The sequence below is a fragment of the Streptomyces sp. HUAS YS2 genome (genome assembly GCF_033343995.1).
In the GTDB taxonomy this organism is placed as follows: domain Bacteria; phylum Actinomycetota; class Actinomycetes; order Streptomycetales; family Streptomycetaceae; genus Streptomyces; species Streptomyces solicathayae.
This window is the reverse complement of the sequence record NZ_CP137573.1, coordinates 2,724,837-2,951,104: the sequence shown is the minus strand read 5'-3', so window position 1 is coordinate 2,951,104 and position 226,268 is coordinate 2,724,837. Positions and strand designations below refer to the sequence as shown.

Annotated in this window: 212 protein-coding genes, 2 tRNA genes, 3 pseudogenes and 1 riboswitch (2 of these 218 cut by a window edge); of the genes and pseudogenes, 125 read left to right on the top strand and 92 right to left on the bottom strand. The window is 71.8% G+C overall.

The window, feature by feature from the left end:
* The 4 genes from R2D22_RS13265 to R2D22_RS13250 form a co-directional block, all read right to left on the bottom strand.
* Positions 1-1,365, bottom strand: the 5' end (the start) of a protein-coding gene (locus R2D22_RS13265; protein WP_318103338.1) for an ATP-binding protein. 1,386 nt of this gene lie to the left of the window's left edge; only the first 1,365 of its 2,751 coding nucleotides appear in the window; its start codon is at positions 1,363-1,365; its stop codon lies beyond the left edge, outside the window.
* 125 nt (positions 1,366-1,490) lie between these two features.
* Positions 1,491-3,158 carry a fumarate hydratase gene (locus tag R2D22_RS13260; protein ID WP_318103337.1) on the bottom strand — a complete coding sequence of 556 codons (1,668 nt, stop codon included), beginning with the start codon at positions 3,156-3,158 and terminating at the stop codon, positions 1,491-1,493.
* 146 nt (positions 3,159-3,304) lie between these two features.
* A complete protein-coding gene (locus R2D22_RS13255; protein WP_318103336.1) occupies positions 3,305-5,899 on the bottom strand; it encodes a S8 family serine peptidase in 2,595 nt (864 codons plus the stop codon).
* 504 nt (positions 5,900-6,403) lie between these two features.
* Complete coding sequence (locus tag R2D22_RS13250) at positions 6,404-7,402, bottom strand: LuxR C-terminal-related transcriptional regulator (RefSeq protein WP_318103335.1); 999 nt, start codon at positions 7,400-7,402, stop codon at positions 6,404-6,406.
* Positions 7,403-7,591: 189 nt separating this feature from the next.
* On the opposite strand from R2D22_RS13250, the gene R2D22_RS13245 reads away from it, so the two are divergent.
* Both R2D22_RS13245 and R2D22_RS13240 read left to right on the top strand, forming a co-directional pair.
* Positions 7,592-8,323 (top strand): DUF1707 SHOCT-like domain-containing protein, encoded by a 732-nt coding sequence (locus R2D22_RS13245; protein WP_318103334.1) that lies wholly within the window; start codon positions 7,592-7,594, stop codon positions 8,321-8,323.
* Positions 8,324-8,459: 136 nt separating this feature from the next.
* Positions 8,460-8,831 carry a WhiB family transcriptional regulator gene (locus R2D22_RS13240; protein WP_318103333.1) on the top strand — a complete coding sequence of 124 codons (372 nt, stop codon included), beginning with the start codon at positions 8,460-8,462 and terminating at the stop codon, positions 8,829-8,831.
* A gap of 90 nt (positions 8,832-8,921) precedes the next feature.
* On the opposite strand, the gene glpX is transcribed toward R2D22_RS13240, so the two are convergent.
* A complete protein-coding gene (gene glpX / locus R2D22_RS13235) occupies positions 8,922-9,956 on the bottom strand; it encodes a class II fructose-bisphosphatase (RefSeq protein WP_318103332.1) in 1,035 nt (344 codons plus the stop codon).
* 117 nt (positions 9,957-10,073) lie between these two features.
* On the opposite strand from glpX, the gene R2D22_RS13230 reads away from it, so the two are divergent.
* Positions 10,074-10,607, top strand: a complete 534-nt coding sequence (locus tag R2D22_RS13230; protein WP_411977015.1) for a DUF4245 domain-containing protein — start codon at positions 10,074-10,076, stop codon at positions 10,605-10,607.
* Between the two features lie 171 nt (positions 10,608-10,778).
* On the opposite strand, the gene R2D22_RS13225 is transcribed toward R2D22_RS13230, so the two are convergent.
* The 4 genes from R2D22_RS13225 to R2D22_RS13210 form a co-directional block, all read right to left on the bottom strand.
* Positions 10,779-11,369 (bottom strand): malonic semialdehyde reductase, encoded by a 591-nt coding sequence (locus tag R2D22_RS13225; RefSeq protein WP_318103330.1) that lies wholly within the window; start codon positions 11,367-11,369, stop codon positions 10,779-10,781.
* Between the two features lie 121 nt (positions 11,370-11,490).
* Positions 11,491-11,739, bottom strand: coding sequence for an exodeoxyribonuclease VII small subunit (locus tag R2D22_RS13220; protein ID WP_318103329.1), 249 nt, complete (start codon positions 11,737-11,739; stop codon positions 11,491-11,493).
* A gap of 48 nt (positions 11,740-11,787) precedes the next feature.
* Positions 11,788-13,005, bottom strand: a complete 1,218-nt coding sequence (gene xseA, locus R2D22_RS13215) for an exodeoxyribonuclease VII large subunit (protein WP_318103328.1) — start codon at positions 13,003-13,005, stop codon at positions 11,788-11,790.
* Positions 13,006-13,056: 51 nt separating this feature from the next.
* A complete protein-coding gene (locus tag R2D22_RS13210) occupies positions 13,057-14,400 on the bottom strand; it encodes an APC family permease (RefSeq protein WP_318103327.1) in 1,344 nt (447 codons plus the stop codon).
* Positions 14,401-14,512: 112 nt separating this feature from the next.
* Here R2D22_RS13210 and R2D22_RS13205 point away from each other — a divergent pair, with 112 nt between their 5' ends.
* Positions 14,513-15,526 (top strand): 4-hydroxy-3-methylbut-2-enyl diphosphate reductase, encoded by a 1,014-nt coding sequence (locus R2D22_RS13205; protein WP_318103326.1) that lies wholly within the window; start codon positions 14,513-14,515, stop codon positions 15,524-15,526.
* 40 nt (positions 15,527-15,566) lie between these two features.
* A complete protein-coding gene (ppgK, locus tag R2D22_RS13200; protein ID WP_318103325.1) occupies positions 15,567-16,310 on the top strand; it encodes a polyphosphate--glucose phosphotransferase in 744 nt (247 codons plus the stop codon).
* Between the two features lie 70 nt (positions 16,311-16,380).
* Here ppgK and R2D22_RS13195 read toward each other — a convergent pair whose 3' ends face one another.
* Positions 16,381-16,995 carry a DUF6542 domain-containing protein gene (locus tag R2D22_RS13195; protein WP_411977014.1) on the bottom strand — a complete coding sequence of 205 codons (615 nt, stop codon included), beginning with the start codon at positions 16,993-16,995 and terminating at the stop codon, positions 16,381-16,383.
* A 218-nt stretch (positions 16,996-17,213) separates the two neighbouring features.
* Between R2D22_RS13195 and ychF the strand changes: the two genes are divergently transcribed.
* Positions 17,214-18,302, top strand: coding sequence for a redox-regulated ATPase YchF (ychF, locus tag R2D22_RS13190; protein WP_318103323.1), 1,089 nt, complete (start codon positions 17,214-17,216; stop codon positions 18,300-18,302).
* Between the two features lie 67 nt (positions 18,303-18,369).
* Here the strand turns inward: ychF and R2D22_RS13185 are convergent, their stop codons facing one another.
* Positions 18,370-18,951: a Uma2 family endonuclease gene (locus R2D22_RS13185; RefSeq protein ID WP_318103321.1), complete on the bottom strand. Its 582-nt coding sequence runs from the start codon at positions 18,949-18,951 to the stop codon at positions 18,370-18,372.
* 135 nt (positions 18,952-19,086) lie between these two features.
* On the opposite strand from R2D22_RS13185, the gene R2D22_RS13180 reads away from it, so the two are divergent.
* Complete coding sequence (locus tag R2D22_RS13180; protein WP_318109742.1) at positions 19,087-20,412, top strand: flavin-containing monooxygenase; 1,326 nt, start codon at positions 19,087-19,089, stop codon at positions 20,410-20,412.
* A gap of 49 nt (positions 20,413-20,461) precedes the next feature.
* On the opposite strand, the gene R2D22_RS13175 is transcribed toward R2D22_RS13180, so the two are convergent.
* The 6 genes from R2D22_RS13175 to R2D22_RS13150 form a co-directional block, all read right to left on the bottom strand.
* Complete coding sequence (locus tag R2D22_RS13175) at positions 20,462-21,697, bottom strand: tryptophan dimethylallyltransferase family protein (protein WP_318103320.1); 1,236 nt, start codon at positions 21,695-21,697, stop codon at positions 20,462-20,464.
* A gap of 240 nt (positions 21,698-21,937) precedes the next feature.
* Positions 21,938-23,293: a cytochrome P450 gene (locus R2D22_RS13170; protein WP_318103319.1), complete on the bottom strand. Its 1,356-nt coding sequence runs from the start codon at positions 23,291-23,293 to the stop codon at positions 21,938-21,940.
* A 6-nt stretch (positions 23,294-23,299) separates the two neighbouring features.
* Entirely contained in the window at positions 23,300-23,902 is a 603-nt protein-coding gene (locus tag R2D22_RS13165; RefSeq protein WP_318103318.1) for a GTP-binding protein, read from the bottom strand.
* Positions 23,877-24,254 carry a DUF742 domain-containing protein gene (locus R2D22_RS13160; protein WP_318103317.1) on the bottom strand — a complete coding sequence of 126 codons (378 nt, stop codon included), beginning with the start codon at positions 24,252-24,254 and terminating at the stop codon, positions 23,877-23,879. The genes R2D22_RS13165 and R2D22_RS13160 overlap by 26 nt, the downstream gene beginning before the upstream one ends.
* Positions 24,251-24,652, bottom strand: a complete 402-nt coding sequence (locus R2D22_RS13155) for a roadblock/LC7 domain-containing protein (RefSeq protein WP_318103316.1) — start codon at positions 24,650-24,652, stop codon at positions 24,251-24,253. Before R2D22_RS13155 ends, R2D22_RS13160 begins: the two co-directional genes overlap by 4 nt.
* Positions 24,649-25,836: an ATP-binding protein gene (locus R2D22_RS13150; RefSeq protein ID WP_318103314.1), complete on the bottom strand. Its 1,188-nt coding sequence runs from the start codon at positions 25,834-25,836 to the stop codon at positions 24,649-24,651. The genes R2D22_RS13155 and R2D22_RS13150 overlap by 4 nt, the downstream gene beginning before the upstream one ends.
* A gap of 288 nt (positions 25,837-26,124) precedes the next feature.
* Here R2D22_RS13150 and R2D22_RS13145 point away from each other — a divergent pair, with 288 nt between their 5' ends.
* The 4 genes from R2D22_RS13145 (at position 26,125) to R2D22_RS13130 (ending at position 32,409) form a co-directional block, all read left to right on the top strand.
* Positions 26,125-28,089 (top strand): DUF4132 domain-containing protein, encoded by a 1,965-nt coding sequence (locus tag R2D22_RS13145; RefSeq protein WP_318103313.1) that lies wholly within the window; start codon positions 26,125-26,127, stop codon positions 28,087-28,089.
* A gap of 56 nt (positions 28,090-28,145) precedes the next feature.
* Positions 28,146-30,884, top strand: a complete 2,739-nt coding sequence (locus R2D22_RS13140) for an AfsR/SARP family transcriptional regulator (RefSeq protein WP_318103312.1) — start codon at positions 28,146-28,148, stop codon at positions 30,882-30,884.
* 125 nt (positions 30,885-31,009) lie between these two features.
* Entirely contained in the window at positions 31,010-31,744 is a 735-nt protein-coding gene (locus R2D22_RS13135) for a DUF4232 domain-containing protein (RefSeq protein ID WP_318103311.1), read from the top strand.
* Positions 31,745-31,926: 182 nt separating this feature from the next.
* Entirely contained in the window at positions 31,927-32,409 is a 483-nt protein-coding gene (locus tag R2D22_RS13130) for a cupin domain-containing protein (RefSeq protein ID WP_318103310.1), read from the top strand.
* A gap of 12 nt (positions 32,410-32,421) precedes the next feature.
* Here the strand turns inward: R2D22_RS13130 and R2D22_RS13125 are convergent, their stop codons facing one another.
* Positions 32,422-33,540 (bottom strand): threonine synthase, encoded by a 1,119-nt coding sequence (locus tag R2D22_RS13125; RefSeq protein WP_318103309.1) that lies wholly within the window; start codon positions 33,538-33,540, stop codon positions 32,422-32,424.
* Between the two features lie 176 nt (positions 33,541-33,716).
* On the opposite strand from R2D22_RS13125, the gene R2D22_RS13120 reads away from it, so the two are divergent.
* From R2D22_RS13120 to R2D22_RS13085, 8 genes are all read left to right on the top strand, one after another.
* The gene (locus R2D22_RS13120) at positions 33,717-35,294 is read left to right on the top strand and encodes a S8 family peptidase (RefSeq protein WP_318103308.1); all 1,578 of its coding nucleotides are present in this window, start codon (positions 33,717-33,719) and stop codon (positions 35,292-35,294) included.
* Positions 35,295-35,472: 178 nt separating this feature from the next.
* Positions 35,473-36,567: a DUF4190 domain-containing protein gene (locus R2D22_RS13115; RefSeq protein ID WP_318103307.1), complete on the top strand. Its 1,095-nt coding sequence runs from the start codon at positions 35,473-35,475 to the stop codon at positions 36,565-36,567.
* A 158-nt stretch (positions 36,568-36,725) separates the two neighbouring features.
* Positions 36,726-37,478, top strand: coding sequence for a GntR family transcriptional regulator (locus R2D22_RS13110; protein ID WP_318103305.1), 753 nt, complete (start codon positions 36,726-36,728; stop codon positions 37,476-37,478).
* A 209-nt stretch (positions 37,479-37,687) separates the two neighbouring features.
* Positions 37,688-39,397: a purine-cytosine permease family protein gene (locus R2D22_RS13105; protein WP_318103304.1), complete on the top strand. Its 1,710-nt coding sequence runs from the start codon at positions 37,688-37,690 to the stop codon at positions 39,395-39,397.
* A 153-nt stretch (positions 39,398-39,550) separates the two neighbouring features.
* Positions 39,551-39,730 (top strand): SPOR domain-containing protein, encoded by a 180-nt coding sequence (locus R2D22_RS13100; protein ID WP_318103303.1) that lies wholly within the window; start codon positions 39,551-39,553, stop codon positions 39,728-39,730.
* Between the two features lie 97 nt (positions 39,731-39,827).
* Positions 39,828-40,271: a (deoxy)nucleoside triphosphate pyrophosphohydrolase gene (locus R2D22_RS13095; RefSeq protein WP_318103302.1), complete on the top strand. Its 444-nt coding sequence runs from the start codon at positions 39,828-39,830 to the stop codon at positions 40,269-40,271.
* Between the two features lie 127 nt (positions 40,272-40,398).
* Entirely contained in the window at positions 40,399-40,824 is a 426-nt protein-coding gene (locus R2D22_RS13090) for an ATP-binding protein (protein WP_318103300.1), read from the top strand.
* A 148-nt stretch (positions 40,825-40,972) separates the two neighbouring features.
* A complete protein-coding gene (locus R2D22_RS13085) occupies positions 40,973-43,531 on the top strand; it encodes a SpoIIE family protein phosphatase (protein ID WP_318103299.1) in 2,559 nt (852 codons plus the stop codon).
* 34 nt (positions 43,532-43,565) lie between these two features.
* On the opposite strand, the gene R2D22_RS13080 is transcribed toward R2D22_RS13085, so the two are convergent.
* Together R2D22_RS13080 and R2D22_RS13075 are read right to left on the bottom strand one after the other, a co-directional pair.
* Positions 43,566-44,276, bottom strand: a complete 711-nt coding sequence (locus R2D22_RS13080; RefSeq protein WP_318103297.1) for a PspA/IM30 family protein — start codon at positions 44,274-44,276, stop codon at positions 43,566-43,568.
* A 27-nt stretch (positions 44,277-44,303) separates the two neighbouring features.
* Complete coding sequence (locus R2D22_RS13075; RefSeq protein WP_318103296.1) at positions 44,304-46,415, bottom strand: TPM domain-containing protein; 2,112 nt, start codon at positions 46,413-46,415, stop codon at positions 44,304-44,306.
* A 136-nt stretch (positions 46,416-46,551) separates the two neighbouring features.
* Between R2D22_RS13075 and R2D22_RS13070 the strand changes: the two genes are divergently transcribed.
* Positions 46,552-47,571 carry a glycoside hydrolase family 18 protein gene (locus R2D22_RS13070; RefSeq protein ID WP_318103294.1) on the top strand — a complete coding sequence of 340 codons (1,020 nt, stop codon included), beginning with the start codon at positions 46,552-46,554 and terminating at the stop codon, positions 47,569-47,571.
* A gap of 4 nt (positions 47,572-47,575) precedes the next feature.
* Here the strand turns inward: R2D22_RS13070 and R2D22_RS13065 are convergent, their stop codons facing one another.
* The 5 genes from R2D22_RS13065 to R2D22_RS13045 form a co-directional block, all read right to left on the bottom strand.
* On the bottom strand, positions 47,576-48,133 hold the full coding sequence (locus tag R2D22_RS13065; protein WP_318103292.1) for a Uma2 family endonuclease: 558 nt from the start codon (positions 48,131-48,133) through the stop codon (positions 47,576-47,578).
* A gap of 151 nt (positions 48,134-48,284) precedes the next feature.
* On the bottom strand, positions 48,285-49,055 hold the full coding sequence (locus R2D22_RS13060) for a succinate dehydrogenase/fumarate reductase iron-sulfur subunit (RefSeq protein ID WP_318103291.1): 771 nt from the start codon (positions 49,053-49,055) through the stop codon (positions 48,285-48,287).
* On the bottom strand, positions 49,055-50,956 hold the full coding sequence (locus R2D22_RS13055; RefSeq protein ID WP_318103289.1) for a fumarate reductase/succinate dehydrogenase flavoprotein subunit: 1,902 nt from the start codon (positions 50,954-50,956) through the stop codon (positions 49,055-49,057). The genes R2D22_RS13060 and R2D22_RS13055 overlap by 1 nt, the downstream gene beginning before the upstream one ends.
* A 1-nt stretch (position 50,957) precedes the next feature.
* Positions 50,958-51,785 carry a hypothetical protein gene (locus R2D22_RS13050; RefSeq protein ID WP_318103288.1) on the bottom strand — a complete coding sequence of 276 codons (828 nt, stop codon included), beginning with the start codon at positions 51,783-51,785 and terminating at the stop codon, positions 50,958-50,960.
* A gap of 54 nt (positions 51,786-51,839) precedes the next feature.
* Positions 51,840-52,058, bottom strand: a complete 219-nt coding sequence (locus R2D22_RS13045) for a hypothetical protein (protein ID WP_318103287.1) — start codon at positions 52,056-52,058, stop codon at positions 51,840-51,842.
* 250 nt (positions 52,059-52,308) lie between these two features.
* Between R2D22_RS13045 and R2D22_RS13040 the strand changes: the two genes are divergently transcribed.
* The 12 genes from R2D22_RS13040 to R2D22_RS12985 all read left to right on the top strand — a co-directional run bounded on the left by R2D22_RS13040 (position 52,309) and on the right by R2D22_RS12985 (position 69,159).
* The gene (locus R2D22_RS13040; protein WP_318103286.1) at positions 52,309-54,720 is read left to right on the top strand and encodes an ABC transporter family substrate-binding protein; all 2,412 of its coding nucleotides are present in this window, start codon (positions 52,309-52,311) and stop codon (positions 54,718-54,720) included.
* A gap of 348 nt (positions 54,721-55,068) precedes the next feature.
* Entirely contained in the window at positions 55,069-56,970 is a 1,902-nt protein-coding gene (gene typA, locus R2D22_RS13035) for a translational GTPase TypA (protein WP_318103285.1), read from the top strand.
* Between the two features lie 444 nt (positions 56,971-57,414).
* Entirely contained in the window at positions 57,415-59,052 is a 1,638-nt protein-coding gene (locus R2D22_RS13030; RefSeq protein ID WP_318103284.1) for a peptide ABC transporter substrate-binding protein, read from the top strand.
* 173 nt (positions 59,053-59,225) lie between these two features.
* Positions 59,226-60,158, top strand: a complete 933-nt coding sequence (locus tag R2D22_RS13025) for an ABC transporter permease (RefSeq protein ID WP_318103282.1) — start codon at positions 59,226-59,228, stop codon at positions 60,156-60,158.
* Positions 60,151-61,104 carry an ABC transporter permease gene (locus R2D22_RS13020; RefSeq protein ID WP_318103281.1) on the top strand — a complete coding sequence of 318 codons (954 nt, stop codon included), beginning with the start codon at positions 60,151-60,153 and terminating at the stop codon, positions 61,102-61,104. The genes R2D22_RS13025 and R2D22_RS13020 overlap by 8 nt, the downstream gene beginning before the upstream one ends.
* Before the next feature lie 14 nt (positions 61,105-61,118).
* The gene (locus R2D22_RS13015; protein WP_318103280.1) at positions 61,119-62,177 is read left to right on the top strand and encodes an ABC transporter ATP-binding protein; all 1,059 of its coding nucleotides are present in this window, start codon (positions 61,119-61,121) and stop codon (positions 62,175-62,177) included.
* Positions 62,170-63,315 (top strand): ABC transporter ATP-binding protein, encoded by a 1,146-nt coding sequence (locus tag R2D22_RS13010; RefSeq protein ID WP_318103279.1) that lies wholly within the window; start codon positions 62,170-62,172, stop codon positions 63,313-63,315. The genes R2D22_RS13015 and R2D22_RS13010 overlap by 8 nt, the downstream gene beginning before the upstream one ends.
* Positions 63,316-63,452: 137 nt before the next feature.
* Positions 63,453-65,087, top strand: coding sequence for a peptide ABC transporter substrate-binding protein (locus tag R2D22_RS13005; protein ID WP_318103278.1), 1,635 nt, complete (start codon positions 63,453-63,455; stop codon positions 65,085-65,087).
* A 77-nt stretch (positions 65,088-65,164) separates the two neighbouring features.
* Positions 65,165-66,088, top strand: a complete 924-nt coding sequence (locus tag R2D22_RS13000; protein WP_318103277.1) for an ABC transporter permease — start codon at positions 65,165-65,167, stop codon at positions 66,086-66,088.
* Positions 66,081-67,091 (top strand): ABC transporter permease, encoded by a 1,011-nt coding sequence (locus R2D22_RS12995; RefSeq protein ID WP_318103276.1) that lies wholly within the window; start codon positions 66,081-66,083, stop codon positions 67,089-67,091. Before R2D22_RS13000 ends, R2D22_RS12995 begins: the two co-directional genes overlap by 8 nt.
* Positions 67,092-67,097: 6 nt before the next feature.
* Complete coding sequence (locus tag R2D22_RS12990) at positions 67,098-68,081, top strand: ABC transporter ATP-binding protein (RefSeq protein ID WP_318103275.1); 984 nt, start codon at positions 67,098-67,100, stop codon at positions 68,079-68,081.
* Complete coding sequence (locus R2D22_RS12985) at positions 68,074-69,159, top strand: ABC transporter ATP-binding protein (protein WP_318103274.1); 1,086 nt, start codon at positions 68,074-68,076, stop codon at positions 69,157-69,159. Before R2D22_RS12990 ends, R2D22_RS12985 begins: the two co-directional genes overlap by 8 nt.
* 140 nt (positions 69,160-69,299) lie before the next feature.
* On the opposite strand, the gene R2D22_RS12980 is transcribed toward R2D22_RS12985, so the two are convergent.
* On the bottom strand, positions 69,300-71,432 hold the full coding sequence (locus R2D22_RS12980) for a prolyl oligopeptidase family serine peptidase (protein WP_318103272.1): 2,133 nt from the start codon (positions 71,430-71,432) through the stop codon (positions 69,300-69,302).
* A 167-nt stretch (positions 71,433-71,599) separates the two neighbouring features.
* Between R2D22_RS12980 and R2D22_RS12975 the strand changes: the two genes are divergently transcribed.
* From R2D22_RS12975 to R2D22_RS12960, 4 genes are all read left to right on the top strand, one after another.
* On the top strand, positions 71,600-71,794 hold the full coding sequence (locus tag R2D22_RS12975) for a hypothetical protein (protein ID WP_318103271.1): 195 nt from the start codon (positions 71,600-71,602) through the stop codon (positions 71,792-71,794).
* Between the two features lie 32 nt (positions 71,795-71,826).
* The gene (gene mshB, locus R2D22_RS12970; RefSeq protein WP_318103270.1) at positions 71,827-72,714 is read left to right on the top strand and encodes an N-acetyl-1-D-myo-inositol-2-amino-2-deoxy-alpha-D-glucopyranoside deacetylase; all 888 of its coding nucleotides are present in this window, start codon (positions 71,827-71,829) and stop codon (positions 72,712-72,714) included.
* Complete coding sequence (locus R2D22_RS12965) at positions 72,711-73,100, top strand: DUF6113 family protein (protein ID WP_318103269.1); 390 nt, start codon at positions 72,711-72,713, stop codon at positions 73,098-73,100. Before mshB ends, R2D22_RS12965 begins: the two co-directional genes overlap by 4 nt.
* A 174-nt stretch (positions 73,101-73,274) precedes the next feature.
* Complete coding sequence (locus tag R2D22_RS12960; protein ID WP_318103268.1) at positions 73,275-75,401, top strand: hypothetical protein; 2,127 nt, start codon at positions 73,275-73,277, stop codon at positions 75,399-75,401.
* A 59-nt stretch (positions 75,402-75,460) separates the two neighbouring features.
* Here R2D22_RS12960 and R2D22_RS12955 read toward each other — a convergent pair whose 3' ends face one another.
* Positions 75,461-76,528 carry an alpha/beta hydrolase gene (locus R2D22_RS12955; protein ID WP_318103267.1) on the bottom strand — a complete coding sequence of 356 codons (1,068 nt, stop codon included), beginning with the start codon at positions 76,526-76,528 and terminating at the stop codon, positions 75,461-75,463.
* Positions 76,529-76,625: 97 nt separating this feature from the next.
* Between R2D22_RS12955 and R2D22_RS12950 the strand changes: the two genes are divergently transcribed.
* The gene (locus tag R2D22_RS12950; protein ID WP_318103266.1) at positions 76,626-77,375 is read left to right on the top strand and encodes a TetR/AcrR family transcriptional regulator; all 750 of its coding nucleotides are present in this window, start codon (positions 76,626-76,628) and stop codon (positions 77,373-77,375) included.
* 21 nt (positions 77,376-77,396) lie between these two features.
* Here R2D22_RS12950 and R2D22_RS12945 read toward each other — a convergent pair whose 3' ends face one another.
* The 3 genes from R2D22_RS12945 to R2D22_RS12935 all read right to left on the bottom strand — a co-directional run bounded on the left by R2D22_RS12945 (position 77,397) and on the right by R2D22_RS12935 (position 78,917).
* The gene (locus R2D22_RS12945; RefSeq protein ID WP_318103264.1) at positions 77,397-77,645 is read right to left on the bottom strand and encodes a hypothetical protein; all 249 of its coding nucleotides are present in this window, start codon (positions 77,643-77,645) and stop codon (positions 77,397-77,399) included.
* Between the two features lie 22 nt (positions 77,646-77,667).
* The gene (locus R2D22_RS12940) at positions 77,668-78,471 is read right to left on the bottom strand and encodes a hypothetical protein (protein ID WP_318103263.1); all 804 of its coding nucleotides are present in this window, start codon (positions 78,469-78,471) and stop codon (positions 77,668-77,670) included.
* A gap of 233 nt (positions 78,472-78,704) precedes the next feature.
* Complete coding sequence (locus R2D22_RS12935) at positions 78,705-78,917, bottom strand: hypothetical protein (RefSeq protein WP_318103262.1); 213 nt, start codon at positions 78,915-78,917, stop codon at positions 78,705-78,707.
* A gap of 115 nt (positions 78,918-79,032) precedes the next feature.
* Between R2D22_RS12935 and R2D22_RS12930 the strand changes: the two genes are divergently transcribed.
* The 3 genes and pseudogenes from R2D22_RS12930 (at position 79,033) to R2D22_RS12920 (ending at position 80,941) form a co-directional block, all read left to right on the top strand.
* Entirely contained in the window at positions 79,033-79,872 is an 840-nt protein-coding gene (locus R2D22_RS12930) for a helix-turn-helix domain-containing protein (protein WP_318103261.1), read from the top strand.
* Positions 79,856-80,071, top strand: coding sequence for a DUF397 domain-containing protein (locus R2D22_RS12925; protein WP_318103260.1), 216 nt, complete (start codon positions 79,856-79,858; stop codon positions 80,069-80,071). Before R2D22_RS12930 ends, R2D22_RS12925 begins: the two co-directional genes overlap by 17 nt.
* Positions 80,072-80,108: 37 nt before the next feature.
* Positions 80,109-80,941 (top strand): annotated as a pseudogene (locus R2D22_RS12920) (IS5 family transposase).
* A gap of 46 nt (positions 80,942-80,987) precedes the next feature.
* Here R2D22_RS12920 and R2D22_RS12915 read toward each other — a convergent pair.
* Positions 80,988-81,380 carry a peptidase inhibitor family I36 protein gene (locus R2D22_RS12915; RefSeq protein ID WP_318103259.1) on the bottom strand — a complete coding sequence of 131 codons (393 nt, stop codon included), beginning with the start codon at positions 81,378-81,380 and terminating at the stop codon, positions 80,988-80,990.
* A complete protein-coding gene (locus R2D22_RS12910; protein WP_318103258.1) occupies positions 81,380-81,760 on the bottom strand; it encodes a peptidase inhibitor family I36 protein in 381 nt (126 codons plus the stop codon). Before R2D22_RS12910 ends, R2D22_RS12915 begins: the two co-directional genes overlap by 1 nt.
* Positions 81,761-82,017: 257 nt before the next feature.
* Between R2D22_RS12910 and R2D22_RS12905 the strand changes: the two genes are divergently transcribed.
* The 4 genes from R2D22_RS12905 to R2D22_RS12890 all read left to right on the top strand — a co-directional run bounded on the left by R2D22_RS12905 (position 82,018) and on the right by R2D22_RS12890 (position 83,751).
* Positions 82,018-82,659 (top strand): hypothetical protein, encoded by a 642-nt coding sequence (locus R2D22_RS12905; RefSeq protein ID WP_318103257.1) that lies wholly within the window; start codon positions 82,018-82,020, stop codon positions 82,657-82,659.
* Between the two features lie 10 nt (positions 82,660-82,669).
* A complete protein-coding gene (locus R2D22_RS12900; protein ID WP_318103256.1) occupies positions 82,670-82,930 on the top strand; it encodes a type II toxin-antitoxin system Phd/YefM family antitoxin in 261 nt (86 codons plus the stop codon).
* Entirely contained in the window at positions 82,927-83,172 is a 246-nt protein-coding gene (locus R2D22_RS12895; RefSeq protein WP_318103255.1) for a type II toxin-antitoxin system RelE family toxin, read from the top strand. The genes R2D22_RS12900 and R2D22_RS12895 overlap by 4 nt, the downstream gene beginning before the upstream one ends.
* Positions 83,173-83,298: 126 nt before the next feature.
* Positions 83,299-83,751 carry an SRPBCC family protein gene (locus R2D22_RS12890; RefSeq protein ID WP_318103254.1) on the top strand — a complete coding sequence of 151 codons (453 nt, stop codon included), beginning with the start codon at positions 83,299-83,301 and terminating at the stop codon, positions 83,749-83,751.
* Between the two features lie 117 nt (positions 83,752-83,868).
* On the opposite strand, the gene R2D22_RS12885 is transcribed toward R2D22_RS12890, so the two are convergent.
* Positions 83,869-84,219 carry a winged helix-turn-helix transcriptional regulator gene (locus R2D22_RS12885; protein ID WP_318103253.1) on the bottom strand — a complete coding sequence of 117 codons (351 nt, stop codon included), beginning with the start codon at positions 84,217-84,219 and terminating at the stop codon, positions 83,869-83,871.
* A 71-nt stretch (positions 84,220-84,290) separates the two neighbouring features.
* Here R2D22_RS12885 and R2D22_RS12880 point away from each other — a divergent pair, with 71 nt between their 5' ends.
* Positions 84,291-85,190 carry an NAD(P)-dependent oxidoreductase gene (locus R2D22_RS12880; RefSeq protein WP_318103252.1) on the top strand — a complete coding sequence of 300 codons (900 nt, stop codon included), beginning with the start codon at positions 84,291-84,293 and terminating at the stop codon, positions 85,188-85,190.
* Positions 85,191-85,229: 39 nt separating this feature from the next.
* Here R2D22_RS12880 and R2D22_RS12875 read toward each other — a convergent pair whose 3' ends face one another.
* Positions 85,230-86,060, bottom strand: coding sequence for a transglutaminase-like domain-containing protein (locus R2D22_RS12875; protein WP_318103251.1), 831 nt, complete (start codon positions 86,058-86,060; stop codon positions 85,230-85,232).
* Positions 86,057-87,061 (bottom strand): GNAT family N-acetyltransferase, encoded by a 1,005-nt coding sequence (locus R2D22_RS12870; protein WP_318103250.1) that lies wholly within the window; start codon positions 87,059-87,061, stop codon positions 86,057-86,059. The genes R2D22_RS12875 and R2D22_RS12870 overlap by 4 nt, the downstream gene beginning before the upstream one ends.
* Before the next feature lie 114 nt (positions 87,062-87,175).
* On the opposite strand from R2D22_RS12870, the gene fdxA reads away from it, so the two are divergent.
* On the top strand, positions 87,176-87,496 hold the full coding sequence (gene fdxA, locus R2D22_RS12865; protein ID WP_031078476.1) for a ferredoxin: 321 nt from the start codon (positions 87,176-87,178) through the stop codon (positions 87,494-87,496).
* A 92-nt stretch (positions 87,497-87,588) separates the two neighbouring features.
* Positions 87,589-88,686 carry a bifunctional succinyldiaminopimelate transaminase/glutamate-prephenate aminotransferase gene (locus tag R2D22_RS12860; protein WP_318103248.1) on the top strand — a complete coding sequence of 366 codons (1,098 nt, stop codon included), beginning with the start codon at positions 87,589-87,591 and terminating at the stop codon, positions 88,684-88,686.
* 65 nt (positions 88,687-88,751) lie between these two features.
* Here R2D22_RS12860 and R2D22_RS12855 read toward each other — a convergent pair whose 3' ends face one another.
* Positions 88,752-89,087 (bottom strand): ATP-binding protein, encoded by a 336-nt coding sequence (locus R2D22_RS12855; protein WP_318103247.1) that lies wholly within the window; start codon positions 89,085-89,087, stop codon positions 88,752-88,754.
* Positions 89,088-89,432: 345 nt separating this feature from the next.
* Complete coding sequence (locus R2D22_RS12850; RefSeq protein WP_318103246.1) at positions 89,433-90,383, bottom strand: hypothetical protein; 951 nt, start codon at positions 90,381-90,383, stop codon at positions 89,433-89,435.
* Positions 90,384-90,477: 94 nt separating this feature from the next.
* Between R2D22_RS12850 and dapE the strand changes: the two genes are divergently transcribed.
* Positions 90,478-91,617 (top strand): succinyl-diaminopimelate desuccinylase, encoded by a 1,140-nt coding sequence (gene dapE, locus R2D22_RS12845; RefSeq protein ID WP_318103245.1) that lies wholly within the window; start codon positions 90,478-90,480, stop codon positions 91,615-91,617.
* A 73-nt stretch (positions 91,618-91,690) separates the two neighbouring features.
* A complete protein-coding gene (locus R2D22_RS12840) occupies positions 91,691-92,440 on the top strand; it encodes an LOG family protein (RefSeq protein ID WP_318103243.1) in 750 nt (249 codons plus the stop codon).
* A gap of 43 nt (positions 92,441-92,483) precedes the next feature.
* On the opposite strand, the gene folP is transcribed toward R2D22_RS12840, so the two are convergent.
* Positions 92,484-93,344 carry a dihydropteroate synthase gene (gene folP / locus R2D22_RS12835; RefSeq protein WP_318103241.1) on the bottom strand — a complete coding sequence of 287 codons (861 nt, stop codon included), beginning with the start codon at positions 93,342-93,344 and terminating at the stop codon, positions 92,484-92,486.
* A 109-nt stretch (positions 93,345-93,453) separates the two neighbouring features.
* Between folP and R2D22_RS12830 the strand changes: the two genes are divergently transcribed.
* Positions 93,454-93,819: a DivIVA domain-containing protein gene (locus R2D22_RS12830; protein WP_318103240.1), complete on the top strand. Its 366-nt coding sequence runs from the start codon at positions 93,454-93,456 to the stop codon at positions 93,817-93,819.
* Positions 93,816-94,394 carry a DNA-3-methyladenine glycosylase I gene (locus tag R2D22_RS12825; protein ID WP_318103239.1) on the top strand — a complete coding sequence of 193 codons (579 nt, stop codon included), beginning with the start codon at positions 93,816-93,818 and terminating at the stop codon, positions 94,392-94,394. Before R2D22_RS12830 ends, R2D22_RS12825 begins: the two co-directional genes overlap by 4 nt.
* 58 nt (positions 94,395-94,452) lie before the next feature.
* Here the strand turns inward: R2D22_RS12825 and chcB are convergent, their stop codons facing one another.
* On the bottom strand, positions 94,453-95,253 hold the full coding sequence (chcB, locus tag R2D22_RS12820; RefSeq protein ID WP_318103238.1) for a 2-cyclohexenylcarbonyl CoA isomerase: 801 nt from the start codon (positions 95,251-95,253) through the stop codon (positions 94,453-94,455).
* A 316-nt stretch (positions 95,254-95,569) separates the two neighbouring features.
* Between chcB and R2D22_RS12815 the strand changes: the two genes are divergently transcribed.
* Positions 95,570-95,737 (top strand): DUF3117 domain-containing protein, encoded by a 168-nt coding sequence (locus R2D22_RS12815; RefSeq protein WP_003966491.1) that lies wholly within the window; start codon positions 95,570-95,572, stop codon positions 95,735-95,737.
* A gap of 127 nt (positions 95,738-95,864) precedes the next feature.
* Here the strand turns inward: R2D22_RS12815 and R2D22_RS12810 are convergent, their stop codons facing one another.
* The gene (locus R2D22_RS12810; protein WP_318103237.1) at positions 95,865-96,530 is read right to left on the bottom strand and encodes an O-methyltransferase; all 666 of its coding nucleotides are present in this window, start codon (positions 96,528-96,530) and stop codon (positions 95,865-95,867) included.
* A 165-nt stretch (positions 96,531-96,695) separates the two neighbouring features.
* Here R2D22_RS12810 and sigE point away from each other — a divergent pair, with 165 nt between their 5' ends.
* The 5 genes from sigE (at position 96,696) to R2D22_RS12785 (ending at position 101,538) form a co-directional block, all read left to right on the top strand.
* Positions 96,696-97,454, top strand: coding sequence for an RNA polymerase sigma factor SigE (gene sigE / locus R2D22_RS12805; protein ID WP_318103236.1), 759 nt, complete (start codon positions 96,696-96,698; stop codon positions 97,452-97,454).
* On the top strand, positions 97,451-98,368 hold the full coding sequence (locus tag R2D22_RS12800) for an anti-sigma factor family protein (protein WP_318103235.1): 918 nt from the start codon (positions 97,451-97,453) through the stop codon (positions 98,366-98,368). The genes sigE and R2D22_RS12800 overlap by 4 nt, the downstream gene beginning before the upstream one ends.
* A gap of 75 nt (positions 98,369-98,443) precedes the next feature.
* A complete protein-coding gene (locus R2D22_RS12795; protein ID WP_318103234.1) occupies positions 98,444-100,279 on the top strand; it encodes a S1C family serine protease in 1,836 nt (611 codons plus the stop codon).
* Between the two features lie 89 nt (positions 100,280-100,368).
* Positions 100,369-100,809 (top strand): sec-independent translocase, encoded by a 441-nt coding sequence (locus tag R2D22_RS12790; protein WP_318103233.1) that lies wholly within the window; start codon positions 100,369-100,371, stop codon positions 100,807-100,809.
* Positions 100,810-100,908: 99 nt separating this feature from the next.
* On the top strand, positions 100,909-101,538 hold the full coding sequence (locus tag R2D22_RS12785) for a hypothetical protein (protein WP_318103232.1): 630 nt from the start codon (positions 100,909-100,911) through the stop codon (positions 101,536-101,538).
* 51 nt (positions 101,539-101,589) lie between these two features.
* On the opposite strand, the gene R2D22_RS12780 is transcribed toward R2D22_RS12785, so the two are convergent.
* From R2D22_RS12780 to R2D22_RS12770, 3 genes are read right to left on the bottom strand one after another with little or no spacing between them, the layout of a single operon-like run.
* The gene (locus R2D22_RS12780) at positions 101,590-102,723 is read right to left on the bottom strand and encodes an Mrp/NBP35 family ATP-binding protein (protein WP_318103231.1); all 1,134 of its coding nucleotides are present in this window, start codon (positions 102,721-102,723) and stop codon (positions 101,590-101,592) included.
* 44 nt (positions 102,724-102,767) lie between these two features.
* Complete coding sequence (locus R2D22_RS12775) at positions 102,768-103,322, bottom strand: DUF1003 domain-containing protein (RefSeq protein WP_318103230.1); 555 nt, start codon at positions 103,320-103,322, stop codon at positions 102,768-102,770.
* Entirely contained in the window at positions 103,315-104,583 is a 1,269-nt protein-coding gene (locus R2D22_RS12770) for a magnesium transporter MgtE N-terminal domain-containing protein (RefSeq protein WP_318103229.1), read from the bottom strand. Before R2D22_RS12770 ends, R2D22_RS12775 begins: the two co-directional genes overlap by 8 nt.
* 212 nt (positions 104,584-104,795) lie before the next feature.
* Between R2D22_RS12770 and R2D22_RS12765 the strand changes: the two genes are divergently transcribed.
* Positions 104,796-105,563 (top strand): hypothetical protein, encoded by a 768-nt coding sequence (locus R2D22_RS12765; protein ID WP_318103228.1) that lies wholly within the window; start codon positions 104,796-104,798, stop codon positions 105,561-105,563.
* Between the two features lie 36 nt (positions 105,564-105,599).
* Here R2D22_RS12765 and R2D22_RS12760 read toward each other — a convergent pair whose 3' ends face one another.
* Positions 105,600-106,106, bottom strand: coding sequence for a hypothetical protein (locus tag R2D22_RS12760; RefSeq protein ID WP_318103227.1), 507 nt, complete (start codon positions 106,104-106,106; stop codon positions 105,600-105,602).
* A 29-nt stretch (positions 106,107-106,135) separates the two neighbouring features.
* Positions 106,136-107,275: a magnesium and cobalt transport protein CorA gene (locus tag R2D22_RS12755; protein WP_318103226.1), complete on the bottom strand. Its 1,140-nt coding sequence runs from the start codon at positions 107,273-107,275 to the stop codon at positions 106,136-106,138.
* A gap of 444 nt (positions 107,276-107,719) precedes the next feature.
* On the opposite strand from R2D22_RS12755, the gene R2D22_RS12750 reads away from it, so the two are divergent.
* From R2D22_RS12750 to R2D22_RS12735, 4 genes are all read left to right on the top strand, one after another.
* On the top strand, positions 107,720-108,304 hold the full coding sequence (locus tag R2D22_RS12750; RefSeq protein WP_318103225.1) for a suppressor of fused domain protein: 585 nt from the start codon (positions 107,720-107,722) through the stop codon (positions 108,302-108,304).
* 127 nt (positions 108,305-108,431) lie between these two features.
* Entirely contained in the window at positions 108,432-109,067 is a 636-nt protein-coding gene (locus R2D22_RS12745) for a DUF6758 family protein (RefSeq protein ID WP_318103224.1), read from the top strand.
* Between the two features lie 167 nt (positions 109,068-109,234).
* Entirely contained in the window at positions 109,235-110,095 is an 861-nt protein-coding gene (locus R2D22_RS12740; RefSeq protein ID WP_318103223.1) for a PHP domain-containing protein, read from the top strand.
* A gap of 598 nt (positions 110,096-110,693) precedes the next feature.
* Complete coding sequence (locus R2D22_RS12735) at positions 110,694-111,299, top strand: MarC family protein (protein ID WP_318103222.1); 606 nt, start codon at positions 110,694-110,696, stop codon at positions 111,297-111,299.
* Positions 111,300-111,402: 103 nt separating this feature from the next.
* On the opposite strand, the gene R2D22_RS12730 is transcribed toward R2D22_RS12735, so the two are convergent.
* Entirely contained in the window at positions 111,403-111,555 is a 153-nt protein-coding gene (locus R2D22_RS12730; RefSeq protein WP_318103221.1) for a hypothetical protein, read from the bottom strand.
* A 175-nt stretch (positions 111,556-111,730) separates the two neighbouring features.
* On the opposite strand from R2D22_RS12730, the gene R2D22_RS12725 reads away from it, so the two are divergent.
* Complete coding sequence (locus R2D22_RS12725) at positions 111,731-112,660, top strand: NYN domain-containing protein (RefSeq protein ID WP_318103220.1); 930 nt, start codon at positions 111,731-111,733, stop codon at positions 112,658-112,660.
* Here the strand turns inward: R2D22_RS12725 and R2D22_RS12720 are convergent.
* The gene (locus R2D22_RS12720) at positions 112,578-113,540 is read right to left on the bottom strand and encodes an alpha/beta fold hydrolase (protein WP_318103219.1); all 963 of its coding nucleotides are present in this window, start codon (positions 113,538-113,540) and stop codon (positions 112,578-112,580) included. The genes R2D22_RS12725 and R2D22_RS12720 overlap by 83 nt on opposite strands.
* Before the next feature lie 106 nt (positions 113,541-113,646).
* Positions 113,647-115,923 carry a DEAD/DEAH box helicase gene (locus R2D22_RS12715; protein ID WP_318109741.1) on the bottom strand — a complete coding sequence of 759 codons (2,277 nt, stop codon included), beginning with the start codon at positions 115,921-115,923 and terminating at the stop codon, positions 113,647-113,649.
* Positions 115,924-116,416: 493 nt separating this feature from the next.
* Here R2D22_RS12715 and R2D22_RS12710 point away from each other — a divergent pair, with 493 nt between their 5' ends.
* A complete protein-coding gene (locus R2D22_RS12710; RefSeq protein ID WP_318103218.1) occupies positions 116,417-117,151 on the top strand; it encodes a ferritin-like fold-containing protein in 735 nt (244 codons plus the stop codon).
* Positions 117,152-117,181: 30 nt separating this feature from the next.
* Here R2D22_RS12710 and R2D22_RS12705 read toward each other — a convergent pair whose 3' ends face one another.
* The 4 genes from R2D22_RS12705 to R2D22_RS12690 form a co-directional block, all read right to left on the bottom strand.
* Positions 117,182-117,451 carry a hypothetical protein gene (locus R2D22_RS12705; protein ID WP_318103217.1) on the bottom strand — a complete coding sequence of 90 codons (270 nt, stop codon included), beginning with the start codon at positions 117,449-117,451 and terminating at the stop codon, positions 117,182-117,184.
* Between the two features lie 155 nt (positions 117,452-117,606).
* Complete coding sequence (locus tag R2D22_RS12700) at positions 117,607-117,834, bottom strand: DUF3107 domain-containing protein (protein WP_318103215.1); 228 nt, start codon at positions 117,832-117,834, stop codon at positions 117,607-117,609.
* A gap of 145 nt (positions 117,835-117,979) precedes the next feature.
* The gene (locus tag R2D22_RS12695; protein WP_318103214.1) at positions 117,980-118,639 is read right to left on the bottom strand and encodes a TetR/AcrR family transcriptional regulator; all 660 of its coding nucleotides are present in this window, start codon (positions 118,637-118,639) and stop codon (positions 117,980-117,982) included.
* Between the two features lie 146 nt (positions 118,640-118,785).
* Positions 118,786-119,004: a hypothetical protein gene (locus R2D22_RS12690; RefSeq protein ID WP_318103213.1), complete on the bottom strand. Its 219-nt coding sequence runs from the start codon at positions 119,002-119,004 to the stop codon at positions 118,786-118,788.
* A gap of 141 nt (positions 119,005-119,145) precedes the next feature.
* Between R2D22_RS12690 and R2D22_RS12685 the strand changes: the two genes are divergently transcribed.
* From R2D22_RS12685 to moeZ, 7 genes are all read left to right on the top strand, one after another.
* The gene (locus R2D22_RS12685) at positions 119,146-120,120 is read left to right on the top strand and encodes an alpha/beta fold hydrolase (RefSeq protein WP_318103212.1); all 975 of its coding nucleotides are present in this window, start codon (positions 119,146-119,148) and stop codon (positions 120,118-120,120) included.
* 6 nt (positions 120,121-120,126) lie between these two features.
* Positions 120,127-121,641, top strand: coding sequence for a DUF3152 domain-containing protein (locus R2D22_RS12680; RefSeq protein ID WP_318103211.1), 1,515 nt, complete (start codon positions 120,127-120,129; stop codon positions 121,639-121,641).
* A 229-nt stretch (positions 121,642-121,870) separates the two neighbouring features.
* Complete coding sequence (locus R2D22_RS12675; protein WP_318103210.1) at positions 121,871-123,865, top strand: DUF3492 domain-containing protein; 1,995 nt, start codon at positions 121,871-121,873, stop codon at positions 123,863-123,865.
* A 13-nt stretch (positions 123,866-123,878) separates the two neighbouring features.
* A complete protein-coding gene (locus R2D22_RS12670; RefSeq protein ID WP_318103209.1) occupies positions 123,879-124,964 on the top strand; it encodes a hypothetical protein in 1,086 nt (361 codons plus the stop codon).
* 128 nt (positions 124,965-125,092) lie between these two features.
* The gene (locus R2D22_RS12665) at positions 125,093-126,061 is read left to right on the top strand and encodes an NAD-dependent epimerase/dehydratase family protein (RefSeq protein ID WP_318103208.1); all 969 of its coding nucleotides are present in this window, start codon (positions 125,093-125,095) and stop codon (positions 126,059-126,061) included.
* Positions 126,049-126,810, top strand: coding sequence for a spherulation-specific family 4 protein (locus R2D22_RS12660; RefSeq protein ID WP_318103207.1), 762 nt, complete (start codon positions 126,049-126,051; stop codon positions 126,808-126,810). The genes R2D22_RS12665 and R2D22_RS12660 overlap by 13 nt, the downstream gene beginning before the upstream one ends.
* A 72-nt stretch (positions 126,811-126,882) precedes the next feature.
* Positions 126,883-128,061 (top strand): adenylyltransferase/sulfurtransferase MoeZ, encoded by a 1,179-nt coding sequence (gene moeZ / locus R2D22_RS12655; RefSeq protein ID WP_318103206.1) that lies wholly within the window; start codon positions 126,883-126,885, stop codon positions 128,059-128,061.
* 84 nt (positions 128,062-128,145) lie between these two features.
* On the opposite strand, the gene R2D22_RS12650 is transcribed toward moeZ, so the two are convergent.
* The 3 genes from R2D22_RS12650 to R2D22_RS12640 all read right to left on the bottom strand — a co-directional run bounded on the left by R2D22_RS12650 (position 128,146) and on the right by R2D22_RS12640 (position 134,178).
* Positions 128,146-129,687 carry an alpha/beta hydrolase gene (locus R2D22_RS12650; protein WP_318103205.1) on the bottom strand — a complete coding sequence of 514 codons (1,542 nt, stop codon included), beginning with the start codon at positions 129,685-129,687 and terminating at the stop codon, positions 128,146-128,148.
* A gap of 32 nt (positions 129,688-129,719) precedes the next feature.
* Positions 129,720-131,294, bottom strand: a complete 1,575-nt coding sequence (locus R2D22_RS12645) for an alpha/beta hydrolase (protein ID WP_318103204.1) — start codon at positions 131,292-131,294, stop codon at positions 129,720-129,722.
* Between the two features lie 103 nt (positions 131,295-131,397).
* Positions 131,398-134,178, bottom strand: coding sequence for a lysylphosphatidylglycerol synthase domain-containing protein (locus R2D22_RS12640; protein WP_318103202.1), 2,781 nt, complete (start codon positions 134,176-134,178; stop codon positions 131,398-131,400).
* A gap of 141 nt (positions 134,179-134,319) precedes the next feature.
* Between R2D22_RS12640 and R2D22_RS12635 the strand changes: the two genes are divergently transcribed.
* The 7 genes from R2D22_RS12635 to nudC all read left to right on the top strand — a co-directional run bounded on the left by R2D22_RS12635 (position 134,320) and on the right by nudC (position 146,301).
* Positions 134,320-134,682, top strand: a complete 363-nt coding sequence (locus tag R2D22_RS12635) for an MGMT family protein (protein ID WP_318103201.1) — start codon at positions 134,320-134,322, stop codon at positions 134,680-134,682.
* A gap of 149 nt (positions 134,683-134,831) precedes the next feature.
* Complete coding sequence (locus R2D22_RS12630) at positions 134,832-138,539, top strand: UvrD-helicase domain-containing protein (RefSeq protein WP_318103199.1); 3,708 nt, start codon at positions 134,832-134,834, stop codon at positions 138,537-138,539.
* Positions 138,540-138,625: 86 nt separating this feature from the next.
* Positions 138,626-139,435: a hypothetical protein gene (locus R2D22_RS12625; protein ID WP_318103197.1), complete on the top strand. Its 810-nt coding sequence runs from the start codon at positions 138,626-138,628 to the stop codon at positions 139,433-139,435.
* 123 nt (positions 139,436-139,558) lie between these two features.
* Positions 139,559-140,380, top strand: a complete 822-nt coding sequence (locus R2D22_RS12620; protein ID WP_318103195.1) for a hypothetical protein — start codon at positions 139,559-139,561, stop codon at positions 140,378-140,380.
* Between the two features lie 76 nt (positions 140,381-140,456).
* Positions 140,457-143,864, top strand: coding sequence for an ATP-dependent DNA helicase (locus R2D22_RS12615; RefSeq protein ID WP_318103193.1), 3,408 nt, complete (start codon positions 140,457-140,459; stop codon positions 143,862-143,864).
* A 10-nt stretch (positions 143,865-143,874) separates the two neighbouring features.
* On the top strand, positions 143,875-145,299 hold the full coding sequence (locus R2D22_RS12610; RefSeq protein WP_318103191.1) for a dipeptidase: 1,425 nt from the start codon (positions 143,875-143,877) through the stop codon (positions 145,297-145,299).
* Between the two features lie 54 nt (positions 145,300-145,353).
* Positions 145,354-146,301, top strand: a complete 948-nt coding sequence (nudC, locus tag R2D22_RS12605; protein WP_318103189.1) for an NAD(+) diphosphatase — start codon at positions 145,354-145,356, stop codon at positions 146,299-146,301.
* A gap of 78 nt (positions 146,302-146,379) precedes the next feature.
* Here the strand turns inward: nudC and R2D22_RS12600 are convergent, their stop codons facing one another.
* Positions 146,380-146,637 carry a mycoredoxin gene (locus R2D22_RS12600; protein ID WP_318103188.1) on the bottom strand — a complete coding sequence of 86 codons (258 nt, stop codon included), beginning with the start codon at positions 146,635-146,637 and terminating at the stop codon, positions 146,380-146,382.
* 177 nt (positions 146,638-146,814) lie between these two features.
* On the opposite strand from R2D22_RS12600, the gene R2D22_RS12595 reads away from it, so the two are divergent.
* The 5 genes from R2D22_RS12595 (at position 146,815) to R2D22_RS12575 (ending at position 150,718) form a co-directional block, all read left to right on the top strand.
* Positions 146,815-149,028 carry an ATP-dependent DNA helicase UvrD2 gene (locus R2D22_RS12595; protein WP_318103187.1) on the top strand — a complete coding sequence of 738 codons (2,214 nt, stop codon included), beginning with the start codon at positions 146,815-146,817 and terminating at the stop codon, positions 149,026-149,028.
* Between the two features lie 211 nt (positions 149,029-149,239).
* The gene (locus tag R2D22_RS12590) at positions 149,240-149,548 is read left to right on the top strand and encodes a hypothetical protein (protein ID WP_318109739.1); all 309 of its coding nucleotides are present in this window, start codon (positions 149,240-149,242) and stop codon (positions 149,546-149,548) included.
* Positions 149,549-149,721: 173 nt separating this feature from the next.
* Positions 149,722-150,090 carry a WhiB family transcriptional regulator gene (locus R2D22_RS12585; protein ID WP_318103186.1) on the top strand — a complete coding sequence of 123 codons (369 nt, stop codon included), beginning with the start codon at positions 149,722-149,724 and terminating at the stop codon, positions 150,088-150,090.
* Entirely contained in the window at positions 150,087-150,410 is a 324-nt protein-coding gene (locus R2D22_RS12580; RefSeq protein WP_318103185.1) for a hypothetical protein, read from the top strand. The genes R2D22_RS12585 and R2D22_RS12580 overlap by 4 nt, the downstream gene beginning before the upstream one ends.
* Before the next feature lie 107 nt (positions 150,411-150,517).
* On the top strand, positions 150,518-150,718 hold the full coding sequence (locus tag R2D22_RS12575; RefSeq protein WP_318103184.1) for a hypothetical protein: 201 nt from the start codon (positions 150,518-150,520) through the stop codon (positions 150,716-150,718).
* 24 nt (positions 150,719-150,742) lie between these two features.
* Here R2D22_RS12575 and R2D22_RS12570 read toward each other — a convergent pair whose 3' ends face one another.
* Together R2D22_RS12570 and R2D22_RS12565 are read right to left on the bottom strand one after the other, a co-directional pair.
* A complete protein-coding gene (locus R2D22_RS12570) occupies positions 150,743-152,086 on the bottom strand; it encodes an ABC1 kinase family protein (RefSeq protein ID WP_318103183.1) in 1,344 nt (447 codons plus the stop codon).
* A 41-nt stretch (positions 152,087-152,127) separates the two neighbouring features.
* Positions 152,128-153,279 (bottom strand): TOMM precursor leader peptide-binding protein, encoded by a 1,152-nt coding sequence (locus tag R2D22_RS12565; protein ID WP_318103182.1) that lies wholly within the window; start codon positions 153,277-153,279, stop codon positions 152,128-152,130.
* A gap of 203 nt (positions 153,280-153,482) precedes the next feature.
* Between R2D22_RS12565 and R2D22_RS12560 the strand changes: the two genes are divergently transcribed.
* From R2D22_RS12560 to R2D22_RS12545, 4 genes are all read left to right on the top strand, one after another.
* On the top strand, positions 153,483-154,058 hold the full coding sequence (locus R2D22_RS12560; protein WP_318103181.1) for a M48 metallopeptidase family protein: 576 nt from the start codon (positions 153,483-153,485) through the stop codon (positions 154,056-154,058).
* A 169-nt stretch (positions 154,059-154,227) separates the two neighbouring features.
* Positions 154,228-155,880 (top strand): TerD family protein, encoded by a 1,653-nt coding sequence (locus R2D22_RS12555; RefSeq protein ID WP_318103180.1) that lies wholly within the window; start codon positions 154,228-154,230, stop codon positions 155,878-155,880.
* 13 nt (positions 155,881-155,893) lie between these two features.
* The gene (locus R2D22_RS12550; protein ID WP_318103179.1) at positions 155,894-156,574 is read left to right on the top strand and encodes an AIM24 family protein; all 681 of its coding nucleotides are present in this window, start codon (positions 155,894-155,896) and stop codon (positions 156,572-156,574) included.
* A gap of 19 nt (positions 156,575-156,593) precedes the next feature.
* Complete coding sequence (locus tag R2D22_RS12545; protein WP_318103178.1) at positions 156,594-157,349, top strand: AIM24 family protein; 756 nt, start codon at positions 156,594-156,596, stop codon at positions 157,347-157,349.
* Positions 157,350-157,417: 68 nt separating this feature from the next.
* Here R2D22_RS12545 and R2D22_RS12540 read toward each other — a convergent pair whose 3' ends face one another.
* Positions 157,418-157,951, bottom strand: coding sequence for an NUDIX hydrolase (locus R2D22_RS12540; protein WP_318103177.1), 534 nt, complete (start codon positions 157,949-157,951; stop codon positions 157,418-157,420).
* Positions 157,948-159,354: a zinc-dependent metalloprotease gene (locus R2D22_RS12535; protein WP_318103176.1), complete on the bottom strand. Its 1,407-nt coding sequence runs from the start codon at positions 159,352-159,354 to the stop codon at positions 157,948-157,950. Before R2D22_RS12535 ends, R2D22_RS12540 begins: the two co-directional genes overlap by 4 nt.
* A gap of 191 nt (positions 159,355-159,545) precedes the next feature.
* Here R2D22_RS12535 and R2D22_RS12530 point away from each other — a divergent pair, with 191 nt between their 5' ends.
* From R2D22_RS12530 to R2D22_RS12515, 4 genes are all read left to right on the top strand, one after another.
* On the top strand, positions 159,546-160,655 hold the full coding sequence (locus R2D22_RS12530) for an SDR family oxidoreductase (RefSeq protein ID WP_318103175.1): 1,110 nt from the start codon (positions 159,546-159,548) through the stop codon (positions 160,653-160,655).
* Between the two features lie 78 nt (positions 160,656-160,733).
* Positions 160,734-161,198 carry a molybdenum cofactor biosynthesis protein MoaE gene (locus tag R2D22_RS12525; RefSeq protein ID WP_318103174.1) on the top strand — a complete coding sequence of 155 codons (465 nt, stop codon included), beginning with the start codon at positions 160,734-160,736 and terminating at the stop codon, positions 161,196-161,198.
* A 199-nt stretch (positions 161,199-161,397) separates the two neighbouring features.
* Positions 161,398-161,625, top strand: coding sequence for a hypothetical protein (locus tag R2D22_RS12520; protein WP_318103173.1), 228 nt, complete (start codon positions 161,398-161,400; stop codon positions 161,623-161,625).
* Positions 161,626-161,712: 87 nt separating this feature from the next.
* The gene (locus R2D22_RS12515; RefSeq protein WP_318103172.1) at positions 161,713-162,801 is read left to right on the top strand and encodes a YlbL family protein; all 1,089 of its coding nucleotides are present in this window, start codon (positions 161,713-161,715) and stop codon (positions 162,799-162,801) included.
* A gap of 48 nt (positions 162,802-162,849) precedes the next feature.
* Here the strand turns inward: R2D22_RS12515 and R2D22_RS12510 are convergent, their stop codons facing one another.
* The gene (locus R2D22_RS12510) at positions 162,850-163,407 is read right to left on the bottom strand and encodes a PPA1309 family protein (RefSeq protein ID WP_318103171.1); all 558 of its coding nucleotides are present in this window, start codon (positions 163,405-163,407) and stop codon (positions 162,850-162,852) included.
* A 168-nt stretch (positions 163,408-163,575) separates the two neighbouring features.
* Between R2D22_RS12510 and R2D22_RS12505 the strand changes: the two genes are divergently transcribed.
* The 4 genes from R2D22_RS12505 to R2D22_RS12490 all read left to right on the top strand — a co-directional run bounded on the left by R2D22_RS12505 (position 163,576) and on the right by R2D22_RS12490 (position 169,005).
* Positions 163,576-166,527 carry a UPF0182 family membrane protein gene (locus R2D22_RS12505; protein WP_318109738.1) on the top strand — a complete coding sequence of 984 codons (2,952 nt, stop codon included), beginning with the start codon at positions 163,576-163,578 and terminating at the stop codon, positions 166,525-166,527.
* A gap of 41 nt (positions 166,528-166,568) precedes the next feature.
* Positions 166,569-166,642: transfer RNA gene (locus R2D22_RS12500), tRNA-Met, on the top strand.
* Between the two features lie 215 nt (positions 166,643-166,857).
* Complete coding sequence (locus R2D22_RS12495; protein ID WP_318103170.1) at positions 166,858-168,885, top strand: tetratricopeptide repeat protein; 2,028 nt, start codon at positions 166,858-166,860, stop codon at positions 168,883-168,885.
* A 46-nt stretch (positions 168,886-168,931) separates the two neighbouring features.
* A tRNA-Met gene (locus tag R2D22_RS12490) sits at positions 168,932-169,005 on the top strand.
* A 115-nt stretch (positions 169,006-169,120) separates the two neighbouring features.
* On the opposite strand, the gene R2D22_RS12485 is transcribed toward R2D22_RS12490, so the two are convergent.
* From R2D22_RS12485 to hisN, 3 genes are all read right to left on the bottom strand, one after another.
* Positions 169,121-169,537, bottom strand: coding sequence for a Fur family transcriptional regulator (locus tag R2D22_RS12485; protein WP_318103169.1), 417 nt, complete (start codon positions 169,535-169,537; stop codon positions 169,121-169,123).
* Between the two features lie 15 nt (positions 169,538-169,552).
* Positions 169,553-169,957: a CBS domain-containing protein gene (locus R2D22_RS12480; RefSeq protein WP_318103168.1), complete on the bottom strand. Its 405-nt coding sequence runs from the start codon at positions 169,955-169,957 to the stop codon at positions 169,553-169,555.
* Between the two features lie 211 nt (positions 169,958-170,168).
* The gene (gene hisN / locus R2D22_RS12475; protein WP_318103167.1) at positions 170,169-170,966 is read right to left on the bottom strand and encodes a histidinol-phosphatase; all 798 of its coding nucleotides are present in this window, start codon (positions 170,964-170,966) and stop codon (positions 170,169-170,171) included.
* Positions 170,967-171,072: 106 nt separating this feature from the next.
* Between hisN and R2D22_RS12470 the strand changes: the two genes are divergently transcribed.
* Positions 171,073-171,699 carry a TetR/AcrR family transcriptional regulator gene (locus R2D22_RS12470; protein ID WP_318103166.1) on the top strand — a complete coding sequence of 209 codons (627 nt, stop codon included), beginning with the start codon at positions 171,073-171,075 and terminating at the stop codon, positions 171,697-171,699.
* On the opposite strand, the gene R2D22_RS12465 is transcribed toward R2D22_RS12470, so the two are convergent.
* From R2D22_RS12465 to R2D22_RS12450, 4 genes are all read right to left on the bottom strand, one after another.
* Complete coding sequence (locus tag R2D22_RS12465; protein WP_318103165.1) at positions 171,665-171,988, bottom strand: DMT family transporter; 324 nt, start codon at positions 171,986-171,988, stop codon at positions 171,665-171,667. The genes R2D22_RS12470 and R2D22_RS12465 overlap by 35 nt on opposite strands.
* A 93-nt stretch (positions 171,989-172,081) precedes the next feature.
* Positions 172,082-173,095 (bottom strand): ribosome small subunit-dependent GTPase A, encoded by a 1,014-nt coding sequence (gene rsgA, locus R2D22_RS12460; protein WP_318103164.1) that lies wholly within the window; start codon positions 173,093-173,095, stop codon positions 172,082-172,084.
* 4 nt (positions 173,096-173,099) lie between these two features.
* Positions 173,100-174,428, bottom strand: coding sequence for a 3-phosphoshikimate 1-carboxyvinyltransferase (gene aroA, locus R2D22_RS12455; RefSeq protein ID WP_318103163.1), 1,329 nt, complete (start codon positions 174,426-174,428; stop codon positions 173,100-173,102).
* A gap of 74 nt (positions 174,429-174,502) precedes the next feature.
* Positions 174,503-175,216 (bottom strand): M50 family metallopeptidase, encoded by a 714-nt coding sequence (locus R2D22_RS12450; protein ID WP_318103162.1) that lies wholly within the window; start codon positions 175,214-175,216, stop codon positions 174,503-174,505.
* 51 nt (positions 175,217-175,267) lie between these two features.
* Between R2D22_RS12450 and R2D22_RS12445 the strand changes: the two genes are divergently transcribed.
* From R2D22_RS12445 to def, 8 genes and pseudogenes are all read left to right on the top strand, one after another.
* Positions 175,268-176,083 carry an SOS response-associated peptidase gene (locus R2D22_RS12445; protein WP_318103161.1) on the top strand — a complete coding sequence of 272 codons (816 nt, stop codon included), beginning with the start codon at positions 175,268-175,270 and terminating at the stop codon, positions 176,081-176,083.
* Between the two features lie 48 nt (positions 176,084-176,131).
* Positions 176,132-176,800 carry an alpha/beta hydrolase family protein gene (locus tag R2D22_RS12440; RefSeq protein WP_318103160.1) on the top strand — a complete coding sequence of 223 codons (669 nt, stop codon included), beginning with the start codon at positions 176,132-176,134 and terminating at the stop codon, positions 176,798-176,800.
* Positions 176,801-177,006: 206 nt separating this feature from the next.
* The gene (locus R2D22_RS12435; RefSeq protein WP_318109737.1) at positions 177,007-177,663 is read left to right on the top strand and encodes a sigma-70 family RNA polymerase sigma factor; all 657 of its coding nucleotides are present in this window, start codon (positions 177,007-177,009) and stop codon (positions 177,661-177,663) included.
* Positions 177,660-177,962 carry a mycothiol system anti-sigma-R factor gene (gene rsrA, locus R2D22_RS12430; protein ID WP_318103159.1) on the top strand — a complete coding sequence of 101 codons (303 nt, stop codon included), beginning with the start codon at positions 177,660-177,662 and terminating at the stop codon, positions 177,960-177,962. The genes R2D22_RS12435 and rsrA overlap by 4 nt, the downstream gene beginning before the upstream one ends.
* Positions 177,963-178,124: 162 nt before the next feature.
* Positions 178,125-179,513: pseudogene (locus R2D22_RS12425) on the top strand (HD-GYP domain-containing protein); the annotation flags it as partial.
* A gap of 563 nt (positions 179,514-180,076) precedes the next feature.
* Positions 180,077-181,363 carry an HD-GYP domain-containing protein gene (locus R2D22_RS12420; protein ID WP_411977013.1) on the top strand — a complete coding sequence of 429 codons (1,287 nt, stop codon included), beginning with the start codon at positions 180,077-180,079 and terminating at the stop codon, positions 181,361-181,363.
* Between the two features lie 79 nt (positions 181,364-181,442).
* The gene (locus R2D22_RS12415; protein WP_318103157.1) at positions 181,443-182,423 is read left to right on the top strand and encodes a tetratricopeptide repeat protein; all 981 of its coding nucleotides are present in this window, start codon (positions 181,443-181,445) and stop codon (positions 182,421-182,423) included.
* A 61-nt stretch (positions 182,424-182,484) separates the two neighbouring features.
* Positions 182,485-183,114: a peptide deformylase gene (gene def / locus R2D22_RS12410; RefSeq protein WP_318103156.1), complete on the top strand. Its 630-nt coding sequence runs from the start codon at positions 182,485-182,487 to the stop codon at positions 183,112-183,114.
* A gap of 89 nt (positions 183,115-183,203) precedes the next feature.
* On the opposite strand, the gene R2D22_RS12405 is transcribed toward def, so the two are convergent.
* From R2D22_RS12405 to R2D22_RS12380, 6 genes are all read right to left on the bottom strand, one after another.
* Positions 183,204-184,217, bottom strand: a complete 1,014-nt coding sequence (locus R2D22_RS12405) for a ribonucleotide-diphosphate reductase subunit beta (RefSeq protein ID WP_318103155.1) — start codon at positions 184,215-184,217, stop codon at positions 183,204-183,206.
* The gene (locus R2D22_RS12400) at positions 184,217-186,589 is read right to left on the bottom strand and encodes a ribonucleoside-diphosphate reductase subunit alpha (RefSeq protein ID WP_318103154.1); all 2,373 of its coding nucleotides are present in this window, start codon (positions 186,587-186,589) and stop codon (positions 184,217-184,219) included. Before R2D22_RS12400 ends, R2D22_RS12405 begins: the two co-directional genes overlap by 1 nt.
* Positions 186,590-186,723: 134 nt before the next feature.
* Positions 186,724-186,848: riboswitch (cobalamin riboswitch) on the bottom strand.
* A gap of 53 nt (positions 186,849-186,901) precedes the next feature.
* Positions 186,902-187,405 carry a GNAT family N-acetyltransferase gene (locus tag R2D22_RS12395; protein WP_318103153.1) on the bottom strand — a complete coding sequence of 168 codons (504 nt, stop codon included), beginning with the start codon at positions 187,403-187,405 and terminating at the stop codon, positions 186,902-186,904.
* A 76-nt stretch (positions 187,406-187,481) separates the two neighbouring features.
* Positions 187,482-189,104: a monocarboxylate uptake permease MctP gene (gene mctP, locus R2D22_RS12390; protein WP_318103152.1), complete on the bottom strand. Its 1,623-nt coding sequence runs from the start codon at positions 189,102-189,104 to the stop codon at positions 187,482-187,484.
* On the bottom strand, positions 189,101-189,355 hold the full coding sequence (locus tag R2D22_RS12385; protein ID WP_318103151.1) for a DUF3311 domain-containing protein: 255 nt from the start codon (positions 189,353-189,355) through the stop codon (positions 189,101-189,103). The genes mctP and R2D22_RS12385 overlap by 4 nt, the downstream gene beginning before the upstream one ends.
* A gap of 205 nt (positions 189,356-189,560) precedes the next feature.
* Positions 189,561-190,325 carry a GntR family transcriptional regulator gene (locus tag R2D22_RS12380; protein ID WP_318109736.1) on the bottom strand — a complete coding sequence of 255 codons (765 nt, stop codon included), beginning with the start codon at positions 190,323-190,325 and terminating at the stop codon, positions 189,561-189,563.
* 285 nt (positions 190,326-190,610) lie between these two features.
* Between R2D22_RS12380 and R2D22_RS12375 the strand changes: the two genes are divergently transcribed.
* The 4 genes from R2D22_RS12375 to R2D22_RS12360 all read left to right on the top strand — a co-directional run bounded on the left by R2D22_RS12375 (position 190,611) and on the right by R2D22_RS12360 (position 195,442).
* A complete protein-coding gene (locus R2D22_RS12375) occupies positions 190,611-191,891 on the top strand; it encodes an extracellular solute-binding protein (RefSeq protein ID WP_318103150.1) in 1,281 nt (426 codons plus the stop codon).
* Between the two features lie 129 nt (positions 191,892-192,020).
* On the top strand, positions 192,021-193,052 hold the full coding sequence (locus R2D22_RS12370) for a carbohydrate ABC transporter permease (RefSeq protein WP_318103149.1): 1,032 nt from the start codon (positions 192,021-192,023) through the stop codon (positions 193,050-193,052).
* Positions 193,049-193,915: a carbohydrate ABC transporter permease gene (locus tag R2D22_RS12365; RefSeq protein WP_411977012.1), complete on the top strand. Its 867-nt coding sequence runs from the start codon at positions 193,049-193,051 to the stop codon at positions 193,913-193,915. Before R2D22_RS12370 ends, R2D22_RS12365 begins: the two co-directional genes overlap by 4 nt.
* 9 nt (positions 193,916-193,924) lie before the next feature.
* Positions 193,925-195,442, top strand: coding sequence for a glycoside hydrolase family 3 protein (locus tag R2D22_RS12360; RefSeq protein ID WP_318103148.1), 1,518 nt, complete (start codon positions 193,925-193,927; stop codon positions 195,440-195,442).
* Positions 195,443-195,506: 64 nt separating this feature from the next.
* Here R2D22_RS12360 and nagB read toward each other — a convergent pair whose 3' ends face one another.
* On the bottom strand, positions 195,507-196,292 hold the full coding sequence (nagB, locus tag R2D22_RS12355; protein WP_318103147.1) for a glucosamine-6-phosphate deaminase: 786 nt from the start codon (positions 196,290-196,292) through the stop codon (positions 195,507-195,509).
* 472 nt (positions 196,293-196,764) lie between these two features.
* Between nagB and R2D22_RS12350 the strand changes: the two genes are divergently transcribed.
* Positions 196,765-198,231, top strand: coding sequence for a sensor histidine kinase (locus R2D22_RS12350; protein ID WP_318109731.1), 1,467 nt, complete (start codon positions 196,765-196,767; stop codon positions 198,229-198,231).
* 149 nt (positions 198,232-198,380) lie between these two features.
* Here the strand turns inward: R2D22_RS12350 and R2D22_RS12345 are convergent, their stop codons facing one another.
* Together R2D22_RS12345 and R2D22_RS12340 are read right to left on the bottom strand one after the other, a co-directional pair.
* Positions 198,381-198,638, bottom strand: coding sequence for a WhiB family transcriptional regulator (locus R2D22_RS12345; RefSeq protein ID WP_003953983.1), 258 nt, complete (start codon positions 198,636-198,638; stop codon positions 198,381-198,383).
* Positions 198,639-198,953: 315 nt separating this feature from the next.
* On the bottom strand, positions 198,954-199,922 hold the full coding sequence (locus R2D22_RS12340; protein WP_318103146.1) for a diacylglycerol/lipid kinase family protein: 969 nt from the start codon (positions 199,920-199,922) through the stop codon (positions 198,954-198,956).
* Between the two features lie 91 nt (positions 199,923-200,013).
* On the opposite strand from R2D22_RS12340, the gene R2D22_RS12335 reads away from it, so the two are divergent.
* Positions 200,014-200,433, top strand: a complete 420-nt coding sequence (locus R2D22_RS12335) for a hypothetical protein (protein WP_318103145.1) — start codon at positions 200,014-200,016, stop codon at positions 200,431-200,433.
* A gap of 36 nt (positions 200,434-200,469) precedes the next feature.
* Here the strand turns inward: R2D22_RS12335 and R2D22_RS12330 are convergent, their stop codons facing one another.
* The 3 genes from R2D22_RS12330 to R2D22_RS12320 all read right to left on the bottom strand — a co-directional run bounded on the left by R2D22_RS12330 (position 200,470) and on the right by R2D22_RS12320 (position 202,381).
* Complete coding sequence (locus R2D22_RS12330) at positions 200,470-201,558, bottom strand: RNA polymerase sigma factor SigF (protein WP_411977133.1); 1,089 nt, start codon at positions 201,556-201,558, stop codon at positions 200,470-200,472.
* On the bottom strand, positions 201,447-201,860 hold the full coding sequence (locus R2D22_RS12325; RefSeq protein ID WP_019889334.1) for an ATP-binding protein: 414 nt from the start codon (positions 201,858-201,860) through the stop codon (positions 201,447-201,449). The genes R2D22_RS12330 and R2D22_RS12325 overlap by 112 nt, the downstream gene beginning before the upstream one ends.
* A gap of 260 nt (positions 201,861-202,120) precedes the next feature.
* The gene (locus tag R2D22_RS12320) at positions 202,121-202,381 is read right to left on the bottom strand and encodes a UBP-type zinc finger domain-containing protein (protein ID WP_318103144.1); all 261 of its coding nucleotides are present in this window, start codon (positions 202,379-202,381) and stop codon (positions 202,121-202,123) included.
* 43 nt (positions 202,382-202,424) lie between these two features.
* Between R2D22_RS12320 and R2D22_RS12315 the strand changes: the two genes are divergently transcribed.
* Positions 202,425-204,023 carry a Na+/H+ antiporter gene (locus R2D22_RS12315; protein ID WP_318103143.1) on the top strand — a complete coding sequence of 533 codons (1,599 nt, stop codon included), beginning with the start codon at positions 202,425-202,427 and terminating at the stop codon, positions 204,021-204,023.
* On the opposite strand, the gene R2D22_RS12310 is transcribed toward R2D22_RS12315, so the two are convergent.
* Together R2D22_RS12310 and R2D22_RS12305 are read right to left on the bottom strand one after the other, a co-directional pair.
* Positions 203,999-204,949, bottom strand: coding sequence for a 1-aminocyclopropane-1-carboxylate deaminase/D-cysteine desulfhydrase (locus R2D22_RS12310; RefSeq protein WP_318103142.1), 951 nt, complete (start codon positions 204,947-204,949; stop codon positions 203,999-204,001). The two genes, R2D22_RS12315 and R2D22_RS12310, sit on opposite strands and share 25 nt — an antisense overlap.
* Positions 204,950-205,012: 63 nt before the next feature.
* On the bottom strand, positions 205,013-205,603 hold the full coding sequence (locus R2D22_RS12305) for an N-acetylmuramoyl-L-alanine amidase (RefSeq protein WP_318103141.1): 591 nt from the start codon (positions 205,601-205,603) through the stop codon (positions 205,013-205,015).
* Positions 205,604-205,872: 269 nt separating this feature from the next.
* Between R2D22_RS12305 and R2D22_RS12300 the strand changes: the two genes are divergently transcribed.
* Together R2D22_RS12300 and R2D22_RS12295 are read left to right on the top strand one after the other, a co-directional pair.
* The gene (locus tag R2D22_RS12300; RefSeq protein ID WP_318103140.1) at positions 205,873-207,288 is read left to right on the top strand and encodes a family 2B encapsulin nanocompartment shell protein; all 1,416 of its coding nucleotides are present in this window, start codon (positions 205,873-205,875) and stop codon (positions 207,286-207,288) included.
* 110 nt (positions 207,289-207,398) lie between these two features.
* Positions 207,399-208,442 (top strand): family 2 encapsulin nanocompartment cargo protein polyprenyl transferase, encoded by a 1,044-nt coding sequence (locus R2D22_RS12295; protein ID WP_318103139.1) that lies wholly within the window; start codon positions 207,399-207,401, stop codon positions 208,440-208,442.
* A gap of 83 nt (positions 208,443-208,525) precedes the next feature.
* On the opposite strand, the gene R2D22_RS12290 is transcribed toward R2D22_RS12295, so the two are convergent.
* A complete protein-coding gene (locus R2D22_RS12290) occupies positions 208,526-209,101 on the bottom strand; it encodes a TetR/AcrR family transcriptional regulator (RefSeq protein WP_318103138.1) in 576 nt (191 codons plus the stop codon).
* A 120-nt stretch (positions 209,102-209,221) separates the two neighbouring features.
* Between R2D22_RS12290 and R2D22_RS12285 the strand changes: the two genes are divergently transcribed.
* The 3 genes from R2D22_RS12285 to R2D22_RS12275 are packed head-to-tail and all read left to right on the top strand — an operon-like array spanning position 209,222 to position 210,659.
* Complete coding sequence (locus tag R2D22_RS12285) at positions 209,222-209,806, top strand: dihydrofolate reductase family protein (protein WP_318103137.1); 585 nt, start codon at positions 209,222-209,224, stop codon at positions 209,804-209,806.
* Positions 209,807-209,864: 58 nt separating this feature from the next.
* Positions 209,865-210,194, top strand: coding sequence for a hypothetical protein (locus R2D22_RS12280; protein WP_318103136.1), 330 nt, complete (start codon positions 209,865-209,867; stop codon positions 210,192-210,194).
* Between the two features lie 42 nt (positions 210,195-210,236).
* Positions 210,237-210,659, top strand: coding sequence for a DUF6304 family protein (locus R2D22_RS12275; protein ID WP_318103135.1), 423 nt, complete (start codon positions 210,237-210,239; stop codon positions 210,657-210,659).
* A 56-nt stretch (positions 210,660-210,715) separates the two neighbouring features.
* Here R2D22_RS12275 and R2D22_RS12270 read toward each other — a convergent pair whose 3' ends face one another.
* Positions 210,716-211,183, bottom strand: coding sequence for a group II truncated hemoglobin (locus R2D22_RS12270; RefSeq protein ID WP_318103134.1), 468 nt, complete (start codon positions 211,181-211,183; stop codon positions 210,716-210,718).
* A gap of 296 nt (positions 211,184-211,479) precedes the next feature.
* On the opposite strand from R2D22_RS12270, the gene R2D22_RS12265 reads away from it, so the two are divergent.
* Both R2D22_RS12265 and R2D22_RS12260 read left to right on the top strand, forming a co-directional pair.
* Entirely contained in the window at positions 211,480-212,841 is a 1,362-nt protein-coding gene (locus R2D22_RS12265) for a sensor histidine kinase (protein ID WP_318109727.1), read from the top strand.
* A 7-nt stretch (positions 212,842-212,848) separates the two neighbouring features.
* A complete protein-coding gene (locus R2D22_RS12260) occupies positions 212,849-213,532 on the top strand; it encodes a response regulator (protein WP_318103133.1) in 684 nt (227 codons plus the stop codon).
* Here the strand turns inward: R2D22_RS12260 and R2D22_RS12255 are convergent.
* From R2D22_RS12255 to sodN, 3 genes and pseudogenes are all read right to left on the bottom strand, one after another.
* Positions 213,497-214,210: pseudogene (locus tag R2D22_RS12255) on the bottom strand (phosphatase PAP2 family protein); the annotation flags it as partial. The gene R2D22_RS12260 and the pseudogene R2D22_RS12255 sit on opposite strands and share 36 nt — an antisense overlap.
* Positions 214,211-214,525: 315 nt before the next feature.
* Positions 214,526-214,930: a hypothetical protein gene (locus R2D22_RS12250; protein ID WP_318103132.1), complete on the bottom strand. Its 405-nt coding sequence runs from the start codon at positions 214,928-214,930 to the stop codon at positions 214,526-214,528.
* A 613-nt stretch (positions 214,931-215,543) separates the two neighbouring features.
* Positions 215,544-215,939, bottom strand: coding sequence for a superoxide dismutase, Ni (sodN, locus tag R2D22_RS12245; protein WP_318103131.1), 396 nt, complete (start codon positions 215,937-215,939; stop codon positions 215,544-215,546).
* A gap of 142 nt (positions 215,940-216,081) precedes the next feature.
* Between sodN and sodX the strand changes: the two genes are divergently transcribed.
* On the top strand, positions 216,082-216,504 hold the full coding sequence (gene sodX, locus R2D22_RS12240) for a nickel-type superoxide dismutase maturation protease (RefSeq protein WP_318103130.1): 423 nt from the start codon (positions 216,082-216,084) through the stop codon (positions 216,502-216,504).
* Here sodX and R2D22_RS12235 read toward each other — a convergent pair.
* Entirely contained in the window at positions 216,408-217,055 is a 648-nt protein-coding gene (locus R2D22_RS12235) for a CGNR zinc finger domain-containing protein (protein WP_318103129.1), read from the bottom strand. The genes sodX and R2D22_RS12235 overlap by 97 nt on opposite strands.
* Positions 217,056-217,158: 103 nt before the next feature.
* Here R2D22_RS12235 and R2D22_RS12230 point away from each other — a divergent pair, with 103 nt between their 5' ends.
* On the top strand, positions 217,159-217,923 hold the full coding sequence (locus R2D22_RS12230; RefSeq protein WP_318103128.1) for a class I SAM-dependent methyltransferase: 765 nt from the start codon (positions 217,159-217,161) through the stop codon (positions 217,921-217,923).
* A 94-nt stretch (positions 217,924-218,017) separates the two neighbouring features.
* Here R2D22_RS12230 and R2D22_RS12225 read toward each other — a convergent pair whose 3' ends face one another.
* From R2D22_RS12225 to R2D22_RS12215, 3 genes are read right to left on the bottom strand one after another with little or no spacing between them, the layout of a single operon-like run.
* Entirely contained in the window at positions 218,018-218,779 is a 762-nt protein-coding gene (locus R2D22_RS12225; protein WP_318103127.1) for an amino acid ABC transporter ATP-binding protein, read from the bottom strand.
* Positions 218,776-219,732: an amino acid ABC transporter permease gene (locus R2D22_RS12220; protein WP_318103126.1), complete on the bottom strand. Its 957-nt coding sequence runs from the start codon at positions 219,730-219,732 to the stop codon at positions 218,776-218,778. The genes R2D22_RS12225 and R2D22_RS12220 overlap by 4 nt, the downstream gene beginning before the upstream one ends.
* Before the next feature lie 29 nt (positions 219,733-219,761).
* Positions 219,762-220,730 (bottom strand): ABC transporter substrate-binding protein, encoded by a 969-nt coding sequence (locus R2D22_RS12215; RefSeq protein ID WP_318103125.1) that lies wholly within the window; start codon positions 220,728-220,730, stop codon positions 219,762-219,764.
* Between the two features lie 535 nt (positions 220,731-221,265).
* Between R2D22_RS12215 and R2D22_RS12210 the strand changes: the two genes are divergently transcribed.
* The 5 genes from R2D22_RS12210 to R2D22_RS12190 all read left to right on the top strand — a co-directional run bounded on the left by R2D22_RS12210 (position 221,266) and on the right by R2D22_RS12190 (position 225,986).
* Complete coding sequence (locus tag R2D22_RS12210; protein ID WP_318103124.1) at positions 221,266-222,477, top strand: NAD(P)-dependent malic enzyme; 1,212 nt, start codon at positions 221,266-221,268, stop codon at positions 222,475-222,477.
* A gap of 273 nt (positions 222,478-222,750) precedes the next feature.
* Positions 222,751-223,716 (top strand): zinc-binding dehydrogenase, encoded by a 966-nt coding sequence (locus R2D22_RS12205; RefSeq protein WP_318103123.1) that lies wholly within the window; start codon positions 222,751-222,753, stop codon positions 223,714-223,716.
* A gap of 89 nt (positions 223,717-223,805) precedes the next feature.
* On the top strand, positions 223,806-225,191 hold the full coding sequence (locus R2D22_RS12200) for a cellulase family glycosylhydrolase (RefSeq protein ID WP_318103122.1): 1,386 nt from the start codon (positions 223,806-223,808) through the stop codon (positions 225,189-225,191).
* Between the two features lie 31 nt (positions 225,192-225,222).
* Entirely contained in the window at positions 225,223-225,432 is a 210-nt protein-coding gene (locus R2D22_RS12195; protein ID WP_026058749.1) for a helix-turn-helix domain-containing protein, read from the top strand.
* Positions 225,432-225,986, top strand: a complete 555-nt coding sequence (locus R2D22_RS12190) for a Clp protease N-terminal domain-containing protein (RefSeq protein ID WP_318103121.1) — start codon at positions 225,432-225,434, stop codon at positions 225,984-225,986. Before R2D22_RS12195 ends, R2D22_RS12190 begins: the two co-directional genes overlap by 1 nt.
* A gap of 37 nt (positions 225,987-226,023) precedes the next feature.
* On the opposite strand, the gene R2D22_RS12185 is transcribed toward R2D22_RS12190, so the two are convergent.
* A protein-coding gene (locus tag R2D22_RS12185; RefSeq protein WP_318103120.1) for a helix-turn-helix transcriptional regulator crosses the window boundary here: on the bottom strand, positions 226,024-226,268 show its final stretch. It continues 814 nt past the right edge of the window; the window shows 245 of its 1,059 coding nt (coding positions 815-1,059); its start codon lies beyond the right edge, outside the window — the gene reads right to left on this strand; the stop codon is at positions 226,024-226,026.

Genomic DNA, 226,268 nt, shown 5'->3' with positions numbered 1-226,268 from the left:
ACTGGCCGACCGGGCGACGGCGGCCGGAGCGCTCACCGGCCCCGCCTCGTCGGCGAGCGAGGCCGCCAGCTCCACCTGCCCGGCCTCCGCGGCCGCGGCCGCCGCCGCCACCAGCCGGCGGGACCGGGACTCCTGGTCCCCGGTGAGCTGCGCGGCCCGCCGATAGGCGGCGGCGACCGCCGCCCGACCGCCCCGCGCGCGGAACAGCTCCGCGCTGCGCTCCAGTTCGGCGGCGACCCGCTCGTCGTAGCCGATCGTGGCCGCGGCCAGATGCCAGGCCCGGCGGCCCACGTCCCCACCCGCCGGCGCCGCGTCCGCGAGGGCCCGGTGCGCGGCCGTCCGCTGGGCGAGCAGCGCGCCCTGGTAGGCGGCGGCCCGGATCAGCGGGTGACGGAAGACGAACCGGTGCCCGCTCACCCGCACCAGATCCACCGCCTCGGCCGGGCCGAGGTCCCCGGCGCCCGCTCCGAGCCGCCCGGCCGCCGCCATCACCAGGGCCAGGTCGCCGGTGTCGTCCGCCGCCGCGACCGTGAGCAGCGTGCGGGTCGGCGCGGGCAGCGCCCGGATCCGCTCGTCGAAGATCCGCCGCACCCGCCGCGACGCCGGGAGCACGGCGATCTCCCGCTCGTCCACCGGCTCGCTGCCGTCCCGCTGGGCCGGCGTGAGCGCCCCGGCGAGCTCGACCAGGGCCAGCGGATTGCCGCGCGCGAGCCCGAGGACCCGGCCGCGGACCGCCGCGTGCAGGTCCGGCGCGCGGCCGGCGAGCAGCGCCGCACCCTCCTCGTCGCTGAGCGGCCCCAACTGCAGCACCGGAAGCCCCGGGCCGCCGTCGAGGACGGCCGAGCCCTCCCGTACGCCCTCCCGCACTGCGAACACCAGCGCCACCCGCCCCATGCCGAGCCGGCGGGCCGCGAAGAGCAGCGCGTCCACGGTCTCCAGGTCCAGCCAGTGCGCGTCGTCGACGAGCACCACCACCGGGCGCTCCTCGGCCAGCTCCCCGAGCAGCCCGAGCATGGCCGCCCCGACCAGGAACCTGTCCCCGGGCGCCACCGCGCCCGCCGGCTCGACCGCCCCGCGCAGCGCCGCCTGCTGACGCCCCGACAGCCGTCGCGCCCGGTCGAGCGTCCCCCGCAGCAGCACCTGCAGCCCGGCGTACGGCAGCGCCGCCTCCGACTCCACCCCGGCGCACCGCAGCAGCGTGACCTCGCCCGCGCGTTCCCCGACCCGTTCGAGCAGCGCGGTCTTGCCCGCCCCCGCCTCGCCCCGGACCACGACGGCGCCGCCCCGGCCTTCCGCCGCGTCCGCGAGCAGCCGCTCCAGCACGGCGAGTTCCCGCCCCCGGCCGCTCAGGCCCTCCTCCGTCATCCGTGTCCCCCCGATCCCCCGAATGTTCCCCCGAACATCGTGTCGATCATCGTTTCATCCGGGGAAGCCGACAGGCCCCCGGCGGGTGCCGGGGGCCTGTCGGGGGGTGACTACGGGGCGGGGGATCAGAGACCGGGACCGCGCACCGGGATGTGCGTGAACGTCGGCTCGGGCGCCGGATTCTGGAAGAAGTCGTTGCCCTTGTCGTCCACCACGATGAACGCCGGGAAGTCCTCGACCTCGATCTTCCAGACCGCCTCCATGCCGAGCTCCTCGTACTCGACGACCTCGACCTTCTTGATGCAGTCCTGGGCCAGGCGGGCCGCCGGGCCGCCGATGGAGCCGAGGTAGAAGCCACCGTGCTCGCCGCACGCGTCCGTGACCTGCTTGCTGCGGTTGCCCTTGGCCAGCATGACCTTCGAGCCGCCCGCGGCCTGGAACTGCTCCACGTACGAGTCCATGCGGCCGGCCGTCGTCGGGCCGAAGGAGCCGGAGGCGTAGCCCTCGGGGGTCTTGGCCGGGCCGGCGTAGTAGACCGGGTGGTCCTTCAGGTACTGCGGCATCTCCTCGCCCGCGTCCAGCCGCTCCTTGATCTTGGCGTGCGCGATGTCGCGCGCCACGACCAGCGGGCCGGTCAGCGAGAGGCGGGTCTTGACCGGGTACTTGGTCAGCTCGGCGAGGATCTCGTCCATCGGCTGGTTGAGGTCGATCTTCACGACGTCGGAGGACTCGTCGAGATGCTCGTCCGTCGTCTCCGGCAGGAAGCGCGCCGGGTCGGTCTCCAGCTGCTCCAGGAACACGCCCTCGGCGGTGATCTTCGCGACGGCCTGGCGGTCGGCCGAGCAGGAGACGGCGATCGCGACCGGCAGCGAGGCGCCGTGGCGGGGGAGCCGGACCACGCGCACGTCGTGGCAGAAGTACTTGCCGCCGAACTGCGCGCCGATGCCGATCTTCTGCGTCAGCTCGAAGACCTTCTCCTCCAGCTCCTTGTCCCGGAAGCCGTGGCCGGTCTCGGCCGAGCCCTCGGTGGGCAGCTCGTCCAGGTAGTGCGCGGAGGCGTACTTCGCGGTCTTCAGCGCGAACTCGGCGGACGTGCCGCCGACCACGATCGCCAGGTGGTACGGCGGGCAGGCCGCCGTCCCGAGCGAGCGGATCTTCTCCTCCAGGAACTTCATCATGGAGGCCTCGTTCAGGACCGCCTTGGTCTCCTGGTAGAGGAAGGACTTGTTGGCCGAGCCGCCGCCCTTGGCCATGAAGAGGAACTTGTACGCGCCGCCGTCGGTCGCGTACAGCTCGATCTGCGCGGGCAGGTTCGAGCCGGTGTTCTTCTCCTCCCACATGGTGACCGGGGCCATCTGCGAGTACCGCAGGTTGAGCTTCGTGTACGCGTCGTAGATGCCCTTGGACAGGGCCTCCTCGTCGCGGCCCGAGGTCAGCACGTTCTGGCCGCGCTTGCCCATGACGATCGCGGTGCCGGTGTCCTGGCACATGGGCAGCACGCCCGCCGCGGCGATGTTCGCGTTCTTCAGGAGGTCGAGCGCGACGAACTTGTCGTTGCTCGACGCCTCCGGGTCGTCGATGATCTTCCGCAGCTGCGCGAGGTGCGCCGGGCGCAGGTAGTGCTGGATGTCGTGGATGGCCTCGGCGGCCAGCTTGCGCAGCGCCTCCGGGTCGACCTTGAGGAACGTACGGCCGTCGGCCTCGAAGGTCGAGACGCCTTCGGCGGTCACCAGGCGGTAGGGCGTGGTGTCCTCCCCCAGGGGGAGCAGATCGGAGTACGCGAACTCTGGCATGACGGGGCCATTCCTCACTCGGCAGACAGCAGCGCGCCGCCTCCGTTGGCGGCCGCGCCCTCCAGGGTAGGACGAGGGCGCGGCCCCGCTCCTGTGAGGTAAGGCTCACTAGGACGCGGGACCGCGCCGGAATGGCGTATTCGGTCCTACGACACCGACGCCGTCAGCCGGTACGGGTTGGCCCACAGCGGCGAGGTGCGCCGGGTCTCCACGACCAGCTCCCAGACACCGGCGCCCGGCTTGGCATACGTACGGCTCTTCGGGTCGCAGCCGTTGCCGTCGAGGTAGTCGTTGTAGCAGTAGATCGTGCCGGCGGCGGAGGTCTCACCGGAGACGCCGGTCGGCCGGAAGGCCCACCAGCGGGTCTGGCTGCCCGCTTCGAGGCCGTCCATCGAGACGGTCAGCGCCTCCGCCCCGGCGGGGACGGCCACGGTGTAGTGGATCGTGTTGTTCCGGTACGAGACGCCGGTCACGGTCACCGGGGTGCCCGCCGCGAGCGGGGTCGCCGCCTCGACGGCCAGCAGCGTGGCGTGGTCGGCGGCCCGGGTGGCCTCGTTGTCGAAGGTCAGCACGGCGGAGTGGATGCCCTGGGCACCGGGCTCGGCGGTCACCTTCACGACTGCCGGGACGCCCTTCTCCAGGACCACCGAGGACGGCACGGTGAAGGTCCCGTCGTTCCCCTTGAGCCCGACCGCGTACGCGACCGGCCCCTCGGCCCCGCTCGTCCGCGTCACGGTCAGTTCGTACGCCCGCTCCTCACCGACCGCCTGGCCGCCGGCGCCGGGGGCGCAGCTGTTGAAGAGGCCGCTGCCGCGGTGCGGGGTGACCAGCTTGTCCGAGAGCGCGGTGCAGACGGGGGCGGAGACGGTGATGGCGTCACCGTCGGCCTTGCCCTTGCCCAGGACCGACCAGGACTTCGGTACGTCGATCTGGCCGCGGCCCTGAGCGATCGCGTCGACCTTGCCGTTCCAGCGGGCGCCGGTGTGGATCGCGGAGCGCAGCTCGGCGGGCGACGCGGACACTCCGGCCTGGCGGGCGGCGGACAGGAGCAGCGCGCCCGCGCCGGTGGCCTGCGGGGACGACATGGAGGTGCCGTTCATCATCGAGTAACCGGGCGGCAGCCGGTAGCCGGTCTCGGGCACGAAGGCGGGTGCGATCCAGTCGGGCGTGGTGGAGACGGCCGCGCCGGGGGCGGTGATGTCGGGCTTGAAGCCGCCGTCCTCGCGGGGCCCGCGCGAGGAGAACGGGAAGATGCCCTGGTCGTCCTTGACCTCGGAGCCGTAGTTCGCCCACCAGGTGTCGGCGGACACGGCCGCGCCGACGCTGACGACCTTGTCGGCGGCGGTCGGGTCGCCGACGGTGTTGGTGCCGGCGCCGGAGTTGCCGGCCGAGATGAAGAGCTGGACGCCGGTGGAGTCGATCAGCCGGTTGTAGACGAGGGAACGGGCGCTCTGCCCGTCGTTGAACTCGGGACTCGAACCGATCGACATGTTGATCACGTCCACGCCGTACTTCGTGGCGAGGTCGATCATGCCGTCGGTCAGCGCGGCGGAGGAGCAGCCCAGGCTGTGGCAGGCCTTCATCGAGACCAGCTTGGCCCCGGGGGCCTGCCCGTCCATGGCCCCGCCGAACATGCCGTGCGCGGCGGTGATACCGGCGACGTGGGTGCCGTGCGCCTCGGTGATGACGTTGACGTTCACCCCGAGCGTGGTGGCCCCGATCTTCTTCCACTGCACGGTGAACGGAACCCGCTCGTTGACCGCGGTGCCCGGATCGTCGATGCCGAGGTACCCGACCTGACGCTCAGCCCCGAACCGCCGCATCAGCTGCTCGTCGGTGAAATCGAAGTCCCCGTCCGTATCGACCCAGATCGCCCCGTCGGAGTCGCGGAACAGCACGCCCAGCTTCTGCTGCTTGCCGCCGGGCATGGCGATCGCCTTGTACTGGACGCGCAGTCCGGGGCTGTCCGGAGCGGTCCAGGTCTCGCCGCCGGGGGAGACGACCGCCGGGCCGGCCTGCAGCTTGCCCATCAGGAACCAGCTGCTGTCGAAGAGCAGGTCGATGAAGTTGTTCGGGTCGGTGCCGGTGACGGTCTCGACGAGCTTGTCCTCGCCGGTCGTGGTCTTCGCCAGCGCGGGGTGCGTCGGGTCGATGCCGGTGTCCATCACGCCGATGGTGACGCCCCGGCCGTCGTACGTGGGGTGGTCGCGCTTGAAGTCGGTGGAGCCGGTCTCGCGGGTCGGCATGTACGGGTTGTCGTCGGCGGTCGCCGCGGACGGCGCGGCGGGAAGGGCCGCCGCCGTGGCGAGCGGTGCGGCTCCAGCCTGCTCACCGTCGACGCGGGTGTCCTCGACCTTCAGCAGCTCGTCGAGGTCCACGGCGACGACGTCGTCGATGGCCGCGACCCGCTCGACGAGGTCGAACGGCACGTTGGCCTTGACGTAGCCGACCGAGGCGTCGGTACGGAGCGCGTCGACACCGAGCCCGGCGAGCGCCCGCTCGACCTCGGCGGCCCGGCCGTCGCGGACGGCGATCAGCAGGGTGGCGTGGTCCACCGCCTTCGCACTGCGGGCGGCGCCGTACTGCCGCTCGTACTGAGCGAGCAGCGCCCGGTCGTGGGCGCCCAGCTTGTCGACCGGGGCGGGGTCGACGGCCTGCGCCGCAGGCGCGACGGACAACGCCAAGGAGGCGGCGGCCAGGGCAAGCGCGGTGGATATAGCGGTGGTTCTCGTGCGGGACATGGGTGTCCTTCCGGCGTCCGGGAGAGCGAACGGAACGAAACGGTGCCACGCGTTCCACCCCCCGATCCCCGCCCGGACCTGGCGGTTTGACGACGTGTCGTAAACCCGACAGGGGACTTCCACCCCGCACGAATGCGCGCGCGGCGTGCGCGGCGGACGCCCACGCACATGCGCCCACTTGGGCGCGGCGGACAGCCACGGACATGCGCCCACGGGGCGCGGCGGAAACCCACCCAAATGCCCGGGACACGCATGGACGGGAGTGGGGGACGTGGAGGGGGTCGCGTTCGGGACGTAGAGCGTGATTTGTGGCGCACGGGAAGCGCTTCGCGCTCAAGGCACCCGAACGCGCCGTAAATCATGCAGTCCCGAATGCGACCCCCGGAACGGCCCCCACGGCACCGACCACGACGGCACCGACCACGACGGCACCGACCCCCGAGGCACCGACCCCCGAGGCACCGACCACCAACACCACCGCACCGCGCCCAGGCGCGCCCCGCGTCAGACCCACCCGTGCCGCGCCGCGTGCCAGCCGAGTTGGAGGCGGCTACGGGCGCCGGCCAAGGCCAGGAGGCGGCGGACGCGACGCTGGACCGTGCGCATGCTGACGCCGAGTTGGGAGCCGATGGCCTGGTCCGTGTACCCGTTGAGCAGCAGCGTCAGCAGCTGCCGGTCGTCCGCGGTGAGCGGCCCGTCGACCACCGAGGCGAGCGCGGCCGGCACCGGCAGGGCCGACTCCCACACCTGGTGGAAGATCCACGCCAGCGCGTCGATCAGCGGCGAGGAGCGCAACACCGTCGCCACCGGCGGCGTCGGCGGGTCCAGCGGCACGACGAGCGCCGCGCGCCGGTCCGCGACGACCAGCTTCATCGGCACCCCGAACGCGACTCGCATCTCCTCGCCCAGCGACGCCCAGTGCTCCAACAGTGGTGGTGTCTCGGCGTCCTCCAGGTCCAGCACGTCCCGGTCGTACACGACGCGGTACCGCACCCCGGCCCGCATCGCCTCCCGCTGGCCGGTGTTGGCCCCGGCGGGCACCGCGATCACCGGGTGGGAGACCAGCGTGAGGATCTCCTCCCGGGCCGAGCGCTGGATCAGCCGGTACCGCTCCGCGATTGCCTCCCCGCCCGTCACGACCTCCAGAGCCCCGGCCCCGTATCCGTACCCGGCCCCATACCCGGCCCCCGCCCCGTACCCGGCCCCCGCCGCCCCGCCGTCACCCGGCCCCCGGGCCGAGTGCGCGAACGCGAGCTGCGCCTCGCGGAGTTCGTCGAGCCGGCGCAGTACGAGCGTGTTGAGCGCGACCTCGGGCGGCACGGGCCGCGCGTCGGCCGGACCGACGAGCCCACGATCGGCCAACCCCTGCAACGCGGAGGAGACTTCGGCCTCCGTCAGCCCGGTGCGCCCGGCGATGCCGGCCTCGTCCGCACCCGCCAGAAGCGCGGTGTAGACGCGCTCCTGTGTGTCCCCGATCCCCAGCCGTCGCAACGCCCCGAGCACGCCCACCACCCTTCACTCACGCCCCTCCCACCCTGCATCGAAACCGTGCCGGTCCGCACGGTGCGTGCCGAGGCGACTTCCCGCCGTGGCTGCAACCCGCCACCGGGGCGCGGCAGTACGAAGACTGCGCGGACGCGCCGCCGCCGCGCCCCCTAGTCGCGATCTATCGCGTTTCGCTAGGCTGAGTCCGTGGACCTCGAAAAGCAGCCCCAGAAGCAGCCGGCCACTCCCGCCGAGCCCAAGGCCGCCGAACCGGCTCGCCCCGAGCCGGCCGTCGCCGAACCGGCCGTCGCCACCGGCCCGGGCGCGCTGCGGGCCTCCGACGCCGACCGGGACCGGATCGCGGACATCCTGCGGGACGCCCTCGCCGAGGGCCGGATCGACGCGGAGGAGCACGGCGAGCGGATCGACGCCGTCTACCGGGCCAAGACCGTGGGTGAACTGGAGCCGCTCGTACGGGACCTGCCCGCCCCGACCCCGACCCGCACCGAGGCCGCCGAGCCGTACGCGTACGGCCCCGACGACAGCGCCGTCCCCGCCGAGAACATGGTCGCGGTCTTCTCCAGCACCACCCGCAAGGGCCGTTGGCGGGTGGGCCGCAGGACGAACGCCTTCGCGCTCTTCGGCAACATCGAGATCGACCTGACCGAGGCGATCTTCGCCCAGCGGCTCACCACCATCGACGCCACCTCGATCTTCGGCAACGTCGAGGTGCACGTGCCGGAGAACATCACGCTGCGCGGCAACGGCACCGGCGTCTTCGGCAACTTCGAGGTCCGCACCCTGGAGGCGGCCGACCCCGAGGCCCCGGTCGTCGTCGTGAACGGCTACTCGGTGTTCGGTAACGTCGAGGCCCGCCCCAAGCGCGGCAAGCTCATCGCCGACCTGCACGACAGGCTGCGCAAGCACCTCGGCCACTGAGTGAACCGAGTGACCGGATTGCGCCAACGGCTTTCCGCAGATCGGAACTCGGTGCCACTCAGTGCATAGGCGCGCGCACAGCGGGTAGGGCTGCTGCATCGTCTCTCGCTCGCGAAGCCGTCGTCAGGAGTAGACCGTGCTGCATCTGCCGCATCAGCCCCTCCAGGTCGCCGCCGTTCCGCCCCAGCGTGCTCCCGCGCGGGAGGACGAGGCCGGACCGTGGCACGCGGAGGCGGTGTGCCGCCGGGACGAGGCCGGACTGTTCTTCGCGCCGTCCAAGGAGCCGACGGCCGCCCGGCTGTCCCGTGAGGAGGCCGCGAAGCGGGTCTGTGCCCGCTGCCCCGTGATGGTCGAGTGCCGGGAGCACGCGCTGCTCCAGCCCGAGCCGTACGGCGTGTGGGGCGGGCTCACGGCCGCCGAGCGCCGGGTCGTGCTCGCCCGCCGCCGGCGCCGCGAGGTCGAGCTCCGCAAGGCCGCCTCGGCCGACCGGATCGCCAAGGCCGGCTGACGGGTCCTTCGCCCGTACGGGAAGGGGCGCCCCCACCGCACATGGGGGCGCCCCTCTTCGTACCGTCGACGGCCCAGCCGTCTCGTCGGGCTACTTCGCCCGGTCGAAGTCGATCTTGCTGTACGCGCGCAGCTTCGAGAGCCGGTGCGTGGAGTCGATCTGCCGGATCGTGCCGGACTTCGAGCGCATGACCAGCGACTGCGTGGTCGCGGTCTCGGCGCGGTAGCGGACGCCGCGCAGCAGCTCGCCGTCGGTGATGCCGGTGGCGACGAAGAACACGTTGTCGCCGGAGACCAGGTCGTTCGTGGACAGCACGCGGTCCAGGTCGTGACCGGCGTCCAGGGCGCGCTGGCGCTCGGCGTCGTCCTTCGGCCACAGCTTGCCCTGGATCACGCCGCCGAGGCACTTGATCGCGCAGGCGGAGATGATGCCCTCGGGGGTGCCGCCGATGCCCATGAGCATGTCGACGCCGGTGCCCTCACGGACCGCCATGATCGAACCGGCGACGTCGCCGTCCGAGATGAACTTGATCCGGGCGCCGGTCTCGCGGATCTCCTTGACGATGCCCTCGTGGCGGGGGCGGTCCAGGATGACGACCGTGATGTCCTCGGGGGAGGAGTTCTTGGCCTTGGCGACCCGCCGGATGTTCACCGAGACGGGCGCGTCGATGTCGACGAAGTCCGCCGCCTCGGGGCCGGTGACCAGCTTGTCCATGTAGAACACCGCGGACGGGTCGAACATGGTGCCGCGGTCCGCGGCGGCCAGCACGGCGATCGCGTTCGGCATGCCCTTGGCGTTGAGCGTGGTGCCGTCGATCGGGTCCACGGCGATGTCGACCTCGGCACCGGTGCCGTCGCCGACCCGCTCGCCGTTGAAGAGCATGGGGGCTTCGTCCTTCTCGCCCTCGCCGATGACGACGACGCCGTCCATCGACACGGTCGAGATCAGGGTCCGCATGGCGTTGACCGCCGCGCCGTCCGCGCCGATCTTGTCACCGCGGCCGACCCAGCGGCCGGCGGCCATGGCGGCCGCCTCGGTGACGCGGACCAGTTCGAGGGCGAGGTTGCGGTCGGGGGCCTCGGGGGAGACCTCCAGCTCGGGCGGCAGCGAGTGATGCTCGGTCATCGGAGCGCACCTTTCTGTACGGCGACGGCCGGGATAAAGAGGGTGCTGCGACTCTATCGGTACGTCGACAAATTGAGCAGAGGGGCCCACGTATGAGCACAACACCATGATGCGACCATGGTGGGCGTGGCAGGTATGCGAGGCAGGCAGACAGTACGCGGGATGTTCCAGTCGCTCGCGGTGATCATGGTCGCCGCGGGCGTGATGTATCTCTTCATCCCGCACGACGAGAACGCGAGCCCGGTGGAGGCCAAGGACTACCGGGTGGAGCTGCTGACGGCGCAGCGCGCGGCGCCGTACCCGGTGCTGGCGCCGGAGGGGCTCGGCAAGGACTGGAAGGCGACGGTCGTCTCGTACAAGCGCGAGCAGCACGACGCCTGGCAGCTCGGCTTCCTCGACCCGGACACGCAGTACGTGGCGATCCACCAGTCGACGGCGGACCCGGCGAAGTACGTCCCGGACGTCACCCAGGACGCGAAGAGCTCCGGGAAGACGCGGACGGTGGCCGGCCAGGTCTGGCAGCTCTGGGAGGGCCCGCGGTACGACGCCCTGGTACGGACCTCCGGCGGCGCGACGACGGTCGTGACCGGCACGGCGTCCTTCGACCGCCTGGCGGAGATGGCCGGCGCGCTGCAGTCGAAGAAGGCGTAGCGGATACGGCAAGGCCCCCGGCACTGTGAGTGCCGGGGGCCTTGCCGTGCCGTACCGGTCAGACGGTCGTGATGACGTCCTCGAAGGCCAGACGCGGCGAACGCGGACTGTGCCTTCCCGGGGGGTGACCCCCGGACCCCCAGCCCGGGGGTGGCGTGCCGCCCGTCAGGATCAGACGGTCGTGATGACGTCCTCGAAGGCCAGACGCGGCGAACGCGGGAACCAGGCGTCCTCGCCCGGCTTGCCGATGTTGACGACCATCAGCGGGGTGTGGTCGTCGTCCAGGAACTCCTTCTGGAGGCCGGCGAAGTCCAGGCCGGTCATCGGGCCGGCGGCCAGGCCGGCGGCGCGGACGCCGACTATGAAGTACGCGGCCTGGAGGGCGGCGTTCAGGAGCGCGGAGCCCTCACGGACCGGGCGCTCGGCGAAGAACATGTCCTTGGCCTGCGGGAAGTGCGGGAGCAGCGCCGGGAGCTCCTCGTGGAACTCGTTGTCGGCGGACAGGATCGCGACCAGCGGGGCGGCGGCGGTCTTGGCCTGGTTGCCCTCGGCCATGTGCTTCACCAGGCGCTCGCGGGCCTCGGGGGAGCGGACCAGGGTGACGCGCAGCGGGGACTGGTTGAAGGCGGTGGGCCCGAACTTGACGAGGTCGTAGATCGCCTGGACCTGCTCGTCGGTCACCGGCTCGTCGGTGAACGTGTTGGCGGTGCGGGCCTCACGGAAGAGGAGGTCCTGGGCGGCGGGGTCAAGAACGAGGGACATTTCGTACCTTCCGGACGTGCAGGGGGTGAAGCGGTGTCCTCAAGGTACGACCCTATTTGGTTAATTTTCAACTAAACGAAGCGGATAGTGATCCGTTTCACAGGTTTCCGGTGGAAAGATCTCAGTCCTCGTCGGCCATATCCGTCGTCTCCGCCCGGTCGCCGGGGGCCGCGAGGGCCGCGTCGAGGCGGGCGCGGGCGCCTTCGAGCCAGCGCCTGCACACCTTCGCGAGTTCCTCGCCCCGCTCCCAGAGCGCGAGGGACTCCTCCAGGGTCGTACCGCCTGCCTCAAGGCGCCGCACGACCTCGATCAGCTCGTCGCGCGCCTGCTCGTACCCGAGCGCTGCCTGCTCGTCCGTAGTGGCTGCCATGGAATCCACCCTATGCATCAGGTCCGACAAAGATCATTGACGTCGCGCTCACGACTCGGCGGCCACGCGCCGCACCGCGAACTCGCCCTCCGACACCCTGGCCCGCAGTTCCTCGCCCTCCGCGACCTCCTCGGGGGAGCGGACCACCGCCCCGTCGGCCCGCTGGAGCACCGCGTACCCGCGCTCCATCGTGGCCGCGGGCGACAGCGAGCGGACCCGTGCCCGGGTGTGGATGAGCTCCGAATCGGCGCGGTCGAGCAGATGGCCGAGGACCCGCCTGCTCCGGGCGAGCTGCGCGTCCAGCTCGGCCTCGCGCTGGTCCACCATCCGCTGCGGGTGCTCCATGACGGGCCGGGCGAGCGCGTGCGCGAGCCCGCGCTCCTCGCGGTCGAGCAGGCCGCGGACGGTGCGCAGGGCCCGGTCCCGCAGGCCCTGGACGCGGTCCAGCTCCTCGCCGACGTCCGGGACGACCTTTTTCGCGGCGTCCGTGGGCGTGGCGGCCCGCAGGTCGGCGACGAGGTCGAGGAGCGGCGAGTCGGGTTCGTGGCCGATCGCGGACACCACGGGCGTACGGCAGTCCGCCACGGCCCGGATCAGCTGCTCGTCCGAGAACGGCAGCAGATCTTCCACGCTGCCGCCGCCGCGGGCCACGATGATCACGTCGACGTGCCCGTGGTCGTCGAGCTCCTTGACGGCCTGGACGACCTGGGTCACGGCGTGCACGCCCTGCACGGCGACGTTCCGCACCTCGAAGCGGACGGCCGGCCAGCGGCGCCGGGCGACCTCGAGCACGTCCCGCTCGGCGGCGGAGGCGCGGCCGCAGACCAGCCCGACGAGCTGCGGCAGGAAGGGCAGCGGCTTCTTCCGCTCGACCGCGAAGAGACCCTCGGCGCCGAGGCTCCGCTTGAGCTGTTCGAGGCGGATCAGCAGCTCGCCGACGCCGACCGGCCGTATCTCCACGGCCCGCAGCGACAGCTGCCCGCGCGGGGCGTACCACTCGGGCTTGGCGTGCAGGACGACCCGGGCGCCCTCCGAGACGACGTCGGCGACGGCGTCGAAGACCTGGCGGTAGCAGGTGACGGAGACGGAGATGTCGTGCGACGGGTCCCGCAGCGTCAGGAACACGACTCCGGCGCCGGGCCGCCGCGACAGCTGCGTGATCTGTCCCTCGACCCACACCGCACCGAGCCGGTCGATCCACCCCCCGATCAGCCGGGAGACCTCGCCGACGGGCAGCGGCGCTTCGGCAGACGTAGTCAGAGCCATGCGCCGAGCGTAGTGTCCGCCGCCGACACCGCCCCCCATCCGTGGGCCGAATCAGGACTGGTTCGTCGCCCCCTGCACCGCGAGCACCACAAGCCCCACGCCGAACCAGATGACGCCCACCACCTGCGCCGCCACCGCCGCCTCGACGATCACCGCGATCAGGATCGCCGCGCCGACCACCGGGGCCACCACGTGCCGGAGCCAGTGCGGCGGGCCCTCCATCCGCCGGACCGCGAACCAGCCCACCACGCTCGCGTGCAGCAGCACGAACGCCGTGAGCGCGCCGATGTCGACCACCGAGACCAGATGGTCCAGGCCGTCGTCGCTGCGGGCCGCCCACAGCGCCGCCGCCATCGTCACCGTCGCCGAGACCAGCAGTGCCACCCGCGGCACGCCGCCGTCGGTCCGGCCGAGGACGTGCGGCAGCCGGTGCTCGCGACCCATCGCGAACAGCAGCCGCCCGCCGGCCGCCTGTCCGGCCAGCGCCGCGAACGCCGCGCCGATCGCCTTGCTCACCGCCACCAGGTCGTGCAGCCATGTCCCCACGGAGGCGTCCACGGCGTCGTAGAAGGCCGTTCCCTGCCGCGCCGGGTCCAGCGCCAGTTCCGTCGACGACACCGGCGAGAGCAGCGCCACCAGGTACGTCTGGGCCACGAACAGCACGCCCGCCAGCGCCAGGCAGAACAGCACCGCCCGTGCCACCTTCGCCGAGCCCCCGGTGACCTCCTCCGCGAAGCTCGCGATCGCGTCGAAGCCGAGGTACGACAGCACCGCCACCGACACCGCACCCACCACGGCGCTCAGCGAGAACGTGGTGTCCCCGGTCAGCGGCGACCACCAGTCGCGCTGCGCCCCGTCCCGTGCGAGCGCGACGATCGCGGACGCGATGAACACCACCAGCACCACGATCTCCAGCGCGAGCACCGCGAGGCCGACCCGGGCCGCCGCCCGTACGCCCCACAGGTTGAGCAGCGTCGTGATCACGACCGCGAGTCCGGTCCACACCCACCGGTCCACCTCGGGGACCAGCGCCTCCATCGCGATGCCCGCGAAGAGGTACGCGACCGCCGGGATCAGCAGGTAGTCGAGCATCGCCATCCAGCCGGCGATGAACCCGGGGCCGTCCCCGAGCCCCTTGCGGGCGTACGTGAACACCGACCCGGCCAGCGGCGCGACGCGGACCATCTGGGCGTAGCTGAAGGCGGTGAACGCCATGGCGATCGTCGCGACGACGTACACCAGCGCGACGGCGCCGTGCGACTTCGCGTCGAGGGTGCCGAAGACGCCGACCGGCGCCATGGGCGCGATGAAAAGCAGTCCGTAGACGACAAGGTCCCGGAACCCGAGGTTCCGCCGCAGTCCTGTATGCGCCGCAATCTGCGCTTCCTCGGCCATGCGCACAGTCTCTGGCACGGGATCCGCCGACGGCCGTTGCGACGCGGGCCGCTGCGACGCGGGCCGCTCACGGCCTGCTCCCGGCCCGGCCCCTTCCCGGCCCGGCCTTACGATGGGACGCATGACTGCAACGCCCGCGTCGTCGCCCGCGTCCACCCGCCCGAAGCGTGTCCTGCTCGCCGCCCCGCGCGGCTACTGCGCGGGCGTGGACCGTGCCGTGATCGCCGTCGAGAAGGCCCTGGAGCAGTACGGGGCGCCGGTCTACGTCCGGCACGAGATCGTGCACAACAAGTACGTCGTGCAGACCCTGGAGCGGAAGGGCGCGATCTTCGTCGACCAGGCGACCGAGGTGCCGCCGGGCAACATCGTGATGTTCTCCGCGCACGGCGTCGCGCCGACCGTCCACGAGGAGGCCCGCCAGGGCCGGCTCGCGACCATCGACGCCACCTGCCCGCTGGTGACGAAGGTGCACAAGGAAGCCGTCCGGTTCGCCAAGGAGGACTTCGACATCCTCCTGATCGGCCACGAGGGCCACGAGGAGGTCATCGGCACCTCCGGCGAGGCCCCCGACCACATCCAGCTGGTCGACGGCCCGGACGACGTGGCGAAGATCGAGGTCCGCGACCCGTCGCGGGTCGTCTGGCTCTCCCAGACCACGCTCTCGGTCGACGAGACCATGGAGACGGTGGACGCGCTCAAGGAGAAGTTCCCGCAGCTGATCTCCCCGCCGTCCGACGACATCTGCTACGCCACGCAGAACCGCCAGATGGCGATCAAGGAGCTGGCCGGGCAGGCCGAGCTGGTCATCGTCGTGGGCTCGAAGAACTCCTCGAACTCGATCCGCATGGTCGAGGTCGCCAAGCAGGCCGGGGTCCCGGCCGCGTACCTGGTCGACTTCGCGAGCGAGATCGACGAGGCGTGGCTGGAGGGCGTGACCAGCGTCGGCCTGTCCTCGGGCGCGTCCGTGCCGGACATCCTGGTGCAGGAGGTCCTGGAGTGGCTGGCGGAGCGCGGTTACGCGGACGTCGAGATCGTGAAGACGGCTGACGAGTCGCTGACCTTCTCCCTCCCGAAGGAGCTGCGCCGCGACCTGCGCGCGGAGGCCGCGGAACTCGTCAAGGAGTAACGCCGGGCATCGGCCCGCCCCTGCCCCTACCGTGGACTTCATGAACGTCTTCGGAGTGGACATCGGCGGCTCGGGCATCAAGGGCGCTCCCGTCGACCTGGAGCGCGGCGCCCTGGCCGAGCCCCGCCACAAGGTACTCACCCCGCACCCCGCCACGCCCGACGGCGTGGCGGGGTGCGTCGCCGAGGTGGTCCGCAACTTCGGCTGGTCCGGGCCGGTCGGGGTGACGTTCCCCGGCGTGGTCACCGGCTCCACGGTCCGCACGGCGGCCAATGTCGACAAGGGCTGGATCGGCGTGGACGCCGGCAAGCTGCTGAGCGAGCACCTCGACGGACTGCCCGTGACCGTCCTGAACGACGCGGACGCCGCCGGGGTCGCCGAGATGACCTTCGGCGCGGGCCGGGGCCGTACGGGCACGGTGATCCTGCTGACGCTGGGTACGGGCATCGGCTCGGCGGTCTTCACGGACGGCCGGCTGGTCCCGAACACGGAGCTGGGCCATCTGGAGCTGAAGGGCCACGACGCGGAGACGCGCGCGTCGACGAGGGCCAAGGAGGACGAGGACCTCAGCTGGGAGCACTGGGCGGGCCGCCGGCTGCGGAAGTACCTGGCGCACGTGGAGATGCTGTTCTCGCCGGAGCTGTTCATCATCGGCGGCGGCGTGAGCCGCAAGGCCGACAGGTTCCTCCCCCTCCTGGAGGGCATCCGGGCCGAGATCGTCCCGGCGGAGCTGCAGAACAACGCGGGCATCGTGGGAGCGGCGATGGCGACGCGGCCGAGGTAGGCACGGGGCGGGGCGGCGCGGGGCAGCGAGGGGCGGGGTGGCGCGCGGCGGGCCGTACGGCTCTTCGGCTCTACTGGGCCGAGCGGCGGGCCACCCGCGCGGCAGATGCGGCCGCGGCGGCGGCACGCTGCCGGCGCCCCATGTCGCGGACCTTCCGCACGCAGGTGATCACCCCGGCGACGAGCGTGCCGCCGTACAGCCAGCCCGCATGGACCGCGAGGGCCGTGAAGACGGCCATCGCCTGCCCTCCGAAACCGCCGGTGCCGCCCGCGATCGGGACGATCCCGACCGCGAAGGCGATCGGCACCCCGATCGGGGCCGTGACCAGGTCGGCGGCCCGGACCCACAGTGCGGTGAGCGCGCTGACCGGCAGGAACAGCAGGCCGTACGCGGTGGGGGAGCCGTCCAGGATCAGCCAGTCCAGGAACCCGACGACGAGCATGGCGGCGGAGGCGAACAGCCCCGCGCCGAGCCCGGTCAGCCGGGGGTTCGGGAACCGGCGCAGAAGCGGGACGGGGCCGGCCGCCGGAGCGGCCGCGGGGCGGGTCGCGGGTCGGCCGGCGGGGCGGGGACGACCGCCGTTTCCGGGCCGGTCCGGGCGGCCCGGACGCGCGGGCACGGGGTAGACCGCGGCGCCTTCCGCGAACGCGCGGCGCTGGGGGTGACGAGTCTTGTGCTGCTCCACCTCTCCAACGTAGGTCGCAACCGGGCAGGAAACGGTCACAGGACACGCCCTTTGGGTGAGGCGGCCGTCGAGATCGGCCGAAGGTCGGCGTGGATGGCCGGTTCGCCGCGCCCGTAAACTGGGGGATCGGCCCACCGGCCGAGCGGCGCAGGGCAACCGAACCGGTCGCACGCACACCGCATCCACCACCGCATCCACACCGCTAGGGAAGTCGCCCCGTGTCGCTCACGATCGGAATCGTCGGCCTGCCGAACGTCGGCAAGTCGACCCTGTTCAACGCCCTGACCAAGAACGACGTGCTGGCGGCCAACTACCCGTTCGCCACCATCGAGCCCAACGTCGGCGTCGTCGGCGTGCCCGACGCCCGCCTGACGAAGCTCGCGGAGATCTTCGGCTCGCAGCGCATCCTCCCGGCGACCGTCGACTTCGTCGACATCGCCGGCATCGTGCGCGGCGCCAGCGAGGGCGAGGGCCTGGGCAACAAGTTCCTGGCGAACATTCGCGAGTCGGACGCGATCTGCCAGGTCATCCGCGCCTTCAAGGACGAGAACGTCGTGCACGTCGACGGCAAGGTCTCGCCGAAGGACGACATCGAGACGATCAACACCGAGCTGATCCTCGCCGACCTGCAGACGATCGAGAAGGTCCTGCCGCGCCTCCAGAAGGAGTCGCGCATCAAGAAGGACGTGGCCCCGAAGGTCGCGGCGGTCGAGGCGGCGAAGGAGATCCTGGAGCGCGGCGACACGCTGTTCTCGCAGGGCATCCTGCAGGGCTCGGAGAAGGCCGAGCTCCTCCACGACCTGCACCTCCTCACGACCAAGCCGTTCCTGTACGTCTTCAACGTGGACGAGGACGAGCTGACCGACGAGACCTTCAAGGCCGAGCAGCGCGCCCTGGTCGCCCCGGCGGAGGCGATCTTCCTCAACGCCAAGCTGGAGGCCGACCTGGCCGAGCTGGACGAGGAGGACGCCATGGAGCTCCTCCAGTCCGTCGGCGCCGAGGAGCCCGGCCTGGCCATCCTGGCCCGCGTCGGCTTCGACACCCTGGGCCTCCAGACGTACCTGACGGCCGGCCCCAAGGAGTCCCGCGCCTGGACGATCAAGAAGGGCGCCACGGCCCCCGAGGCGGCCGGTGTGATCCACACCGACTTCCAGAAGGGCTTCATCAAGGCCGAGGTCATCTCCTTCGCCGACCTCGTCGCCACCGGCTCGGTAGCCGACGCCCGCGCCGCCGGCAAGGCCCGCATGGAGGGCAAGGAGTACGTCATGCAGGACGGCGACGTGGTGGAGTTCCGCTTCAACGTCTAGTCACTGCAGGTCAGAAGGGGTCGGACTCACTGGGTCCGGCCCCTTTCGTGTTCCTGTCGCCGCGTTCTCAGGCGTTCCTGGGCGGGGTGAGTTTGTCGAGGTCCAGGTTGATCTCGAAGGGCACCGGGCGCCGGAGGGTTCCTCGGAAGATGCCGGCCGGTGCGTACGAGCCGGTGGGCTCGTCGAGCTCGTAGGCGTGGACGACGGGCGCGCCGTCCTCCTCCTCGATGCACCAGTAGTGCGGGATGCCGGCCTCAGCGTACTTGCGAAGCTTCACGGTGCGATCGCGGTGGGCGGACTCGGGGGAGGCCACCTCGACGACGAGCTTCACGTCCTCCGGGGCGTACCAGGTGCGGTCGGGGTCATAGAGCAGGTCCGTCAGCAAGATGTCCGGCTCGGGGCGGTTGCGGGCGTCGAGGCGGATCGTCATCTCGCGCTCGACCTCGAAGCCGGCGGGCGCCTGCGCCATGAGCGTGGTGGTCAGGGCGGTGACGAGGCGGCCGTGCCAGGCCCTCCGCGGCGACATCATGAAGACGAGGGCTCCGTCGATCAGCTCGGTGTGGCGCGGTGCCTCCGGGAGGCTGTCGAGGTCCTCCGCGAACCAGCCCTCCGCGCGCGGCGGGCGCATCCGGTCCGGCAGTGCGGTCATGAGCCAACCCTAGCGATTGCGGCCGTCGAGAGCGGACCGCGAGTGTGATGCGTGACTCGTGTGAAGGGATGGGTGGATGGGCAGTCAGTGATCGTCCATCGGTGGAGCCGGAGTGAGCGACGTGTGGGGGCGACCTTGAGGGTGTGCGTGATCGGGGCTGGGCTGTCGGGACTGGCGGCCGCGCATGCCCTCGCGGGGCGGGGCGTCGACTTCGTGTGCCTGGAGCGGGCGGCGGACGTCGGGGGGATCTGGCGGCAGCCGGGGGCAGGGGAGCGGGGGCCGGGGTACGAGTCGCTGCATCTGAACACCGCCAAGCAGCTCACCGGGTACGCCGACTTCCCCATGCCGGACGACGTTCCGCTCTACCCGGGCCACCGCGAGGTCGCCGCCTATCTGCGGTCGTTCGCCGAGTGGGCGGGGCTGCTGTCGCGGATCGAGCTGCGGACCGAGGTGCGCACCGCGCGGCAGGGCGCCGACGGCCGGTGGACGGTCACCAGCCGGGACGCCCGGGGCGTGGTCAGGAGGCGCCGGTTCGACCATGTGATCGTCGCGTCCGGGTACCACAGCGAGCCGGCTCTGCCGGAGCAGCTGCCGCAGGGAGCAGACTCCTTCGCCGGAACGATCCTTCACTCGATGGACTACCGCGACGGCAGCGACTTCGCCGGTCAGCGTGTGGTCGTCGTCGGCATGGGGCCCTCGGGAGTCGACATCGCCGCGGACGTGTCCCGGTACGCCGAGCGGACCCTGCTCTCCGTCCGGCGCGGGCTGCATGTCTGCCCCAAGCAGCTGTTCGGCATCTCGGTGGACCTGATCGCCGACGCCCCGTGGTTCACCCGGATGTCCTTCGAGGAGCAGCGGCGCTACGTCGAGCAGGCGCTGCTCGTCGCGCGCGGCCGGCTGTCGGACTACGGGCTGCCCGAGCCCGACCACCCGATCTTCTCCTCGGCCGTGACCCTCTCCGACGAGATCCTCAGCCTGATCCGGCACGGTTCCGTGACCCCGAAGCCCGTGATCGCGTCGCTGGACGGCAACACGGTCTCCTTCGCGGACGGCACCTCCGCCGAGGCGGACGCGATCGTCTACTGCACCGGCTTCCGTACGACCTACCCCTACCTGCCCTCCGGAGGCCCGATCGGCGCCCGGGGGGCGGTCGAGCTGTACAAACGGGTCGTCCCGGCCGATCGGCGGGGCCTGTACTTCCTCGGTCTCATCCGCCCGCTGGGCTCGATCACCCGCCTGGTCGAGGAGCAGGCCCGGTGGGTCGCCCGCGTCGTCCTCGGCGAGACCGCCCTGCCGCCGGCGGACGTCATGCGCGAGGAGATCGACGCGTATCTGACCGATATCGAGGCGCGGTACGGGAACACCGGGAGCGCGTCCATACAGGTCGATGTCGCGCCCTATCTGCGGGAGCTGCGGGAGGAGTACGAGTCACGCGAGGTGTACGCCCTGCAGGGTGCGTAGTCTCCGGTGGTTCCGGGCTCCCGGCGGGTCTCCGCCGGGAGCCTCCGCCTCAGTGCACCGCCTCGACCCCGCGGGTCCGCTCGCCGGCCGGGGGCCTGACGGCGTACGCCTCCGACGAGAGGTAGGCGGTCACCCGCGGCGGACGGCCCGCCTGATGGGCCAGCGCCAGGTAGGCGATGAGGCCGGTGCCGTCCTCGGGACGGCGCCGGGTGACGGCGGACAGGGCCCGGACCATCGGGCCGGGGTCCATGCCGTGGCCGCGGAGCAGCGCGACCGCGCGGTCGAGGGCCTCCCCGTCGTGGCGGACGTAGTCGCGGACCGGGATGTGGACCGTGAAGCCACTCGCCGCACCGCCCGCCCAGTCTCCCGCCGCGCCGCCGACCCCGCCCGCGGCCCCGCCACTCGCCGCACCGCTCCCCGGCTCGGTCAGCGCGTGACAGGTCAGGCCCGGCCGCCGGTCCAGCGGCAGCCGGCCGAATCCGGCCGCGCCGCCGAAGTCGTCGTACGCGTCCCGGTCCCCGTACCCCGACGCGACGCGGAAGAACTCCGCGATCTCCGCCGGCCCGGGGCCCGTTCCGGCGGGCATCCGGGACAGGCCGCCGGCCTCCTCGGCCGACAGGCCCAGGTGCCGCACGTACACCTTCACCCGCGGGGACGCCCAGTCGCCCAGGTCCAGGGCGAGGAACGGATGCCCGTCGCCCTTCGGCAGGGTCGCGTACGCATCCTCGTGGCCGAGCCGCCGCAGTGCCTCCCGTACCGTCTCGGTGGCACGGCGCTCACCCGACGCGGAGGGGTTCAGGTACACCTTGGCCCGGGGCACGCCGCCGGGGCGCAGCTCCAGCGCCAGCCACAGCGCGAACGGGCCGTGCGGTGCGGACGGCAGGAACAGGTCCGCGAGTTCGTCCAGCCGTTCGGTGGAGAAGTCCCAACGGCGGGCCATCTCACGGACGGTCGCCAGGCTGGCACGGCCGTTCTCGGCCAGGCTGCCTGCACCGCAGCCCGGTTCGAGCAGCAGCCGCAGCGCCGGTGCCTCGCCCTGGGTGAAGGAGAGGGAGAACTCCACCGGCGTGTGGTCGTCGGAGAGGTACGTGAGGGTCGGCGGCGGCAGGTCCAGCGGGCGTTCCGCGGCCGGACCCAGCGCGTCGACGAGGGTGTGCGCGTACGACTCGGCGTCGTCCGGACCCAGCCCCGCGACCTCGCACAGCCGCAGCAGCTGGCCCGCGGTGTGACCGCCGAGCGTCCGCGCGCCGGTTCTGCCGGGGCCACCCGGCCACGGGGCGATCACCGGTTCTCCGCCCGGGCGCCGGAGCACGCAGACGGATACCCGCCCAGGGGGCGGGTATCCGGAACGTGCAGCAGGTGGGCCTGCCGGGGGTGAACGGCGTCGTCGGTGGATATGTGGTCCACGACACCTCCTTCGTCAAAAGTGAGTCAAGCGGAACGGAATGCGCCATTACCGCGTGCCTCACTACCCCTCAGAAAGAACCTCCATGCCGTGGTGGACAAGTGACAGGTGTCGCCTGGATCACTTCTTGAGCCAGGTGAGGAACGAGCTCCACATTCCCTTGCGTTCGGCGGCATCGGCCGCACCGTCCCCACCGGCGGCGACGGGCTGCTCCGCCTGCGCGGACGCGTACGCCCCCCGGGCCGAGCCCGCGATCGGCGTGAAGCGCACCGGCAGCGTGGCCAGGGCGCGGTTGAAGGGGCCGGGGCGCCAGACCAGGCTGTCCTCGGGAACGGCGAGTTCGACGTCCGGCAGCCGGTTGAGCAGGTGCTCGATCGCGGTCACGGTGATGTGCCGGGCCGGCTCCTTGGACGGGCAGCTGTGCGGACCGGCGCTCCATGCCAGGTGGGCGCGGTTGCTGCCGGCCAGCCGCGAAGCGGCCAGCGCCGGGCCGGTGTTGGCCGCCGCGAAGCTGACCAGCATCAGGTCGCCCGCCCGTACCTTCCCCCCGGCGAACTCCATGTCGGCGGCCGGGTAGTGCGGCGCGTAGTTCGCCATGGGCGGGTTGTCCCACAGCGTGTGGTCGATGGCCTCGTCGATCAGGCCACCGCCGTCCGCGTACCGGTCGTCGGTGAGCAGCCGGTGGAGGGTGTTGCCGATCAGGTTGCGCAGCGGCTCCGCGCCGGCGCCGAGCAGGAGGGCCAGCTGGTGCACCATCTCCTCGTCGCTCAGCCGGGTGTGATGCTCCATCAGCCACGAGGTGACGTCGTCGCCGGGCCGGGACCGCTTGAGTGCCACCAGCTCGCCGACGGCGCCGAACAGCACCTGGGCCGACTTCTCCGCGTTCACGCCGTCGAACATCCCGGAGATGCCGAACAGCACCCGGTCGCCGATGTCGGCCGGGCAGCCGAAGAGCTCGTTGAACACGAACAGCGGCAGCTGCTTGGCGTAGTCGCCGAGCAGGTCGGCCGAGCCGCGCGCGCCGAACTGGGCGATGAGGTAGTCCGAGATCTGCTCGGTCCGCCGGGCCAGCCGGTGCGCGTCGACCCGCGCCATGCTGTCGGTGATCGCCTGGCGCAGTCGCAGGTGGTCGGCTCCGTCGGCGAACATGACGTTCGGGCGGTACGCGAGCAGCGGAAGGACCGGGCTGTCCGGCGGGACCAGGCCGTTGTTCAGGGCCTGCCAGCGGCGCGCGTCCTTACGGAACGAGCCGTTGTCCTGGAGCAGTTGGAGCGCCGACTGGTAGTCGGTGACGAGGGTCGCCTCGACGCCCGGGGAGATCTCCACGGGCGCGGTCGGCCCGAAGTGCCGCAGGTAGGCGTAGTACGCCTGCGGGTCCGCCGCGAACTCCGGTCCGTAGAGCGGAACACGGCCGCCGGGGGTGTGGGCGGGGCATCCGGGCGGGGGCACCGGAGTGATGGGGGTGTGAGCGTCCATGTCGGCCTACTGCTCCTGTTGGGCACGGTCCAGCAAAAAGCGGACGAGAGTGGTCAGTGCGGCGGCGGACGACGACTCGTCGCGCGCGTCGCAGGTGACGACGGGGGTGTCGTCGAGCAGGTCCAGTGCCTCGCGCAGGGCGGGCTCGTCACGCAGGGGGGAGCCGTCGAAGTGGTTGACGGCGATGGCGTAGTCGAGTCCGTACTGCTCGATGAGGTCGATGACCTCGAAGGAGTCCGCGAGCCTCTCGGGGTCGACGAGGACCAGCGCGCCGAGGGCGCCGCGCGCGAGGTCCTCCCACACCTGTACGAACCGCTGCTGGCCCGGCGTTCCGAACAGGTAGAGCACGACGCGGTCGCTGATGGTCAGCCGGCCGAAGTCCATGGCCACCGTGGTGGTGGTCTTGCTGCGGACCCCCTTCAGGTCGTCGACCTGCTCCGCGGCGCGCGTCATGCGTTCCTCGGTGGACAGCGGCTCGATCTCGGAGATCGAGCCGATGAAGGTGGTCTTGCCGACCGCGAAGTGCCCGACGACGAGGATCTTCACCGGGATCTGGGAGGCGCCGTCGCGTACGTAGTCCTGCTCACCCAAACTTGGCGCGGAGACCATTCAGCACCTCCTGCAGGATCTCGCGGTCGGCGAGGGCGGCACGGGTCACCGGCGCGCGCGTGATGAGGTAGCCGCCCTCGGTCAGCGAGGCGAGGAGGATCTTCACCACGCCCAGCGGCAGCCGGGTGTGCCCCGCGATCTCGGCGACGGACAGGTAGCCGGCCGAGCACAGGTCGAGGAGCCGCTGCTCCTCGGGGGAGAGCCGGGTCGGCCGCTGCCCCTCCTCGGGCGCCGCCGTCACCAGCGTGATCAGCGAGAGCTGCTCCTCGTCGGGCAGGCCGCGTCCCTTGGTGATGACGTACGGCCGTACCAGCTCGGCCGCCTCCGGCTCCCAGACCTCGCGTCCGGTCATGAGCGCACGCCGAGGTTCTCGCGCGGCGGTGTCATGAGCACCTTGCCGAGCTGGCCCACGAGCTGCTGCATCCGGAAGGTGATGTCCGCCATGTCGACGTCCGGACCGGCCGAGACGCCGAGGTAGGCGCCGTCGCCGGCGGAGATCAGGAAGACCCAGCCGCCGTCGAACTCGACCAGCGTCTGCCGCCAGCCCGCGCTCGGGTCCTCACAGAAGAACCCGAGCGAGCGGCTGAGCGACTGCACGCCGCTCATCGCCGCGGCGACGCGGTCGGCGTTGTCCTTGTCGAAGTCCTTCGTCCGGGCCATCAGCAGCCCGTCGGCGGAGATCAGGACCGCGTGCAGGGCCCCGGGTATCTCCAGGGCGCTGTCGAGCATCCATGACAGATCGTCGTTCACGTGACCTCATGTCCTTCGCTGCCAGCACCACGGGTGCTGCTCGTCTGGTCCACGGCGCCCGGGTCCGTGGCGCGGCCCGACTGCGTGCCCCGCTGGAAGGCGCCCATGATGGCCGCGGCCTCGGCGCCCGTGCGGCTCGGGAGCCGGGGGGAGGGCGTGCTGCTGGGCACGATGGCCATGGGCCGCTTGCGGCGCCGCCGCGGCAGCCCGTCGCCGGGGTCGACCGCCATGGCGGCGGCCTCGGGGCCGCCCGGCTGCGGTACGGCGGCGGCCGTCACCGGGGCGGTGGTGGGCATGGCCGGGGCCGGGGCCCGGTGCTCGGGCATGCCGGTGAGCAGGTCGTGCGGCAGCAGCAGCACCGCGCGCACGCCTCCGTACGGGGACGAGGAGTCCACGGACACCTCGAAGCCGAAGCGCTCGCACAGCACGCCGATCACCGCGAAGCCGAACTGCGGCGGGTTGCCGAGTCCGGAGACGCCGGAGACCCGGTTGCTGGTCAGGAGCCGCTCGGCGCGGGCCCGCTCCTCGTCGTTCATGCCGACACCGGCGTCGTCGACGACGATGCAGATGCCCTTGGGCACCGTCCGCGTGTTGATCTCGACGACGGTGTCAGGGCTCGAGTAGCTGGTGGCGTTGTCGAGGAGCTCGGCGAGCGCCAGGGCGACCGGCTCGACGGCGCGGCTGGTGATGCCGAAGTCGACCCGGGAGAGGATCTCCACGCGGCGGAAGTGCCGGATCCTGCCCTGGGCGCTGCGCACCACGTCGTACACGGACGCGACGTCGCGGTGCCGGCCCAGCCAGCCGTCGCACAGGACGGCGATCGACTGCGCGCGCCGGCCGAACTGCGAGTTGGTGTGGTCGATCTCGAGCAGGTCCTGGAGCATGGCCGACTCGCCGTACTTGCTCTGGAGCTTGGAGATGATCAGCTGCTGCTCGGCGGCCAGGCCCTGCAGCGTCCGCATCGCGGACTTGAGGACGGTCTTCGTACCCTCCTCGGCCTGTTCCTGGGCCGCCTCCACGGACTGCGTGTAGCGGTTCTCCAGGTCGGAGTAGTGGGTCCTGAGGCCGTCGATCTCCTGCCGCAGGGCATCGCCGGCGCCGCGCTGGCGGACGATGACGGCGATGGCGGCAAGCACGAGGACCAACAGAGCCCAGAGCACGGGGTTCTGTACGTATTCCGTCATAAGACTCTCTTCAGGCGACCGACGGCCAGTTGCTGATTCCCGTCAATGCGGGTGGACCGGCGGACCGCCCCGCATCGGGTCACCTGGTCGGAGCGCCCCGAAGTCGGCGTGTCGTCTTGCGCTCATCCGCCCGCCCGCTTGCGCGGTGATCGTAGCACTGTGCGATTACGTGACGGTAAGTCAATAGACGGTACGCGTAATCGATTCGGACGTTCCCTGTACTGCTTCACTGACCTGCGACGACAGGGCTCGGGTGGGGCTGTCAGTGGTCTCTGGCAGCATCCGGCCATGCCCGATGACAAGGATCTCGCCACCCCGCAGACGCCCGCGCTCCCGTCCGAGGCCGCGCCCGCGCCCGCCTCCGCCCCGGCCGACGAAGGCCCCCTCGTCGCGGACGAGTTCGCCGTCGTCGCCGGGCTCGGCCCCGCCGGGCGGCACCTGTTCGCCATGATCGACGAGTCCGACTCGTACGTCCCGCCGGAGGACCCCGACGCCTGGGCGCGGCTGGCCGACATCGAGGCCTACCGGGGGTTCGCCCGCCGTGCGTTGGAGGCGGCGGCCGACCGTGTCGACGCGATCCAGGCGGGGGAGATCCCCTTCCGGGCCGACAAGGCGTTCACCGGCCGGGAGGTCGCCGCGGTCGGCCGGGCCGCCCGCGTCGCGCTGCTGCGGGACGAGCCCTGGCTGCCCGAGCTGCTCGACCGGCTGCTGCCCGGCGTGGCCGTCGCGCCGACCGCGGCGAAGACGCTGCCCTCGCAGGCGATGCTCTTCGAACTGGTCCGCGCCGGGCGGGACTTCCCCACCCCCGAGCTGGTCGTCGCGGTCCGGGCCGCCCGCGCGGCGACCCGGCACCGCGGGGTGCCCGGGCAGCTCGACCGGACGCTCAAGAAGGTCGAGGCGGCCCTCGCCGAGCGCACCGACGTGGCGCTGCGGCTCCCGTCGCTCGGCTTCGACGCGTCCGGCGTGCTGCGCTGGGAGTCGGGCCCGTACGCGGCCGTCGTCAGCGTCGCCGAGACCGTCGAGCTGACCTGGGAGAAGGACGGCCGGCCACTGCGCAGCCTGCCCGCCGCGCTGCGTCGTGAGCACCCGGGGCCGGTCAAGGAGCTGCGTGAGCTGGTGAAGCGGGTCGGTATTCAACTCGGCACCCTCACCCGCGCGTTGGAGGGCGGCCTCGCCGCCGAGACGGAGCATCCGTACGGGTGGTGGCGCGCCGAGCTGGCCGAGCACCCGCTCGCCCGGCCCGTCGTCCGACGGCTCGTCTGGGAGATCGAGGAGGCGCCCGGCACCTGGCGGGCCTTCCTGCCCGCGGCCGAGGACCGCCTGCCCGACGCGCCCGACGACGCCGCCGTACGGCTCTGGCACCCCATCCGCTCCGAGCCCGACGCCGTACGGGCCTGGCGGGACCTGCTGACCGAGCGGGAGCTCCGGCAGCCGTTCAAGCAGGCGTACCGCGAGATCTACCGCCTCACGCCGGCCGAGGAGGAGACCCGCGTCTACTCGAACCGCTTCGCCGCCCACCTCGTCCACTACCGGCGGATGTTCGCGCTGTTCCGGGCCCGGGGGTGGAGCAGCAGGCTGCTCGGGCCGTGGGACGGCGGCGACCTGGACACGGCCGAGCGCACCCTCGCGGGCGGCCGGTGGCGGGTCGAGTTCGAGCACCAGCTGGCCGACTGGGAGAGCGACGACCTGCTGGCCTCGACCGACCGGGTGCGGTTCGCCCGCCGGACGGGCGGCCGCTGGGAGGAGGCGCCGCTCGCCGAGGTGCCGCCGCTGGTGCTGAGCGAGGCGATGCGCGACGTGGACCTGTTCGTCGGCGTGACCTCGATCGCCGCCGATCCCGAGTGGACCGACCGGGGCCCGGCGCGGACCTACTGGGAGCGGGCCGGGTTCGGCGAGCTGACCGCGAGTGCCCTGACCCGCTTCGACGTGCTGGAGCGGATCCTGCCGCGGCTGCGGATCGCCGACCGGTGCACGCTGGAGGGCCGCTGCCTGGTCGTCCGGGGCGAGCTGCGCACGTACCGGATCCACCTGGGTTCGGCCAACATCCGGATGGAACCGGACGACTCCTACCTGTGCATCGTCCCGGCGCCCCGCAAGGCGGGGAAGGACGGGAAGGGAGCGGAGGACGGGAAGGTGTTCCTGCCGTTCGAGGACGAGCGGCTGTCGCTGATCCTCAGCAAGGCGTTCCTGCTCGCCGCCGACGACCGGATCACGGACGAGTCGATCACACGCCAGATCAGGTGGTCCGGCTGACGGGCTACTCCCGCGTATTCTCGGGGGCGGCTGGCCGCGGACCTGGGAGGTTATTGGTGGAGTTCCGGCTGCTCGGATCCGTCGCCGTCGTGACGGAGAGCGGGGACGTCGCGCCGGGGCCGGTCAAAAGGGCCACCCTCCTGGCGATGCTGCTGCTGCGGCCGAACACGGCCGTGAGCGTCGACCAGCTCGCCGACGGCCTGTGGGAGGACGAGCCGCCCACGCACTTCCGGACCGTGCTGCAGGGCCATGTCTCGCGGCTGCGCGCCCTGCTCGCGGCGCACGGGGCGGAGGCGTACGGGGTCGAGCTCGCCACGCACGGCTCGGCGTACCTGCTGCGGCTGCCCGAGTCGCTGGTCGACGCGCACCGTTTCGAGGAGTTCGTCGGACTCGCGCGGTCCCAGAAGCAGCCCGCCGACACGGTGCGGATGCTGCGCGAGGCCCTGGCCTGCTGGCAGGGGCCCGCGCTCACCGGGACCGTGCGCAGCGGCCCGCTGGAGGCGGCGGCCGGCGGTCTGGAGGACCTGCGGCTGGCGTCGGTGGAGGCGCTCGCGGAGGCGTACGGGCAGCTCGGCGAGCACGGCCGGGCCGCCGCGGTGCTCCGCACCGAGGCCGTCGCGCACCCGCTGCGGGAGTCCCTGGCGGCGGCGCTGATGCTGGCCCTTGGCCGCTCGGGACGGCAGTCGGACGCCATCAACTGGTTCCACCGCACCCGGCGGCTGCTCGCCGAGGAACTCGGCGTGGACCCGGGCGAGACGCTGAGCGAGGCGTACGCGACGCTGCTGCGCGCCGACGGCCCCGCACCGACCCCCGCCCCGGCGCAGGCGTCCGCGCCTGCCGCGGCCTCGTCGGCCCGGCCCGCCGCACCCGGCCCGTCCACCCTGCCCGCCGCCCCGGTCGTCCCCGGCGCCCCGCCCGCGCCCCCGGTGACGGTCCCCGAGATGCTGCCGCGCCCGCCGCGCGGGTTCACCGCGCGGAACGCCGAACTCACCGCGCTCGACGGCGCGGCCGGTCCCGGCCACGCCCCCGTCTGCCTGGTCACCGGACCCGCCGGCGTCGGCAAGACCGCGTTCGCCCTCCACTGGGCGTACGAGCACCGGCCGGCCTTCCCCGACGGGCGGCTCTTCGCCGACCTGCGCGGCTTCAGCGACACCCCGGCGCCGGACGCGGCCTCCGTGCTGCGGGACTTCCTGCTCGCGCTCGGCGTCCATCCGGAGCGGATCCCGGAGACCGCGGACGCCCGGGGCGCGCTGTTCCGGTCCCTGGTGGCGAGGCGCAGGCTCCTCGTCGTCCTCGACAACGCCCGCTCCTCCGAGCAGGTCCGGCCGCTGCTGCCCGGCGGCGACCACTGCGTGACCCTGGTGACCAGCCGCGACCGGCTCGGCGGCCTCGTCGCCTCCGACGCCGCCCGGCCGGTGCCGCTCGGTCACCTCCCGCGCGAGGGGGCCACCGCGCTGCTCGCCTCCGTGCTCGGCGAGCAGCGGGTGGCCGCCGAGCCCGCCGCCGTCGCGCAACTGGCCCGGCTCTGCGACGGGTTGCCGCTCGCGCTGCGGGTGACGGCGGCCCGGCTCGCCGAGCGGCCGCAGTGGACCCTCGACGCGATGGCCGGCCGGCTGGCCGACGAGCAGAGCCGGCTCGGGATGCTCGACGTCGAGGACACCGGCGTCTCCGCCGCCCTGCGGCTCACCGTCCTCCAACTGCCCGAGTCGGCCGCCCGGATGTTCCGCTCCCTCGGCCTGCACACCGGCTCCGACCTGGACCGGTTCGCGGCCGGCGCGCTCGCCGGCACGTCCCCCGCGCAGGCCGTGGCGGACCTGGACCGGCTCGCAGCCGCGCATCTGCTCACCGAGTCCGTGGCCGGCCGCTGGACCCCGCACGACCTCGTACGGCTCTACGCCCGCGAACTCTCCCCGCAGGCCGACCCCGAGGGCCTGCCCCGGCTGCTCGACCACTACCTCTGCACCGGGCTCGTGGCGGACGCCGCCGCCGAGCCCGGCTCCCAGCCCTGCTACACCCTGCCCGCCGGTACCCGGCGCCCCGCGGCGATCCGCGAGTTCGAGGACCGGGAGGCGGCGCTCGCCTGGTACGCGGCGGAGCGCACCGCCCTGGCGGGCGCGGTCGCGGCGGCCGCCGAAGCGGGCCTGCACGACCGGGCCTGGCGGCTCGTCCTGCTGCAGTGGCCGCTGATCCTCGTACGGATCACGGACGGGTGGGTGCCGCTCCTCGAATCCGGTCTCGACGCGGCCGAGCGGGTCGGCGACCTCGACGCGCAGTCGCGGACCCGGGCCCTGCTGGGCTGGGTGCTGCACGAGGAGGGGCGGGACGCCGAGGCGCTGGTCCACCTGGAGCGGGCCCCGGACCTGGCGGCGCGGGCCGGCGACGTGATCAGCGAGGCGATCGCCCGGGTCAACCTCGCGGTGGTCCTGGACGCCACCGGGGACCGTGCCCGGGCGACGCCGCAGATGACCCGGGCGGTCGAACTGGCCGAGGCGAGCGGCCATCCGCCGACTCAGGTGCTGACCCTCCAGCACCTGGCCCGGTACTGCCTGGACGCCCAGGAGTACGACGAGGCGCTCGCGCACGCCGGGCGCGCGGCGGAGCTGATCTCGCCGGACGCGCGGATCGGCCGGGCGCAGCTGCAGATCGCCCGCGGCGAGGCGCTGATCGGTCTCGGACGCCTGGAGGAGGCCGCCGACCAGCTGGGACGCGCGAAGGCGGCGGCCGACGCGGCCGGTTTCGAGGAGGGCGCGGCGCGCGCCGCGGACACGCTGGCGCGGCTGCCGCTGGCTCGTTAGCGGGACGCAAGCAGGACGGCAGCGGCGCCCCGGAAGCTGGACGCAGCACCCCACGGCGCGCTCCGACCGGAAGCGCGCCGTCCGGGCGTGCCGTTCTTCGACACCGTCAACGGGGGAGTACCACCATGCGTGCCACCATCCAGAAGAAGTCCGTCCTCGCCGCCGCCGTCCTGGCCCTCTCGCTCGGGCTGACCGCCTGCGGCGGGGGCGACGCCGGTACCGACGCCAAGGCGAAGGACGGCGCGACCGCGTCGCAGGGGGCCGAGGACTCCGCCGCGAAGACCTCCGTCACCTCCGCCTCCGGCGGTTCGGGCACCGCGGGCGGTGGGACGGCCGGCGGTTCGACGACCGGCGGCTCGGGCGCGAAGTCCGGCGGCTCCGGCTCGGCCGGCTCCACCGGGTCCTCCGGGTCGGGCGGCTCCGGCAAGGCCCCGGCCTGCACCGTCGCCGACGTGAAGATCACGATGGCGAAGGCGGACGAGACGCCCACCGAGCACATCGTCCTCACGGCCAAGAACACCTCCGGCCGGGCGTGCACCATCCTCCAGTACCCGCTGATCGCGTTCGGCGACATCCAGACGGCGAAGGACGTCCCGGCCGTCGCCAAGAGCAAGCCCGCCGCGAAGGTCGTCCTGCAGCCCGGCGCGCCGGCGTACGCGAACGTCCGGGTCGCGCTCGGCGGCGTGGACGAGGACAACAAGGTCGTCAAGAGCTTCAACGTGAACCTGTTCGCCGCCGACGGCCCGGCCGAGGGCAGCGAGGTCGTCACCGTCCCGGCGGGCGGCCTGGCCGTCGCCGAGGCCGCCGCCAAGACCGGCTACTGGACGCCCGAACTCCGCAACGGTGCCGACGAGTTCTGAAGGCGCCCCACCGACACCTGCCGCCGGTCGGCACCCCACGCCCATGTCCCCCTGGGGCGCCCGGGGTGCCCCGGCGGCAGGCCGCTTCGCCGACTAGGCTGCCGGTGCGAGCGGTGCCCGCATCGCTCGCCCTGACCACCGAGGTTCCGGCAGCGAGCGGCCGGCAGGCGAACGGAGTCACCATGTCGTATCCCGAAGTCCGGTACCACGGGGAGAAGGGCGAGATCAGCGCCTCGTACCGGCCGGCCGACACCCCCGCGGAGCTCACCTCGGGGAACGGGTCGCAGACGCACTACCTCGCCACCACCGCCTCCACGCAGGGGGAGTTCGGCCTGTACAAGGTCGACATGACGCCGAAGGCGGGCGGCCCGTCCACCCACTTCCACAAGACGATCTCCGAGACCTTCTACATCCTCGACGGCACCGTCCGGCTCTTCGACGGCGCGCAGTGGGTCGACGCGAAGAAGGGCGACTTCCTCTACGTGCCGACCGGCGGCCTGCACGCCTTCCGCAACGACTCCGACGAACCGGCATCGATGCTGCTGCTGTTCGCGCCGGGCGCGCCCCGCGAGGAGTACTTCGAGAAGGTGGGGACCGTCGCGCAGATGACGGACGAGGAGCGCACCGCGTTCTTCCTGAAGCACGACACGTACTGGACCGACTAGCCGCCCGATCGGCTAGTCCCTCTGCGCCGATCCCGTCTTCGCGCCGGCGCCGCACAGCGGCAGCACGGTCGTCCCCGGACGGGGCGGCGCCGCGCGCACGGCCGCCCAGCACGCCACGCCCGTGGTCTCGACGAACAGTCCACCGCGCGCCAGATCGGTCTGGGCGGCGCGGATCTGATCTTCCGTCACGGTCAGGAAGGTGCCGCCGTTCGCCCGCACCGCGCGCAGGATCTGCGCGGCCCGCGGCGGGTGGGGGATCGCGATTCCCTCGGCGAGGGTGGGGCGCGCCGGCGCGTCCCCGGCCAGGTCCTCCGCGCCCGCGCGGAAGGCCGCGGCCAGCGGCGACACCGCCTCCGCCTGGACGGCGACCAGCTCCGGCCGCCGGTCGATCAGGCCGTGCCCGGCCAGCTCGTCGAGGGCGAGCGCCGCGCCCAGGAGCAGCGTTCCGTTGCCGACCGGGACGACGATCCTGTCGGGCAGCCGGCCGCCGCCGTCCTCCCAGAGCTCGTACACGTAGGTCTTCGTGCCGTGCAGGAAGTGCGGGTTGAAGACGTGCGAGGCGTAGAAGACGCCGGGTTCGCCGGCGGCTTCCTGCGCGGCCCGCGCGGTGGCGTCCCGGTTGCCGGGGACGACGGTCAGCCGCGCGCCGTGCGCCCTGATCTGCTCCACCTTCTTCGCGGAGGTCCCCTCGGGGACGTACACGGCGCAGGGCAGCCCGGCCCGCGCGCAGTACGCGGCGACGGCCGTGCCCGCGTTGCCGCTGCTGTCCGCCACGACGAGACGCGGCTCCAGGCGGCGGGCGAGTTCGGCGAGCATGACCGCGCCCCGGTCCTTGAAGGACAACGTCGGCATGAGGAAGTCGAGTTTGGCCGAAACCCCGTCCCCGAGCGGGACCAGGGGGGTCCGGCCCTCGCCGAGGCTGACATGGGGGAGGGAAGTGGCCAGCGGCAGCACCTCCTCGTAACGCCACAATGAATTCACACGTGACGCGAGAGACGTGAGTGAAACCGGTGCGCTCGCGAACTCCAGGTCCCAGGGGCCGCGGCACTGCGGACAACACCAGGTGAGCGCGTCGGCGGCGGCACGGATCCGGCATCGGGGACACACATAGGCCGTCATGGGCGCCAGCATGGCAGGCGTGTGGCGGCCTTGTTGCGTGGCGCTCGGGGCCCTTGTGCGATTCCTATGGATCAGCCAACCTTTCGCTCGGCAGCCGGACATGGGAACGCCGCGGACTTCCGTCGTGACGTTTGTCATGTCCCTGCCGTACCCCCACAGGCGCACCACCAATGAGGAGGACCCCTCACATGTCAGTGATGCGTAACTCGCGGCGCAGACTCGCCGCGGCCGGCGCCATAGCGGTCGCCGCCCTCGCACTCGGCACCGCGGCCACCCTCCCGGCCATCGCGGCCGAGGCCGCCCCCGAAGGCGTCATCGCGAACGCCGGCGCACCCGGCGCGATCGCGGGCAGCTACATCGTCACCCTCCACGAGTCGGCGCAGGCCGAGACGTCGAAGGGGCGCGCGGTCGCCGCCGAGTACGGCGCGAAGATCGAGAAGACGTACACCTCGGCCCTCAACGGCTACAGCGTGGAGCTGTCCGAGGCGCAGGCGAAGAAGCTCGCCGCCGACCCGGCGGTGAAGTCCGTCGCGCAGAACCGCGTCCTCAAGATCACCGGCACGCAGCCGTCCCCGCCGTCCTGGGGATTGGACCGGATCGACCAGCGGGCCCTCCCGCTGAACCAGAGCTACACCTACCCGGACACGGCCGGCCAGGGCGTCACGGCGTACATCATCGACACCGGTGTGCGGATCTCCCACAGCGACTTCGGCGGCCGTGCCTTCAACGGCTACGACGCCGTCGACAACGACAACGTCGCGCAGGACGGCAACGGCCACGGCACCCACGTCGCCGCCAATGTCGCGGGCACCTCGTTCGGCGTGGCCAAGAAGGCCAAGATCGTCGCCGTCCGCGTGCTCGACAACAACGGCTCCGGCACCACCGCCGGCGTGGTCGCGGGCATCGACTGGGTCACCCAGAACCACCAGGGCCCGTCCGTCGCCAACATGAGCCTCGGCGGCGGCGCCGACGCCACCCTCGACGCGGCCGTCCGCAACTCCATCGCGTCCGGCGTCACGTACGGCATCGCCGCGGGCAACAGCAACGCGAACGCGTCGAACTACTCCCCGGCCCGCGTGACCGAGGCGATCACGGTCGGCTCCACGACCAACACCGACGCCCGCTCCAGCTTCTCCAACTACGGCAGCGTGCTGGACATCTTCGCCCCGGGCTCCAACATCACCTCGGCGTGGAACACCAGCGACACCGCCACCAACACCATCTCCGGCACGTCGATGGCCACGCCGCACGTCGTCGGCGCCGCCGCCGTCTACCTCGGCGACAACCCGACCGCGACCCCGGCGCAGGTGCAGACCGCGCTGGTGAACAACGCCACGCCGAACGTCGTCGGCAGCCCGGGCACCGGCTCCCCGAACCGCCTGCTCTACGTCGGCGGCGGCACGACGCCCCCGCCCACCGGCAAGAAGTTCGAGAACACCGCGGACTACGCGATCAACGACAACGCGACCGTCGAGTCCCCGGTCACCGTCAGCGGCATCGCGGGCAACGCCCCGTCCGCCCTCCAGGTCCCGGTGAACATCGTCCACACCTACATCGGTGACCTCCAGGTCCAGCTGATCGCCCCCGACGGCACCGCCTACACGCTGAAGGGCTTCGGCACCGGCGGCAGCTCGGACAACATCAACACCACGTACACGGTCAACGCCTCCTCCGAGGTCGCGAACGGCACGTGGAAGCTCCGGGTCACGGACAACGCGGCCTGGGACACCGGCAAGATCGACTCCTGGGCCCTGCAGTTCCCGTGAGCCGACGCGCACCTGAGCGGTGAACAGGAGGGCGGCCGCCTGCGGGCGGCCGCTCTTCCGTGTCCGAGCACCCGAATCGTCGCGGATGTCCTCCGCGTGTTCTTCCTGCGCCTGAACGCGTACGATGCGCGGCCGATCAGCTGTTCGCATCGCCCGCCCCGGCAGGAGCACCGTGCCCGTGGAACCGTCCCCGCCCTCCCCGTCGCCGCAGCAGCCGTGGCCCGCGCCCGTGCCGTACGGGGCCGGGCCGTACGCGCCGCCCCGGCAGGAGTCCAGCGGGCTCGCGGTCGCCTCCCTCGTGGCCGGCATCGTGTGCTGCCTGCCCCCGCTCGGTCTGGTGCTCGGCGTGCTCGCGCTGGTGCGGATCAAGAAGAAGGGGCAGACCGGCAAGGGGCTGGCCGTCGCCGGCATCGTCCTGTCCGTGATCAGCTCGCTGCTGCTGGTCGTGGGGCTCGCCTCCGGCGGCTTCGGCCAGGCACTGGACGCGTTCGAGAGGGGCGTGGACCGCGCCGCCGCCGCGCGTTCGGTGTTCACCGTCAAGAAGGGCGAGTGCTTCGACACCCGCGGCAGGCGCACCGTGGGGGTGACCACACGCGTCGAGGTCGTCGACTGCGCCGAGAAGCACATTGGCGAGGTCAGCGGGAGCTTCCGGCTCTCCGGTTACGACACCTACCCGGGCGAGGAAACCGTACGGACGGTGGCCTGGGACCGCTGCCACCGCACCAGCGCCGAATACGCGCTGGACACCTGGGCCATCCAGGGGCGCCTCTGGCCGTACGTCTACTGGCCCGACAAGAAGAGCTGGGGCACCGGCCGGCGCCAGGTGACCTGCGCGCTCGTCGCCGTCGGCGGGGGGAGCGAGAAGGTCACGGGATCGGTGCGCAGCGACGCGACGATGCTGACGGCCGATCAGGTGTACTTCCTGCGGACGGTGAACGCGATCGACGACGCCCTCTACGAGGAGCCGGGCGAGGAGGCCGAGCTGGCCGAGGAGAAGGCGTGGGCCGGTTCGGTCGCCGCGTCGATCCGCGGGGCCTGCGTGGGGCTCCGGGCGCACCACTGGCCCGGGGACTCGACGGCATCGGTGGACGGTCTCGTGAAGGAGCTGCTCGCGTCCGCGAAGGAATGGGACAGGCTGGCCGCGGCCAAGGACGACGACGCCTTCTGGGAGCGGTACGACCTGCCGTTCGACGCGATGCCGCAGGACGCGTCCTCCCGGGCGCGCACCGCGCTCGGTCTGACGGGTCTTCCGACGAGCCGCCGGACGGTGTGAGTCCCGGAGCGCCCGGACGGCTCCCGCGGGGGTATACCTGCGGTAAACGCCTGCGTAAAGGAAGATCATCACTTCGAGTGAAACTGTGGCCCATGCTTGCGGCTCGCCACCGAGGGTTGTCAGTCTGTAGCTGTCCGTCAACCTGAGGGGAGCGTCCAGTGACGTTCGGTGACCAGCCCGCCTATCTGCGGGTGGCGAGCGATCTCCGGGAGAAGATCGCCAACGGTTCGCTGCCGCCGCACGCCCGGCTCCCCTCGCAGGCCCGCATCCGGGAGGAGTACGGGGTCTCGGACACCGTCGCGCTGGAGGCCCGCAAGGTCCTTATGGCCGAGGGCCTCGTCGAGGGCCGTTCCGGCTCGGGGACGTACGTGCGGGAGCGGCCGGTGCCGCGCCGGATCGCCCGCTCGGGCAACCGGCCGCCGGCCGGGGCCAATCCCTTCCGTCAGGAGCAGACGGAGGAGGGTGCGCGGGGCACGTGGGAGTCCAACAGCGAACAGGAGCCCGCGAGCGCCTTGGTCGCCGCCCGGCTCGGCATCGAGCCGGGGGAGCGGGTGATGCGGACGCGGTACGTGTACCGGGACGCGGGCGAGCCGATGATGCTCTCCACCTCCTGGGAGCCGCTCGCGGTCACCGGCCGCAGCCCGGTGATGCTGCCCGAGGAGGGGCCGCTGGGCGGCTGCGGGGTCGTCGAGCGGATGGCGGCGATCGACGTCGTCGTGGACAACGTGGTCGAGGAGGTCGGCGCGCGCCCGGGGCTGGCGGAGGAGCTCCTGGCGCTCGGCGGCGTCCCCGGCCATGTGGTGATGGTCGTGGAGCGTACGTACTTCGCGTCCGGCCGGGCGGTGGAGACGGCGGACGTGGTCGTCCCGGCCGACCGCTACCGGATCGCGTACCACTTGCCGGTGCGCTGACCCCGGGAAACGCCTTTCAGGCCCCCGCGATACCGGTGAGCGGTATACCGCTCACCGGCCACCGGTGAGGCGCGCTCGGTGTCACCTGGAGTTAACGGGACGTCAACTCCCGTAACCGCGTGGCAATCGCGGGATGCGACGCCCCGTCATGCCCCCCTCCTACCTTCCTCGCCCGTACCCCGCAATCCGGTCGGACGACAGGAAACCCCATGACGGACATCGTCACGCGCGACACCACCCCCGCGCCCACGCCCCCACCCCGCCGCAGCTACGCCAGGCTCGCCGCCGACGAGAGCCGCGAGGACTACTCCCTGCGGTACGCGCCGCACTCCTTCCGGCGCTGGTCGCCCGGCATGGTCGCGGGCACCGCGCTCGGCGGCATCGCCTATCTCGCCGACTTCGCGATCGGCGCATCGATCGTCTTCACCTACGGATTCACCAGCGGTCTCGCCTCGATCCTGACCGCGGCCGTGATCATCTTCCTCACCGGCATCCCGATCGCCCGGGCCTGTGCGACGTACGGCCTGGACATGGACCTGGTGACCCGCGGCGCCGGCTTCGGCTACTTCGGCTCCACCCTGACGTCCCTCATCTACGCGTCCTTCACCTTCATCTTCTTCGCGCTCGAAGGCTCGATCATGGCCCAGGCCATGCACCAGGCCGTCGGGCTGCCGGTCGAGGTCGGCTACCTCGTCACCACCCTGATCGTGATCCCGATCGTCTTCCGCGGCATGGGCGCGCTCGCCAAGGTGCAGGCCTGGACCCAGCCGGTCTGGATCGTCGGCATGGTGCTGCCGTTCGTCGTCCTCGCCTTCGAGGCCCCGGACGCCTGGGGCGCGTTCGGGGCCTTCGGCGGCACCGAGGGCGCCGGGTCGGGCTTCTCCTGGATCGGCTTCGGGCTCGGCACCGGCATCGCGCTCTCCCTCATCGCCCAGATCGGCGAGCAGGCCGACTACCTGCGCTTCATGCCCGCGAAGACCGAGGCGAACAAGCGCCGCTGGAACCTCGCCGTACTCGCCGCCGGCCCCGGCTGGGTGATCATCGGCGCGGCCAAGCAGCTCGGTGGCGCGTTCCTCGCCTTCGTCGCCCTGGAGGCGGTCGGCAAGACCCACGCCCTGGAGCCGATCGCCCCGCAGATCGAGGCGCTCAGGCCCTGGCTCGGCACGTTCGCGCTGCCGGCCGCGGCGGTCTTCGTGGTGGTCTCCCAGATCAAGATCAACGTCACCAACGCGTACAGCGGCTCGCTGTCCTGGTCGAACTTCTTCTCCCGCGTCACGCACCGGCACCCGGGGCGGGTCTGGTACATCTTCCTCAACCTCGCCATCGCGCTGACGCTGATGGAGATGAACATGTTCGCGGCGCTGGGCAAGCTGCTCGGCTTCTACTCCAACGTCGGCATCGCCTGGATCGCCGCGGTCGCCGCCGACCTCGTCATCAACAAGCGGGCCGGCTGGAGCCCTCCGTACATCGAGTTCAAGCGCGCCTACCTGTACGCGGTGAACCCGGCCGGGTTCGGCGCGATGGTGATCGCCTCGACCGTCTCGATCGTCGCCTTCTTCGGGGTGTTCGGCGCGTACGCGGAGGCCTTCTCGACCTTCATCGCGGCCGGCCTCGCGCTGGTCCTGTGCCCGCTGATCGCCTGGGCGACGAAGGGGAAGTACTACCTCGCCCGCCCGAACCCGGTGAACGGCCCCGGCGTGGAGATCGAGGACGAGACGGCGACCCATGAGTGCGCGGTGTGCGAGACGGCGTACGAGCTGCCGGACATCGCCGACTGCCCGGTGCACGCGGGCCCGATCTGCTCGCTCTGCTGCTCGCTGGACGCCGGCTGCGGTGACGTCTGCCGCAAGGATCCGGCGGGCGCCGGCCCCGTTCTGATGCCGGTTCCGACCGTCCCGAAGTCCCTCTCCGGGCACTGACGCGGGGCCCCTCCGCCGGTTACTGGCCGGAAACGTATCTCTTTGTGAAAACGCATATCCGCTGTGTAAAGGTCAGGCGTAAGCTCGGGCATATGCGGATTGCGGTTTCCTGGGGATGGTCAGAGGCGCGCGGACCGGCGGAGGGAGGGCCCGATGAGTGACAGTGGCGCTGTCCTGCCCTGGCTGGTCATACGCCAGGACGACAACGGCAACCGCTATCGCGTGGGCAGATACGCCACGAGGGACGAGGCGCAGAAGCTCGCCGACAGCCTCGACGACCGCGGCCACAAGCAGCTCTACTGGGTCGAGCGCATAGGGCAGCCCGCCCTCTGACCGGCGCGCTCCGACCCTGCGCACCGACCCTGCGCACCGATCCCGCGCACCGGCCGCCCGCGGTTCGACCACCCGCGCTCCGGCTACGCTCCGGCGCATGACCGATCGCAACGCTGACCACGTCGTCGTGGTCGCCGGAGCCCTGTACGACCGGGGGCGCCTGCTGGCCGCGCGCCGCAGTGCCCCGCCCGAGCTGGCCGGCCGCTGGGAGTTGCCCGGCGGCAAGCTCGAACCGGGGGAGAGCGCTGAGAAGGCGCTGGTGCGCGAACTGCGCGAGGAACTCGGCGTCGAGACCGAGCCCGGCGAACGGGTCCCCGGGGAGTGGCCGCTCAAGCCCGGGTACGTGCTCCGGGTCTGGACGGCCCGGTTGCTCTCCGGCGAGCCCCGGCCGCTGGAGGACCACGACGAGCTGCGCTGGCTCGCCCGCGACGAGCTGGACTCCGTCGACTGGCTCGACGCCGACCGGCCCGCACTCGCCGCCGCCGTCGAGCGGCTGTGGCCCGTACCCGCGGAGGAGGCGCCCGGCGGGGCGCGCGACTGAGCATGTACGCCGTTCGCGTCACCGCGCGACCGCTGCCCCGGATGCCGCGATATCCGACCCCTTATATCGGGTATGTGCCCATTAACCCCCTGAAAAAGGACGTGGGTCTCCCATCGGGTCTGGGGAAGTGGTCGGCGTGATCGACAACGAGGGCGACTGCGCCGAGTGGAACTTCCCGGCGGAGGCGGGCGCCGTGCGCGCGGCGCGTCACGTGGTACGCGACACCCTCAGGGCCTGGCACGTCGACCCCGCCGCCCGTGACGTGACCGTCCTCCTCGTCAGCGAACTCGTCACGAACTCGCTGCGCTACGCCTCCGGCCCGATCGGCGTCCGCATCGTCCGCCAGTACGCCAACGGCGACGCCGAGCGGCACCCCGCCCTGCTGGTGGAGGTCTCCGATCCGCTTCCGGATCCGCCCCTGGAACGCAGCGCCGGACCCGACGACGAGGGCGGTCGGGGGCTTCAGCTGGTGGCCTGTTCCGCTCGCCGATGGGGGACCCGCAAGGGGAGGACGGGCAAGACCGTGTGGTTCGAGCTGGCCCTGCCTGGTTAGAAGACAGGTGGGACTATCGATCACCGGCGGCTCGGCTCAAAACGAACGAGACCACCCTGTGATCGTGAACGTCGTGCCGTCGGGGGCCGTAGTGCTGAATACTGCGGGCATGGCCGGTCCGGTGCGGTGAGCTGGAGGGGACGGTCGCGTGAGCGAGATACCTGGGACGGCGAGCGGCGTCGTGTGGCAGAGCAGCCCGCCTGGCTCGATCTATGACTACATCAGGGTCGCCTCCTTCTCGATCGGGCCCGACGGGCTCGTCGACCAGTGGAGCCGGCGGGCCACCGAGCTGTTCGGCGTGTCCGTCGAAGAGGCCAGGGGCAAGGATCCGGTCGAGGCGTTCATGCCCGCCGAGCTGCGCGAGCGCGGCCACCGGAGGGTCGCGGAGATCCTGGACGGCAAGGAGTGGACCGGGCTGGTCCCGTTCCGGATACCCGGCGGCGACCGCCCGCACGGCATCGCCGAGATGTACGTGATGCCCAGTGAGACCCAGGAAGGCGAACGGGCCGCCCTGTGCATCGTCGTGGACGTCCGCGCGCTGCGCCGGATCGAGACCGACCTCGCCGCTTCGCAGGCCATTTTCGGCCAATCCCCTTTCGGCTTCCTCCTCTTCGGCACCGACCTCACCGTCAAGCGCGCCAACCAGCGCTTCGCGGCCGTCTTCGGCGGCTCCGCCGACGACCACCGGGGCCGTACCGTGCACGACTACCTCGCCCGGGCCGAGGCCGACCGGATGACCGCCGCGCTGCGCCGGGTCCTGGAGACCGGCGAGGCCGTCACCGAACTCCAGATCATCGGCGCCCCGCCCGGCAGCAGCGACCGCCGGCACTGGTCGATCAACCTCTACCGGGTGCACAGCGGCTCCGGCAGACCGATCGGCGTCGCCGGCCTCGGTGTCGACGTCACCCGCCGCCACAACGCGGCCCGCGAGGCCGCCAGCGCCCGCCGCAACCTGGCTCTGCTCAACGAGGCCGGGGCCCGGATCGGGAACTCGCTCGACCTGGAGGCCACCGCCCGCGAGCTGCTCGACGTCGCCGTCCCCGGCTTCTGCGACCTCGCCTCGGTCGACCTCTACCAGGGGCTGCTCACCGGCGACGAGGCCCCGCCGGGACGCTGGGGTTCGTCGCACGACGTCGGCTACGGCGCCGGGAGCGCGGAACTGCGCCGGGTCGCCTTCGCCAGCGCCGTCTCCGACGCGCCGGTGGAGCTCCGCTCGGTGCCGGGCTGTTGCGAGGACGGGCCGGTCGAGGTCGGCTCCGTCCACCGCTACCCGTTCAACTCGGCCTGCGCGAGCGCCCTGCGGACCGGCCGGGTGCACACCGTGCCCGGGGCGGACGGCAGCCTCGTCCAGTCCACCCTCGCCGTACCGATGGTCGCCCACGACACCGTCGTCGGCCTCGTCCAGTTCTCCCGGGCCAAGGGCAGCGAGCCCTTCGGGGAGCGGGACCGCGCGCTCGCCGTCGAACTGGCCGCCCGGGCCGCCGTCTGCATCGACAACGCCCGCCTGTACCGGCGCGAGCACGAGCGGGCGCTGATCCTCCAGCGCAGCCTGCTGCCGCCCGGCGACCCCGAGGCCGCCGGTCTCGACATCGCCTGCCGGTACCTCCCCGGCAACGCCGCCACCGAGGTCGGCGGCGACTGGTTCGACGTCATCGAACTGCCCGGCCACCGCACCGCCCTGGTCATCGGCGACGTCATGGGACGCGGCCTGCGCGCCGCCGTCGCCATGGGCGAACTGCGCACCGCCGTACGCACCCTGGCCCAGCTGGACCTGGAACCGGCCGAGGTGCTCTCCCATCTCGACGAGATCGCCCGCGGTCTCGGCGCACCGGCCGGCGCCCAGCAGAGCGCCCGCGCCCACAAGGCCCGCGGCCCCGAGCTCTCCGAGGTCTACCTCGCCACCTGCGTCTACGCGGTGTACGACCCGGTCACCCGGCGCTGCACCTTCGCCAACGCCGGTCACCTGCCGCCGGTGCTCGTCGAGCCCGGCGAGGCCGCCATGCTGCTCGACGTACCGCCGGGGATGCCGCTCGGCGTCGGCGGCGAGCCGTTCGAGGAGGTGGAGGTCGAGCTCCCGGAGGGCTCGCTGCTCGCGCTGTACACGGACGGCCTCGTCGAGTCCCGCGACCATCCGCTCGACGAGGGCCTGAACGCCTTCCGCCAGGCCCTCACCGATCCGGGACGGCCGCTCGAGGACGTCTGCGACCACGTCCTCGGCACCCTGGACACCCGGCACGGCCAGGACGACATCGCCCTGCTGATGGCCCGGATCCAGGGGCTGCCCGCGGAGGCGGTCGGCGACTGGAGCCTGCCGCGCGAACCGCGCTCGGTCGGCCGGGCCCGCGAGCTGGCCCGCGGCCAGCTCACCGCCTGGGACCTGGAACCGCTGGTGGACACGGTCGAACTGCTCGTCAGCGAGCTGGTCACCAACGCCCTGCGGTACGGCGAGGGCGACATCAGGCTCCGGCTGCTGCGCGACCGGACGCTGGTCTGCGAGGTCTGGGACTCCGGCCTGGTCCAGCCCCGGCGGCGGCGGGCCCGGGACACCGACGAGGGAGGCCGCGGCCTGCAGCTGGTCGGTCTGCTCAGCGCCGCGTGGGGCTCGCGCCGGACGCCGCGCGGCAAGACGGTGTGGTTCGAACTGCCGCTGCCGGACGGGGAGAACAGCGCGGAGCCCACGGTGGAGCAGTTGCTGAGCATGTTCTGACGCGCGGGCGCCCCCGGGGACTCCCCAGGCGACGTCAGGCGGCCTTCAGGGCCGCCAGCCGGGCCGCGACCTCGGCCTCGTCGCCCAGGCTGTCCAGCTGCTCGAACTGGGCGTCCAGGGAGGACGCGGCGAGTTCCTGCTTGCCCAGCGCCCGCGCCTCCTCGCGGCGCACCTTGTCCTCGAACCGGCTCAGCTCGCTCGTCGGGTCCAGGACGTCGATGTTCTTCACCGCGTCCATCATCTGGTTCTGCGCCCGGGCCGACGTGGCCCGGGCCACCAGCTCGTCGCGCTTGGCCTTCAGTTCGGAGAGCTTGGCCTTCATCTGGTCGAGGCCGCTCTTCAGCTTCGCCACCACCTCGGTCTGCGCGGCGATCGTCGGCTCGGCGGTCCGCGCCTCCTTCTCCGACTGGAGCTGCCGGCCGAGCGCGACCTTCGCCAGGTTGTCGAACCGGTCGGCCTCCGCGGTCTGTCCGGCGGCCCGCAGCTCGTCGCCCTTCCTGCTCGCGGCCAGCGCCTTCCCGCCCCACTCCTTCGCCGCGGCCACGTCCTCCTGGTGGTCCTGCTCCATCAGCCGCAGATTGCCGATGGTGGCCGCCACGGCCTGCTCGGCCTCACCGATGTTGTTCGTGTAGTCGCGGATCAGCTGGTCGAGCATCTTCTGCGGGTCCTCGGCCTGGTCCAGCAGGGCGTTGATGTTGGCCTTGGCCAGCTGGGTGACGCGGCCGAGGATGGTCTGCTTGCTCATGGATCTGCTCCTTGTAGGGGTGAGAGGTCAGAAACGGCCGCCGCCGCCCCGCCTGCCGCGCGTGCCCCCGCCGCCGAAGCTGCCGGGCCCGCCGCCGAATCCGCCGCCCCCCGTACCGCCCCCGAACCCGCCTCCCGTACCTCCGCCGAAGCCTCCGCCGAACCCGCCGCCCCGGCCGCCTCCGCCGCCGAACAGCCCGCCGAGGATGATGCCGCCGAGCACCGCCCCGCCGAGCCCGCCGCCGACGGTGCCCTGCGGGCCGCGCGCCACGTCCGGGTTCCCGTACGCGCGGACGTCCTGCTCGGCCAGGCCCTGCGCCTGCCGGGCCAGCGCGTCGGCCTGCTGCGCCTCGGCCAGCGCGCCCTGCGGGTCGTCCGCGGCCGCCTGCTGCCCGGCCCGGTCGAGCCGCCGCTGGGCCTCGGCGAGCCGGGTTCGGGCCTCGCTGCCCACCGCGCCGCGGTGGGTCGTGACGTAGTCGGTCGCCGCGCCGATCGCGGACCGGGCGGTCAGCAGCGCCTGGTCGAGCAGGGCCCGGGCCCGCCGGGTACCGGACTCGCGCTCCCGCGCCCCGGCGAGCGCCTCGTCCAGCGTCGCGTCCGCCTCCTCGACCCGGCGCAGCGCGTCGAGCGGGTCGTAGCGGCCGCCCTCCACGACCCGCCGGACGTCCGCGATGACGGACTCGGCACGGGCGACCCGGCCTTGGAGGTCGGCCGTGGACACGCCCTCGGCGGTGCCCTGGAGCAGTCCGTGCGCGTCGGCGAGGTCGGCCTCGGTCTCGGCCAGCGCGACCGGCAGCTTCCCCACCGCCTCGGCGAGCTCCTGGGCCCGCCGGTCGACGGCCTCGATGAGCCGGGCGGCCTGGTCGATCGCGCTCTCGGCGGCGCGGATGTGAACGGCGGCGACGCCGTTGTCGCCCGCCTCGACGGCCTGTCGGGCCCGGTCGATGTTCTCCGTCGCGAACAGCAGCCGGTCCCGGGCCTGCTCGACGTCGCTCGCGACGGGCGAGGCGGCCGACTCGGCGTACCGCGCGCGCATCGCGGCCAGCGCCGCCTCCGCAGTGCCGACCCGCGCGCTCTGCTCGCGGAACGCGGCGTCGGCGGCCTCCAGGGCGCGCGGCGCGTCCCGCTCCAGGTCGCGTAGCCGGTCGAAGTCCTCGGCGACGTCGTCCAGCCGCGTGTTGGCGTCGGCGCAGCGCCGGTGGATCTCCTCGAGCATCGAGCGCCGCCTCGCGTCGTCCTCGGGGTGGGCGTCGTCGAGCTGCTGGCGCAGCCGGAACGCCGCGGTCAGCTCGCCCTGCGCGTACCGCACCGCCTCCGCGAAGGGCTCGACCGCCTCCTCGCCGAACTGGGCGGTGGCGAAGCCCAGTTCCTCCTGGCTGGTGCGCACCGCGTCGTCGGTCGCCACCAGCTCCTGCCGTGCCTGCCCGTCCAGTTCGGCGAGCGGCGTCTCGGCCGGTGCCTGCGGGGCGCCCCAGCCGCCGGGCTTCGGCGCCGCGCCGCCGGTCTTCCTGCGGCGGCTGCGGGAGACCGCGAACGCGGCGACCACGCCCGCGCCGCCGACGACCAGGACCGGCAGGATGTAGTCGCTCCCCTCGACGGAGTCCGTGCCACCAGGGTCGGCGGGGCCGGGGGTGACCGTCGGGACGGGCACGGGCGCGCCGCCGAGCACCGCGTCGTAGCCGTTCGCCGCGCCGATCGCGGCGCCCGCCCAGTCGTTCTGCCGCAGCGCCGGTTCGATCGCGGTCCGGGCCACGTCGTCGAGCTGGAGGTCGGTGAGCGGGGAGTCGGCGTCCACGGTGTAGGCGTACTGCCGGTCGTGGGTGGCGACGGCGAGGAGCACGTCGTCCCGGCCGAGGCCGTTGCGGTCGGCCGTGGCGTCGGCCCAGTTCTGCGCGGAGCGGCCGGAGAAGTCCCGTACGTAGACGACGAAGAGCTGGAGGCGCCGGTCGTCGTAGAGACGGTCGAGCGCCCGCTCCACCTCGGCCCGGCGGTCGCCGAGCGCTCCCACCTTGTCGGTGATCTGCCCCTCGCGGGACAGCACGACGGGGTCGTCGGCCCGTGCGCCGGAGACGGCGGGCACGACCAGCCACCACGCCGCCACCAGGAGCGCGAGAAGGGTTCGGGTGGCTGTTCGCGTCACGTTTCGGAGGTTATGACGCCATCTGGACCCCCGCGACCGGACCGGTTCCGCGGAAACCGTGACGGACCGTGAGGCGTCACTGTCAGTAGCCGCCCCTAGGGTGGTGATCGTCTCGACTCGGACCTTGGGGGTCTCGGTGGTGCAGCGTGTGCGGAGCTGGTGGCGGCGGGGGCGCTGGGTCGCCCTGGGACTCGTCCTGCTGCTCGTCCTTCCACCGGTCGGCGCGTACGCCGCCCTGCGGATCTCCTACGCGGGAGATCCGGCGGCCGGTACGACGTCCCGCGGGAAGGACGCCGTCTGGCTGGGCCACGCCTGGGTCGACGGCCGGAAGAAGGACGCCGACCTCGCCGCCTTCGCCGCGCGGATCAAGGGCACCGGGATACGGGACCTGTACGTGCACGCGGGCCCGCTGGAGCACGACGGCACGCTGCCGGCGGACCGCTATCCCCGCGCGAAGTGGCTGATCGACGCCGTGCACCGCACGATGCCCGGGATACGCGTGCAGGCCTGGCTCGGGGACGTGCTGGCCACCGAGGGGCCCGACGGGCTGCGCCTGGAGAACGCCGGGTCACGGGCCGCCGTGGTGGCCTCGGCCCGGCAGATCCTGGACGCGGGCTTCGACGGGGTGCACTTCGACCTGGAGCCGCTGCACTCCGACGACGCGCACTACCTCTCGCTCCTGGACGACCTCGGCGCGCTGACCCGCCCCCGCCGGGCGCAGCTCTCCGTCGCCGCCCACCAGATCGACCCGCTGCCCGCCGCGCACACCGTGGTGGGCGCGCTGAGCGGCAGCGAGAAGTGGTGGTCGCAGGAGTTCTTCGGCCAGGTCGCCCGCCGGGTCGACCAGATCGCGGTGATGTCGTACGACACGTGGATGCCGCTGGAGAGCATGTACGGCGGCTACGTCGCCCAGCAGACCGCGCTCGCGCTGGAGGTCACCCCCGAGGACACCGACCTGCTGATGGGCCTGCCCTTCTTCCACGAGGACGACCTCGGCCACCACGAGTCGGCCGAGACCGTCTCCGCCGCCGTCAGAGGCACCCGCCTGGGCCTCGACCGCACCGACCGCGACCGCAAGAGCTTCGGCGTGGCCCTGTACGTCGACTTCGCCGCCGAGGAAGCCGACTGGGCCGCGTACCGGAGCGACTGGCACTGACCTGTCAGGACAGATCGCTGGTGTCGAGGTCCAGCCCGAAAGGATCGGGCAGCCGGATCCGGGTCCCGAAGGGGTGCGGGCCGTCGACGCGGGTGTAGCCGAGCCGGCCGGGTTCCGAGCACAGGGTGACGCTCTGCTCCTGCCGGTCCACGATCAGGTAGAGCGGGGCGTGGTACTCGGCGTACCGCTTCCGTTTCACGACTCGGTCGGTGTCCCGGTTGGACTCGGAGGTGACCTCGACGATCAGGAGAGTGTCCTCGGGGAGCAGCGCCGTCGCTCCTTTGGCCTGGGCGGCGGGGACGACGGCGATGTCGGGGACGTACCAGTTCGAGGAGCCGGGCAGATCCAGGTTTCCGGAGCCGGTGACGCAACCGAGTTCGCGTACACGGGGCCGGAGCTGGTCGCGGATGGTCTCGGCGGCGGCTTCGTGGTCCCAGGTCGGCGACACCGGTTCGATGATTCCCTCGATGATCTGGGCGCGGTCGCCTCGGATGTGCTGCACGGCGTACTTGAGTGCGCGTTCGGGGTCGTCGATGCCGTCGTAGTCAGGGGCTGTGCTCATCGTCCGTCCTGCGCCGTGATGCGGGCTGGGGCTCGTTCCGACGTGGTGTCCGTGCTGACGCTACCGCGCATCGGATCGTGCGACGGCGGTGTCACCCGAACGGGCTGTGGCCCGCGGCGCGGACGGTGGACCGCCGCACCGCGGTCGCCTGCTAGCCCTTTCTCCTGCCGATCTTGTTGCCCAGCCACACCAGTGGGTCGTACTTCCGGTCCACGGCGCGCTCCTTCAGTGGGATCAGTGCGTTGTCCGTGATCCTGATCTGCTCGGGGCACACCTCCGTGCAGCACTTGGTGATGTTGCAGTAGCCGAGACCGTGCTCGTCCTGGGCCGTCCGCTTCCGGTCCAGGCCGGTCTCCTCCGCGGCGTCCAGGGGATGCATGTCCAGTTCGGCCACTCGCATCAGGAAGCGCGGCCCGGCGAACGCGTTCTTGTTCTCCTCGTGGTCGCGCACCACATGGCACGTGTCCTGGCACAGGAAGCACTCGATGCACTTGCGGAACTCCTGCGAGCGCGCGACGTCCTCCTGCTTCATCCGGTACTCGCCCGGCTCCAGCCCGGCCGGCGGTACGAAGGACGGGATCTCGCGTGCCTTGGCGTAGTTGAAGGACACGTCCGTCACGAGGTCCCGGATCACCGGGAAGGCCCGCAGCGGCGTGATGGTGACCGTCTCGTCCCGCGCGAACACCGACATCCGCGTCATGCACAGCAGCCGCGGCCGGCCGTTGATCTCCGCCGAGCACGAACCGCACTTGCCCGCCTTGCAGTTCCAGCGCACGGCGAGATCCGGCGTCTGGGTGGCCTGGAGCCGGTGCACGATGTCGAGGACCACCTCGCCGTCGTGCACCGCGACGGTGAAGTCCTTCAGGTCCCCGCCGTCGGAGTCGCCCCGCCACACCCGGAAGTGCGCGTCATAGGTGGTCACTACAGCTCCTCTTCGGCGAGGTACTTGACCAGCTCGTCCTTCTCGAACAGCGCGAGCAGGTCCGGGCGGACGGGCTCCGTGCGGATGCGCTCGAGCCGGACCCCGTGCCCGGCCCCGTCGTTCTCCGTGGCGTGGCACAGCAGGTTCACCGCGCGCCACTCCCGGTCCATCGCGGGATGGTCCTCCCGGGTGTGCCCGCCGCGGCTCTCGGTCCGTTCCAGCGCGGCCCGGGCCACGCACTCGCTGACCAGCAGCATGTTCCGCAGGTCCAGGGCCAGGTGCCAGCCGGGATTGAACTGCCGGTGCCCCTCGACGCCGAGCCGCCGGGCCCGCTCCCGCAGCGCGGCAAGGCGTGACAGCGCCTCGGCCATCTCGCCCGCCCGCCGGATGATGCCGACCAGGTCGTTCATCGTCTGCTGGAGCTCCTGGTGGAGCGCGTACGGGTTCTCCACCGGGCCCTCCTCCGACGCCTCCGCGCCGAACGGGGCCAGCGCCTCGGCGGCCGCCGCGTCGACCTCGGCCGCCGTCGCCTCGGGCCGCACCTCGCAGTCCGCGGCGTGCTCCGCCGCGTGCAGCCCCGCCCGCCGTCCGAAGACGAGCAGGTCGGAGAGGGAGTTGCCGCCGAGCCGGTTCGAGCCGTGCATCCCGCCCGCGACCTCGCCGGCCGCGAACAGCCCCGGCACGCCCACCGTGGCGGCGGTGTCCGAGTCGACGGCGATGCCGCCCATCACGTAGTGGCAGGTCGGCCCGACCTCCATCGGCTCCGCGGTGATGTCGACGTCCGCCAGCTCCTTGAACTGGTGGTACATGGACGGAAGGCGGCGGCGGACGACCTCCGCCGGCATCCTCGTCGACACGTCGAGGAACACCCCGCCGTGCGGGGAGCCCCGGCCCTCCTTCACCTCGGCGTTGATGGCCCGCGCCACCTCGTCACGGGGCAGCAGTTCGGGTGGGCGCCGGTTGTTGTCCGGGTCCTCGTACCAGCGGTCGCCCTCCTCCTCCGTCTCCGCGTACTTCTCCTTGAAGACGTCGGGGATGTAGTCGAACATGAACCGCTTGCCGTCCGAGTTGCGCAGCACCCCGCCGTCGCCGCGCACCGACTCGGTGACGAGGATCCCCTTCACCGACGGCGGCCAGACCATCCCGGTCGGGTGGAACTGCACGAACTCCATGTTCAGCAGCGGGGCCCCGGCGAGCAGCGCGAGCGCGTGCCCGTCGCCGGTGTACTCCCAGGAGTTCGAGGTCACCTTGAAGGACTTGCCGATCCCGCCGGTCGCCAGGACCACGGCGGGTGCCTCCAGGACGAAGAACCGTCCGGTCTCCCGGTCGTAGCAGAACGTCCCCGCCACCTGGCCGGAGGAGTCCTTGAGGATGCGGGTGACCGTGCACTCCTGGAAGATCTTCAGGCCGGACTCGTGGTCCCCGGTCTCGGCGAAGTCCTTCTGCTGCAGCGCCACGATCTTCTGCTGGAGGGTGCGGATCAGCTCCAGGCCGGTCCGGTCGCCGACGTGCGCGAGCCGCGGGTACTCGTGCCCGCCGAAGTTGCGCTGCGAGATCCTCCCGTCGGGGGTGCGGTCGAAGAGCGCGCCCCAGGTCTCCAGCTCCCAGACCCGCTCCGGTGCCTCCTTCGCGTGCAGTTCGGCCATCCGCCACTGGTTGAGGAACTTGCCGCCGCGCATGGTGTCGCGGAAGTGGACCTGCCAGTTGTCGTGCGCGTTCACGTTGGCCATGGAGGCGGCGATGCCGCCCTCGGCCATCACCGTGTGGGCCTTGCCGAACAGGGACTTGCAGATCACCGCGGTACGGGCGCCCCGCTCCCGCGCCTCTATGGCGGCGCGCAGCCCGGCGCCGCCCGCGCCCACCACGACGACGTCCCACTGCTGCCGGTCGACCTGTGCCATGTCAGAAGATCCTCGGGTCGTCGAAGGTGCCGGTGGCGAGCAGGTACACGTAGAAGTCGGCGAACGCGACGCTGAGCAGCGAGGCCCAGGCGAGCAGCATGTGATGTCCGTTCAGCCGCCCCACCAGGCCCCACAGCCGGTACCGCACGGGATGCCGGGAGAAGTGCTTCAGCCGGCCGCCGATGATGTGCCGGCAGGAGTGGCAGGAGAGCGTGTACGCCCAGATCAGCACGATGTTGACGAGGAAGACGACCGTCCCGAGGCCGGCGTGGCCCCACTCGTAGTCCGCGTTGCGGAAGGTGAGCACGGTGTCGTAGGTGAGGATCCCGGCGACCGGCAGCGCGGCGTAGAAGAAGTACCGGTGGGCGTTCTGCAGGATCAGCGGGAAGCGGGTCTCGCCGGAGTACGACGCGTGCGGCTCGGCGACCGCGCAGGCCGGGGGAGAGGCCCAGAAGCCCCGGTAGTAGGCCTTGCGGTAGTAGTAGCAGGTCAGCCGGAAGCCGAGCGGGAAGACCAGGATCAGCAGCGCGGGCGACAGGCCCCACCAGCTGCCGAAGATCTCCCAGTTGGGGCCGCCCTTCATCGGGACGCAGTTCTCCGCCAGGCAGGGCGAGTAGAACGGCGAGACGTACGGGGCGGCGTAGTAGTCGGCGTTGGCGAAGGCCCGCCAGGTCGAGTAGACGACGAAGGCGAGCAGTCCGGCCGCGGTGGCGGCGGGCGCCAGCCACCAGCGGTCGGTACGCAGGTGCCGGGCGGCGATGGCGGCGCGTGAGGCGTCGTGGACACCGCTGCCCGGCGCGAGGTCGGGTGGTTCCGTGCCTGTGGCCAAGGAGGTCTCCTAGGGGTCCGCCGTGCTGGGGGGCGTACCGGGGCGACGGAGCCGTCAGGGCGCGTGACGGTCGCGGGCGCCCAGGCCCTCGTCGTCGGAGTCCGTCCAGAGCGCGTCGTCGTACGGGGTGTCGGGGATGCTCACGAGCCCGGACTTGTCCGGCGGGGGGCTCGCCGACCCGCCGCCCGGGGCCCTTTTCTCCAGTTCCTCGACCTTGCGGTTCAGCTCGTCGAGGGTGCGCCGTACGGCGTTCAGCTCGTCCTGCAGGGACATGGGGTTGCCCTCACTTCCGCGGTGGCGGGGGTGAACACGCGCCTAGGAGTGTCGCGCGTCACATCACTGGTTGGGAAGCCGTGTGCGGGGATTCCACTCGTCCGGGGCGGCGGCGGTTGAGCCGCACGGGTGGGTTCGCGGGCGGCGCCGCCGTGTCGCCCTGTACGGGCGCGTTCCGTCCTCTTCAGTGTATGGGCATTAGGTGTGATCATCGCCAAATTCCACAAACCAGGACGAAGAGGTACAAGCCATGTCCCAGTTCGGCGCCGCTCTTCGTGGCAGGACCGGCCCCCGGAGCCCCCGCTCCCGCACCCTCCGCTCGGTCGCGCTGGTCTCCAGCGGTGTGCTCGGCGTCTCCCTGCTCGCCGGCTGCAGCTCCGGCGAGGACGAGAGCGGGTCCCCGGTCGCCGCCCAGGACCTCGCGCCGGCCGTCCGCGACAAGGTCGCCGACGGCGGCACCGTGCGCTGGGCCGTGGACGCGATGCCCACCACCCTCAACACCTTCCAGGCGGACGCCGACGCGGCGACCTCCCGGGTCGCCGGGGCCGTCCTGCCCTCGCTCTACACCCTCGACACCCGCGGCCGGCCGGCGCTCAACCCGGACTATCTGGAGTCCGCGCGGATCGTCGAGCGCGAACCCAAGCAGGTGGTGCTCTACAAGCTCAACCAGCAGGCGGTGTGGAGCGACGGCCGGGAGATCGGCGCACCGGACTTCGTGGCCCAGTGGCGGGCGCTGAGCGGCCGGGACACCGCGTACTGGACCGCGCGGAACGCCGGCTACGAGCGCATCGAGAAGATCGAGAAGGGCGCGAACGACCTGGAGGTGCGCGTCACCTTCAGCAAGCCGTACGCCGACTGGCAGTCGCTGTTCAGTCCCCTCTATCCGAAGGACGTGACGGGCACGCCGGCCGCCTTCAACGAGGGCGCGCGCGCCACGCTCAAGGCGACCGCGGGGCCCTTTCGGATCAAGACGTTCGACCGGAAGACCGGCTCCATCACCCTGGACCGCAATCCGCGCTGGTGGGGTCAGCCGGCCAAGCTGGACTCGCTGGTGCTGGCGGCGGTGCCGCGCGCGGACCGGGGCGCGGCGCTCGCCAAGGGCAGCGTGGACCTGGCCGAGATCGACCGCTCGGTGGCCGACCGCATCGCCCGGGCGGTACGGGACGAGGGGGCAGGCGGCAGCAAGGCGCTGACCCACGGCCCGGGCGCCGCGATCACCCCGTCCGCGGCCCTGAAGTCCTGGGCGCTCGCGTACGGCTCCGACGAGGGCCAGGCGGCGACCGTCCGGGCCGCGCGGCAGAAGAACCAGGAGGCGATCGCCGCGTACGCGGCCGAGCAGAACGCCCTGAAGCAGTTCCGGGTCCGCAAGTCCCTTGAGCCCGCCTACACCCAGCTCTCGCTGAACGGCGAGTCCGGGCCGCTCGCCGACGAGCGCGTGCGCCGGGCCGTCGCCCGGGCCCTGGACCGCAAGGAGCTGGCCGAGGTCGTGCTCTCCCCGCTGGGCCTGCCCGCGAAGCCGCCCGGCAGCCATCTCGCCCTCGCCGGCCAGGCCGCGTACGCCGACAGCAGCAACGCGCTCGGCGAGCAGGACGCCCAGGAGGCGAAGGCTCTGCTCGCGGACGCCGGCTGGGTGCCGGGCGGTGCGACGAAGAAGCCTGCCGGGACCAAGGCGGGCGCGGAACCGGCGAAGAAGGACGCGGCGGAGAAGAAGGCCGACGGGAAGAAGACGTCGGAGAAGAACAGGGGCGACTCCGCCTCCGACGACGGCCTCTACATCGTCGGCGACGACAAGCCGGGCGAGGTCCCGCCCGGCACCGTGCTCCCCGGCGGCCGGGCCCCGGCCGACACCCCGGCCGCGCCGCCCGCGGCCGCGGGCGGCCGGGACGGCAAGGCCGGCGAGCCCCGGGTAGGCGGCGCCGACAACGGCACCCACGTGCTCGCCCCGGCGGCCGGCGCCGCGACGCAGGGCGAGGCCCTGCTCGGGCAGGCCGCGGCCATCGGCTCGGCGCAGTCCGTCACCGGTGACCAGGACGCCGTGGCCGGCGCGTACGCCCCGGCCGGCACCGCGGCTCCCGCCCCGGCCGGCACCGCGGCGGGCGGGCCGCTCGGCAAGGACGGCAAGGCGCTGACCCTCCGCTTCGTCCTGCCGTCGGGGCCGGGCTCGGAGTCGCTGCGCCAGGTCGGCGACAAGATCGTCCAGATGCTCGACGAGGTCGGCATCAGCACCGAGATCACCAAGGTGGCGGACGACAGCTTCTTCAAGGACCACGTGGCCGCGGGCGAGTACGACCTCGCCCTCTACTCCTGGCCCGCCTCGGCCTTCCCGGCCACCGACGCCAGACCGATCTTCGCCAAGCCGGAACCCGCCTCGGACGGCTCGCTGCTCGTCGAGCAGAACTACTCCCGGGTCGGCACCGACAGAATCGACCAGTTGTTCGATCAGGCCGTCTCCGAGCTGGACGAGGAGCAGGCCCGTGAGCTGGTGAAGCAGGCCGACGCCCGGATCTGGGCCGCCGCCGGTTCCATCCCGCTCTATCAGCGGCCCCAGCTGGTCGCCGCCCGCCACGAGCTGGTGAACGCCGGCGCCTTCGGCTTCGCGGCGCCGCGCTATCAGGACATCGGCTGGAAGAAGCCCGAATCCTCCAAGGGTGCGAAGAACTAGTCGGCCGGAACGCCGGAATCCCCCGGCGCAAGCTCAGAATCGGCTCAAGTCCCTTGCCCGCCGGCTCGCCCGGCGGGCAAGATCGCCGATGCCCTTGACCCGGGCGCACCACCACCCCCCACAGCGACAAATGCGTGCACATCCCGGTCTCCCCCACGCCGGGACGTGGCTTGTTCTCCCCTTCTCCTCCCGCGCTTCCGGTGCTCTTCACTCCGGCCCGGGAAGCCCATGGCGCGGCGGCCCCGTACCATGGGAGGAGCCGTGGCGCGTCCCCGCCCGGCGGGCGTACGAGGACAAGAGACTCTCTGCGACGCCTGACCCACGATCCGAGAGAAGCGCAAGCCACTCATGCCCACGCGCCATGACATCCGCAATGTCGCCATCGTCGCCCACGTCGACCACGGCAAGACGACCATCGTCGACGCCATGCTCAAGCAGGCCGGCGCCTTCGCCGCCCACCAGCAGCTCGACGACCGGATGATGGACTCGAACGACCTGGAGCGTGAGAAGGGCATCACGATCCTCGCCAAGAACACGGCGGTGAAGTATCACCCCAAGGACGGCGGGGCCCCGATCACGATCAACATCATCGACACCCCCGGCCACGCCGACTTCGGTGGCGAGGTCGAGCGCGGTCTGTCGATGGTCGACGCCGTCGTCCTGCTGGTGGACGCCTCCGAGGGCCCGCTGCCCCAGACGCGCTTCGTGCTGCGCAAGGCCCTGCAGGCCCGCATGCCCGTCATCCTCTGCATCAACAAGACGGACCGCCCGGACTCCCGGATCGACGAGGTCGTCAACGAGACCTACGACCTCTTCCTGGACCTGGACGCGGACGAGGACCAGATCGAGTTCCCGATCGTCTACGCCTGCGGCCGTGACGGCATCGCCTCGCTGACCAAGCCGGAGGACGGCACCGTCCCGGCCGACAGCGAGAACCTGGAGCCGTTCTTCTCCACCATCCTGGAGCACGTGCCGGCCCCGACGTACGAGGAGGACGCGCCGCTCCAGGCCCACGTCACCAACCTCGACGCCGACAACTTCCTCGGCCGTATCGCGCTGCTCCGCGTCGAGCAGGGCGAGCTGCGCAAGGGCCAGACGGTTGCGTGGATCAAGCGCGACGGCTCGATCCAGAACGTCCGCATCACCGAGCTGATGATGACCGAGGCGCTCACCCGCAAGCCGGCCGAGGTCGCCGGCCCCGGTGACATCTGCGCCGTCGCGGGTATCCCCGAGATCATGATCGGCGAGACCCTGGCCGACCCGGAGAACCCGATCGCGCTGCCGCTCATCACGGTGGACGAGCCGGCCATCTCCATGGTCATCGGCACCAACACCTCCCCGCTGGTCGGCCGTGGCGGCACCGGCAAGGGCGCGGACGCGAAGGCCGCGGTCAAGGACCGCAAGGTCACCGCCCGCCAGGTGAAGGACCGTCTGGACCGCGAGCTGATCGGTAACGTCTCGCTCCGCGTCCTCGACACCGAGCGCCCGGACGCCTGGGAGGTCCAGGGCCGTGGTGAGCTCGCGCTCGCCATCCTGGTCGAGCAGATGCGCCGTGAGGGCTTCGAGCTCACCATCGGCAAGCCCCAGGTCGTCACCAAGGAGGTCGACGGCAAGGTCCACGAGCCCGTCGAGCGCATGACGATCGACGTGCCCGAGGAGCACATGGGCGCGGTCACGCAGCTCATGGGTGTCCGCAAGGGCCGCATGGACAACATGTCGAACCACGGCTCCGGCTGGGTCCGCATGGAGTTCGTCGTTCCGTCCCGTGGCCTCATCGGCTTCCGCACGGAGTTCCTGACCCAGACCCGCGGTACGGGCATCGGCCACTCCATCCACGAGGGCCACGAGCCCTGGTTCGGCACGCTGACGACCCGTAACAACGGCTCCCTGGTCGCCGACCGCGCGGGTGCGGTCACCGCCTTCGCGATGACCAACCTGCAGGAGCGCGGCGTCCTGTTCACCGACCCCGGCACCGAGGTGTACGAGGGCATGATCGTCGGCGAGAACTCGCGCTCCGACGACATGGACGTGAACATCACCAAGGAGAAGAAGCTCACCAACATGCGCTCCTCCTCGGCCGACTCCTTCGAGGCGATCGTCCCGCCGCGGAAGCTCTCCCTGGAGCAGTCGCTGGAGTTCTGCCGCGACGACGAGTGCGTCGAGGTCACCCCGGAGGCCGTGCGCATCCGCAAGGTCGTCCTGGACCAGAAGGAGCGCGGTCGTACCGCCTCGCGCGCGAAGAACGGCTGACCTGCCTGAACGCGCTGAAGTGACGTACGTCACGGCTTACTGACGACGCGTCATCCAAGGGTCCGGTCCCCCGCAGACACTGCGGGGGACCGGGCCCTTCGTCAAATCCATTTGGCTCGGCGGGTGTCCGGTAATCGGTCGTCGCTCTCCGGAACGTGTGTTAACGGTCCGTTTCGGGGGTGTCTGTCTGTGCTCGCTTTGTCCGGATTTCGGTCTCATGGCCCATCCTGATGTTGCCAAAACGAGACCACTTAAGTGTGGTTTACAGCCCTGGCGTACTTAATAGTTGGCTCCATTGAGCTCGGGTCAATGGGTCACGCACTGTGGGGAGTGCCGACTCACGAGCACACTCGGGGTACTTGAGTACTCGCCGTCAGGGGTGTCGGCGATCCTCGGAAGTGCCCCCTCTTGTAGTGACAAAAGTGGACTCATGAGGAGGAACCCATGCGCGGTGCCAAGAGCGCCAAGTGGGTAGCGGGCGCGATTGTCGTCGCCCTGGCAGCGACCGCCTGTGGCGGGGGCAGCGACAAGGGCAACGACGCCAAGGGTGAAGTCGACCCGAACGGCATCTTCTCCATCGAGGTGGGCGAGCCCGAGAAGCCGCTCTACACCGGTGACACCATGGAGTCCAACGGCTCCATCGTCATGGCCGGCCTGTTCTCGACCCTGGTCGACTACAAGGACGACGGCTCGCTGGAGATGATCAACGCCGAGTCGGTGGAGACCACCGACTCGAAGATGTGGACCGTCAAGCTCAAGAAGGGCTGGAAGTTCCACGACGGCACCCCGGTGACCGCCAAGTCCTACGTGGACGCGTGGAACTGGAACGCCAACATCGACAACGCCATGGGCCTGTCGTCCTGGTTCGCCGACATCAAGGGCTTCGACAAGGTCCACCCCGAGGCTGAGGGCGCCAAGTCCACCGCCAAGGAGCTCGAGGGCCTGAAGGTCGTCGACGACAGCACCTTCACCATCGAGCTCTCGAAGGCCACCCCGGCCTTCGGCCACAAGCTCGCCTACATCGTCTTCGCGCCGCTGCCGGCGTCCTTCTACAAGGACACCAAGGCCGCGGGCCAGAAGCCGGTCGGCAACGGTCCCTACAAGTTCGACAGCTGGGACCACAAGAAGCAGATCAAGATCGTCCGCAACGACGACTACACCGGCCCGAACAAGGCGAAGAACGGTGGTGTGATCTTCAAGAACTACACCACCCTCGAGGCCGCGTACGAGGACCTGAAGTCCGGCAACGTCGACGTTCTGCGTCAGATCGGCCCGAAGGACCTCCCGGTCTACCGCCAGGACCTCGGCGACCGCGCCGTGGACCAGCCGTACTCCTCGATCCAGACGCTGGCCATCGCGTTCTACGCGGACCAGTGGAAGAAGCCGAAGCAGGTCAACCCGAAGGTCATCCAGGGCCTTTCGATGGCGATCGACCGCGCCACGATCACCAAGACGGTGCTCCAGGGCACCCGCGAGCCGGCGACCGGCTGGGTCGCCAAGGGTGTTCTCGGCTACCAGGAGAACGGCGCGGGCGACATCACCAAGTACGACCCGGCCAAGGCCAAGGCGCTCATCGCGGAGGGTGGCGGCGTCCCGAACAACGCCATCACCATCCAGTTCAACGCGGACGGCGGCCACAAGGAGTGGGTCGACGCGGTCTGCAACAGCATCACCCAGGCCACCCAGGTCAAGTGCACGGGTGACAGCAAGCCGGACTTCCAGGCCGACCTGACCGCTCGTAAGAGCAAGCAGGTCAAGTCGATCTACCGCTCCGGTTGGGTGCTGGACTACCCGATCAACTCCAACTTCATCAGCGACCTGTTCCGTACCGGCGCTGCGGGTAACCAGGGCGACTTCAGCAACAAGGAGCTGGACGCGAAGATCGCGGCCGCCGACGGTGCTGCGACGCTCGACGAGTCGGTCAAGCAGTTCCAGGAGATCGAGAAGTCCCTGGTCAACTACATGCCGTCGATCCCGCTCTGGTACTACAAGGTCAACGCGGGCTACTCGGAGAAGGTCTCCGGCGTGAAGTACGGCCAGGACGGCGACCCGATCCTGACCGGCGTCGAGGTCAAGAAGTAATCACCCAAGCGTAGTCCGCAAGCCGTCGCGGGCCTGACGGAACGTCAGTCCCGCTGATGGCGCCTTACGCAGTGGCTGGGGGGCCCTTCCACCGCATACCCGTACCCGTTGGGGGAACGGTGTGCCGTGGGAGGGCCCGTCGGCTGCGGCTGTCACATCTCAACGGAGGCATGATGGGGCGCTATGTCGCACGACGACTGCTCCAGATGATCCCGGTATTCCTCGGGACAACCTTTCTGATCTTCTTCATGGTCTACAGCCTGCCCGGCGACCCCGTGCTGGGGCTGTTCGGCGACAAGGGCGTCGACCCGGCCACGCTCGCCGCGAAGAGACATGAACTGGGCCTGGATCTGCCGATCTGGGAGCAGTACTGGAACTACATGACCAACATCATCCTGCACTTCGACTTCGGCAACCAGATCCGTAATGGTCGCCCGGTCACCGAAGTGCTGGGTGACGCGTTCCCCATCACCCTGCAGCTTGCTGCGATGGCCTTCGTGTTCGAGCTGGTCTTCGGCATCGGCCTGGGTGTCATCGCCGGTCTCAAGGCGGGTCGCCTGGCGGACAACGCCATCCTGATCTTCACGCTGCTGATCATCTCGATCCCGGTCTTCGTGCTCGGCTACATCATCAAGATGGTGTTCGCCTTCCAGCTCGAGTGGATCGAACCCAACGTCAGCAACGACCAGTTGTTCTCCGAGATGCTCGCGCCGGCCATCGTGCTCGGCGGACTCTCACTGGCGTACGTCGCGCGGCTGACCCGTACCTCGATGGCGGAGAACCTGCGCGCCGACTACATGCGCACGGCCGTCGCCAAGGGCCTGCCGAAGAGCCGCGTCATCGGCGTGCACCTGCTGCGCAACTCGATGATCCCGGTCGTCACCTTCCTCGGCACCGACATCGGCGCCCTCATGGGTGGCGCGGTCGTCACCGAAGGCATCTTCAACGTCAAGGGCATCGGCGGCGTCATCTACGAGTCGATCTCCCGTCGCGAGGGCACGACCATCGTCGGCCTCGTCACCATTCTGGTGATCGTCTACCTCGTCACCAGCCTGCTCGTCGACCTGCTGTACGCGGTCCTGGACCCGAGGATCCGTTATGCCTGACGTGACCAAGACCGCTCCCGCCGTCGAAGAGACCGCCGCAACCCCCTCCGCGCCGGACACCGCGACCGCGGCGAAGCAGGACAAGGCGCGCTCCCTCTGGGGCGATGCCTGGGCCGACCTGCGCCGCAACCCGTACTTCCTGGTCTCGTCGGTGCTGATCGTCCTGCTGCTGCTGATCTCGGCGTGGCCGACGCTGTTCACCAGCGCCTCGCCCACCACCGGCGACCTCGTCAAGCACTACGTGGGCAAGCCCGAGCTGGGCAACATCGGCTCCGAGGGCTGGCTCGGCTACGACATCCAGGGCCGCTCCGTCTACGCCCGCCTGATCCACGGCACCCGTGCCTCGATCGCGGTCGGCATCCTCGTGACCCTGTTCGTCACCGTCGTCGGCGGCATCATGGGCATGCTCGCCGGCTACTTCGGCGGAATCACGGACGCGATCCTGTCCCGCATCACGGACATCTTCTTCGGCATCCCGTTCCTGCTGGGCGCCATGGTGGTCCTTCAGGCCTTCACCGAGCGCACCACCATGGTGGTCGTGTTCGCCCTGGCGTTCCTCGGCTGGACCCAGATCACCCGCGTCATGCGCGGTGCGGTGATCACCGTCAAGCAGGCCGACTACGTGCACGCCGCGAAGGCGCTCGGCGCCGGCACCGTCCGCATCCTGTTCCGGCACATCCTGCCGAACGCGGTGGCCCCGGTGATCGTCGTCGCCACCATCGCCCTGGGCGGTTACATCTCGGCCGAGGCCACGCTCTCGTACCTGGGTCTGGGCTTCGCCGCCCCGACCGTCTCGTGGGGCGTCGACATCTCGGCGGGTGTGGCGGCGATCCGTACGTCTCCGCACATCCTGCTGTGGCCGTCGATCATGCTCAGCCTCACCGTTCTGGCGTTCATCATGCTCGGCGAAGCCGTCCGCAACGCCCTCGACCCCAAGCTGCGCTGAGGAGGGCGTAAACAGTGACCATCATCGACAACACCGCGACGGTCCCCGCGCCCCGCGACGGCGACGACTACACCGGGCCGCTGCTCGAAGTGCGTGACCTGCACGTCGAGTTCCACACCCGGGACGGCGTGGCCAAGGCCGTCAACGGCGTCAACTACAGCGTGGACGCGGGCGAGACGCTCGCCGTGCTCGGCGAGTCCGGCTCCGGCAAGTCCGTCACCGCGCAGGCCATCATGGGCATCCTCGACATGCCGCCCGGCAAGATCCCGCAGGGCGAGATCATGTTCCGCGGCGAGGACATGCTCAAGATGTCCTTCGAGGAGCGCCGGAAGATCCGCGGCCGCAAGATCGCGATGATCTTCCAGGACGCGCTGTCCTCCCTCAACCCGGTGCTCACCGTCGGCTACCAGCTCGGCGAGATGTTCCGGGTGCACCACGGCATGTCCAAGAAGGACGCCAAGGTCAAGGCCATCGAGCTGATGGACAGGGTCAAGATCCCGGCCGCCGCGGCCCGGGTCAACGACTACCCCCACCAGTTCTCCGGCGGTATGCGCCAGCGCATCATGATCGCCATGGCGCTGGCCCTGGAGCCGGACCTGATCATCGCGGACGAGCCGACCACCGCGCTCGACGTGACCGTCCAGGCCCAGGTCATGGACCTGCTCGCGGAGCTCCAGCGCGAGTACAACATGGGTCTGATCCTGATCACCCACGACCTCGGCGTGGTCGCCGACGTCGCGGACAAGATCGCGGTCATGTACGCCGGCCGGATCGTCGAGCAGGCGCCCGTGCACGAGCTGTACAAGCGCCCCGCGCACCCGTACACCAAGGGCCTGCTCGACTCGATCCCGCGCCTGGACCAGAAGGGCCAGGAGCTGTACGCGATCAAGGGCCTGCCGCCCAACCTGCTCAAGGTGCCGTCCGGCTGCGCCTTCAACCCGCGCTGCCCGAAGGCCGAGGACATCTGCCGCACGGAGATCCCGGCCCTGACGCCGGTCGCCGAGCAGGGCGGCGTGGAGCTGCCGGGCCGCAAGAGCGCCTGCCACTTCTGGAAGGAGACGATCCATGGCTGAGCTCAGCAAGACGGACGACGCCGCGGACGCGACTCCGAACGTCACCGAGGTGCACGAGGTCGAGGCCCGCAGCGAGGCGGAGGCCGTAGCCGCTCTCGAGGCTCCGGTCCAGCGTGGTGAGCCGATCCTCCAGGTGCGCAACCTGGTCAAGCACTTCCCGCTGACCCAGGGCATCCTGTTCAAGAAGCAGGTTGGCGCGGTCAAGGCCGTGGACGGGGTCTCCTTCGACCTCTACCAGGGCGAGACCCTCGGCATCGTGGGCGAGTCCGGCTGTGGCAAGTCCACCGTCGCGAAGCTGCTCATGAACCTGGAGCGGGCCACCGCGGGCGAGGTCTTCTACAAGGGCCAGGACATCACCAAGCTGTCCGGCCGTGCGCTGAAGGCCGTCCGCCGGAACATCCAGATGGTGTTCCAGGACCCGTACACCTCGCTGAACCCGCGTATGACGGTCGGCGACATCATCGGCGAGCCCTTCGACATCCACCCCGAGGTGGCCCCGAAGGGCGACCGGCGCCGCAAGGTGCAGGAGCTGCTCGACGTCGTCGGTCTGAACCCGGAGTACATCAACCGGTACCCGCACCAGTTCTCCGGCGGTCAGCGCCAGCGCATCGGCATCGCCCGCGGCCTCGCGCTCAACCCGGAGATCATCATCTGCGACGAGCCGGTCTCCGCGCTCGACGTGTCGGTGCAGGCGCAGGTCATCAACCTGATGGAGAAGCTCCAGGACGAGTTCAACCTGTCCTACGTCTTCATCGCGCACGACCTGTCGATCGTCCGGCACATCTCCGACCGGGTCGGCGTCATGTACCTCGGCAAGATGGCCGAGATCGGTACGGACGCGCAGATCTACGACCACCCGACGCACCCCTACACCCAGGCGCTGCTGTCGGCGGTCCCGGTCCCGGACCCGGACGCGCGTGAGCACCGCGAGCGGATCATCCTGACGGGTGACGTCCCCTCGCCGGCGAACCCGCCGTCGGGCTGCCGCTTCCGCACCCGGTGCTGGAAGGCGCAGGACAAGTGCTCCACCGAGATCCCGGTGCTCGCGATCCCGGAGCGGTTCAAGGGTCAGGACACCCTGGCCGCGCACGAGTCCGCGTGTCACTTCGCCGAGGAGAAGGACGTCCTGCACGTCTGATCGAGTGAGCGAGGAGGGCCCCGGCACCCGAGTGGGTGCCGGGGCCCTCGTGCGTCCGGGTGCGGTGGACGTGCATGGCGCCCGTTATGGGGTGATATTGGGGCCTACGTGAGCATCTGGACACTCAGGAGGACTCCATGCGCGGAGCCACCCACGCCAAGTGGGCCGCACTGGCCACGGCCGTCGCCCTGGCCGCTACCGCCTGCGGAGGCGGCGACGACGGCGGTGGAGGCGGTGGTGGTGGCGCGGACGGGATCGTGAGTTCCTCCTGGACCGACCCGCAGAACCCGCTGGAGCCCGCCAACACCAACGAGGTCCAGGGCGGCAAGGTGCTCGACATGATCTTCCGCGGTCTGAAGCGCTACAACGCCAAGACCGGCGCGGCCGAGGACATGCTCGCCGAGAAGATCGTGACCACCGACTCGATCAACTTCACGGTCACCGTCAAGACCGGCTGGACGTTCTCCAACGGGGAGAAGGTCACCGCCAAGTCCTTCGTGGACGCCTGGAACTACGGCGCCAACCTGAAGAACAACCAGAAGAACGCTCCCTTCTTCGGCTACATCGAGGGCTACGACCAGGTGCACCCCGAGTCGGGGCAGCCCAAGGCGCAGACCATGTCCGGCCTCAAGGTCGTCGACGACCAGAACTTCACGGTCAAGCTCACCCAGAAGTTCTCCACCTGGCCCGACACCCTCGGCTACAGCGCGTTCTCCCCGCTGCCCCAGTCCTTCTTCGACGACCACGCCGGCTGGCTCGCCAAGCCGGTCGGCAACGGGCCGTACACCATCCAGTCGTACGCCAAGGGCTCGCAGATGGAGCTCACGCGCTGGAACGACTACCCCGGCACGGACAAGGCGCAGAACGGCGGCATCACCCTCAAGGTGTACACCGACAACAACACCGCCTACACCGACCTGACGGCCGGCAACCTCGACCTCGTCGACGACGTGCCCGCCTCGCAGCTCAAGAACGTCTCGGCGGACGTCGGCGACCGCTACATCAACGAGCCGGCCGGCATCATCCAGACGCTGTCCTTCCCGTTCTACGACCCGGCCTGGAACAAGCCGGGCCAGGAGAAGCTCCGCCAGGGGCTCTCCATGGCGATCGACCGCCAGCAGATCACCGAGACGATCTTCCAGAAGACCCGCACCCCCGCCGTCGACTGGACCTCTCCGGTCCTCGGCGAGGACGGCGGCTTCAAGGACATCTGCGGCGAGTTCTGCAAGTACGACGCGGCCGAGGCGAAGAAGCTGGTCGCCGAGGGCGGCGGCATCCCCGGCGGCACGATGAAGATCTCGTACAACGCCGACACCGGCTCCCACAAGGAGTGGGTGGACGCCGTCTGCAACTCCATCAACAAGGCCCTCGGGAACACCAAGGCCTGCGTCGGCAACCCCATCGGCACCTTCGCCGACTTCCGTAACCAGATCACCGAGTCCAAGATGCCGGGCCCGTTCCGCGCCGGCTGGCAGATGGACTACCCGCTCATCCAGAACTTCCTCCAGCCGCTGTACTACACGGGCGCCTCGTCCAACGACGGCAAGTACTCCGACCCGGACTTCGACAAGCTGGTGAACCAGGCCAACGCGGAGACCGACACCGCGAAGGCCGTGGAGCTCTTCCAGCAGGCCGAGGGCGTCCTGCGGGACGACATGGGCGCCATTCCGCTCTGGTACCAGAACGGCAGCGCCGCCTACTCGGACCGGGTCGAGAACGTGGCCCTGAACCCGTTCAGCGTCCCCGTCTACAACGAGATCAAGGTCAAGTGACGTCAGGGCGGTGACGTACGGCCCGGCGACCCTCCCGCGCCGGGCCGTACGGTTTCCTCGAACCCCAGGAGCCCCTCATGGGTCGTTATGTGATCCGGCGTCTGCTGCAGATGATCCCGGTCTTCTTCGGCGCCACGCTGCTGATCTTCCTGATGGTCAACGTGATGGGCGACCCCATCGCCGGCCTCTGCGGCGACCGGGCCTGCGACCCGGCGACCGCCGCCCAGTTGCGCAAGGAGTTCGGCCTCGACAAGCCCGTGTGGCAGCAATACCTGACGTACATGGGCAACGTCTTCACCGGCGACTTCGGCACCGCCTTCAACGGACAGCCGGTGACCGAACTGATGGGCCAGGCCTTCCCGGTCACCATCCGGCTCACCATCGTCGCGATCTTCTTCGAGATCGTCATCGGCATCACCCTCGGCGTCGTCACGGGCCTGCGCCGGGGCCGGCCGGTCGACACCGGCGTCCTGCTGATGACGCTCGTCGTCCTGTCCGTCCCGACCTTCGTCACCGGCCTGATCGTCCAGCTCCTGCTCGGCGTGAAGTGGGGCTGGATCTCCCCGGCCGTCTCCTCCGACGCCCCCATCGACGAACTCATCGTCCCCGGCCTCGTCCTCGCCTCCGTCTCCCTCGCGTACGTCACCCGGCTCACCCGGACCTCGATCGCCGAGAACAAGCGCGCCGACTACGTCCGCACCGCCACGGCCAAGGGACTGCCGCGCCGCCGGGTCATCACCCGGCACCTGCTGCGCAACAGCCTCATCCCGGTGGTCACGTTCATCGGTGCCGACATCGGCGCCCTGATGGGCGGCGCGATCGTCACGGAGCGGATCTTCAACATCCACGGCGTCGGCTACCAGCTCTACCAGGGCATCGTCCGGCAGAGCACGCAGACCGTCGTCGGGTTCGTGACCGTGCTGGTGCTGGTCTTCCTGCTGGCCAACCTGATCGTCGACCTCCTGTACGCCGTACTCGACCCGAGGATCCGCTATGCCTGACCAGCCCGAGCCGCACCACCCCGAGCCGATCGAGTCGTACGAAGAGGGCCAGGCCATCGCTCCGACCGGCGCCGGCGGCGCGTCAGACCTTGCCACGGCGGAGGCCGAGACCCTGGAGAAGACACCCGGCGGCCACGAGGGCACCGGCCCCGACAACAAGCCGCGCTCGCTGTGGTCCGACGCCTGGCGCGACCTGCGCCGCAACCCGGTCTTCATCATCTCGGGGCTGATCATCCTGTTCCTGGTGATCATCTCGATCTGGCCGTCCCTGATCGCCTCCGGCGACCCGCTCGACTGCGACCTGGCCAAGGCACAGGAGGGCTCCCAGCCGGGCCACCCCTTCGGCTTCAACGGCCAGGGCTGCGACGTGTACACGCGGACCGTCTACGGCGCCCGGACCTCCGTCTCCGTCGGTGTCCTCGCCACCCTCGGCGTGGCCCTGCTCGGCGGTGCGCTCGGCGGGCTCGCCGGGTTCTTCGGCGGCGCCTGGGACTCGGTGCTCTCCCGGATCACCGACGTCTTCTTCGCCATCCCGGTCGTCCTCGGCGGCCTCGTGCTGCTGTCCGTCGTCACCAGCAACACCGTCTGGCCGGTCATCGGCTTCATGGTGCTGCTCGGCTGGCCGCAGATCTCCCGGATCGCCCGCGGCTCCGTCATCACCGCCAAGGAGAACGACTACGTGCACGCCGCCCGGGCGCTCGGCGCGTCGAACTCGCGGATGCTGCTGCGGCACATCACGCCCAACGCGGTCGCGCCGGTGATCGTCGTCGCGACCATCGCGCTCGGCACGTACATCTCCCTGGAGGCCACCCTGTCGTACCTGGGCGTCGGGCTGAAGCCGCCCTCGGTCTCCTGGGGCATCGACATCTCCTCGGCCTCGCAGTACATCCGCAACGCCCCGCACATGCTGCTCTGGCCGGCCGGCGCGCTGGCGATCACCGTGCTCGCGTTCATCATGCTCGGCGACGCGGTGCGCGACGCCCTCGACCCGAAGCTGAGGTAGGCGCCCATGCTGCTCGAAGTCCGCGACCTGCACGTGGAGTTCCACACCAGGGAAGGGGTGGCCAAGGCGGTCAACGGCGTCAACTACTCGGTGGACGCGGGCGAGACGCTGGCGGTGCTCGGCGAGTCCGGCTCCGGCAAGTCCGTCACCGCCCAGGCGATCATGGGCATCCTCGACATGCCGCCCGGGAAGATCGCCGGCGGCGAGATCCACTTCCAGGGCCAGGACCTCCTGAAGCTCAAGGAGGAGGAGCGGCGGAAGATCCGCGGCGCGAAGATGGCGATGATCTTCCAGGACGCGCTGTCCTCCCTCAACCCGGTGCTCTCCGTGGGCGAGCAGCTCGGCGAGATGTTCGTCGTCCACCGGGGGATGTCGAAGAAGGACGCCAGGGCCCGGGCCGTCGAGCTGATGGACCGGGTCCGCATCCCGGCGGCGAAGGAACGCGTCGGGCAGTACCCGCACCAGTTCTCCGGCGGCATGCGGCAGCGCATCATGATCGCGATGGCGCTGGCGCTCGAACCCGAGCTGATCATCGCGGACGAGCCGACGACGGCGCTCGACGTGACGGTGCAGGCCCAGGTGATGGAACTGCTGGCCGAGCTCCAGCGCGAACTCAGCATGGGCCTGATCCTGATCACCCACGACCTCGGCGTCGTCGCCGACGTGGCCGACAAGATCGCCGTGATGTACGCCGGCCGGATCGTCGAACAGGCCCCGGTGCACGAGATCTACAAGGCGCCCGCCCACCCGTACACCCGCGGCCTGCTGGACTCGATCCCGCGCCTCGACCAGAAGGGGCAGGAGCTGTACGCGATCAAGGGCCTGCCGCCCAACCTGCTGGCGATCCCGCCCGGCTGCGCGTTCAACCCGCGCTGTCCGCTCGCGCAGGCCGTCTGCCGGACGGACGTGCCGCCGCTGTACGAGGTGACCGAGTCGCCGGTGCCGCGCACCAGCGCCTGCCACTTCTGGAAGGAGTGCCTCCATGGCTGACGGACAGGGCGGCGAGGCGATTCTCCAGGTCCGGGGCCTGCACAAGCACTACCCGCTGATGCAGGGCGTCGTGTTCAAGAAGCAGATCGGCGCGGTCCGGGCGGTCGACGGGGTCGACTTCGACCTGGGCGCGGGGGAGACCCTGGGCATCGTGGGCGAGTCCGGCTGCGGCAAGTCGACGGTCGCGAAGATGCTGGTCAACCTGGAGCGGCCGACGTCGGGCTCGATCTCGTACAAGGGCGACGACATCACCAAGCTGTCGCCGAAGGCGCTGAAGGCGGTGCGGCGCAACATCCAGATGGTCTTCCAGGACCCGTACACCTCGCTGAACCCGCGCATGACGGTCGGCGACATCATCGGCGAGCCGTACGACATCCACCCCGAGGTGGCCCCGAAGGGCGATCGGCGGCGCCGGGTCCAGGAACTCCTGGACGTGGTCGGCCTCAACCCGGAGTACATCAACCGCTATCCGCACCAGTTCTCGGGCGGCCAGCGACAGCGCATCGGCATCGCGCGCGGGCTGGCGCTGCGGCCGGAGATCATCGTGGCGGACGAGCCGGTGTCGGCACTGGACGTCTCGGTGCAGGCGCAGGTGGTGAACCTCCTGGAGAACCTCCAGTCCGAGTTCTCGCTCTCGTACGTGTTCATCGCGCACGACCTGTCGATCGTGCGGCACATCTCGGACCGGGTGGGGGTCATGTACCTGGGCCGGATCGTGGAGATCGGCACCGACGAGCAGATCTACGAGCATCCCACGCACCCCTACACGCAGGCGCTGCTCTCGGCGGTCCCGGTCCCGGACCCGGACGCCCGCGAGCACCGGGAGCGGATCATCCTGACCGGCGACGTGCCCTCCCCGGCGAACATCCCCTCCGGCTGCCGCTTCCGCACCCGCTGCTGGAAGGCCCAGGAGCGCTGCGCCCTGGAGGTTCCGGAACTGGCGGTCCCCGCGGTCTTCCGGCTCACCGACTCCCCGGCGAAGCACGACTCGGCCTGTCACTTCGCGGAGGAGAAGCATGTGGTCCCGGGCGAGGAAGAGGGCGAGGACGGGGCCGCTGGGGAGGGCGGGGTCGGTTAACGCGACGGCAACTCGGCCGACCCGGCTCCGATATACGGACCCGGCAAGCTGATCACCGTACGGCCGTGCGGGTGCCGTAGGCCGGCCGGAGCGCGCCATGTCGCTCCGGCCGGCCGACCCGTCTCAGCGGGAGCACCGCCTCACAGCGAGCGCTTCAGGAAGTCCACCTGGAGCAGCAGCAGGTTCTCCGCGATCTGCTCCTGCGGGGTCATGTGCGTCACGCCCGTCAGCGGCAGCACCTCATGGGGCCGGCCGGCCGCCAGCAGGGCCGAGGACAGCTTCAGTGAGTGGGCGACGACCACATTGTCGTCCGCCAGCCCATGGATGATCATCATCGGCCGCGCGGGGCTCTCCGCGCCCACCAGCCCCTCGTCCCACACCAGCGAGTTCGCCTCGTACACCTCGGGCCGCTCCTGCGGCGTCCCGCCCAGGTACCGCTCGGTGTAGTGGGTGTCGTACAGCCGCAGGTCGCTCAGCGGCGCGCCGACCACCGCCGCGTGGAAGACGTCCGGCCGCCGCAGCACCGCCATCGCCGCCAGGTAGCCGCCGTACGACCAGCCCCGGATGCCCACCCGCCCCAGATCCAGCGGGAACTCGCCCGCGAGGCCCTGCAGCGCCTCGATCTGGTCGTCCAGTGTGGGCGTCAGATCGCCCGCGATCGCCTTCTCCCACGCGGGCGACCGGCCCGGCGCGCCCCGCCCGTCCGCCACGATCACCGCGAACCCCTGGTCCGCGAACCACTGGGACGTCAAGTGCGGATTGTGCGCGGCCACCACCCGCTGTCCGTGCGGGCCGCCGTACGGATCCATGAGTACGGGGAGCGGTCCGTCCCCCTCCTCGTAGGTGGACGGGAGCAGGACGGCGCACGGAATTCGCCGTGCGCCCCCCTCCGTCAGGCGCACGCGGGCGGACAACACCGGTGTCTCCGCGTACGAGGCCACCACCGCCACCTCGGTCCCGTCCCGCAGCACCCGCGCCACGCTCCCCGGCGCGTCCGCCCGGGCCGACGAGAGCACCGTCACCCCGCCGCCTCGCACGGCCGAGTGAATTCCGGGCCCCTCGGACACCCGCTCCACGCCCAGCTCGTTCACGCGGTACACGTGGATCTCGCCGGTCTCCGGATCCTTCGCCTCCGTGCCCGCCGAGGCCGCCACCAGGACGTCGTTCTCCCCGATGTCCAGCACCGAGCGCAGGTGCAGCGCCGCCCCCGTCAGCGCCCTGTCGCCGACCGCCAGGACCCGCGCGCCCCCCTCGTCCACGATCCGCACCAGCCGCCCCCGCGGGTCCCAGGCCGGCGTCCCCGGGTGCAGGTCCAGCCAGACCGGGTCCTCGTCGACGTGCACGGTCCTGGTCGTCCCGGTCGCCGGATCCACCGCCAGGTACACCTGCGTGCGCTGGTCGCGGGCCTGGACGAGCAGCAGCGGCGCCCCGTTCCCCGACCAGTGCACCCGCGCCAGGTACGGGTACCGGCGCCGGTCCCAGACGACCTCCTGCCGGTCCCCGTCCAGGCCGATCAGGAACAGCCGCACCTCGGCGTTGTCCGTGCCCGCCGCCGGGTACGGCACCCGCTCCGGCTCCCGCTCCGGATGCGCCGGATCCGCGATCCACCACCGTGCGACCGGCGCATCGTCGACCCGCGCCACCAACAGCCGGTCCGACTCCGGCGACCACCAGAACCCGCGCGAGCGCGCCATCTCCTCGGCCGCCACGAACTCCGCCAGGCCGTACGTGGTGTGCGCGTCCTCCGGCTCGGCCAGCGCCCGGTCCTCCTCGCCCTCCGTGCCCGTCACCCGCAGCGCGCCCCGCGCCACGTACGCGACGTGCCGCCCGTCCGGCGACGGCCGCGGGTCGATCACCGGTCCCGGCGTGCGCAGTTCGCGTGCCGTGCCGGCCCTCAGCTCCGCCGTGAACAGCCGCCCGGACAGTGCGAACGCCGCCAACTCCACGGCCCCGTCCACCGCGTAGGCCACGATCCCCGCCGAGCCCTCGCGGCTCCGCTCCCGGCGCGCCCGCTCCTGCGCCGACAACTGCTCCGTGGCCCCGCCGAGCAGCTCGTCCGGGTCGGCCGCGACCCGCTCCCGCCCCGCCGCCCCGCTGCCGGTGTCCAGCACCCACAGCTGATGGGACCGCGTCCCGGACGGCGACCTCAGAAACACCACGCGCTCGCCGTCGGGCGACACCGTGAACCCGCGCGGGGCGCCGAGCGTGAAGCGCTGGGTCCTGGCGTACTGGCGCGGAAACGACAGAGGGACGGAAGGCTCGTTGACGGTCATGCGCCGAACCTAGCGGTGCGTGCGCCCCCTTGTGCCCCCGTACACCGAAGGATGCGTGGCCACACATAGTTATGATCCGTAGCGCTGGGTGGGTAGGAGTCTCCTGGCACATGCTCACTGCGCGACCCGAACGAATATCCGGCCGACACGTATGGAGGTGAACCGCCGTGGCACTCTCGATTTCGGCGGTGGTGCTGCTGGCGATCATCGTCTTCATCCTGATCAAGAAATCAGGGCTGAAGGGCGGGCACGCCGCGATCTGCATGCTGCTCGGCTTCTACCTGGCGAGCTCGACCGTCGCCCCCACGATCAGCACCTTCACCACCAACGTGGCCAGCATGATCGGCGGCATCAAGTTCTAGCTCCGCGGGCCCCGCCTCGTAGGGTGGGGCCCATGACGGATCTACCGGGCCGTCGTCTGCTCCTGGTGCACGCGCACCCCGACGACGAGTCGATCAACAACGGCGCCACCATGGCCAGGTACGCGGCGGAGGGCGCCCAGGTCACCCTGGTGACCTGCACCCTCGGCGAGGAGGGCGAGGTCATCCCGCCCGCGCTCGCGCACCTCGCACCCGACCGGGAGGACCGGCTCGGCGACCACCGCGTCGGCGAACTCGCCGCCGCGATGAAGGAGCTGGGCGTCACCGACCACCGCTTCCTGGGCGGCCCCGGCCGGTTCCGCGACTCAGGGATGATGGGCGTCGAGCAGAACCACCGGGCCGGCGCGTTCTGGAACACCCCCGTCGACGACGCCGCCGCGCTCCTCGTCGAGGTGATCCGCTCCGTCCGCCCGCAGGTGCTCGTCACGTACGACCCCGACGGCGGCTACGGCCACCCCGACCACATCCAGGCCCACCGCGTCGCCACGCGCGCCGCGGAACTGGCCGCCGACCCGGCCTTCCGCCCCGAGCTCGGCCCGGCCCACGAGATCGCCAAGATCTACTGGAACCGGGTGCCGCGCACGGTCGCCGAGGCGGCCTTCGCCCGGCTCCGCGCCGCGGACGCCGGCTTCCCCGGCATCGCCGCGATCGACGACGTCCCCGGCGTGGTGGACGACGCACTGATCACCACCGAGATCGACGGCACGGACTACGCGGAGCGGAAGACGGCGGCGATGCGCGCGCACGCCACCCAGATCGCGGTCGAGGGCCCGTACTTCGCCCTCTCGAACGACCTCGGTCAGCCCGTCTTCACCACGGAGTACTACGAGTTGGTGCGCGGCGCCTCCGGTGCACCGGCGGGCACGCGCGAGGACGACCTGTTCGCGGGGGTGGAGTCGTGAGCGCAGCGGTGAACGGCCGGGCGGGGCGCGGCGCCCTGGGCACGGCCGTGCGGGTCGCCGGCCACCTCGGGTTGCTCGCCCTGGGAGTCGTCGTCGGCGCGGCGGGCACGCTGGTCCAAGCGGCCTGGTTCCCGCTGGGGTTGCTGCTCGCCCTGCTCGCGACCGCCGCGCTGTTCTACGGCGCCCTGCGCGCCACCGGTTCCCAGCTCGGGATCGCCGCAGCCGCCGTGGGCTGGCTGGTTTCGATCGTTCTGCTCGCCCTCGGACGCCCGGAAGGCGACGGCCTGTTCGCGGGCGGACTCGGTGAGGCGGTGTTCCTGTTGGGCGGGATGGCCCTCGCTGTGATCTGCGCCACGATGTCAAGGCCTCCGGCGTCGACGTCCTGAACTCGCCGACTTCACGCGTGACCTGCCCGGACTTCGGCCGGATTGCCCGTTCCCGTTGCCCCGGCCGTCGGGTACGCGACGGCCGCGGCCAGTATGGTGGTGCCGCCGCCGAGCCGCCCGGGCACACGAGCACCAGCAACAAGCGGGCGGCGGAGCCAACCGGGAGAGCCTGCTTTGAGTCGTGAAACTGGTCGTGAGACCGACAGTTCGTCCTCCGGCGCCGCCCAGGGCCGTGGGGGAGCCGCGTACCCCTCGGGGACGCCGCCGTACGGATCCCGCCAGTATCCGTCGCTCCACCCCACGCAGGACGGCTCCGACGAGACCGCTGCCGCCGCGGGCGCTGCGGCCCGGCCGCAGCAGCCGGACGAGCCCAGGACCGAGACCACGCTGACGACCCGGATCCGGATCAACATTCCGGGGTCCCGGCCGATCCCGCCCGTCGTCGTGCGCAAGCCGGTCTCCGAGACGTCGCAGCAGCCGGCGGCCGAACAGCAGGCCGCGGCCGCGCCGGCCCCGAGCGCACCGGCCGGCCGTCCGGCGCCGGAGGCGGCCCCGGAGCCGCAGGCCGGCCAGGACGAGTCGAAGGCGACCAGCTCCTGGTTCGCGCCGCGCAAGACCGGCCCGGCACCCGCCGCCCCGGCCGCACCCACGCCCACGCCGACGCCCGCCCCGGGTCCCGGACCCGTGTCCGGCCCTGGTGGCCCCGGCGGCGCGCAGGGCCAGCCCGGCATGCCGTACTTCTCGGACGCCACGCAGCAAGGCGGCGGCCCGCAGGGCCTCGGCGGTCCGCAGGGTCCCGGCGGTCCGCAGGGCCTCGGTGGTCCCGGCGCGCCCATGGGCCCCGGTGGTCCCGGCCCTGGCGCTCCGATGGGCCCCGGTGGTCCCGGCGCGCCCATGGGCCCCGGTGGTCCCGGCCCCGGCGCTCCGATGGGCCCCGGCGGTCCCGGCCTTCCCGGAGCGCAGGACCGTCCCACCCCGTCCCTCGGCGTCCGTCCGCCGGCCGGTCCGACCGGCCCGACGACCGGCCCGGTCACCGGCGCCGCCAACCTCGGCGTGCCGCGGATGTCCGACGAGACCTTCCAGCTCTCCTCGGTGTCGCAGGAAGAGCTTCTGGCGGCCGGCGCCGACGGTCATGTCTCGGGCGACACGCTCACCAGCGGCATCCCCGTGGTCCCGCCGGAGAACCGCGGAGCGGCCAACCCGCTGGCCCCGCGGCTGTCGGACGGCCCCGACCCGATGCAGTTCTCGGCCCCCGACTTCCCGGGCCCCGCGTCGGCCTCTGACGGCGGCCGGCCCGGCTCGCCGTCCCGCCCGGCCGCGGCGGCCAGGCCGGCCCCCTCGGCCCCGGCGAAGAAGGGCCGCTCGAAGCTGGTCCTGGTCGCCTTCGGCGTCGTCGGCCTCGCCGGTGTCGCGTACGGCGCCGGTCTGCTGCTCAACCACGCGGACGTGCCGAAGGGCACCACGGTCCTCGGTGTCGACATCGGCGGCGGCACGAAGGAAGAGGCGGTCGCCAAGCTCGACGCGGCCTTCGGCGCGCGCGCCACGGCCCCGCTGAAGCTCTCCGTCGAGGGCAAGCAGGAGGAACTCGCCCCGGACAAGGCCGGACTGAGCCTGGACAGCCAGGCGACGGTCCGCGCGGCGGCGGGCAGTGACTACAACCCGGTCTCCGTGATCGGCTCCCTGTTCGGCGGCGAGCGCAAGGCCGAGCCGTTCATCCCGGTCGACGAGGAGAAGCTGGCCGTCGCCCTCTCGGACATCGCGGGCGCCTCCGGCTCCGCGAAGGAGGGCACGATCAAGTTCGAGCCGGGCCGCGCGGTCGCCGTGCCTGGCAAGGCGGGCAAGGGCCTCGACGTGGCGCGCTCGGTCGTCTCGGTGAAGGACGCCTACCGGGCGTACGTCCAGACCGGCCGGGCGAAGGTCGTCGAACTGCCGGTGACCACCCGCGAGCCCACGATCTCCCAGGCGGAGCTGGACCGGGCGATGAAGGAGTTCGCCAAGCCGGCGATGTCCGGCCTGATCACGATCAAGGCGGGCGCCAAGGAGATCAAGTTCGGCCCGGCGAAGTCGCTGCCGAAGATCCTGTCGATGCAGGCGATCGACGGCCGCCTGGTCGAGGTCTACGACAAGAAGGCCATCGACGAGCTCCTGGACGGCGTCTTCGACGGCATCATGATCACCAAGGCCGACGGCAAGAAGCACCAGGTCTCCGCCGACGACGTGGCCTTCGTGATGAAGGACGCGCTGGTCGGCAAGACCCCGGCGCAGCGCACGAAGACGATCGACCTCAACGGCAACGGCTGACGCCGAAGAGACAGTCGGACGAAGGCGGGCCGGAGCACCAGCTCCGGCCCGCCTTCGCGTCATCCGGCGGCGACGACCGGCCGGACCCTGGTCAGCATCAGGTCGAGAAAGCGCTCCGGCCGACGGAACGCGGCGAAGTGACTCGCGTCCTCGATGAGCGCGAAGTCCTTGACCGGCGCGGTCACATCGACGAAGAACCGGTGGGCCGCCGCGGCAGGAGTGAGCACGTCCGCGGCGCCCTGGAAGACAAAGAACGGGAGGCGGAACGCCGTGCCCTCCGCCCACTCGTCGACGAGCGCCGCCTCCGGTGCGAGCGACTCGGAGAAGGTCATGGCCCGGCCGTAGTCGCGCAGCCCGCGCAGGTCGTGCAGCGGCGAGAACCACAGCGAGCTCATCACCACCTTCTTCATCGTCTCGGCGGAGAGCGGGTCCGTGGTGAGGGCGAGCTTGCTGAACGCGGCCGACCGGCCCGCGCTCCACGCCGTCCGGTCCGCGCCCATCTCCAGGACCGTCGCCAGTTCCTTGCGCTTCCCTGCCCGCTCCAGACGCGAGAGCAGGCCGTCATACGCGGTGCGTTCACGCCCGCCGGCCTGGATGTTCTGGTCGGTGCCGACGTAGGCCGCGTACAGCTCCGGGTGGCGGCGGGCCAGCCGCAGCCCGAGCACGGTGCCGAACGAGTTGGCGACCAGCAGCACCCGCTCGACGCCCAGCCGGGCCCGCACGTGCTCGGTGACCTCGACCGCGTCGCGCTCCAGCCGGTCGAGGGTGAACTCGCCCTGCCCGTCCGGGCCGCCGTGCGCGAAGGTCGTGCCCGCGCCGCGCATGTCCCACCGGACGATCGTGAAGTGCCGCTCCCAGTCCCGGGTGCGCGGCAGGAACACGTGGTTGGAGGCTCCGGCGCCGCCGTGGATCTCCAGGATCACGGGGTTGCTCCGGTCGTCGCCGCGGACCGAGATCCACTGGTCGATGCCGCCGACGCGGACGAAGCCGGACTCGTCGATGCCGTGCGGAGCGGTGACGCGCAGGCGCTTCGCGAGCGCGGCGCGCCTGACCTGGCGGTGGCCGAGCAGTCCCGCGGCAGGAGCGGCGAGGAGTGCGGCGGAGGTGGTGACGACGGTGCCGAGCATGACGGGATCCCTCAACTGTTTATGCCGTAAGCAGTTCTGTTTAAGGTATATACAGTTACTGGTGCGGGCGTCAACACGAGAACGAGGGAGAACCGACATGGCCGGGACCGGCAAGGCGTCGGGCGGCGGCAGGCCGCGCGATCTGCGCGCGGGCATGGCGCTGCTGTGGGGCGAGCAGGACCAGCCCACCCGCGGCCCCAAGCCCAGCCTCACGCCGCGCCGCATCGCCGCCGCGGCGGTGGCCCTGGCCGACGCCGACGGGCTCGACGCGGCCTCCATGAGCAAGGTGGGCGCCGAGTTCGGCGTCTCGGCGATGGCGCTCTACCGCTACGTGCCGGGCAAGGCCGAACTGGTCGAGCTGATGGTCGAGTCCGTCCTGGAGGAATTGCCCGACCTCACCGTCGTCGGCGACGGCTGGCGGGACCGCCTCAAGGAGTGGGCCCGCCGGTCGCTGGACGTGTACCGGGCGCACCCCTGGCTCCTCGCGGCCACCGCGATGCGCCGTCAGCTCGTCGGGCCGAACCAGCTCGGCTGGCTGGACGCCGCCCTCGCGGCCCTCGAACCGGCCGGCCTGACCGGCCCCGAGCGGCACCAGGTCTTCCTGCTCGTGATCGGCCAGGTCCGCAATCTCGCCCAACAGGCTCTCGACTTCGACGAGGACCACGACCGCGAGTGGACCGCCCTGACCGGCGAACTCCTCGACCGGCACGCCGACCGCTTTCCGGCCCTGACCCGCGCTCTCGCGGACGGCGCGTTCGCGCCCACACCCGCCGTCGACCCGCTCGACTTCGGTCTGGAGCGCGTCCTCGACGGCGTCGAGGCCCTGATCGCCCGCGACCGCGCCTGAGGGACCGGCGCCGCTGCGGGATCAGCGGCCCGGTGGCGCTTCCGGGGCGGTCTCGGACGGCCAGGGCATGACCTCCGCCTCGGCCTCCGCCGCGGCGATCGCGTTGTCGAGGTCGGCGAAGGCGGCGGCCACCCGTTCCAGGCGGGCGGCCTCCTTCCGGCCGGCAAGGGCGAGGAATGCCGAGACCCCGAGGCCGTTCTCCTTGGCCACGTTCCGGATCAGTTCCGCATCCTCTGGATCAAGGCTGATCGAGATGTGCGTCTTGGCCATACAGCCAGCGTACTGCCGCGTCTCAGCGCCCAGCCCTGAGCGCGGCCCGCAGCAGCGCGGGCCCCGGAGGCGTCCCAGGAGCCTCTACGGGGGCGTCGGCGGCGGCTTGGTCCAGGCGGCACTCCCGGCACCGGTCCTCGTCGCCGACGGGCCGGAACAGCAGCGGCTGGACATGCCCGTCCCCCTCGCACTCCCGCATGGCGGCGACACGCGGTGGCGGTGGCGGAGCCTGCGGTACGGGGACGGGCGCGACGTGCTTCAGGGCGTAGCGCAGCAGCCCTCCGGGCCGGTGGATGGGCATCTGCCTGCTGGGCAGGGAGCGCGCGATCTCCTCCCGTACGGATTCGATGCTGTGCCCTCCCTCCAGCCAGCGGGCCGCGAGGCCCGCCAGCTCGGGGAGCATGGCGCGCGGCACACGCAGCCGGTCGTCCAGCGAGAGCAGATCGTCCACGACCCGCACGGCCTCGGGTGGTGCGGGAGGGGGAGGGACGGGGGTGTTCTCTTCGAGGGTCTTGTCTGGATGACGGCCGACGGACCGGACGTCGGGTTCACCGGCGGCCGGTCGGACGGCCGTCGGAGCCTCGGACGGCACCGGCAGCTCGGCGCCGTCCCGTACCCGCGCCGCCTCGGACGGCGCCAGAGGCACGTTGGAGACGAGCTGGCGGGTGCACCACAACCCCCGCAACCCCTGTTCGCGCCACTCGTGCACGTAGCCCTCGTCCATCAGCTGCTGCTTGGCGTTCTGGAAGGCGCGCTTCCCGAGCTTCGCCCGGTCGGCTGTCTTCGACAACGCCTCGTCGACGCCCTCGGGGAGCGAGAGCTGCAAGGTGAGAAGCCGAACGGCGTCGGAATTCAGCCGGGGATGGCGAAGAATCTCGTTCGGGATCTGAGTGAAGCGCCGAACCGGCGCGATAGCATGCCGAAGCATTTCGGGTGTCCTCCAGAGACACTCGGGGTGAAGGCCCTCGGCGCTGGCTGCAACCAGCTCGGGGGCCGCTTTGCGCTCACCGTACAGCAACCTCCGTGTTCGCGTGGTCACTTCGCGTGACGGACGCTTCGTCACCACTTGCCCCCGTACCGCTCCTGCTTCATCCGCAGCCAGTGCTCGATGATCTCGGTCTCGGCCTGGGACGCCTTGCGCAGACCGGCGGCCTTGATCGTCGCCACGAAGTGCACGAACCGCACGCGCCGCTGCTCGCCCTCCACGCCGATGACCTTGCCGGGGCCGTACACGTCCGTCTCGGTGTGCGCGACGAACTCGCCTTCCTCCATGGAGCGGACCCTCCTTTCGCTCTGTGTGTCGAACTGCTCACAGACTGGGAGGGCGGGGGCTACGCTCGGTAGGGGTTTGCGTGTGACAACGCGGAAGTCACAAAGGGGGCTGGCGGTGGCCATCGAGGACAACCCGGAAACCCGCAGGAAGTACGGCGAGGAACTGCGGCGCCGCCGCGAGGCGGCCGGCCTCACTCAGGAGCAGCTGAGCGAGATCACGATCATCTCTCGCACACACATCGCCCACATGGAAGCGGGTCGCCGCCGCCCGGACATCGCCGACGCGAGACGCCTGGACAAGGCGCTGGGCCCGGACGACTTCTTCGAGCGCTTCCTGCCCACGCTGGACGGCAAGGCGGTGGCGGAACACTTCGCTGAGGCGCTGGAGTTCGAGGGCGTGGCGACGGTGATCCGGGAGTACGCGCCGAAGCTGGTCCCGGGCATCCTGCAGACGGAGGCGTACGCGAAGGCGGTACTGAGTTCAGGACACCCGCCGAAGAGCGACGAGGTACGTGACAAGCTCCTTGTCACACGCCTGGAAAGGGCGCGGATCCTCGACGATTTCGACCGGCCGGTGGTGTGGACGCTGCTCGACGAGGCGGTTCTGCGGGGGCAAATAGGCGGCCGGATGGTGATGTGCGAACAGCTCCGTCACATTGTGGCTCTGGGCGAGAGCCGCCGAATCCGGGTGCATGTGCTGCCGTTCGACGTGGGAGCGCACGCGATGCTGGAAGGGTTCGTCTCGCTGATGTGGTTTTCGGACCTCCCGCCCATCGCGTACGTGGAAGGCCTCAAGTCGGGCCGCGTCTGGGAGGATCCGTCCGTGGTCCGGCAATGCCAAGAGGTCTACGATCATGCTTTGGGCGACGCCCTGTCGCACCGCAAGTCCCTGGCAATGATCAGGTCCGTCGCGGAGGAACACGAGCATGCAGCACGTCATGACCAGCATCCCTGACGCCTCGGCACTGACTGACTGGCGGAAGTCCTCGTACAGCGGCGGCAGCAGTGGCGAATGCCTCGAAGTCGACGACGCCGCCCGCCCCGCCCGCGTCCCCGTTCGGGACAGCAAGAACCCCACCGGCCCCGCGCTCGTCTTCCCCGCCATGGCCTGGGCGCCGTTCGTCGGCGCGGTCAAGTGCGGGGATCTCGGCTAGGCCGTGTCCGTAAAGTTGTTGGCTCGTTACTCCGTTTGTGGTGCGTCGACATGAACTGACGGATGAGTCGTGGGCGTTGATCGCTCCGTTGCTGGCGCCGGGCCGTATGGGCCGGCCCGTGCGGGACCGGCGCCAGGTGGTCAACGGGATCCTTTGGAAGCTGTCCACCGGGGCCGCCTGGCGTGACCTGCCCGAGCGGTACGGGCCGTGGAAGACGGTCTACGAACGCTTCCGGCACTGGTCCGCCGACGGCACCTGGGACCGGCTGCTGGCCCACGTCCAGCAGCACTCCGACGCCGTCGGGACCGTCGACTGGTCGATCGTCTGCGTGGACTCGACCACGGTCCGCGCGCATCAGCATGCGGCCGGGGCCCGAAAAGGGGGCCCTGGGAAGGCGAGGCACTCGGCCGATCACGCGGCGGGCTGACCAGCAAGATCCACCTGGCCTGCGACGGCCAGGGCCGGCCACTGGCCTTCACCCTGACCGGCGGGAACGTCAACGACTGCACCCAGTTCGAGGCGGTCATGGACCGGATCCGCGTCGCCCGGCCGGGGCCCGGCAGGCCCCGGACCCGGCCCCAGCGCGTGGTCGCAGACAAGGGCTACTCGGCCCGCAAGATCCGGGCCTACCTGAGGCGACGCGGGATCGCCTGCACGATCCCGGAGCGGATCGACCAGATCAACGGGCGCATCCGCCGCGGCGAGACCCGCTGCCGCCTCGACCGGACCGCCTACCGGCGCCGCAACGTTGTCGAACGCTGTTTCAGCCGGCTCAAGCAGAACCGGGCCCTGGCCACCCGCTACGACAAACGCGCCGTCCACTACCAAGCCATGGTCACCCTCGCCTGCCTCCGACTCTGGCTCCCATGACTTTCCGGACACGACCTAGGGGTGCCGGTGGGGCGGGCGGCGCTGTTCAGCGCTTGCCGGAGGTGACGCGCGGACACGAACCTCCGCAGTACTCCGCGTTCACCGCGTCGTAGGTGAAGGTGGTCGCGTTGCCGGTTCCTCCCGGTCCCACGAGCTCCGAGCGGCCCGTGCAGTTGCTGAACTCCCATACCCGCACGGTGTCGAGCATGTTGTTGAAGTAGGAACTGCCTTCGCGGGTGTCCACGCATTCCCGACCGCCGGGGAGCATGTAGACGTAGGGCTGTCCTTCGAAGTTGGGCGCCGCGTAGATGCAGACGCGGTACTCCGGGCAGTCGTTGAGGCCCGTCGGCGCCGATGCGGCCGGCGCGGTGCCCAGCGGGAGCAGGAACGCGGTGAGGACGGCTGCAAGGCCGGCGTACCTGGTCTTGTAAGTCTTCATCAGCACTGCCCCTTCCTGACCGAGCTGACGAAGCTGTGCAGCTCCCAGAGGCTGTCCGCGGTGTGGGCCTCCCAGCCGCTGTGCAGCTGCGCCTTGCTGTAGTTGTAGTCGCCGTAGGTGCACCACACGCTGTCGGTGTTGTTGGCGTACGACATGGCCAGGTCGTCGAAGTTCTGGTCGGCGAGATTTGGACTGCCGAAGCGGAACGTGGCGATGGCGCCGTTGCCGTCGTACTCGCTGAAGAGGCAGAAGTGTCCGCTGGGGCAGCGGTCGTAACCGCGTGGGGCGGCGGTCGCGGAATCGGCTGCCGTGGCTGTCGCGAGGAGGAGTGCGGCGGCGAGAGCGGGCGGGGCGAGGAGTCTGAGGACGTTGGGCGGCACGGGCGGCTCCCGAGGACGGAGGGCGAGTGGGGTGGATTGCACTGGTCATATGCCCCTGGCCTCGTTCTCCGAAGGCCCCCGCACGGGTGCGGTGGAGTCGTTCGCAGTCCGCTCGCGCGCCCCGGCGTACGCGCTGGTGATCTTCGCGGACGCGGCGGACGCGGCGCACGTGGCGGACGGTCGGCGTGGGGCGTTCCGGCGGTGCGCCGTATGGTTGCCGCGATCACGATCGGGACAACGGCGTACGGGGGCGCATCATGACCATTCACCGTCCGGGGCTGCCGGGGGACCTTCCGCCGGCGGACGTGCTGTGGGCCCGCTGGGCCTTGGTCGCCGTACTGGAGGCGACGAGCGCCAAGGAGACCGACCGGTACCCCAGCGGCGCCTGGATCGACGACGAGGGACTGCACCTCGACGACGGCGGCTGCACGTGGTGGACGTTCTCGCCGCTCGGGGGCGGCCGGTACGTGCTGTACGGCGAGGACGAGTCGAGCGGCGTGAAGTGGCACGACACGCCGATCGACATGCTCGCGGGCGGCCCGGACTGGCTCCCGTACGAGGAGCTGCGCGACCGGCTCAAGGGCAACGAGCTCGGCTGCGTCTACTGGTACGAGAACGCGGCGTGGGCCCGCGCCCCGTACCCCGACGACCTGGACGACGACGGCCTGGACTGCGGCATGAGCCGCTTCGTGGAGCGCGACGGGCTTCTGTTGCTGATGCTCGACAGCGTCGGGAAGGGCGACGGCCCGACCCGTGCCGAGCTCCTGGACGCCGCAGAGGCGGGCGCCGTCACCCCGGACCTGCTGGAGCGCCTGGGCCCCCGTACGGACGGCGAGCCGCGCGACCTGCCGGCGATGCTGCGCGCCTGTTCGATGGTGGAGAAGTGCACACTTCCGTAACCTGGTGTGCATGACGGAGAGGGCGTACTCGATCGTGGAAGCCCGCGCCCGCCTGGGCGCCATCGCGCGCGAGGTCAGCGCGACCCGTGAGCCGGTCGCCATCACCGACCACGGGCAGACCGTCGCCGTACTGGTCAGCCCTGCCGACGCCCTGGAGCTCGAGGAGCTGCGAGCTCTCGCCGCCTATCGGGCGCGCGAGGCCCGGGGCGAGAACGCCGGCGTCCGGCACGACGAGGCGTACCGGCGCGTGTTCGGCGAGGGTGAGGCGTGAGCTACGAGGTCGTCTGGGAGCCGGAGGCCCTTGTCCAGGCGGAGCGGTTCGCCAAGGACGACCCCGAGGGCGTGAGGCTGGTGTTCACCGCCGTCGACCACCTTGCTGACAATCCCCGCCCGGACGGCTCGTTCGGCAGTACCGACGTGCTGCGCATCCACGTCGGCCGCTACCGCGTGATGTACGAGATCAGCGACCAGCAGGTCCGCGTCAGCGTCATCCATCTCGGGCGCCTGCGCTGACAGCCACCCCGGGTGCCCGCCCCGGCCGCGTGCTGACCACGGGCCACTACTGAACCCGTCCGGCGTGCGCGGGCCGGGCGGGCCGTCCACTCTGGAGGGAGTCGGCTCGCGACCCCGAGGAGTGGCATGTCCGGACAGTTCGAGGCGACGGTCGAGGTCGACCGCGGCATCGACGAGGTGTTCACGTACCTCGCCGACGGGCGCAACGACCCGCGGTTCAGTCCCCGCGTGCTCCGGATCGAGAGGGTCCCGGAGTCGCCGACGGCGGTCGGCACGGTGTTCCGCAGCACGGTGAAGGACGCGGGGATGAAGACCTCGCGGGAGTTCCGGGTCACCGCCTTCGACCCGCCGCGGTCGATGCGCTGGGCCGAGGTGTCGAAGAACCTCGTGACGGCCGGCGAGGGCGGCTACGACCTGCAACCGCTCCCGAACGGCGGGACGCGCGTCCGCATCCACAACGTCCTGGAGGGCCACGGCCTCGGCAAGCTCCTCGTGGGCCTGGCCGTCGGCGCCGCCCGCAAGGACGCCCCGGCCTTCGGGCAGCGCATCAAGGCCGCGATCGAGGCGGACGTGCGCTAGCCGCCGCATACCCACTTTTTTGTGGGTACTTGTCGCCGTCGCCGCGCCGGGAGAGGCTGAAGGCGTCCGAAGGAACGGAACGGAAAGGAGATCGAAGAGGCGCCGGCCCCGGACGCCTCAGGACGCGGCGCGCTCCCTGGCGAGCCGGTCCAGCCGGCGGTGGCCCCAGTCGGACAACGGAGCCAGCGCCACGGAGAGTTCGCGGCCCTCGCCGGTCAGCGAATAGACGGTCTTCGGCGGCATCACGTCGTGCACCTCGCGGTGCACCAGACCGTCCGACTCCATCTCCCGCAACGCCTGGGTCAGCACCTTCTCGCTGATCCCGGGGATCCTCCGACGCAGTTCGCCGGGCCGGTGCGGTCCGGATTCGAGCAGCCAGAGCAGCAGCGTCTTCCACTTGCCGTCGACCACCGCGACGGCCGCGCTCACTCCGCACACCTCGGTGTCCTGGGCCCTGCTGCGCGTCATGCGGGTCTCCCCGTTCCTCGGTCGTCTCGTGCACCACTCTGCCATCGCCCTCCGTACAAGGGAGTTCCGTCATGTCTTCTTCCAGCCACCCCCTCTCCGACCGTCCCGCCGTCACCGTGATCGGGCTCGGCCCCATGGGCCGGGCGCTGGCCGGGGCGTTCGTCGCCGCCGGGGTGCGCACCACCGTGTGGAACCGCACGCCCGGCCGGGACCGCGAACTGATCGAGCAGGGCGCGATCGGGGCCGGCAGCGCCGCGGAGGCCGTCGCCGCCAGTCCGCTCAACGTGGTCTGCGTGGTCAACTACGACGCCGCGGACGCCGTGCTGCGCCGGGCCGAGGTCACCGCCGGGCTCAAGGGCCGCACGCTGCTCAACCTGACCGCGGACATCCCCGAACGGGCCCGCGACACCGGACGCTGGGCCGCCGAGCACGGCATCGCCTATCTGGACGGCGCGATCATGACGCCGACGCCGAGCATCGGCACGCCCGACGCGGTGTTCATCCACAGCGGCCCGGAGGAGCTGTACCGCGCGCAGCGCCCGGTGCTCGACGCCCTGGGCGGTACGCACACCCACCTCGGCGAGGACATCGGCCGGGCCGCCGCGTACGACGTCGCGCTGCTCGACATCTTCTGGACGGCGATGACGGGCTACATGCACGCCCTCGCCGTGGCGGGCGCGGAGGGCGTGAAGCCGGCCGAACTGGTCCCGTTCGCGCAGGGCATCGGCGCGATCCTGCCGCCGCTGTTCCAGGAGTTCGCCGAGGACCTGGAGAGCGGCTCCTTCTCCGGCGAGGGCAATCCGCTGACCTCGGCGGTCTCGTCCATGGCGCACATCGTGCACGCCTCCGAGTCCCACGGCATCGACGCGAGCGTGATGCGGGCCGCCGAGGGCCTGGCCCGCCGGACCGTGGCCCTGGGCCACGGCACGGACGGCTTCTCCCGGATCGCGGAGTTCCTCGGCCGCCGCTGAGACGCCGCGACGCACAACGTCGAGACCGGGGCGTCCGCGCTAGTTCAGCATCGCGCGGGCCGCCCGGGCCCGGCTGCGGATGCGGTCCGCCGCGGTCGGCTCGACGGCGGAGACGACCTCCGCGTACAACTCCAGTTCCGCCGCCCCCGTCAGGAAGTCGCCCCGCCGCACCAGCAGTTGCGCCCGCTCGTAGCGGAGGTGGGCCGGGTGGGAGGGGAGCAGCAGGGCCAGGTCCAGGGCGATGAGCGCCACGTCCGAGCGCTCGGGGCGCGGGGCCGCCCAGGAGCGGATGTTGTTCAGGATCCGGCGGACGATGTCCAGCGGGTCCGCCGGCAGCAGCATCGACGGGTCGAGGGTCTCGCCCGTCGCCCCGGCCACCAGCAGCTCCGCGTCCGTCCCGGTCATGCCCCGGCCCCCGGCGAACGGGTCCGTGAGGACCTGCTCCGGCATCGGGGCGTGCGGGTCGCCGATGCCGACCACGAAGTGCCCGGGCAGGGCCACCCCGTACACCGGCGCCCCGGCCCGCCGGGCGACCTCCATCCAGACGACCGACAGCAGGATCGGCAAGCCGCGCCGGCGCCGCAGCACGTGGTGCAGCAGCGAGGACTCCAGCCGCTGGTAGTCCGCGGACACGCCGTGGAAGCCCTCCCGGGCGCCGAGCAGTTCGCCCAGCGCCGCCGCCCACGCCCGCGGCGGGCGGGCGCCGTACGGCAGCAGCCCGGAGAGCCGGTCCAGCTCGATCTCGGCCTCGTCCAGGTCCGCCTGCGTCACGTCCGGATCGAGCGCCGCGCCGACGAGCAGGCAGAGCCGCGCGAGGTCCGGCCGCTCGGTCCGGGCCTCCTCCGCGAACTCCTGGCCCCAGTCGGTCACGCCTCCGCCGCTCGGTAGTGGTGATAGTGGTGATGGACCTGGAAGCCCATCCCCTCGTACATCGCGCGAGCGCCGCCGTTGTCCGTCTCCACCTGGAGCCAGGCGGCCGACGCGCCCTCGTCCAGCGCCCGCCGGGCGAGCGCGGCCATGACCGCTGTGGCCAGCCCCTGCCGGCGATGCTCCGGAGCGACCTCCACCGCCATGAAACCGGCCCAGCGGCCGTCGACCACACAACGTCCGATCGCCGCCGGTATGTCTTCCGTGCCCGGTACGGACGCGAACCACACACTCGGGCCGCTGTGCAGTACCTGGAGCACATGGGGTCCCGGCGCGGCGGACCGCTGGTAGCGCCGCAGCCAGGGCTCGTCGACGGTCCGGTCGAGCCGTACGGCCGATACCTCGGAGTCGTCCAGGTCCGCGACCGGCGCGAGGCCCCCGATCCGTACCTCCGCCGTGACGTCCGACCGCCAGCCGCGCTTCTCCAGCTCGGCGCAGAGCAGCTCCTGCGTGCCCTCCGCCCCGGTCGCGGCCTGGACGAACGCGGGCAGGTCCCGGGCCGCGTACCAGTCGCGCACCCGCGCCAGCGCCGCGTCCAGCTCCATGCCCGGATCCCCGAGCGGAAGCACCGAGTTGGCCCGCCGGGTGAACCCGGACGCGGCCCGCAGCGTCCACTCGCCGAGCGGCTCGCTCTCCACCGGCTGCCAGGCCCGGGCGGTGACCCGGGCGAGCTCCTGGAAGGAGGTCGCGGGACCCCGGCGGCGGGCCGGCGCGGCGGGCACGACCTTGCCCGCGACCAGCGACGATTCCGGGATGCGGACGCTCTCGCCGGTCCGTCGTGTGATCACGACCACACCCGCGTCCCACGATACGAGAACGCCGACGGCGTCAGCGAAGGTCGCGTCGGTCCCCGCGGAGTGTGTCAGATAGCGGACGGAGACGCGTTTTCCCACGTCAGAGCCAGTAATGCGAACCTCAAGACGCCCTCCGCCGACGATTTCCACGGCTCTCTCCGCCCCTCCTGTTCGGATCGTCTCCAAGAACGGAGATACTAGGGGCGGGCATCGACGACGCCGCGCTCCCGCGCAGAGCCAGCCCTACCGAGGAGGAACGACAGCGTGACCTACGTCATCGCGCAGCCTTGTGTCGACGTCAAGGACAAGGCGTGCATCGAGGAGTGCCCCGTCGACTGCATCTACGAGGGCCAGCGGTCCTTGTACATCCACCCGGACGAATGCGTCGACTGTGGGGCCTGTGAGCCGGTGTGCCCGGTCGAGGCGATCTTCTACGAGGACGACACTCCCGAGGAGTGGAAGGACTACTACAAGGCGAACGTCGAGTTCTTCGACGACCTCGGTTCGCCCGGTGGTGCCTCGAAGCTCGGCCTCATCGAGCGCGACCACCCCTTCATCGCCGCTCTGCCGCCGCAGAACGGCTGATCGCGCGACCTGCGATCCGTGATCACGGTCCCGTACGGCGCGTCCGCCGTACGGGACCGTGGCGTTTTCACACGTACGAGAAAGTGAGCACCGTGTCCGCAGTCTCCTCTCGCCTCCCCGTCTTCCCCTGGGACAAGCTGGAGCCGTACAAGAAGACGGCCCTGGCGCACCCGGACGGCATCGTCGACCTCTCCGTCGGCACGCCCGTCGACCCGGTCCCCGCACTGATCCAGGACGCCCTGGTCGCGGCGGCGGACTCGCCCGGCTATCCGACGGTGTGGGGCACGACGGAGCTGCGCGACGCGCTCACCGGATGGTGCGAGCGGCGGCTCGGCGCGGTCGGCTTCCGGCACGAGAACGTGCTGCCGGTGGTCGGCTCGAAGGAGCTGGTGGCCTGGCTGCCGACCCAGCTGGGGCTCGGCGCCGGTGACAAGGTGGCCTACCCGCGGCTCGCGTACCCGACGTACGAGGTCGGCGCGCGGCTGTGCGGCGCGGAGCCCGTCGTCTACGACGACCCTACCGAGCTCGACCCGGCCGGCCTGAAGCTGCTCTGGCTCAACTCGCCGTCCAACCCGACCGGTCGGGTCCTCGGCAAGGACGAGCTGACCCGGATCGTGGCCTGGGCGCGCGAGCACGGCGTGCTGGTCTTCTCCGACGAGTGCTACCTGGAGCTGGGCTGGGAGGCGGAGCCGGTCTCCGTCCTGCACCCGGACGTCTGCGGCGGCTCGTACGAGGGCATCGTCGCCGTCCACTCGCTGTCCAAGCGTTCCAACCTGGCCGGGTACCGGGCGGCGTTCATCGCCGGTGACGCGGCCGTCCTCGGCGAGCTGCTGCTGATCCGCAAGCACGGCGGGATGATGACGCCGGCGCCGGTGCAGGCGGCGACCGCGGTGGCGCTCGGCGACGACGCGCACGTGGCGGAGCAGCGGGAGCGGTACGCGGCACGGCGTGCGGCCCTGCGGGCGGCCCTGGAGGCGCACGGCTTCCGGATCGAGCACAGCGAGGCCAGCCTCTACCTGTGGGCGACGCGGGATGAGCCCTGCTGGCAGACCGTGGCGTACCTGGCCGAGCTGGGCATCCTGGTCGCGCCGGGCGACTTCTACGGCGTGGCGGGCGAGCGTTTCGTGCGGGTCGCGTTCACGGCGACGGACGAGCGCGTGGCGGCAGCGGTGAAGCGCCTGGGCGCGTAGGTCCGGACACGGCGAGGGCCCGGGAGACGGTGATCGCCTCCCGGGCCCTTTCGGTGCCTCGTGGCTCAGCCGAGCAGGCCGCCGCCGGGCAGGCCGCCGGTGGGCAGCTTGCCGGTCGGCAGGCTGTCGGTGGGCAGCTTGTCCTTCGTTCCGCCGACGAGCTGCTCGGCACCGCCGGTGGCGTCGCCGGCGGCCTCCTTCGCGAGCGGGGTGGCGGCTTCGGTGGCACCGCCGACGGTCGAGGCGGCGCTGCTGGGGTCGAGCTTCGTCAGCCCGGCCAGCCCACCGGCCGCGGGCAGCTCGGCTGCGCCCGCGACACCGGCCGCACCGATCACGGGCGCGGCTCCTGCGGCGACCAGCAGTGCGGCACGGGCGATCCGACGGCTCAGGGGGAGGGACATGATGCTCCTTCGACGAAGAGGACTTCAGGGCGTCGTCCAGCGTTCGGACGCCATGACAACCGGGTCGAGGGAGGGAGAGGTTGCGGCGGCCCCGGGTAAAGAGTTCGCAATGCGTCGCATGATCGGATCCATATGAAAACGGACGAACTCGACGCGTTCGCAACCAACTGCGGAACCGTTTATCTCCTTGCCGTGGAAGGCGATTGCGGAGACATGACAGGCCGGTCAAATGCGGTCCGAGGTCATGGCCGGGAGCGGTCGGAATGACGGCCCGAATACCCCTTCGGGGTGAAGTCTCGTACAGCTGCACGCCCCCCTCGGGTGTGCGCTACGAGGCCGCGCGGCTCACGGGGCGACGCGGATGCGCACCGTCCCCGGCGAGGTGTCGCCCGCTGACGCCTTCGCCCAGGCGCCGGACATGTCGCCCGCCCGCCAGACCCGGCCCGCGTACGCGACCTCGTCGATGCGCAGTGCCTCGGCCCGGGCCACCGCCCAGTGGGCCAGCTCCCATCCGCGCTGCTCGGCGGGTACGGCCGTCTCCCGCACCGGCACGGAGACCACCGCTCCGGCGGCGGGCGCGCCGGCCGCCGCACGGCCGGTACCAGTCCGCGTCAGCGCCGTCGGGCCGAGGTCCTTGCCGAATGTCCGCACCAGCTCGTCCCGCACCTGTGCCGCGTCGCCGGGCAGGCCGTCGGCCGGCCGCGCGGTGCATGACAAGGACCCGCCCGCCCGGCCGGTGAGCGCCGCCGCCAGCAGCGTCGCGTCCGGCTCGTGCTTCGCGTACGCCTGTGGGAAACCGCTGCGCTGCACCTTCTGCGCCGCCACCGTCAACGGCAGCCGCGAATAGCCCGGCACGTCCTCGAGATGTTCGTAGAACTTCCCGGACGAATACACCGGATCGAGAATCTGCTCCGGCGTTCCCCAGCCCTGCGAGGGCCGCTGCTGGAACAGGCCCAGTGAATCCCGGTCGCCGTGCTGGATATTGCGCAGCGCCGATTCCTGCAAAGCGGTCGCGAGCGCGATGGCGACGGCCCGCTCCGGCAGCCCGCGGGTCGTGCCGACCGCGGAGATCGTCGCGGCGTTGGACGCCTGCTCCGGAGTGAACTCGTACGTGTTCTTCCCACTGCCCACAGTGCACCGCGGCGCGCCCTTGCCGCCCGTCATGTAGTGCACGCCCACATACGCGGCGAGACCCAGCAGAACGGCGAACGCGGCCGTGAAGCGGGCGAGACGGCCGCGACGGCGGGGTCGGCGGCCGGGGAGACCGGAGGGGGTGGGCTCGGACACGGAGCCCACCGTACTGGAGTCCGGTTACGGTGTGGCCTCCGCGTCCATATCAGGGCGTGAGCAGCGCCGAAACCGCCGCAACGGGCCGCGTTAGGGTCGGTTCATGGCAGACAACGCACCTCTGGACGCTCCGCTCGACGCTTCTCTCGGCGCACCTCTCGACGGTTCGCTCGACCTCGGCCTCGACGGCCCGGCGCTCACCGCCGCCCTCGTCGACTTCCCCTCCGTCAGCGGCACCGAGAAGCCGCTCGCGGACGCCGTCGAGCAGGCGCTGCGGGCCCTGCCGCACCTCACCGTCGACCGGTACGGCAACAACGTCGTGGCCCGGACGAACCTCGGCCGCGCCGAGCGGATCGTCCTCGCCGGCCACATCGACACCGTCCCGATCGCCGACAACGTGCCCTCCCGGCTCGACGAGAACGGCGTCCTGTGGGGCTGCGGCACCAGCGACATGAAGTCCGGCGTCGCCGTCCAGCTCCGGATCGCCGCGACCGTCCCCGAGCCCAACCGCGACCTCACGTTCGTCTTCTACGACAACGAGGAGGTCGCCGCCCACCTCAACGGTCTGGGACATGTGGCCGAGGCCCACCCCGACTGGCTGGAGGGCGATTTCGCCATCCTGCTCGAGCCCTCCCTCGGCGAGGTCGAGGGCGGCTGCCAGGGCACGCTCCGGGTCTTCCTGCACACGGAGGGCGAGCGGGCCCACTCCGCGCGCTCCTGGATGGGCTCCAACGCCATCCACGCCGCGTCCCCGATCCTGGCCCGGCTCGCCGCGTACGAGCCGCAGAAGCGGGTGATCGACGGCCTGGAGTACCGCGAGGGCCTCAACGCCGTCCGCATCGAGGGCGGCGTGGCCACCAACGTGATCCCCGACGCCTGCACCGTCGTCGTCAACTTCCGCTACGCCCCCGACCGGTCCATGGAGGAGGCGGAGGCCCACGTACGCGAGGTGTTCGCCGACTGCGGCGTCACCGAGTTCGTGGTCGACGACCACAGCCCCGGCGCGCTCCCCGGCCTCTCCCACCCGGCCGCGCGGGCGTTCATGGAGGCGGTCGGCGGCAGCGCGCAGCCCAAGTTCGGGTGGACGGACGTGTCCCGGTTCAGCGCGCTCGGAGTCCCAGCGGTCAACTACGGGCCCGGTGACCCGCTGTACGCGCACAAGCGCGACGAGCACGTGCACGTCGACAAGATCCGCCACTGCGAGGAGCGGCTCCGCGACTGGCTGACTGCCCGACTCCCGTAATTTCGCTCTTTGTCACCTCCGGCGACCTACCCTGACCGGACAACATCGGCAACATCGGTGGAGGGAGCAGGCCATGGGTATTCCCGAGGGAGCGTCGAGGCCGGAGGAGCAGCGGCTCGGCCCGGTGCTGCGGCGCCGCGATCAGGTCCAGCCGGGCACCACGGATCAGAGGCTGCTGGACACCGAGGGCGACTCCGAGTGGGTGCACACCGATCCGTGGCGGGTCATGCGCATCCAGTCGGAGTTCGTGGAGGGCTTCGGCGCACTCGCGGAACTGCCGAGCGCGATCAGCGTCTTCGGCTCGGCCCGCACCCGGCCCGACTCGCCCGAGTACGAGGCTGGCGTCCGGCTCGGCCGGGCGCTGGTCGAGGCGGGTTTCGCGGTGATCACGGGCGGCGGCCCGGGCGCGATGGAGGCCGCGAACAAGGGCGCGCGGGAGGCCAAGGGCGTCTCGGTGGGCCTCGGCATCGAGCTGCCCTTCGAGCAGGGGCTCAACCAGCACGTCGACATCGGCGTGAACTTCCGGTACTTCTTCGTCCGCAAGACGATGTTCGTGAAGTACGCGCAGGGCTTCGTGGTCCTGCCGGGCGGCCTCGGCACGCTCGACGAACTCTTCGAGGCACTCACCCTGGTCCAGACCCGGAAGGTCACCCGCTTCCCGATCGTCCTCTTCGGCACCGAGTACTGGAAGGGCCTGGTCGACTGGCTCCGCGACTCGGTCGTGGCCGGCGGCAAGGCCAGCGAACGCGACCTCCTCCTCTTCCACGTCACGGACGACGTGGAGGAGGCGGTGGCGCTGGTGAGCAAGGAAACGGGCAGGTAGACGCCTCGGGGTGCCGGGCGCGCCGCGCCCGGCACCCTACGGGTTAGGCCAGGCCCCGCCGGGCGACGGCGGGCTCGCGGTGCCCGGCGATGGTCGCGACCATGTCGAGCACCTGCTTGGTCTCGGCGACCTCGTGCACGCGATACACCTGCGCCCCGAGCCACGCGGAAACCGCAGTCGTGGCCAAGGTCCCCAGCACGCGCTCCTTCACCGGCCGATCCAACGTCTCCCCCACGAAGTCCTTGTTGGACAGAGACACCAGCACCGGCCACCCCGTCTCCGTCATCTCCCCGAGTCGCCGCGTCGCCTCCAGACTGTGGCGGGTGTTCTTCCCGAAGTCGTGACCGGGGTCGATCATGATCCCGTCCCGCCGCACGCCCAGCGAGACCGCCCGCTCGGCGAGACCTACCGTCACCCGCAGGATGTCGGCCATGACGTCCTCGTACTCGACCCGGTGCGGCCGCGTCCGGGGCTCCGCCCCGCCCGCGTGGGTGCACACGAGCCCCGCGCCGTACCGCGCCGCGACCTCCGCGAGCCGGGGGTCGACGCCTCCCCACGCGTCGTTCAGAACGTCCGCGCCGGCCTCGCAGACCGCCGCGCCGACGTCGTGCCGCCACGTGTCGACGCTGATCACGATGTCGGGGTGGCGCCGGCGGACCTCGGCGACGAAGCCGACCGTGCGGCGCGCCTCCTCCTCCGCGGTCACCTCTTCGCCCGGTCCCGCCTTGACCCCGCCGATGTCGACGATCGCGGCGCCCTCGGCCACGGCCTGCTCGACGCGGGCGAGGGCGGGCTCGTCGCGGAACGTCGCGCCCTGGTCGTAGAAGGAATCCGGGGTCCGGTTGACGATCGCCATGATCACCGGTTCGTGCGGCCCGAATTCACGCCGTCCCAAGCGCAGCATCCCTTTTGTCCTCCCTCGCGTCCGTTCGCCTGCGACCCTAACTGTCGGTGGCGCATGGCACGATCGGCTCGGGACGTATTCCACACCGGATAGCCGGGAGATACACGCTGTGTTCTGGTTCTTGCTGATCGCGATGGTCGTGGTCGTCGCGGCGGTCACCCTGGTGGTGGTCGGCGGCGGCGACGGCGAGGTGCTGCCCGAGGCGGCGCCGGAGGGGCTGGTGGACCCGCTGCCGGCGACGCGTCCGGTCGGCCGCGCGGACATCGAGGCGCTGCGGCTGCCGATGGCGGCGCGTGGCTACCGGATGGCGGACGTCGACGACGTACTGGCGCGGCTCGGCGCGGAACTGGCCGAGCGGGACGCGCGGATCGCGGAGCTGGAGGCGGCGCTCGCGGGCGCGCAGGCGACGGCGGTGTCGCGGCCGGACCTGTTCAAGAAGCCCGGCGCGCAGGACGACGCGGAGGACGAGTCATGAGCGAGGGCGTCTCGATCCCGGGGCCGGACGGCCTGCTGCGCTGCCCGTGGGGCCTGTCGGCGGAGGACTACGTCGCGTACCACGACGAGGAGTGGGGCAAGCCGGTCCACGGCGACGACGCGCTCTTCGAGCGCCTCTGCCTGGAGGCGTTCCAGTCCGGCCTGTCGTGGATCACGATCCTGCGCCGCCGCGAGGGCTTCCGTAAGGCCTTCGCGGACTTCAGGATCGCTGAGGTGGCGCGGTTCACGGACACGGACCGGGAGCGGCTGCTCGCGGACGAGGGGATCATCCGCAACCGCGCGAAGATCGACGCGACGATCGCGAACGGGCAGCTGCTGGCCGGCTGGGCCACCGGCGAGCTGGAGGACCTGATCTGGTCCCACGCCCCGAACCCGACCTCCCGCCCGGCACCCCGCACGATCGCCGACGTCCCGGCGATCACGGACGAGTCCGTGGCCCTCTCGAAGGCCCTGAAGAAGCGCGGCGTCCGCTTCGTCGGCCCCACCACGGCCTACGCGCTCATGCAGGCCTGCGGCCTGGTCAACGACCACCTCCACGACTGCGCGATGCGCTGACGCGAGCCGGCCGCGCCCCCCACCCCGCCGCCAGGCGGCGGGGTGGGGGCGTGCGGGCTCAGCGGCCCAGGTACTTGGGCTTCTCCTTGGCGAGGAAGGCCTGGACGGCGATGGTGTGGTCCTCCGAGGCGCCGGCCTTGGTCTGGAGTTCGTCCTCCTTCTCCAGGGCCTCCGCCAGGGAGTGGTCCGCGCCGTAGGCCAGGGACTCCTTGAGGGCCGCGTAGGAGACCGTCGGGCCCTCGGCCAGGGCGCGGGCGACCGCGGCGGCCTCGGTCGCCAGGTCGGCCGCGGGGACGAGACGGTTGACGATGCCCAGCTCGTACGCCTCCTGCGCCGTGATCGAGCGCGGGAAGAGCAGCAGGTCGGAGGCCCGGCTCGCGCCGATCAGCCGCGGCAGCGTCCACGACATGCCCGAGTCCGCGGTCAGCGCGACCCCGGCGAACGAGGTGTTGAACGACGCGGTGTCCGCCACGACGCGGTAGTCCGCCGCCAGCGCGAACCCGAAGCCCGCGCCCGCCGCGACGCCGTTCACGCCCGCCACCACCGGCTTCTTCATGCTGGTCAGCGCGCGCACGATCGGGTTGTAGTGGTCCCGGACCGTGTTCATCGTCGCGTTGGTGCCGGACTCCTTGTCCGACATCAGCAGGCCCACGTGCTCCTTGAGGTCCTGGCCCACGCAGAACGCCCGGCCCGTCGCCGTCAGCAGCACCGCCCGAACGGCCGAATCCGCGGCCGCGGTCTCCGCCGCGTCCCGGAGCGCGACCTTCGCCGCCACGTTCATCGCGTTCATGGCCTCGGGCCGGTTGAGCGTGATCGTGGCGAGCCCGTCGCTCACCTCGTACAGCACGGTGTCGGCCATGACAGATCCCTTCGCACGGTCATCTTTGATCGTTGGCCCGACCAGCATGGCGGAGTTCCTCCCGTCCGCACATGTGAGCTGCGTCAAAGATTCGGCACCCCCTCCCGGACCCGCGGCGGCGAAGTATCGCAGGCCGATCGCCGAAATGGGCGGTTTTGCGAAAGCGCGTTGCGCAAGCGATGCCTCCTGATGTTGGTCATCGGGTCTGCGGATGCGGGATAATGACCTGGAAGCAATGTGTTCGATGCCGGTGACGCGTGCTCCTTTCCCGGGGCCGTCGGCTTTCGATGAGCTGGTTTCAGGAAGGGGAACGAGCATGGCGGCCATGAAGCCGCGGACGGGCGACGGCCCGCTCGAGGTGACCAAGGAGGGGCGGGGCATTGTCATGCGCGTTCCGCTCGAAGGCGGCGGTCGGCTTGTCGTCGAGCTGACCCCGGACGAGGCCGACGCTCTCGGCGACGCCCTGAAGAAGGTCGTCGGCTGACGCGATACGCGCCCACGATTTCCCACTGCCCCGGCAAGGTCTCACCACCGCGCCGGGGCAGTGGCGTCTCAGGCGTTCGGAGCCTTGCGCGGCTGAGGCCGCCGAGCCGCCCCTACCCGCTGCCCCTCTACGGCCGGCGCACCGCGCACAGCAGGCCGTCGCCCACCGGCAGCAGTGAGGGCAGCAGCTCCTGGCTCTCCCGGATCGCGCGCAACAGCTCGCGCACTCGCAGCACCTCCGCCGGTTGTGCCGCAGAGTCCACCGTCCGGCCGTCCGCGAACATGCCCTCGAAGCAGACCAGCCCGCCCGGCCGCAGCAGGCGCAACGATTCAGCGAGGTAGTCCAGGCACTCCAGCCGGTCGCCGTCGCAGAACACCAGGTCGTACCCGCCGTCCGCGAGCCGCGGCAACACGTCGAGCGCGCGGCCGGGGATGAACCGCGCCCGGTTCCCCGCGAAACCCGCCGCCCGGAACGCCGTCTTCGCGAACTGCTGCCGCTCCGGCTCCAGATCCACCGTGGTCAGGACCCCGTCCGGCCGCATCCCGTGCAGCAGGTAGATCCCCGACACGCCCGTACCGGTACCGATCTCGGCCACCGCCTTCGCGTCCGCCGTGGCCGCGAGCAGCCGCAGTGCGGCGCCGGTGCCCGGCGACACCGAGGGCAGCCCTGCCTCCCGGGCCCGCGCACGGGCCCAGCGCAGCGCTTCGTCCTCGGCGACGTAGGCGTCGGCGAACGCCCAGCTCGTCTGCCGGTTGGCGGTAATGGCCCTCTCCTGTCCCCGTAGTTGGCGCAACGGTGACTGTATCCGCTGCGCGTGGGAACCCGCAGATGGGACCGGGCGTTGATAAGGGGCGGGGGAGAGAACCGGGGGGAGCGGATGGCACGACACGCGGTGGCCCGCGAGCAGGCCCCAAATTCGCGTAAAGATTCTTATCCGGAGCTAACGGACGGGGTGGCTATGGTAGGGGCTCCACTGGACACCACCAGAGCCGACAGGGGAGGTGCGGCTGCGCCTGTGGATCGGGGAGGAGTGCTTCGGCGTCTTCTCAGGTCGGCGGGTGAGCCGAAATCCGTGACCGACACCGCTGACCGTTTCCGCACCGCCGACTCCGCACCCACCACCGCGACCTTCGCCACGGACGCGGAATCGCAGGCGTGGACTCCGCCCACATGGGAGGAGATCGTCAGCACGCACAGTGGCCGCGTCTACCGTCTCGCCTACCGCCTCACCGGCAATCAGCACGACGCCGAGGACCTCACGCAGGAGGTCTTCGTCCGGGTCTTCCGCTCGCTGTCGACGTACACGCCCGGCACCTTCGAGGGCTGGCTGCACCGCATCACCACGAACCTGTTCCTCGACATGGTCCGCCGCAAGCAGCGCATCCGGTTCGACGCGCTCGGCGACGACGCGGCGGAGCGGCTGCCCAGCCGCGAGCCGTCCCCGCAGCAGGCGTTCAACGACACCCACTTCGACGCGGACGTGCAGCAGGCGCTGGACACCCTCGCGCCCGAGTTCCGTGCCGCGGTCGTCCTCTGTGACATCGAGGGCCTGTCGTACGAGGAGATCGCCGCGACCCTGGGCGTGAAGCTCGGCACCGTCCGCAGCCGCATCCACCGCGGCCGGTCCCACCTGCGCAAGGCCCTGCAGCACCGTTCCCCGGAGGCCCGCGCGGAGCGCGCGTACGCCGCCGTCGGCTGGGAGGGCGGAACCGCGTGAGCAGCTCCAGCCCGTCAGGCCCCACCCCCGTGGAACACCACCTGGGGGACCGGCTCGCCGCGCTCGTCGACGGCGAACTCGGTCATGACGCCCGCGAGCGGGTCCTCGCCCACCTCGCGACGTGTCCCAAGTGCAAGGCCGAGGCCGACGCCCAGCGCAGCCTCAAGAACGTGTTCGCGCAGGCCGCGCCGCCTCCCCCCTCCGAGGGGCTGCTCGCGCGCCTTCAAGGACTGCCCGGCGGACCGGGCGACCCGGGCGGTGACGGCGGGGGCCGAGGGCCCTTCGACGCCGTCGGCGGGATCTTCGGCGTCCGCGGCGACGGCGTCGGCGGCGTCCGTACGGACGGTTTCGCCACCGCAGCCCCGGTCGATCCGTACTCCGGCTTCCGCATCCACGAGGTCGGGCGGCCCGCCCAGGACCGCTCAGCGTGGCGCGGCCGGCGGTTCGCCTTCGCGGCGGCCAGCGCGGTGTCCTTCGCGGCGATCGCCCTCGGCGGCGCGCTGCCGCTGGAGGCTGCCGTCGAGGCGAACGCGCGCGGAGAAGGCACCGGCGCCTCGGTGACCCCGCTGCGGTCCGGCGGCGGCGCCCAAGGCGCCGGTACGGGTACGGGCAGCACCGGCACCGTTACCGGCACCGGCACCGGCGTCACGGTCGGTACACCGACGAACCGCAGCGCCCGGTCCGCGGAGCGGCCGACCCCGGCCATGCTCAACGCGGCCCGGATCAACGCGGCCACGACCGTGCAGCTCCAGGCCCCGGCCACCCCGCTGCTCGGGCTGTCCCCGCTGATACGGCCCACCGGGTCCGCGCTCCAGTCGGCGTTCGCACCCGCGTTCCCGCCGACCGCGACCCCCGAACCGACCCGACTGACCGCTCCGACCCGGCCGAGCGACCCGCTCCCGTCCCCCCGCTGAGCGGGACCTGATTGAATCCTCGGCAGGGGCGCCCGCCGGGACGGGCGCGGACAGGCACGCTGTTACGGGGAGAGCATGGACGACGGGAAGACGACCGGCCGGAAGCCGAAGTGGTGGAGCCGGCCGACGAGTGCACCCGCGCCGGAGGCAGGGGCGGAGCCCGCGATACCGGAACCGGCGGCCGACACGCCGCCGGAGCCCGCGCCCGAGCCCGCCCCCGCCTCGGACACGGACGGCGACTTCACCCTGGCAGCCCCGGCCGCTCAGGCGCCGGAGGCACCGGAGAGCGTCGCGGCCCCGGCTGCGGAGCCCGCCGACGCGGCCCCGCAGCCGCAGACGGCGACCACCAGCCTGGAGAAGACGCCCGCACCGGAGCCTGTGCCGGAGCCCGTACCCGCTCCGGAGCAGCCCGAGCCCGTCCCCGTCACGGATGCCGACGTCGACGCCGTGCCGGTCTCGGAGCCGTACCGACCGGCCGGGCAGCCGCTGCACCAGCCGGACGAGTACCGCACCCCGCCCTACGGCGGCCCCGGCCCCTGGGCGCCCGCCCCGCCCGTCCAGCGGCCCGTCCCGCCGCAGGGCCAGCCCCCTGTACCGCCGCAGGGCCAGCCCCCCGCCCCGCCGCAGGGCCCGGGGCCCGTGCCGCCGCAGCCGCCCGCCCCCGTGCCGCCGCAGCCGCCCGCCCCGATGCCCGCCGCTGCCCCCGCGCCCGTGACCGCAGCCTCGCCATGGGTGCAGTACGACCCGTGGAGCACGCCCGCCGGCCTGGCGACGCCGCCCGCGGCGGCCGTCCCGTCCTCGAAGGCCCGCCGCGGCATCGGCTTCGTCGGCGCGCTCGTCATCGCGCTCGCCACCGGCATCGTCGGCGGCGGAGTCGGCGCGTACATCGAGCGCAACGGCGGCCTCACCACCATCGAGCTCCCGCAGGCCGAGGCCGAGGACACCGGCCGCGCGCCGGACAGCGTCGCCGGCATCGCCGCGAGCGCGCTGCCCAGCGTCGTCACCATCCACGTGAAGGGCGGCGGCTCCTCCGGCACCGGCACGGGCTTCGTGCTCGACGACCAGGGCCACATCCTCACCAACAACCACGTCGTCGACCCGGCCGGCAGCGCCGGCGACATCTCGGTGACCTTCAGCGGCGGCGAGACGGCCGAGGCGAAGCTCGTCGGCAAGGACAGCGGCTACGACCTCGCGGTCGTGAAGGTCAGCGGCGTGTCCAACCTCAAGCCGCTGCCGCTCGGGAACTCCGACAACGTCCGCGTCGGCGACCCGGTCGTGGCCATCGGCGCCCCGTTCGACCTCCAGAACACCGTCACCTCCGGCATCATCAGCGCCAAGGAGCGGCCGATCACCGCCGGCGGCGAGAAGGGCGACGGCAGCGACATCAGCTACGTCGACGCCCTGCAGACCGACGCGCCGATCAACCCCGGCAACTCCGGCGGCCCGCTGGTCGACTCCAAGGCCCGGGTCATCGGCATCAACAGCGCCATACGCGCCGCCGGGAACGGCTCCAGCCCGACCAGCGGCCAGTCCGGCTCCATCGGCCTCGGCTTCGCCATCCCGATCAACCAGGGCAAGCGCGTCGCCGAGGAGCTGATCAACACCGGCAAGGCCACCCACCCCGTCATCGGTGTGAGCCTCGACATGCAGTACGACGGCGACGGAGCCAAGGTCGGCGAGAAGGGCAAGGACAACAGCCCGGCCGTCACGCCCGGCGGCCCGGCCGCGAAGGCGGGCATCCGCCCCGGCGACGTCATCACCAAGGTCGACGGGCAGCGGGTGCACAACGGCGAGGAGCTGATCGTGAAGATCCGCGCCCACCGGCCCGGCGACCGGCTGGAGCTGACGCTGCTGCGCGGGGGCAACGAGCTGGCCAAGTCGTTGACGCTCGGTTCCGCGCAGGGCACCTGAGCGCCATGTCGCGGACGTCGCAAGGTACCGCGCCGACAGTTTCGGCGGGTACCGTGGACCGGGCCCGGACCCCCTGAAGGAGCAGCAAGGTGTTCAACGACATCGGCATACTCGAGCTGGCGACGCTCGTTGTCCTCGCCGTGCTGATTTTCGGCCCGGACAAGCTGCCGAAGGTCATCCAGGACGTGGCGGGCTTCATCCGCAAGGTCCGGAGCTTCTCCGAGAGCGCCAAGCAGGACATCCGCAGCGAGCTCGGGCCCGAGTTCAAGGACTTCGAGTTCGAGGACCTGAACCCGAAGACGTACCTGCGCAAGCAGCTCGAGAAGGACGGCGACCTCAAGGAGCTCAAGGACCTCCGCGACAGCTTCGACCTCCGCAAGGAGATGAACGACGTCGCCGACGCGGTGAACTCCACCGAGCCCGAGCCGTCGTCCGTACCGGCCGCGGTCAACGGCTCGCCGGACCTGACGAAGAAGACCGACAAGCCCGACGGGGGCGACCGCCCGCCGTTCGACGCCGACGCCACCTGACCCGTCCGGCCGTCAAATCCCTGACGGCCGCGACGGGATGGCTATCCTCGACTGTCGTCCGTTGATGCGGACACGAAAGATCGAGGAGGCGGCCGGAGTATGGAGACGACGAGTCGGGTGGAGGGGGTGCCCGCGGCCCGGCGTACGGCCGAGGGCTTCCTGCGCGCCCCGTTCGCCTGGTACGGGCTGGACGAGGCCTTCACCGGGCCGCGCTGGCTGATGCAGCTCGGCACCGCCGCCGACGGGACCGTGCAGCACGGTTCCCTGGGCCACGGCGACGAGCCGTCGATAAAGTCCGACGCGGGCGGCGCCGAGAAGGAGCGTTTCGCGGTGGTCGTCACGGTCGCCGCGAGCCCGGTACGGCGCTCGGGGGACGGTACGGGGGTGCTGGACGCCACCACGGTGTCCTCGGCGGCCTGGCTGGCCGGCTCGGGCCTGCTGGCCTACACGTGGCCCCCGCAGCTGGACCACGCGCTGCGGGACGACTGGCTGGAGCAGCAGACGGAGGCGGCGTTCGAGCTGGCCGACGACCTGGACGGACCGGAGTGGTCCTCGCTGTCGCTCCCGGTGGACGGCGTCCCGATGCCGTTCGCGTACCGCGAGTCGGAGTTCGGCTGGATCCTGGCGGGCACGACGTCCGCGGGCGTCCACCTCGGCGCGTACGGGCGCGGCATGAGCGCCTACGGCCTGGCCTTCGCCCAGGTCGCCGACCTCGGGCTCTACGCCTGACGGCAGGACGCACAGAAGGGGCACCCCGGTTCGGGGTGCCCCTTCAGTACGTCAGAACTTGTTCTTCGGGGTGATGCCCAGGCTCATGCCGGAGAGGCCTCGCTGGCGGCCGCCGAGCTTGCCGGCGATGGCGCGGAGGGCGGAGCCCGCCGGGGAGTCGGGGTCGGTGATGACGACCGGCTTGCCCTCGTCGCCGCCTTCGCGCAGGCGGACGTCGATCGGGATCGAGCCGAGCACCGGCACCGTCGCGCCGGTGGTCTTCGTCAGGCCGTCAGCGACCTTCTGGCCGCCGCCCGTGCCGAACACGTCGACCATCTCGTCGCAGTGCGGACACGGCAGCCCGGACATGTTCTCGACGACGCCGACGATCTTCTGGTGGGTCTGGACGGCGATCGAGCCGGCCCGCTCCGCGACCTCCGCGGCGGCCTGCTGAGGCGTCGTGACCACCAGGATCTCCGCGTTCGGCACCAGCTGCGCGACCGAGATCGCGATGTCGCCCGTGCCCGGGGGCAGGTCGAGCAGCAGGACGTCCAGGTCGCCCCAGTACACGTCCGCGAGGAACTGCTGGAGCGCGCGGTGCAGCATCGGGCCGCGCCACACGACCGGCGCGTTGCCCGGGGTGAACATGCCGATGGAGATGACCTTCACACCGTTCGCGGACGGCGGCATGATCATGTTCTCGACCTGGGTCGGACGCCCGTCCACGCCCAGCATCCGCGGCACGCTGTGGCCGTAGATGTCCGCGTCGACGACGCCGACCTTCAGGCCGTCCGCCGCCATCGCGGCGGCCAGGTTCACGGTCACGGAGGACTTGCCGACGCCACCCTTGCCGGAGGCGACCGCGTACACCCGGGTCAGCGAGCCGGGCTTCGCGAACGGCACCTCGCGCTCGGCGGTGGTGCCGCGCAGCGCCGCCGCCAGCTCCTTGCGCTGTTCGTCGCTCATCACGTCGAGCGAGACGTCGACGCCGGTCACGCCCTCGACGCGGGAGACGGCGTCCGTCACGCGCTGGGTGATCGTGTCGCGCATCGGGCAGCCGGAGACGGTGAGGTAGACCGTGACGGCGACCTTGCCGTCGTCTCCGATCTCCACCGACTTGACCATGCCGAGCTCGGTGATCGGTTTGTTGATCTCGGGGTCGTTCACCGTCGCCAGTGCTTCGAGCACCGCGTCTTCCGTAGCCATACGGACGATGGTACGGCGCCGACCACCGGCCCCGGAAAGCCCCGTCAGCGGTCGGGTACGTCACTCCGGGGATTGCCGTCCGGCGGGAATAGATCCCGGCGGCCCTCCAGGTCCTTGAGCAGGTCCTGGAGCTCCGAGCGGATCCAGTCCCGGGTCGCGACCTCACCGAGGCCCATCCGCAGCGCCGCGATCTCCCTGGTCAGGTACTCGGTGTCGGCGATCGACCGCTCGTTCTGCTTGCGGTCCTGCTCCAGGTTGACCCGGTCCCGGTCGTCCTGCCGGTTCTGCGCGAGCAGGATCAGCGGGGCCGCGTACGAGGCCTGCAGCGACAGGGCCAGGGTCAGGAAGATGAACGGATACTCGTCGAACCGCAGCGAGGGCGGCGCGAACACGTTCCACCCGATCCAGACGATGACCGTCAGCGTCATCCAGACCAGGAACCTGCCCGTGCCGAGGAAGCGGGCGATCCGCTCCGAGAGCCGGCCGAAGGCCTCCGGGTCGTACTCCGGCAGCAGCCGCACCCGCCGCTCGCGCGGCAGGTCGAGCCGGATACGCGGCAAGGACCGCTCCCGGTCCCGCTCCTGGGCACGCTCAGCCATGGGACACCCCCTCCGTCAGGAAGTCCGTCTCCCGCCAGTCCTCCGGCAGCAGGTGGTCGAGCACGTCGTCGACGGTCACCGCGCCGAGCAGCGAGCCGCTCTCGTCCACCACCGGCGCCGCGACCATGTTGTACGCGGCGAGATAGCCGGTCACGGCGGGCAGCGGGGTGTCCGGGGCGAGCGGCGGCAGGTCGCTGTCCAGGAGCGCGCTGACGAGCGTGAACGGCGGGTCCCGGAGCAGCCGCTGGAAGTGCACGGTGCCGAGGTACTTGCCGGTCGGCGTCTCGTCCGGCGGCCGGCACACGTACACCTGGGCGGCGAGCGCGGGGGAGAGGTCCTGCTGGCGCACCCGGGCGAGCGCGTCGGCGACCGTGGCGTCCGGCCGCAGCACGATCGGCTCGGTGGTCATCAGGCCGCCCGCGGTCCGCTCCTCGTACGACATCAGGCGGCGCACGTCGGCGGCGTCGTCCGGCCGCATCAGCGTCAGCAGCCGCTCCTTGTCCTCCTCGGGCAGCTCGGAGAGCAGGTCCGCCGCGTCGTCCGGGTCCATGGCCTCCAGGACGTCCGCGGCCCGCTCCTCCTTGAGCTTGCCGAGGATCTCGACCTGGTCGTCCTCCGGCAGCTCCTCCAGGACGTCGGCGAGCCGGTCGTCGTCGAGCGCGGCGGCGACCTCGGCGCGCCGCTTCGGGGAGAGGTGGTGCAGCACGTTGGCGAGGTCGGCCGGGCGCATCCGCTCGAAGGTGGCGACCAGGCTCTCGGCGCCCTGCGCGCCCTCCTCCAGCGAGAAGCCGGTCACCGCCGACCACTCGACGGTCAGCGTCTCGCCCTTGCGGCTCAGCACCCCGCCCTTGCCGCGCCGGACGAAGACCTTGTCGATCTCCCAGTCGCGGCGGGCCGGCAGCTGCTGGATGGCCACGTCGAGGACGGTGACCTCCTCGTCCGTCTCCACCAGCCGGACGCGCCGGTCGAGCAGCTCGCCGAGCACCAGCCGCTCGGTCGGGCGCTGCTCGAAGCGCCGCATGTTGACCACACCGGTCGTGATCACCTGGCCGGACTCGACGCCCGTGATCCGGGTCATGGGCACGAAGATCCGGCGCCGGCTGAGCACCTCGACGACCATGCCGAGCAGCCGGGGCGGGCGGCGGCCGACGCGGAGCATGGCGACGAGGTCGCGGACCCGGCCCACCTGGTCGCCGTTGGGGTCGAAGACCTGGGAACCGGCGAGGTGCGAGACGAAGATCCGGGGGGCGCCTGCCGCCATGCCACGCGCCTCCTCCATGTCACGGATTGCTGCCTTATGACTGGTTCAGGCTAGCCCGTACCGTTCCGTGGCGCTCCGGAAACGAGTCCGTACGGCTGCCTGCCGGGACACCTCGGCCGCACAGGTACGCTGCGGTCTGCCCGTCCCCCACAGGCACCCCACAGGGCATCCCCCACACGCATTTCCACAGGCAGACGAGAGGCAGTGCGCCGGTGAGCACTCTCCCCCTGGCAACGCGGGCCCGCAGGGCCGCCGTCCCCGTCGTGCTCTGTGCCGGTCTGACCGCACTGCTCGGCGGCTGCGCCGACGACCCGGACGAGGGCACCAACGGCGTCGGGAAGCTCTCCGCCACGGCCATCGAGAAGAAGGCCCAGGCGGCGGCGGACGCGGCCAAGGCGGTACGCCTCTCCGGGACGCTGGTCAGCAAGGGCGGCACGTACAAGCTGAACATGCGGCTCAAGGAGGACGGCGCGGCCGGCTCGGTCACGACGAAGAACAGCACCTTCGAGCTGCTGCGCGTCGGCGAGGCCCTGTTCCTGAAGGCCGACGCGGGCTTCTGGGCGCACGAGGAGGCGGACGGCGCGCAGAGCTCCGCCCCCACCGACTCGGACTCGGAGGCCGCTGACAAGCTCGACGACAAGTACGTGAAGGTGCCCGAGGGCGACCCGGCGTACAAGCAGCTGCGCGGCTTCACCGACATGGACCTGCTGCTCGACGGGCTGATCGGGCTGCACGGCGACGTGGTCAAGGGCGACCGGGACCGCATCGGCGGGGTCCGCACCGTCAAGGTCAAGGGCGGCCAGGGCGGCGAGGGCGGCACCCTCGACGTCTCCCTGGAGGGCACGCCGTTCCCGGTGCAGTTCGCCCGCGGCGGCGGCGCGGGCGTGGTGGTGCTCTCCGAGTGGGACAAGGACTTCGCGCTGACGGAGCCCGCCAAGGAGCAGACCGTCGACTACGGCAAGCAGCTGCCGAAGACCTGAGGAAGTGCCGCGCCGGCGTGGGGCCGGCGCGCGCGTTCAGCGCTTGCGGCGCTTGAGCAGCAGCCGGGGCAGCGCCGCGGGGACCGGACGGCGGGTGGTCACCGCCGTCGGCAGCGGGACGGCGGCCAGCGAACCGTCCGGCAGGTCGGTGATCACGTCGCGCGGGGTGAGCCGTACGACCCGGCACTCGCGCGCCCAGCGCTCCGGCATCGCCTCGCCGTCGTGCGCGTTCAGCCGCTTGCCCTTGAGCTCGGCGACGGCCGCGTCCCACTCCTCCGAGCCCGGGGCCAGTTCCGTCACGTCCGCCGTCCAGGCGACCAGCCGGCCGCCCTTGTCCTTGCTGCGGACGGTGACCTCGGCGGTCGAACCGGCCGTGAGGCCGGGCAGCGGCTGCTCGCCCGGACCGTCGCCGACGACATGCGCGGCGCCGTCGTGCCACACGTGCCACAGGGCCCGGGCGGGGCCGGTGCCCCGGACCCAGATGAGGCCGGACTTCTTGGTGGCCTCCTCGACGAGCGCGGGGCCGAGCAGCTGGTCATTCATGGGGCGAAGCCTATCGACCCGGTGCGCCGCTACAGCCAGCCGTTCCGCTTCAGCGTGCGGTGGATGGCGAAACAGATCACGGCGATGCCGCCGAGCACGATCGGGTAGCCGTACTTCCAGTGCAGCTCGGGCATGTGGTCGAAGTTCATGCCGTACACGCCGCAGACCGCCGTCGGGACGGCGATGATGGCCGCCCATGAGGTGATCTTGCGCATGTCCTCGTTCTGCGTGACGGTCGCCTGCGCCAGGTTGGCCTGGAGGATCGAGTTCAGGAGCTCGTCGAAGCCGACGACCTGCTCCTGGACGCGCGCGAGGTGATCGGCGACGTCCCGGAAGTACTTCTGGATGTCCGGGTCGACCAGCCGCATCGGCCGCTCGCTCAGCAACTGCATCGGGCGCAGCAGCGGGGTGACGGCCCGCTTGAACTCCAGTACCTCGCGCTTGAGCTGGTAGATCCGGCCGGTGTCGGTGCCGCGCGTGGAGCCCTTGGCCGGCGGCGAGAAGACGTCGATCTCGATCTGGTCGATGTCGAGCTCGACCGCGTCCGCCACCGCGATGTAGCCGTCGACGACGTGGTCGGCGATCGCGTGCAGCACGGCCGAGGGGCCCTTGGAGAGCAGCTCTGGCTCGCCCTCCATGCGGTGGCGCAGGTTGCGCAGCGAGCCCTGCCCGCCGTGCCGGACGGTGATGACGAAGTCCTGGCCGGTGAAGCACATCACCTCGCCGGTCTCGACGACCTCGCTGGTGGCGGTGAGTTCGGCGTGCTCGACGTAGTGGATCGTCTTGAAGACGGTGAAGAGGGTGTCGTCGTAACGCTCCAGCTTCGGCCGCTGGTGGGCGTGGACGGCGTCCTCGACGGCGAGCGGGTGCAGCCCGAACTCCGCGGCGATACCGGCGAATTCGGCCTCGGTCGGCTCGTGCAGGCCGATCCAGGCGAAGCCGCCGCCGTCACGTACCCGGCGCATCGCCTCGCGCGGGGTCAGGCAGGCGTGGTCCGCCACTCGGCGCCCGTCGCGGTAGACGGCGCAGTCGACGACGGCGCTGGAGGCGGACGGGTCACGGGTGGTGTCGTACGGGGCGCCTGCGGCGCCGTACGCGGTGCTCGTCTTGCGGAGGGACGGACGCAGCGAGGGGCGGACCGCGGCGCGCAGGTCACGGATCATCGACATGGGCATGCTCCTTCACGGAGAGGCCGTCGGCGAGACGTGGCACAGCCCGGAATGGGGACGTTGAGGAGCGTCGTCGCGTCCTACGTCCGCAAAGCGGGCGGCACCGCTTCAGGCGCGGTGACGGCGTTCGCTACAGACAGGCAAAGGCGAAGTGCTCTTCCGTCGCGCGAAGTGCCCGGCGCCCGGCGCACGGGCGTCCACGGAGGACCCGGTACGAGGGTCAGCGGGAGGGATGCACCTGGGCGAGGTGCGGCAGGGCGGAAGAGCGGTTGGTACTGCCCGATCGACTTCGATCCATCGCAGCCCCACCTCCTCCGGCCGGTCCCCCTTGGGGGATGACGTGATGACGCGCGGTCGGGAGACCCGACCAGCCGCCAACACTATCAGCCGACAGAGGGTCAATCCCTTACTTTGCCCGTTCCCTACGCGCTTTATGCTCGCCGCATGGGAGATGTTCTTGCTCTGGTCGAGGCCCGGCTGCGTACGGCGCTCGGCGAACCCGACGCACGGGCCGCGGTGACCTTCCTCGGGACCGACCGGATCGAGGTGCTCCGGTTCGGCACGGGCGACCTGGTCCGGTACGCCACCCTCGGCATGTCCGGGCAGCCGATGGCCGACCCGACCGCGATGCTCGCCGATCCGGTGAAGGGTCCGCGCGCGGAGCTGGTCCTGACGGTGCGCGGCGGGCTCGCCGACACGGACAAGGTGCTCCGGCCGCTGGCGGTGCTCGCGGCCTCGCCCCAGGTCGAGGGTGTGGTCGTGGCCCCGGGCGCCTCGCTGGACGTCGGTGAACCGCTGTGGCCCGGGGCGCCGTTCAGCTCGGTCCTGGTCGCCGAGTCCGGCGGCCTGGTGGAGGACCTGGAGCTGGACGACCCGATGGACCCGGTGCGGTTCCTGCCGCTGCTGCCGATGACGCCCAACGAGGCGGCCTGGAAGCGGGTGCACGGGGCGCAGGCGCTCGAGGAGCGCTGGCTGACGAACGGCACGGACCTGCGCGACCCCCTGCGGCGGTCCGTGACGTTGGACTGACCCAGGCCCCGATCGCACGCACCCCCCTCGAACGAGTGAGCGATCTGACGTCACTCGGCGGATTGCCGCACTCCGGACGGGTGATCGTCCTTGACGTCGCGCCGACCGGGGAGGACCGTTGAGCCCTATGAGGGGCGAACCCAGTTGCCCGAAGTGTGGTGGCCGGGTCAGGGCGCCCGGTCTTTTCGCCGACTCCTGGCAGTGCGACGTGCACGGTGCCGTGCATCCGCTGCAGCCCGTGATCCCACCCAGTGTCGAAGCCCTGGGTGTGGTGGTGCATCGCGCGCAGGTGCCGGTCTGGATGCCGTGGCCCTTGCCGGTCGGCTGGTTGTTCACCGGGATCGCGTACGCCGGTGACGACCGCAGCGGCGGGCGTGCCACGGCCGTCGCGTGTTCGGGGCCCGGCCCGCTCGGCGGGATCGGCGAGCTGCTGCTGGTGGCCGAGGAGCTCGGCGTCGGACTCGGTGCGCGCTACGCCGGGATGGACGGACCCGACCCGGGGCACGGCATCGCCGACGGACCCCCGCAGGCGAAGGTCCTCGCGGCCGGCCGGCCGACCCCCCTGTGGCACGTGAGCGGCGCGCCGCAGGACCGCGCCGTGTTCGCCGGGGAGGCGCGCGGGCTGTGGCTGTGGGCGATCGTCTGGCCGGAGCAGTCGGGCCTGCTGATGTACGACGAACTCGTGCTCACCGACCTGCGGGACGCGGGCGCGGAGGTGGAACTGCTGCCGTGCGGGGCGCTGACGCCGCGGCTGCTGTCGTAGCCCTGCGCTTTGCGCGCCGGCGCGCCGGCGCGCGGAGGTGGGCCGGTGCCTGTGCCGGCCCGGACCGGCCCGGGAGCGGCGCTCCCGGGCGGGCCTGGCATGTGCCCTTCGCCCGTTATGCTGGAGCGTCCCCCTCGTCCGTCCCGAGCCCGCTGGAGTCACGCGTCGTGCGCATCGACCTGCACACCCACTCCACGGCATCCGACGGCACGGACACCCCGGCCGAGCTGGTCCGCAACGCGGCCGCCGCCGGTCTGGACGTCGTCGCGCTGACCGACCACGACACGACCCGCGGGTACGCCGAGGCCGTCGCCGCGCTGCCGGAGGGTCTCACCCTCGTCACCGGTGCGGAGCTCTCCTGCCGGATCGACGGCGTGGGCCTGCACATGCTGGCGTACCTCTTCGACCCCGAGGAGCCCGAGCTGGCGGCCGAGCGCGAGCTGGTCCGGGACGACCGGGTGCCGCGGGCGCAGGCGATGGTCGGCAAGCTCCAGGAGCTGGGCGTGCCGGTCACCTGGGAGCAGGTCGCCCGGATCGCCGGGGACGGCTCGGTGGGCCGCCCGCACGTCGCGGAGGCACTCGTCGAACTCGGCGTCGTACCGGACGTGTCCGGGGCGTTCACGCCCGACTGGCTGGCCGACGGCGGTCGGGCGTACGTCGAGAAGCACGAACTCGACCCCTTCGACGCGATCCGTCTGGTCAAGGCGGCCGGCGGCGTGACCGTCTTCGCGCACCCGCTCGCCGTCAAGCGCGGCGAGGTCGTGCCGGAGGAGGCGATCGCCCGCCTCGCGGCGGCCGGCCTCGACGGCATCGAGGTCGACCACATGGACCACGACGAGGCGACGCGCGCGAGGCTGCGCGGCCTGGCCGGCGAACTGGGCCTGCTCGCGACGGGCTCCAGCGACTACCACGGCAGCCGCAAGACCTGCCGCCTCGGTGACTTCACCACCGACCCCGAGATCTACGGCGAGATCACCCGCCGTGCCACCGGCGCCTTCCCGGTCCCCGGCGCGGGAGGACCCGCCTAGCCACGAGAGCGGCCTCCGGCCGCGGCGTCGCGAGCGGCCCGCAGGCCCGGTGGCCCCCAGGCAGCCCGACCAACGGCCCGGGCCCCGGACAACCGCCCCGACCGACCCCAGCCACCGCGAGGCGCCCACCCCGGAAGGGACCGGCCCCGAAACGGACCAGGCCCCAGAACGGACCCGGACCCGGAACGGACCTGGGGAAAAGGACTCGGCTCGGACCGGGAACCAGGCCCCGGAACGGACCAGGACCGGCCCCGGAACGGCCCCGGAACGGACCCGGGTCGGCTCGGACCGGGAACGGGCTCGGACCGGACCTGGACCCAGCCCGGCCTTGAACGGACCCAGCTTGGCTCGGCTCGGACCTGAACCCGGCTCGGACCTGGACCCGGCTCGGACCTGGACCCGGAACTGGCTCGGTGCGGACCGGCTCGGACCGGAACCGGCTCGGACCCGGCCCGGCCCGGACCGGTTCGGTCGACCGGACGCTCGACCCGATGCCCGCCCTGCCCCGGCCGCCCCCTCGTCGCCTCACCCGAACCACCCCCCGGCGTCCCCCAGGACGCCCGATCACCCCTGTACACCCCACTTCGCAAGGCTCACCGTGTTCGACGTCGCCGTGTTCGGCTCGCTGTTTCTGACCCTTTTTGTGATCATGGATCCCCCGGGGATCACGCCCATCTTCCTCGCCCTGACCTCCGGCCGGCCTGCCAAGGTGCAGCGGCGGATGGCCTGGCAGGCGGTCGCCGTCGCGTTCGGCGTCATCACCGTCTTCGGCATCCTCGGCCAGCAGATCCTGGCGTACCTGCACGTCTCCGTACCCGCGCTGATGATCGCGGGCGGGCTGCTCCTGCTGCTCATCGCGCTCGACCTGCTCACCGGCAAGACCGACGAGCCCAAGCAGACCAAGGACGTCAACGTCGCGCTCGTACCGCTCGGCATGCCGCTGCTCGCCGGGCCGGGCGCGATCGTCTCGGTGATCCTCGCCGTGCAGCACGCGGACGGGGTCGGCGAGCAGGTCTCCGTCTGGGTCGCCATCGCGGCCATGCACGTCGTGCTGTGGCTGACCATGCGCTACTCGCTGGTGATCATCCGCCTCATCAAGGACGGCGGCGTCGTGCTCGTCACCCGGCTCGCGGGCATGATGCTGTCGGCCATCGCCGTGCAGCAGATCATCAACGGCGTCACACAGGTCATCCAGGGGGCCTGACGGCCGCCGCCGCACCCCGCACCCCGCACACCACTGCGCCCCCGTACGGATTCCGGAGACCGGAGTCCGTGCGGGGGCGCGGTGCGTGGTGGGCGTGCGTGCGTTACGAGGCCGTGGTGTCGGCCGGGCGGATCCAGATGCGCTGGCCGATCGACGCGGCCTGCTGCACGATCCGGTTGACGGAGGCGGCGTCCACGACGGTCCGGTCGACAGGCGTGCCGTCGATGTCGTCGAGTCGCAGGATTTCGAAGCGCATGTGGCTTCTCCCTTCGTCCGAGTTGATCCTCCACAAGGAGAACTGGGTTACATACGGTCACAACGAGATGCATCCTGCAAACATTCCCTACGCTAAGGAAAATTTTCGGATGGCTAACTACTAACGGGTAGCGGACCTGGCGCAGGGCGCTGCGGCAGCGCAGAATGAGGCCGGTATGAACGACGCACCGGCGACCGGCACGCCCTCCGAACCCGACCCGATCCGCGAGCTCGGCGCCCGCCTGGAGCACACCAATGAGCTCCTGAGGCGGATGCTGGCCGAGGTCGCCAAGACGCCCTCGACCCACGCCATCTTCGTCGACGCGGGTTACGTCCATGCTGCGGCCGGGTTGCTTGTGGCGGGCACCGAGGACCGCCGCAACTTCGACCTCGACGCCGAGGGGCTCATCGAGGCCTTCATCGACCGGGCCCGGACGATCTTCGCGGACAGCCGGCTGCTCCGCGTCTACTGGTACGACGGCGCCCGCCGCCGGATCCACACGCCCGAGCAGCAGGTCATCGCCGAACTGCCGGACGTCAAGGTCCGCCTCGGCAACCTCAACGCCAACAACCAGCAGAAGGGCGTCGACTCCCTCATCCGCACCGACCTCGAGTCGCTCGCCCGGCACCGCGCGATCAGCGACGCCGCGCTCGTCGGCGGCGACGAGGACCTCGTCTCCGCGGTCGAGGCCGCGCAGGGCTACGGGGCGCGGGTGCACCTGTGGGGCATCGAGGCGGCCGAGGGGCGCAACCAGGCCGAGCCGCTGCTCTGGGAGGTCGACAGCCAGCGCACCTTCGACCTCGAGTTCTGCCGCCCGTTCATCACCCGACGCCCCGTCACGACGTACGAGAACGAGGGCGAGCCGCTGCCCTCCCGTGAGGACGTCCGCCTCGTCGGCGCGCAGATCGCCGCGACCTGGCTCTCCGAACGGGGCCGCGAGGCCCTCGCGGACCTGCTGCCGGGGCGCCCGTACCTGCCCGGGCCGGTCGACCAGGACCTGCTGATCGAGGCGGAGAAGCTCCTCAGCCGCTCCCTGCGCGGTCACGCCGCCCTTCGTCGGGCCCTGCGGGACGGCTTCTGGGCGCACCTGCTGACGCAGTACTAGAAACGCCGACCGCGCTCACCTCTTCCGCCCGCGCCCAGAACGCGCTCAGCCGCTCCGCGAGTTCCTCCGGGTGGGAGACATTGGGGGAGTGGCCCGCGCCCGCGACCACCGTGTGGTGCGCGCCGGTGCGCTCGGCCAGGTCCGCGAGCGCGGGCACCGGCCAGACCATCTCCTCGGCGCCGTACGCGACATGCAGCGGTACCGGGAGCACGGACAGGTCGGCCGTGCCGTCCTCGTCGCGGAGCAACAGCCGTCCCGCACCGGACAGTTGGGCGATCCGGGTGTGCATCCAGCGGCGCCGCAGGAACGCCACGATCTCCGGCGGGTCGATGGTGCCCGGCTCCTCGCCCCGGCTGTCCAGCCAGCGCGTCGCCCGCCACACCCGCTCCTTCGGCAGCACCGCCAGCGCCCCGCGCAGCATCCGCACGCGGACGCGCTGCGGCCGGGCGACCCGGCCGGGGCCGGAGGAGAGCAGCGTCAGTGAACGGAACGCGCCCGGCGCGGCCCGGACGGCCGCCCGCGCCACGAGTCCGCCGAACGAGTGGCCCAGCAGATGGACGGGGCCGTCGCCCAGCGCCGCCGCCTGCGCCACGGCGTCCAGCGCGAGCGCCCGCCGGCTGTACGCGGTGCGGCCGCGCGGGCCCGGACTCTCGTGCTGCCCGCGCCCGTCGACGGCGACCACCCGGTACCCGGCGTCGCTCAGCGGTCCGAGCAGCGCGAGGAAGTCCTCCTTGCTGCCGGTGTATCCGGGGATCAGCAGCGCCGTGCCGTGCCTCATGCCCGGCGGCTCCGTGTCGAGCACGGCGAACTCGCCGCGGGCGGTCACCAGCCGGTGGGCGGTGGTCCGGGACGGCAGCGCCAGGGACCGGGGCTTGCTCATGACAGCGACTGTATCCGCAGGTCGGCGGGGACGGCACAGGGGAGGACGACGGCGGCCCGGTCCCCCGTGGGGGACCGGGCCGCCGTCATGTCGTGCGGTGCGGTGCTCAGCTCTCCGGCTGGGCGGCCGCGGCCTTCTTCGTGGCCCGGCGGCGCGGTGCCTTCGGCTCGGACGCGTCCGGGGCCTCGGCGGCCGCGACGGCCTTCTTGGTCGCCCGGCGACGCGGGGCGGCCTTCGGCTCCGAGGCGTCGGGGGCCTCGGCGGCCGCAGCGGCCTTCTTGGTGGTCCGGCGGCGCGGCTTGGTCTCCTCGACGGCCTCGGCCGCCGCAGGGGCCTCGACCGTCTGGGCCGTCTCGACCGGGGCGGTCGTGGTGGCCTTCCTGACTGCACGGCGACGCGGCTTGGCCTCGGCGGCAGGGGCCTCGACGGTCTCGGCCGTCTCGACCGGGGCGGTCGTGGTGGCCTTCCTGACCGCACGGCGACGCGGCTTGGCCTCGGCGGGGGCCTCGGCCGTCTCGACCGGGGCCTCGACGGCGGCGACGGCCTTCTTGGCGGCGCGGCGGCGCGGAGCGGCCTTCGGCTCCTCGGCGACCTCCGGGGCGGCGGCCTCGGCGGCGGCAGCCGCAAGGACGCTCTCCACGGTCTGGAAGCCGACCTCGGGCTCAGCCGCGGGACGCACGACGCGCGCACGGCGGCGCGGACGCGGGATCTCCTCGCCGGGGGCCGCGGCCACCGGAGCCTTGGTCACGGGAGCCTTGGCCGCGGGGGCCTTGGCCGGCTCGGTCACCGGGGCCTCGACGACCGTGGCAGCCTCGGCGGCCGAAGCCGACGAGCGGGAACGGCGGCGGCGCGGCCGGGATGCCTCCTCCGCCGGCGCCTCCACGGCGGCGGGGGCGGCGGCAGCAGCCGGGGCGGCGGCCGGAGCCTCGACCACGGGGGCCTCGACGACGGTCGCGGCGGCGGCCGGAGCGACGACCGTCGCGACGGCGGACGAGGCCGTCGAGCGGGTCCGGCGACGGCGACGCGGGGTGCGCGGACCGGTCGCCTGCTCCTCGTCGGCCGCAGGCGCGGCCGGAGCCACGGCGGCGGACTCCTCGGCGTCCGCTCCGCCGCGGGTGCGGCGGCGCTGCCGCGGCGTGCGCGTACGGGCCGGCGGCTCCTCGGTGCGCGGGCCGCGCGAACGGCGCCCGCCCGGCTCGCCCAGGTCCTCGATCTCCTCCGCGCCCAGACCGGCGCGGGTCCGCTCGGCACGCGGCAGGATGCCCTTCGTGCCCGCGGGGATGTCCAGCTCCTCGTAGAGGTGCGGGGAGCTGGAGTAGGTCTCGACCGGGTCGTGGAAGTCCAGACCCAGTGCCTTGTTGATCAGCTGCCAGCGCGGGATGTCGTCCCAGTCGACCAGCGTCACCGCGGTGCCCTTGGCACCCGCGCGGCCGGTGCGGCCCACGCGGTGGAGGAACGTCTTCTCGTCCTCCGGCGACTGGTAGTTGATGACGTGGGTGACGCCCTCGACGTCGATGCCGCGCGCGGCGACGTCGGTGCAGACGAGCACGTCCACCTTGCCGTTGCGGAAGGCGCGCAGCGCCTGCTCGCGGGCGCCCTGGCCGAGGTCGCCGTGGACCGCGCCGGACGCGAAGCCGCGCCGCTCCAGCTGCTCGGCGATGTCGGCCGCCGTGCGCTTCGTACGGCAGAAGATCATCGCGAGCCCGCGGCCGTTGGCCTGCAGGACGCGGGAGATCAGCTCCGGCTTGTCCATGGAGTGCGCGCGGTAGACGCGCTGCGTGATGTTGGCGACCGTCGCGCCCTCGTCGTCCGGCGAGGTCGCGCGGATGTGCGTGGGCTGCGACATGTAGCGGCGGGCCAGGCCGATGACCGCACCCGGCATGGTCGCCGAGAACAGCATCGTCTGACGCTTCGCCGGAAGCATGTTGATGATCTTCTCGACGTCGGGCAGGAAGCCCAGGTCGAGCATCTCGTCCGCCTCGTCCAGGACCAGCGCCTTGACGTGGGACAGGTCGAGCTTGCGCTGGCCGGCCAGGTCGAGCAGACGGCCGGGGGTGCCGACGACGACGTCGACGCCCTTCTTGAGCGCCTCGACCTGGGGCTCGTACGCACGGCCGCCGTAGATGGCGAGCACGCGCACGTTGCGGACCTTGCCCGCGGTCAGCAGGTCGTTGGTGACCTGGGTGCACAGCTCACGGGTGGGGACGACGACGAGCGCCTGCGGGGCGTCGGTCAGCTGCTCGGGCTCGGCCCGGCCGGCCTCGACGTCCGCGGGGACGGTGACGCGCTCCAGGATCGGCAGGCCGAAGCCGAGGGTCTTGCCCGTACCGGTCTTGGCCTGGCCGATGACGTCGGTGCCGGAGAGGGCGACCGGGAGCGTCATCTCCTGGATGGGGAAGGGATTCACGATGCCGACGGCTTCGAGCGCTTCGGCGGTCTCGGGAAGGATCCCGAGCTCTCGGAACGTGGTAGTCAGGGTGCTGCCTCTTCTGTGAGACGCGGCGCGAGGCGAACGCTGGGGGTCGTACCGGGTCGCATCACTACAGGCCGGATCGGTGCGATCGCAGCCGGGTGGCGCGGGACCACTGCCGTCGCTCGAGCGTCGTGCCGCTGAGGGTCCCTCCCGCAAGTGCGCTGGGAGGGCTGTCGGGTCGGAGCCAGCCGGGCCACCGACCGGGCATCCTCATTCATGAGATGGCCCACCGAGCACGAGTGGACAAGCGAAAACTTGTCTGCATACTCAGCAGGCGCTTTACCACTGTACCCCGGATTCGCGCAGGCGTGTCGGGAGAAATGGTGAGGAGTGCGAGGTCACAGTGACTGACCAGGGGCTTCGGGACCTTCCAGGAGGCGGGGAGCGGGCTATTGTGCGGTCCATGGAGACGCCTGACAACGCCGAGAACGCCACCGAACCCACCGGGATCGCCGCCCAGGACTGGGCCGCCGCGTCCGCCGAGCCCCAGTACCGCGCCGCGGTCGTCGACCTGCTCGGCGCGCTGGCCTACGGCGAGCTCGCGGCCTTCGAGCGGCTCGCCGAGGACGCCAAGCTCGCGCCGACGCTGGCGGACAAGGCGGAGCTGGCGAAGATGGCCTCCGCCGAGTTCCACCACTTCGAGCAGCTGCGGGACCGGCTGGCCGCCGTCGACGCGGAGCCGACCGCCGCGATGGAGCCGTTCGCGAAGGCGCTCGACGACTTCCACCGCCTGACCGCGCCGTCGGACTGGTTGGAGGGTCTGGTCAAGGCGTACGTCGGCGACTCGATCGCCAGCGACTTCTACCGCGAGGTCGCCGTCCGGCTCGACTCCGACACCCGCGCGCTCGTGCTGTCGGTGCTCGACGACACCGGTCACGGCAACTTCGCCGTGGAGAAGGTCCGCGCCGCCATCGAGGCGGACCCGCGGGTGGGCGGCCGGCTCGCACTGTGGGCGCGCCGGCTGATGGGCGAGGCGCTCTCGCAGGCGCAGCGCGTGGTCGCGGAGCGGGACGCGCTGTCGACGATGCTGGTCGGCGGCGTGGCCGACGGCTTCGACCTGGCCGAGGTGGGCCGGATGTTCTCCCGGATCACCGAGGCGCACACCAAGCGCATGGCCGCGCTGGGCCTCGCGGCGTAGCGCAGGCGGCGCGACGGTCCGTCGGTCGTCTCACACCGCCGCTGATCGGCGCAGCCTGCGGTTCGCGGGCCGCAGCAGCAGGGACAGCAGGACGGCGGCGACCGCGACCGCGCCGGCGAGTACCGCCGCCGCGTGTCCCGGGCCGAGCGAGCCGTGGGTGAGCAGGGCGCCGAACACGGCGCCCAGCGAGCCGGTCGTCAGCACGACCCCACGCACGGGGAGGCGGTCGGGCAGTCGGTGCACGGCGGCCCAGGCCAGGGCGAGTCCGAGCACGGCGGCTCCGAGGGCTTCCAGGAACACGGCGAATCACCTCGCGTGCGATGCGGGGCGGGCAAATCGGTCACTGCCGTCCTACCCGGGCCGCCCGGAAGGCAATCCTCCAAATCGCGCGTGCACACGACAAAGGCCCGGCGGTCGCCCGCCGGGCCTCACGTCTTCACCTCGTCGGCTCAGGCTCAGAGCGCGCCGAAGCCCACCCGCCGCGTCGCGGGCTCGCCGAGCTCCACGTACGCGATCCGGTCCGCCGGGATCAGGACCTTGCGGCCCTTCTCGTCCGTCAGGCTGAGCAGCTGCGCCTTGCCGGCCAGCGCGTCGCCCACCAGGCGCTCGACCTCCTCGGCCGACTGCCCGCTCTCCAGAACGATCTCCCGCGGCGCGTGCAGCACGCCGATCTTGACCTCCACGGCTATGTCCCTCCGAACGGTCAGTGGTGCGCGTCTCCCCGCGCCGTACGCTGCACAGATTAGCCCGGTACGGGGACGCGCCACGGACGCTCGGGGAACGCCAGGAGCGAACACACCCCGGACGAGACCCCGGATGCCGGGTCGGTCAGTGGCCCTCGGCGCTCAGGTGCGCCTCGGTGCCGTGCAGCGGGAAGCCGGCGATGCCGCGCCACGCCAGGGAGGTCAGCAACTGCACCGCCTTGTCGCGCGGGATGCCCGACTCGCTGGACAGCCAGTACCGGGCGACCACCTGCGACACGCCGCCCAGGCCCACGGCGAGCAGCATCGACTCGTCCTTCGACAGGCCGGTGTCCTCGGCGATCACGTCCGAGATGGCCTCGGCGCACTGCAGGCTCACCCGGTCCACGCGCTCGCGCACCGCGGGCTCGTTCGTCAGGTCGGATTCGAAAACGAGACGGAAGGCGCCGCCCTCGTCCTCCACGTACGCGAAGTACGCGTCCATGGTCGCCGCGACCCGGAGCTTGTTGTCCGTCGTCGAGGCGAGTGCCGTGCGCACGGACTGCAGCAGGGCCTCGCAGTGCTGGTCCAGAAGGGCCAGGTAGAGCTCCAGCTTCCCGGGGAAGTGCTGGTAGAGCACCGGCTTGCTGACGCCGGCCCGCTCCGCGATGTCGTCCATCGCCGCGGAGTGGTACCCCTGCGCGACAAAGACCTCCTGGGCAGCCCCGAGGAGCTGGTTCCGTCGGGCTCGGCGCGGCAGGCGCGTGCCCCGCGGGCGCGCCGCCTCTGTCTGCTCGATGGCTGTCACGCCGCCTCCCAAAATCGATCCATGCGCGCTGTGGCGCCGCGTCCGCCATCGTACTTTTGGGTAACCCGGCTGTGCGCGGTGCGAACGCAGAATTTCATGGACCGGACGTCCATGACAGTCGGCGATTCAACATTAAACAGAACAATTCATCGGTAGTCGTCCTCGTCCTGCGTCACTACCCGCGCCTGTTCGGTCGCGTCCGCCTCGTTGGCGCGGTCCTGATCGATGTGGGGGAGTTCGTCCGAGCGCTGCTGAAGTTCCGTGTGCTGTTCGGCGGCGTCCGCCTCGGGGATCTCCTCGTCGAGCGCTGCGGCCTCGGCTTCCTCGGCGAAAGTGTCGGGTTCGGACGGATCGACGGCGGTCATCAGGTTCCTCTCGGGTTCTTCCGATGGATCCCTCTTCCTATGAGCGTAGGAGCTTGCCGGGCCACGCGCACCCGACGCCCGGAGGAATCTGTGACGGCGCACACACGCCCCACGGCGTGATCGTCTCGTAATATCGCTGCCATGTCTTCGACCGAGCTGCCGGAAACCCGGACCGTCGCCCCCGCTCCGCGGGCGCGCGGAGTACGGGTCGCCGAGGGCGAGGAACTGCGCTCCGTCGCACTGCCCGGACTGACCCTGACCGTGCGGGCGCGGCCCGGCGTCAGCGCGGGCCTGCCGCCCGCGCTGTACGTGCACGGCCTCGGCGGCTCGTCGCAGAACTGGTCCTCGCTGATGCCGCTGCTGGCCGACAAGGTCGACGGCGAGGCGCTCGACCTGCCCGGCTTCGGGGACTCCCCGCCGCCGGACGACGGCAACTACTCGGTCACCGGCCACGCCCGCGCCGTCATCCGCTACCTCGACGCGGCCGGCCGCGGCCCGGTCCACCTCGTCGGCAACTCGCTCGGGGGCGCCGCCGTCACCCGGGTCGCCGCGGTCCGCCCGGACCTGGTGCGCACCCTGACCCTGGTCTCGCCCGCGCTGCCCGAGCTGCGCGTCCAGCGCAACGCCTGGCCGACCGCAGCGCTCGCGCTGCCCGGCGTGGCCGGTCTGTTCGCCCGGCTCAGCCGGGACTGGACGCCCGAACAACGCGTCCGGGGGGTGCTGTCGCTCTGTTACGGAGACCCCGGACGAGTGACGGACGAGGGCTTCCGACACGCCGTGGAAGAGATGGAACGGCGACTGGAGCTCCCGTACTTCTGGGACGCCATGGCCCGCTCGGCCCGCGGGATCGTGGACGCGTACACCCTCGGCGGGCAGCACGGGCTGTGGCGTCAGGCGGAGCGGGTGCTCGCGCCGACGCTCCTCGTGTACGGCGGACGCGACCAGCTCGTCTCGTACCGTATGGCGCGCAGGGCGGCCGCGGCGTTCCGCGGTTCGCGACTCCTGACCCTGCCGGAGGCGGGACACGTGGCCATGATGGAGTACCCGGAGACGGTCGCCGCGGCCGTCCGCGAACTGATCGAAGAGCACGCAGAGAACCAAGAGGGCGGGAGCTGACCCGGGGTGGGACGACATAGTCGCAAGGGCCCCGCTCCCGCGGCCGTCAAACCGGGGGAGCCGGAGGCCGCGAGGCCCGGCAGCGGACGCCGCCGCCGGTCCGGTGGCGCGGCCACCGAGACCCCGCCGCACGGCACGCCCGGGTACGGGACGGAGCCCTACGGCACCCCCGCGCACGGCACCCCGGCCTACGGCGGCCAGGACTACGGAACCCCCGCCCACGGCACTCCGGGGTACGGCACCCCAGCCCCCGGCACCCCTTCCTACGGGACCCCTTCCTACGGCACTCCCGCGCACGGCACTCCGGCCTACGGCCGCCAGGACAACGGCCGCCCGGACTACGGAACCCCCGCCCACGGCACCCCTTCCTACGGCGCGCAGGGCTACGCGGCCCGGCCCGGCGGCCCCTACGGCGGCGCCCTCGGCGGCCCGGCCGGCCCCGGGCCCGACGTCCGCGGCGGACACCCCCAGCATCCCGAAGGCGCTCCGCCGCCGCCCCAGCGGTACGGCGACTGGCAGGGCGTGCCCCGCCACCGCGCCGGCGGCCCCGCCCAGACCGCCTCGCAGACCCCGTTCATACCGGCACCGCGGCGCGAGACCCTCCCGCAGGACCTGGAGGCCTTCGACGACCTCCGGGACACCGACGCCGAGCCGCGGACGCTGCCCGACGAGGAGCAGCCGCCCGCGAAGTCCGGCGGCAAGGGCCGCACGCTCACCGGTGTGGCGGCGGCCGCCGTCACCACCGTCCTCGCCGTCGTCGTCGCCGGCCAGGTCGCCGGCGGCACGGACACCCGGGACGCCTCCAACCGGTCCGCCGGAGAGGCCGGCGGGCGCGCCGTCGAGGACGCGCCCCGCTCCGACCGCTCCGACGACCGGGCGACCCCCTCGCAGGGCGCGCCGGTGAAGCCCGCCGTGCCGCTCACGTACGACCAGCTGATGGCGCGCCAGTTCCCGATCGACCCGAAGCTCAAGGCGTCCGGGGACTTCGAGGCCGTGCCCGGCTTCGACAAGGCCCCCGGCAAGGGGCGGAAGATCCGCTACCGGGTCGACGTCGAGAAGGGGCTCGGGCTCGACCCGGCGCTGTTCGCGAAGGCCGTGCAGAAGACCCTCAACGACGAGCGCAGCTGGGCCGGCAAGGGCGAGATGACCTTCGAGCGGATCTCCAGCGGGGACCCGGAGTTCGTCATCACCCTGGCCAGCCCCGGCACCACCGGCGTCTGGTGCGAGAAGTCGGGGCTCGACACCACCGTCGACAACGTCTCCTGCGACTCCGCCTCCACCCAGCGCGTGATGATCAACGCCTTCCGGTGGGCGCAGGGCTCGGAGACCTTCGGGCCGAAGGCCATGTACGCGTACCGCCAGATGCTGATCAACCACGAGGTCGGCCACCGGCTCGGCCACGGACACGTGAGCTGCAGGACGCCGGGCGCGCTCGCCCCCGTGATGCAGCAGCAGACCAAGTCCCTGGACATCGACGGCATCGAGTGCCGTCCCAACCCCTGGGTCCACCCCGGGAGTTGACCGTCTGCCCGTCCCCCGAGCGGGCACCCCGGCCTGACGGAGCGTAGTCGTTTCGCCCCGTACCGCGACAGAACGCGACCGGGTCGGGAAAGTTACGAGCATTCACCCCTTCCGGTGGCGCGACGGACAACCGTCCGTCGCGCCACCGGCACATCCGCTTACGTTCTTCCCGCTGCGAGTCGTCCGACCGACGGCGACCGCGCGCAAGGGAGATCGGGGGTGTGTTTTCGTGCGCATCGCACTGCTCACCGAGGGTGGCTATCCGTATGCCACGGGTGAGTCCAGGCTCTGGTGCGACCGGCTCGTGCGCGGGCTCGGCCGGCACGAGTTCGACCTCTACGCCCTCTCCCGCAGCGCCCGCCAGGAGGACGGCGGCTGGGTCGACCTCCCGCAGCAGGTGCGCCGGGTCAGCACCGCGCCGCTCTGGGGCCGCGAGGACGACGGGCGCCGGCACGGCCGCCGAGCCCGGCGGCTCTTCGCCCGGCACTTCGGCGCGCTGGCCGCCGGGCTCTGTACGGAGGGCGATGCCCCCTCCGCCGCGGACGACTTCGCCGAGGGGCTGTACGGCCTCGCCGAACTCGCCCGCGAGCACGGCGGCCTGGCGGCGGCGCTGCGCTCCGAACCCGCCGTCCGCATCCTGGAGTCCGCCTGCCGTGCCCCCGGCGCGCGGGGCGGCGCGCGCGACGCGGCCTTGCCCGACCACCTCGCGTTCGTAGGCCGACTGGAGAGCTCGCTGCGGCCGCTCTCGGTCGACTGGTACACCGAGGACACCCTCGGCGCGGTCGACCTCTGCCACGCGGCCGCCGGTGGAACGGCGGCGCTTCCCGGCCTGCTGGCCAAACGCTTCTTCGGCACGCCGCTGCTGGTCACCGAGTACGGCGTCCAGCTCCGCAGCCAGTACCTCGCCGCCTCCGGGACGGCCGTCGGCGCGCCGGTGCGCGCGCTGCTCGCCGCGTTCCACGGGCGGCTCGCCACCGAGATCTACCGGCAGGCGGCCCTCCTCACCCCCGGCAACGCGCACGCCCGCCGCTGGCAGGAGAAGTGCGGCGCCGACCGCGCCAAGCAGCGCACGGTCTACCCGGGCATGGCGGCCGGCCGGTTCACGGAGGTCGGCGAGGACGACGAGGGCGCCGACCCGGCCACCCTCGTCTGGGTCGGCCGGGTCGAACCCGCCAAGGACCTCATCGCGCTGCTGCACGCCTTCGCCGAGGTGCGCCGCGAGCAGCCGGACGCACGGCTGCGGATCGTCGCCGTGCCGGTACGCGAGCCCGGCGCGGACAGCTACCTCGCGCACTGCCGGGCGCTCGCCGCGCAGCTGTTCCCGGACGAGGCGGCCGACGAGTACGCGGTCGGCGACAACCCGGTCTCCTTCGAGGAACTCGGCGGGCCCGAGGCGCCGAGCCTCGCCGACGCGTACGGGGGCGGGGCGGTGGTCGTGCTCTCCAGCGTCGTAGAGGGCTTCCCGATCAGCCTCGTCGAGGCGATGCTCTGCGCGCGGGCCACCGTCTCCACGGACGTCGGCGCGGTCGTCGAGGTTATCGGCGGCACAGGGCTCGTCGTTCCGCCGCGCAACCCGCGGGCGCTCGCCGACGCCTGCCTCGCGCTGCTGCGCGACCCCGAACGCCGGCACCGGCTCGGCGCTGCCTCCCGCGCCCGCGCGCTCGAACTGTTCACCGTCGAGCAGAACCTCGCCGCGTTCCGCGGCATCTACCTGGAACTGCTCTCCCACTCCCCGGTCCGGCGCGGCACGGCGGAGGGCGTCCCCTTCGCCCACCCCGCCGAAGCGTCGCTCCCGGGCCACTGGACGACGCGTACCCCGGACCCGAAGGCCGCCCCGGCCGAGCCGCCGATGCAGACCGCGCCGACGGGCTCCGACCGGTGCACGACCACCACCGCCCCCGGCCGTACCCCGGCCGACGAGGCCGGGCCGCACACCGCGACCGGGCCGTCGGCGGCGTCCGAGCCGCCCGGCTCGGACCGGCGCCCGGCCACCAACACCCCCACCGAGGCGTCGCCCGCGGCCGAGGCGCCGCGCTCCGGGCGGCGCCCGGCCACCACGGCCCCTGGCCGTACCCCGGCCGACGAGGCCGGGCCGCACACCGCGACCGGGCCGTCGGCGGCGTCCGAGCCGCCCGGCTCGGACCGGAGCCCGGCCGCAGTCGCCCCCGGCCGGACTCCGGCCGAGGCGGCCGGGGAGGAACGGCCGGTGAGTGCCGATGCCTGAAGGAGGCACATCCATGCGCGGCTCCGCCGCAGCCACCAGTCCTGGACCCGCCGCGCCCCGGCGTGGGAACGGCGACCCCGTCAAGGCGCTGCTGCACCGGCATCGCGAGCTGGTCGAGGGGGCCGTCGACCCGCTGGAGATCGCCGCCGGTCTCGAGATCCACGGGGTCACCGACCGGACCGCCGCCCGGTTCCGGCACCGGGACGTGTTCTCGCTCGCCGAGGAGTTGTACGCCCGGGTGCCGCGCGGCGGCGAACCGCCCCGCCCCGCCGCCGCGCCCCCGGCCGAGCCGGTCGCGGCCTGGGCCGGGCTCGTCCTCGCGCCCGGCGCGGTCGCCCTGGTCGCGGCCGGCGGCCTCGCCCTGACCGAGGGCCCCGCCCGCCTCGGCGTCGGCGTGGCCGCCGTCCTCGCCCTGGCGGCCGCGGGCGTCGCCGCCGTCCGGCGCGGCCCGCTGCGCGCCGCCCCAGGCCGCCCCGCCCGCAGCACCGTCCTGTGGACCCTGTGGCTGCTCGGCTACGCGGTCGCCGGCGACGGCCTCCTCCAGGCCCTGGTCGGCGGCGGCCCCGACGCGCTCTGGCCCCTCGCCCCCGCCCCGCTCCTCGTCCTCGCGCTCTCCGTCGCCCCCGCCGCGTGGTGTGCCCGGCTGTTCTCCGGGCGGGCCCGCCGCCGGCTCGCCGCCAGCCGGGGTCTGGACGACTTCGCCACCGGCGTCCGGCCGCTGCTGCTCGCCGCCGTCGGGCTCCAGCTCCTCGCGCTGACCGCCCTGTCGGCCGCCGCGGGAGCGCCGTACGGCACGGTCGCCCTCGGCGTCCTGCTGCTGATCGCCCGGCTGCTCACCGTGCACGGCCGCCCCGAGGCGGCCGCCGCCGCACTCGGCGCGGCCTGCGCCGCCGAGGCGCTCGCCCTCGCGAGCGTGCTTGCCGGCCGGCTCCCCGGCCTCCACCCTCTCGCCGCCCCGGTCCGCGCCGTCGTGGACGCCTGGGGCCCCGCCGCGGTACCCGCCCTCGTCTGCGGCACGGCGGCGCTCGCGCTCCTCGCGCACGCCACCGTCGCCCTCTCCCGCGCCTCGGCCCACGCCGACGCCGCGCCCACCCCCTGACCCCCGCCCGGCGCACCCGCGGAGCCGACGCCGCGGGCGTGCCCCTCGCGACCCACGCATCCCAAGGAGACACCACAGATGACCCCCCAACCCCCAGCACCGGCCGGTCGGCACGAAGGGGCCGCACGATGAGGGTGCTGCTGCTCGGAGCCAATGGATTCCTCGGCCGCTTCGTCGCCGACCGACTGCTCGCCGACCCGGCGGTGCACCTCACCGCGCTGGGCCGCGGCGACGACGCCGACGTGCGGTTCGACCTGGCCGGGGGCAGCCCCGGCGCGCTCACCCGCTTCCTCGACGCCGTCCACCCGGGCGTCGTCGTCAACTGCGCCGGCGCCACCCGGGGCGGGGCCCGCGAGCTGACCCGGCACAACACGGTCGCCGTCGCCACCGTCTGCGAGGCCCTGCGCCGCAGCGGCTGCGGCGCCCGGCTCGTCCAGCTCGGCTGCGCCTCGGAGTACGGGCCCTCGCAGCCCGGCTCCTCCACCGCCGAGGACGCGGTGCCGCGCCCCGGCGGCCCGTACGGCGTGTCCAAGCTCGCCGCCACCGAGCTGGTCCTCGGCTCCGGCCTCGACGCCGTGGTGCTGCGGGTCTTCTCGCCGGTCGGCCCCGGCACCCCGGCCGGCTCCCCGCTCGGCCGGCTCGCCGAGGCGATGCGCCGGGCGATGCAGTCCGGCGACGGCGAGCTGAAGCTGGCCGGCCTCGGCGTCCAGCGCGACTTCGTCGACGTACGCGACGTGGCCCGGGCCGTCCACGCGGCCTCGCTCTCCGCCGCGCAGGGCGTCGTCAACATCGGCACCGGACGTGCCGTACGGCTCAGGGACGCCGCCGCCGTCCTGGCCAGGGTGGCCGGCTACGCCGGCAGCCTGCACGAGCTCGACGGCCCGCCCGGCCGCCCGGTCATCGGCGCCCCGCGCAGCGAGGCCGGCATCGACCACCAGCACCACGTCGCCGGCCCGCCCTACCCGTACCCGGATGGCTGCGGACCCTGGCAGCAGGCGGACGTCCGCACCGCCCGCGACCGGCTCGGCTGGCGCCCCCGGATCAACCTGGAGGAGTCGCTCGCCGACATCTGGATGGAGGCGGCATGCCGCATCTGACCACGCGCACCGGTGTCACCGGGGCGCTCAGCGAGATGGGCTTCGGCGTCCCCGGGTACGCGCACCCGCTGCTCGCCCCGGTCGAGTGGGCCGAGCTGACCCGGCCGGGCACGCCGCTGCACTGGGCGGTGCTCAACGTCGCCGGCGGGCCGGGGGACCGGCCCGACCCGCACTGCCTGGAGGCGGCCGGGCGGCTGAAGAACGCGGGGGTCCGCGTCCTTGGCCACCTCGACCTGCGGCACGGCTCGCGCGACTTCGGCGACATCGTCTCGGACGCCCACCGCTACCTCGACTGGTACAAGGTCGACGGCTACTACCTCGACCGCTGCCCCACCGACCGGATCGACCTGCCCGAGGTGCGGCGCACCACGGCCACACTGGAGGCGATCCTCGACGGCGAGGCGCATCTCGTCCTCGGCCACGGCAGCCACCCGTACCCGGGCTACGCCGAGACCGCGGACCAGCTGGTCACCTTCTGCGGCCCGTGGACGGACTACCGCTGGTCGCAGGTGGCGGAGTGGACCGCCGACTACCCGCCGGAGCGGTTCGTCCACCTCGTCCACGGGGTGCCGCGCAGCCATCTCGACGAGGCGATGCGGGTCGCACGCTGGCAGGGCGCCGGAACGATCTTCTTCACCGATCGCAGCGACCGGGCCGCGAACGGTGGCGGACATACCGACCCGTTCCAGGCACTGCCCGGCTACTGGGACGAAATCGTCTCGCGGATCGGACCGGGTGTCTCGGAATGAGAAGCAGCGTGGCAGTGTTACGGGGAGAACAACCGTATTGACTCACCGACCAGCTGTATTGATGAGGTCTCCGTGTCGCTGCCACCCCTGGTCGAGCCGGCTGCCGAGCTCACCGTTGACGAGGTCCGCAGGTACTCCCGCCACCTGATCATCCCCGACGTCGGGATGGACGGGCAGAAGAGGCTGAAGAACGCCAAGGTGCTCTGTGTGGGCGCCGGTGGCCTCGGTTCGCCGGCCCTGATGTACCTGGCCGCGGCCGGTGTCGGCACGCTTGGCATCGTGGAGTTCGACGAGGTCGACGAGTCGAACCTGCAGCGCCAGATCATCCACAGCCAGGCCGACATCGGCCGCTCCAAGGCCGAGTCCGCCAAGGACTCGGTCCTCGGCATCAACCCGTACGTGAACGTGATCCTGCACGAAGAGCGGCTCGAGGCCGACAACGTGATGGACATCTTCAGCCAGTACGACCTGATCGTCGACGGCACGGACAACTTCGCCACGCGCTACCTCGTCAACGACGCCTGCGTGCTGCTGAACAAGCCGTACGTCTGGGGCTCGATCTACCGCTTCGACGGCCAGGCCTCCGTGTTCTGGTCCGAGTACGGCCCCTGCTACCGCTGCCTCTACCCGGAGCCCCCGCCGCCGGGCATGGTCCCCTCCTGCGCCGAGGGCGGCGTACTGGGCGTGCTCTGCGCGTCCATCGGCTCCATCCAGGTCACCGAGGCGATCAAGGTCCTGGCCGGCGTGGGCGACCCGCTGGTCGGCCGGCTGATGATCTACGACGCCCTGGAGATGCAGTACCGCCAGGTGAAGGTCCGCAAGGACCCGAACTGCGCGGTCTGCGGCGAGAACCCGACCGTCACCGAGCTCATCGACTACGAGGCCTTCTGCGGCGTCGTGTCCGAGGAGGCCCAGGAGGCGGCGCTCGGCTCGACGATCACTCCGAAGCAGCTCAAGGAGTGGATCGACGACGGCGAGAACATCGACATCATCGACGTCCGTGAGATCAACGAGTACGAGATCGTCTCGATCCCCGGCGCGCGGCTGATCCCGAAGAACGAGTTCCTGATGGGCAACGCCCTCCAGGACCTCCCGCAGGACAAGCGGATCGTCCTGCACTGCAAGACGGGTGTCCGCAGTGCGGAAGTCCTCGCGGTGCTGAAGTCCGCGGGCTTCGCGGACGCGGTGCACGTCGGCGGCGGAGTGATCGGCTGGGTCCACCAGATCGAGCCCGAGAAGCCGGTCTACTAGACCTCACGCCTCACGGCACGAAGCACGCGGAAGGCCCCGGACCTGGATTCAGGTCCGGGGCCTTCCGGCATGTCCGGCGGATGCTCAGGAGCAGGTCTTGCCGTACGACGGGATCTTGCCGTCCAGGAAGTACGCGTCGACCGTCTTCGTCACGCAGGCCCCCGTGCCGTACGCGCCGTGCCCCTCGCCCTTGTTGGTGACCAGGACGCCGACACCGTCCCCGAGCGCCTTCGCCATCCTCGGGGCGCCCTCGTACGGCGTCGCCGGGTCGCCGGTCGTGCCGACGACCAGGATCGGGCCGGCGCCCCGGGCGCTCACGTCCGACTTCGAACGCTCGCCCTTCACCGGCCAGTTCGCGCACCAGCCGGCCGTGTCCCAGGCCAGGAACGCGCCGAAGACCGGCGACAGCTTCCGGAACTCCGGCAGCAGCGCCCGGGCCTGGGCGGCCGTCGGCCGCTCGGCGGAGTCGGCGCAGGAGATCGCCCGCTGCGCATGGCTCTGGGTGCTGTAGTGCCCGTTCCGGTCACGGTCGTTGTAGTAGTCGGCGAGCTGCAGGAGTTCGGAGCCGTCGCCGCTCTCCGCCTTCTGCAGCGCGGAGGTCAGCATGGGCCAGCTGCTCTCGGAGTACAGCGGCATCACGATGCCGGTGAGAGCCAGGCTGTCGGTCAGCTTCCGGCCTCCGACCGGCAGCGGGTCGCGGTCGAGTCGATCGAGGAGCGCGCTGATCCTGGCCGTGCCGGCCTTGGGGTTCTCGCCCTTGTTCTTCAGGTAGTTGTCCAACGCCCGCTGGAAGCCGATGGTCTGGTTGCGGGCGTGTCCGGTGGAGTCGGCGGTCGGGTCGACGACCGCGTCGAGGACCGTCCGGCCCACGTTCGCCGGGAACAGGTGCGCGTAGGCGGCGCCGAGCTGGGTGCCGTACGAGATGCCGAAGTAGTTCAGCTTCGCGTCGTCGAGCACATGGCGGACGAGATCCAGGTCGCGGGCGGTGTTGCTGGTGGTGGTGTGCGGGACCAGCTTCCCGGAGCGGCGGGCGCAGCCCGCTCCGAACGCGGTGCCGTCCTTCACGAACGCGGCCTCCTCGGCCGCCGTGTCCGGGGTGAGGTCCGTGCCCGCCTCGGACGCGGCCTGCTCCTTGTCGTCCCGGCAGACCACGGCGCTGCTGCGGCCGACGCCCCGGGGGTCGAAGCCCACCAGGTCGTACCGTTCGTTCAGCCCGGCGTACTCGGTGGCGGCGCGCGGCAGGATCTCGACGCCGGACGCGCCCGGGCCGCCGAAGTTGAACAGCAGCGAGCCGATCCGGCGGTCCTTGTCCCGGGCCTCCTTGCGGATCAGCGCGACGGTGATCGTCTCGCCGGCCGGCTTCTTGTAGTCCAGCGGCACTTTCACGTCCGCGCAGCGCCAGCCCGCGCCGGGCTTCTCGCCGCCCTCGGGGGCCGGGCAGCCGCGCCAGCGCGGGCGCTGGCCGGTGAGCGCGGCGGGCAGCGGGGTTCCGGTCGGGGCGGCGGAGGGGTTCTTGGCCCCACCGGTCGGCGACGCGTCCGTGCCGGGGGCGTCACCGCCACTCGTGCAGCCCGCCAGGAGCAGTCCGGCGACTCCGAGCACCGCGGTCCGTATGCGTATGGACATGTGCATGTGTGAATGACCCCCCGCGCGGACGACTAGCGGCAGACGGTACCAGCGGCCGGTACACGGCCGTTCAGCAGGTACGCGTCGGCCGCGGCCTTCACGCAGGCGCTGCCGCCCGTGTACGAGCCGTGGCCCTCGCCCACGTACGTCATCTCCACGCCGACGCCCTTGCCCAGCGCCTCGGCCATGGCGTGCGCGCCCGCGTACGGGGTCGCCGGGTCGCCGGTGGTGCCGATGACGAGGATCGGGGCGGAGCCGGGGGCGCTCACGTCCGGGTGCTCCCAGGTGCCGCCGACCGGCCACTGCGTGCAGGTCGTCAGCGCCCAGCCCATGAAGTCGCCGAACACGGCCGACGCCTCGCGGAACTCCGGCAGCTTCGCCTTCGCCTGGTCGACGCTGTAGCGCTCCTTGTAGTCCACGCAGTTGATCGCCGCGTTGGCCGCCTGGATGTTGCTGTACTGGCCCTCCTGGTTGCGGCCGTTCATGGAGTCGGACAGGGCCAGGAGCAGACCGCCGTTGCCGGCTGCGGCCTCGTCGAGGCCCTGCTCCAGGTACTGCCAGAGCTCCTTGGAGTACAGCGCCTGCGCGATGCCGTTGGTCGCCTGGGTCTGGGTGAGCTTCCGGTCGCCGCTGCCCTCGATCGGCTTCTCGTCGAGTTCGGCGAGCAACTCGGTGATGAACGACTCGATCTCGGCGACGGAGGAGCCGGGCAGCTTGCACGCGTCGCCACGGGCCAGGCAGTCCTTCGCGAAGTTGTCCAGCGCGAGCTGGAAGCCGCGGGCCTGGCCGAGGGCGCCATCCTCGGTGCCGGCGTTCGGGTCGACGACGGCGTCGAGCAGGGCGCGGCCCACGTTCTTCGGGAACAGGTGGGCGTAGACGCCGCCGAGTTCGGTGCCGTACGAGATCCCGAAGTAGTGCAGCTTGTCGTCGCCGAGCACCTGGCGCATCAGGTCCAGGTCGCGGGCGGCGTTCTCGGTCCCGACGTGCGGGAGTTCGTCGCCGGAGTTGTCCTCGCAGGCGTCCGCGTACTTCTTCTGGCTCTCGGCGAGCGTCTTCTCCTCCGCGGCGTCGTCGGGGGACCCGTCCACGGCGTAGTACGCGTCGAGCTCCCGGTCGCCCAGGCACTCCACGGCCGCGCTGCGGCCGACGCCGCGCGGGTCGAAGGAGACCAGGTCGTAGCGGGAGCGCAGGGACTCGAAGTCGGCGCCGAAGGACGGCAGTCCGGTGATGCCGGAGCCGCCCGGGCCGCCGAAGTTGAAGATCAGGGAGCCGATGCGGTCCGAGGTGTTCCTGGCCTTGGCGCGGATCAGGGCGAGTTCGATCGTCTCGCCGCCGGGATCGGCGTAGTCCCGCGGTGCGTCCATGAAGGAGCACTCCCACTGCGTTCCGCCGGGCAGCGGCGACGGCGCGGGCCCGCCACCCTCGGCGGCGGACGGCGGCGGACAGACCGACCACTCCAGATCCTGCGACGCGAGCGCGGCCAGGCCGGAGGCCGAGGGAGACCCCTCCGCCGCGGGCTTGTCCCCGTCGTCCGAGCACCCGGCGGCGAGCAGCGCGACGACGGCGATGGCGGCGACGAGGGCGGCGCGGCGGGGTGCGTTCGGCATGCGTCCATCGTGGTCCGGGCCGTCGCGCCCCGCGCGCGCCATGGGCCATGCGGGTGGCGGGGCGCCGCGTGGTGCGCCCCGCCGCGCACGCCCGAAGTACGCCCTACAGCGCGCCCTTCTTCGTCAGCCAGTTGAAGCACAGCCAGCCCGGCAGCACCGGCAGCCACAGCGTCAGGAGCCGGTACAGCAGTACCGCGGGCGTGGCCACCTCCAGCGGCAGGTTGCCCACCGTCACCAGGCCGAGCGTCAGCGCGCCCTCGACCGCGCCGACGCCGCCCGGGGTCGGGGCCGCCGAGCCGATCGCGTTGCCGGCGAGGAAGACGACCGCCACGGTCGCGAAACTCAGGGTCTCCGCCTGGCCCTGTCCGAAGGCACGGATCGACGCGTCCAGACAGAGCACGAAGACGCCCGTCAGGAGCAGCATTCCGCCGATGCCGGTGGCCAGCTTCAGCGGCCGCTGAAGCACGTCCAGCATGCGCGGCACCACGCCCGCGAACAGCGACCGCAGCCGCGTCGAGACGAACTTCCGCATGAACGGGATCGCCGTCACGACCAGGACCAGCACCGCCACCGTCAGCAGGCCGGCGATCACCGTCCGGGACGGGGTGAAGGACTGCGACTTCTCCGTCCCCGTCAGATAGCCGAAGGCGAGCAGCAGCAGGATGTGCGCGCCGAGCCCGAACAACTGTGACGCGCCGACGCTCGCCACCGCGAGCCCCGGCCGCACGCCGGAGCGCTGCAGGAACCGGGTGTTCAGCGCCACGCCGCCGACCGCCGCCGGGGCGACGATCTTCACGAACGACCCGGCGAGCTGCGCCACCACCGTCCGCCCGAACGGCACTCGCTCGGGCACGAAGCCCAGCAGGCTCATCGCCGCCGCCACGTAGCTCAGCGCCGAGAACAGCACCGCCGCCGCCACCCAGCCCCAGTTCGCCTCGGCGATCGCCGACAGCGGCGTCCGGGCGATCTGCGAGAGCAGGAAGTACGCGGCGACCGCGCCCGCGATCAGGCTGATCAGCGTCCGCGGCTTGATCCGCTCCAGACGCACCGGCTCGACCGGCGCCTGCGGCCGGATCAGCAGCACCTGCCGGCGGATCTGCGCCAGCAGGTCCTCCTCGCGGGCCTCGTCGAGCGCCGAGTCGAGTGCGCGCTTCTCGGCCCGCTTGTCGGCCTGCTTCTCCGCCCGTACGGCCTTCCGGTCCGCCTTCGCGTCCGCACCCGCGACCTGGCCGGCCGCCGCCCCGCTCTCGGCGCGCGCCCGCTTCGCCGCCTCGGAGGCCTCCAGGACCGCCTCCCGCTCCCGCTTAGAACGCTCGCGCGCCAGCCGGCGCAGCTCCGCACGGGTCGAGCGGCTCAGCGCGATCGGCTGGAGCAGCGGCAGGCAGTCGGCGATCGCGTCCGGGCCCAGCACCTCCACTGCGGCGGCGACGGCGCGCTGCGCGCCGATCCGCAGACCGAGGGTGGTGAGCAGCTGCGCGATGTCCATCCGCAGCACCAGATCGCCGGCGGCGATCTCGCCGCCGCGCAGATCCGTCAGGATCACCTTGCCGGAACGATCCACCAGGATCGCGTCCCCCACGAGCCTCCGGTGCGCGATCCGGCGCGACTGGAGCGCCTCCACCTGGCGCCACGCGCTGCGCACCAGCTCGTCGGTGACCTCCTTGTCCTCCAGGGAGTCCAGGGTCCGGCCGCCCAGGTGCTCGTACACGAGCATCACGGCGTCCGGGCCCAGCTCGGAGGTGGCGATCAGCTTCGGCGCGTTCGCCCCGGCGGCGATCGCCGCGTACGCGAGCAGCGCCTCCTGCTCCAGGGCCTGGCGCAGCGAGACGATCGAGCGGCGGGTGGTGATGGCGCGCAGCGTCAGTCGCCGCCACACCCGGTAGAAGAAGCCGTGCGCCTGCTGTTCGCGGTCGACGACGGTGACGTCGAGCGGCGGCCCGTCCTCCAGCGTCACGATGTAGCGGCGGCCCCGGTCGCCCTGCTCGACGGTGTCGGGCAGGCCCTCCGCGCGCAGCGCGGTGACCGGCCGGAAGCCGACCCGGCGCAGGCCCGCGAGCAGCGTCTGGCCGGTGGGACGGACGTTGGGGGAGCCGACGGCGTAGAGCGTGCCGTACGCGACGGTCCAGCCGATCAGCACGGTGAGGATGATCGAGAACGCGGTCGTGTAGCCGGCCACCAGCATGGTGAACGCGTCGAGCAGCAGGACGAACCAGAGCACCACCCGCCACCGGGGTCTGCGGGCCATGCCGACGGCGGTCATGTACGCGATGACCGGCGCGAGGTAGCCGTGCACCGGATCGGTCAGCCCGCCACCGGCCGCCGGCTGGGTCAGCGCGTCCTGGATGGTGCCGGGCGCGGCCCGCGCCACCCACAGGTCGGTGGCGAGGGTCATACCGTGCGCGAGGACGGCGGCGAGCACGCCGTCGGCGATGCGCAGCCCGTCCCGTTTGATCAGCCGCTCGATGGCGAACGCGACCGGGACGAGCAGGACGGCGATGGACGAGACCAGGCCGGCGATCTTGACGAAGACGTCGGGGGCGCCGGTCGTCCCCTTGTTGATGTCCTGCTCCAGGCCGGAGGTGGTGCCGTGGGCGAACGCGGCGATGGCCAGGACGAGGGCGATCGCGAGCACGCCGACGAGCAGCCGGAGCAGGTCGGAGGGGCGGTGCACCCGGGCGGCGAGCAGCGGCTCGTCCCCGGAGACGCGCTCGCTGGGCTCCGCGGGCGTGCGGGAGTCACCGGGCGTGCGGGAGTCACCGGACGTGCGGGAGCCACCGGGCGTGCCGGACTCACCGGGCTCGTCGGGCTCGCCGACGCCCCCGGGGCCTGCGGGTACGCCCGGGCCGGCCTCATCGGGAGGCTGCGCGTCGTGCCCCTTCACCATGTCCGTGATCTCTTCTTGCTGTCGTCGCTGTGCTTGCTCGTGGAGCTCTTGATCTCGTATCACCAGTCACCGCCCGGACGATGGTGGCACGGGAAGCCGCCACAGGGAGGCATCAGGGGGTTGTCGGTGCGGTGAGGCAGGATGTGCCGGATGAGCGTCGAGGAGCTTCCCGAGTACCTTCCCGAGTATGCGGAACGGGTCCTGGAGGTCGCCGAGCTGATCCCGCCCGGCCGGGTCATGACCTACGGGGACGTCGCCGAGTGGCTCGGCGAGGGCGGCCCGCGGCAAGTGGGCCGTGTGATGGCACTGTACGGCGGCGCGGTGCCCTGGTGGCGAGTGGTGCGCGCGGACGGCACGCTGCTGCCCGGGCACGAGCAGCGTGCGCTCGGTCACTACCGGGAGGAGAGCACCCCGCTGAAGGAGGCCGCCCGCAGCGCGGAGGGCCACCTGCCGAAGATCGACATGCGGCGGGCGCGGTGGGACGGGACGGCCGCTCGCGGATGACGGCGCGGGGCGGTGTGCGGATGACCGCTCCGGACGGTGCGGGATTCCCGTAAGGTCGTCTGTTCCGCACCCTCCGCACCGCTCCGTCAGCATCCGCACCTGCAACACGCGCACGCGCACACGCACACCCACCAGGACCGGCGATCCACGTGAGTTCCTCCTCCACCACAAGGCGTACGCCGTACCAGGCACCGGTACGGCCGGGGACTCATGGCGCGTACCGACTGGTGCGGACGGCCCCCGCCGCCGTGCGTCCTCCTCAGCTGGACGCAGCGCAGCGGGGTGTGGTTGAGCACACCGGCGGGCCGCTGCTCGTCCTCGCCGGACCGGGCACCGGGAAGACGACGACGCTGGTCGAGGCGGTCGCGGCGCGCGTGGAGGCGGGGACGGACCCGGAGCGGATCCTCGTCCTCACCTTCAGCCGCAAGGCGGCGGTCGAGCTGCGCGACCGGATGGCGGCGCGGCTGCGCGGCGTACGGGCGCCGCAGGCGACGACCTTCCACTCGTACTGCTACGCGCTGGTCCGCGCCCACCAGGACGCCGACCTGTTCGCCGAGCCGCTGCGGCTGCTCTCCGGCCCCGAGCAGGACGTGGCCGTGCGCGAGCTGCTCGCCGGCCAGCTCGACCTGGAGAAGGAGGGCCTGGCCCGCATCCACTGGCCCGACGAGCTCCGGGCCTGCCTGACCACCCGCGGCTTCGCCGACGAGGTACGTGCCGTCCTCGCGCGCTCCCGCGAGCTGGGGCTCGGGCCGAGGGCGCTGGCGGAGTTCGCGGCGCGGGTGGGGCGGCCGGACTGGAAGGCGGCGGCCGGGTTCCTCGCGGAGTACCTCGACGTGCTCGACATGCAGGGGGTGCTCGACTACGCGGAGCTGGTGCACCGGGCGGTGCTGCTGGCGGAGAGCGTGGCGCTGCCGGAGTACGACGCGGTGTTCGTCGACGAGTACCAGGACACCGACCCGGCGCAGGTCCGGCTGCTGCGGGCGCTCGCGGGCGGAGGCCGGACGCTGGTCGCCTTCGGCGACCCGGACCAGTCGATCTACGCGTTCCGGGGCGCGGACGTGAACGGCATCCTCGACTTCCCGGACACCTTCCGGGGCGCGGACGTCCGCGTCCTGACGACCTCGCGGCGCTCCGGCACCGAGCTGCTGGCGGCGACCCGGCTGCTCACCCGGCGGATGCCGCTGCCCCGGCTGCCCGCCGAGAAGGCGCGGGCGCACCGCGAGCCGGAGGCGGTCCGGGAGGGCGGCCGGGTTGAGGCGTACACGTACCCCACGCCCTCCACTGAGGTCGACAACATCGCCGACCTGCTGCGCCGCGCCCACCTGGAGGACGGCGTCCCCTGGTCCGACATGGCCGTCCTGGTCCGCGCCGCCTCGACGGTCCCGGCCCTCCGCCGCGCCCTCACCGTGGCCGGCGTCCCCCTGGAGACGGACACCGCCGACACCCCCCTCCGCCACGAACCAGCGGTGTCCCCGCTCCTGCTGGCCCTCCGAGCGACGGCAAGCGCGGCGAGCCCGGCCGACGACGCACTCGCCTCCGGCGAGCAGGCGGGCGCCGCGGCCGACGAGCGACCCCCCGGTTCGGGCGAGGCGTCGGGCACCGACGCACCGGCCACGCCGGGCGCGGGCCCGGCCGCCGACACCCTGGGCGGGGCGGTCGACGATGCGCTCGCCTCGGCCGAGGCCGTCGACGTGGGAGCAACGGCCGTGGCGCCCGGCGGTGCTGCAAAGGTCGGGGCCGGTACGGGTCCCGGTTCGGGCGGGGCGTCGGGCACCGACGCGCCGGCTACGCCGGGCGCGGGCCGGGCCGATGGCCCGGACGCGGTGGCCGACGACGCGCTCGCCTCCGGCGAGGCCGTCGGCGCTGGCGTCGCGCCGAGCGCGGGCCCCGCCGCCGACGTCCTCCCCGACGGGGCCTCCGATGTCCCGGCTGCCGCCGCTTCCCCTGCCTCCGGCTCGGGGGTGGACGTCAGCGCGACCGGGACCTGGCTCGACGTCGAGACCGCGCTCGAGCTGCTCGCTTCGCCGCTCGCTGCCATGGACGCCGCCGATCTGCGGCGGCTCGGGCGGGCGTTGCGGGACGAGGAGCGGGCGGCGGGGGCCAAGGTGCCCGCGCCGTCCGACGTGCTGCTCGCGCGGGCGCTCGCCGAGCCGGAGCGGCTCGTCGCGCACGATCCGGCGTACGCGCGGGGTGCGCAGCGCCTCGGAGATCTGCTGCGGCGTACGCGGGAGCTGCTCGCCTCCGGCGGGACCGCCGAGGAGGCGCTCTGGCTGCTCTGGAGCGGCACCCCGTGGCCCGGCCGTCTGGAGCGCGCAGCGCTGCGCGGCGGCGCGGCCGGGCGGAACGCCGACCGCGACCTCGACGCCGTGTGCGCGCTGTTCGAGACCGCCGCCCGCGCCGAGGACCGCGTCGGAGGCCGGGGCGCGCTGAACTTCCTGGAGGAGCTCGACGCCCAGGACATCGCCGCCGACACCCTGACCCGCCGCCAGGCCCGCCCCGACGCCGTCCGCCTGATGACCGCCCACCGGGCGAAGGGCCTCGAATGGGGCCTGGTCGTCGTGGCCGGCGTGCAGGAGGGACTCTGGCCCGACCTGCGCCGCCGCGGCTCCCTCCTCGAAGCCGACCGCATCGGCAACGACGGCATCGCCGAACCCCTCACCCCCGGCGCCCTGCTGGCCGAGGAGCGCCGCCTCTTCTACGTCGCCGCCACCCGCGCCCGACACCGCCTCGTCGTCACCGCCGTCAAGGCACCGGCCGACGACGGCGACCAGCCGTCCCGCTTCCTCGCCGAACTCGGCGTCGAGCCCAAGGACGTCTCCGGCCGCCCCCGCCGGCCCCTTGCCGTCGCCGCGCTCGTCGCGGAACTGCGCGCCACCACCGTCGACCCGGCCGCCTCCGACGCGTTGCGCGCCGCCGCCGCCGAGCGGCTCGCCCGGCTCGCCGCGCTCGCCGACGACGAGGGCCAGCCGCTCGTACCGGCAGCCCACCCGGACCGCTGGTGGGGCCTGTTCGAGCCGACCCACAGCGCCGTCCCGCTCCGTGACCGGGACCGCCCGGTCACGCTCTCCGGCTCCGCGCTGGACCAGCTCGCCCACACCTGCGCCCTGCAGTGGTTCCTGGGCCGCGAGGTCAAGGCCGACGCCCCCGCCACCGCCGCCCAAGGCTTCGGCAACGTCGTCCACGTCCTCGCCGACGAGGTCGCCTCCGGCCGTACGCCCGCCGACCTCGACGTCCTCATGACCCGGCTCGACTCGGTCTGGGACGGACTCGCCTTCGACGCCCCCTGGAAGTCCGACCAGGAGAAGGCGAACGCCCGTACCGCCCTGGAGCGCTTCCTGCGCTGGCACGTCATGGACCGCGGCGGCCGCACGCCCGCCGCGACCGAGCACGACTTCGACGTGACCCTCGAAGCGGGCGCGTACGAGGTCCGGATCCGCGGCTCCATGGACCGCGTCGAGCAGGACGAGCACGGCCGTGCCTACGTCGTCGACTTCAAGACCGGCAAGTCCGCCCCGACGAAGGACGAGGTCGCCCACCACCCCCAGCTCGCCGTCTACCAGCTCGCGGTGCGCGAGGGCGCTGTGGACGAGGTGTTCGGCGGCCGCCGCCCCGAACTCGGCGGCGCCGAACTCGTCCAGCTGCGCCAGCCCGCCGCCAAGAAGGAGGGCGGCGACGCCCTGCCGAAGATCCAGGCGCAGGAACCCCTCGCGGGGGAGTGGGTCGGCGACCTGCTCGCCACCGCCGCCGGCCGCGTCCTGGACGAACGCTTCACCCCCAGCACCGGCCAGCACTGCACGAACTGCTCGTTCCAGGCGTCGTGCAGCGCCCGCCCGGAGGGCCGGCACGTCGTCGAGTGACGGAGGTCACGCCTAAGCGGAAGCAACCATTCAGCCGGGAAGCCGGTCGCACTCCGCGCGTAACCGAACCTGCGAGGAGTACGAACATGGCGTCCACTCGAAAGCTCTGGATCGCGACGACGGTCTGTGCGGCTCTGGCCCTGACCGCGACGGGCTGCTCCAAGGGCGGCGACGGCAAGGCCGAGGCCGGCAAGGACAAGAAGGCGAGCCCGTCCGCCCCCGCCCCCAGCCCGTCCCCGGTCGACCCGTTCGCCGGCCTGGACGCCGACGCCATCGCCGACAAGGCCATCGAGGCCAACAAGGCCGCGTCCTCGATGCACGCGGTCGGCACGATCAAGGCCGACGGCGAGTCCGTGGACATCGACTTCTCCGCCGACACCAAGGGCGCCTGCAACGGCAAGATGACCCTGAACGAAGGCACCGCCGAGCTGCGCAAGGTGCAGCCCAGCATGTACGTCAAGGGCGACGAGAAGTTCTGGACCAACGCGGCCGCCGAGGACGGCACCCCCAGGGCCGAGGCCGTCGCCATGGCCGAGGTCATGAAGGGCCGCTGGATCAAGATGTCCGCCAAGGAGGCCGGCAGCGACTTCGACATGGTCTGCAACAACGAGACCATGATGAAGGAGCTGGACAAGGACAAGTCGGACCGCAAGGGCATGACCCGCGGCGCCGACGCCGACGTCGACGGCGTGCCCGCGGCGACCCTGGTCAAGAGGGACGCCGACGGCGGGACGCTCACCTTCTACGTCGCCAAGGAGGGCAAGCCGTACCTCCTCAAGGCCGAGACCGTGGGCGGGAAGGACGCGGGCCTGATGACGTTCTCCGAGTTCGACAAGCCCGTCGTCGCGACCGCCCCGCCGGCCGACCAGATGCTCGACATGTCGAAGCTGGGCTGAGCTGCGGCGCACGCCCGCGAAGTCGCGGGCGTGCGCCGACTGGGTGACCCTGGTGGACGGAGAGAACGTGCTCGGGGAAGCAGCGAGGAGGGCCGCATGGCGTCCCATCGGAGGCTCCGGAGCGTGACGACCGCCGTGTGCGCGGCCGCACTGGCCGCGGGCGTGACCGGATGCTCCCAGTTCGACCAGAACATCCCCGACCTGGGCACGGGCACCGGCGGTCAGCAGGGTGTACGGCCCGCCGTCGCGGCCCCGTCGCCGTCTCCGTCGCCCGACCCGTTCAAGGGGATGAGCGCCGACGCGATCGCCGACAAGGCTGTCGCCGCGACCACCTCCGCGAAGTCGCTCCGTATGACCGGCCGGGTCGTCTCCGAGGGGCAGCCGCTCGCCATCGACTTCTCCGTCAACGACAAGTCCGAGTGCACCGGCACCCTCAAGGTGCAGGGCGGTCTGGCGCAGCTGCGCCAGACCGACAACGTCGCGTACATGAAGGGCGACGAGAGGTTCTGGCGCACCTCGATGACCTCCCAGGGCCTGCCGGAGCCCCAGATCGACGCCACCGTCGAACTGCTCAAGGGCCGCTGGGTGAAGATCGCCGCCGGGCAGCAGGGCAGCACGGAACTCGCCGGGGTCTGCGACCTCAAGAGCCTGCTCGCCGACCTGAAGACGGACAAGGACGCGCGTACCGGACTGACCCGGGGCAAGGACTCCCGGGTCGGCGCGGTGCCCACCGCCACCCTCGTCAAGAAGAAGGCCGACGGAGAGCGGACCACCGTCTCCGTCGCGCAGCGGGGCAAGCCGTACATCCTCCGGATCGTGAAGACCGGGGGCGACGAGCCGGGCGCGATCAGGCTCTCCGCGTTCGACAAGCCCGTGAAGGTGGTCACACCGCCGGCGGACGAGACCGTCGACCTGAGCAGGCTGGAGCAGGGCACCGGCGCCTGATCCGCCCCGCCGGGGCGTCCGGCCCGTCCGGTGGAGCGGGCCGGGACTGTCGGCCCGCCCCGTTAGCCTCTCTGGGGTGACCGCACGCCTCACCGACCCCGAGCAGCTCAAGGAGCTGCTCGGCATCCCGTTCACGCCGGAGCAGACGGCCTGCATCGTCGCGCCCCCGGCGCCGCAGGTCATCGTGGCCGGCGCGGGCTCGGGCAAGACGACGGTGATGGCCGCCCGGGTGGTCTGGCTGGTCGGCACCGGGCAGGTCGCGCCCGAGCAGGTCCTCGGCCTCACCTTCACCAACAAGGCCGCCGGCGAGCTCGCCGAGCGCGTCCGCACCGCGCTCGTACGGGCCGGGGTCACCGACCCCGACGTCATCGACCCTGACAACCCCCCGGGTGAGCCGCGCATCTCCACGTACCACGCCTTCGCCGGGCAGCTCCTCACCGACCACGGTCTGCGCATCGGCCTGGAGCCCACTGCCCGGCTGCTCGCCGACGCCACCCGCTACCAGCTCGCCGCCCGCGTGCTGCGCGAGGCACCGGGCCCGTACCCCGCGCTCACCAAATCGTTCCCGACGCTCGTCGGCGACCTGCTCGCGCTCGACGCCGAACTGGCCGAGCATCTGGTGCGGCCCGCCGAACTCCGCGCGTACGACGGCGAGCTGCTGCGCGCCCTGGAGTCCGCCAGGCTCAGCAACGCCGACCTGCGCAAGGTCCCCGAGGCCGCCGCGGCCCGCCGCGAACTGCTCGACCTCGTCGTCCGCTACCGCGCCGCCAAGCGCTCCCGCGACCTGCTCGACTTCGGCGACCAGATCGCCCTCTCCGCCGAACTGGCCACCACCCGCCCCGAGGTCGGGACGCTGCTGCGGGACGAGTTCCGGGTCGTCCTGCTCGACGAGTACCAGGACACCTCCGTCGCCCAACGGCTGCTCCTGTCCGGCCTGTTCGGCGGCGGCACCGGCCACGCGGTGACCGCCGTCGGCGACCCCTGCCAGGCGATCTACGGCTGGCGCGGCGCGTCCGTGGCCAACCTGGACGACTTCCCTGAGCACTTCCCGTACGCGGACGGCACACCCGCCACCCGCTACTCGCTGAGCGAGAACCGGCGCAGCGGCGGCCGGCTCCTCGACCTCGCCAACGGGCTCGCCGAGCCGCTGCGGGCCATGCACGAGGGCGTCGAGGCGCTGCGGCCCGCGCCGGGCGCAGAGCGGGACGGGACGGTCCGGATCGCCCTGCTCCCCACGCACGCGGAGGAGCTCGACTGGCTGGCCGACTCGATCGCCCACCTCGTCCGCACCGGCCGCGAGCCCGGCGAGATCGCCGTGCTGTGCCGGACCGCGACCGACTTCCCGGCGATCCAGGCGGCCCTGGTCGCCCGGGACGTCCCCGTCGAGGTCGTCGGCCTGTCCGGGCTGCTGCACCTGCCCGAGGTCGCCGACCTGGTCGCGGTCTGCGAGGTCCTCCAGGACCCGGGCGCCAACGCCTCCCTGGTCCGGCTGCTCACCGGCCCGCGCTGGCGCATCGGCCCGCGCGACCTCGCCCTGCTCGGCCGCCGCGCCCGGCTGCTCGTCCACCGCGCCGACGGCGGCTCCGACGACGCGGACGAGCGGCTCGCGGCGGCGGTCGAGGGCGTCGACCCGGCCGAGGTGATCTCCCTCGCGGACGCGCTCGACACCTTCCTCGACTCCGGCGGCGAGGACGACGGACTGCCGTTCTCGGCGGAGGCGCGGGTCCGGTTCGCCCGCCTCGCGGCCGAACTGCGCGGGCTGCGCACGGCCCTCGCGGACCCGCTGATGGACGTCCTGCACCGGGTGCTCGCCACGACCGGACTGGAGGTCGAGCTGTCGGCGTCCCCGCACGCCCTGGCCGCCCGCCGCCGCGAGACCCTTTCCAACTTCCTCGACGTCGCGGCCGGTTTCGCCTCGCTCGACGGCGAGGCGACGCTGCTGGCCTTCCTCGGCTTCCTGCGCACCGCCGCCCAGTACGAGAAGGGCCTGGACAACGCGCTGCCCGGCGGCGAGAACACCGTCAAGGTGCTGACCGCGCACAAGTCCAAGGGCCTGGAGTGGGACGTGGTCGCCGTGCCCGGCCTGGTCACCTCGCAGTTCCCGAGCGCCAGGGCGCGCGAGTCCTGGACCGCGCAGGCGCAGGTGCTGCCGCACGCCCTGCGCGGCGACGCGGCGACCCTGCCGGCGATCGACGACTGGTCGGCGGCCTCGCTCAAGACCTTCAAGGAGGAGATGCGGGAGCACCAGCACACGGAGGAGCTGCGCCTCGGGTACGTGACGTTCACCCGGCCGCGCTCGCTGCTGCTCGGCTCCGCGCACTGGTGGGGCCCGTCCCAGAAGCGGCCGCGTGGCCCGTCGGCGTTCCTGCACGCGCTGTACGAGCACTGCGCGGCGGGCCACGGCGAGATCGAGGCCTGGGCGGACGAGCCGGAGAAGGACGCGGAGAACCCCACCCTCCAGGACGACCTGGCCGACCAGGCCTGGCCCCTGCCCCTGGACGAGACGAGCCTGAAGCGCCGAAGGGAAGCAGCGCGGCGCGTCATGGACGCGTTGTGGGCGCAGCCCGCGAACGCGCTGTCCGCGCAGGTCTCCGAGCACGCTCCCGAGCCGGAGGACGAGGAGCCCCCGTACGACCCGTACTGGGACGACGAGCCCCCGCCGGAGGAGCCTGCGCCGGAGGAGGAGCCTCCGCTGGAGGACATCCCTGCCCCGAGGGCGCCGCAGCACCAGGCCGAGGCGCCCCGCCTCACTCCGGAGGAGACCCGCACCATCGCCTCCTGGGACCGTGACCTCACCGTCCTCGCCGAAGAGCTCCGCCGCAGCCGCTCCCGCACCCGCGACGTCCTGCTCCCCACCTACCTGACGACCTCCCAGGTCATGCGCCTCGCCGCCGACCCCGACGGCTTCGCGCAGGACCTCGCGCGGCCCATGCCCAGGCCGCCGCAGCCCGCCGCCCGGCGCGGCACACGGTTCCACGCCTGGGTGGAGGCGCAGTTCGAGGAGCTGCCGCTGCCCATGCTCGGGCCGGACGAGCTGCCCGGCGGCGAGGAGTTCGCCGACGAACCCGAGATCGTCGACGAGCGCGACCTCGCCGCGCTCAAGGACGCCTTCGTCCTCACCCCGTACGCCCACCGGACCCCGTACCGCGTCGAGGCCCCGGTCCAGCTGTCCCTGGCGGGCCGGGTCGTACGCGGCAGGATCGACGCCGTGTACCGGGACGAGACGACCGGCGCGTACGAGATCGTCGACTGGAAGACCAGCCGGCTGCACGCCGCCGACCCGCTCCAGCTCGCGATCTACCGGCTCGCCTGGGCCGAGCAGCACGGCCTCGACCCCGACGAGGTGGCCGCCGCGTTCGTCTACGTGCGCACCGGCGAGGTCGCCCGCCCCGAGCGGCTGCCCGGCCGCGCCGAGCTGGAGGAGCTGCTCCGTGGTTCCGGCGGCGGGGCCACCCCGGAGAGACCCGCTCCGGGCGCCGGATAGGCTCAGAAGCATGAGCGAGACCCCGGACAGCGCCGTCCAGACAGTACGTACGTACATCGAGCAGCACCGCGCCGCCTTCCTCGACGACCTCGTCGACTGGCTGCGCATCCCGTCGGTGTCGGCGCAGCCCGACCACGCCCCCGACGTGCGGCGCAGCGCCGAGTGGCTGTCCACCGCGCTGACCAGGACGGGGTTCAGGACGGTCGAGGTCTGGGAGACGGCCGGCGCCCCGGCGGTCTTCGCCGAGTGGCCGTCCGACGACCCGGACGCGCCGACCGTGCTGGTTTACGGTCACCACGACGTCCAGCCCGCCGCCCGTGAGGACGGCTGGCACACCGACCCGTTCGAGCCGACGGTCGTCGACGGCCGGATGTACGCGCGCGGCGCCGCCGACGACAAGGGCCAGGTGTTCTTCCACACCCTCGGCGTCCGCGCGCACCTCGCCGCCACCGGCCGCACCGCCCCCGCGGTCAACCTCAAGCTGCTGATCGAGGGCGAGGAGGAGTCCGGCTCCCCGCACTTCCGCGAGCTCGTCGAGGCGCACGCGGACCGGCTCGCCGCCGACGCCGTGATCGTCTCCGACACCGGCATGTGGTCCGAGGACACCCCGACCGTCTGCACCGGCATGCGCGGCGTCGCCGACTGCGAGATCGAGCTGTACGGCCCCGACCAGGACATCCACTCCGGTTCCTTCGGCGGCGCGGTGCCGAACCCGGCCACCGTCGCCGGCCGGATCGTCGCGGCCCTGCACGACGCGGACGAGCGGGTCGCGATCCCCGGCTTCTACGACGGGGTCGCCGAGCTGTCCGACGCCGAGCGCGAGCTGATCGCCGAGCTGCCCTTCGACGAGGCCGCCTGGCTGCGCACCGCCAAGTCGCACGGCGCCCGCGGCGAAGCCGGCTTCTCCACCCTGGAGCGGGTCTGGGCCCGGCCGACCGCCGAGGTCAACGGCATCGGCGGCGGCTACCAGGGCCCCGGCGGCAAGACGATCATCCCCTCCGCGGCGATGCTGAAGCTCTCCTTCCGGCTGGTCGCGGGCCAGGACCCGGCCGTGATCGAGCGGGCGGTCCGGGACTGGCTGGCCGGGCTCGTGCCCGCCGGCATCCGGTACGAGATCGACTTCGGGGCGCCGACCCGGCCGTGCCTGACCCCGCTCGACCACCCGGCGCTGCAGTCCGTCGCGCGGGCCATGAGCACCGCCTTCGACGGCGCGAAGATCCGTTTCACCCGCGAGGGCGGTTCGGGCCCGGCCGCCGACCTCCAGGACGTCCTGGCCGCGCCCGTACTCTTCCTCGGCATCTCCGTCCCGTCCGACGGCTGGCACGCGCCCAACGAGAAGGTCGAGCTGGACCTGCTCCTCAAGGGCGTCGAGACGACCGCACACCTGTGGGGCGACCTCGCGGCCTCCCTCCGCGGAGACGCATCGTCCCGCTGAGACCCGTAGTCCCGCAGAACCCACCCATCCGATCCGGGGGAGTTGGAAGCACCTGTGAGCATCCTGAGTAACGCGGCCGGAGACCGTCCCATCGGTCTGACCGCCCCGAGCGGGATCGACCGCGCCGCCCACCACCGCCTCGACGAGGCATGGCTGGCGGCGGCCTGGAGCCACCCGACGACGCGGGTCTTCGTCGTGTCCGGCGGTCAGGTGCTGATCGACGACACTCCGGACGGCCGCACCGAACTCGTCATGACCCCGGCCTTCGAGGCCCCGGTCACCGAGACGCACCGCTACTTCCTGGGCACGGACACCGACGGCGTCAGCTACTTCGCGCTCCAGAAGGACTCGCTGCCGGGCCGCATCGACCAGTCCGCCCGCCCCGCCGGGCTGCGCGAGGCCGGGCTGCTTCTGTCGCCGCGCGACGCCGGTCTGATGGTGCACGCGGTGGCACTGGAGAACTGGCAGCGGCTGCACCGCTTCTGCTCCCGCTGCGGCGAGCGCACCGTCATCGCCGCCGCGGGTCATGTCCGCCGCTGCCAGGCCTGCGGCGCGGAGCACTACCCGCGCACCGACCCGGCCGTGATCATGCTGGTCACGGACGAGGAGGACCGGGCGCTGCTCGGCCGCCAGGTGCACTGGCCCGAGGGCCGCTTCTCGACGCTGGCCGGCTTCGTCGAGCCCGGCGAGTCGATCGAGCAGGCGGTGGTCCGCGAGGTCTTCGAGGAGGCGGGCGTCACGATCGGCGAGGTCGAGTACGTGGCCAGCCAGCCGTGGCCGTTCCCGTCCAGCCTGATGCTCGGCTTCATGGCGCGGGCGACCTCGTCGGAGATCAACGTGGACGGCGAGGAGATCCACGAGGCCCGCTGGTTCTCCCGCGAGGAGCTCACCGCGGCGTTCGCGTCGGGCGAGGTGCTGGCCCCGTACGGCATCTCGATCGCCTCCCGCCTGATCGAGCTCTGGTACGGCAAGCCCCTCCCGAAGCCGGGCGACGCGGCCTGAGAACACGGCCGACCCCCGGCCCGAGAACGCGCGCGACCCCCGGCCGGAGCCGGGGGTCGTCGCCGATCGTGGCCGAAATCAGACGCCGAGCGCCTGCTTCACCTGCGCGAGGCTCGGGTTCGTCATGACGACCTCGTCGCCGCCGGCGGTGGGCAGCACGCGGACGGTCGGGACGGTCTGGTTGCCCCCGTTGGCCTTCTCGACGAACGCGGCCGACTCCGGGTCCTGCTCGATGTTGATCTCCGTGTACGCGATGCCCTCGCGGTCCAGCTGGCCCTTCAGCCGGCGGCAGTAGCCGCACCACTCGGTGCTGTACATCGTCACAGTGCCCTGCATGGCCTGGCGCTCCTCTGTTCGCTGGTGGGTGCCGAAGGTAAGCAACGTACGGCCGCCCGCCACCATTCCCGACTGCCCCGTTCGCCGCCCCGCAGTCCTCCGTGTTCGTACGACTACCGCCCGCCGCCTGTGGACAACGCCCCGCGTTCCGGCCCCGGAACCTGGCAGCATGGCGGGGTGACAGCAGCAACGCACTCCACTCTCTTCCCGCAGGTGCCGGAGACGGCCGACGCGGTGCTCGACGGCCTGGACCCCGAGCAGCGCGAGGTCGCCCTGGCCCTGCACGGCCCGGTGTGCGTCCTCGCCGGAGCCGGTACGGGCAAGACGCGCGCGATCACGCACCGGATCGCGTACGGGGTGCGGGCGGGCATGCTCCAGCCCGCGAGTGTGCTGGCCGTCACCTTCACCAACCGGGCCGCCGGCGAGATGCGCGGCCGGCTCCGCCAGCTCGGCGCGGGCGGCGTCCAGGCCCGTACGTTCCACTCGGCGGCGCTGCGGCAGCTCCAGTACTTCTGGCCGAAAGCCGTCGGTGGCGAGCTGCCCCGGCTGCTCGACCGGAAGGTCCAGCTGGTTGCCGAGGCGGGGGCGCGCTGCCGCGTCCGCCTCGACCGGAACGAGTTGCGTGATGTCACGAGCGAGATCGAGTGGGCCAAGGTCACGCAGACGGTCCCTGCCGACTACCCGGCCGCCGTCGCCAAGTCGGTCCGCGACGCACCCCGCGACCCGGCCGAGATCGGCCAGATCTACGCGATGTACGAGCAGCTCAAGCGCGACCGCTCGGTGATCGACTTCGAGGACGTGCTGTTGCTCACCGTCGGCATCCTCCAGGACCGGCACGACATCGCCGACCAGATCCGCAGCCAGTACCACCACTTCGTGGTGGACGAGTACCAGGACGTCTCCCCGCTCCAGCAGCGCCTGCTCGACCTGTGGCTCGGCGAGCGGGACAACCTCTGCGTCGTCGGCGACGCGAGCCAGACGATCTACTCCTTCACCGGCGCCACCCCCGAGCACCTGCTGAACTTCCGCGCCCGGCACCCCGGAGCCACCGTGGTGAAGCTGGTCCGCGACTACCGCTCCACCCCCCAGGTCGTGCACCTCGCGAACGGGCTGCTGAGCCAGGCCCGCGGCCGGGCCGCCGAGCACCGGCTCGAGCTGATCTCGCAGCGCGACCCCGGCCCCGAGCCGGTCCACACCGAGTACGCCGACGAGCCCGCCGAGGCGGAGGGCACCGCCCGCCGCATCCGCGACCTGATCGCCGCCGGCGTCCCGGCCGGCGAGATCGCCGTGCTCTACCGGGTCAACGCCCAGTCCGAGGTCTACGAGCAGGCCCTGGCCGACGCCGGGGTGCCGTACCAGCTGCGCGGAGCGGAGCGGTTCTTCGAGCGCCAGGAGGTGCGCGAGGCCGGCATCGCGCTGCGCGGCGCGGCCCGCGCCGGCGCCAACGACTCGCTGCTCGACGACGCGGAGGACCTGCCCGCGCAGGTCCGCGCGGTGCTCTCGACCAAGGGCTGGACGACCCAGCCGCCGGCCGGCTCGGGCGCGGCCCGTGACCGCTGGGAGTCGCTCGCCGCCCTGGTCCGGCTCGCCGAGGACTTCGCCCGCGCCACGCCGCAGGCCACCCTGTCCGCGCTGGTCGCCGAACTCGACGAGCGGGCCGCCGCCCAGCACGCCCCGACCGTCCAGGGCGTCACGCTCGCCTCGCTGCACGCGGCCAAGGGCCTGGAGTGGGACGCCGTCTTCCTGGTCGGCCTCACCGAGGGCATGATGCCGATCACGTACGCCAAGACGGACGAGCAGATCGAGGAGGAGCGACGGCTCCTCTACGTGGGCGTCACCCGGGCCCGGCTGCATCTGTCGCTCTCCTGGTCGCTGTCCCGCTCCCCGGGCGGGCGCGCCTCCCGTCGACCCACCCGGTTCCTCACCGGCCTGCGGCCCGGCTCGGGGTCGCGCGCCGCGGGCCGCGGCGGGGCCGGTGGCATCGAACGGGGCGGCGCGAGCGGCTTCGGCGGGACGGGCGGCAGCGGTGGGAGCCGGGGCGCCCGGCGCGGCGCGCGCGGCCCGGCGCGGTGCCGGGTCTGCGGCGCCACCCTCACCGAGGCCGGCGAGATGAAGCTGATGCGCTGTGAGGACTGCCCCTCGGACATGGACGAGGCGCTGTACGAGCGGTTGCGCGACTGGCGCGCGGAGCAGGCGCGGAAGCTGGGCCAGCCGGCGTACTGCGTCTTCACCGACAAGACGCTGATGGCGATCGCCGAGCGGGTGCCCGCCGCCGACGGCGAGCTGGTCGGCATCTCCGGCGTCGGGGCCCGCAAGCTGACCCGGTTCGGGGCTGACGTCCTCGCCATCTGCGCCGGTCAGGAGCCTGGAGGAGACGACGAGGAGGTCTGACGAAAACTCGTCGAAAAAATAGTTTGCGCCCGCCCCGTCAAGCCCCATAGGTTCTTAACCACGGAAACAGCAGCTTCTCCGAAGCGCTGTCTCCGTGCTGTACTTATCCGAATACGCGTGGGACCGGCTCACCCCGATCCCCCAGAGACGCCGAGAGGAGGCGATTCCAGTGATCAGCAACATCGACAGCATCATCGTCAGCACCGCCAAAATGACCGATCGCTCGGTCGTCTCCGCCTGCTCGCTCGGCCTCTCCGGCTCGGCGTTCCTCGGCAGCGGTCTGCCCGCCACCGGTCTGTTCGGTGCCGCGGCTGCCCGTCCGGCGACCCTCCCGACGGCTCTCCCCGTCGAGCGGCGCAATGAGCGACCGACCAAGGCACTGGAAGCAGGCGTAGCAGGCAAGGCCAAGGGAATGGCCTATGGCTTCGCGGCAGCCGGTGCCGGCAAGCAGCAGACGACGATGCACCACCACACGATGTGGGCCTTCCGTGGGCTCGAACCCTGGAGTGATCCAGCCTGATCCATGATCAGGCCGGCGCCTTCAGGGCCGCGGAACCCCACCCGGGATCCGCGGCCCTTCTGTTTGTCTCCGAACGGGGACGACGGAGCGAAGGGGCCTCGGGACAAGAACGACCCGGTACCAGCCGAAACCCCGGCCAACAGGCCGGAACGAACAGACGAGGAAGAACACCCGTGCAACTCGAAGCGCACGCCCCGTCCGTACCGCCTTCCGAAACGATCCCCCCGCCCGGCCTCACGGAGGACTCCGCCTTGACCCCCCTCACCACGCTCACCGCGCTCGACGACGCCATCGAGAACCTCGGTGTGCCCGTCCCGTGCCGCTCCTACGACCCGGAGGTCTTCTTCGCCGAGTCCCCCGCGGACGTCGAGTACGCCAAGTCCCTGTGCCGGACCTGTCCGCTGATGGCGGCCTGCCTGGCGGGCGCCAAGGAGCGGCGCGAGCCGTGGGGCGTCTGGGGCGGCGAGCTGTTCGTCCAGGGTGTCGTCGTCGCCCGCAAGCGGCCCCGTGGTCGCCCGCGCAAGAACCCGGTCGCGGCATGAACGCCCGCGGAACCATCGACCGACCCCTCACGCACGATCCCCAGAAGCTGGCCCCGATGACCTCTTCCACCAGCGAGCCCGCCGGCTCCGCCACCCCCGACGTTTCCACCATCGGCGCGAACGCCTCGCGTCAGAACAGGACCCGTGAGATGCAACTCATCCCAGAAGCCCTGGCCCGTGCCCATATGCACGACCGCATGCGGGAAGCCGACGCGGAACGCCAGGCCGCGCGCCTGGTCGCCGCCCGGCGCATGCAGCGGCGTGCCGAGCGCGTGTCCCTGCGCGCCCGCCGTGCCCTGGCCATGGCCGTCATGCACTGAGGCGCCGACGCGCGCCCGAGCGATCCGCGGGGGTCGGTCCGAACGGACCGGCCCCCGCGCCGCGTTGCACGCGGCCCCCGCACCCCGCCGGGGTTATCGTCTGCAGAGTGCGGAACAGCGATTCCGGGCGGGAACCCCGGACCCCCGAGGAGAGCTTCGTGTGCGCCCGCTGCGGCGCGGTGGCCGAGAGCCTGCCCGTGACCTGGACCTGCTCCGTGGAGAACGGCCGGCGGATCTACTTCTGCGACACCTGCGCCCGGGAGAACATCAGGTCGATCGAGGGACGCCTCGACTCGTCCTGGTGGTGACCCGCGCGGCCCCGGCCCCGGCGCTCACTCCGCCTCGACGAAGCCGGGCAGCCACTCCTCCAGTTCCTCGCGCAGCCGGACCGACGCGTTCAGCTGGCACAGCACCCCGATCGTGCTCAGCGTCACCCGGTGTATCAGCAGGTACGACGGAGGCAGATTGAGCTGCTTGCCCAACTGGTGCGCGGGGGAGCGGGGATCGGCGATCCGGGCGGCCTGGGTGCGGATCCAGTCCCGGGTGAAGCCGAAGGTCTCCACCTCCGCCGGCTCGATGATCGGCAGCAGGTAGTCGAGCACCCCGTCCGGATCGAGCGCCACCGTCTCCTTGACGAAGCCCTCCCGGCACAGCAGCTCGTAGACCGTCTCGGCGTCGCCCTCCAGCGTCATCCGCAGACAGACGCCGATCGTCTCCGGCAGCCCGCCCGGCAGCCGGTCCACCGTGCCGAAGTCCAGCACGCCCAGCCGCCAGGTCTCCGGACCGCCGTCCTCGTCCTCGCCCGGCAGCAGCCGGAAGTTCCCCGGGTGCGGATCCGCGTGCAGCAGCCCCGTCCGCCCCGGGCCGGAGAACAGGAACCGGGCCAGCAGCTGACCCGCCCGGTCCCGCTGCTCCTGCGTGCCGTCCGAGATCACCTCCGACAGCGGGATCCCGTCGATCCACTCCGTCACCAGGACCTGGTCCGACTGGTGGACCACGTTCGGCACCAGCACGTCCGGATCGCCCGCGAACTCCTCCGCGTGCGCCCGCTGGGACTCCGCCTCCAGCGCGTAGTCCAGCTCCTCCGAGACCCGGTCCCGCAGCTCCGTGATCAGCGGCTTGATGTCCATCCCCGGGATCAGCGGACCGAGCAGCCGGGCGAACCGGCTCAGCTGCGTCAGGTCCGACAGCAGCGCCTCGCCCGCCCCCGGGTACTGCACCTTCACCGCGACCTCGCGGCCGTCGTGCCACACCGCCCGGTGCACCTGCCCGATCGACGCCGCCGCGGCCGGCTTGTCCTCGAACTCCAGGAACAGCTCCCGCCATTCCTCGCCGAGCCGCTCCTCCAGCACCGCGTGCACCGTCCGCGTCGGCATCGGCGGCGCCGCCTCCTGAAGTCGGGTGAGCGCCGCCCGGTACGGGCCCGCCACCTCCTCCGGCAGGGCGGACTCGAAGACGGACAGCGCCTGCCCGAACTTCATGGCCCCGCCCTTGAGCTCACCGAGGACCTTGAACAGCTGCTCCGCCGTGCGCTGTTGCAGCTCCCGGGCGACGATCTCGGCCGACTTCCCGCCGATCCGTCTGCCCAGGCCCCACGTCGCCCGGCCGGCGATGCCCAGTGGCAGCGCGGCCAACTTCGCGGTCCGGGTGACCGCCTTCCGGGGAAGATCAGACATACGCCCCTCCAAATCCCAGACTGCCGGGCCGTGGGTGGCCGTTACCCCGCCATTGTGTCGTGCGCCCTCCGAAGCCCGGAGCGGCGCTCCCCTTCTCTGTTACCTGCCGCGCCGCACGGACAGCCCGAGTACGGCGCGAACCGCTCGGCACGCCACTCCAGCAGCGGCAGCGACACCTCCCATCGCGCCCCGGTGCTCGCCGGCAGCTCCCCGTCCAGGAACGCCAGCGCGTGCGCCGCGGCCAGCCCCGCCACCGTCGCCGCGAGCCCCGTGTCGCAGGCCGGCACCGGGTCCGGCGCGCCGGAGCGCCATTGCGCCAGCATCCTCGGCCACACCGGCTCCCGGTCGGTCCGCTCCCGCTGCAGGCACTCGGCGCACGCCGTCCCGCCCGGCAGCACCAGCGGCCCGACCACCCCGGTCGCCTCCACCACTCCCGCGTACAGGTGCGGGACGCCCGCCGCGATCCACGGCTGGGCCGGCACCGGATCGGGGACGTACGCCGCCAATCCGTCCCGCGGCGCCACCACCACGAGCGACAACGCCGGTTCGCCGCCGCCCGCCCCCGGGGAACCCCGCACCGCCCGAGGCGCCCGGCCGCCCGGCGCCGACCGCCCCACCAGCCGCCCCGCGGCGGCGGCCCGGCGCTCGCCCACCGCCTCGGCGGGCAGCCCGCCCGGCGTCACCTCCCACGGCTGCACAGATCCCGAGTCCAGCACCTCCACCCGGCCGACCCCGGAGGCCGAGAGCAGCGCCGCGACCGCCGCGCCGACCCTGCCCGCGCCCCGGACCTGCACGCGCGCCGAACGGCGGGCGGTCAGCCGGCGCAGCGCGCCGTCCGGCTCCGGCTCGACCACCGACAGCGACGCCAGATCGGCACGGAGCGGATCCAGTGCGCCCTCCGCGTGCCGGGACGCACCGGCCGTCCGGGGACGCGCCGCGGACGCGTCGGAGATCAGCCCCGCCTCCGCGAGCCGCGCCAGCAGCCGGTCCAGCCTGTCGTCCGGCAGTCCCAGCGCCCGCGCCTCCGCGCGCAGCAGCTCCGTCCCGCGCGTCCCGTCCATGCGCCCGATCAGACTGCCCGTCGTCGTGTCCACCGGACCCACCACCACCGCATGCGCGGAAGTGGCCCCGAACTGCACGGACTGGAGATTCCGCCAGGCACGCCGCAGTGCCGGTTTCACCATCGGATGCATATCCGCCCCCGTTCCACCCGTGATCCCACGGGCGCGATGCTCGTCGTCCCGTGATGAGAATGCCCGTCCGCGTGACCGGACCTGCGAAGTCGTCCACAGGGAAGGGGGATTAGTACTTCAAATGGTGCACGGCGTGGGTGGATCATGCGAGAACCGCTGCGGAGGCGGGACTTCCCGTGCTGACAGCGGGTAACGTCGGGCCCGTGCCCGCCGACCCACAGCGCAGCGTGATCAGCGAACCGCCCCGCGGCTCCGGGACGAGTGCGGTCGAGGTCCGCAGGAGCTCCCGGCGGAACAGGACCGTCTCCGCCTATCGCGAGGGCGACCGGACCATCGTCCTCATCCCCGCCCGGATGTCGGAGGCGGAGGAGCAACGGTGGGTCACCGTCATGCTCGACAAACTCGCCGCGCAGGAGAGCCGGAAACTCCTCGGCGACGCCGAACTGGCAGAGCGTGCCGAGCGGTTGTCCGCCCAGTGCTTCGGCGGCCGGGCCCGCCCCACATCGGTGCGCTGGGTCACCAACCAGAACACCCGCTGGGGCTCCTGCACCCCCGCCGAGGGCAGCATCCGACTCTCCCACCGGCTCCAGGGCATGCCCGAGTACGTCGTCGACTACGTGCTCGTGCACGAACTCGCCCATCTCCTGGTGCCCGGTCACGGACCGCGGTTCTGGCGCCTTCTCGAGGCGTACCCGAAGACCGAGCGGGCGCGCGGCTACCTCGAAGGCGTGGTCGCCGCGGAGCGGCTGCCGCATCTGCCCGCCGCACGCGAGGAGTGACGGCGCGGGAGCCCGAAGTCCGGTGCCGCGAGTTCATCACCGGATCACCGCAAGATCACCGCACTCGTCAATCCTGTACCGAATCCGTCCCGGCTTGGCTCAAAGGCGTACGCAGCGGTTAGCCTGGCGCGACGCATTCACATTTCGGGATGGGGGACGGTCGTTACGCATGGCCAGGGAATTCCAACGCGGCCACAAGGCCAAGATCAGTGATCTGACACCGGGGACCGATCTGTACGTGGGTGTGCAGATCGCCGCGCCCGGGCTGACCTTCGACATCAGCTGCTTCGGCCTCGATGCCGACGAACAGCTTTCGGACGACCGGTACTTCATCTTCTTCAACCAGCCCAAGTCGCCCGAGGAGTCCATCCAACTGCTCGGCGCGCAGTCCGGCGACACCGAGTCCTTCCGCGTCACGCTGGACCGCATTCCGGCGAACATCCACAAACTGTCCTTCACCGCGACCCTCGACGGCGCCGGCCAGATGAGCCAGATCGGCCCCGGCTACATCCGGATCGTCGCGGGCGGCGAAGAGGTCGTCCGGTACGCCTTCACCGGCGCGGAGTTCTCCACCGAGCGCGCCGTGATGCTGGGCGACTTCTACCTGAAGGACGTCTGGCGGTTCGCCGCCGTCGGCCAGGGCTTCGACGGCGGACTCGACGCCCTCCTGAAGAACTTCGGCGGCGAGGTCGCCGAGGAGCAGCCCGCCGCGCAGCAGGCTCCGGCCGCCACCCCCGGCTTCGCCCCGCCCCCGCAGGGCGCCGCGCCGCCCGCGTTCGGCGCTCCCGCGGCCCCGCCCGCGCCCACCGCGCCCCAGGTCCCGCAGCCCGCGCCGGGCTTCGGAGCCCCGGCCGCGCCGCCGGCGCCCGCGGCTCCGCAGCCGCCGGCCCAGCCGGTGTACGCGCAGCCGACCATCGCCGCCCCGCTCGCCCCGCCGGCTCCGGCCGCGCCGTCCCCGTACGGCCAGCCTCCGCAGCCGTACGGCCAGGTCCCGGGGCAGATTCCCGGCCAGGTCCCGGGCCAGGCCCCGTACGGTCAGCCGCCGGCCGGCATGCCGCAGCCCGGCATGCCCCAGCCCGGCATGCCCCAGCCCGGCATGCCCCAGCCCGGCATGCCCCAGCCCGGCATGGGGGTTCCGCAGGGTGTCCCGGCGGCCTCCGGACCCGGTCTCGCCGCCGCGCTCGCCCCGTACCGGGAGACCGCCACCGGCACCCGCTGGACGCCGCAGAACCAGCAGCTCATGCGGGTCGACCTCGCCATGGGCGGCGTCCCGGTGCTCGCCCGCCAGGGCAGCATGGTCATGTACCAGGGCAAGGTCGACTTCAGCCACAAGGGCGCCGGTTTCGCCGGCCGGATCGTCGGCAACGCCACCGGCCAGGAGATGCAGTTGATGCGCTGCACCGGCCGCGGCCAGGTCTTCCTCGCCGAGGACGCCGCGCACCTGCACTCCATCGAGCTGCAGGGCGACGGCATCTGCGTCTCCGCCGAGAACGTCCTCGCGTTCGACGAGTCCCTGCAGCACGAGGTCCGCCGCATCGAAGGCCACGGCATCCCCGGCGGGGCCCTGTTCACCATGCAGTTCACGGGTACCGGCACGGTCGTCGTGAAGACCCACGGCATCCCCGTCGTCCTGCCGGTCACGCCGACCACCTTCGCCGACTGCAACGCGGTCGTCGCCTGGTCGTCCGCGGCCCAGGTGATCCTCTCCAGCCAGGTCCGGCTGCGCCGCAACGCGTACCCGGGACACAGCGGCGAGACGGTGAACCTCCAGTTCCGGGGTGCGCCCGGCAACTTCATCGTCGTCCAGCCGTACGAGGTCTGAGGGAGCCCGAACCATGAACCAGCAACTCGCGGGCTACGCCCCGACCCCCATTGCGGCCCGGATGGAGAACCACGGCCGCACCATGCTCAAGGTCGCCATGGCCTCCGGCCAGGACCTGTACGCCCGGACCGGCTCGATGGTGGCCTACGAGGGCTTCATCACCTACGAGCCCAACCCGCCCGCCGTCCGCCAGGTCGCCCAGCAGTGGGCCACCGGCGAGGGCGCGCCCGTCATGAAGTGCTCCGGCGACGGACTGCTCTACCTCGCCGACTACGGCGCGGACGTCGTCGTGATCAACCTTCAGAACGACTCGCTGTCCGTCAACGGCTCCAACGTCCTCGCCTTCGACGCCCACCTCCAGTGGGGCGTCGAGCGGGTCAAGGGCCTGGCCAAGTTCGCCGGACAGGGCCTGTTCAACGTCGAGATCGCCGGTACCGGCTGGGTCGCCCTGACCTCGCGCGGCACCCCGATCGTCGTCGACTGCGGCCGCGGCGAGGACGAGACGTACGTCGACCCGGACGCGCTCGTCGCCTGGTCGCCGGCGCTCAAGGTCAAGGGCAAGCGCAGCTTCAAGGCCTCCTCCCTCATCGGGCGGGGCAGCGGCGAGGCGTACCAGATGGCGTTCTCCGGCCAGGGGATCGTCGTCGTGCAGCCGAGCGAGGACAGCACCGACCGCCTGCGGATCCGGGGCTGAGGGGGAGCGAGAACACACCATGCAGAGCGCGCTTTTCAACCACGGCGAGCAGCAGAGCCAGGACCGGTACGTCATGCAGAACCCGCAGCTGCTGCGGGTCGCCCTGACCGGTCAGGACGACGTCCTGGCCCGCAAGGGCGCCATGGTCGCGTACCAGGGCCTGATCGACTTCGACGGCGAGTACCAGACGTCCTCGCAGCGCCGGGCCCGTGCCCGCACGGGTGAGGGACTCGACCTCATGCGGTGCTCCGGCCAGGGCACGGTCTACTTCGCCAACCTCGCCCAGCACGTCCACGTCGTGGAGGTCGAGCAGGAGGGCATGACCGTCGACAGCGCCTATGTGCTGGCACTGGACTCCACCCTGCACACCGAGGTCATCGCCGTGGACAGCCAGTACGGCATCTCCGGCTCCGGCAAGTACCAGCTCAACATCTCCGGCCGCGGCAAGGTCGCCCTGATGACCTCCGGTCAGCCGCTGATGATGCAGGTCACGCCGGACAAGTACGTCAACGTCGACGCGGACGCGATCGTCGCCTGGTCCACCGGGCTGCGGGTGCAGATGCAGGCGCAGACGGTCAACAGCAGCGTCATGCGCCGCCGCGGCAACACCGGCGAGGGCTGGGAACTCAGCTTCCTCGGACAGGGCTTCGCCCTCGTCCAGCCCAGCGAGGTGATGCCGCCGCAGAACGCCGCCATCGGGCAGGGCATCGCCGCCCAGTTCGGCGCCGGCCAGCACGGCTCGCACGCCCAGAACCAGAACAACGCCTGGAACTGAGTGCCGTAGCAGGACACGAATCACAGAAGTAAGGGGCGGTCGCCACGGCGACCGCCCCTTACCCGCTCCTAGGCCAGCCGGGCGAGCGTGCCCTCCGTCAGCCGGACCACGGACGTGTCCGCCACGCCCGCGACCTCGTCGTACGCGAACCAGCGCAGGTCCAGCGACTCCTCGCTGATCTCCGCCACCGCGCCGGCCGGGGCCAGCGCCGCGTACTGCACGTCCAGGTGCCAGTGGCAGGGCGGCGGGATCGGGTGCCGGTCGAGCCGCACCGGCCCGCCCGGCAGCAGCGTCAGACCGGCGATGCCGGACTCCTCCGTCGCCTCGCGCAGCGCCGCGTCGGCCACCGTCGCGTCACCCGGCTCGCAGTGACCGCCCATCTGCAGCCACATGCCCAGCTTCTTGTGCAGCGTCAGCAGCACCCGGCCCCGAGACGGGTCGATCACCAGCGCGCTGCTGGTGAGGTGACCGGCCGAGCAGGGCTTGTACATGCCGTCGGGGTGGGCCGCCAGATGGTCGAGATAGACCTCGCGCAGCTGCTGCTGGTCCCCGTCCGGCTCGTACGTCTTCAGTACGAGGACCGCGTCGTCGTGCAGAGTCACTTGCCCTGGTCGTCCTTGCCCTCGTCGCCCTTGCCCTCGTCCTCGGGGCGGCCCCCGGCGGCCTCGCCGAGCATCTTGTCCAGCTCCGAGAAGTCGAGGTGCTCGCGGTGCACGAAGCCGTCCGGGTCGTCCAGGTCGGACGCCGTCGGCAGCATGTCCGGGTGGCTCCACAGCTCGTCACGGCCGTCCACGCCGCGCGCGTCGGTCAGCGAGGCCCACAGCCGCGAGGCGTCCCGCAGCCGGCGCGGACGCAGCTCCAGGCCGATCAGCGTGGCGAAGGTCTGCTCGGCGGGCCCGCCGGAGGCCCGGCGCCGGCGCAGCGTCTCGCGCAGCGCGTCCGCCGAGGTCAGCCGCGACTTCGCGGCCTCGTGCACCACCGCGTCCACCCAGCCCTCGACCAGCGCGAGCGCCGTCTCGAGCCGGGCCAGGGCGGCCTTCTGCTCCGGGGTGTCCTCCGGCTGGAACATGCCCTGCTGCAGCGCCTCCTGGAGCTGCTCGGGGTGCGTCGGGTCCAGGTTGCCGACCGCGTCCTCCAGCTTGGAGGTGTCGACCTTGATCCCGCGGGCATAGCCCTCGACCGCGCCGAACAGGTGCGAACGCAGCCACGGCACGTGCGCGAAGAGCCGCTGGTGGGCGGCCTCGCGCAGGGCCAGGTACAGCCGCACCTCGTCCATCGGGATGCTGAGGTCCTTGCCGAGCGCCTCGACGTTCAGCGGCAGCAGCGCCGCCTTGCCGGCCGGGCCGAGCGGCAGGCCGATGTCCGTCGAGCCGACGACCTCGCCGGCCAGCGCGCCGACGGCCTGCCCGATCTGCTGGCCGAACATGGCGCCGCCCATGGAGCGCATCATGCCGATCAGCGGGCCGGCCATGGCCTGCATCTCCTCGGGCAGCACGTCGCCCATGGCCGTGCCGACCCGCTCCGCGACCGGGTCGACCAGCTGCTGCCAGGCCGGCAGCGTCGCCTCGACCCACTCGGCGCGGCTCCACGCCACGGCGGTGTTCGACCCGGACGGCAGCGAGGTCACCTGGTCCAGCCACAGGTCGGCCAGGCGCACGGCCTCCTCGACGGCGGACTTCTCCGCCGGGCCGACGCTGGCGTCCTTGGTGCCGTCCGCGGTGCCCTGCGAGACCACCTGGCGGGCGATCTGCTTGGCCATGTCCCAGTTCACGGGACCGCCCTCGTAGCTCAGCATCTGGCCGAGCTGCTGGAAGGCGGCTCCGAGGTCGTTGGGGTTCATGGAGCCGAACATCGCGGCGAACGGGTTGTCCCCGCCGCCCGGCACGCCGAAGCCGAAGGGGTTGCCAGCACCCTGACCACCTCCGGCGGGGTCCTTCTTCTTGCCCTCGTCGCCGTTCTCCGGCTCCTCCGGCGGAAGGCCGAATCCGAATGGGGTGTCACTCACGGGTTTCCTCGGCTCGTAGGGCCGCCGGCACTCCGCCGGCGGCGACTGCCCGACAACACCACCAAGCCTAGACATCGAGGCCGGATAAGGCCTCAGTGCTTCGCCGTCTCGCGGCCTGCGGCAGGATGGACGCCACCTGGTACGTACGCGTCATTCGCGTACGTACTGAAGACAACCGCTGGAGACGCCCGGTGAGTTCCCCAGATCCTCAGGTTCGCGGAGCGCGAAACCCCTCAACCCGGTCCGCCGCGCGCGGGCCCGTCGTCGCGGTCACCGGCGCCGCGACCGGCGTCGGCGACCTGCTGACCAGGCGCCTTGTGGCCTCGGAGGAGGTCAGGCAGGTCATCGCGATCGACGAGCGCCGGGGCGAGGTGCCCGAGGCGCAGTGGCACATCCTCGACGTGCGTGACCCGGCCATCGCCGAGAAGCTGCGCGGGGCCGACGTCGTCGTGCACCTCGCCCTCGACCTCGACCTGGAGTCGGACTCCGCCGCCCGGACGGCGTACAACGTGCGCGGGGCGCAGACGGTGCTCACCGCGGCAGCAGCCGCGGGCGTCCGGCGTGTCGTGCTGTGCACCTCCGCCATGGTCTACGGAGCGCTGCCGGACAACGACATCCCGCTCTCCGAGGACGCCGAGCTGCGGGCCACCGCCGAGGCCACCGGCGTCGGCGACCTGCTGGAGATCGAGCGCCTGGGCCGCCGGGCTCCCCGCGCCCACCCCGGGCTCAACGTCACCGTCGTCCGCCCCGCCGTCCTGGTCGGCGGCACCGACACGGCCCTGACCCGCTACTTCGAGTCACCGCGCCTGCTCGTCGTCGCCGGATCGCGCCCCACCTGGCAGTTCTGCCATGTCGAGGACCTGGTCAGCGCGCTGGAGTACGCCGCCCTGGAGAAGGTCGACGGCGAGCTGGCGGTCGGCTGCGAGGGCTGGCTGGAGCAGGAGGAGGTCGAGGAGCTCAGCGGCATCCGGCGCATGGAGCTGCCCTCCGCGGTCGCCCTCGGCGCGGCGGCCCGGCTGCACCGGATCGGGCTGACCCCGTCACCGGCCGGTGACCTCGCTTACACGATGCACCCCTGGGTGGTCAGCGTCGGCCGGCTGCACGACGCGGGGTGGCGGCCGCGCTGGACCAACGAGGAGGTGCTCTCCGCGCTTCTGGAGGAGGCCGAGGGCCGGCACACGGTCGCGGGCCGCAGGCTCGGCCGCAAGGACGCCACGGCGGCCGGTGCGGCAGGTGCGACGGTGGCGCTGCTGGGCACGGCGGCGCTGGTCCGCCAGATGCGCAAGCGGCGCGGCCTGTAGGACCCTCCTACGGTCGGGCCGGTCCACCGGTCGAAAACGCTATTCCGGGATGTCCGTGCGGTGCGGCACCATGGCCTCATGGCACGTACCCACAGTGATCACCCCGGCGAGCAGGCCGCGGCCGACCCGATCAGGCTGCTGGCGATCCGTGAGACCCCGCTCTCCGTCGACGAGGTCTTCCGGGCCGTCGGCGACGACGCGGCCGGCGGCACGACCCTGTTCGTCGGCACGGTGCGCAACCACGACGGCGGGGCGGACGTCGCCGCCCTCGGGTACTCCTGCCACCCGTCCGCGGAGGCCGAGCTGCGCCGTGTCGCGGAGAAGGTCGTGGCGAACTATCCGGTCCGCGCGCTGGCCGCCGTCCACCGTGTGGGCGATCTGGAGATCGGCGACATCGCGGTCGTCGTCGCGGTCTCCTGCCCGCACCGCGGGGAGGCCTTCGAGGCCTGCCGCAAGCTGATCGACGACCTCAAGCACGAGGTCCCGATCTGGAAACACCAGCAGTTCTCGGACGGCACCGAGGAGTGGGTAGGGGCCTGCTGACGCAGGGTGACCGCCCTGTCGGGCGCTCTACCCGTTCGCCCGTGATGTCCAGCGACGCGCCGACGACCTGTAGTCGTACGCCCCGATTTGCGTAACCGCCCCCCTGGCAGCAGCGTTGAAGCAGCGGATGGCTACTCTGCTCAAAGATCATCTGCTCTAACCATCAGTTGCGGTTGCTCATTGGGGATGGGAGGTCGGGATGGCAGCGCTTGCCTGGTTGCTGATTCCGCTTTTCGCAGTTGTCGGCGCGGCGATATGGGCCGGCTGGGCGTCGAGGAACCGCACGATCGGCGACGTCGCCGAGCTTGCGGGTTACGCGCGGTTCCGGGACGCCATGGAGCGGTCGCACGGCGGCGAGGATTCCGGTACGGAGCGTCGCGAGCCGGCTACCGCCTCCCAGGCCTCGCTCGCGCAGCGTGCGCAGTAGCCAATACTCCGGTCGGCCGACCTTTCGGCCTCCTCGTACGGACCGCCCGGGCAGTGCACTCACAGGTCGGTCCCGTACTGTCGTTCCATGCCACGCCGCACTGCGACGATGCTCGCCTCCACCCTGGTCCTGATCTCGCTGCTCTGTGTGGGCGTCATCCTTCCGGTGCCGTACTCGGAGATGAGCCCCGGTCCCACGGTCAACACCCTGGGCGAGGCGGACGGCGAGCCGGTGCTGCAGATCTCCGGCCACCAGACCTACCCCACCACCGGGCACCTCAATATGACGACGGTGCGCGTCACCGGTGCGGACTACCGGATGAACCTGGTCGAGGCCGTCTACGGCTGGCTGGCCCACGACAACGTGGTCGTCCCGCACGACACGCTCTACCCGGACGGCAAGACCGAGGAGGAGTCGAGCCAGGAGAACGCCGAGGAGTTCAGCCAGTCGCAGGAGAGCGCCAAGGTCGCGGCGCTCACCGAGCTGAACATCCCGGTGACCTCCCGGGTCGTCGTCGCCACCGTGGTGAAGGGCAGCCCCGCCGAGGGCGCGCTGCACGCCGGCGACGTGATCCGCTCCGTCGACGGGACGCCGGTGAAGGAGCCCGGGGACGTGGCCGAGCTGGTCACCCGGCGCAAGCCGGGCCAGAAGGTCGAGTTCACGATCGTCCCCGCGAAGGAGGCCGCCGCGGCGGAGAAGGCCCGCAAGGAGCCGACCGTCACCCGGAAGATCGTCATCACCACGGCCAAGGCGCAGGACGACGACCGGGCGATCGTCGGCATCCAGGCCGGCACCGACCACGTCTTCCCGTTCACCATCGACATCAAGCTGGCGGACATCGGCGGCCCCAGCGCCGGACTGATGTTCGCGCTGGGCATCGTCGACAAGCTCACCCCGGGCAGCCTCACCGACGGGAAGTTCATCGCGGGCACCGGCACCATCGACGACAAGGGCAAGGTCGGCCCGATCGGCGGCATCGAGATGAAGCTCGTCGGCGCCCGGAACGCCGGCGCCCGGTACTTCCTCACGCCGGCCGAGAACTGCGCCTCCGCCGCGGCGGACACCCCGGACGGCCTCACCCTCATCAAGGTGGACACCATCGACGACGCGACGAAGTCCCTGGAGAAGCTCCGCAAGGGTGAGACCAAGGGCCTGCCCGCCTGCGCCAAGGGCTGACCGCCGAGCGCGGACCCCAAGGGCAGGCAGGGACGGGCCCCACGGCCGTCAGGACTCGAAGGTGGCGGCCAGCGCCTCGGCGAGCCCCGGCACCAGGTCGGCGCCGGTCAGCACCTCGGTCGGGGAGTCCTTCGCGCGCAGCCGCACCGCGGACTCGCGCGCGCCGTCCCGCAGCACGGCGACCGTCATCCGGACCTCCTGCCGGTCGGGGTGCCCGGCGACCCACTTGGCGAGCTGCTTCTCGCTCAGCCCCTCCGGCACCGACGCCTCCGCCGAAGGCGGCAGCATCAGCCGCTCCACGGTCAGGGCGCAGCCGGCCACCGCGTCGGGCCAGGCGATCGTGCCGAGGAACTCGTCCAGGGCCTTCCCGGCGGGCAGCTTGTCCTGCTCGATCGGGGTGAACTGGGCGGCGGCCTCGTCGCCGTCGAGGCCGAGCTGGGAGGCGAGGCCGGGCTCCCGGGCACGCAGCCGGGCGGTGTCGACGAGCGCGAAGAGACGGGCCGGCTGGTCCCAGCCGAGACCGGAGGCGTACTCGTCGATCTCGAGCACCGCGCGGGTGAGGGGGCTCGCGGCCATCGGGGGACCGGAGGGGGAAACGTTGGACATGCACAACATCCTCCCTCCTTTCGCCCCCGAGACGGGAACTAGGTAAAGCCTCAGTAAGTTGCATCAGTGGGCTCTACGATCGCGGGGCCTGCTCATCGACGCATCGGACGACGCGTCGATGGACGCATCAGACGCATCAACAACGAGGGGCGCACGTTGGCTTTCCAGATGCCGGACCGCGGCGGTGGCCCGTCCGGGCCAAGGATCAGAGTCGGCCGGCCCTCCCGGCGGGCCCGCACCCTGCTCATGACACTGGGCGTGCTGGCCGTCCTGGCCATGGCGTTCGTCATGTTCGCCGGGTTCTGGACGGACTGGCTCTGGTACCGGTCGGTCCAGTACTCGTCCGTCTTCACCACCACGCTGTGGACCAAGATCGGCCTGTTCGCGGTCTTCGGTCTGCTGATGGGCCTGGCCGTCGGGTTCAACATCTGGCTGGCGCACCGGCTGCGGCCCCCGCTGAGCGCGATGTCGCTGGAGCAGCAGAGCCTCGACCGGTACCGCATGGGCATCGCCCCGTTCAAGAAGTGGGTGCTGCTCGCGATCACCGCCCTGGTCGGGCTGATCGCCGGCGCGTCCGCGTCCGGTCAGTGGCGCACCTGGCTCATGTGGGTCAACGGCGTGTCGTTCGGCCAGAAGGACCCCCAGTTCGACCTGGACGTGTCGTTCTACGCCTTCGACCTGCCCTGGTACCGCTTCCTGCTGGCGTTCGGCTTCGCCGCCACCGTGCTCTCGCTGATCGCCGCCGCGCTGACGCACTACCTGTACGGCGGACTGCGGATCACCAGCCCCGGGGCCCGCGCCACGGCCGCAGCCACCGGCCATCTGTCGGTGCTGCTGGGCGTCTTCGTCTCCCTGAAGGCCGTGGCGTACTGGCTCGACCGGTACGGCCTCGCCGTGAAGTCCAGCGACTTCAAGGCGACGGGCAACTGGACCGGCCTGCGCTACGTCGACGCGAACGCCTACCTGCCGGCCAAGACGATCCTGTTCTGCATCGCCGTCATCTGCGCCGTGCTGTTCTTCGCCACCCTGTGGCGGCGCACCTGGCAGCTGCCGGTCATCGGCTTCGGCCTGATGGTCCTCTCGGCGATCCTGATCGGCGGCCTGTACCCGGCGATCGTGCAGAAGTTCCAGGTCCAGCCGAACGAGCAGGCCAAGGAAGCGCCGTACATCAAGAAGAACATCGACGCGACGCGCAAGGCCTACGCCATCGACTCGACGACACCGGAGAACTACTCCGGCAAGTCCACGGTCAAGGCCAAGGACAAGCTGCGCGCCGACGCCGACACGGCCGCCAGCTACCGGCTGATCGACCCGAACATCGTCTCGCCGACGTTCCAGCAGCTGGAGCAGAAGCGGAAGTACTACCAGTTCCCGACCACCCTGGACGTGGACCGCTACAAGGGCCAGGACACCGTCGTCGGCCTGCGTGAGCTCAACATCCGCGGCATCCCGAAGCGGAACTGGATCAACGACCACTTCACCTACACCCACGGCTACGGCGCGATCATGGCCGCGGGCACGGCGACGGACGCGAACGGCTCCCCGGTGTTCACCGAGGCCGGTCTGCCGACCACCGGTCAGCTCCCGGAGTACCAGCAGAAGATCTACTACGGCGAGAAGACCGACCAGTACTCCATCGTGGGCGGCCCGCAGAAGGAGCTGGACTACGAGGACAACGGCGAGAAGACCACCAGCTACCAGGGCAAGAGCGGGGTCAACCTCTCCAACACGTTCAACCGCGCCGCCTACGCGGTCGCGTTCAGCGAGCCGCAGATCCTCTACTCGGGAGCGATCGGCGACGGCTCGCGGATCCTGTACAACCGCACGCCCAAGGAGCGCGTCGAGGCGGTCGCCCCGTGGCTGACCATCGACGGCGACGCCTACCCGGCGGTCGTCGACGGCAAGATCCAGTGGATCGTCGACGCGTACACGACCACCAACGGCTACCCGTACGCCTCGCGCACCACGCTGGGCGAGACGACGGCCGACGCGCTGACCGTGGGCAACCAGCAGCGCGCGGTGGTGGCCCAGCAGAACCAGGTCAACTACATCCGCAACTCGGTGAAGGCGACCGTCGACGCGTACGACGGCACGGTCAAGCTCTACCAGTGGGACACCAAGGACCCCGTCCTCAAGACCTGGATGAAGGCCTTCCCCGGCACCGTGGAGAAGCGTGAGGCGATCAAGCCGAGCCTGCTCCAGCACCTGCGCTACCCGCAGGACATGTTCAAGGTCCAGCGCGAGCTGCTGACCCGCTACCACGTCAAGGACCCCGCGCAGTTCTACAGCGGCTCCGACGCGTGGCAGGTGCCGGACGACCCGACCAACAAGGACGGCAACGCGGTCCCGCCGTACTACCTGAGCATGAAGATGCCCGGGGACAAGGCGCAGAAGTTCTCGCTGACCACGACCTTCACGCCGAACGGGCGGCCCAACCTGGGCGGCTTCATGGCGGTCGACGCGGACGCGACGAGCAAGGAGTACGGCCGCATAAGGCTGCTGAGAGTCACCTCCGAGGTCCCCGGACCCGAGCAGGTGCAGAACAAGCTCAACGGTCTGCCGTCCGTGGCCCAGTTCGTGCGGGACATGAAGGGCGCCGACTCCGACATCCAGTACGGCAACCTGCTCACCGTGCCGCTCGACGGCGGGTTCCTGTACGTGGAGCCGGTGTACGCCCAGGGCCGCAACGCGCACTACCCGCTGCTGAAGAAGGTCGCGGTGTCGTACGTGGACGCGGACCAGCCGAACGGCGACACGACCAAGGACACCACGGTGTTCGAGGACACCCTCGCCAAGGCGCTGAACGCCGTGTTCGGAGTGGAGGGCGCCACCCCGCCGACCACGCCGCCCGGCACCAACCCGCCGCCGCCCCCGGCGACCAACGACGCCGCGCTGAAGCAGGCCATCGCCGACGCGCAGAAGGCGTACGAGGACGCCCAGGCCGCGCTGGCGAAGCCGGACTGGACGGCGTACGGCAAGGCGCAGCAGGACCTCGAGGCGGCGCTGCAGAAGGCCGCCGACGCGAGCGCCAAGCTCCAGTCGGACCAGAAGGCCGGCACCAAGCCGGGCGCCGGCGGCGCCACGCCGACGCCGAAGCCGAGCACCTCGCCGAGCGGTTGATCGACCCCACCCCGCGTCGTGATACGGTGGTGACACAACGACGCGGGGTGGAGCAGCTCGGTAGCTCGCTGGGCTCATAACCCAGAGGTCGCAGGTTCAAATCCTGTCCCCGCTACTGAAGAAGAGGGCCCGGATCCATATGGATCCGGGCCCTCTTCATGTGCGGATCCTGTGTCGAACCCGACACCCGGGCCCGAAGCGCGGTACACGTGGGGCGAGTTGGGGTGAGTCGTGTTTGACTTATCTCTCTGTGGGCATGTCGACAAAACGCTGAAGTGACCTCACTGGCTGCGATATACCAGGTGTACGCGGGTTGCGGGTGGTGCGACGATGGTATTTATGGGGGACAGGGCAACTCTGTTGGAGACAGGGCGGTTTGTACAGCGGCGCGTGACCAGTGCCGTTTCGGACACCGCGGACATGGACACGGCCGAGCCGGTGGCGGCCGTGGAGGAGGCCGTGCCGGGCGTCGAGGCCGTCGAGTACACGGACACCGCCGAGACCGAGGCGCGCCACCGGCGTGCCGCCGAGAGCGGGGACACCGCCTCGATGAGCGTCCTGGGCGCGCTGCTGCTGCGCCGCGGCGACCTCGACGGCGCCGAGCCGTACCTGCGCGGCGCCACCGCGGAGGGCGACCGGGCCGCCGCCAACAACCTCGGCGTCCTGCTGCACCAGCGCGGCTACGCCGACGAGGCCGCCGGCTGGTGGCGGATCGCCGCCGTCGCAGGCTCCGCCGCCGCCGCGCACGCCCTCGGCCGCCACCACCGCGAGCGCGGCGACGAGCCCGCCGCCGAGTACTGGCTGCGCCAGTCCGCCGAGCAGGGCCACGCCCTGGGCGCGTACGCCCTGGCCGACCTCCTCGAGCACCGCAGCGACGTCGGCGCCGAGCGCTGGCTGCGGGTCGCCGCCGAGCAGGGTCACCGCGAGGCCGCGTACCGGCTCGCCCGCGCCCTCGACAAGCGTGCCGCGGAGAGCGCCGGCCACCCCGTGACCGACGGCCCGGCCCGCCGCCGCCCGCGCGACGCCTCCGCGTACGCCACTGGCACCGGCCGCTCCGCCCGCGAGGCGCTCGTCTACGAGACGGGCGCCCGCCTCCGCGCGGCCCGCGAAGGCGACCCCGCCCCGGAGGGCGCCGCCGAGCCCGGCGGCGCGCTCGCCGAGGCCGAGCAGTGGTACCGCCAGGCCGCCGCGCGCGGACACCGGCGCGCCGCGCTGCACCTGGGCGCGATCCTGGAGAGGCGTGGTGAGCTCAAGGAGGCCGGCCGCTGGTACCTGAACTCCGCCAAGGACGGCGAGCCCAAGGCGGCCTGCGCGCTGGGGTTCCTGCTGCGCGACGCCGGCGACGAGGAGAGCGCCGCCGTGTGGTGGCTGCGCGCCGCCCAGGACGGCGACGGCAACGCCGCCAACGCGCTCGGCGCGCTGCACGCCGCCCGCGGCGAGCAGCAGACCGCCGAGCGCTGGTACCGCGCCGCCATGGACGCGGGCGACGTGAACGGGGCGTACAACCTCGGGCTGCTCTGTGCCGCCCAGGAGCGCATCCCGCAGGCCGAGCAGTGGTACCGGCGCGCCGCGTACGCCGGTCACCGCGAGGCCGCGAACGCGCTCGCCGTACTCCTGCTCCAGGCCGGCGACTCCAACGGAGCGGAGCCCTGGTTCTCCAAGGCCGCCGAGGCCGGCAGCGTGGACGCCGCCTTCAACCTGGGCATCATCCACGCCGGCCGGGACGACGACCGCGCCGCGCTGACCTGGTACGAGCGGGCCGCGGCCGCCGGGCACACCGAGGCCGCGCTCCAGGTCGGCATGGCCTGCCTGCGCGACGGCGACGAGCAGACCGCCGAGCGCCACCTGCGGTGCGCGGCGGGCGGCGGCAGCGCGGAGGCGGCGTACCGGCTCGCCACGGTCCTGGACGCCCGCCGCCCGGAGCCCGGCCCGCCGGCGCTCGGGGCGCCGCGCGCCGAGAAGACCGAGTGCGAGGAGTGGTACGAGCGCGCCGCAGAGCAGGGGCACCGCCGCGCCCAGGTGCGGGTCGGCATGCTGGCCGCCGCGCGCGGCGACGTCGCGGACGCCGCCCACTGGTACCGCGAGGCGGCCGAGGCGGGCAGCCGCAACGGCGCGTTCAACCTCGGGCTGCTGCTCGCCCGCGAGGGCAACGAGCGGGAGGCCGCTCTGTGGTGGACCCGCGCCGCGCACGCCGGGCACGGCCGCGCCGCGCTGCGGCTCGGGCTGCTCGCGGCGCGCCGCGGCGAGCTGACCGAGGGCCGCCGCTGGTGCGCCCGCGCGGTCGAGCTGGGTCCGGAAGAGGTGGCGGAGCGGGCCGCCCGGCTGAGCGAGGCGCTCCACCAGGAGCTCACCGCTTAAGCGATTTGCGCTGGTCGAAGGGGTGCCGTAGGGTTGTGTTCACCGACGCGGGGTGGAGCAGCTCGGTAGCTCGCTGGGCTCATAACCCAGAGGTCGCAGGTTCAAATCCTGTCCCCGCTACTACTGCCTTAATTGGCAAAGCGTGGCGAAGGCCCGGATCCAATGGATCCGGGCCTTCGTGCATGCAATGCGGCGGTACGAAGGAAGCCCCCGAAGGGGCTTCCGGCCCGGCCGCCTACGCGCTCGCGCAGTCCGGGCAGATGCCTCGGTACGTGACCTCGACGTTCGAGATCGTGAAACCGAAGCGCTCCGAGTCCGGCAGGTCGGCCAGCGGGTTGCCGGCCGGCTGCACGTCGCGGATCGCGCCGCAGCGCGCGCACACCAGGTGCTGGTGCGGGCGGTGTGCGTTCGGGTCGTAGCGCTTCGCACGGTGGTCCGTGGCGACTTCCATGACCTCGCCGAGCGAGACCATCTCGCCCAGCGTGTTGTACACGGTCGCCCGCGAGATCTCCGGCAGCTTCTGCACGGCGCGGGCGTGGACCTCGTCGGCGGTCAGGTGGACGTGGTCCCCGTCGAGGACTTCGGCCACGACACGCCGCTGCGCGGTCATCCGCCAGCCGCGGCCGCGCAGTCGTTCCAACAGGTCACTCATGGGGGCCAGCCTAACTCAGCGGGCCAGCGTCCCTTCGTGCCGGAGTGCGGGGGCCCAGCAGCGGATGATGTCGCGGACCGACACGATGCCCATGGGGCCGCCGTGGTCGTCCAGGACGATGAGATGGCGGAAGCCGCCGCGAGTCATGGCCTCCGCGGCCTCCTCGAGGGTCCAGCCGGGTGCGGCGAAGACGACGTCGGTGGTGGTGTGGGAGCCGGCGGTCTCGTGGTCGGGGTCCTGGTCGGAGCCGAGGGAAACGAGGATGTCGCGCTCGGTCAGAATGCCGATTCCGCTGTGGTCGGCGTCCATCACGACGGCCGCGCCGATACGGCGGGCCGCCATCAGTCGGGCGGCCTGTCGGAGGGTGTGGGTGGGGCCGATGGTCAGGATCACGGTGCTCATGGCGTCACGGACGAGCATGAAGGCAGCCACCTCCTCGGTGAACGGTCCCCGTTTCAACGAGAACCGATTCACAAGTTCACAAGTTGGGGGAGTCTTTACTGTGGCATCGAGGGGAGGGACCGACAAGAGGGCGCGCGCGGAGTACCCGGGGCGTGCGGAGGGCGCCACTCCGTCGGGACGGGGGAGGGAGGCGGCATGAGGCGCGCGCTCGATCGGCGCGCGCTCGCTCCTACTTCTGGTTCAGGTAACTCAGCAGTTCGCCGTGCAGCAGGCCGTTCGACGCCGCGGCGTTTCCGCTGTGGGGGCCGTGGCGGCCGTCGAGGCCGGTGAAGGTGCCACCCGCCTCCTGGACGACGATCGCCGTCGCCGCCATGTCCCACAGGGACAGCTCCGGCTCCGCGCAGATGTCCACCGCGCCCTCGGCCACCAGCATGTACGGCCAGAAGTCGCCGTACGCCCGGGTGCGCCAGCACGCACGGGTCAGGTCCAGGAAGCCGTCGAGCCGGCCCTGCTCCTCCCAGCCGCTCAGCGACGAGTACGCGAACGACGCGTCCGACAGCTCCGCCACCTTCGAGACCCCGATCCGGGTCGCCGACGACAGGCTCCGGCCGGTGTACGCGCCCAGGCCCTTCGCCGCCCACCACCGGCGGCCCAGCGCCGGTGCGGACACCACGCCCACCACCGGCTGGAACCCGGTCTCGCCGGCCTCCATCAGCGCGATCAGCGTCGCCCAGACGGGCACCCCGCGGACGTAGTTCTTCGTGCCGTCGATCGGGTCGATCACCCAGCGCCGGGGGCCCGAGCCCTCCACGCCGTACTCCTCGCCGAGCACCGCGTCGCGGGGCCGTGCGCGCTGGAGCTGGCCGCGGATCAGTTCCTCGGCGGCCTTGTCCGCCTCGCTCACCGGCGTCATGTCCGGCTTGGTCTCGACCTCCAGGTCGAGCGCCTTGAACCGGTCCATGGTGGCGGCGTCCGCGGCGTCCGCGAGGACATGGGCGAGACGCAGATCGTCGTGGTAATCGGCCATGTTCGGAACTCTATCCTCCCTGCGAGCGGCGCTCAGCGGGGCCTCTTGACAGTGCGTGGTCGTCCGTCAACTCTGTGCGCAGGAGTGGCAAGGACGGGAGGCGACGATGCCCTCAGCGCGAGAAGCCTTGCTGAACGCCGCCCTGGCGGCCCTCGCCGGCCGGCCCTGGTCCGGGGTCCGAATGGTCGATGTCGCCGTCGCCGCGGGGGTGTCCCGCCAGACGCTCTACAACGAGTTCGGCAGCAAGGAGGGGCTGGCCCGCGCCCTGGTCCGGCGCGAGGCGGACGCGTACCTGCGCGGCGTCGAGCGCATCCTCACCGACCGGCCGCAGGGCCCGTACCGCCCCGCCTCCGATCGCCCCGCCCCCGACCGCCCCCTGCCGGAGCGGCTCGCCTCCGTCGCCGAGTGGATCGTCGCCGAGGCCGCCGACCGTCCGCTGCTGCGCGCCCTGCTCACCGGCAGTTGGAGCGAACGGCTCCCCGCGCCCCGCCCGGCCCGGCCCGGCGCGTTCGCCTCCGGGGTCCCCGCCCAGCGTCGGGCCGACGCCGGCACCCCCGCTCCTGCCGAACTGGTCGCGGCGACGCTGGCCCACGCGGACCCGCGCACCGCCCCGTCCTGCGAACTCGCGGTCCGGCTCGCGCTCTCCTACATCGTCGCGCCCGGCCCCCAGGCCGTCGGTCAGGTGGTGCGTGCCGTCCTCAGTGGGCGGAGCCCGACAGTTGGAGACCGATGACCCCGGCGATCACCAGCGAGATCGACACGATCTTGAGCGTCGAGACGACGTCCCCGAGGAAGATCATTCCGTAGATCGCCGTGCCCGCCGCGCCGATCCCCGTCCACACCGCGTACGCCGGGCCCACGTCCAGCTTCCGCAGGGCGAGGGTCAGCAGTCCGAAGCTGCCGAGCGCGAAGACGGCGAAGGCGATCGTCGGCCAGAGCCGGGTGAAGCCGTGCGAGAGCTTGAGGCACACCGCGAACCCCGTTTCGAGGAGCCCGGCGACCACCACCAGCAGCCACGCCATCGTCAGTGCCTCCTACGCCGTCGGTGACTGCTTCGTCGCACTCCGTGCGATTATGCACTTACCGAGGGGTACCGGCCCGGGACGTGCCCGACATCAGTCGCCCTCGCGTCGTTCCCGAGTGGCGAGCAGTCGCCGCAGCGAGTAGAGGCGGGCCGGGTCGGCGTGGCCCTCGGCCACGTACGCGTCCAGCGCGCAGTCCGGCTCGTCGTGGCTGCACGCGCGCGGGCAGTTCTCCGTCCCCGGTACGAGGTCGGGGAAGGCGAGGATCACCCGGGACGGGTCGACGTGGTTCAGGCCGAAGGAACGCACACCCGGTGTGTCGATGACCCAGCCGCCCTCCTCGTCGTTCAGCGGCAGGGCGAGCGCCGACGTGGTGGTGTGCCGGCCGCGGCCGGTCACCGCGTTGACCACACCCGTGGTCCGCCGCCGGTCGGCCGGGACCAGGGCGTTGACCAGCGTCGTCTTGCCGACACCGGAGTGCCCGACGAACGCGGTGGTCCGCCCCCTGAGGTGCTCGTGGACCCGCTGGGCCGCGACCCCGTCCACGAACTCGTCACGCGTGGTCACGACGTGCGGCACACCCAGCGCGCCGTACAGCTCCAGCAGTTCGTCCGGCGGGGCCAGGTCCGACTTGGTGAGGACGAGCAGCGGTTCGAGACCGCCGTCGTACGCGGCGACCAGACAGCGGTCGATCAGCCGGGGTCGGGGCTCGGGGTCGGCGAGCGCCGTGACGATCGCGAGCTGGTCGGCGTTGGCGACGACCACGCGCTCGAACGGGTCGTCGTCGTCGGCCGTCCGCCGCAGGACGGAGCGGCGCTCCCCGATGCGGACGATCCGGGCCAGCGTGTCCTTCTTGCCGGACAGGTCGCCGACCAGCTGGACCCGGTCCCCGACGACGGCGGCCTTGCGGCCCAGCTCACGGGCCTTCATCGCCATGACGACCCGGTCGTCGACCAGGCAGGTCAGCCGCCCGCGGTCCACCGTGAGGACCATGCCCTCCGCGGCGTCCTCATGCTTCGGACGGATGTTGGTCCGGGGCCGGTTGCCCTTGGGGTTGGGCCGTTGGCGGATGTCGTCCTCGTCGGTGTGCTTCCCGTAGCGCCGCATGTCGTCAGCCCTCGAGCATTTCGGTCCACATCCTGGGGAAGTCCGGCAAGGTCTTGGCGGTCGTCGCCACGTTCTCGATCTCCACGCCCTCCACCGCGAGGCCGATGATCGAGCCGGCCGTCGCCATCCGGTGGTCGTCGTACGTGTGGAAGACGCCGCCGTGCAGCGGGCGCGGCCGGATGCGCAGACCGTCCTCGGTCTCGGTGACGTCGCCGCCGAGCTCGTTGATCTCCTTGGTCAGCGCGGCCAGGCGGTCGGTCTCGTGCAGCCGCAGGTGGGCCACACCGCGCAGGGTGGACGGCGAGTCGGCGAGGGCGGCGACCGCGGCGATGCCCGGGGTCAGTTCACCGACCTCGCTCAGGTCCACGTCGATGCCGTGGATCCGGCCGGTGCCGGTGAAGGTCAGACCGCGCTCGGTCAGCTCGCAGGAACCGCCCATCTCGGTGAAGATCTCGCGCAGCGCGTCACCGGGCTGGGTGGTGCGGGACGGCCAGTCGGGCACGGTGACCCGGCCGCCGGTGACCAGTGCCGCGGCCAGGAACGGCTGGGCGTTGGACAGGTCGGGCTCCACGGTCAGGTCGCGGCCGAGCAGCGCGGACGGGGAGACCCGCCACACGTTCGGCTCGCCGCCGGTCTCGGGCTCGTCGACCTGGGCGCCGACCACGCGGAGCATGTCGACCGTCATCCGGATGTGCGGCATGGAGGGCAGCTTCGCCCCGACGTGCCGGACCTCGACGCCCTGGTTGAAGCGTGGCGCGGACAGCAGCAGCGCCGACACGAACTGGGACGAGGACGAGGCGTCGATCTGCACCCGGCCGCCGTCCAGCGCGCCCGCACCCTGCACGGTCATGGGCAGCGCGCCCCGGCCGCCGTCCTCGATCCGGGCCCCGAGCACGCGCAGCGCGTCGATCACGCCGTTCAGCGGGCGTTCGTGCGACCGCGGGTCGCCGTCGAACCGGACCGGGCCGTCCGCGAGCGCGGCGACCGGCGGGAGGAAGCGCATCACGGTGCCGGCGTTGCCGACGTCCACGGTCGCGTCGCCGCGCAGCGGCGCCGGGATGACCCGCCAGGCCTCGCCCGTACCGTCCGGGCCCACGCCCTCCTCGATGCGGACGCCCAGCGTGCGCAGGGCCTCCGCCATCAGCAGGGTGTCGCGGGAGCGCAGCGGGCGGCGCAGCCAGCCGGGCTCGGCGGCGAGGGCCGCGAGGACCAGGCCTCGGTTGGTGACCGACTTCGATCCGGGCACGGTGACCGTCGCGTCGACGGCTCCGCTCGCATACGGGGCGGGCCAGAGGTCGGGCTGCGGGTCGGTGGGCCGGGAGGAAGCGGTCATGCCCTCACTTTAGTGGGGGTGCGACGGAGCGGCCGCACGCCGACTACCGGTGGTCACCGGCCCTGACCGGCGTCCTACAGGCCCAGCATCCACCGGCCGCCGCCGATCAGCGAACACAGCGAGACCGTGTGGAAGAGGAGGAACCACATCGCCGGCGGCACATGGGTGAGTCGGGAGAGCTGGTCCGCGTCCGAGTCCGGGGCGCCGCCGTGCCGCCGCTTCGCCTGGAGCTCGAAGGCCGGCCGGACGCCGCCGAGGAGCAGGAACCAGACGACGGTGTACGCGAACGCCGACTGCACGGCCGGGTCCGTCAGCCAGGAGACCAGCAGGAACGCGGCGCCCGTGAGGACGACGGTGAGCACCCCGTACGCGTTGCGGATCATCACGAGCATGGCGAGCAGCAGGGCGGTGGCGAGCCAGAGGAGAAGGGTGATGTGGTGCTCGGTGAGCAGCCACGCGCCGCCGAGGCCGAGCAACGGCGGGGCGGTGTAGCCGGCCGCCGCGGTGAGGATCATGCCGATGCCGGTGGGCCGGCCGCGGCTGACGGTCAGGCCGCTGGTGTCCGAGTGCAGCCGGATGCCTTCGAGGCGGCGGCCTGTCACCAGGGCGATCAGGCCGTGGCCGCCCTCGTGCGCGATCGTGATGGCGTTGCGGGACAGCCGCCATATGGGGCGCGGCGCGACCACGAGCAGCGCGGCCACCGCGGTCGCGATCACGATCCACTGCGCGGGGGCGGCCTGCGTGCCGAAGACGTCGTCGAGGACGTCGTTGCCGAGGACATCGCTCATTTTGTGGATCGGCTCCTCGCGGGTGAATCGGATCGTGGCAGTGTGGCACGTATGTGCGGACGGTATGCAGCGAGTCGTAGGCCCGAGGATCTGGTCGGGGTCTTCGAGATCGAGAAGTGGGAGCCGGAGGAGACGCTGGCGCCCGACTGGAACGTGGCCCCCACGAAGGAGGTCTACGCGGTGTTGGAGCGTCCTTTGAAGGACGCCGAATCGCGGCGGCCGGTTCGCCAGCTGCGCGCGCTGAAGTGGGGCCTGGTCCCGTCCTGGGCGAAGAACCCCGACGGAGCGGCCCGCATGATCAACGCGCGGGCGGAGACGATCCACGAGAAGCCGTCGTTCCGGCGCGCGTTCTCGGCACGCCGCTGCATCCTGCCGGCCGACGGGTACTACGAGTGGGTCACCGGGGTCGAGGAGCGGGACCTGGAAGTCGAGGGGAAGAAGAAGCGGCCGCGCAAGCAGCCGTACTTCGTGACCCCGGCGGACGGGTCGGTCTTCGCGATGGCCGGTCTGTACGAGTTCTGGCGGGACCGGACGTTGCCGGACGACCATCCGTCGGCGTGGTGGGTGACGTGCTCCGTCGTCACGACGGAGGCGGAGACCGGGCCGCTCGGCGTCGCGCCGGCGGAGGGGCCGGGGTCGCTGGCGGACATCCACCCGCGGATGCCGCTGATGCTGACGCCGGACCGTTGGGACGCGTGGCTGGACCCGTCGCGCACCGACCCGGACGAGCTCCGCGGCCTGCTGGTGCCGCCCCCCGAGGGCCTGATGCGGGCCTACCCGGTCCCGACGGCGGTCAGCAACGTCCGCAACAACGGCCCCGAGCTGCTGACCGAACTGTCCGGCCCGGAGGTGGCCACGCTGTTCTGACCGCGGCTCCTCCCGCGGTACGCCGGCAGGGCGCGGCAGGATGGGCGCGTGACGGAGATCGAGACGGACATCGAGTCGGTGGAGACCGGGACCGGTGAGGCCCGGGTGCACTGGCACCGGGCGCCGAAGCCGCGGTGCGTGGTGGCCCTGTCGCACGGGGCCGGGGGCGGGATCGGGGCGCGGGATCTCGTCGCGCTGGCCGGCACGCTGCCCGCGGCCGGGGTGAGCGTGGCGCTGGTGGAGATGCCGTGGCGGGTCGCGGGCAAGAAGGTCGCGCCCGCGCCGAAGACCCTGGACGCCGGATGGCGGGACATCTGGCCCGTCCTCGCGAAGCCCGGGCTGCCCGTCGTCGCCGGCGGCCGCAGCGCCGGCGCGCGGGTCGCCTGCCGCACCGGCGCCGAACTCGGCGCCGTCGCCGTGCTCGCGCTCAGCTTCCCCCTGCACCCGCCCGGCCGCCCCGAGAAGTCCCGCGCCGACGAACTCCTCGGCGCCGGCCTGCCCACCCTCGTCGTGCAGGGCGGCAACGACCCGTTCGGGAAGCCGGACGAGTTTCCCGAGGGGGACCACCGGCTCGTCGAGGTGCCGTACGGCGACCACTCCTTCGCCGTCCCCAAGCGGGCCGGCCTGACCGAGTCCGAGGTCCTCGGCCGCATCACCGACGCCGTCGCCGAATGGATCGCGACCCCGGGAATGTTGAGTACGCGACCAGTGTTGTGACGGGCGTCGGTACAGAGAGTCAAGGAGAGGAAGTCCGTCGCATGGGTTCGACGATCTGCCCCCAGCGCACGCAGGCCGCTGACCTCGACTGGACGGTTCTGCCTGCGGCGAAGGTCGCCCCTATTCGGGCGGCGGGCGGAGCGGTTCCTCGTCTAAGCTCCGAATCGAGCGGGTCCGCATTCGGTCCCGCCAAGGCGCTGGAGGAGGTGGGTCCGGTCACTGGGACCGACACAGGGACCGACGACGGCCCCGAGGAGACGACCGAGGAGCGCAACGCGCGCTTCGAGCGGGACGCCCTCGGATTCCTCGACCAGATGTACTCCGCCGCACTGCGCATGACGCGCAATCCCGCGGACGCGGAGGACCTGGTGCAGGAGACGTACGCCAAGGCGTACGGATCCTTCCACCAGTTCCGCGAGGGTACGAACCTGAAGGCCTGGCTGTACCGGATCCTCACGAACACCTTCATCAACTCGTACCGCAAGAAGCAGCGCGAGCCGCAGCGCAGTGCCGCCGAGGAGATCGAGGACTGGCAGCTCGCGCGCGCCGAGTCGCACATGTCGACCGGTCTGCGGTCCGCCGAGTCGCAGGCGCTCGACCACCTGCCGGACTCCGACGTGAAGGAAGCGCTCCAGGCGATTCCCGAGGAGTTCCGCATCGCCGTCTATCTCGCGGACGTCGAGGGCTTTGCGTACAAGGAGATCGCGGACATCATGGGTACACCCATCGGTACGGTGATGTCCCGACTGCACCGGGGTCGCCGCCAGTTGCGCGGCATGCTCGAGGACTACGCTCGCGACCGCGGGCTGGTACCGGCGGGCGCCGGAGAGTCGTCGAACGATCGGAAAGGCTCGGGCTCATGAGCTGCGGAGAGCCGCACGAGACGGATTGCTCAGAGGTCCTGGATCATCTCTACGAGTTCCTCGACCACGAGATGCCCGACAGTGACTGCACCAAGTTCGAGGTGCACTTCGAGGAGTGCTCCCCGTGCCTGGAGAAGTACGGCCTCGAACAGGCCGTGAAGAAGCTCGTCAAGCGCTGCTGCGGCAGTGACGACGTGCCCACCGACCTGCGGGCCAAGGTGATGGGCCGGATCGACCTGATCCGCGCCGGCGAGGCCGTGCCCGACCACGACGTGACGGCCGCGCCGCAGGAGCAGTAGCCCCGGCCGTACGCACGAGTTACTGCGCATCGGGCCGCCGCGAAGTGATCGCGGCGGCCCGATGCGTACATCAGCTTGTATCACCCGATGGTGCGAATCGGCCGTCACCGGCCCTCGCGCCCGCGCCGACTCGCTAGCGTTTCCGGCGTGACGACCGGCGTGATGGGACTCCCGGCAGTGGCTCGCGGCTACCTCGCGGGCGCCGCCCTGTGCGCCGCCGCGCTGGCGGCGCCCGCGTTGCGCCCCTCCGCGCACACCGCCTGGACGACGGTCGCGCTGCTCGCCGCCCTGTACGCGTTCTGCGAGCTGCCCGCGCGCTGCCGGCTGCTCGGCCGGGTCCTCGGCGGCACGGTGCCGATGGGCGCGGGATCGTTCTTCCCCGTACTCCTCGCCGCCGCACTGCTGTTGCCGCCCGCCGCCGCCGCGCTCACCGCGCTGCCAGGCGCGCTCGCCGCCCGCGTCGAACAGCGGCCCGCCGGACCGCGCCGGGTGTGGCGCGCGGCGCAGCTCGCGGTCGCCGCGTGGGCCGCGTCGCGGACCGCGGAACTGCTCGGCGGCCCGGCCGCGCTGGTCCCAGCGCACTTCCCCCGGATCCTCTTCGTCGCGCTCGCGGCCGCGGTCGTGTTCAGCCTCGTCCTCACCGCGCTGGACGGCGGCATCCTCCTCACGGCGGAGGGGCGGCCGGTCCGCACCGCCTGGCGCGGGCTGCTCGGCCCCTCCCTCGCCCCGCACACTGTGCACGGCCTCGCCGGACTGATGATGGCGGTGCTGTGGCGGAGTACGTACGGGCCGGTCGCCGCGCTGTTCGTCCTCCTCCCGATGTACATCACCTGCTGGGTCTTCGCGCAGTACCACCGCGAGCGGGCCGCCCACCAGGCCACCATCCGGGCGCTGGTCCAGGCCGTCGACCTCAAGGACACGTACACCCGCGGGCACAGCGAACGCGTGGGCCGGGCCTCGGTGCTGATCGCCCGTGAGCTGGGCATGGCCGAGGACCGGGTGGAGATCCTGCGGTTCGCCGGGATCCTGCACGACGTCGGCAAGCTGGGCGTGCCCACCCGGGTCCTCCGCAAGGACGGGCCGCTGACCCCGGAGGAGCGCCGGATCATCGAACTCCATCCCGAGTACGGGCACGAGATCGTGCGCGGCATCGGGTTCCTCGGCGAGGCGCGCGCGGCGATCCTGCACCACCACGAGCGCATGGACGGCAGCGGCTACCCGTACGGGCTCTGCGGCGACGGGATCCCCGAGTACGCCCGGGTGGTGGCGGTCGCCGACGCCTTCGACGCGATGACGTCGACGCGTTCCTACAGCAGGGCGCGGCCGGTCGGCACGGCGCTGGCCGAGCTGCGGCGGTGCGCGGGCGCCCAGTTCGACCCCCGCATGGTCGACGCGCTCGCCGGCGCGCTGGACCGGCACGGCTGGGAGACGGCCGTCACGGCGGACGAGCCGCCCCACGCCGAAGCCGCCGTACCGGCGCAGGCGCCGGCCATGGCGGACCGAGGGGTGGCGGCTCCTCCGCAACCCGCAGGCCGGACGCCCGACGGCCCGGCACCGGACCGGCCGGCGCCGGCGGCGCTGCCGCGCGCACGGGCCACCGCAGCCGCACTACCGTCGCCGAGTCCACGACCGCGCGCCGCCGGCGCGGGCCCGGCCGACCCGCCCGGGACGCGTACGCCCGGTCCCGCCGAAACGCCGCTTCCGTCGCTCGCACCGGCCCCCGCCGACTCGCCTACCGCGCCGGGTGCCCTGCCTCGCACGCCTGCCCTCGGGCTGCCGCCCGGGTCCGGGACGCGTACGCCCGGTCCCGCCGGAGCGCCGCTTCCGGCCCCCGCCGACCCGCCCGCCGCGACGGGTGCCCTGCCCCGCACGCCTGCCCTCGCCCCGCCGCCCCGATCCGGGACGCGTACGCCCGGTCCCGCCGGAGCGCCGCTTCCGGCCCCCGCCGACCCGCCCGCCGCGACGGGTGCCCTGCCCCGCACGCCTGACCTCGCCCCGCCGCCCCGATCCGGGACGCCTGCGCACGGGCCCGCCGGAGCGGCACCGGCTCCCGCCGACTCGCCTGCCGGGTCCTCCCGTGCGCCCGCGTCCGCCCCGCGCCGGGCGGGCGGTCGGTGAGCGTCGGGGGTGCGACCGTGCGGGTCGTGCACGGAGCGGCGGCCGCGCTCACGCTCGCCGGGGTCGTCGGCACCCTCCGGTACGGGGTCCACGAGCCCGGCCACGCCCTCGCCTTCGGGGTCCTCATCGCGCTCGGCGAACTCGCCGGATGGCGTGCGCCGCCCCGCGCCGAGGGGCTCCCCGGGCCGGGGCAGCTGCGGGACCGGGAGCCCGCGCCGCTCGCCGCCGCCGGAGCGCTCGCGTACGCGTTGCTCGGCGAGAGCGCCGGGTACGACACCACCCACGGCGTCTCGCAGATCGTCGCCGTCGTCGTCGCCGGGAGCCTCGCCGGGGCCGTCCCGCACCTCGCCCGGGGCAGCGGACCCGGCCGCGACCACCTGGCCCGGCGGGTCCTCACCACCGGCTTCGCCGCGCTGTGCTTCCAGCCCCTCTACAACACCGGCCTGCTCGACCGGTACGTCGGACAGGGCGCCGCGCTCGCCCTGTTCCTGCTGCTCCTGCTCGTGCTGACCGCGCTCTGCGACGCCGTCCTCGCCGCGCTGCTGCTGCGCGCCCGGACCGGTACCGGGCCCCCGTTCGGGCCCGTCCTGGGCGACGAACTGCGCGGGCTCCTCGGCATCGGCTCCGCGGTCTGCGCGACCGGCGTCGTGATGTCCCTCGGGGTCGCCGCCGCCGGGCTGTGGGCGCTGCCCGTGTTCTGCGTGCCGCTGCTGCTCACCCAGGTCTCGTACCGGCGCTACGCGGCCGTGCGCGTCACCAACGGCCAGACCATCGCCTCCCTCGCCCGGGCCACCGAGATCGCCGGCTACACCCCGGTGGGGCATGCCCGCCGGGTCGCCGCCCTCAGCACCGCCGTCGGGCGCGAGCTGGGCCTGTCCGGTCCCGATCTGACCGTCCTGGAGTACGCCGCCCTGATGCACGACATCGGCCAGCTCTCCCTCGTCGACCCCGTCCCGGCCGGCGCGACCGCCGTGCTGCCCGCCGAGGAGCAGCGCCGGATCGCCCTGCTCGGAGGCGCCGTCGTCCGTCGCACGGGCGTGCGGGAGGCCGTCGCCCTGGTGGTGGAGCGGCAGGCCGACCCGTACCGGGAGCAGCCGCTGCCCGCCCGGATCGTCCGCACCGTCAACGCGTACGACGACCTCGCCGGCGGCGGCCCGGGCGGTGCGCTCGCCGCGCTGGAGCGGCTGCGGCTGGGGACCGCCCGCGACCACTGCCCCGAGGTCGTCGAGTCCCTCGCCCGGGTTCTCGCGAACGGCGGCGTCGCCCCTCGTCGGCCTGGGTAACCCATGGGTAATGAGCGCGCGTCCAACCGGGCATGGTTGGATGCGAACAAGAGGGTGAAGCGACCGGCAGGCGGGAATCGTGAGGATCTTCGGGAAGGTACGGCATCGGCCCTCCGCCTCGTGGCGGCAGGCCACCGACCGCGCGTTCACGCTGATCGGCGACGGACGGTACGAGGACGCGGGCGCGCTGCTCACCCGCGCGGCGGATCTTGAGCCCTGGCTCTCCGAGTCCTGGTTCAACCTGGCCCTGCTGCACAAGTTCCGGCACGACTGGGAGCAGGCCCGCGCCGCCGGACTGCGCGCGGTCGCGCTGCTCGACAAGGAGACCGGCGCCCCGGACTGGTGGAACGTCGGCATCGCCGCCACCGCGCTGCAGGACTGGCCGCTGGCCCGTCGCGCCTGGCAGGCGTACGGCCTGAAGGTCCCCGGGGCCTCCGCCGGCACCGGCGAACCGGCCGGCATGGAGCTGGGCAGCGCCGCCGTGCGGCTGTCGCCCGAGGGCGAGGCAGAGGTGGTGTGGGGCCGCCGGCTCGACCCGGCCCGGATAGAGGTGCTGTCGATCCCGCTGCCGTCCTCCGGCCGCCGCTGGGGCGAGGTCGTGCTCCACGACGGCGTGCCCAACGGGGAGCGGACGACCACCGCCGGCCCCTCGTACCCGGTCTTCGACGAGATCGAGCTGTGGGCCCCTTCGCCGGTCCCGACCTGGGTGGTCCTCCTGGAGGCCGCGACGGAGGCCGACCGGGACGCCCTGGAGCAGCTCGCCGCCGACGCCGGCTTCGCGGCCGAGGACTGGTCGTCCTCCGTACGGCTGCTCTGCCGCGCGTGCTCCGAGTCGACCATGCCCAGCGCCGAGGGCGAGGGCGAGCACCTCGACCCGCACGACCACAGCGAGCCCGGCCACCCCGGCCCGCTCGGCCACCGTTCCCCCGGCGAACTCTGGGTACCGGAGCGGGAGTGCGGCATCGCCGCCCCGGCCGGCCTGGTCCGCGGGCTGCTCGACGGCTGGGTAGCGGACAGCCCGGACAGCCGGGAGTGGCGGGATCTCGAAGAGGTCTGCTGAGCATTGCCCGTAGGCTGTACGGGACCATTTACCAGGGTTCTGAGGAAGGCGTGCGGCACACATGGCGCAGCAGCAGACGGACGAGCAGCTGAACGACGGCTTCGTCGTCGACACGGAGGACTGCGAGGCGCGTGAGCTCGCGTACCGCGAGCGCGGCACGGCGCGCCCGATCACCGTCGTCGGGAACCCCGTGCTCCACAAGGAGTGCAAGGACGTCACCGAGTTCGACGACGAGCTTGCCGCACTGATCGACGACATGTTCGCCAGCCAGAAGGCGGCGGAGGGCGTGGGCCTGGCCGCCAACCAGATCGGCGTGGACCTCAAGGTCTTCGTGTACGACTGCCCGGACGACGAGGGCGTGCGGCACACCGGCGTCGTGATCAACCCGGTCCTCCAGGACCTGCCGGCCGACCGCCGCATCCTCGACGACTCCAACGAGGGCTGCCTGTCGGTGCCGACCGCGTACGCCTCGCTGGCCCGCCCGGACTACGCCGAGGTGCACGGCCAGGACGCCCAGGGCAACCCGATCAAGGTCCGTGGCACCGGCTACTTCGCCCGCTGCCTCCAGCACGAGACGGACCACCTGTACGGCTTCCTCTACATCGACAAGCTGTCGAAGCGCGACCGCAAGGACGCCCTCCGCCAGATGGAAGAGGGCACCCCGCGCTACGAGACGGTCCCGAACGACTGACACCGCCGCCGCCCCGCGCCCGCGCACGCGAAGGGCCCCGCTCTCCCCCCGTGGTGGAGCGGGGCCCTTCGCCGTTCATGCGGGGAGGATCAGAAGTCCTCGTCCAGGTCCACCGAGCCCTCGACGGCCACCTGGTAGGCGGACGGGCGGCGCTCGAAGAAGTTGGTCAGTTCCTGGACGCCCTGGAGCTCCATGAAGGAGAACGGGTTCTCCGAGCCGTAGACCGGCGGGAAGCCGAGGCGCTGCAGGCGCTGGTCGGCGACGCACTGGAGGTACTCGCGCATCGACTCGGTGTTCATGCCCGGCAGGCCGTCGCCGCACAGGTCACGGCCGAACTGCAGCTCCGCCTCGACGGCCTCCTTCAGCATGTCGGTGACCTGCTGCTGGAGCGCGTCGTCGAAGAGCTCAGGCTCTTCCTTGCGGACGGTGTCCACGACCTCGAAGGCGAAGTTCATGTGCATCGTCTCGTCGCGGAACACCCAGTTGGTGCCGGTCGCCAGACCGTGCAGCAGGCCGCGGGACCGGAACCAGTACACGTACGCGAAGGCGCCGTAGAAGAACAGGCCCTCGATGCAGGCGGCGAAGCAGATCAGGTTGAGCAGGAAGCGGCGCCGGTCGGCGGCCGTCTCCAGCTTCTCGATCTTCTCGACCGAGTCCATCCACTTGAAGCAGAACTGCGCCTTCTCGCGGATGGAGGGGATGTTCTCGACCGCGTCGAAGGCCGCCGCGCGGTCGGCCGGGTCGGGCAGGTACGTGTCCAGGAGCGTCAGGTAGAACTGGACGTGGACCGCCTCCTCGAAGAGCTGACGGCTCAGGTACAGCCGCGCCTCCGGGGAGTTGATGTGCTTGTACAGCGTCAGCACCAGGTTGTTCGCCACGATCGAGTCGCCGGTCGCGAAGAACGCGACGAGGCGGCCGATCATGTGCTGCTCACCCGGCGTGAGCTTGGCGAGGTCGGCGACGTCCGAGTGGAGGTCGACCTCCTCGACGGTCCAGGTGTTCTTGATCGCGTCCCGGTAGCGCTCGTAGAAGTCCGGGTAGCGCATCGGGCGGAGCGTGAGCTCGAAGCCCGGGTCGAGGAGGTTCTTGTCGGTCGAGCTCATTACTGGCAGGCCTCGCAGGACTCGGGGTTTTCCAGGGAGCAGGCGACGGCGTCCGCGTCGGGGGCGGCCTGCTGGACGGGGATCGGGGCGGCGGCCTGGGCCGCGCGGGCGATCCGGGTCGCCGGGCGGGAGCGCAGGTAGTACGTCGTCTTCAGGCCCTGCTTCCAGGCGTACGCGTACATCGACGACAGCTTGCCGATCGTCGGCGTCTCCATGAACAGGTTCAGGGACTGGCTCTGGTCGAGGAACGGGGTCCGCGCCGCCGCCATGTCGATCAGGCCGCGCTGCGGGATCTCCCAGGCCGTCCGGTACAGCTCGCGCACCTCCGCCGGCACCCAGGTGAAGCCGGCCACCGAGCCGTTGGACTCGCGCAGCGCCTCGCGGGTCTGCGCGTCCCACACGCCGAGCTTCTTCAGCTCGGCCACCAGGTACGAGTTGACCTGGAGGAACTCGCCGGACAGCGTCTCGCGCTTGAACAGGTTGGAGACCTGCGGCTCGATGCACTCGTACACACCGGCGATCGAGGCGATCGTCGCGGTCGGCGCGATGGCGAGCAGCAGGCTGTTGCGCATGCCGACGGCGGAGATCCGCTCGCGCAGCGAGGCCCAGCGCTCGGGCCAGTTCAGCTCCACGTCGTAGTGGTCCGGGTGCAGGACGCCACGCGCCGCGCGGGTCTTCTCCCAGGCCGGGAGCGGGCCGTTGCGCTCGGCCAGGTCGGCGGACGCCTCGTACGCGGCGAGCATGATCCGCTCGGCGATCCTCGTCGACAGCGCCCGCGCCTCGGCCGAGTCGAAGGGCAGCTTCAGCCGGAAGAAGACGTCCTGGAGGCCCATCGCGCCCAGGCCCACCGGCCGCCAGCGGGCGTTGGACCGGCCGGCCTGCTCGGTCGGGTAGAAGTTGATGTCGACGACCCGGTCGAGGAACGTGACGGCCGTACGGACGGTCGCGTCCAGACGCTCCCAGTCGATGTCGCCGGTCGCCGTGTCGACGAAGGCGCCGAGGTTCACCGAACCCAGGTTGCAGACGGCCGTCTCGCCGTCGTTCGTGACCTCGATGATCTCGGTGCAGAGGTTCGAGGAGTGGACGACCGTGCCCGGCTCCGCCGTCTGGTTGGCCGTGCGGTTGGAGGCGTCCTTGAACGTCATCCAGCCGTTGCCGGTCTGCGCCAGGGTCCGCATCATCCGGCCGTACAGGTCGCGGGCCGGCATGGTCTTGCGAGCCAGGCCCGCCGCCTCTGCCCTGCGGTACGCGGAGTCGAACTCCTCGCCCCACAGGTCGACCAGCTCGGGCACGTCCGCCGGGGAGAACAGCGACCACTCGGCGTCCGCGTTCACCCGGCGCATGAACTCGTCCGGGATCCAGTGGGCAAGGTTCAGGTTGTGCGTACGGCGGGCGTCCTCGCCCGTGTTGTCGCGGAGCTCCAGGAACTCCTCGATGTCCGCGTGCCAGGTCTCCAGGTAGACCGCGGCGGCGCCCTTGCGGCGGCCGCCCTGGTTCACGGCGGCGACCGAGGCGTCCAGCGTCTTCAGGAACGGCACGATGCCGTTGGAGTGCCCGTTGGTGCCGCGGATCAGCGAACCGCGGGCGCGGATGCGGGAGTACGACAGGCCGATGCCGCCGGCGTGCTTCGAGAGCCGCGCCACCTGGTGGTAGCGGTCGTAGATCGAGTCCAGCTCGTCCAGCGGCGAGTCCAGCAGGTAGCAGGAGGACATCTGCGGGTGCCGGGTGCCGGAGTTGAACAGGGTGGGGGAGGAGGGCAGGTAGTCGAGCCGGCTCATCAGCCCGTACAGCGCGGCGACCTCGTCCAGGGCCCGCAGGCTGTCGTCCTCCGCCAGGCCGCAGGCGACGCGGAGCATGAAGTGCTGCGGCGTCTCGACGACCTTGCGGGTGATCGGGTGCCGCAGCAGGTAGCGCGAGTAGAGGGTGCGCAGGCCGAAGTAGCCGAAGCGGTCGTCCGCGGCCGGGTCGATCAGCCCGTCCAGGCGGGCGGCGTGCCGGGCGACGAAGTCCGCGGTGCGGTCCGCGATCAGGCCCTCGCGGTGGCCGGTGGCGACAGACGCGGAGAACGACACCGCGCCCTGGCCGGCCGCTTCCTGACCGATCGTGAGGGTGAGCAGCCGGGCGGCGAGCCGGGAGTACGCGGGGTCCTCGGCGATCAGGCCGGCGGCGGCCTCCGTGGCCAGCTCGCGCAGCTCCGCCTCGTCCGAGCCGGCGTGCCGGCCGCGCAGCGCGGCGGCGGCGACCCGGCCCGGGTCGGTGTCGGGGAGATCGGCGGTGAGGTCGGTCAGGGTCCGCAGCAGTGCGGTCCCGGGGCCGTCGCTCTCGACCGCGGAAGCCTCGGCCGAAGCCGGATCGGCGGGCGCGATGGTCACGTGGGGGCTCTCCCTCGCTCGGCGCTCGTGGCCGGCGCGGCGAGGGGAGGCGGGCGGGCGGCCGTACGCACGGGGGCCCGCGTCCACCGGCCCACTCCGCGAGGCCCGGACGTCAGTCGGCACCCGGAACGGACGGACCGGGCGCACCGTCGGCAGGTCCTCGGACTCGGCAGGTGCGGATACGCACCGAAACCACACCGTTGCGGGACAGTTCCGGATTTCCACCGGATTCCCCTGCGGCGACAGCGAGCATGAGCATACATGTGGGGGGCGCCCCTCGGAGCACCCCCCACATGTTGTGTCGTTCTCGGCTCAGAGCTCCAGGCTGTAGGTGAGCAGCGGGTCCATGTCCGGGAGGGGCTTCCAGTCCCGTGCGGACGTCCGGACGAAGCCGAGCCGCTCGTAGATCCGGTGCGCGTCGGCCATGCGGGCCTGGGTGGACATGACCAGGCGGGTGCAGCCGTCGAGCGTCCGGGCCCGCTCGGCACAGGCCCGGACGAGGGCCTCGCCGACGCCCCGCCCGCGCGCCGCGTGCGCGACGGCGAGCATCCGGAACTCCGCCTCGCCGGGCACGGCGATGTCGGCCCACTCCTCGCCTCCGGCGGTGAACGTCACGCCGCCGAGGACCGTTCCCGTCTCGTCGACCGCGACCAGCACCTCGGCCTCGGCGTCCCTGCGGGCCACGTCCTTCAGGAGGTGCAGATAGTCGTCGTCCTCGCCGAAGTCCAGGTGTCCGTCGTCCAGATAGGCCCGTGCGGTGATCTCCCCGAGCGCCTCGTACTCCTCGGGGCGTACCGCCCTGATCGTGAAGTCCATGGACGCCAGTCTGCCCCCGTCATGGCGCCGCCCGCCTCAGGGTTTCCGGAGGCGGGCGGCGCTGGACGGCGGCGGGTCAGTGACCGGCGCCGGCCTTCGACAGGTCGGCCGTGACGCCCGGGTCGCCGGCGTCCGCCGTGTAGTCCGCCGGGGAGGTCTCGTCGGTCCCCTCGGGGGCCTTGACCGCCTTCAGGACGAAGGTCAGGACGACGGTGACGACCACGTTGAGCACGAACGCGGTGAGGCCGATGTAGCCGATCTCGCCGATGCCCGGGATCTCCGCCGCGGAGCCGCCGAAGTGCTTCTGCGTCGGGCTGGCCACGCCGTACGCGGCGGCCGTGCCGTACACCATGCCGACCGCCCAGCCGGCGAGCAGCGCCCAGCGGTGGAACCAGCGGGTGAACAGACCGCCCACCAGGGCCGGGAAGGTCTGCAGGATCCAGATGCCGCCGAGCAGCTGGAAGTTGATGGCGACCGTCTTGTCCATGGTGAGGACGAAGACCAGCGCGCCGACCTTCACCAGCAGCGACACCAACTTGGACACCTTGGTCTCCTGCGCCGGCGTGGCGTCCGGCTTCAGGAAGTCCTTGTAGATGTTGCGGGTGAAGAGGTTGGCCGCGGCGATCGACATGATGGCCGCCGGGACCAGCGCGCCGATGCCGATGGCCGCGAACGCGACGCCGGCGAACCAGTCCGGGAACATGTTCTCGAACAGCTGCGGAATGGCGAGCTGGCCGTTGGTGACCTTCACGCCGGCCGCGATCGCCATGAAGCCGAGCAGCGCGAGAAGGCCCAGCATCAGCGAGTACAGCGGCAGGATCGTGGTGTTGCGGCGGATCACGTCACGGCTGCGCGAGGAGAGCGTCGCCGTGATCGAGTGCGGGTACATGAACAGCGCGAGCGCCGAGCCGAGCGCCAGCGTCGCGTACGTCCACTGGCCCGCCTCGCCGGGCACCAGCGCGCCCTTGGGCTTGCCGGTCGCCGGGTTGACCGTCTGGTACGCCTCGCCCGCCTTGGCGAAGATCTCGTCGAAGCCGCCCAGCTTGATCGGGATGTAGATGATCGCCACCGCGATCACGAGGTAGATCAGGGTGTCCTTGACGAAGGCGATGAGCGCCGGGGCGCGCAGGCCGGAGGAGTACGTGTAGGCCGCGAGGACACCGAACGCGACGAGCAGCGGCAGGTCCTTGACGAACCAGTTGGTGTTCTCGCCGCCACCGACACCCATCACGTCCAGGACGGCCTGGATGCCGACCAGCTGGAGTGCGATGTACGGCATCGTGGCCAGGATGCCGGTGACGGCGACCGCCAGCGACAGGCCCTTGGAGCCGAACCGGCCGCGGACGAAGTCCGAGGTGGTGACGTATCCGTGCTTGTGCGACACCGACCAGAGCCGGGGCAGGAAGGTGAAGATCAGCGGGTAGACCAGGATCGTGTACGGCACGGCGAAGAAGCCGGCCGCGCCCGCCGCGTAGATCGCCGCCGGGACGGCGACGAAGGTGTACGCGGTGTAGAGGTCGCCGCCGAGCAGGAACCAGGTGACCCAGGTGCCGAACGAGCGGCCGCCGAGGCCCCATTCGTCGAGGCTGTTCTCGTTCTCGGCCTTGCGCCACTTCGCGGCCATGAAGCCCATGACCGTTACTGCGAGGAAGAAGAAGATGAAGACGGCGAGTGCGACGCCGTTCACGCCGTCCTTCACTTCGACTCACCGCCCTTGCGGGCGCGCTGGTCGCGCTGCCACAGCTGGTAGGCGAGCATCGTGAGCGCGGTCGAGATCACGACCCAGGCCATCTGGTACCAGTAGAAGAACGGGATGCCGGCGAAGAGCGGCTCGACCTTCGCGTACGAGCTCACCCAGAGCATGGCCACGAACGGCGCGACGAGACAGAGCGCGACAACCACCCGGAGTGGTGTGACGGTTGGTTGCTTTTGTTGCGTCACTTCTGACATACGGCGAACCGTCCCCTCGATGATCACCTGTTGTAATGCGCAGGAAATTTAGGGGACAGTCCCGCTCTTTGGAACCCCGGTCCGAATAACGGACGTGTATCGAGAGTGTCTCGGTGTATACCGCGGCACAGGAACGACAATGCCCCGACACATCTCACGGATGCGCCGGGGCACTGGTTCAGTCGAATTTCAGCCGCTCAGCCGCTCAGCCGTTCGGTCGCTGGAGTCGCGCCACGAACTTGTAGCGGTCGCCGCGGTAGACCGAGCGGACCCACTCGACCGGCTCGCCCCGGGCGTCCAGCGAGTGACGGGAGAGCATCAGCATCGGCAGGCCCACGTCGGTGCCGAGCAGTCCGGCCTCGCGCGGGGTGGCCAGCGAGGTCTCGATGGTCTCCTCGGCCTCGGCGAGGTGGACGTCGTAGACCTCGGCCAGCGCGGTGTAGAGCGAGGTGTACTTCACCAGCGAGCGGCGCAGCGCCGGGAAGCGCTTGGCCGAGAGGTGGGTGGTCTCGATCGCCATCGGCTCGCCGCTCGCCAGGCGCAGGCGCTCGATGCGGAGCACCCGGCCGCCGGCCGAGATGTCGAGCAGCCCGGCCAGGGTGTCGTCGGCCGTGACGTACCCGATGTCGAGGAGCTGCGAGGTGGGCTCCAGGCCCTGCGCCCGCATGTCCTCGGTGTACGAGGTGAGCTGCAGGGCCTGCGAGACCTTGGGCTTGGCCACGAACGTGCCCTTGCCCTGGATCCGTTCCAGCCGGCCCTCGACGACCAGTTCCTGCAAGGCCTGGCGCACCGTCGTGCGCGAGGTGTCGAACTCTGCGGCGAGCGTGCGCTCGGGCGGGACCGGGGTGCCGGGGGCCTGGGTCTCCGTCATGTCGAGCAAGTGTCGCTTGAGCCGGTAGTACTTGGGCACGCGTGCGGTGCGGCCGGCGGCGCCGCCCTCTGTCTCCGTACTGCCCCCGTCCGTGGCCATGGCCTGCCTTCCCGACTCCTGTGCTGTTGCCGTCACCGGCTCCTCCGTCTGTCGCGGCTCACATGGTGGCACGGACCGGTCACGGGTCGTCGCCCCGGCTCAGGTGTCGGTCCGATAACGGAGCCGACAGCCCTTCTTATACACCCTTGACACCCCTAAAGGTCTAGGCCAAGCTCCGGGTACTGGTCTAAACCATTAAAGACCAGGTCCCAGTCCCACGAGCATGACTCGTCGTATGACTTCGCGCGGTGGGTGGGGGTTGCAGGCATCCCTGAGGAGGGTGGCGTGAAGCGCAAGCTCATCGCGGCGGTCGGTGTCGCGGGCATGGTGGTCTCGGTCGCGGCGTGCGGTGCCGACAAGGGTGGCGACAAGGGCGCGTCCGGCGACAAGACGCTGACCGTCTGGGTCATGGACGGCTCGGCGCCGGACGCCTGGATGGCCGCCGTGAACAAGGAGTTCGAGGCGGCCCACAAGGGCGTCAAGGTCAAGGTCGAGAAGCAGCAGTGGAACGGCATCCAGGAGAAGGTGACCGCCGCCCTCTCCGAGGACAACGCGCCCGACGTCCTGGAGCTCGGCAACACCCAGACCGCGGGCTACGCGGCCACCGGCGGTCTCGCCGACCTGACCGGCGACAAGGCCGAGCTCGGCTACGACGGCTGGAACAAGGGCATGCTCGCCGCCAGCGAGCTGGACGGCAAGCTCTACTCCGCCCCCTGGTACGCCGCCAGCCGCGTCGTCGTCTACGACAAGGCCGCCTTCGCCAAGGCCGGTGTCACCCCGCCGAAGACCCGCCAGGAGTGGATCGACGGCCTGAAGAAGCTGAAGGCCGCCGACCCGAAGGGCCAGGCGATCTACCTGCCCGGCCAGAGCTGGTACGTCCTGGCCGGCCTCATCTGGGACGAGGGCGGCGACCTCGCCGTCAAGGACGGCGACAAGTGGAAGGGCCAGCTGGCCACCCCGCAGGCCGCCGCCGCGATGAACTTCTACAAGGAGCTCGCCTCCTACTCGACCGCGCCCAAGGACAAGGACGAGGCGACCCCGCAGCAGTCCACCGACATCGTCCCCAAGGGCGGCGTGGCGTCCTGGATCGGTCTCGGCTGGGAGGCCGGCGGCGCGATCGACGCCATGAAGAAGGCCGGCAAGACCGCCGACTTCGGCTACTTCCCGATCCCGGGCAAGACCGCCGACAAGCCGGGCTCCGTCTTCTTCGGCGGCTCGAACCTCGCCGTGGCCGAGCGCTCCGCGAACAAGGACCTCGCCAAGGAGTGGCTGGCCCTCGCCGCCGGCAAGGCGCAGATGGCGAAGTACGCCCAGGCCACCGAGGGCGGCCTGCTCCCGAACAACGACGCCGCGCAGTTCAAGCCCGCCGCCGGTTCCTTCGCCGAGGCCATGGCCCAGGCCGCCGGTGTCGGCAAGATCACCCCGGTGACCCCGGGCTGGGCGAACGTCGAGACCGCCCCGAACCCGATCAAGGACTTCATGACCAAGGTCCTGAAGGGGGAGGACCCGGCCAAGGCCGGCGAGGCCGCCGACAAGGTCATCAACGAGCGCATCAACCAGAAGTAGTCCCCGTCCGGTGGTGCGGCCGGTCTCGCACCGGCCGCACCACCGGTCGTCGCAGTGACCAGCGGCCCGCTCCCCCCGGGCCGCTGCCCGGTGGGCGCGGGAGCCCCAGAACCGCGAGGAATGAAGACCATGACCGTGGACTCCCAGGGGGCGGCCGCAGCCGCTCCTCAGGACGCGCCCGGGAGGGCTGCGAAGACGCCGAAGACGCAGGCGACTCCGCCGTCCCCTTCCGGCTCGAAGGAAGTCCTCCAGCCTCCACGCGGCAGACGCTCCCTGCCCGGCGGGGTGCTGCCCTACCTGCTCGTCACGCCGGCCCTCGTGTCGATGGCCGCGCTGCTGCTCTACCCGCTGATCCGCAACCTGATCCTCTCCTTCCAGCAGGTCGACCGGAAGGAGTTCATCACCCGCGAGACGGTCTGGATCGGCCTCGACAACTACACCAAGCTGCTCGGTGACTCCGACTTCTGGACCGTGGTCGTCCGCAGCGCCGTCTTCACCGCGGTCAACGTCTTCCTCGTCATGGCGATCGGCACCGGCATCGGGCTGCTGCTCAACCGCCTCGGCAAGAAGATGCGGCTGGTGCTCTCGCTCGCCCTGATGCTCGCCTGGGCCATGCCGGTCATCGCCGCCGTCACCATCTTCCAGTGGCTCTTCAACGAGCAGTTCGGCGTCGCCAACTGGGTGATGCGCACGCTCGGCTTCTCCGGTTACGAGCAGCACAACTGGTTCGAGACCGGCCTGTCCACGCTGACGATCATCACCGTGCTGCTGGTCTGGCAGTCGATCCCGTTCGTCGCCCTCAACATGTACGCCGGTCTGACCACCATCGGCACCGAGCTGTACGAGGCCGCGAAGATGGACGGCGCGAACGGCTGGCGCACCTTCTGGGCCGTGGTCTTCCCGAACCTCAAGCCCTTCTTCATGATCACCACGTTCCTGGAGATCATCTGGATCTTCAAGGCCTTCGCGCAGGTCTACGCGATGAACGCGGGAGGCCCCGACCGCGCCTCCGAGACCCTCCCGGTCTTCGCCTACATCGAGGGCGTCGGCCAGTTCCACTACGGCCTCGCCGCGGCGATCTCGGTCCTGACGATCGTGATGCTCCTGGCCGCCATGTCCTTCTACTTCCGCCTGATCCTGAAGCAGGAGGAGCAGCTGTGAGCACCACCGCCCCGACCCCGCAGAAGCTGCGCACCCGGAAGCCGCTCCGTGTCGGCACGGTCGCGAAGAACCTCACGGCCCTGGTCCTCGCGCTGCTCTTCGCCTTCCCGGTCTACTGGATGTTCTCGTCCTCGCTGAAGCCGCAGCACGAGATCCTCACCAAGGACCCGGTCTTCGTCTTCACCCCGACCCTCGAGAACTACTCGACGGCCACCGGCGTCGACCTGTTCTGGACGTACGTCACGAACAGCCTCGTGGTCACCTTCGGAGCCGTGCTCCTCGCCCTCGTGGTCGCCCTCGCGGCGAGCTTCGCGATCGCCCGCATGAAGTTCAAGGGCCGCAAGGGCATCGTCCTGATCGTGATGATGGCTCAGATGGCCCCCTGGGAGGTCATGGTCATCGCGATGTACATGATCGCCCGCGACGGCGACATGCTGAACAGCATCCCGCTGCTGACGCTCGTCTACTTCGTCATGGTGCTGCCCTTCACCATCTGGACCCTGCGCGGCTTCATCGCCGCCGTCCCGGTGGAGCTGGAGGAGGCGGCCCAGATCGACGGCTGCACCCGCGGCCAGGCCTTCCGCAAGGTGATCTTCCCGCTGCTCGCACCCGGCCTGATGTCCACCTCGCTCTTCGGCTTCATCACGGCCTGGAACGAGTTCGCGATGATCCTGATGCTCAACAAGGAGAAGGAGTCGCAGACCCTGACGCTCTGGCTGACCCAGTTCCAGACCGCGTTCGGCAGCGACTGGGGCGCCACCATGGCCGCCTCCACCCTCTTCGCACTCCCCGTGCTCATCGTCTTCCTCTTCCTGCAGCGCAAGGCCGTCGGCGGGATGACCGCCGGCGCGGTGAAGGGATAACGGCTCCTCATGACGACTCTCCTGACCGGGTCGGACACGCTGACCCGCGACGCCCTGACCGTCCTGCAGCCCGGCTTCCTCGGGACCACCGCGCCCGACTGGCTGCTCCGGCGCATCGGCGAGGGTCTCTCCTCGGTGGGACTCTTCGGCCGCAACATCACCGATCCCGAGCAGCTCGCCGCGCTCACCGCGCGGCTGCGCGCCGAGCGGGACGACGTCCTCGTCGCCATCGACGAGGAGGGCGGCGACGTCACGCGCCTGGAGGTCCGCCACGGCTCCTCGTTCCCCGGCAACCACGCGCTCGGCTCGGTCGACGACGTGGACCTCACCCGGGCCGTCGCCCGGGAGCTGGGCCGTCGGCTCGCCGAGTGCGGCGTGGACCTCAACTGGGCCCCGTCCGCCGACGTCAACTCGAACCCGGACAATCCGGTCATCGGTGTCCGGTCCTTCGGGGCCGACCCGGAGCTCGTCGCGCGGCACACCGTCGCGTACATCGAGGGGCTCCAGGCGGTGGGCGTCGCCGCGTGCACGAAGCACTTCCCCGGACACGGCGACACCAACGTCGATTCGCACCACGCGCTGCCCCGCATCGATGTGGATCCGGACACACTGCACGCCCGTGAGCTGGTGCCTTTCCGCGCGGCCGTCGCAGCGGGTTCCAAAGCGGTGATGAGCGCGCATATCCTGCTGCCCGCGCTCGACGCCGACCGTCCGGCCACCCTGAGCCCGCGGATCCTCACCGGTCTGCTGCGCCGGGAGCTGGGCTACGACGGCCTGATCGTCACCGACGGCATGGAGATGCAGGCCATCTCCTCCGTCTACGGGATCGAGCGCGGCTCCGTCCTGGCCATCGCCGCCGGAGCCGACGCGATCTGCGTCGGTGGCGGCCTGGCCGACGAGGAGACCGTACTGCGCCTGCGCGACGCGCTGGTGACGGCGGTACGGTCCGGCGAACTGCCCGAGGAGCGGCTGGCCGACGCGGCGGCGCGGGTACGCGCCCTCGCGTCCTGGACCCAGGCGCACCGGGTCAGGGGGGCTGAGACGGGGCCGGGCGCGGCAGTGCAGGAGGGGACCGCGCCCGGCACCGACATCGGACTGGTGGCGGCCCGCCGCGCGGTGAAGGTCACTCAGGGTGAGCGCCCCTGGGAGCCGGTCACCGAGGCGCCGTACGTCGCCTCTTTCACGCCCGAGGCCAACATCGCGGTCGGCGACGAGACGCCCTGGGGCGTCGCGGCCGAGCTGGACCGGCTGCTGCCGGGCACCGCGTCGGGCTCGTACACCGAGGCGGACGTGGCCGGCGTGCTGGCCGCCGCGGGGGAGCGGCGGATCGTCGCCGTCGTACGGGACGCCCACCGGCACCCGTGGATGACGGAGGCCCTGGACGGCCTGCTGGCCGCCCGCCCGGACACCGTCGTGGTGGAGATGGGCCTGCCAGGGGCGGAGCCCCGCGGGGCGCTGCACATCGCCACGTACGGCGCGGCCCGGGTCTGCGGCCGGGCGGCGGCGGAGCGGATCGCCGGCCTCTGAGCCTCCCGCGCACGACGAAGGGCCCGGCACCTCACCAGGTGCCGGGCCCTTCTCGTCGGCCCGCTCAGATGCCCTGCCAGGAGGGCTTGTTCGCGTAGGTGTGGCGGAAGTAGTCGGCGAGCTTCAGCTTGGACGCGGCGGCCTCGTCCACGACCACCGTGGCGTGCGGGTGGAGCTGGAGCGCGGAGGCCGGTACCAGCGCGGCGACCGGACCCTCGACCGTCGCGGCCACGGCGTCGGCCTTGCCCTCGCCGGTGGCGAGCAGCACCAGGTGCCGGGCCTCCAGGATGGTGCCGATGCCCTGGGTGATGACGTGGTGCGGCACCTGCTCGATGTCGTTGTCGAAGAACCGCGCGTTGTCCACCCGGGTCTGCTCGGTGAGCGTCTTGATCCGGGTGCGGGAGGCGAGGGAGGAGCAGGGCTCGTTGAAGCCGATGTGACCGTCGGTGCCGATCCCGAGGATCTGCAGGTCCACCCCGCCGGCGTCGGCGAGCGCCTGGTCGTACGCCACGCAGGCCGCCTGGACGTCCTCGGCGGAGCCGTCCGGCCCCATGAAGGCGTCCGCGGCGAGTCCGAGCGGCTCGACGACCTGGCGCAGCACGGTCGAGCGGTAAGACTCCGGGTGCCCGGCGGGCAGCCCGACGTACTCGTCCAGCTGGGCGACGCGGGCGCGCGAGGCGTCCACCGAGCCGGCCCGGACCTTGGCGATCAGAGCTTCGTAGATGGGCAGCGGAGTCGAACCGGTGGCCACGCCGAGCAGCGCGTCGGGCTTGCGCCACAGCAGGTCCGCGATGCCCTCCGCGATGAGCGCGCCGCCTGCCGTGGCGTCCGGGACGATGACAACTTCCACGCTGTGCCTGCCGATCTGGTGAGGGGCTGGAGGGAGCTGGTGGTATAGACCAATCAAAGTCCAATTTAGCAGAGCGGAGGCGGCCGGGCGCGCCGAAGACGCATGCTGGAATCGCCGAAGCGGCATGCGGGAATCAGTGAGAAGAGGGCCCTGGAAACACCCGCGGGCCGCGGCGCCCGACGGGACCCTCAACCCGTCCGGCACCGCAGCCCGGAGTTGCCCGGCCGGGGGTGTGCGGTTCCTCGGCCGTGTGGGAGGCCTCGGCGCAGTCAGGGCAGAGAGCGCCGGGTACCTCGTTCCATCCTCCTGTGCGGGGAGGACGGAGGCTGTATACCTGCATTGTGGACTAGACCAATCTGTCTGTCCATCCATGGGAGCAGGCCCGTTCCCGGCCCATCCTCCAACACGAACGCCCGGAGATCCAGGTTCACCGGCCGTCAATTCCGCAGGTACGCTCGCACACGTGCCCTCCATGAACGACCTCGTACGCCAGCACACCGCTCTGAGCGAGTCCGACCTCGAGTGGCTGCACCTGCTGGTCTCGGAGTGGCAGCTGCTCTCCGACCTCTCCTTCGCCGACCTGGTCCTCTGGGTGCCCACCCTGGACGGCACCCGGTACGTGTCCGTCGCGCAGATGCGCCCGAACACCGGGCCCACCTCCTATCAGGACGACATGGTCGGCCATCTCGTCCCCCGCGGCCGCCGTCCGCTGCTCGACGCCGCCCTCGACGAGGGCCGGATCGTGCGCGAGGGCGACCCGGAGTGGCGCGAGGAGGTCCCGGTACGGGTCGAGTCCATCCCCGTGCGCCGCGAGGGCCGGGTCCTCGGCGTCATCGCCCGCAACACCAACCTGCTCACCGTCCGGACCCCGTCCCGGCTGGAGCTCACCTACCTCCAGTCGGCCTCCGACCTGGCCCAGATGATCGCCGCGGGCGCCTTCCCGTTCCCCGGCGAGCAGGTCGACATGGACTCCTCGCCGCGCGCCGGCGACGGCCTGATCCGGCTCGACGCCGACGGCATCGTCCAGTACGCCTCGCCCAACGCGCTCTCCGCGTACCACCGGCTGGGCCTCGCCGCCGACCTCGTCGGCCAGCACCTCGGCCAGATCACCGCCGAACTCGCCCCCTCCCGCGGCCCGGTCGACGAGGCCCTGGTCAAGCTGGCCTCCGGCTACGCGCCCAGGGAGGCCGAGATCGAGGGCAACGGCGGCGTGATCCAGCTGCGGGCCATCCCGCTGAAGCCGAAGGGCACCCGCACCGGCTCGCTCGTGCTGCTCCGCGACGTCACCGAACTGCGGCGCCGCGAACGCGAGTTGATCACCAAGGACGCCACCATCCGGGAGATCCACCACCGGGTGAAGAACAACCTCCAGACGGTCGCCGCCCTGTTGCGGCTCCAGGCCCGGCGGATGGACTCGGACCGCGGGCGCGAGGCACTCAACGAGGCCGTGCGGCGGGTGGGCTCGATCGCGATCGTCCACGAGACGCTCTCCCAGAACCTGGACGAGCGCGTGCAGTTCGACGAGATCGCCGACCGGGTCATCGCGATGGTGGCGGAGATCTCCCCGGGCAAGGTCACCTGCCGGCGCAACGGCCGCTTCGGCATCCTCGACGCCGAGGTCGCCACCCCGCTCTCCATGGTCCTCACGGAGATCCTGCAGAACGCCCTGGAGCACGCGTTCGCGCCGGGGGAGACCGGCACGGTCGACGTCACGGCCGTCCGCGGCGAACCCCGCGCCGACGCCCGGCTGCTCATCACCATCACCGACGACGGCCGCGGACTGCCCGAGGGCTTCGACCCGCAGCGCGCCGGAAACCTCGGCCTGCAGATCGTGCGGACCCTGGTGGAGGGGGAGTTGGGCGGCTCGTTCGACATGCAGCCGGCCGCCGACCGCGGTACCCGGGTCGTCCTCGACATCCCCGTCGAGCCGCAGAAGTGATGTGAGCACAGCAGCGAGCCCCGGACCGAAGTGAATCGGTCCGGGGCTCGAATGCTGTGGGTTACTGCTGCGCGCTGCGGCTCGGGGGCGGTGATTGCGTACTCGGTGTACGCGCCGCTCGCCTCAGGCTCGTCTCACAGGTGGTGGCGTCAGGCGCTGGCGTTGCGCGCCCGGTTGCGAGCGGCGCGACGCTTCATCGCACGACGCTCGTCCTCACTGAGGCCACCCCAGACGCCGGAGTCCTGGCCGGACTCGAGCGCCCACTGCAGACACTGCTCCATGACGGGGCAGCGGCGGCAGACGGCCTTGGCTTCCTCGATCTGCAGCAGCGCAGGACCGGTGTTGCCGATGGGGAAGAACAGCTCGGGGTCTTCCTCACGACAAACGGCGTTGTGACGCCAGTCCATGGCTGCTACCTCTCTTGGTTACGTGCTCGTTGCTTGTGAATGTGAACGCTTTCACGAATCCCCCCGCAAGGGAAGGGCCGACTGCCAGTTGAACTGGTGTGGTCCTTGGACTGAGGAGGGGTTCTGGCTCTCAGTGGAGGCCGGTGTTGCGGGCCGTCCCGATCGCCATGTAGAGATTCGCAAACCTCGGCGGCGGATACAACCCCTTCCGGAAAGTTTTTTTTGATTCCTCGGTGTCGGCTAGGTCACAGCCGTACTTCTATGGGGTGGATGCGCGCCTAAACGTTCGACTAGAAGGACTTTGGGCCCTTCCACTCACACAATCACACGCAGTGCACGGCGTACGCCTGTGAACGTCACGCTCGTACGCAGACCGAGGTGGTCTCCGTCCATCTGAAGGGGGAGGGGAACCTTCGAATGCAAGGTGAAGTCGGTCAGATCGTGCAGAGTCAGCGCATGCTTGCCATGCGGACCGCGCTCGGGCGTCGAGGTGAGCAACTGGGTCGCGTAGCGGGCCACCGCGGGGGCCGAGAGCCGGCTCAGACCGAGCACGTCGAGGGCCGTTTCGAAGGACGCCTCCGGGGACGCGTACACCGGGCGATTGCCCAGGTAGGTCCAGGGGGAGGTGTTGCAGATTATGGACAGGACCAGGTCCTCGACCGGGGCCTCGCCCGGGCGCTCCAGCGTGATCGTCCCGTGCCGGCGGTGCGGTTCCTCCAGGAACTGGCGGAACACCTGACGCAGATAGAGCGCATGGGTGGATCTCTTGCCGCGCTCGCGCTGCTGTTCGACCCGGCCGACGACGCCGGCGTCGAAGCCGAAGCCGGCGCAGAACGTGAACCAGCGAGCCGGGACTGCCTCGTCCTCCGTGCCCGGCGTCCCCGACGCGATCCCCAGGCTCACCGTGCGTGCCCGGCGCTCACGCAGCGCGTCCAGCAGGGCGCCGGTCGCCTCGACGGCGTCGTTCGGCAGGCCGAGGGCGCGCGCGAAGACGTTGGTCGAACCGCCGGGGACCACGGCGAGACCGGGCAGCCGGTCCGGATCCGGGCCTCCGTGCAGCAGTCCGTTGACCACCTCGTTGACCGTTCCGTCGCCGCCGAGGGCCACGACCAGATCGGTCTCCCCTGATTCGGCGGCCCGCCGCGCCAGATCGCGGGCGTGCCCGCGGTACTCGGTGGTCACCGCCTCCAGCTTCATCTCACTGGCCAGCGCGTGGATCAGCACGTCACGGGTGCGGGCACTGGTGGTGGTGGCTGCCGGATTGACCACGAGAAGCGCGCGCATGCCCGCCAGGGTACCTACCGATCGGTACCTGGCCCAGTCCGGTCCGGAGGCCGGGACGGACCTCGGCCGCGCCCGCGGCTACCCTGCCTGCATGAGCAGTACGGAGCAGAAAACGCGTCCCGGGCGTCTCACCGCCGCCGCCGCGGTGGCCGGAATCGAGGCCGCGGCCCTGGTGGCCGGCGGCCTCTACATGCTGGTGACCACGCTGACCGGCACGCCGGACGATCTCACCCAGGCCGTCACCGGCGGGGCGACGCTGGTCGCCCTCGGCCTCATCCCGCTCGCCGCGGCCCGCGGCCTGTGGCTGCTCCGCGCCTGGAGCCGCGGCCCGGCGATCATCACCCAGATCCTGGCGCTGCCGGTCGCCTGGCAGCTGCTCCAGGCCGACAGCGCCATGATCCCGGCCGGCATCGCCCTGGCCGTCCTCGCCGTCACCGGGCTGACGCTGCTGATCAACCCGGCGACGACCGAGGCGCTGGGCATCCGGCGCCCCGGCCAGGACGCCTCCTAGCCTCGATCCACCCTCGGTCCTCTCGGTCCTTCGAGGTCACTCCTCCACCAGGAGCTTCTCCCGCAGCTGCGCCAGCGTGCGGGCGAGCAGCCGGGAGACGTGCATCTGCGAGATGCCGACCTCCTGTGCGATCTGCGACTGGGTCATGTTCCCGAAGAACCGGAGCAACAGGATCCGCTTCTCTCGCGGCGGCAGGTCCTCAAGGAGCGGCTTCAAGGACTCGCGGTACTCGACGCCCTCCAGCGCCTCGTCCTCCGCGCCCAGCGTGTCCGCGACCGCCGGGGACTCGTCGTCCGTGTCCGGCACGTCCAGCGAGAGCGTCGAGTACGCGTTCGCGGACTCCAGGCCCTCCAGGACCTCCTCCTCCGAGATGCCGAGCCGCTCGGCGAGCTCGTGCACCGTGGGGGAGCGGCCGTGCTGCTGGGACAGCTCCGCCGTCGCCGTCGTCAGCGAGAGCCGCAGCTCCTGGAGCCGGCGCGGCACCCGGACCGCCCAGCCCTTGTCCCGGAAGTGGCGCTTGATCTCACCGACCACGGTGGGCGTCGCGTACGTCGAGAACTCGACGCCGCGCTCCGGGTCGAACCGGTCCACCGACTTGATCAGACCGATCGTGGCGACCTGGGTGAGGTCGTCCAGCGGCTCGCCCCGGTTGCGGAACCGGCGCGCGAGGTGCTCCACCAGCGGCAGGTGCATCCGCACCAGCTGGTTGCGCAGCTCCGCCTTCTCCGCGGAGCCCTCCGGGAGCCCCCGAAGCTCGACGAACATCGCCTTGGCCCCGCTCCGGTCGTGCGGATCCGGGGCCTCGACGGGCTCGACGTGCTCGTCGTGCCCGTCGAGCCGCTCGTCGCTCTTGTCGCTCGTGTCGGGATCGTCCTGCTGCTTGGGTTCGTGCTGCTCTTGCTCGCTCATATGGACCGCCCTCCCCCAGGGCTCCGCCTGGGAGGTACCCCCAACCTGCGCCTGCTCCGTAGCTTGCTGTTCAGGGATGCCCGCCGTGGCGTGCAGCTCGCTGCTCACGCCGGGCCTGGTCCGGCGCCGCGCTGTTTGTACAGGCTGATGGAGACCGTGCGGTCGTCCGCGACGGAGGATTCGACCTTGCCGGCCAGTGCGGAGAGCACCGTCCAGGCGAAGGTGTCCCGCTCCGGGGCCCGGCCGTCGGTGGTCGGCGCCGAGACGGTCACGTCGAGGGAGTCGTCGACGAGACGGAACACGCAGCTGAGGACGGAACCGGGCACGGCCTGCTGGAGCAGGATCGCGCAGGCCTCGTCGACCGCGATGCGCAAGTCCTCGATCTCGTCGAGGGTGAAGTCCAAGCGTGCTGCCAGACCCGCCGTGGCCGTACGCAGCACGGACAGGTAGGCACCCGCAGCGGGCAGCCGGACTTCCACGAAGTCCTGGGTCCCGGGCTCGCCTGCGATCTGGGACACCCTCACCTCCAAGGTGGCACAAGCTCGTTCGGGGCCCGGAGGAACGTTGTCCCCCGGACCGGGCGGTACGCAGTCGGTCACTGAGTCCGCGGTGACGCTATCGCGATCCATGGTGCCGTGTCGCCGTGGGCCCCGGACCGACCGCGGGCACACGGACCGTCACTCATGGTAGATCCACGAGCACGGACAGTGGCTATAGGTCTGCGGCGCCCAATTATGAGCAACCGGCAGTCGTTTGACCGGGGTGACGTACCCAGGCGTCAGACGATCGAACCGTCCACGAAGCACCACCGCCAGCTCTCGTCCGGCTCGAAGGTCCGCATCACCGCGTGCCCGCTGGCCGTGAAGTGCCCCGTCGCGTGCCGTCCGGACGACGAGTCGCAGCAGCCCACGTGCCCGCAGTGCAGGCAGATCCGCAGCTGCACCGGGTTCGCGCCGGTGGCCAGGCACTCCGGGCAGGTCGGGCTCAGGGGCGCCGGCTCGGGGCGCGGCAGTTCGGCAACGTGCGGACACTCGCTCATGATGGCCAGGTTACGTGGCGGGCGGGACGTGGGGACGGGAGAGATGGACGCACTGCAGTTGGTGGGACTGGTCGCGGTGAGTGCCGCGGTGGCGGGGGCGGCACGAAGGACACCTGTGGCCGCGCCGCTGCTCCTCGTGGCGGCGGGGCTGGCCGCCTCGTACCTCCCCGGGGTGCCGGACTACACGCTCGACCCGCACATCGTGCTGCCGCTGATCCTGCCGCCGCTGCTCTACACGGCCGCGGTGGACTCCTCGTACCTCGACCTGCGGGCGAACTTCCGGCCCGTCGCTCTGCTGTCCGTGGGGTACGTGCTCTTCGCGACCTTCGCCGTCGGCTGGCTGGCCTACGAGCTGGTGCCGGGCCTGCCGCTGACCGCGGCCCTGGTCCTCGGCGCGGTGGTCGCCCCGCCGGACGCGGTCGCGGCGACCGCCATCGCCCGCCGGCTCGGGCTGCCCAACCGGATCACCACGATCCTCCAGGGCGAGTCCCTGGTGAACGACGCCACCGCCATCACCGCGTACAAGGTCGCGCTGGCGGCGGCCGTCGGCGAGGGGGTGAGCTGGGCCGGCGGGCTCGGCGAGTTCGCGCTCGCCGCCCTCGGCGGCATCGGGGTCGGCCTCGTGCTGATGGCGCCGATCCACTGGCTGCGTGTCCGTCTCGCCGACCCGCTGCTGAAGAACACCCTCTCCCTCCTGATCCCGTTCGTCGCCTACGCGGCGGCGGAGGAGGTCGGCGCCTCCGGTGTGCTCGCGGTCGTCGTGGTCGCCCTCTATCTCGGGCACCGGGCCTGGCAGGTCGACTTCGCGACCCGGCTCCAGGAGGAGGCGGTGTGGAAGATGGTCGCCTTCGTCCTGGAGTCCACCGTCTTCGCGCTGATCGGTCTCCAGCTCCCGTACGTCGTCAAGGGCCTCGGGCAGTACGGGATGGGCGAGGCCGCCTGGTACGCGACCGGGGTCTTCGTGGCGGTCGTGGTGGTGCGCTTCGTCTGGGTCTACCCGGCCACCTTTCTGCCGCGCTGGATGTCGGCCCGGATCCGGGCGCGGGAGCCCGGGGTGAACTGGACGGCGCCGCTGATCGTCGGCTGGGCCGGGATGCGCGGGGTGGTGTCGCTGGCCATCGCGTTCTCGATCCCCGTGACCGCCGACGGCGAGCCCTTCCCGGCCCGCAACCTGATCCTGTTCCTCACCTTCACCACGGTGATCGGCACTCTCGTGGTGCAGGGGCTCACGCTGCCGCCGCTGATCCGGTTCCTGAAGCTGCCCGGCCGTGACGTGCAGGCCGAGACCCTGGCCGAGGCGCAGGCGCAGAGCGAGGCGTCCCGGGCCGCGGAGGAGCGGCTCGACGCGCTGCTGTCCGACGAGCGCAACGCGCTGCCGCAACCCCTGGCCGACCGGCTGCGCACGGTCCTGGAGCGCCGCCGCAACGCGGTGTGGGAGCGGCTCGGCGCGGTCAACGAGATCACCGGGGAGACCGTCGACGACACCTACCGGCGGCTGTCCCGGGACGTGATCGAGGCCGAGCGTGAGGTCTTCGTCCAGCTGCGGGACGAGCGCCGGATCGACGACGAGATGATGCGGACCCTGCTGCGCCGGCTGGACCTGGAGGAGGCGGCGGCCTACCGGGAGGAGGCCGCCGACTGACCCCCCTCCGAGGCAGGTGTACGCGGGTTCGAACCATCCTCCGAGCCGGTGATCACGGCCACGACCCGGGTGTAGGGCGGGAAGGCGTCCTCCTCGACGAGCGTCAGCAGTCCGTACAACATTTTGGCGACATACAGACGCTCGATGGCGAGTCCGTGCCGCGCCTCGAAGTCCTGTGCGAACGCTTCCAGGGCCGGGGTCGTCCGGGCGTAGCCGCCGTGGTGGAACCGCTCGTCCAGGCTCCAGTCGCCGGCCCGGCCGCCGAACGCCTCCTGCTGGAGTGCCGTGACGGCGTCGCCGAGGAAGCCGCCCCTGAGGACCGGTACGCCGAGCGCCCGCTGCCCCGGGCCGAGCCCGGCGGCCAGACCGGCCAGGGTGCCGCCGGTGCCGCAAGCCACGGCGACGACCTCGGCCGCGCCCGCCAGCTCCCGACCGAGCTCCACGCAGCCCCGGACGGCCGCGGCGTTGCTGCCGCCCTCGGGGACGACGTACGTGTCCGGGGGCGCGTCGCGCAGGATCTCCGCCAGCACGGCGGGGTCGTCCTTGGCGCGGTACGTGGCCCGGTCCACGAAGCGCAGCCGCATCCCGTCGGCCGCGCAGCGGGCCAGGGAGGGGTTCAACGGCCGGCCGGCCAGCTCGTCGCCCCGGACCACGCCGACCGTGGTGAAGCCCAGGAGCCGGCCGGCGGCGGCCGTGGCCCGCAGGTGGTTGGAGTACGCGCCGCCGAAGGTGAGCACCGGACGCCCGGCGGCGGCGCGCAGATTGGGCGCGAGCTTGCGCCACTTGTTGCCGGGCAGGTCCGGGTGGATCAGGTCGTCCCGCTTCAGCAGCAGCCGCACCCCGCGCCGGGCGAAGCGCTCGTCGTCCACCTGCTCCAGGGGCGAGGGGAGTCGGGGCCGCAGCGGGGCGAGGTCGGACGCGTTCACCAGGCCATTGTCGGGGTGCGGCGCGGGGAGGCCCCTCTCGGGGGAGTGCCCGCGCCGCCCCTGCTACCGCAGGCGGTCCGCGATGCGCTCCCGCATCGAGGCCATGGTGAACCCGCGCGGGTCCACCTTGCCGGGCTGCCACTCCAGGTGGCCGATCACCGAGCGCTGCGTCCAGCCGTGGACCCGGCACACCGCCGCCGCGGCCCGCTCGATCGCCTCCAGCTGGACCTTCGGCCACGGGTCCCTGCCATCGCCGAGGTTCTCGCACTCGAAGCCGTAGAAGTGCCGGTTGCCGTCCGTCGACGCCTCGTCGTCGGGCGGCAGCCGGTGCTCGGCGATCACCGCCCGCAGGACGTCGTCGTCACCGGCGCCCGCGTGGTTGGCGCGGCCGTAGCCGACCAGATGGACCCGGCCGTCCTTGGCGATCACGCCGTGGCACAACGGGCCCGGCAGGGTGCTGTGGCCGTCGCGGCAGAGCCGGACGGTGCTCGCGGTGCCCCGGGTGACCGTGTGGTGGATCATCACTCCGTGGACCGGGCCCCAGGGGCCCTTGTGGTTGCGGTTGTGGGTGCGCCAGTCGCCGACCTCGACGACCGTGATGCCCTCGTCGCGCAGCGCTCCGAGAAACCTGCTGGCGGACATGGGTGGGGCCATGGCCGACTCCTCTTCGTCTCGTCGTACCGGAAGTACTCCTCCCGGATGTATCGGAGTACGGCGCTGCGGCCTGAGCCGTTCGGACGGTGTGCGAGCCGATCCGGACAGCCCCCGCGGTGCGTCCGGCGACCGGCTGCGCCGATCGAGTGGAAACCGAGTGTCATGCCCCGCGGTGCACGGATCATGCCCACTCATTTGTGTAATGGCGTGTGTACGCAGCGTGCTGAAAGGCTTCCTCTCGCAGGTCTACATGATCGAGAGGGAGATCCATGTCGGTTGGTTCGGTTGGCGACGAGGTCCGCGCGGAGCAGGCGCCCCCGCAGCAGAGTCTCGGTACCGCCGCCGCGCGGAACCTGGCGACCACCACGAAGTCGGCACCGCAGATGCAGGAGATCACCTCCCGGTGGCTGCTGCGGATGCTGCCGTGGGTGCAGGTGCAGGGCGGTACCTACCGGGTGAACCGGAGGCTCAGCTATTCCGTCGGTGACGGCCGCGTCACCTTCGTGCAGACCGGGGAGCGGGTCGCCGTCATCCCGGCCGAGCTCGGCGAACTCCCCGCGCTGCGCGGCTACGAGGACGAGGAGGCGCTGGCCGAGCTGGCGGCCCGCTGCCGGCAGCGCGAGTTCGCCGTCGGCGAGGTGATCGCCGTCTCCGGTGAGGCCACCGACCGGGTCTACCTGCTCGCGCACGGCCGGATCGAGCAGATCGGCGAGGGCCCGTACGGCGACGAGGCGGTGCTCGGCGTCCTCGCCGACGGTGCGTACTTCGGCGACCACTCGCTGACCGACCCCGAGGCGGTCTGGGACTGGACGGCCCGCGCGGCCACCGCCTGCACCGTTCTCGAACTCACCCGGGACGACGTGCGCAACCTGGCGGAGCGGGCCACCTCGCTCGCCGCGCACCTCGCCGCCGTCGCCGCGCTGCCGCACCAGCGCACCAACAAGTACGGCGAGGCCGAGATCGACCTTTCCGCCGGCCACGTCGGCGAGGCGGTCGTCCCGCACACCTACGTCGACTACGACGCCTCGCCCCGCGAGTACGAGCTGAGCGTCGCCCAGACCGTCCTCAAGGTGCACAGCCGGGTCGCCGACCTCTACAACCAGCCGATGAACCAGACCGAGCAGCAGTTGCGGCTCACGGTCGAGGCGCTCCGGGAGCGCCAGGAGCACGAGCTGATCAACAACCGGGAGTTCGGCCTCCTCTCCAACTGCGACTACGGGCAGCGGATCCAGCCGCACGACGGCGTGCCCAGCCCGGACGACATGGACGAGCTGCTGTCGCGGCGGCGCGGCTCCAAGATGTTCCTCGCCCACCCGCGCGCCATCGCCGCCTTCGGGCGCGAGTGCAACAAGCGCGGCCTGGTGCCCGAGTCGATCGAGGTCAACGGCAACCGGATCCCCACCTGGCGCGGGGTGCCGATCTTCCCGTGCAACAAGATCCCGATCTCGGACGCCCGCACCACGTCGATCATCTGCATGCGTACCGGCGAGTCCGACCAGGGCGTGATCGGTCTGCACCAGACCGGGCTGCCGGACGAGATCGAGCCCAGCCTCTCGGTCCGCTTCATGGGCATCGACGAGCAGGCGATCATCTCGTACCTCGTCACGGCCTACTACTCGGCCGCCGTGCTGGTCCCGGACGCGCTGGGCGTGCTGGAGAACGTCGAGGTCAGCCGCTGGCGCTGACGCGGTGAACGGCGGCGGGGTGCCGGGCCGCGCGCCCGGGCCCCCGCCGTCCGCACCGCTCTCGCCCCGCGCGCCGCCGTCCCGCCCGCCGTGAGGAAGTGACCGTGACCATGACCAGCACGCCTGCCACGACCGACGGTCAGGGGGCCGTGGCGCTCCTGGACCAGACCCGTACCGTCGTCACGCCCCAGCTGCGCTCCACCGTCGAGACCCTGCCCGGGTCCATACGGAGGGTCGCGATGTACCACTTCGGCTGGGAGCACGCCGACGGCACCCCGGCCGCCGGGCAGGCCGGCAAGGCGATCCGCCCCGCCCTGGTCCTGGCCGCCACCCGGGCCCTCGGCGGCGACCCGGCCCCGGCCGTCCGCGCCGCCGCGGCGGTGGAGCTGGCGCACAACTTCACCCTGCTCCACGACGACATCGTCGACGAGGACCCGACGCGCCGTCACCGACCCACCGCCTGGACCGTGTTCGGCATCCCCGACGCGCTGATCGCGGGCGACGCGATGCTGGCGCTGGCGGTGCGGCTGCTCGCCGAGGACGGCCACCCGGCGTCCGCCGCGGCCTCGGCCCGGCTCGCCGCCTGCGTCATCGAGCTGTGCGCCGGGCAGCAGGCGGACTGCGCGTTCGAGCAACGGCCGCCGCACGAGGTGACGCTGGACGAGTGCGTCGCGATGGCCACGGCGAAGACCGGCGCGCTGCTCGGCTGCGCGTGCGCGCTCGGCGCGCTGTACGCGGGGGCGGGGGAGAGGGAGGTCGCGGCGATGGACGCGTTCGGCCGGGAGGCCGGACTGGCCTTCCAGCTGATCGACGACCTGATCGGGATCTGGGGCGACCCCGAGCGGACCGGCAAGCCGGCCGGCGCGGACCTGGCCGCCCACAAGAAGTCGCTGCCGGTGGTGGCCGCGCTCGGCTCCGGCACCGCCGCCGGCGCGGAGCTGGCGGGTCTGTACGGGCAGCCGGTGCTCGACGCGGCGGCGGTACGGGCGGCGGCGGACGCGGTGGAGCGGGCCGGCGGCCGGGACTGGGCCCAGGCCGAGGCGGCCGACCGGATGGCCCGGGCGGTGCAGCAGCTCTCCCTCGCGGTACCGGACCTGGCGGCGGCGGGCGACCTGCTGTCGCTCGCGGAGTTCGTGACGCGCCGCACGCGCTGAGGTGGGGAGAGGGCCCGTGGCCCGCCCCTGGCGCACCCCCCGGCTCGCCCGGCACTCCGGCGGGACGCGGCGCCGACGGGCCCCTAGCTCTCCGGCACGATCCGGTGGACCACCGTCTCCACGAGTGTGTCGAGCTCCCGCTCGTCGTGCATGCCCGGGACGGTGAGGTGGTCGACCAGCAGTCCGGTGAGGGCGAAATAGAGCAGCCGGACCGTGTCGGCGTCGCCCGGCATGTGGGCGGCGAGATGCAGCCGGATGTTCTCGTCGAGGTCGGAGCGGAGCACCTCGGTGAGCCGCGCGCGCAGATCGGGCCGGCGGGTGGCCTCCAGGCGGAGCTCGAAGAGCCCGAGATAGCAGGAGCGCTGCGCCGACAGGCGCCGCACGAGCCACCGCATCAGCTCGACGACCAGTTCGCGCGAGGGCTCGGGCGCCATGGCGGTGTCGATGGAGCCCGGTTCCGGGGTCAGGCGTACGAAGATGCGCTCCGCCACCTCGGAGAGCAACCGGTCCCGGTCGGCGAAGTAGTTGGACGAGGTGCCCGTCGGCACGCCCGCCCGGGCGTCGACCGCCCGGAAGGTCAGCCCGCGGGCGCCTTCGTCCGCCATCACCTCGATCGCCGCGTCCAGCAGAGCCGCCCTGCGCTCGGGATTCCTCGCCACCCGGACCTCCTCGTTCCACTTCTTCCCGGAAGATAGCTCTTGCGCAACCACTACAGATGAAGCACTATAGCTGTCGTGGTCGCGGGGATGCGGCCTCTCCGAAACGAAAGAGGAACCGGTTTGCGCAAGCTCACGTACTACGTCGCCTGCTCGCTCGACGGCTTCATCGGCGACCCGAAGGGCGACGCCACGTCGATGATGGCGTTCATCGACGAGGAGTACCTGGCGTTCATGAACGCCGAATACCCGGAGACGGTCCCGACCCTGGCGCGGAACCACCTGGGCATCGACGCGCCCAACAAGCGCTTCGACACGGTGATCCAGGGCATGGGCTCGTACCAGCTCGGCCTGGACGAGGGCAGCCCCAGCCCGTACGCGCACCTGCGCCAGTACGTGGCGACCCGCTCGCTGAAGGAGTCGCCGAGCCCGGACGTCGAACTGATCGCCGACGACCTCGTCGGCCGCGTCCGCGCCCTGAAGGCCGAGGAGAGCGACCTGGGCATCTGGCTCTGCGGCGGCGCGACGGTGGCCGGCGAGCTGATCGAAGAGGTCGACGAGCTGGTGATCAAGTCGTACCCGCAGATCTACGGCTCCGGGATGCCGATGTTCGGCGGCGCGGCCTTCGAGCCGCGCGACTTCGTCCTGGACGACGTCCGCACCTTCGGGAACGGTGTGGTCGTCCGCACGTACACCAGGAAGCGGTGACCCCCGGCGCCGGATCGCGGCGCGGGCGGCGTCCGCGGGGCTGACCTACCCTTGACGTATGGGCAGCGAAGGACGCCGCACCGCCGGGGGTCCGCAGGTCGAGCCGGTGTGCCCGGCCTGTGGCACGTCCGTCGGTACGACCATGCAGCGGCACAAGGTGCTGGGCGCCTGGGTACCCGTCTGGGTGCGCAAGCCCTGCCACAACCCGGACTGCAAGCTGTTCGGCCATCGCCCGGAGGGATACCTCGAAGAGGTCCGCGAGGACGCCGGGCAGGAGGCTGGGCAGGAGAGCGGAGAAGGGTCCGGGGACGACACCCGGGAGGAGACCGACATCCCGTCGCCACCAGGCACAACGGACAAGACCGGGAGAAGTCAGGCCACCGGGTGACCGGCCGCGCGGCGGAGCCGGTCATACCGCTACAGTCCGCGCATGTCATCGGAGTCGACGGAAGTCTGGACCGGCTGGTACCGGGACCGCCGCGGTGCGGAAGCGCTCGTGATCACGGCGGGCGGGGGCCAAGTGGCCGCCCGCGTCAGGGGAATCGAGTACACGGGCGCGAGCTTCGCGTCCCTGCGCGCGGACGGCGGGGCCGGTGAGGCCCTCACCCACTGCGTACTGGAGTGGGACCTGCCGCTCCCCGTCGTCATCGACGGGACCTCGCAACAGGCAACGCTCAGCTGCCTGTTGGCGCTCGGTGAGCGGACCGACCTGAACCTCACCCTGCACTGTGGCGGCGCGGCCTACGAATCCGGCATCGCCGGGGCCGACTTCGACGAGGCGCTGGACCGGGTGCGCCAACAGCTCCCGCCGGGCGCCGAGTTCGGCCGCCGCCCGGTGTCGGCGGCCGCGTAGGCCCGGAGCCCGGGGCCGGGGAGCCCCGGGCGCCCGCGAGGTGGCATGACGTTACGTCAGGCGAGACCGTTCCAGCCCCAGCGCGGCGTCGGGCCGGGCTCGCCGAGATCCGTACCGGGTGCCGAGGCGGACACGTCCTTGGCGATCCGGGTCCCCCAGTCGAAGTACTCCACCACCCGGCGGCGCAGCAACGCGTCGTCCGGCAGCTCCTTCTCGACCGCCGCGGTCATCAGCTCCATCCAGCGCACCCGCTGCTCCTCGGTGATCCCGAGCCCCAGGTGTGCGCGCAACAGGGCCTGATGGCCGCCCAGTTCCGCGGTGAACTCGGCCGGACCGGAGAACACCTCGGCCAGCCACACGGCGACGTGCTGCACGTGCGCCGGCGTGAACTCCGCGAAGACCGGCGCGAGCAGCGGGTCGGCGAGCACCGCCTCGTAGAACGTGTCGGACAGCCGCTGCAGGGCCTCGGCCCCGCCCACCGCCTCGTACAGCGTCTTGTCGTGCCCGGCGGATTCGGTGGACATGGCGGCCCCCTCGACTGAAGTCATGGCGCGTGCGGTCGTTCCTCAGCCTGCCCCGCGCCCCTCCCGCCCGCCACCGGTTACGCCGGTGGCGGACTGGCGCCGTGCGCCGGAGGCCAGTGAACGAACAAGGTTGGACTTTCGGCAGTGTCCGAGGGGGCGCATCGTTCCGTAGCGTCACGTCCGTGAACGAGACCACGACCGAAGACGAGCGCGGGACCGGTATCGGGGCCGGGGCCGGGGGCCGGGCGGGTGGCCTGCGGCGGGTGGTGGATCCGGGGAGCCTGCCGGCGGTGGCCATGACGCTGTCCGCCGGGTTGAGCGTGGTGAACTCGTGGTGGGTTCTGCCGACCGTGATCACCGCGTTCCTGGCGGGGCGGCGGCCCGGGAGCATCCGTCCGACGGCACTGGTGCTGGTCGCGGTTCTCGCGGCCGCAGTGGTGGCCGCGTCCCTCGTGCCCTCGTGGCTCGCGCTGGGGAGCCGGTTCGTGGGGGTGGTGGCCTTCGCCGCCATGCTGCCCTGGTTCGCGGGCCGGTTCTGGCGCCAGCACCAGGATCTGATCAGGGCCGGCTGGGAGCGGGCCGAGCATCTGGAGCGGGAACAGCGGCTGGTCGCCGAGCAGGCCAGGCTGCTGGAGCGCGCTCGCATCGCGCAGGACATGCATGACGTCCTCGGCCATGACCTCAGCCTGATCGCGCTGTCCGCCGGCGCCCTGAAGCTCGCGCCCGACCTGGAGGACCACCATCGGCTGGCCGCCCAGGACATCAGGGCCAGGGCCGCGGCCGCGGTGGAGCGTCTCGGCGAGGTGATCGGTGTCCTGCGGGAGGAGACGGACGACGCGCCCATGAGGCCGTCCGACTTCAGCGTGGCCCGTCTGGTCGGCGAGGCGTCCCGGTCCGGGCTCGCGGTCGAACTGCGCGTCGAGGGCGAGGACGCCGGCCTTCCGCCGGTGGTCGAACGAGCCGCGCATCGCGTCGTGCAGGAAGCGCTGACCAATGTCGTCAAGCACGCACCTCGCGCGGCGACGAAGGTGCGCGTGTCGCACACGGCGACCGAGACGAAGGTCGTGGTGAGCAACGGGCCCGCGCCGGCCGCGGACGCGCCTCGTCCCTGGAGCGGGGGCCGCGGCCTCATCGGACTCGACGAACGCGTCCGGCTGGCCGGAGGCTCACTCGAGTACGGGCCCCGGGGCGGCGGCTACGCGGTCGTCGCCCGGCTGCCGCGCGTACCCCCGGCGCAGCCGCAGCGACCCGCCGCCGCCAGTCCTCCGCGGCAGCGGGGCGGAGTGCCGCAGGAGTACCGCGGGGCCCGGCGCCGCGCCGGCCGCACCCTGGCCGTGGCGGTGCTGCTGCCCCTGGTGACCGGCGCGGTGCTGAGCGCGGGGCTGACGGGGTGGGAGATGCTGTCGGCGTCGCGGTCGGTGCTGGACCCGCGCGACTACGCGCGCCTGCGAGTGGGGCAGGATCGCTCCGAGGTGGAGCGCGTACTGCCGGACCGTCAGGCGATCCACCGCCCGCCGGTGACGGAACCACAGGGACGAGGTATGACGTGCGAGTACTACGCGATGACGACCGACCGGTTCGACGACCGGTCCGGGGACGTGTACCGGCTGTGCTTCCAGGGGGACACGCTGGTGTCGCTCGACGCTCTGACGCCCTGAGCGTTCGATGATCCGGGTGCTGATCGCCGACGACGAGGCGATGATCCGAGCGGGCGTCCGCGCCGTGTTGTCCACCGATCCGGACATCGACGTCGTTGCCGAGGCCGCCGACGGGCACGACGCCGTGGAACTGGTCCGGCGCCACCGCCCCCAGGTCGCCGTGCTCGACATCCGTATGCCGAAGGTCAACGGCATCGAGGCGGCGGCGGAGATCCACAGGGCGGTGCCGGCCACCGGCGTCATCATGCTGACGACCTTCGGGGAGGACGACTACATCCTCCGGGCGCTGGGTGGCGGCGCCACCGGATTCCTGATCAAGTCGGGCGAGCCCGAGGAGTTGATCGCGGGCGTCCGTGCGGTGGCCGACGGCGCCGCCTACCTGTCACCGAAGGTCGCGGCCCGAGTGGTCGCGCACCTCGCGTCGAACGGCGTCGGTGCCCTGGCCGGTCGGCGCGCCGCCGCCCGGGAGCGGGTCGACGGGCTCACCGCCCGGGAACGCGAAGTGCTGTCCCACCTCGGCAGCGGGTTGTCCAACGGACAGATCGCCCGCCGGCTCCAGGTGGTGGAAGGAACGGTCAAGGCGCACGTCAGCTCCGTCCTGGCCCGTCTGGGCGTCGACAACCGGGCGGCCGCCGCCGTCGTGGCCCACGAGGCGGGCATCGTTCCCCCAGCGGCGCCCGACCAGCCCTGACGTCGCCCGGACCACGAGCGGCAGCACGGCGAGCAGCGCAGCAGCCACGATCGTGGCGCCGAGCGCAGCGCCGGCGAGCACGTCGTGCGGGTAGTGGACCCCCACCAGGACGCGCAGCAGCGCCGCCGCCCCGGCCAACGGCAGCGTCACGAAAGCCAGGCGAGGCCGCAGTATGGCCAGACCGACGGCGAGAGCCATCGCCAGGGTGGCGTGGTTGCTCGGGAAGGACCAGTCCCCGGCCTCCGGACACTCGGCGATCGCCGCGGCCCCTCGCAGCGCTCGACAGGGCCGCTCCTCGTCCACCACGAGTTTCAGCGCCTCGCTGACCGCGTACGCGGCGACGGTGCCGACCCCGATCACGACGGCCCCCGCGACGCCCGCCGCGTCCTTGCGACGAAGCGCGGTCCAGCAGAGCCCGACCAGCAACAGCCCGAGGACCACCAGGGTGCCCTCGGTGGCCACCTCGAGAAGCGACCCCACCCACGCCGGCGTCTCCGCCACCGCCCCGGTCAACGACCGGTACACGGACACGGAGCTCCCGCCCCTGACCTCGGTCGCGCCCGCGTCCCCCAGCCCGCCCGGCGACAGCCGGGCGACCGCCCCGGCTCCCGCTCCCAGTAAGGCCAGGGCCCCCAGCAGCCGCCCGACCCGGAAATTCTCTCGAAAGTGCGTCTCCATGCCCCCGAACGTAGGAGCGCCGACTCCGCACGACCCGTGCCGAACGACAGGGCGGGACCTGGACGATGGTCAGGGTTGACACCACGACGCAGAACGCAGAAGGCCGCTCGTGCATGGGGTGAAGGAACATCAGGACTTCTTTGTTTCCCAGAAGATGGGATTCATCTATTTGGGTCAGGTCCGAATGGGGGATCCACAGTTACGGACGGGAAATTACGCGGGCTGGGATCGGGGTGCCGAGCTTGCTTCATCGTTGCCGTAGCCCTGACTCGTGAGCCGGAGACGTACCTCCCGCTCACGAGTCAGGCGAAGGGATCAGGCCTGCGAAGAGTATCCGCTGGCGACAAGGCCCCCGTAGGCTACGCCGTTCTTGAAACGCTGGATTGTGACCGACACCCAGTAGTCCTCCGACACGTCGAAGTTGCAGACCGAGTAGCCGTCAGACCTGTCCTGCGTCGTGGTCGTGTCGGAGCAGGTCCGGATCTCAACCCGCAAACCGTCGGCCACCTCCCGCCAGAGCGTGGCCTTCACGGAGTAGCCGTCCGCACTCTTGTCCTTCACCCACAGATAGTCGCCGTTGGTCTTGAAGGTTGCCGTGCCCCAGCTGGCGGTGGCCGTCACATCGGGCCCGTCCGCGTAGGCCGAGCCTGTCGTTCCGGCGGCAATGACGACGCTTGCCGCGATACTCATACCGACCTTTGCCAACATGCTGCGTGTCACGAAATGTTCCCCTTTTCGATGGCAGCTCATCACTACCGAAAAGATCTAAGTCGAACCCTTGACTATCTGTCAACTGGGGCAAATTGGCGAAGCTTGGGGCATCGCCGGACGACATCGACTTCCTTCTCAGCAGGGCAACTGGTTCTCCGTCACAAGCATCCAAGGACCGTTGAGTTGGACTCCCAGCGCAGCACTCCAGCTACCGCGAAAACGCAGCCATCACGATTGCTTGGAGGATTGTCGCGCATAAGGGGATGAAGCCTTATTGCCTAAATGCTTTCGATGATGAAAGTCCAGTCGACCACCGGATCGGCGATATCTTCTGGAACGGCGCGTTGATCGATCGCTACCACCTTGCGTCGGTTGACGGCGGTCGGGCTGTGCTGCCAGTTCCTGCCGCCCGGTGCACCCACACTCACCGAGCCGCGGCTCGGGCACCGGCTCAAGGGCGTGGAGGGGCCGTACTCGCACACCTCGCCGGGGGTCGTGAGGGTTCTCCCCTCGGCTCCCACCCAATCTCCCGATGGATCTTGGAACACCGAACGGCCCGGCCGGATGACTCCGGTCGGGCCGTTCGGACCTGCCGCGGAGGCAGGTGGGAAGTGTCGGAAGGTCAGGCCTTCTTCGTCTCCCAGAAGATGCGGTCGATCTCGGCGATGAGCTCCAGCGCCTTCTCGCCCGTCTTCGGGTCGTTCGACGCCTTGGCGGCCGAGAGGGCCTTCAGGGTGTCGTTGACCAGCTGGTGGAGCTGGGGGAACTTCTCGAAGTGCGGGGGCTTGAAGTAGTCGCTCCACAGCACCGAGACGTGGTGCTTGGCGAGCTCGGCGCGCTGCTCCTTGATGATCAGGGCACGGGTGCGGAAGTCCGCGTCCTCGTTGGCCTGGTACTTCTCCTGCACGGCCTTGACCGACTCCGCCTCGATGCGGGCCTGGGCCGGGTCGTACACGCCGCAGGGCAGGTCGCAGTGGGCGCTGACCTTCACCTTGGGGGCAAACAGGCGGGAAAGCATGGAGCTGTCCTTCCTCGTGATCGTCTTCTCTAGTGGGAGATTACTCGGTGAGAAGGCTGTTTTCGCGAGGGGCCCCCGGTGCTTAGGACAAAAGTCCAGGGTCATCCTGGGACTCGTGGACGATCGGACCGGGAGGTGCCGGATGACGGGTTCGGGGCGGGAATCGTCGCCACCGTTCGGGATCGCCGAGGTGAGGGGGCCGTCGATGGTGCCCACGCTGCTGCACGGCGACCAGTTGTTGGTGCACTACGGGGGGCGGTTGCGGGCGGGTGACGTGGCCGTGATGCGGCATCCGCTCCAGCAGGATCTGCTCATCGTCAAACGGCTGATCGAGCGACAGGCCGCCGGCTGGTGGGTGCTCGGCGACAACCCGGCCGCGGAGGGGGACAGCCGGGTGTTCGGCGCCGTGCCGGCGGAGCTCGTGCTGGGGCGCGTGCGGGCGAGGTACCGGCCCGTCACGCCCGGGCTTCAGCGGTCGGCCGGGGTGGTGCTCTCCTGGCTCTTCTCGGCCGTCAGGCCGGTGCTGTCGGACCGCTCGGCCGCCAGGGCGTCCAGGGCCTCCTGACGCTTGCGGGCGCGGTACGCGGCCACGTTGGCGCGGGTCGCGCAGCGGTCGGAGCAGTAGCGGCGCGAGCGGTTGGTGGACGTGTCGAGGTAGGCGTTGCGGCACGGCGGGGCCTGGCAGAGGCCGAGCCGGTCGGCGCCGAACTCCGTGAGGTGGAAGGCGAGTCCCATCGCGGCGATGGCCGCGTACCCCGCAGTCGCGTTCGAAGGGTGGTCGGCCAGGTGCATGTGCCACCGCGGCCGGCCCTCCTCGTCGAGGTAGTCGTGACCGGAGATCTGCGGGCTGACCGGGAACTCCAGGAGCAGTGAGTTCAGCAGGTCGACGGCGGTGGTCTGGTCGCCCTCGTCCGCCGCGGTGAAGACCGCGCGCAGCCGGCCGCGGACCGAGCGGAAGCGGGTGACGTCCGCGTCGGTGGCCCGGCGCGACATCTGGGAGGCCGCGCCGAAGAGTTCGCGTACCGCCTCCACCGTGGTCAGGGAGTCCTTGTTGCGGGCCGGCTCCTCGGTGTTGACCAGACGCACGGCGTAATCCGAGTAATAGGCCAGTTCCACTTGTAGTCCTTACGGTGACGGTCTAGGGTCGGTGGAGCGGGGGGTAAGAGACGGTTGCCCTTCGAGGGTATTACGAAACGTCGAGGTCGGAGGAGCGGAAGTCATGACGGATGCAGCCGTGGCCGGAACCGACTGGCAGGCCTGGCAGGCGAGCTGGGACCGCCAGCAGGAGTGGTACATGCCGGACCGCGAGGAGCGGTTCCGCGTGATGCTGGACATGGTCGAGGCCGTGGTGGGCCCGGAGCCCCGGGTCCTCGACCTCGCGTGCGGTACGGGAAGTATCACGGATCGGCTCCTCACCCGGTTCCCGAACGCGACCAGCACCGGCGTCGACCTCGACCCGGCCCTGCTCGCCATCGCCCGCGGCTCCTTCGCCGGCGACCCGCGCGTCACCTTCGTGACCGCCGACCTCAAGGACCCGCGGTGGACCGCGGAGCTCCTGTACGACACGTACGACGCCGTGCTCACCGCCACCGCCCTGCACTGGCTCCACGAGGGCCCGCTGACCGCGCTGTACGGGCAGCTCGCCGGCCTCGTCCGGGACGGCGGGGTCTTCATGAACGCCGACCACATGATCGACGAGACCACCCCGCGCATCAACGCCGCCGAGCGCGCCCAGCGGCACGCCCGGATGGACCGTGAGAAGGCCGCCGGCGTCCTCGACTGGGCCGACTGGTGGGCCCTCGCCGCCGAGGACCCGGTCCTCGCCGAGCCCACCGCCCGCCGCTTCGAGATCTACGGCGAGCACGCCGACGGCGACATGCCGTCCGCGCACTGGCACGCCGACACCCTCCGCACCGCCGGCTTCGTCGAGGCCCGCCCGGTCTGGTGCTCGCCGTCGGACACGCTGCTGCTGGCCGTGAAGTGACGATGTAGGCCCGCGTACGAGCGACGAGGCCGCGTACGAGCGAGGAGGGGCGGTACGGGAGATCCCGTACCGCCCCTCCTCGTGTGCCCGTGCCCTACAGCACCTTCGACAGGAACGCCTTCGTCCGGTCGTGCTGCGGGTTGCCCAGGACGTCGCGCGGGTTGCCGGACTCGACCACCACACCGCCGTCCATGAACACCAGGTTGTCGCCGACCTCGCGGGCGAAGCCCATCTCGTGGGTCACCACGATCATGGTCATGCCCGACTCGGCCAGGTCCCGCATGACGTCCAGGACGTCACCGACGAGCTCCGGGTCGAGCGCCGAGGTGGGCTCGTCGAAGAGCATCAGCTTCGGCTCCATCGCCAGCGCGCGGGCGATGGCGACGCGCTGCTGCTGGCCGCCGGAGAGCTGGGACGGGTAGTTCTTGCCCTTGTCCCCGAGCCCGACGCGGTCGAGGAGCTTGATCGCACGCTCGCGCGCCACCGCCTTCGACTCGCCCTTCACCATGACCGGGGCTTCCATCACGTTCTCGATGGCCGTCATGTGCGGGAAGAGGTTGAAGCGCTGGAAGACCATGCCGATGTCGCGGCGCTGGGCGGCGACCTCGCTGTCCTTCAGCTCGTAGAGCTTGTCGCCCTTCTGGCGGTAGCCCACGAGTTCGCCGTCGACGGACAGCCGTCCGCCGTCGACCCGCTCCAGGTGGTTGATGCACCGCAGGAAGGTCGACTTGCCCGAGCCGGACGGACCGACCAGACAGAAGACCTCGCGCGGGGCGACCTCGAGGTCGATGCCCCGAAGGATGTGTGCGGGGCCGTAGGACTTGTGGACGCCTTCGGCCTTCACCATGGGGGTCATACGCCGGCACCTCCGCTCTGGTCGGACCTCTTGGACAGCAGGTTCGCCTTGACCCTCTGCCAGGGCGTGGGCGGCAGGGAGCGCAGCGAACCGCGCGCGTAACGCCGCTCCAGGTAGTACTGGCCGACACTGAACACACTAGTCAGGGCCAGGTACCAGATGGAGGCCACGAAGAGCATCTCCATGACGGCGCCGGCGGTGTTGCCGATGTTCGACGACGCCCTCAGCACCTCCGTGTACTGCACGGCCGAGACCAGCGACGAGGTCTTGAGCATGTTGATGAACTCGTTGCCCGTCGGGGGAACGATCACCCGCATGGCCTGCGGCAGGACGATGCGGCGCATGGTCTTCGTCTGGGACATGCCGAGCGCGTGCGCCGCCTCGGTCTGGCCCTCGTCGACGGACTGGATGCCGGCCCGGACGATCTCCGCCATGTACGCGCCCTCGTTCAGGCCGAGGCCCAGCAGCGCGACCATGAACGGCGTCATGACGTCGACGGTCTCGTTCTTGTAGATCGGCCCGAGGTTGATGTACTCGAAGATCAGCGACAGGTTGAACCACACGAGCAGCTGGACGTACACCGGCGTGCCGCGGAAGAACCAGATGTAGAGCCAGGCGACCGCGCCGGTCACCGGGTTCTTGGAGAGCCGCATCACGGCGAAGACGATGCCGAGGACGAGGCCCAGCGCCATGGAGGCGACGCTGATGACGACGGTGTTCCAGAGGCCCTCGAGGACCGAGGGGTCGAACAGCTTGTCCCAGACCGTGTCCCAGATGACGTTGCCCTGGGAGAAGGCGTAGACGAGCCAGCCCAGCAGCACGACCACGACGACGGCGCTGATCCAGCGGCCGACGTGCCGCACGGGGATGGCCTTGATGGCCTCGTACGGCGTGCCGGAGGGGTCGGGTCCGGCCGGAGCGGCGGCCGGACCCTTGTCGATCTTGTCAGTCACGATGACTGCCCTTCAGTGGAGCGAGGAGGTCACTTGCCGGCGTTGACGGTGGCCTGCTTGACCGCGCTCTGCTCGACGTCCCACTTCTTCAGGACCTCGGTGTAGGAGCCGTCCTTGATGATCGCATCGAGGGCTTCCTTGACGGCGTCGCGCAGCTGCGTGTTCTCCTTCGAGACGCCGATGCCGAAGAGGCCGACGTCGCTCTGGCTGCCGGCGACCTCGAAGTCGTTGCCGCCGCCCGAGGTCTTCGCGATGTACGCGGCGACCGGGTAGTCGTTCAGGTCGGCGACGGCGCCGCCGGCCTTCACGCGGGTCTGGGCCTCGGCGTCGGTGTCGAACGCCTGGATGGTGAGCTTGTTGGCGCCGCACTTGGTGGCCTGCGCCTTGAAGGTGTCCTCGTAGATCGTGCCGCGCTGGACGGCGACGGTCTTGCCGCACAGGTCGTCCAGGGACTTGATGTTCTGCGGGTTGCCCTTCTTGACCAGCAGGGAGACGCCGGAGCTGAAGTAGTCGACGAAGTCGATGCCCTTGCCGATCTTCTTGCCGTTGTCGTCCAGGCCCTCCTGACGCTTCTTGTTGTCCGTCATCGAGGACATGATCAGGTCCTGGCGGCCGGTGTAGATCGAGGTGATCAGGCCGTCGAAGGTGCCCGAGACGAACTCGAACTTCACGCCGAGCTGCTTGCCCAGGGCGGCGCCGAGGTCGGGGTCGACGCCGACGATCTTGCCGCCCTCGGTGAACTCCATCGGGGCGTACGCGGCGTCGGTGCCGACCTTGATGACGCCGGCCTTCTGGATGTCGGCGGGCAGCTTGGAGAAGAGCGGAGCGGCGGAGCCGGCGGCCGACTTCTCGCCGGACGGGGTGCTGCCCCCGCCCTCGGTCTGGTCGCCGCACGCGGTCAGCAGCATCGAGCCGGCGACCGCGACGGCGGCGACCGCGGCAAGACGGGAGGTGCGGGTCTTGGCAGCGGTCTTACAGCGCGTGGTGCTTGCGGTCATGGTCGGGTTCCTCCGGCGTGTTCGGGAGTTGCCATAGGCCGCGCACGCACCTTCGGGTGTCGCGACCTCGTGTGATTACGGCATCTTGCCATTCGGACTGCCCGATTCAGGGGGGCACGGATGTCAAAATCGGATAACGGGTGACCCCCGAACCCCGACAGGCCGGTACAACCAGGCCGGATCCCTTGCGGTGATTGCTCCATCAGGCCGGAAAATCTCCGGTTGATCTCGCCATTCGGACGACCCGAACCACGTGATTCGGTTCGCTCAGGCATCTGTCCGGACATTAAGTGACGCGTCGGCTCTGTGAGTGACGGTGTCGCGGGTCTATGAGCCTCGTCACCGAGGCGGAATGGACTCGTCTGCGGTGCTGTTCGTCCGGTAAGAAGGATCCTTACACCCCTCATCCGGGGCTCAGGGCGCGTTGTGCGGCGCGCCCGCGCGGCTGCCAGACAAGGCGGCCGCGGGACCCACCCACCCCTCCTCAACCGGGAGTGGCCACCCTCAAATGAAGAAGACTTAAGGGGTCAACCCAATGGCAGCGGAGATCGTCAACCCTCGCAGCGCGAGCGGCCCGGAAGGGGCTCAGGAGGAGCCCTTCGATCCGGCCTTCGCCCTGCACCGCGGCGGCAAGATGGCCATCCAGGCCACCGTGCCGCTGCGTGACAAGGACGACCTGTCCCTCGCGTACACGCCCGGCGTCGCCAAGGTGTGCAGCGCTATCGCCGAGCAGCCCGAGCTCGTCAACGACTACACCTGGAAGTCCCAGGTCGTGGCCGTCGTGACGGACGGTACGGCGGTGCTCGGCCTCGGCGACATCGGCCCGGAGGCCTCGCTCCCCGTCATGGAGGGCAAGGCGATCCTGTTCAAGCAGTTCGGCGGCGTGGACGCGGTGCCGATCGCGCTCGCGACGAAGGACACCGACGAGATCATCGAGACCGTCGTCCGGCTCGCCCCCTCCTTCGGCGGAGTGAACCTGGAGGACATCTCGGCGCCGCGGTGCTTCGAGATCGAGCGCAGGCTCCAGGAGCGCCTCGACATCCCCGTCTTCCACGACGACCAGCACGGCACCGCCATCGTCACCCTCGCCGCCCTCCGCAACGCGGCGAAGCTGACCGGCCGGACCCTCGGCGACCTGCGCGCGGTGATCTCCGGCGCCGGCGCGGCCGGTGTGGCCATCGCCAAGTTCCTCCTGGAGGCCGGCCTCGGCGACGTCGCCGTCGCGGACCGCAAGGGCATCGTCAGTCGCGACCGGGACGACCTCACGGACGTCAAGCGCGAGATCGCCGAGCTGACGAACAAGGCGGGCCTGTCCGGCTCCCTGGAGACCGCCCTGGCCGGCGCGGACGTCTTCATCGGCGTCTCCGGCGGTACGGTCCCCGAGGCCGCGGTCGCGTCCATGGCGCCGAACGCCTTCGTGTTCGCCATGGCCAACCCGAACCCCGAGGTCCACCCGGACGTGGCGCACAAGTACGCCGCGGTCGTCGCGACCGGCCGTTCGGACTACCCGAACCAGATCAACAACGTCCTCGCCTTCCCCGGCATCTTCGCCGGTGCGCTCCAGGTCCGGGCCTCCCGGATCACCGAGGGCATGAAGATCGCCGCGGCGAACGCGATCGCCGACGTGGTCGCCGACGAGCTGTCGGCCGACCGCGTGATCCCGTCGCCGTTCGACGAGCGCGTCGCCCCGGCCGTCTCGGCCGCCGTGGCCGCCGCCGCCCGCGCGGAGGGCGTCGCCCGCCGCTGACCCGGCCGGCACGCGCGAGGGGCCCCGTCCTGGGTCAGGACGGGGCCCCTCGCGCGTGATCAGGCGCCGTCGCCCCCGTCGTGCTCCGACCAGCGGACGCCGTTCTCGTCCGGACTCCTATGCCCGTTCGTCATGCCCGGCACCGTATCGACCGCCCTGGCACGGCGCTTGGGGGCGAACAAGCCGTGGTCCGCCGCTCGGCGTTCCCGGGGGACGTGTGTCACACCCGTACGTGGTTCCGCCGTGCGACAGTGCCGCCCTACGCTCAAGGTCATGTTCGCTGCCTACGCCGCCCGAATCGATCGCGATCAGCCGCTGAACGGCCTCGAGCTGGGCGAACGCCCGGAACCCGAGGTACGACCCGGCTGGACCACCGTCACCGTCAAGGCCGCCTCGCTCAACCACCACGACCTGTGGTCGCTGCGCGGGGTGGGACTGCCCGAGGAGAAGCTGCCGATGATCCTCGGCTGCGACGCCGCGGGGATCGACGAGGACGGCAACGAGGTCGTCCTGCACTCCGTCATCGGCCAGACCGGGCACGGCGTCGGCCCGAAGGAGCCGCGCTCCATCCTCACCGAGCACTACCAGGGCACCTTCGCCGAGCGGGTGACCGTGCCGAGCTGGAACGTGCTGCCCAAGCCGAAGGAGCTCTCCTTCGAGGAGGCCGCCTGTCTGCCGACCGCGTGGCTGACGGCGTACCGGATGCTGTTCACCAACGCCGGGGTCCGGCCGGGCGACTCGATCCTGGTGCAGGGCGCGGGCGGTGGCGTCGCCACGGCGGCCATCGCGCTGGGCCGGGCGGCGGGCCTGCGGGTCTTCGCGACGAGCCGGGACGAGGCCAAGCGCAAGCGGGCGATCGAGCTCGGCGCGGTCGAGGCCTTTGAGCCGGGCGCGCGGCTGCCGCAGCGGGTCGACGCGGTCATCGAGACGGTCGGCGCCGCCACCTGGTCCCACTCCGTCAAGTCGCTGCGCCCCGGCGGCACTCTGGTCATCTCCGGCGCCACCAGCGGCGACCGTCCCTCGCACGCCGAGCTGACCCGGATCTTCTTCCTGGAGCTGAAGGTCGTCGGCTCGACGATGGGCTCGAAGGACGAGCTGGAGGACCTGCTGTCGTTCTGCGCGACCACCGGGCTGCGGCCGGTCATCGACGAGGTGCTGCCGCTGGACCGGGCCCGGGAGGGCTTCGAGAAGATGGCCTCCGGCGAACTCTTCGGAAAGATCGTTCTGAAGACCTCGTGACAACCCCTTGATACCGGTCAGTTGACCTGATGGGATCTCCGGCACGCGAAACGTGAACATCACTCACCTTGTCGTGCCGGAGGTCCTCCTTGTTGCGAACCACTCTCGCGGCGACCCTCGTCGTCGCCTCGCTGCTCGCCCCGACCGCCGCCGGCGCGGAGACCGCCACCCGGGCGGAGACCGGTGGTGACGGGATACCCGCCCTCACCGACTCCCGCGGCCGGGTCGTCACCCTCCGCGGCTGGAACCTCGCGGACAAGTCGCACAGCGGCGACGCCGCCCTCTCCGCGATCACCGAGAAGCACTTCCGGGACATGCGGGCCAAGGGCTACAACACGGCCCGGCTCCTGGTCTTCTGGGACGACCTGGAGCCCCGCCCCGGGCAGTACAGCCAGGCCTACCTCCGCAAGATCGAACGCGTCCTGGACTGGGCCGCCAAGCACGACGTCAAGGTCATCCTCGACGCCCACCAGGACATCTTCGGGCCCGCGTTCGAGTCGCGGGGCATCCCCGCCTGGGCCACCAGGACCGACGGGCTGCCCTTCAAGAAGCACCCCGACGACTGGTTCTCCGAGTACTTCGAGCCCGCCGTCCAGCGCGCCTTCACCCACCTGTACGAGGACGAGGACCTGCAGCGCGCCCAGGCCCGCATGTGGCGGGTGCTCGCCGACCGCTTCGAGGACCACCCGGCCGTGTTCGGCTACGACCCGATCAACGAGCCGATGGGCGAGATGCGCGAGGGCGAGGACCTGGCGACGGCGGCGCGGCGCATCGAACGTGACCAGATCACCCCGATGTACAACCGCATCGCGGACGCGATCCGTCAGGTCGACCGGGACTCCTGGATCTTCGTCGAGCCGACCCCGATCGTGGGTGAGGGAGTGCCCACGGGCATGGGGAAGATCGACGACCCGAAGGTGGTCTACGCCCCGCACTTCTACAACGGCACGATGGAGGCGGGTGGCGACTACGACCCGTCGGCGCGCTGGATCGAGAACTACGAGGCGGCGGTCACCCAGTACGCCAAGGAGCACAAGGTGCCCCTGGCCGTGGGCGAGTGGGGGCCGCTCAACAACTCCCTGCCGAACATGAACCGTTTCTACCGGGAGGCCATGGCCTCGCTCGGCCGCTACAGCTCCGGCTGGACCGGCTGGGAGTGGTGCTACGGCGCCGGCTACTGCGCCGTGGATGCCGCCGGGGCCTTCCGCGCGAACAAGGAGCTGACCGCCGAGCCGTACGCGGAGGCGGTGGCGGGCCGCGTGCGCTCCGACGCGTACGACGCGTCGGCCGGCGCCTACCGCCTGGAGTACGAGGCCGCCGGGCGTCGCGGCTCCCGAGTCACCGAACTGTCGCTGCCGGAGGGCGAGTGGAAGGTCGCCGTGACGGGCAAGGCGGTGTCGGTCAGGAAGGGTCAGCGGGTGTGGGTGTACGCGGTGCCGGGGGCTCGGGTGGTGGTCACTGTCAACCATGGTTGACAGCCTCGGGGTGTCAACGTAAGTTGACACCATGACCGATGCGACCGATCTCGCCGCGCGGGCGGGCGACCGCGACCCACGGGTCGGGTTGCGGGCCGTCTCCGCGCTGCGGCGACTGCTGGAACAGCTGGAGGCCGTCCAGGTGCGCAGTGCGCGCAACCAGGGCTGGTCCTGGCAGGAGATCGCGGCCGAACTGGGTGTCAGCCGCCAGGCCGTCCACAAGAAGTACGGGAGGCAGTGATGTTCGAACGGTTCACGAAGGGCGCCCGTGCCGTGGTGAAGGGGGCGGTCGGGCACGCGGAACGCGGGGGCGCGGCCGTCGTCACCGAGGAGCATCTGCTGCTGGCCCTGCTCGACCAGGAGGACACGAGGGCCGCGGCGGCTCTGCGGGAGCTGTGCCCGCAGGACCGCCGCGCGTCCCTCGTGGCCACTCTCTCCGACGCCCGGCGCCGGGCGGGCCTGTCCCGGGCGGACGCGGATGCGCTGGCGGACCTGGGCATCGACCTCGGGGCGATCGTGGCCCGGGTGGAGGAGACCCACGGCGCGGGCGCGCTGGCGGGCGACCGTAAGGACGCCGGATGGTGGTCCGGGCGCCGGTCCTTCACCCGTGAGGCCAAGACGGTCCTGGAGAAGTCGCTCCGGGTGGCTCTGGCGCGCCGCGACCGGGAGATCGGCGACGAGCACATCCTGCTGGCCCTGACGACGACCGGGGGAGTGGTCGCGGAGGCGCTGGCCGACCACGGGGTGACCTTCGCCTCCGTCGACGCGGAGGTCTCCCGCCCCGCCGTGCCCTGACGGGGCCAGGGGGCGGGGCGGGCGGCGGTGGCAGCCGTCAGGCGTCGCGGCGCAGCAGGCCGAGCAGGGTGGTGGCGGTGGCGGAGAGCTGGTCCTTCGCCTCGGCGAACTGGGCGGGGGTGACCCCGTGGTCGCGGGCCGCGTCGCGGACGTCGTCGCGGAAGCGGTCGAGCAGCCGGTCCAGATCACGCGCCGGGTCCCCGGATTCGGGCGTCTCCGGGGTCCAGGCCGCGTCGGCGGGGGCCGTCCAGGCGGTGGTGGGGGTGCCGAGCGGTCCCGTGC

Coding starts and splice junctions, on each gene's coding strand:
- R2D22_RS12730 (WP_318103221.1), bottom strand. CDS start 111,555: ATGCGCTTCGAAATCCTGCGACTCGACGACATCGACGGCACGCCTGTC.
- R2D22_RS12855 (WP_318103247.1), bottom strand. CDS start 89,087: ATGTCCCTCCCCCTGAGCCGTCGGATCGCCCGTGCCGCACTGCTGGTC.
- aroA (WP_318103163.1), bottom strand. CDS start 174,428: ATGACCGCTTCCTCCCGGCCCACCGACCCGCAGCCCGACCTCTGGCCC.
- R2D22_RS13025 (WP_318103282.1), top strand. CDS start 59,226: ATGGGGCGCTATGTCGCACGACGACTGCTCCAGATGATCCCGGTATTC.
- R2D22_RS13100 (WP_318103303.1), top strand. CDS start 39,551: ATGAGTGACAGTGGCGCTGTCCTGCCCTGGCTGGTCATACGCCAGGAC.
- mshB (WP_318103270.1), top strand. CDS start 71,827: ATGACGGATCTACCGGGCCGTCGTCTGCTCCTGGTGCACGCGCACCCC.
- R2D22_RS13255 (WP_318103336.1), bottom strand. CDS start 5,899: ATGTCCCGCACGAGAACCACCGCTATATCCACCGCGCTTGCCCTGGCC.
- R2D22_RS12305 (WP_318103141.1), bottom strand. CDS start 205,603: ATGGCCCCACCCATGTCCGCCAGCAGGTTTCTCGGAGCGCTGCGCGAC.
- R2D22_RS12335 (WP_318103145.1), top strand. CDS start 200,014: ATGAGCAGTACGGAGCAGAAAACGCGTCCCGGGCGTCTCACCGCCGCC.
- R2D22_RS13125 (WP_318103309.1), bottom strand. CDS start 33,540: ATGCTGGCGCCCATGACGGCCTATGTGTGTCCCCGATGCCGGATCCGT.
- R2D22_RS12360 (WP_318103148.1), top strand. CDS start 193,925: ATGACGACTCTCCTGACCGGGTCGGACACGCTGACCCGCGACGCCCTG.
- R2D22_RS12270 (WP_318103134.1), bottom strand. CDS start 211,183: ATGTCCACCGAATCCGCCGGGCACGACAAGACGCTGTACGAGGCGGTG.
- R2D22_RS12445 (WP_318103161.1), top strand. CDS start 175,268: ATGTGCGGACGGTATGCAGCGAGTCGTAGGCCCGAGGATCTGGTCGGG.
- R2D22_RS12215 (WP_318103125.1), bottom strand. CDS start 220,730: ATGACCGCAAGCACCACGCGCTGTAAGACCGCTGCCAAGACCCGCACC.
- R2D22_RS12465 (WP_318103165.1), bottom strand. CDS start 171,988: ATGGCGTGGCTGCTGGTGGTGGTCGCCGGGCTCCTCGAAACGGGGTTC.
- R2D22_RS12685 (WP_318103212.1), top strand. CDS start 119,146: ATGTCTTCGACCGAGCTGCCGGAAACCCGGACCGTCGCCCCCGCTCCG.
- R2D22_RS12555 (WP_318103180.1), top strand. CDS start 154,228: ATGGCCAGGGAATTCCAACGCGGCCACAAGGCCAAGATCAGTGATCTG.
- R2D22_RS12645 (WP_318103204.1), bottom strand. CDS start 131,294: ATGCCGAACGCACCCCGCCGCGCCGCCCTCGTCGCCGCCATCGCCGTC.
- R2D22_RS12710 (WP_318103218.1), top strand. CDS start 116,417: ATGGAGACGCCTGACAACGCCGAGAACGCCACCGAACCCACCGGGATC.
- R2D22_RS12840 (WP_318103243.1), top strand. CDS start 91,691: ATGGGTATTCCCGAGGGAGCGTCGAGGCCGGAGGAGCAGCGGCTCGGC.
- R2D22_RS12985 (WP_318103274.1), top strand. CDS start 68,074: ATGGCTGACGGACAGGGCGGCGAGGCGATTCTCCAGGTCCGGGGCCTG.
- folP (WP_318103241.1), bottom strand. CDS start 93,344: ATGCTGCGCTTGGGACGGCGTGAATTCGGGCCGCACGAACCGGTGATC.
- R2D22_RS12265 (WP_318109727.1), top strand. CDS start 211,480: ATGACGCTGTCCGCCGGGTTGAGCGTGGTGAACTCGTGGTGGGTTCTG.
- R2D22_RS12650 (WP_318103205.1), bottom strand. CDS start 129,687: ATGTCCATACGCATACGGACCGCGGTGCTCGGAGTCGCCGGACTGCTC.
- R2D22_RS12625 (WP_318103197.1), top strand. CDS start 138,626: ATGGCGTCCACTCGAAAGCTCTGGATCGCGACGACGGTCTGTGCGGCT.
- R2D22_RS12565 (WP_318103182.1), bottom strand. CDS start 153,279: ATGCATCCGATGGTGAAACCGGCACTGCGGCGTGCCTGGCGGAATCTC.
- R2D22_RS12690 (WP_318103213.1), bottom strand. CDS start 119,004: ATGACCGCCGTCGATCCGTCCGAACCCGACACTTTCGCCGAGGAAGCC.
- R2D22_RS13230 (WP_411977015.1), top strand. CDS start 10,074: ATGGTGGGCGTGGCAGGTATGCGAGGCAGGCAGACAGTACGCGGGATG.
- R2D22_RS13170 (WP_318103319.1), bottom strand. CDS start 23,293: ATGGACGCTCACACCCCCATCACTCCGGTGCCCCCGCCCGGATGCCCC.
- R2D22_RS13135 (WP_318103311.1), top strand. CDS start 31,010: ATGCGTGCCACCATCCAGAAGAAGTCCGTCCTCGCCGCCGCCGTCCTG.
- sigE (WP_318103236.1), top strand. CDS start 96,696: ATGGTAGGGGCTCCACTGGACACCACCAGAGCCGACAGGGGAGGTGCG.
- R2D22_RS12935 (WP_318103262.1), bottom strand. CDS start 78,917: ATGGAGGAAGGCGAGTTCGTCGCGCACACCGAGACGGACGTGTACGGC.
- R2D22_RS12340 (WP_318103146.1), bottom strand. CDS start 199,922: ATGCGCGCGCTTCTCGTGGTCAATCCGGCAGCCACCACCACCAGTGCC.
- R2D22_RS12315 (WP_318103143.1), top strand. CDS start 202,425: ATGGACGCACTGCAGTTGGTGGGACTGGTCGCGGTGAGTGCCGCGGTG.
- R2D22_RS12545 (WP_318103178.1), top strand. CDS start 156,594: ATGCAGAGCGCGCTTTTCAACCACGGCGAGCAGCAGAGCCAGGACCGG.
- R2D22_RS12720 (WP_318103219.1), bottom strand. CDS start 113,540: ATGAGCAAGCCCCGGTCCCTGGCGCTGCCGTCCCGGACCACCGCCCAC.
- R2D22_RS12980 (WP_318103272.1), bottom strand. CDS start 71,432: ATGACCGTCAACGAGCCTTCCGTCCCTCTGTCGTTTCCGCGCCAGTAC.
- R2D22_RS12520 (WP_318103173.1), top strand. CDS start 161,398: ATGGCAGCGCTTGCCTGGTTGCTGATTCCGCTTTTCGCAGTTGTCGGC.
- R2D22_RS12990 (WP_318103275.1), top strand. CDS start 67,098: ATGCTGCTCGAAGTCCGCGACCTGCACGTGGAGTTCCACACCAGGGAA.
- R2D22_RS12900 (WP_318103256.1), top strand. CDS start 82,670: ATGACGGAGAGGGCGTACTCGATCGTGGAAGCCCGCGCCCGCCTGGGC.
- R2D22_RS13065 (WP_318103292.1), bottom strand. CDS start 48,133: ATGAGCACAGCCCCTGACTACGACGGCATCGACGACCCCGAACGCGCA.
- rsgA (WP_318103164.1), bottom strand. CDS start 173,095: ATGCGGCGCTACGGGAAGCACACCGACGAGGACGACATCCGCCAACGG.
- R2D22_RS12525 (WP_318103174.1), top strand. CDS start 160,734: ATGGCACGTACCCACAGTGATCACCCCGGCGAGCAGGCCGCGGCCGAC.
- R2D22_RS12610 (WP_318103191.1), top strand. CDS start 143,875: ATGAGCGAGACCCCGGACAGCGCCGTCCAGACAGTACGTACGTACATC.
- R2D22_RS12995 (WP_318103276.1), top strand. CDS start 66,081: ATGCCTGACCAGCCCGAGCCGCACCACCCCGAGCCGATCGAGTCGTAC.
- R2D22_RS12230 (WP_318103128.1), top strand. CDS start 217,159: ATGACGGATGCAGCCGTGGCCGGAACCGACTGGCAGGCCTGGCAGGCG.
- R2D22_RS13080 (WP_318103297.1), bottom strand. CDS start 44,276: ATGAGCAAGCAGACCATCCTCGGCCGCGTCACCCAGCTGGCCAAGGCC.
- R2D22_RS12370 (WP_318103149.1), top strand. CDS start 192,021: ATGACCGTGGACTCCCAGGGGGCGGCCGCAGCCGCTCCTCAGGACGCG.
- xseA (WP_318103328.1), bottom strand. CDS start 13,005: ATGGCTCTGACTACGTCTGCCGAAGCGCCGCTGCCCGTCGGCGAGGTC.
- R2D22_RS13005 (WP_318103278.1), top strand. CDS start 63,453: ATGCGCGGAGCCACCCACGCCAAGTGGGCCGCACTGGCCACGGCCGTC.
- R2D22_RS12825 (WP_318103239.1), top strand. CDS start 93,816: ATGAGCGAGGGCGTCTCGATCCCGGGGCCGGACGGCCTGCTGCGCTGC.
- R2D22_RS12405 (WP_318103155.1), bottom strand. CDS start 184,217: ATGAGCTCGACCGACAAGAACCTCCTCGACCCGGGCTTCGAGCTCACG.
- R2D22_RS12760 (WP_318103227.1), bottom strand. CDS start 106,106: ATGAATGACCAGCTGCTCGGCCCCGCGCTCGTCGAGGAGGCCACCAAG.
- R2D22_RS12640 (WP_318103202.1), bottom strand. CDS start 134,178: ATGGTGAAGGGGCACGACGCGCAGCCTCCCGATGAGGCCGGCCCGGGC.
- R2D22_RS12915 (WP_318103259.1), bottom strand. CDS start 81,380: ATGAAGACTTACAAGACCAGGTACGCCGGCCTTGCAGCCGTCCTCACC.
- R2D22_RS13210 (WP_318103327.1), bottom strand. CDS start 14,400: ATGGCCGAGGAAGCGCAGATTGCGGCGCATACAGGACTGCGGCGGAAC.
- R2D22_RS12570 (WP_318103183.1), bottom strand. CDS start 152,086: ATGTCTGATCTTCCCCGGAAGGCGGTCACCCGGACCGCGAAGTTGGCC.
- R2D22_RS13260 (WP_318103337.1), bottom strand. CDS start 3,158: ATGCCAGAGTTCGCGTACTCCGATCTGCTCCCCCTGGGGGAGGACACC.
- R2D22_RS12750 (WP_318103225.1), top strand. CDS start 107,720: ATGGGAGATGTTCTTGCTCTGGTCGAGGCCCGGCTGCGTACGGCGCTC.
- R2D22_RS12550 (WP_318103179.1), top strand. CDS start 155,894: ATGAACCAGCAACTCGCGGGCTACGCCCCGACCCCCATTGCGGCCCGG.
- R2D22_RS13055 (WP_318103289.1), bottom strand. CDS start 50,956: ATGGCACAGGTCGACCGGCAGCAGTGGGACGTCGTCGTGGTGGGCGCG.
- chcB (WP_318103238.1), bottom strand. CDS start 95,253: ATGGCCGACACCGTGCTGTACGAGGTGAGCGACGGGCTCGCCACGATC.
- R2D22_RS12600 (WP_318103188.1), bottom strand. CDS start 146,637: ATGCAGGGCACTGTGACGATGTACAGCACCGAGTGGTGCGGCTACTGC.
- R2D22_RS13040 (WP_318103286.1), top strand. CDS start 52,309: ATGTCCCAGTTCGGCGCCGCTCTTCGTGGCAGGACCGGCCCCCGGAGC.
- R2D22_RS13225 (WP_318103330.1), bottom strand. CDS start 11,369: ATGTCCCTCGTTCTTGACCCCGCCGCCCAGGACCTCCTCTTCCGTGAG.
- dapE (WP_318103245.1), top strand. CDS start 90,478: ATGGCAGACAACGCACCTCTGGACGCTCCGCTCGACGCTTCTCTCGGC.
- R2D22_RS13105 (WP_318103304.1), top strand. CDS start 37,688: ATGACGGACATCGTCACGCGCGACACCACCCCCGCGCCCACGCCCCCA.
- R2D22_RS12955 (WP_318103267.1), bottom strand. CDS start 76,528: ATGCTCGGCACCGTCGTCACCACCTCCGCCGCACTCCTCGCCGCTCCT.
- R2D22_RS12505 (WP_318109738.1), top strand. CDS start 163,576: ATGCCGGACCGCGGCGGTGGCCCGTCCGGGCCAAGGATCAGAGTCGGC.
- R2D22_RS12770 (WP_318103229.1), bottom strand. CDS start 104,583: ATGGCGGCAGGCGCCCCCCGGATCTTCGTCTCGCACCTCGCCGGTTCC.
- R2D22_RS12485 (WP_318103169.1), bottom strand. CDS start 169,537: ATGAGTGACCTGTTGGAACGACTGCGCGGCCGCGGCTGGCGGATGACC.
- R2D22_RS13000 (WP_318103277.1), top strand. CDS start 65,165: ATGGGTCGTTATGTGATCCGGCGTCTGCTGCAGATGATCCCGGTCTTC.
- glpX (WP_318103332.1), bottom strand. CDS start 9,956: ATGACCGAGCATCACTCGCTGCCGCCCGAGCTGGAGGTCTCCCCCGAG.
- sodN (WP_318103131.1), bottom strand. CDS start 215,939: ATGCTTTCCCGCCTGTTTGCCCCCAAGGTGAAGGTCAGCGCCCACTGC.
- R2D22_RS13120 (WP_318103308.1), top strand. CDS start 33,717: ATGTCAGTGATGCGTAACTCGCGGCGCAGACTCGCCGCGGCCGGCGCC.
- R2D22_RS12275 (WP_318103135.1), top strand. CDS start 210,237: ATGTCATCGGAGTCGACGGAAGTCTGGACCGGCTGGTACCGGGACCGC.
- R2D22_RS12515 (WP_318103172.1), top strand. CDS start 161,713: ATGCCACGCCGCACTGCGACGATGCTCGCCTCCACCCTGGTCCTGATC.
- R2D22_RS12320 (WP_318103144.1), bottom strand. CDS start 202,381: ATGAGCGAGTGTCCGCACGTTGCCGAACTGCCGCGCCCCGAGCCGGCG.
- R2D22_RS12300 (WP_318103140.1), top strand. CDS start 205,873: ATGTCGGTTGGTTCGGTTGGCGACGAGGTCCGCGCGGAGCAGGCGCCC.
- R2D22_RS12260 (WP_318103133.1), top strand. CDS start 212,849: ATGATCCGGGTGCTGATCGCCGACGACGAGGCGATGATCCGAGCGGGC.
- R2D22_RS12885 (WP_318103253.1), bottom strand. CDS start 84,219: ATGACGCGCAGCAGGGCCCAGGACACCGAGGTGTGCGGAGTGAGCGCG.
- R2D22_RS13150 (WP_318103314.1), bottom strand. CDS start 25,836: ATGACGGAATACGTACAGAACCCCGTGCTCTGGGCTCTGTTGGTCCTC.
- R2D22_RS12385 (WP_318103151.1), bottom strand. CDS start 189,355: ATGTCAGAAGTGACGCAACAAAAGCAACCAACCGTCACACCACTCCGG.
- R2D22_RS13095 (WP_318103302.1), top strand. CDS start 39,828: ATGACCGATCGCAACGCTGACCACGTCGTCGTGGTCGCCGGAGCCCTG.
- R2D22_RS12280 (WP_318103136.1), top strand. CDS start 209,865: ATGGGCAGCGAAGGACGCCGCACCGCCGGGGGTCCGCAGGTCGAGCCG.
- R2D22_RS12495 (WP_318103170.1), top strand. CDS start 166,858: ATGGTATTTATGGGGGACAGGGCAACTCTGTTGGAGACAGGGCGGTTT.
- sodX (WP_318103130.1), top strand. CDS start 216,082: ATGACGGGTTCGGGGCGGGAATCGTCGCCACCGTTCGGGATCGCCGAG.
- R2D22_RS12880 (WP_318103252.1), top strand. CDS start 84,291: ATGTCTTCTTCCAGCCACCCCCTCTCCGACCGTCCCGCCGTCACCGTG.
- R2D22_RS12745 (WP_318103224.1), top strand. CDS start 108,432: ATGAGGGGCGAACCCAGTTGCCCGAAGTGTGGTGGCCGGGTCAGGGCG.
- R2D22_RS12580 (WP_318103185.1), top strand. CDS start 150,087: ATGAACGCCCGCGGAACCATCGACCGACCCCTCACGCACGATCCCCAG.
- R2D22_RS12590 (WP_318109739.1), top strand. CDS start 149,240: ATGACCGATCGCTCGGTCGTCTCCGCCTGCTCGCTCGGCCTCTCCGGC.
- R2D22_RS12785 (WP_318103232.1), top strand. CDS start 100,909: ATGGAGACGACGAGTCGGGTGGAGGGGGTGCCCGCGGCCCGGCGTACG.
- rsrA (WP_318103159.1), top strand. CDS start 177,660: ATGAGCTGCGGAGAGCCGCACGAGACGGATTGCTCAGAGGTCCTGGAT.
- R2D22_RS13145 (WP_318103313.1), top strand. CDS start 26,125: ATGCCCGATGACAAGGATCTCGCCACCCCGCAGACGCCCGCGCTCCCG.
- R2D22_RS13160 (WP_318103317.1), bottom strand. CDS start 24,254: ATGACCGGACGCGAGGTCTGGGAGCCGGAGGCGGCCGAGCTGGTACGG.
- R2D22_RS12395 (WP_318103153.1), bottom strand. CDS start 187,405: ATGGACTTCACGATCAGGGCGGTACGCCCCGAGGAGTACGAGGCGCTC.
- R2D22_RS12345 (WP_003953983.1), bottom strand. CDS start 198,638: ATGGACTGGCGTCACAACGCCGTTTGTCGTGAGGAAGACCCCGAGCTG.
- R2D22_RS12660 (WP_318103207.1), top strand. CDS start 126,049: ATGCCGCATCTGACCACGCGCACCGGTGTCACCGGGGCGCTCAGCGAG.
- def (WP_318103156.1), top strand. CDS start 182,485: ATGGCGCAGCAGCAGACGGACGAGCAGCTGAACGACGGCTTCGTCGTC.
- R2D22_RS13205 (WP_318103326.1), top strand. CDS start 14,513: ATGGGACGCATGACTGCAACGCCCGCGTCGTCGCCCGCGTCCACCCGC.
- R2D22_RS12350 (WP_318109731.1), top strand. CDS start 196,765: ATGAACGACCTCGTACGCCAGCACACCGCTCTGAGCGAGTCCGACCTC.
- R2D22_RS13165 (WP_318103318.1), bottom strand. CDS start 23,902: ATGGTCTCCGCGCCAAGTTTGGGTGAGCAGGACTACGTACGCGACGGC.
- R2D22_RS12945 (WP_318103264.1), bottom strand. CDS start 77,645: ATGGCCAAGACGCACATCTCGATCAGCCTTGATCCAGAGGATGCGGAA.
- R2D22_RS13220 (WP_318103329.1), bottom strand. CDS start 11,739: ATGGCAGCCACTACGGACGAGCAGGCAGCGCTCGGGTACGAGCAGGCG.
- R2D22_RS12470 (WP_318103166.1), top strand. CDS start 171,073: ATGCCCTCAGCGCGAGAAGCCTTGCTGAACGCCGCCCTGGCGGCCCTC.
- R2D22_RS12195 (WP_026058749.1), top strand. CDS start 225,223: ATGACCGATGCGACCGATCTCGCCGCGCGGGCGGGCGACCGCGACCCA.
- R2D22_RS12950 (WP_318103266.1), top strand. CDS start 76,626: ATGGCCGGGACCGGCAAGGCGTCGGGCGGCGGCAGGCCGCGCGATCTG.
- R2D22_RS12775 (WP_318103230.1), bottom strand. CDS start 103,322: ATGGCTGAGCGTGCCCAGGAGCGGGACCGGGAGCGGTCCTTGCCGCGT.
- R2D22_RS12890 (WP_318103254.1), top strand. CDS start 83,299: ATGTCCGGACAGTTCGAGGCGACGGTCGAGGTCGACCGCGGCATCGAC.
- R2D22_RS12295 (WP_318103139.1), top strand. CDS start 207,399: ATGACCAGCACGCCTGCCACGACCGACGGTCAGGGGGCCGTGGCGCTC.
- R2D22_RS13030 (WP_318103284.1), top strand. CDS start 57,415: ATGCGCGGTGCCAAGAGCGCCAAGTGGGTAGCGGGCGCGATTGTCGTC.
- R2D22_RS12925 (WP_318103260.1), top strand. CDS start 79,856: ATGACCAGCATCCCTGACGCCTCGGCACTGACTGACTGGCGGAAGTCC.
- R2D22_RS13010 (WP_318103279.1), top strand. CDS start 62,170: ATGGCTGAGCTCAGCAAGACGGACGACGCCGCGGACGCGACTCCGAAC.
- R2D22_RS13045 (WP_318103287.1), bottom strand. CDS start 52,058: ATGTCCCTGCAGGACGAGCTGAACGCCGTACGGCGCACCCTCGACGAG.
- R2D22_RS12665 (WP_318103208.1), top strand. CDS start 125,093: ATGAGGGTGCTGCTGCTCGGAGCCAATGGATTCCTCGGCCGCTTCGTC.
- R2D22_RS12755 (WP_318103226.1), bottom strand. CDS start 107,275: ATGTCGATGATCCGTGACCTGCGCGCCGCGGTCCGCCCCTCGCTGCGT.
- R2D22_RS12190 (WP_318103121.1), top strand. CDS start 225,432: ATGTTCGAACGGTTCACGAAGGGCGCCCGTGCCGTGGTGAAGGGGGCG.
- R2D22_RS12715 (WP_318109741.1), bottom strand. CDS start 115,923: ATGACGCTCCCGGTCGCCCTCTCCGGCACCGACGTCATCGGCCAGGCC.
- R2D22_RS12905 (WP_318103257.1), top strand. CDS start 82,018: ATGACCATTCACCGTCCGGGGCTGCCGGGGGACCTTCCGCCGGCGGAC.
- R2D22_RS12795 (WP_318103234.1), top strand. CDS start 98,444: ATGGACGACGGGAAGACGACCGGCCGGAAGCCGAAGTGGTGGAGCCGG.
- R2D22_RS12725 (WP_318103220.1), top strand. CDS start 111,731: ATGAACGACGCACCGGCGACCGGCACGCCCTCCGAACCCGACCCGATC.
- hisN (WP_318103167.1), bottom strand. CDS start 170,966: ATGGCCGATTACCACGACGATCTGCGTCTCGCCCATGTCCTCGCGGAC.
- R2D22_RS12225 (WP_318103127.1), bottom strand. CDS start 218,779: ATGACCCCCATGGTGAAGGCCGAAGGCGTCCACAAGTCCTACGGCCCC.
- R2D22_RS12450 (WP_318103162.1), bottom strand. CDS start 175,216: ATGAGCGATGTCCTCGGCAACGACGTCCTCGACGACGTCTTCGGCACG.
- R2D22_RS12205 (WP_318103123.1), top strand. CDS start 222,751: ATGTTCGCTGCCTACGCCGCCCGAATCGATCGCGATCAGCCGCTGAAC.
- R2D22_RS12380 (WP_318109736.1), bottom strand. CDS start 190,325: ATGGCCACGGACGGGGGCAGTACGGAGACAGAGGGCGGCGCCGCCGGC.
- R2D22_RS13020 (WP_318103281.1), top strand. CDS start 60,151: ATGCCTGACGTGACCAAGACCGCTCCCGCCGTCGAAGAGACCGCCGCA.
- R2D22_RS12780 (WP_318103231.1), bottom strand. CDS start 102,723: ATGGCTACGGAAGACGCGGTGCTCGAAGCACTGGCGACGGTGAACGAC.
- R2D22_RS12635 (WP_318103201.1), top strand. CDS start 134,320: ATGTGCCGGATGAGCGTCGAGGAGCTTCCCGAGTACCTTCCCGAGTAT.
- R2D22_RS12210 (WP_318103124.1), top strand. CDS start 221,266: ATGGCAGCGGAGATCGTCAACCCTCGCAGCGCGAGCGGCCCGGAAGGG.
- R2D22_RS12510 (WP_318103171.1), bottom strand. CDS start 163,407: ATGTCCAACGTTTCCCCCTCCGGTCCCCCGATGGCCGCGAGCCCCCTC.
- typA (WP_318103285.1), top strand. CDS start 55,069: ATGCCCACGCGCCATGACATCCGCAATGTCGCCATCGTCGCCCACGTC.
- ppgK (WP_318103325.1), top strand. CDS start 15,567: ATGAACGTCTTCGGAGTGGACATCGGCGGCTCGGGCATCAAGGGCGCT.
- R2D22_RS12480 (WP_318103168.1), bottom strand. CDS start 169,957: ATGCTCGTCCGTGACGCCATGAGCACCGTGATCCTGACCATCGGCCCC.
- R2D22_RS12670 (WP_318103209.1), top strand. CDS start 123,879: ATGCGCGGCTCCGCCGCAGCCACCAGTCCTGGACCCGCCGCGCCCCGG.
- R2D22_RS13130 (WP_318103310.1), top strand. CDS start 31,927: ATGTCGTATCCCGAAGTCCGGTACCACGGGGAGAAGGGCGAGATCAGC.
- R2D22_RS12815 (WP_003966491.1), top strand. CDS start 95,570: ATGGCGGCCATGAAGCCGCGGACGGGCGACGGCCCGCTCGAGGTGACC.
- R2D22_RS13185 (WP_318103321.1), bottom strand. CDS start 18,951: ATGACCGCACTGCCGGACCGGATGCGCCCGCCGCGCGCGGAGGGCTGG.